Genomic DNA, 227,865 nt, shown 5'->3' with positions numbered 1-227,865 from the left:
TGCACATGCCCCACGCGCCCCTGCCGCTGATCCTCATCGACGAGTCGAGCATCTACCACCGCTACGCCCTCGAAGCGCTCGAACAGCACCGCATACCCTGGCGCCAGGCCTACCAGGCCTCGAACCTGATCGGCGTCAAGGCCGCCATCCGCGCCGGCCTGGGCATCACCGCGCGCAGCATGGAACTGCTCGGCCCGGACATGCGCGTGCTGGGCGAGAAGGAAGGCCTGCCGCGCCTGCCGGACGTCACCTACCACCTGTGGATTCGCCCGAACACCCACAACCCCATGGTGCGCAAGGCCTACGACCTCATCCGCAGCCATCACGAGGCTGCCTATCGGAACGGGCGGCGGGAACGGGTGGGGGCGGACAAGGGAGCGTGACGAGGCTGGCGCGGTCCCCGGAGACGCGTCGGCTCGATCCGAAATCGGCCCTTGGGAGTACCGATGTCGTGCTTGTGGCGCGGCCTGGCATATTCGTCGGCCATCTTCAGGAAGATCGGGTAGGCCAGTTGCTCCAGATAATCGCCGTAGCCCACGCCGTCGTCGCGCAGGGTGGTCCGGAAGCTCCGGAGTCTGGAGGCGAAGGGTTCAGTCCTGCGGATTCAGGTGCGCTCGACCGGCATCGGTCAGGCGGTATCGTTGCAAGCGGCTGTTGGGCTTGTCGGGCAGGGTGTATTCGATCAGGCCAGCATCGAGCAGACGGCGCACACGGCGATTCAATGCGCCGCTCACCGCCGGCAGACCGAGCCGGCTGGCCAGTTCGGCCTTGCCCAGCGCGCCGCCGCCAAGCGCAGCCAGTAGGCGCTGCTCCTGCGACTCTGCCCCTGACTCTGCCTGCGACTCTGCCCCCCACTCTGGCCGTGGTGATTCGACGGTCAATCTGACTGGCGGCAGCATCACCGTCACCCGGAAGATCGACTCCTCGCGCAGGATCGGGTCTTGCCCACCGAAGGCGCGGGCGTACTTGAACAGGTTGCGCACGCCGGAACCCAGCTCCTCGGCCCATTGCATCTCGCGAAACACGCGGGCGATGGCCGGGTTCTTCGGCGAAGGGTCGAAGTCGTCGGGGCGCAGCAGTCCCAGACCATGGGGGTTGTTGCTGTTCTCGGTGCTCACCCGGTCGTACTGGATAATCAGCTTGGCCGGAAAGGGGTTGAGATGAAAGGGGTTGAGATATTCGCGGTGGATCAGCAGGTTTGCCACCACCTCACGGAAGATGCGCTCGCGCAGGCTGACTCGCCGGTTGCCCTCCAGGTAGAAGGGGTCGGCAATGTGCTTGTTCACGAAGGCCATCAGCCGGTCGTAGCTTTCCAGCAGGTTGGTGCGGATATCGTCGCGGTCGTCGTAGCGGTCGAGGTCATGCACGCGCAGGATGGCGTCGGTGCGATGGTGCGGAACCACGCCCAGCACCACCTCGTCGCGGCCGAAGAGCAGAGCGCCGGCCATGGAAATGCCTTCGTTGCCGGTCTGCTAATCGCGCTGGTACAGGCGGGCGCTTTTCAACAGTTCCAGATCGTCCAGTTCGGCCCAGGGATGGCCGCTGCGTTGCAGGCGCACGTTGTGGCGCACCCGCTCGATCAGGTCGCCGCGCAGATCGTCCAGGCGGATATACGGAAAGATGCGGTTCTCGCTGTAGCCGACCTGCTTGCGCAGGTACAGCTCGGCCAGCAGTTGGCCGTGGCCGCTGATGTCGAAATCGCCATCCTCGTTGCGGCTGAAGATGCGCCCGTTGCAGCTATGCACCTGGGAGCTTTCCGGCACGCTCAGCACCAGCAGCGTCTGTCCGTCCAGCTCGACCTGCTCGGGCACCAGCGGCATCGGCGGGTTGATCTTCTGCGAGTTGTGCAGGGTATTGGCCAGATCCTTGCGCATCTGCGCCAGCGCCTCGGGGGCGATGCCGGTCACCCGGCCGTCATCCGCCGCCCCCAGCACCAGGGTGCCGCCGCGCTGGTTGAGGAAGGCGCAGATGGTCTCGTAGATATCGCGGTTGAGCGCCTCGCGGGCGCGCTTGAACTCGACGGTCAGCCCTTCGCCGCCACGCAACAGTTCGACCAGATGTTCCGGGCTCATCGCCTGCGGCTCCCAAACCGTAGGGTGGAAAACCGCGCAGCGTTTTCCACCGGCCGGCCCGTATGTGCAATTGCCATGGTGGGTAACGCTGCGCGGTTACCCACCCTACGCCCTTCGTTCACGCAGATGCCCCCGCTTTGCGTCCATGGGGCTTGGGTTGTACGGCCCACCCGGCACGGGTGTGCTCTAGCAGCACGCTGGTCGGCCCGCGGCAGCGAGCTGTGCGTCGATCTTGTCGCGGGCGAGTTGTTCGGGATTCTGGTCGAGGGTCATCGAGCGCCTTGCCGTTACCGTCCATCGAAGTGGTCCGATGGTAATACTTTTCGGACGGGCCGGTTCGGGGCGGCACGCGAGGGAAAACCGTAGTCCCGTCCTTACATCCGGCAAGCTGATGCCTCCTGGCGGCGCTCGCCCGGCGCCAGCAAACACGAAGGCCGGTCTTCCCATGGGGAAGACCGGCCTTCGCGATTACGTCGTGGCCTGCGCTTGCTTCAATTGCGCTGGAAAACCTCGGCGAACCTGGTGAGGAACTCCTTGGACTCCGGCCCGCCGATGCGCACGTCCGTACTGATGGGGTGCAGGCTGGCCAGTTTCGGCAGGTGCCCCGGCGCCTCGGCGTCCGGGTGGGTCGGCCAGTAGGCGCCGGCCTGCGCCACCAGCGCCTGGCCTTCGGCGCTGGTCAGCACCTCCAGCAGCAGCCTGGCGGCGTTCGGGTTAGGACCGCCCTTGAGCAGGCCGACCTCCTGCTCGACCAGGATCGCGCCCTCCTCCAGCACGTAGAAGTCGATGGGCTGGCCCTTTTCCCGCGCCGAGACCACGTTCTGCGACGACACCATGGGCGACAGGACACGTTCGCCGGTGGCGATCAGCCGCGCCGAGTCGGCGTTGCCGCGGGTGAACAGCAGGTTCTGCCGGGCCAGCGCCGCCAGGGTGTCCCAGGTCACCGCCTCGTTCTTCAGCAAGGCGAGGAAAAAGGTCTGGTTCGAGGCCGCCACCGCGGGGTCGCCGAACAGCAGCTTGTCCTTCCACTGCGCGTCGGTGAACGCCTTGAGGTTCTTCGGCAACACCGACTTGTCCGGGAACGCCTGGGTGTTGTAGGCGGCGGTGAGCAGGTAGACGGCGGGAATGTAATAGTTGCCGTCAGGGTCCCTGTACCGGGCGTCGATACGCTCGAAATCGCGGACCTTGTAGGGCTCCAGATAACCGCGACGCGCCCAGTCGTCGGCGATGAAACGCTCGTTGATCAGCACCAGGTCGCCCAGGGTCCTGCCGGCGGCCCTTTCCGCCTCGATGGTCGGAATCAGGTCGAGGGACTGCTTCTGCACGATCTTCAGTGCGACGTCGGGAAACTCGCGGCGCCAGAACTCCACCAGCGCCTGGTTGGTTTCCTTGCGGTAAGCGTTGTAGAAGACCACCTGGCCTTCCTTCTGTGCGGCGGCGTGCAGCTCGGCGAAACGCTGCTTCAGGGGTTCGGCCTGCGCCGCCGGCAAGGCGGCGGCCAGCAACGCACCGAGCAGTGCGAAGGAACGGAACAGAGACATGGGAATCGCTCCTTGCCGGTCAGGCAGTCAATTCGTGGCTGGAAAGGCCGGCGGTCGCGCGCAGGTGCGGCGACGGCGGACGTTGCAGGCCGAGATGCTCGCGCAGGGTCGTGCCCTGGTATTCGCCGCGCAGCAGGCCGCGCTCGCGCAATACCGGCAGGACATGCTCGACGAAATCGTCCAGGCCTCCCGGCAAATAAGGGGACATGACATTGAAGCCGTCGGCGCCGCCGTTCTCGAACAGTTCCTGCATGGCATCGGCGACCTGTTCGCCGGAGCCGACCACCTGCCAGTGGCCGCGCGCGCCGGCCACCCGCAGCGCCAGTTGGCGAATGCTCAGGCCCTCGCGCCTGGCCACCTCCAGCAGCAAGGCGCGGCGACTGCGGGTCGATTCGACCTCGGCGATTTCCGGCAGCGGCCCGTCCTGGGGCAGGTGCGCCAGCGGCACGCCCAGGCGGTGTTCGAGGATGGCCAGCGCCACCGAGGGATGGATCAAGTCCTGTAGCGCCTCGAACTTGGCCTGGGCCTCGGCCTCCGTGGCGGCCACCACCGGGAAGATCCCCGGCATGATCTTCAGCGCCGAGGGCTGGCGCCCGTAACGCGCCATGCGTCCTTTCACGTCCGCATAGAAAGCCTGCGCGTCGGCCAGCGTGCGCTGGGCGGTGAACACCACCTCGGCGGTTTCCGCGGCCAGCTCCTTGCCGGCCTCGGACGAACCGGCCTGCACCAGCACCGGCCAGCCCTGGGGCGAACGCGGGATGTTCAGCGGGCCGCGCACGCTGAAATGCTCGCCCTGGTGACCGAGCACATGCATCTTGTCGACGTCCAGGAACAGACCGCTGGCCTTGTCGCGCGGGAAGGCATCGTCGTCCCAACTGTCCCACAGGCCCTTGAGCACCTGGGCGAACTCGCGGGCCCGGCGGTAACGCTCGGCATGCGGCGGATAGGCCGTGGCGCCGAAGTTGAAGGCTTCCTCCTCGTTGCCCGAGGTGACCAGGTTCCAGCCCACCCGACCGTGGCTGATGTGGTCGATGGAGGCGAGCTTGCGCGCCAGGCTGTAGGGATCGTTGTAGGTGGTCGAGGCGGTGGCCACCAGGCCGATCCGCCGGGTCACCGCGGCGAGCGCCGAGATCAGCGTCAGGGGTTCGAACTGCGCCACGTAATGGGTGGCGAAACGCGACAGGGCGACCCAGTCCTTGCCGCGCGCGGCGGCGCTGTCGGCGAGGAACAGCAGGTCGAAGCCGGCCCGCTCGGCGGTCTGCGCCAGGCCGACGTAGTGCTCGAAATTGATGCCGGCGTCCGCCTGTGCCTGGGGATGGCGCCAGGCGGCCGCATGGTGTCCGGTGGGATAGAGAAAGGCGCCCAGCGCCATGGTACGTGCGGTCATGCCGACAGCTCCTGCGGGTGATTCGGTTCGCTTGCGGTGAAATGGCGCCGCTGGCCGTCCGCCCGCGGCGTCTGTCCCTGGAACTGGGTACGCACCATGACCCGCCGGCGCGTCGCGTCGACCGGGGTGCGGTGGTGCAAGGTATGGCAGTTGTCCCAGAGCAGTACGTCGCCGGGTGTCCAGCGGTGCGTCCAGGTGATATCCGGATGGGTCGCGGCCGCCCACAGGGCGTCCAGCAACGCCTCGCTCTCGACGCCGGGCAGCCCTTCGATGTATTGCGAGGGGAAGATCCGCCGCCGCCCCAGGAACAGGGCGCGCCGAGCGCTCCCGGGCTGGCGGATGACCAGCGGATGGAAGGGCCCCGGCACCTCTTCCGGGCGGCTCGGCGTGCGCAGGCCGGGGCGCAGCATGCCGGCGCTGTTGCGGCTGGCGTCGTGCTTGGCCCAGCGCCCCTCGATGTCGCGTTTGAGCGTCTCGGACAGGCGCTCGTAGGCCAGGAACTGGTTGGCGAACGAAGTGAAACCGCTGTCCGCCGGTGCCTCCAGCGCATACAGCAGGCAGCCGATCGGCGGCGCTTCGATGTAGGAGTTGTCCGAGTGCCAGACCACCTCCAGGCTGCCGAGGCCGTCGTTCTCGCGCACCGGCGTGCCGTCCGGGCCCAGGTTGGTGATCGGCAGCAGGGCCGGGAACCGCTCTTCCTGGGCGATGCCGGCCGCCCGGATATAGAGGCGGTTAGCGCCTTCCTGCGGCTGGCCGAAGGTGGAGGCGGCGCGCAGCAGCGTTTCCGGCTCCAGGAACTGGCCCGGAAACAGCAGGACCAGGTGTTCCCGCCAGGCGCGTCGCAAGGCGTCGGCGATGTCGGCGGACAGCGGCTGCGCCAGGTCCACGCCGGTCACCACCGCGCCGAGGGCCTTGCCGGTGGGCGTCACCGACAGCCGTGCGAGGCTGTTGGGCTCCGCTGTGTCGGCGCGGCGCGGCCAGGACAGATCGGCAATCGTTTGCAGTCCTTTCATGGTGTGTGGGTGTCTCCTCTCATGAGTCCTGCCAGGACGGCAGGCAAGCGGCGTGGGCGCCGGCGATCCGGCCGCTGACGAAGCACTCGGCCAGATTGCCGGCGCCCAGATAGAGAAAGCCCCAGATGCTGCCCAGCTCGCCGGCGGCATAGAGGCGCGCGATGGGTTCCCCGAAGCTGTCGAGGATGCGCTGCCGGGCGTCGTGGACCGGACCGCCCTGGGTGTTGTTGACCAGCGGCCAGAGCTTGCCGACGTAGAACGGCGCGCTGCGCACCGGCGTCATGCTCGCCGGCGGCCGGCCGTGGTCGTCGTCCAGCCCGCGTTCGCACTGGCGGTTCCAGCGCTCCAGGCTGGCCGCCAGGACGGCGGGATCGGCGCCCAGCAGCCCGGCCAGTTCCTCGATCGAGTCGGCCTTCCGCAGGATGCCGTTCTCCACCTCGCGCAGGTTGTCCGCGCTCCAGGCGTAGGGCTGGACGTCGCGGTCGTTCAGCACCGCCTGGCCCAGGGGGTAGAGCTTGCGGCCCTCCTCGTCGACGACGAGGAAGGCGGGGATTTTCGGGAAACCCTGGGTGACCGGATCGAACTGGTCCAGGGGTCGGTGCCCGGTGTCCTGCAGGTAGGGGTGGTACTCGTTCATGAAGCGGCGCCCGCTCTGGTCGAGCATGATCCACGACATCGGCACTTCGGGCTCCCTGATCCGGGGCGTCCAGTCGGGCAGGCGCTTGACGCGGATGGCGAAGGGATAGTCCGGGTCGCAGTGGCGGAACCCGTAGGAGCCGTGGAAGTGCCACATGTGCCACAGGTCGGCACCCACCGCCTGCGCCATGCGGATACCGTCGCCGGTGTTGCCGCGGGTCGCGGCGGGCAGCACCGGGCGGATCTGCCAGTACTTGCGCTGCATTTCCGGCGCGGCCTCGAAGCCGCCGCTGGCCAGCACCACGCCACGCCGCGCGGCGATGCGTAGCGGACGACCCGCCGCGCGCGCCGAGAGGCCGATCACCGCACCCTCGGCATCGGTGACGAGCCGCTCGGCGGCGCAGCCCAGGCGGACCTCGATGTCGCGGGCGCGCACGTTGTCGTGCACCAGCTTGAACAGGTTCGGGCCCAACAGGCGGCCGCGCACATGGGGATATTCCCGGGCCGCGTCGAAGCCGGGTATCTCCGCCACTTCCAGGATGCCCAGGGCGTCGTGGCCGGGGAACGGGTAGTTGCCGCCGCGCTCGCGACGCTCGATGCGCGCGCCGTCGACGGTGGCCAGCTCGCGCAGGTAGTCCTCCAGGCCCGCCATGCCTTCGGCGAGCGCATCCAGCACCGCGTCCGGCACATCGGGTCCGGCGGCTTCCCGCAGGTACAGGCGGCCGCGCGGCAGGTCGGTGACGGTGCGCACGCCGCCGCCGGCGCAGATGGAGATGCCGCCGGGATCGGGCATCTTTTCCAGCAGCAGCACCCTGGCGCCCTGGTCGTGGGCACTGATGGCGGCGATGCCGCCGGCCAGGCCGAAGCCGACCACCACGACGTCGTAGGTTTCGTCGAATCCGCCCGGAATCGCGGGAGTCTTGTTCATGAAATCGTTACCTCGAAATCAGCCGTGAAGAGAGGCCGCGCGCCCGGCGATCTTCCACACCAGACCCATCACGCCCAGACAGATGGCCACCACGACCACCGACAGGGCCGCCGCCATTTCGATGGAGCCGTCGGCGATGAGCTGCAGGATCACCGTGGACATGACCTGGGTGTCGGTCTGCGCCAGCAGCACCGACATCGACAGCTCGCGGATACTCAGCGAGAACACCAGGATCCAGCCGATGCCCACCGAGACCCGCAGCAGCGGCAGGGTGATGTCCCAGACCGTGCGCAGCCAGCCGGCGCCGGCGATGCGCGCGGCCTCTTCCAGATCGGCGGAGATCTGCTTCAGGGCGGTGCGCACCAGCACGAAGGTCACCGGCAACTGCTTGGCCGCATAGGCGATCAGCAGCAGGGTCAGGGTGCCGTGGAAGGCATCGATGTAGCCCAGCATGATGCCGACGCCGAAGGCGATGGACGGAAAGCCGTAGGCGATCATGATCAGCACCGTGACCAGGCCTCGCCCCGGCAGCCGGGTGCGTTCGACGATCCAGGCGCAGACCACCGCCAGGCCGGCGCAGAGCGTCGCGGTGGCCAGCGCCAGGAGCATGCTGTTCTCGAACGCGGCGAAGGTGCCGAAGCTCTCGTCGAAGAGTTGCCGGTAATGGCTCAGCGCCAGATTGCCGGCGTCGATGGGCATCCCCAGCACCTGGATCAGCGACAGCACCAGCAGGCCGCCCAGCGGCAGGACGGCGCTCAGGAACACCACCGCCAGCGAGGCGGCGAAAGCCGGCCAGCGCCAGCGTCCCAGCGCCACCGGCTGGGTCCGGGTCACCTTGCCGCCCAGGGTGCGGTAGTCGTCGCGACCGACGAGCAATCGCTGCACGCCCAGGCACAGCAGCGTATAGACCACGATCGGCACGGCGATGGCGGCGGCCAGGTTCAGTTGCGGCGGGAAGGCGAGCAGGTCGTACAGCTTGGTGGTCAGCACGGAAAAGTTGGCCATGGTGCCGATCACCGAGGGCGCGCCGAAAGAGGACAGGGTGTCGAGCATGACCAGGATGGCGCTGGCCAGGATGGCCGGCAGCACCAGCGGCAGGCTGATGGTCAGGGCGCTGCGCAGACGGCCGGCACCCAGGATGCGGGCGGCCTGCTCGTGGCTGACGTCGACGTTGTTGAGCGCCGAGAGCACCGAGAAGAACACCAGCGGATACAGGTGGATGGTCTCGATCAGCACCAGGCCGCCGAAGCTGATGATGTCGAACGGCGGCGAAGCGATACCGAGCCAATCCATCAGCAACCTGTTCAGGTAACCGGAATTCGGCGCGGCGAGGAAAATCCAGGCGACCACCGTGATGAAGGTCGGGATCACGAAGGAAATCCCGGCGCAGGCGACGACCAGCCCCTTGGCGGGCACGTCGGTGCGCGCCACCAGCCAGGCCAGGGCGGTGCCGACCAGGGTGCTCAGCGTAACCACCCAGGCCACCAGGATCAGCGAGTTGCCCGCCGCCGCGAACATGCCCGGCGTGTGCAGCACGGTGCCGAAGGTATCCAGGGTGAAGGCACCGTCCGCGCCGGTCAGGCTGAACTTCAGCAGGTAGGCCAGCGGATAGGCGACGATGCCGAGGAGCGCCGCGATGGCCGCGCCGATGATCGCCAGTCTGACCGGCTGTGCCAGCCAGTCCAGCCGGACACGGGACGGGGCCGGTGCCATCCGCAGGGCGGAGACGGGACTGAAGTCGTTCATGGCAACACCCAGGCGCTGTCGTCTTCGATGGCCACCGACAGGCGACCGTCCTGCATCGCGGGCAGGTGGCGGGCCTCCGCCTGCAGGCGGCTCTCCCCCAGCTCCAGGGTCAGTTCGTAGTGGCTGCCCAGGAATAGCGTCTGGCAAAGCCGGGCCTCCGCTCCGCCGGGAGCGAACAGGATCTGTTCCGGGCGCACCACCACCTGGCAGCGCTGGCCCGCGGCGAGACCCGGCCCGCCCAGGGCGCGGAACACCGGCCCGGCGTCCAGGCGGACCCGTGCCCTACCCTGCCCGTCCAGCGCCTCCAGCGTGCCGGGCAGCAGGTTGGCGCGGCCGATGAATTCGGCCACGAAGCGCGTGCGCGGCCGCCGGTAGATGTCCTCCGGCGTGCCGATCTGTTCGATGCGGCCGCCGCGCATGACCACGATGCGGTCGGCCAGCACCAGCGCTTCGTCCTGATCGTGGGTGACATACAGCATGCTCACCCCGACCCGGCGCTGCAGCGCCTTCAGCTCGACACGCATCGACTGGCGCAGCGCCGCGTCGAGGTTGGACAGGGGCTCGTCGAGCAGCAGCAGCGAGGGCTCGGTGACCAGCGCGCGGGCCAAGGCCACCCGCTGCTGCTGGCCGCCGCTCAGGTCGGCGGGCTTGCGCCCGGCATGGCCGTCCAGATCGACGATCGCCAGCATGCGCTCCACCCGCCGGCGGATCTCGTCGCGGGCGATACCGGCCACCTGCAGGCCATAGGCGACGTTCTGGAACACCGTCTTGTGCGGCCAGACCGCGTAGTTCTGGAACATCATCCCCAGGTGGCGCTTCTCCGGCGGCAGGGCGAAGCGCGCACTGGCCGCCAGGCGACCGGCCAGGTGCACCTCTCCTTCGTCGGGCTGGAGAAAGCCGGCCACCATCCGCAGCGTGGTGGTCTTGCCGCAGCCGCTGGGGCCCAGCAGCACCACGACTTCACCGGGCGCGATGGCCAGATCGAGCCCGTCGACGATCCGGCTGGCGCCCAGCGTCTTGACCAGATGGCGAAGTTCCAGGCGCGGCACCGCCACTCCCGCAGCCTCGTCCGGAACGGACGGGCCGAGAAACGGAGCGGCGCTTTCGCGCGTTGCATTGACTGGTTCGAGAGCTGCTGTCATGACCAGACTCCATGAATGAAGAACCACCTTGAAAAGTCGGGCCGGACCCCATCCGGCCATCGGCCGTCAGAGCAGGGGAATGCTGTAACTGACGATCAGCCGGTTCTCGTCGCGGTCGGTGGTGTCGTTGCCGCGTAGCGCGGCGTTGCGCCAGGTGAGGCCGACGCCCTTGAGGAAGCCCGACTGCACCGTGTAGTCCACGCGGAAATCGCGCTCCCATTCGCGCTTGTCGCTGCCGGCGGCGTCGATATCCCAGCCCTTGACGTAGGTCAGGCTGGCCTTCAGGCCGGGCACGCCGAGCTTGGCGAAGTCGTAGGCGTACTGGCCGACCAGGGATTTCTCGCCGGCGCTGGCGAACTTGCCGTTCTGCAGGTTGGTGATCAGGTGGACCGTCTGGCCGGTGCCCAGGTTGATGCGCGGCCAGTCGCTGTTGCCGGTGACCTTCTGGTAGCCGAGGCCCAGCGAGTGGCCGGACAGGCTGTAGGTGAACATCGCACTCCACAGGTTGTTGTCGACCTCGCCGCTGCTGCCGTTGGCGCCGGCGCTGCGGTAGCCCTCGGCGCGTCCGGAGGCGCTCTCGTTCTTGCCGTCGGAGTCGCTGTAGAAGTAGCGCAGGTCGCTTTTCAGCGCGCCCACCGGCAGCTTCCAGTTATGGATCAGGCCGAAGAAGTGCTGTTTGTAGAAGTCGCGCAGGTTGCCGTAGTAGTACTGCAGCAGCAGGTCCCTGGTGGGCTTGTAATCGGCGCCGGCGAAGTAGAACTCGTTGCTGAAGCGGGCGTTGCTGCCGCTGTTGGCGCCGGCGATGGACAGGCCGTGGCTGTCGGCGGAGTTACGTTCGGTGGAATGCTCGATCTTGCCCGCGGTCAGGCTCAGGTTGTCGATCTCGTTGGAAGTGATCTGCGCGCCATGGAACAGTTGCGGCAGCAGGCGGCCGTCGTTGTAGATCAGCACCGGCATCTTCGGCAGCAGGGTGCCTAGGCGCGCCTCGGTCCTGGAGTAACGCAGCTTGCCGGTCACCCCGACGCGGCCGAAGTCGGTCTTCGCCTTGCCGTTGCTTTCCAGCGGGAACAGCGCGCCGGGCGTGCGCTCGGCGTCCGCCTTGCCGGCGCGGCCGCCGCCGTCCAGGCGAATGCCGTGCATGGCGAACACGTCAAGGCCGAAGCCGACCGGGCCCTCGGTGAAGCCGGACTTGTAGTCGAGGAAGAAAGCCTGGCCCCACTCATCGGACCTGGGGCCGCCACCGTTGCGGTTATCCTGGTTGAAGTAGAAGTTGCGCAGCGAAAGCGTGGCCTTGCTGTCTTCGATGAACCCGGCGGCGGTAGCGGGTTGCGCCAGCGTCTGGCCCAGGATGGCCAGCATGGCGGCCAGGATGGTTCGCTCCGCGCCGCGCGCCGGCTCGGTGAAGATCGAAACGCTGCTATCAAGCGCTGGATGACTCATTGGACTGCCGCCCCCGGGATGGCTGGTTGAATGGAGGCGGCATGCTAGGAACGGCGGTTCGGTCGATGAAATTCAATTAGCTTATATTGTTATAATGGTCATGGTTTTTATTCTCTTGGCAAGAAAATAACCCATTGTATTCATTAGGAATTATCCAGGATGGCAATTTGCGATCTTGATGAATGCATAAGAGTTACTGATGCATTTTATGACTGTCTTAATGTGTAATCGTGGCGCGTGCCGCTCTCTCTCCAGGGCAATCGCATGAAATGCCCGCCCGATACCGGACGGGAAAGGTTGTGTGCCTGGTCGTTCCGGTGTGGTCTTCGGCTCCGCTGCACCGGCTGCTTGCCGAGGGGCCGGACGGTCCCTGTTTCGGCCCCCCGGCCGAGTCACTTTCTCTTTGCTCGCGCGAAAGAGAAAGTAACCAAAGAGAAAGCGCGCCCGATCATTCGGCCCCGGCTGTGCCGGGGTTCCCTCGCTCCGGCGCCGCTCCGGGGGCACGTCGCGAAGGGACGTCCCTGTCCCTTCGCGACTCGCTCGGCGTCCTGCCTCGCGTCCCCCTCCGCGACACCTGCGCTCGGCCTCCTGAACGGGAGTCGGTTCCGAGCTGCCTGAAAGCGCTTTTGCCCTTCTTGTGGCACGGCCTGTCAGGCAACGCCGGATGCCCCCTTCAGGAGGCCGAGCGGAATCGTCGTGGAAGGGGTCGAGCGGCAAGGATGCCGCGAGAGCCGCGATGGGCCATGGATGGCCCTTCGCGGCGGGCCCCTGGAACGGCGATGTAGGGAGGGAACCCGGAGCGAAGCGCAGGGCCGGATGAGGGGGTGGCCTTCTTTTTGGTCACTTTTTCTTGGCCAGACAAGAAAAAGTGACTCGGCCGGGGGGCCGAAACAGGGAGTGTCGGAGCACTCGGCAAGCAGCCATGCCAAGGTTCATACAACCTTTCCCGTCCGGTATCAGGCAAGCGCTTCATGCGATCGCCCAGGCTCTCTCCCGGAGTCGCCGACCGCCACGGGCCGGATTCGGACGGACGGACAACAATCCTGCCGCGCGAAGCCTGTGGCTCCACCACGGCAACCGCCAGGCCGCCCATCGGAACGGGCACTGCGGACGGCGCCCATAACATGCCAGATAAGCATGATTTAATTTTAATTATATTCATATAATTAATAATTTTTTGGTGTCGACCTGCCCGCTTGAGTAGGCTCGCCTCCCTCGGAAACGAACGCGGGCGAGGACAACCCCATGCCACTCGGAATCATCGACAATCGCGACGCCGTCGCCGGAGCGCTTTTTCTCGCCGCCGGCCTCGCCGGCAGCGCCCTGGCCACGGCCTACCCGCTCGGCAGCGCGATGCGCATGGGGCCGGGCTATTTCCCGCTGCTGCTCGGCATCGCCCTGGCCGTGCTGGGTGCCGTACTGCTGCTGCGCAGCCTGCGCCTCGGCGCCGGGCGGGAGACCCTGCGCGGCAGCCTGTCCTGGCGTCCGGCGGCATTCGTGGGCGCCGGAGTGATCGCCTTCGCCCTGCTCGCGCAGGAGCAGGGCCTGCTGCTCGCCACCCTGACCCTGACCCTGCTCAGCGGCCTGGCCCGGCGCGGCGCGCGGCTGGCCGAACTGCTCGGCCTGGGCGCGGCCCTGTCGGCCTTCGGCGTGGCGGTCTTCTCCTTCGGCCTGGGCCTGCCCCTGCCGATCCTGCCACGCTGAACGGGGCGCGCCGATGGAACTGCTCTCCAACCTGAGCCTCGGCGTCGAAGCGGCGCTGAGCTGGAGCAACCTGCTCTACTGCTTCGCCGGCGTCACCCTCGGCACCCTGGTCGGCGTGCTGCCCGGCCTCGGCCCGGTGGCGACCATCGCCATGCTGCTGCCGGTGACCTACGGGCTGCCGCCGGACGCCGCCCTGATCATGCTCGCCGGCATCTACTACGGCGCCCAGTACGGCGGTTCCACGGCGGCGATCCTGGTCAACCTGCCGGGCGAGTCCTCCTCGCTGGTGACCTGCCTCGACGGCCACGCGATGGCCAGGGCCGGCCGCGCCGGCGCGGCACTGGGCATCGCCGCCATCGGCTCCTTCTTCGCCGGTACCCTGGCCACCTTGGTGCTGGCGGTCGCCGCGGTGCCGCTGACCGATTTCGCCCTGCGCTTCGGCCCGGCGGACTATTTCTCGCTGATGGCGCTCGGGCTGATCGCCGCGGTGGTGCTGGCCCAGGGCGAGGTCATCAAGGCGCTGGCGATGACCCTGCTCGGCCTGTTGCTGGGACTGGTCGGCGTCGACGTGAATTCTGGCGCGGAGCGCTTCACCTTCGGCGTGCCGGAACTGGCCGAGGGCATCAGCTTCGTGGTCATCTCGATGGGCATCTTCGGCATCGGCGAGATCATCGCCAACCTGGAGCGCGACACCGCCCGCGCCGGGGCGATCCGCGCCGTCGGCCCGCTGCTGCCGACCCGCGACGACTACCGCCGGGCCTGGAAGCCGGTGCTGCGCGGCTCCGCGCTCGGCACCCTGCTCGGCGTGCTGCCCGGCGGCGGGGCGATGCTCAGCTCCTTCGCCTCCTACATGCTGGAAAAGCGTCTGGCGAAAGACCCGTCGCGCTTCGGCCAGGGCGCCATCGAGGGCGTCGCCGGACCCGAGTCGGCCAACAACGCCGGCGCGCAGACTTCGTTCATCCCGCTGCTGGTGATGGGGCTGCCGTCCAACGCGGTGATGGCGCTGATGATCGGCGCGATGATGATCCACGGCATAGTGCCCGGCCCACAGGTCATGGGCGAACGTCCCGAGCTGTTCTGGGGGCTGATCGTCAGCATGTGGGTGGGCAATGCCCTGCTGCTGTTGCTCAACCTGCCGCTGATCGGCGTCTGGACGCGGCTGCTGGCGGTGCCCTACCGCCTGCTCTATCCGGCGATCCTGCTGTTCTGCTGCATCGGCGTGTTCAGCGTCAACAACAGCCTGTTCGATGTCCTGCTGGCGGTGGGCTTCGGCCTGCTCGGCTACCTGTTCATCAAGCTGCGCTGCGAACCGGCGCCGCTGCTGCTCGGTTTCGTCATCGGCCCGCTGATGGAAGAGAACCTGCGCCGCGCCATGCTGCTGTCGCGCGGCGATCCCACGGTGTTCTTCACCCGGCCGATCAGCGCCACGCTGCTGCTGATCGCCGTGGGCTTCCTGGTGCTGCTGGCCCTGCCGCGCTTCCGGACGACCCGCGAAGTCGCCTTCGCCGAGGATTGAACGATGCCCATCCCTTCTCCGACCGCGGCACTCGTCGACCTGGGCCTGGGGCTGCGCCACGACGATCTGCCGGAAGACATTCGCAGCATCGCCCGGCACAGCCTGCTCGACTGGATCGGCGTGCTGCTCGCCGGCTGGGACGATCCGGCGGTACAGATACTCCGCGCCCAGGCGACCGAACGCGGCGCGCTGCCCAGGGCGACGCTGCTGGGCAGCGCGGAACGCGGCGATCCGCTCGATGCGGCGCTGATCAACGGCAGCGCCTCCCATGTGCTGGATTTCGACGATGCCCATCTCGCCTCGCGCATCCACGCCTCGGTGGTGCTCTGGCCGGCGCTGATCGCCGTCGGCGAGCTGCGGGCGAGCAGCGGGCGGGAGGCGCTGACGGCCTTCGTCGCCGGACTCGAAGTGCAGGCCCGCATCGCCGATCTGGTGGGTAACGACCACTACCGGCGCGGCTGGCACAGCACGGCGACGCTCGGCAGCTTCGGCGCGACGCTGGCCGCCGGCCGGCTCTACGGGCTGGAGCCCGGCGCCCTGCGCCATGCCCTGGGGCTGGCGGCGACGCTGACCGGCGGCCTGCGCGCGCTGTTCGGCACGCCCTGCAAGCCGCTGCACGCCGGACGGGCGGCAGCCAACGGCGTCAACGCCGCCGACCTCGCGCGGCGCGGCTTCACCGCGGTGGAGGACATCTTCGAACGACCCGACGGCTATCCGGCGCTGGTGTCCGGCAACGCCCGCCGGGACCTGCCGGTCGCCGACGGTCGCTGGGCGACCCGCGAACTGCTGTTCAAGTACCACGCCTCCTGCTATGGCACCCAGGCGCCTATCGAGGCGGCGCTCGCCCTGCGCGAAGCGCTCGGCGGAGAGGTTCCGGCCGGCGAGCTGCGCGTCGAGGTCGAGCCGCAGTACCTGTCGGTGTGCGACCTGCCCGAGCCGCGCACGGCGATGGAGGCGCGCTTCAGCATCCGCCACATGGTCGCCCTGGCGCTGGCCGGCCGCAGCACACTGGACGAGCGCAGCTTCGCCGCCGAAACCCTCGCCGATCCCGGACTGGCCGCGCTGCGCCGGCGCATCCGGGTCGCGGCCGACCCCGCCCTGCCGCGCGCCAATGCGCGGCTCAGCGCCGCCGGGCGCGCCTTCGCGGCCGACGCCAGCCGCCCGGAAAGCGACCACGCGGCGCAGCGCCGGCGCCTGCTCGGCAAGTCGGCGCAGTTGCTCGCCGGGCGCCTGGAACCGGCGGCCATCGACGAGTTGCAGGCGCTGGCGCTGGCCATCGAAACCTTCGACGACCTGAACCAGTGGACCGCCGCGCTGCGCCGTCTGATCGGCCGCGTACCCCGTATTCCCCACCACAAGGACTCCGAGCCATGACAACCGCAGGAGAACCGTCCCGATGAGCGCCTACGTGATCGACAGCACGCTGTTCCGGGACCAGTTCGGCACAGAAGCGATGCGCCGCATCTTCAGCGACGAAACCACGGTGCAGCGCTGGCTGGACGTGGAGGCGGCGCTGGCCAAGGTGCAGGGCGAACTGGGCATCATCCCCCGCGCGGCGGCCGACGAGATCCGCCGCAAGGCGCGCGTCGAGCTGATCGACCTCGGCGCCCTGAAGGCCGAGATGGACCGCACCGCGCATCCCATAGTCCCGCTGCTGCGGGCGATCAAGCGGGTCTGCGACGGCGACGCCGGCGAATACGTGCACTGGGGGGCGACCACCCAGGACATCGTCGACAGCGGCACCGTGCTGCAACTGCGCGACGGCCTCGAAGAAATCGAGCGCGACCTGCGCGGACTGCTGGACAACCTGCTGAAACTGGCCGCGACCCATCGCGACCGGGTGATGGTCGGGCGCAGCCACGGCCAGCAGGCACTACCGATCACCTTCGGCTTCAAGGTCGCGGTCTGGGCCGAGGAAATCCGCCGCGACCTGCAGCGCCTCGACCAGATGCGCGAGCGCGTGCTGGTCGGCCAGTTCGCCGGCGCCGTGGGCACCCTGTCGGCGCTGGGCGAGCACGGCATCGCCGTGCAGGAAGGGCTGTTCCGCGAACTCGGCCTGGGTTGCCCGAGCATCGCCTGGCACGTGTCGCGCGACAGCCTCGCCGAGCTGGCCAGCGTGCTGGCGATCGCCACGGGAAGCGTGGGCAAGATCGCCCATGAAATCTATGCGCTGCAGAAGACCGAACTCGGCGAACTCGAAGAGCCGTTCAGCCCCGGCAAGGTGGGCAGCAGCACCATGCCGCACAAGCGCAACCCGGCCGCCTGCGAGACGGTGGTCGCCCTGGCGCGGGTGGTGCGCAGCATCGTGCCCCTGGCCCTGGAAGGCGTGCTGGCCGAGCACGAGCGCGACAAGATCGTCCTGCAGACCGAACGCGAATACCTGGCCCGACTGTTCGGCCTGAGCCACGCGGCCATCGCCAAGACCCGCGCCATCGCCGCCGGGCTGACGGTGCGCGGCGCGCACATGGAGGAAAACCTCTACCGACAGCGCGGCCTGCTGCTCTCCGAGGCGGTGATGATGCGCCTGAGCGATGCGCTGGGACGGCAGGAAGCCCACGAGATCGTCTATCGGATCTGCATGGAGGTGTTCGAGCGCGAAGGCACGCTCAAGGAAGCGCTGCTCGCCGATCCGCTGGTCGGCGACCGCCTGTCGCCCGAGGAGATCGACGCCCTGCTCGATCCCAAGGCCTACACCGGCCTGGCCGGCGCCTTCGTCGACCGGGTGACGGCGCGCCGCCAGGACATTACGCCATAGATGGATATCTCCCCTCTCCCCAGGGGGAGAGGGAGTCGAAAGTTCGGTGATCGGGTATGTGTCCCGGCCCGCCCCCCTTCTCCTGCAATGGAACCCGCCCCATGAAATCCCTGTTATCCGCCCTGCTCGGCACCCTGCTGTCCCTCGGCCTGGCGCCCGCCGGCCTGGCCGCCTATCCCGAGAAACCCATAGTCTTCGTCGTGCCCTACGCGCCCGGCGGCACCAACGACAACATCGCCCGGCTGCTCGCCGAGCACCTGGCGAGCGAGTTGGGCCAGAGCGTCGTGGTCGAGAACAAGCCGGGCGCCGGCGGCACCCTGGGCGCGGCCTACGTGGCGCACACCAAGGCCGACGGCTACACGCTGCTGAACGCCTCGATCGGCAACCTGGCGATCGCCCCGCAACTGGTCGAGGCGCAGTTCGATCCGTTCGCCGACCTGACTCCGCTGGCCAACATCGGCGACTCCCGTTCGGTAATCGCGATCAATCCGAAGCTGCCGATCCAGACCCTCGCCGAGCTGATCGCCTACGCCAAGGCCAACCCCGGCAAGCTGTCCTACGGCAGTTCCGGGCATGGCAGCCCCGGCAACCTGTCGCTGGAATACCTCAAGCTGCTGGCCGGCATCGACATCGTCCACGTGCCCTACAAGGGCTCGGCGCCGGCGCTGAGCGACGTCATCGCCGGGCACGTCGACCTGCTGTCCGACCCGCTGGCCAACGGCGCGGTGAAGAGCGGGCACCTGCGCGGCCTGGCCTATTTCGGCGCGACCGAGGCGCCGGATCTGCCCGGCGTCCCCTCCCTGCTGGAAACCTATCCGCAGTGGAACTTCTCCGGCGCCTTCCTGGCCGCCGCGCCGAGCGGCACGCCCGCCGGGGTGCTGGGCCGCCTGCGCGCGGCCTTCGACAAGGTCCTCGCCACGCCCGAGGTGATCGCCAAACTGCAGGGGATGGGGATCACCCCGCAGCGCCTGTCGCCGGAAGACACCTCGGCGCTGATCCGCAAGACCCACGACATCAGCGCGCAGATCATCGAGAAGGCGCAGTTGAAGGCGCAATAGAACCCGCCCCCCGCATGGCCGGCGGAGCCGGCCATGCAGCGCCCCGACCGGGCGGCGGCCCGCTCAGGCCGGCGGCTGCAGGTTTCGCCGCAGCCGTTCGAGCACCCAGAGGACCAGCCCCGCACCGACGATCGCCAGGGTGGCGAGCAGTCCGGTATGGGTCAGCGGCCCGTCGCCGCCACCCAGCACCAGCGCCGCGGCGCCGGCGGCCAGGGCCACGCTGAAATCCTGGGTCATCTTCTGCAGGGCCATGAAACCGGCGCGCTCCGGCGGCGCCGGAACATGGCTGATGGCGGCCGCCAGGCAGACCGTGCGGGCGGCGTTGCCGGCCATGAACAGCACGAAGCTCAGCATCAGCGGCAAGGCGCTCAGGCCGAAGAACGGCAGCAGGCCGACGGCGAAACAGGCGCTGGCCACGCCGACCGGCAGCCAGTGGCCGTGTCGATCGCCCAGGCGTCCGGCCAGTTGCATGGCCCCCAGCGCCACCAGACCGCCCACCAGGTACAGCGTACCCAGTTGCTGACGCGGGTAATCGAGGTTCAGCAGGTAGAACGCGGAGAAGCTCGGGATCACCAGGAAGGCGGAGAACTGGTTGAGCCCCTGCAACAGCGTGGCCAGGCGCACGCCGGGACGGCTCAGCATGGCCAGCGACGGCTTGCCAGCCGGCCCTTGCAGGTGGGCGGTCAGCGGCGGCAACAGATGGGCCACGGCGAAGGCGACCAGCACCACCAGCACAGCCACCAGCACGAAGGGCGCCTGCCAGCCGAAGTGGTCCGCCAGTTCCAGCGCCAGGGGAATCCCGGCGATGGTGGCGATGGAAAACCCGGTCATGACCTTGGCGATGGCTGTCCCGCGCTGTGGCGGCGGCGTCTGGTCGATCAGGATCGCCATGCCGGTGGCGATCGCCGGGGCGGCACAGAGCCCGGCGACGGCCCGTCCGAGCAGCAGGCTCGGCAAATCATGCGCCAGGGTACAGGCCAGCGAAGCGAGCGCCAGTCCCACCAGGCTCCAGAGCAGGGCCTTGCGGCGATCGAAGCGATCCAGGCGCGGCACGGTGAACAGACCGGACAGCAAGGACGCAAATGTATAGCTGGCTGTTAGCCATGCAACTTGATTACCGTGAAAGTTGAGACCTTTGGCCAAATCCGGGCCGAGCGGCAGGACCAGCATGAAATCGAGAATGTAGGTGAACTGCAGGGAGGCGATCAGGGCGATGAGCACCTTGGGTGAAATTGCTGCAAAAGGTTTCGTTCGTGCTTCCGATTGCAGGGATTGGTCCGGATTCATGCTCTCTCCAAGTGATGTAAATAGGCCGTAACCAATTGATGTAACTATGGTTAAAGACGAAAAATCAAAATGACATCAATACTCAAGTACCTTTTTATATTGTTTAATGTTGATACTTATTATCATTTGACGCTAGCATTATTACATACATGAAGGCGCCAGTGCCTTCCCCTAGGTGGTCCTGCTCGTCCTCTAGCCGTAAGGAGGCATCATGAGTTTTGTTCAACAGACACAGCTTGCGCAGTCCTTTTCCGAACCCTGCGGTCCGCAGGTGCTGTTCACCCATTACCACCGCGATGCCTGCATGTTCGCTTCGCCCGGCCAGACCCTGCTGGCGCATGGCGTGGCCGCGACCCTGCCGCTGGTCATGAGCGGTTCGCCCGCCGCCCTGGCCGGGCATGCGGCCGCTTTTCTGCGTCAGGCCAGCGAGGCCGGGCATGCCGGCTGGCTGATCGGCGCCATCCCCTTCCTGCCGGGCGCTGCGGCCCATCTGTTCATCCCCGAGCATGTCGAACTGGCTGGCGGCGGTCGCGCGGCGCTGGTCGGCGGGCCGCGTCCGGTACGCACGGTCGCGGCGCGCAGCGAACCGGCCGAGGCGGTCTACGAGCAGAACGTGAGCCGGGCCTTGGAGCGGATCGCCGACGGGAAGTTGCAGAAAGTGGTGCTGTCGCGCTCGCTGCACATCCAGGCGGAGCTGGATCAGGCCGAACTGCTGCAGACCCTGGCCAGCCGCAACCCGCTGGGCTACACCTATGCCATTCCGCTGCCGACCGCCAACGGCGAGCGCCGCAGCCTGATCGGCGCCAGCCCCGAGCTGCTGCTGGCCCGGCACGGCAACCGGGTGATTTCCAACCCGCTGGCCGGCTCCATCCCGCATAGCAGCGACCCGGCCGAGGACCGCCAGCGCGCCGAGAACCTGCTGCGCTCGCCCAAGGACCTGCACGAGCACGCGCTGGTGGTGGAAGCCGTCGCCGAGGCCCTGCGCCCCTATTGCACCGATCTGCTGGTCCCCGAAGCGCCGTCGCTGCTCTCGACCCCGACCATGTGGCACCTGTCCACCGAAGTCACCGGCACGCTGCGCGACCCGGCCACGACCTCGCTGGAACTGGCGCTGGCGCTGCATCCGACTCCGGCCGTGGGAGGCTATCCGACCGCCGAGGCGCGGGAGTTCATCCAGGCGTTCGAAGGCTTCGACCGGGGCTTCTTCACCGGCCTGGTCGGCTGGTGCAACGCGCAGGGCGATGGCGAATGGGCGGTGACCATCCGCTGCGCCGAAGTCGGCGAGCAGTCGTCGACCCTCTATGCCGGGGCCGGCATCGTGGCCGGCTCCGAACCGGCGCTGGAACTGGCGGAAACCGCCGCCAAGCTGCGCACCATGCTGGGCGCCATGGGGCTCGCGCTGGCCGAGGAGAACCGGGCATGAGCACCTCGACCCCGACCTCTTCTTCCGCCGAAGGCGCGGACTTCACGCCCTGGCCCGCCGAATTCGCCGCGCGCTACCGGGCGGCCGGCTACTGGCGCGGCGAACCGCTGGACAGCCTGCTGCGCGCCGGCGCCGACCGCCATGCCGGACGCACCGCGCTGGTCTGCGGCGAGCGGCGCTGGACCTACGCCGAACTGGACGCCCGCGTCGACCGGGTGGCGGCCGGGCTGGTCGGACAAGGCATCGCCGCCGGCGACCGCGTCGTGGTGCAGTTGCCCAACATCGCCGAATTCGTGATGGTCATCTTCGCCCTGCTGCGCCTGGGCGCCCTGCCGGTCTTCGCCCTGCCGGCCCACCGCCGGGCCGAAATCGGCTACTTCTGCGCCTTCGCCGAAGCCAAGGGGCTGGTCATCCGGGATCGCCACGCCGGTTTCGACTATCGCCAGATGGCCCGCGACATCCGCGACGAAGCAGCGACCCTGAGCACCGTCGTGGTGGTCGGCGAGGCCGAGGAATTCATCCCCTTCGAGCGGCTCGACGCCGAGCCGCTGCCGCTGCCGGAACCCAAGGCCGACACGCTGGCCTTCCTGCAACTGTCGGGCGGCAGCACGGGACGGCCGAAGATGATCCCGCGCACCCACGACGACTATTTCTACAGCGTGCGGGCCAGCGCCGAGATCTGCGGCCTCGGCCCGGACACCGTGTTCCTCTGCGCCCTGCCGGCGGCCCACAACTTCGCGATGAGTTCGCCGGGCATCCTGGGCGTCCTCTACGCCGGCGGCAGCGTGGTGCTGGCGCCCGATCCCAGTCCCGACACCTGTTTCGCCCTGATCGCCCGCGAGCGGGTCGACATGACCGCGCTGGTGCCCTCCGTGGCGCTGGCCTGGATGGAGGCCGCGCCGGCCCGGCAGGCCGAACTGGCCAGCCTGAAGGTGCTGCAGGTCGGCGGTTCGCGCCTCAGCGACGAAGCCGCGCAACGGGTCGACAGCCTGCTCGGCTGCAAGCTGCAACAGGTGTTCGGCATGGCCGAGGGACTGGTCAACTACACCCGGTTCGACGATCCCCAGGAGCTGATCGTCGGCACCCAGGGCCGCCCCATCTCCCCGGACGACGAAGTGCGCATCGTCGACGACGAGGACCGCGACGTGCCGCCGGGCGAAACCGGGCACCTGATCACCCGTGGCCCCTACACCATTCGCGGCTACTTCCGCGCCGATGTGCACAACGCCCGCTCCTTCACCCGCGACGGCTTCTACCGCACCGGCGATGTGGCCCGCCGCCTGCCCAGCGGGCACCTGATCGTCGAGGGCCGCGACAAGGACCAGATCAACCGCGGTGGCGACAAGGTGGCCGCCGAGGAAGTGGAAAACCACCTGCTGGCGCATCCCGCCGTGCTGGATGTCGCCGTGGTCGCGATGCCCGACGCCTTCCTCGGCGAGCGCACCTGCGCCTTCATCGTGCCGCGCGGCGAAGCGCCCCGGCCGCTGGAGATCAACCGCTTCATGCGCGAACGCGGCGTCGCCGGCTACAAGGTGCCGGACCGCATCGAGTTCGTCGACCAGTTGCCCAAGACCGGCGTCGGCAAGATCGACAAGCGCGCCCTGCGCGAACGCATCGCGGCACGCCTGCAGGCCACGGCCTGACGACGTCCGACGCCCATACGGCTCCGCAAATCCGAACTCCAAAATTCCAAGCGAGAAATCCCATGGCTATCCCCCGCATTGCCAGCTATCCCATGCCCGCCGCAGAAACCTTTCCCTCCGGCCGTGTCGACTGGCAGGCCGACCCGAAACGGGTGGCGTTGCTGGTGCACGACATGCAGGAATACTTCATCGATTTCTACGACCGTAGTGCCGCGCCGATCCCGCAACTGGTAGCCAACATCCGCCGCCTGATCGACGCCTGCGACGCCGCCGGCGTGCCGGTCTACTACACCGCCCAGCCGGCCGTGCAGCCGGCCGGGGACCGGGCGCTGCTCAACGAGTTCTGGGGCCCCGGCCTGCCGGCCAAACCGGAGGGGGCGCCGGTCATCGCCGCGCTGGCGCCCAGGGAAAACCACGTGGTGCTGGACAAGTGGCGCTACAGCGCCTTCATCCGCAGCGACCTGCGCGAGCGCCTGCAGGCGGCCGGCCGCGATCAACTGATGGTCTGCGGCATCTACGCCCACATCGGCTGCCAGACCACCTGCGTGGACGCCTTCATGCGCGACGTCCAGCCGATCATGGTCGGGGACGCGCTGGCCGACTTCTCGCCGGAGCGGCACCGCCAGGCGCTGGACTACGTGGTCGCCTGCGCCGGCGTGGTGCGCGACACCGACCAGTTGATCGCCGCGCTGGCCGGCGGGCTGCCGGCCAGCATCGAGGCCCTGCACCAGGAAGTCGCGCAGATGCTCGGCATGCCGGCCTCGGACTTCAGCGTCGAGGACAACCTGCTGGATGTCGGGCTGGACTCGATCCGCCTGATGAGCCTGCTCGAAGGCTGGAAGCGCGCCGGCGCCCAGGTGAGCTTCGTCCAGGTGGCCGAGCAGCCGACGCTGGCCCACTGGTGGTCGCTGCTGAGCGAGGGACGTTGAGATGCCCTGTTCCGCCGAGACGGGCGTCGCCGGGGAGCCGACGCTGGCGCGTCTTCCCCTGAGCGCCGCGCAACTGGGCATCTGGCTGGGACAGCGGCTCGACCCCCTGAGTCCGGCCTACTGGACCGCCGAAGCCGTCGAACTGCGCGGCGCGCTGGACGAGGCGGCCTTCGAGCGGGCGCTGGAGCAGGCCGTCGAGGCCAGCGAAGCCCTGCACATGCGCTTCGAGGCCGAGGGCGACGACATCTGGCAGCGCCCGGACAGGACCGCCTGGACGCTGCGCCGGATCGACCTGAGCGCAACGGAAAGCTCCGCCGGACAGGCCTGGGACAGGGCCTGGCAATGGATTCGCAACGACCTGCGCAGCCTCCCCGACCTGGCCAACGGCCCGCTGTTCGGCATGGCCCTGCTGCGCCTGGCCGCCGACCATCACCTGTGGCTCCTGCGCGTCCACCACATCGCCCTGGACGGCTACGGCTATGCGCTGCTGATCCGCCGGGTGGCCGAACTCTACGAGGCCGAACGCCAGGGCACCGCCATGACGCGCCTGCCCTCCGCCGCCGGCCTGGCCGAGGTGGTCGACGAGGCCCGCGCCTATCAGCGCCAGGCCCAGCGCAACCGGGATTTCTGGGTGGCGCGCCTGCTCGATGCGCCGCCGCCCGTGACCCTGGCCCCGGGCGCGGCGCTGGCCCGCGACGTGCGCCGCCGGCGCGCCCTGCTGCCGGCGCGCGCGCTGGCCGACTGGCAACGCGCCGCCGGCGCCTGCGGCGTGGACTGGGCCGCCTGGCTGCTGGCCGCCATCGGCGGCTGGCTGGCCCGGCGCACCGCGGCGCCGGAAGTCTGCCTGGGCCTGCCGGTGATGACCCGGCTGGGCTCGCGGGCGCTGAACGTGCCCTGCATGGCCATGAACATCGTGCCGCTGCGCCTGCCGGTGGACATCGATCGGGGCATGCAGGCGCTGGCCGCCGACGTGGCGGCCGAAATGCGCGCCAGCCGTCCCCACCAGCGCTATCGCTACGAATGGCTGCGCCAGGATCTGGCCCAGGCGCGGCGGCAGGTCGGGCGCGGACAGGGCCTGTTCGGCCCGGTCGTCAACCTGATGCCGTTCGAGCGTCCCGACACCTTCGGCGATCTGCAGGCCCGCCAGCATCCGGTGTCGGCCGGGCCGGTGGAGGACCTGTCGATCAGCGTGGTGCCCGGCGCCGAGGGTGTCCGCCTGGACCTGGAGGCCAATCCAGATGCCTACGGCGACGAGTTGCTGGCCACCCTGCACGAGGAACTGATCGCCGCGCTGGATTCCCTGCAGCGCGCGCCCGCGACCACGCCGCTGCGGCAACTGCTGCGCGAGCCGCCGCTGGCCCGGCTGGCCGGCGAACCCCTGCCGCCGGTGGTGGATGTGCTGACCGCCCTGGGCAACCACGCGGCGCGCACGCCGAAGGCCCCGGCGCTGGAACAGGACGGCGTGCGCCTGAACTATGCCGAACTGCTGCAGGCGGTGAGCGCGCTGGCGGGCGTGCTGGTCGCCCAGGGGGTGACCACGGAAAGCCGGGTGGCGGTCCTGCTGCCGCGCTCGCCGGACACCGTGGTCGCGCTGCTGGCCGTGCTCTGGGCCGGCGCCGGTTACGTGCCGCTCGACCCGGAAAGCCCCGAAGCGCGCATCGCCATGGTGCTGGAGGATTCCGCCCCGACCCTGGTCATCACCTGCCGGGCCCAGCGCGAGCGGGTGCCGGCCGGCCAGCCCGTGCTGCTGCTCGACGAGCCCCGGCCCACCGCCGTGGTGCTCGGCCAGCCGCGGCCGGTGGCGCCGGACGCGCTGGCCTACATCATCTACACCTCGGGCACCACCGGGCGCCCCAACGGCGTGATGATCGGCCGCGACGCGCTGGCCCATTTCGTCGCCGGCGCGCGCCAGCGCTACGCCATGCGGGCCAGCGACCGCGTCCTGCAGTTCGCCCCACTGCACTTCGATGCCAGCGTCGAGGAAATCTTCCTGACCCTGGCCAGCGGGGCCTGCCTGGTACTGCGCAACGACGAGATGCTCGAATCCGTGCCGCGCTTTCTCGATGCCTGCGCGGTACGCGACATCACGGTACTGGACCTGCCCACCGCCTTCTGGCACGAACTGGCCTACGGCCTGGGAGCGCAGACACCGCTGCCGCCCCACCTGCGCCTGGTCATCATCGGCGGCGAGGCGGCGCTGGCCGAACGTGTGCAGCGCTGGCAGGCCCAGGCGCCGGCGCAGGCCGTGCTGCTGAACACCTATGGCCCGACCGAAACCACGGTGATCTGCACCACGGCGACCCTGTCCGGGCCGGACGCGCTGGACTGGCAAGGCGAAACCCTGCCCATCGGCCACCCGCTGCCGGGCGTCGAGGTGGCGGTGGTGGACGCCAACCTGCGCCCGGTGCAACGCGGCGAACGGGGCGAGCTCTGCGTGCTCGGCGGTTCGCTGGCGCGCGGCTACTTCGGCCGCGAGGAACGCACCGCCGCCCGTTTCGTCGTCCTGCCCGGCCTGCCGGGCGCGCCGCGCGCCTATCGCACCGGGGATCTGGTGCGGATGCGCGACGACGGCGCGCTGGTCTACCTCGGCCGGCTGGACGACGAGTTCAAGATCAGCGGCTACCGCATCGACCCCACGGAGATCGAAACCGCCCTGCTGGGCTATCCGCACACACCGGGGATTCGCGAAGCCGCCGTGCTCGGGCAAGTGCTGCCGGGTGGCGTCAAGCGGCTGGTGGCCTTCCTCGCCCTGGAGGAAGCGCAGGCCGAACTGCCGCCGGTCGCCGCCCTGCGCGCCCATCTGGCGCGCAGCCTGCCGGCGCCGGCGGTGCCCGGCACCTACCTGCAACTGGCGAAGCTGCCACGCAACGCCAACAACAAGATCGACCGCAAGGTCCTCAAGGAGCTGGCCGAACGACAGGCGGCCGGCCAGACGGCGGTCCCGGGCGCCGACGAGGCGCGGGACAACCTGAGCGTGCTGATCCGCCAGGTCAGCCGCGTCTGGCGCGAAGTGCTGGGCCTGTCCGACATCGTCCCGAACAGCGACTTCTTCGCCCTCGGCGGCGAATCCCTGCAGGCCATCCAGGTGGCCAACCGGCTGGGCATGCTGCTGCAGCGCGAGGTGCCGGTCTCCAGCCTGTTCCGCTACCCCACGGTCGGCGCCCTGGCCGAAGCGCTGGACCTGCCGGTCGGGCACGAGCCGCCGGCCCGCCAGGACCCCTTTGCTCCGCTGCTCTGCCTGCAGCCGGGGGAAGGGCCGGCGCTGTTCTGCATCTACCCCAGCGAGGGCCTGTCCTGGTGCTACATGGGACTGGCCGCGCATCTGCCACACACCCCGATCTACGGCCTGCAGGCACGCGGTATCACGGGCGCGCCGCCGGACGACATCGACGCCCTGCTGGACGACTGCCTGGCGCTGATGCGCGGCGCGCAGCCGCACGGTCCCTACCGGATGATCGGCTGGTCCTCCGGCGGCGGCATCGCCCATGCGCTGGCCGCGCGTCTGCAGGAGGCCGGGGAGACGGTCGACCTGCTGGCGATGATGGACGCCTATCCCGCCGACATCTGGGCCGGCAAGCCGCCGCCCACCGAACGCGACGCGCTGATCACCCTGCTGGACGTGATCGGCGACGCGCCCTTCGGCCCGGACGGCACCCCCCTGAGCGAGGCGCAGATGCGCGAGCGGCTGGCCCGGCCCGGCTCCAGCCTGGCGGCGGCCGGGGCGGCCGATGCCGGCGTGCTGTCCCGGCTGGCGGACATCAGCGTCCATTCGATGCTGCTCTACCGCACCCTGCGCCACCCGGTATTCGAGGGCGACGTGCTCTATTTCTTCGCCACCCAGCGCAAGCCGGACATGCCCGACTGGCAGCTCTGGCGCCCCTACGTGGCCGGGCGGCTGGACAAGGTGGATATCGCATCGACACACAACGGCATGAGCCGTCCGCTGCCGCTGGCCCAGATCGGCCGGGCGCTGGCGGCGCGCCTGTACCCATAGGAGAAGCGGATGGACACGACAACGAAGACGAGCGAATTCGCCGGCCAGGTCGCGCTGGTGACCGGCGCGGCGGCGGGCATCGGCGCGGCGGTCGCCACGGCGCTGGGCCGGCGGGAGGCGCGCCTGGTGCTGCTCGATCGCGACGCCGGCGCGCTGCAGGCACAGGCGGAAAGCCTGCGGGCCATCGGTTGCGAGGTGCTGGCCTGCACGCTGGACCTGCGCGACGCCCAGGCGCTGGAAGCCGCCGTGGCCGAAGGCGAACGGGTCCTGGGGCCGATCGACCTGCTGGCCAACGTCGCCGGCGTGCTGTTCTCCGGCGGCACGCTGGAACTGACCGACCAGGCCTGGGAAGACACCTTCGCCATCAACACCACCGCCGTGTTCCGCCTGTGCCGCGCGGTGGCGCGCGGCATGCTGGAGCGCAAGCGCGGCTGCATCGTCACCGTCGCCTCCAACGCCGCCCACGCGCCCCGGCTGGGCATGGCGGCCTATGCCGCGTCCAAGGCGGCGACAGTGCATTACATGCGCTGCCTGGCGCTGGAACTGGCGCCCCATGGCATTCGCTGCAACACGGTGTCGCCGGGCTCCACCGACACCCCGATGCAGCGCGCCTTCGCGCCCACCCCGGAACACGTGCAGAACGTGCTGAGCGGCTCGCTGGAACGCTACCGGCTGGGCATTCCGCTGGGCCGCATCGCCACGCCGGAAGACATCGCCGATGCCGTCTGCTTCCTCGCCTCGGACCAGGCCCGGCATATCACCATGCACGACCTGGTGGTCGACGGCGGCGCCACCCTCGGCGCCTGAGCCGAGGCCGCGCCGGGAGGCGGTGCCGGTGGAAAAGCGCCGCGCGTTTTCCACCGGCACCGCCGAAAACCGGCGGATCGGCCGAGACCGCGCTGTCACGAACCCAAGACGAGAACTCATTTTGCCCACGCATCCTTCTCGCCCATCCGCCCGGCTGCTGACCGGGTTCGGTGCCCTGGCGCTGGCCCTGGGGCTCATGGCCGGCATGCCGGCCCACGCCGAAACCCCGACCGCCGAAGACTGGGCCGGCCTGCCGGCCGACTGGCGGCCGGCCGGGCTTTCCCGCACCCTCGGCTTCGAGATGACCTCGAAGAACACCGGCCAGCGCTACCGCATCCTGGTCGGGCTGCCGCACCGGGCGCCGCTGCCGAGCGGCTATCCCACGCTGTGGATGCTCGACGGACTGGCCAGCTATCCGATCGCCGAATACGTCCGGCCCCGCCCGGTGTCCGCCGGACAGAGCGCGCAATGGGTGGCGAAAAAGCTGAAGGATACGCCGGCCGGCCTGGTGATCGGAGTCGGTTACGCCAGTGGCGATCCCTTCGACGTCAATGCCCGGGCGCTGGATTACACGCCGGTGCCGGCCGGCCGGACCGGCGACCAGTTCTCCAGCGAGCACGGTGGCGCGGCGGCCTTCCTGAAGTTCCTGACCGAGGAGCTGCGCCCGCTGATCGCCCGGTATTTTCCGATGAATCCACGGCAGCACAGCCTGTTCGGGTTTTCCTATGGCGGGCTGTTCGCCGTGCACACCCTGCTGACCGAACCAGGGCATTTCCAGCGTTACTGGGCGGCCAGCCCCTCGCTCTGGTTCGGCGAGCGACAGCTCCTGCGCCAGTTGCCCGAACGCCTGGAAACGCTGCGCTTCGAACAGCCCACCCGGCTGATGATCACCGTTGGCCTGGACGAGCAGTATCCGGCCAGCTTTCCTTCCGAGGAACAGAAGCGGCACATGCAGGAACGCGCCATCGTCGATCTCGTGCGCGACGCCGCACGGCGGCTGGAAGCGGCACGCCTGCCCAACCTGCAGGTGACGGCGCGCGTCGTCCCCGAGCAGGACCATCTGGACATGCTGATGCATGGCGCCCGCCGGGTCGTCGAGAAGTTCGCCTTCACGCCCTGACCGGACCCCGTCCCTCCACTCCTTCAGTCAGTACCTTGTCGCAGGTATCCGCCATGAACGCCACGCCTTCCCGCTTGCCCGCCACCACCGCCCAGTTCAGCATCTGGGTCGCCCAGCAGGCCGTACCCGACAGTCCGGCCTACCTCACGGCCGAAACCATCGAGCTGCTCGGCGCCGTCGATCGCGCGGCGCTGTCGGACACGGTGGTCGAGGTCCTGAACAACTGCCACAGCCTGCACATGCGCTTCGTCCACGAGGAAGGCCGGCTGTGGCAATTGCCGCAGCCGCCGGCCTGCCCGCCGCTGGCGCTGCACGACTTCCGCCGCGAGCCCGACCCGGCCGCCGCGGCCCAGGCCTGGATCGACCGGGAACTGAGCCGCACCCTCGACCCGAGCCGCGACGTGCTCTACCGGAGCGCCCTGCTGCAACTGGGCGACCAGCACCATCTCTGGTACCTGCAGGCCCACCATGTGACGCTGGACGGCTACGCCTACGGCCTGGTCTGCCAGACCATCGCCGAGCGCTACAGCGCCAGGGTCCGGCAAAGCGAGCTGCCGCCCCTGCCGGACTGGTCGATGGCGCGGGTGGTGCAGGCCGAGCAGGATTACCGGGCCAAGGGACTGTTCGAGCGCGACAAGCAGTTCTGGCTGCAGCAGCTGCGGGATGTCCCGGCACCGGCCACCATCGCCGAGGCGGCGGAGTTTCCCGAGCAGGTCATTCGCAGCGAAACCCGGCTGCAACGCGACCAGGTGGCCATGCTGCAGGAGGCGGCCCGCGCCTGCGGGCAGGACTGGGGCAACTGGGTGCTGGCGGCCATCGGACTCTGGCTGGGCAGGCAATCCGGCCAGCAGGCGCTGACCTTCGCCCTGCCGGCGATGAACCGGCTGGGCACCCCGGCGCTGGGCGTACCCTGCATGGCGATGAACATAGTGCCGCTGAGCCTGCGCATCGACCCGGCCGGCTCGATGGCCAGCCATGCGCAGCAGATCGCCGGCGAGATGCGCCGCATCCGCCCGCACCTGTATTACCGCTACGGCTGGATGCGCATGGACCTGGGCCTGATGGAGGCGCAGAAGCACCTGTTCAACCAGGCGGTCAACCTCATGCCCTTCGACCGCAAGGCCGCCTTCGCCGGGCTGGACAGCCGCATCAGGCCCATCACCGCCGGACCGGTCAAGGACCTCAACGTCACCCTGGCGGTACTGGACGCCGAGTGGCGGCTCTGCGTCGAAGCCAATCCCCACGCCTACTCCAGCGACCGACTGGAGCAATTGCACGGGGACCTGCTGGACTGGCTGCAACGGCTGGCCAGGCACGCCCCGGAGGCGCCCCTGCAGGCGCTGTGGCAATAAGCCCGGCTCCGGCCATTCCCGCGGCGTTCGGCGCGGGAGCACTGCCGTCTTCCCTCTGCCGTTCCCGGCAGAGGGAAGTTTCGATCGGATGGGAAAGGGCTGGCGCCGAAAGCCCGTGCTAGCTGCCGCGATAGGTGGAATAGCCGTACGGCGACACCAACAGCGGCACGTGGTAATGCCCCTCGCCGCCCAGTCCGACGCGCAGCACCACCACATCGAGAAAGGCCGGCTCGGCCAGGCGCACCCCGCGGCGGCGGTAGTAGTCGCCGGCGTGGAAGTGCAGTTCGTAGACGCCGGCGCGAAACGCCTCGCCCTCCAGGAGCGGCGCGTCGCAGCGTCCGTCGGCGTTGGTCACGGCCTGGCCCAGCGACTGCCGCCGCTCGCCGTCGAGGCGGTAGAGGTCGATGGCGATGCCCGCGCCGGGGCAGCCGTGGCTGGTGTCGAGCACATGGGTGGTCAGTCTGGCCATGGGTACTGCGGAGCCGGGCGGCCCCTTCCTCCTGTGTGCGGGTGAGCGGTAGATTTGCAGGAGATACCCTTGTCCCGATAGTTTCAAGCCTAGACAGGAGAGTCCCGTGACCAGTCCCTACCCCCGCGACCTGATCGGCTACGCCGGCGAGCCGCCCCATCCGCACTGGCCGGGCGAGGCACGCATCGCCCTGTCCTTCGTGCTCAACTACGAGGAAGGCGGCGAGCGCTGCATCCTCCACGGCGACGGGGAATCCGAGGCCTTCCTCTCCGAGATGGTCGCCGCCCAGCCACTGCCCGGCGTGCGCAACCTGTGCATGGAGTCGCTCTACGAATACGGCAGCCGCGCCGGGGTCTGGCGCCTGCTCGAACTGTTCCGCCGCGAAGGCGTTCCGCTGACCGTGTTCGCCGTGGCCATGGCCGCCGAGCGCCATCCCGAGGTCATCAGGAGGATGGTCGCCGACGGTCACGAGATCTGCAGCCACGGCTATCGCTGGATCGACTACCAATACATGGACGAGGTCGAGGAAAAGGCGCACCTGGAGCGAGCCGTCGAGATCCTCGCGCGGATCGCCGGCGAGCGCCCGCTCGGCTGGTACACCGGGCGTCTCGGTCCCAACACCCGCCGGCTGGTGCGCGAGGAGGGCGGCTTTCTCTACGACTCCGACGCCTACGACGACGACCTGCCCTACTGGGACCCGGCATCCACCGTGGAGAAACCCCATCTGGTGATTCCCTACACCCTGGACACCAACGACATGCGTTTCACCCAGGTACAGGGCTTCAACAGCGGCGACGACTTCTTCACCTACCTCAAGGACGCCTTCGACGTGCTCTATGCCGAGGGCGAGGCCGGCGCGCCGAAAATGCTGTCCATCGGCATGCACTGCCGCCTGCTCGGCCGCCCGGCGCGCTTCGCCGCCCTGCAACGCTTCGTCGATTACGCGAAGGGCCACGACAAGGTCTGGTTCGCCCGGCGCATCGACATCGCCCGCCACTGGCATGCCACCCACCCTTTCCCGGGAGCCGGCCGATGACCGCCTTCGCCACCGTGAAACCTTCGAAGCTGTCCCGCGAGGCCTTCGTCGAAACCTTCGGCGGCGTCTACGAGCATTCGCCGTGGATCGCCGAAGCCGTCTTCGACCAGGGCATCGGCGAGGAGGACGACGACATCGAGCGCCTGCACGCGCGCCTGGCGCAGGTCGTCCGCACTGCGTCCCGCGCGGCACGACTGGCGCTGATCCAGGCCCACCCGGACCTGGCCGGCAAGGCCGCGGTGCGCGGCGAGCTGAGCGCGGCCAGCACGGCCGAGCAGGCCGGCGCCGGCATCCAGGACTGCACGCCCGAGGAGTTCGCGCGCTTCGAGCGTCTCAACGCCGCCTACAAGACGCGCTTCGGTTTCGTGTTCATCATGGCGGTGAAGGGCAGCGACCGGCGGAAGATCCTCGCCGCCTTCGAGGAACGCCTGAACAACACACCCGAGCGGGAATTCGCCCGTGCCCTGACCGAAATCGACAAGATCGCCCTGTTCCGCCTGCAGGCGATCTAAGGATGCCCATGAAAAAGTACAGCGTTCCGTTCGAGCAATACCTGAATCTCGCCGACGCCCGCCTCGGCACCCGCGCCCTCTACGTCACCGACGACTGGTTCGCGCCGGTCGAGCGGATGCTCCAGCCTACCGAGCCCGAGTGGAAGGAAGGCGTCTACGACGACAACGGCAAGTGGATGGACGGCTGGGAGTCGCGGCGCAAGCGCTTCGAGGGCTACGACCATGCGCTGCTGCGCCTCGGCGTGCCCGGCGCGATCAAGGGCGTGGACATCGATACCCGCCATTTCACCGGCAACTACCCGCCGTCCGCCTCGCTGGAAGCCTGCTTCCTCGCCGAAGGCGATCCCGACGAACGCACCGAATGGGTCGAGGTGCTGCCGGCGGTCGAACTCAAGGGCAACAGCCACCACTACCACAGTGTCACCGACCCGCGCCCCTGGAGCCACCTGCGCTTCAACATCTACCCGGACGGCGGCGTGGCGCGCCTGCGCGTCTATGGCATCCCGTACCGCGACTGGAGCGCGGTCGGCGCCGACGAGACGCTCGACCTGGCCGCCGCGCTCAATGGCGGGCGCGCCCTGGCCTGTTCCGACGAGCACTTCGGGCGCATGGGCAACCTGCTCAACCCGGGACGCGGAGCGAACATGGGCGACGGCTGGGAAACCGCGCGCCGCCGCACGCCGGGCAACGACTGGGTGATCGTCGCCCTGGGCCATCCCGGCGAGATCGAGCGGATCGTCGTCGACACCCTGCATTTCAAGGGCAACTACCCGGACAGTTGCTCGATCCAGGCGGCCTGGGTGAAGGGCGGCACCGACAGCCAGATCGAGACCCAGAGCCTGTTCTGGCGCGAGCTCTTGCCCAGCCAGAAGCTCTCGATGCACCGGGAACACGAGTTCGTCGAAGAGATCCGCCCGCTCGGGCCGATCAGCCACGTGCGCCTGAACGTCTTCCCCGACGGCGGCGTCAGCCGGCTGCGATTGTTCGGAAAGGTGGCGAAGTGAGGCATTTGTCATTCCCTCGCCCCAGGGAGAGGGAGAAAAGCGAAGCGGAGCGAAGAAGCCCATGCGCATCCTGAGCATCGAACCCCTGAGCAAGGCCGCCTTCGCCCCCTTCGGCGAGGTGATCGAAACCGAAGGCAGCGACTACTTCATGATCAACGGCGGCTCGACCCGCCGCTACCACGCCCTGGCCGAGGTGCAGACCAGCGCGCCGGAGGACCGGGCCATCGTCAGCATCTTCGTCGCCCGCGCCCTGCCGATGCCACTGACCATCCGCATGCTGGAGCGCCATCCGCTGGGCAGCCAGGCGTTCGTGCCGCTGCGCGGCAACCCCTTCCTGATCGTGGTCGCCCCGCCGGGCGATGCCCCGCGCCCGGAACAGGTCCGCGTCTTCCTCGGCAACGGCCGCCAGGGCGTCAATTACCAGCGCGGCGTCTGGCACCACCCGGTGCTGGCGCTGCTGGACGACGACGAATTCCTGGTGATCGACCGCAGCGGCGCCGGCCCCAACTGCGACGAGCACTTCTTCGGCGAAGACGAGCAGTTGCTCCTTCACCGCCCGTGATAGACAGGTCCGCCGGCGCGGACCAGAGGTATCCCGCGTGGAAGCACATCTGACCGAATGGCTGAACCTCGCCATCCGCTGGATTCACATGATCGTCGGCATCGCCTGGATCGGCGCCTCCTTCTATTTCGTCTGGCTGGAGAACAACCTCGACCGGCGCAATCCCCGCGAAGGACTCGCCGGCGATCTCTGGGCGATCCATGGCGGCGGCATCTACCACCTGGAAAAGTACAAGCTGGCCCCGCCGCGCATGCCGGAGAAGCTCCACTGGTTCAAGTGGGAGGCCTACGGCACCTGGCTGTCCGGCATCGCCCTGCTCGGCGCGGTCTACTACCTGAATCCCGGCCTCTACCTGCTCGCCCCCGGCAGCGCGCTGCCGCCAGCGGCGGCGGTGGCCCTCGGCTTCGGCTCGCTGATCGCCGGCTGGTTCGTCTACGACCGCCTGTGCGACTCGCCGCTGGGCAAGCGCCCGGCGCTGCTCGGCGCGCTGCTGTTCGCGCTGATCGTCCTCGCCGCCTGGGGCTACAGCCAGGTGTTCGGCGGTCGCGCCGCCTACATCCACACCGGCGCGCTGATCGGCACCCTGATGGTCGGTAACGTGTTCCGCATCATCATGCCGGCCCAGCGCGACCTGGTGAAAGCCATCGAGGAAGGCCGCGCGCCTGACCCGCGCCTGCCGGCCAAGGGCCTCTTGCGCTCGCGGCACAACAACTACCTGACCCTGCCGGTGCTGTTCATCATGATCAGCAACCACTTCCCCAGCACCTACGGCAGCCCGTGGAACTGGGCGATCCTCGCCGCCCTCTCGGCGCTCGCCGTGCCGGTGCGCCACTACTTCAACACCCGCCACGCCAGCCAGCGCTTCGCCTGGACGCTGCCGGCCGCGGCCCTGGGGCTGCTCTGCCTGGCCTTCGTCAGCGCGCCACGGCAGACGCCCGCGCCGGCCGGCCGCTTCGCCCGGGTCGCCGAGGTGATCCACACGCGCTGCACGGTCTGTCACTCCGCCACCCCCAGCAGCCCGCTGTTCGCCAGTGCGCCGGGCGGGGTGATGCTCGACAGCCCCGAGCAGATCCGCATGCTGGCGCCGAAGATCCACGCCCAGGCGGTGGCCAGCCAGCTCATGCCGCTCGGCAATATCACCAGCATGACCCCGGAGGAACGCGCACTGATCGGCGCCTGGATCGCCGCCGGTGCGCGAACCGACTGAAGCGTGCGCACAGCGAACGTTTTTCGTACATCCATTGACCTCCGCCGCTACTTCGCCGGCCGCCATGGGGCAGAGTTTGTACCGAAGCCGGCCGTTTTCGACGAAAGTTCAATTGTCAAGAGGGCCGGTGGCAACGACCGTATCGCACTGCTAGCCTCTTCCTAGGCGAAGTCCGCCCGGCGATCCGGTTCCGGGCGAGAACGACAATAAGAACGAGGGTTCCCCATGAGCGAGCAAGGCGCCTTTCCCCGCAGGCCGCCGGTCGACGAGCGCTTCGTCGACGCTGCCAACGGGCCCTGGCGCGCCCCGGTCTCCCGGCAGGTTTCGGTTCGCGCCACCCCCGAGTGAGCCGGGGAAGGAATCGTTACATGCACATCGGCTTCATCGGACTCGACAACATGGGCGCTCTCGTGGCGCGCGGCGAAGCCGAGCCGATCGTCGGCATGCTGCCGGAGGATCTCGACCCGATCGGCCGACCGGCGCTCCCCGCGGCCTTACCAGGTTTTCGTCGCCAGGGGCAACGAAGCCCCGGCTTTCCCGCGATCATCCACCTCTACAACAAGGACAATCATCCATGACCCATCTCCCCGACTACCCCATACTGGTTGCGGAGCGCAACCGCATCGGCTACCTGACCCTGAACCGTCCGGCCAACCTCAACACCCTCACCTTGCCGGTGGTCTGCGCTCTGCAGCGCCAGCTCGAAGCCTGGGCGGCGGACCCGACGATTCTCGCCGTGGTGCTGCGCGGCGCCGGTGACAAGGCCTTCTGCGCCGGGGGAGATATCCGCGCCCTGTACGACAGCTTCCGCGCCGGCGACGGCCGCCATCTGGCCTTCTTCGAGAAGGAATACGCCCTCGACTACTATCTGCACTGCTATCCCAAGCCGGTACTGGCCCTGATGGACGGTTTCGTCCTCGGCGGCGGCCTGGGCCTGGTCCAGGGCAACATGCTGCGGGTGATCAGCGAACGGGCCCGGATGGGCATGCCCGAAGTCGCCATCGGCTACTTCCCGGACGTCGGCAGCAGCTACTTCCTTTCCCGCCTGCCCGACGCCCTGGGCCTCTACCTGGGCGTCACCGGCGTGCACCTGTCGCCCGCCGATGCCCTCTACGCCGGCCTGGCCGACTGGTATCTGCCCAGCGAGGGCTTCGCCGAACTGGAGCGCAGCCTCGACGAACTGGCCTGGGACGTGCGCCCGCGCCAGGCGCTCGGCAACCTGCTGGACGCCTTCGGCAAGCGCCACCTGTCGGGCTCGGAACTCAAGAAGCTGCACCCGGCCATCGAAACCCACTTCTCCCTGCCGGACATTCCGAGCATCCGCGCCTCGCTGCTCGCCGAGCACCGCCCGGAATACCGCGCCTGGGCCGAAGCGACCGTCCGCCTGATGGACAGCCGCTCGCCGCTGGCGCTCTGCGTGACCCTGGAGCTGCTGCAGCGCGGTCGCCACCTGAGCCTCGACGACTGCTTCGCCCTGGAGTTGCACCTGGATCGTCAGTGGTTCGCCGCGGGCGACATCATGGAAGGCGTGCGCGCCCTGCTGATCGACAAGGACAAGACGCCGCGCTGGAATCCACCGACCCTCGCCGAGGTCAGCCCCGGACAGGTCCAGGCCTTCTTCGCCGACTTCAGGCCCGGCGAGGAGCGGATGGGTTTGACGGGATGAGCGATGGGGGCATGGCCCGGACGGAAGCCGGGCCATCAGGAACTCAGCGGATCACGGTTCCGCTGGAGTCGGTGGAGGACTCGGCCGGCTTGGGCTTGCCCGAGTCGGATAGCGCGCCTTCGGCCACCTCCTCGGCTCCATCGCCGACCAGCATGCCGACGCCGGCGCCGATCAACATGCCGATCGGGCCGCCGATGGCGCCGATCATCATGCCGTTCATACCGCCCAGCGACTTGCCGTGGGAGACTTTGGAATCGGCGTCTTCGGGGTTTTCGGCAGCCTTCGCGGCCCCGACGAGCATCGACAGACTGAGGGTCAGGGTTAGGACACCGGAAGTTTTCATGGCAGCGGTTCCCTCCGAGGAACATTGCGTTGATCTTGGCCATTCCCAATGCCGATGAAGCGAAACCCGGCAAGCTGGTGGCGATGGATAAGCTGATGGACTGACGACCCTCCCTGGCCGGACCGACTCCAGGCACTTTCGTGCTCACGGCCACTCCTGTATGCCTAGCATTCTGCCAGTCGCCTCACCCCCGACCGATGATTTGGGGCAAGCCGGACGCGTGCGAATGCCCCCAGGGCAATCGCATGAAGCGCTCGCCTGATATCGGACTGGAAAGAAAGATTGTGTGAGCCTTGGCATGGCTGCTTGCCGAGTGCTCCGACACTCCCTGTTTCGGCCCCCCGGCCGAGTCACTTTTTCTTGTCTGGCTGTACAGACCGGAGACCTAGGTGACAGGTGTGCGGGGACATGGTTGACACTTTCGGCAGTGACCTGCCGAGCCAACGACCATGCCCTGGAACATTCAAGACACCATGAACCTACGAGAAGAATTTGTCCTGCTGGCCCAGCAGGAAGGCAGCAACCGCCGTGAGTTGTGCCGACGCTTCGGGATCAGCCCGCAGACTGCGTACAAGTGGCTGGTCCGATATGAACAGCAAGGGCGTGCCGGCCTGGCCGACCTTTCCAGGCGCCCCAAGACCAGCCCACACCTGACATCGCCCAGTCTGGAAGCCCGGGTGGTGGAGCTGCGCCAGGCCCATCCGTGCTGGGGTGGACGTAAGCTGAGTCGGCGCTTGCAAGACCTGGGGCATCCAGCCTTGGCGCCAAGCACCATCACCTCTATCCTGCACCGTCACGGACTGATCGATCCCCTGGCCTCAGAAGCGGCCGTGCCCTGGAAACGCTTCGAGCACGCGGCACCCAACGATCTGTGGCAAATGGATTTCAAAGGGTATTTCCAGACATCCGAAGGCCCCTGTCATCCACTGACCGTGCTGGACGACCACTCGCGTTTCAACCTGGGCCTGCGGGCCTGCGCCTGTCAGCGCCATGGCACCGTGCAGGGTGAACTGATCGGCATCTTCGAGCGCTATGGCTTGCCGGTACGGATCAACACGGACAACGGCGCCCCTTGGGGTGCCTCGCGCCAACCGGGGCAATTGACCGAACTTGCCATCTGGCTGATCCGGTTGGGCATCCGCCTGAGCTTCAGCCGTCCTCGTCACCCGCAAACCAACGGCAAGGATGAACGCTTTCACCGCTCACTCAAGGCCGAAGTCCTCAATGGCCGCAGCTTCCACACCCTGCACCAGGCCCAGGAAGCCTTCGACAACTGGCGTGTGGTCTACAACCACCAGCGACCCCACGAAGCCCTTCGGATGGTCACGCCTGTCACACGCTACCGAGTCAGCCCACGGACTTATCCTGTACAACTGCCCACCATTGAATACGGGCCGGACGATACCGTGGTGACAGTGAAGGCGCTTGGGGCGATCAGGTTCAAAGGACGCAGCTACAAACTCTCCAATCCACTGCGCGACCAGCCGGTGGCCATCCGCCCGAGCGGCGATACCGACGGCTTATACGACGTGTACTTCGTCCATCACAAGCTGATGCAGATTGACCTGCGGGAGTTAGCCAAAACTGACGCATAATCCGTCAACCATGTCCCCGCACATGTGTCCACCATGTCTCCGGTCCGTACATCTGGCCAAGAAAAAGTAACCCAAAAGAAGGCCACCCCCTCATCCGGCCCTGCGCTTCGCTCCGGGTTCCCTCCCTGCGTCGTCGCTCCAGGGGCACGTGCCTAGGCGGCCCCCCACGAAGGGCCATCCATGGCCCTCGGGCCTTTCGCCGCATCCCTGCGGCTCATCCCCTTGCGCGACGACTCCGCTCGGCCTCCTGAAGGGGGCATCCGGCGTTGCCTGACAGGCCGTGCCACAAGAAGAGCAAAAGCGCTTTCAGGCAGCTCGGAACCGACTCCCGTTCAGGAGGCCGAGCGCAGGTGTCGCGGAGGGGGACGCGAGGCAGGACGCCGAGCGAGTCGCGAAGGGACAGGGACGTCCCTTCGCGACGTGCCCCCGGAGCGGCGCCGGAGCGAGGGAACCCCGGCGCAGCCGGGGCCGAATGATCGGGCGCGCTTTCTCTTTGGTTACTTTCTCTTTCGCGCGAGCAAAGAGAAAGTGACTCGGCCGGGGGGCCGAAACAAGGAGTATCCGGCCCCTCGGCAAGCAGCCGATGCACTGGATCTGAAGACCACGCCAGAACGACCAGGCACACAATCTTTCCAGTCCGGTATGGAGCGGGCATTTCATGCGATTGCCCTGCGAATGCCCCGAAGGCTTGACCTTGACACCGGCGCAAGCTCTAAGGTGGCCGACAGTCATTACCCAGGAGGCCCCATGGATACATCGATCAGCGTCACCCGCCCGGACCAGGGGGCGCACCTGACCCTCGCCATCGAGGGCATGAGCTGCGCCTCCTGCGTCGGACGGGTCGAGCGCGCCCTGAGCAAGGTACCCGGCGTGACGGGCGTCAGCGTCAACCTGGCCAGCGAGCGGGCGGAGATCGCCTTCGCCGGCGCGGTCGACGTCGCCGCCGCCATCGCCGCGGTGCGCAAGGCCGGCTACCAGGTCACCGAGGACAGCATCGAGCTGAGCGTGAGCGGCATGACCTGCGCCTCCTGCGTCGGCCGCGTCGAGCGGGCGCTGAAGAAGCTGCCGGGCGTGACGGATGCCAGCGTCAACCTGGCCAGCGAACGGGCCCGGGTGCGCGTTCTGAGCGGCATGCCGGCCGCCACGCTGATCGCCGCCATCGAGCGCGCCGGCTACGCGGCCAAGGCGATGAGCGCCGGCAACGAAGCGGTCGACGCCGAAGAGGCGCGGCGCGGCGCCGAACTGGCCGCGCTCAAGCGTGACCTGACCCTGGCCGCCACCCTCAGCCTGCCGGTGTTCCTGCTGGAGATGGGCGCGCACCTGATTCCGGCCCTGCACCACCTGATCCTCGCCAGTCTCGGCCAGCGGGCCAACTGGCTCCTGCAGTCCGTTCTGTGCACGCTGGTGCTGTTCGGCCCCGGCCTGCGTTTCTTCCGCAAGGGCATCCCGGCCTTGCTGCGCGGGGCGCCGGACATGAACTCGCTGGTCGCGGTCGGCGCCAGCGCCGCCTGGCTGTTTTCCCTGGTCGCCACCTTCGCCCCCGGCCTGTTGCCGGCCGGCACCGTGCACGTCTACTACGAAGCGGCGGCGGTGATCGTCACCCTGATCCTGCTCGGCCGTTTCCTCGAGGCCCGCGCCAAGGGCCGCACCTCGGAAGCGATCAGGCGCCTGATCGGCCTGCAGGCCAGGACCGCGCGCGTGCGCCGTGACGGCCGGGTCGAGGAAGTGGCCATCGAGGAAGTGCGCAACGGCGACCTGCTCGAAGTACGCCCCGGCGAGCGCATCCCGGTGGACGGCGAGGTGAGCGAGGGCACGAGCTTCGTCGACGAGTCGATGATCACCGGCGAGCCGGTGCCGGTGGAGAAGACGCCCGGCGCCGGCCTGGTCGGCGGCACCATCAACCAGAACGGCGCGCTGACCCTGCGCGTCACCCGTATCGGCGGCGACACCGTGCTGGCGCAGATCATCCGCATGGTCGAGCAGGCCCAGGGCGCCAAGCTGCCGATCCAGGCGCTGGTCGACCGCGTCACCCTGTGGTTCGTCCCGGTGGTGATGCTCGTCGCCCTGCTCACCTTCCTCGCCTGGATGTTCTTCGGCCCGGCGCCAGCGCTGACCTTCGCCCTGGTCAACGCGGTGGCCGTGCTGATCATCGCCTGCCCCTGCGCCATGGGCCTGGCCACCCCCACCTCGATCATGGTCGGCACCGGCCGCGCCGCCGAGCTGGGCGTGCTGTTCCGCAAGGGCGAAGCCCTGCAGTCGCTCAAGGACGCCCGGGTGGTGGCGCTGGACAAGACCGGCACCCTGACCCGCGGCAGGCCCGAGCTGACCGACCTGATCCTCGCCGAAGGCTTCGAGCGCGGCGCCGTGCTCGGCCGGATCGCCGCCGTCGAGGTGCGCTCCGAACATCCCATCGCCCGCGCCATCGTCGCGGCGGCCGAGGCCGAAGGCCTCGCCCTCGGCCGGCTGGAAGACTTCGAGGCGGTCACCGGCTATGGCGTGCGCGCCATGGTGGACGGCGTGCGGGTGGAGATCGGCGCCGACCGCTTCATGGCCCGGCAAGGCCTCGATGTGAGCGGCTTCGCCCAGGAGGCCCGCCGCCTCGGCGACGAGGCCAAGACGCCGCTCTACGCCGCCATCGACGGTCGTCCGGCGGCCATGCTGGCGGTCGCCGACCCGCTCAAGGAAACCACGCCGGCGGCGATCCGCGCCCTGCATGCGCAGGGTATCCAGGTGGCGATGATCAGCGGCGACAACCGCCGCGCGGCCGAAGCCATCGCCCGGCGACTGGGCATCGACGAAGTGGTGGCCGAAGTATTGCCGGACGGTAAGGTCGAGGCGCTCAAGCGCCTCAAGGCCAGGCACGGACAAATCGCCTATGTCGGCGACGGCATCAACGACGCTCCGGCGCTGGCCGCGGCGGATGTCGGCCTGGCCATCGGCAACGGCACCGACATCGCCATCGAGGCGGCCGACGTGGTGCTGATGTCCGGCGACCTGCGCGGCGTACCCACGGCCATCGCCCTGTCCCGGACGACCCTCGGCAACATCCGCCAGAACCTGTTCTGGGCCTTCGCCTACAACACCGCGCTGATCCCGCTGGCCGCCGGCGCGCTCTACCCGGTCAACGGCATGCTGCTCTCGCCGGTCTTCGCCGCCGGCGCCATGGCCCTGTCCAGCGTGTTCGTGCTCGGCAACGCGCTGCGTCTGAAGCGCTTCCAGCCGCCGGCGCTCGGCTAGGAGCGAACGCGTCCGCGATGCCTTGGCTTCCACCGCCATCCGTCGCGGATGAATCTGCCCGGCCGCGCCGCTCGCGGCAAGGCCGGGCACGGGGGAGAAAAAGCTCCCCGGCCGGACAGCCGGGGGAGATGAACGTCAGCGCCGGGTCGCCAGACGGTGCACGGTGCTCACCAGCAGGTCGATCTCGTCGAAGGTGTTGTAGAACGCCAACGACGGCCGCACCGTGGTTTCCACCCCGAAACGGCGCAGGATCGGCTGCGCGCAGTGGTGGCCGGAACGCACGGCGACACCCTCGCGATTGAGGGCGGCGCCGATCTCCTCGGTGCGGTAGCCCTGCAGCACGAAGGACAGCACGCTGGCCTTGTTCGCCGCGGTACCGATCAGGCGCAGGCCGGGAATCGTCGCGAGGCCCCGGGTGGCGTACTCCAGCAGTTCGTGCTCGTAGCGGGCGATGGCTTCCAGGCCGATGCGCTCGACATAGTCCAGCGCCGCACCGAGCCCCACCGCATCGGCGATGTTGCCGGTACCGGCTTCGAAGCGCGCCGGCGCACCCTGGTACTGGGTCTTCTCGAAGGTCACATCGGCGATCATGTTGCCGCCGCCCTGCCAGGGCGGCAGCTCGTCGAGCAGTTCCTGCTTGCCGTAGACCACACCGATGCCGGTCGGCCCGAAGACCTTGTGCCCGGAGAACACGAAGAAGTCCGCGTCCAGCGCCCGCACGTCGACCTTCAGGTGCGACACCGACTGCGCGCCGTCCACCAGTACCCGCGCACCGGCGGCATGCGCCAGGGCGATCACCTCCGCCACCGGGGTGACCGTGCCGAGGGCGTTGGACACCTGGGTGATGCTCACCAGCCGGGTGCGCGGACCGAGCAGCCTGGCGTACTCCTCCAGGATGATCTGCCCGGAGTCGTCCACCGGGATCACCTTGAGCCTGGCGCCCACCGCGTTGGCCAACAACTGCCAGGGCACGATGTTGGCGTGGTGCTCCAGGTGGGAGACGATGATCTCGTCCCCCTCGCCGATGAACCGGCGGCCGAAGGTGTTGGCCAGCAGGTTGATGCCCTCGGTCGCCCCGCGCACGAAGACGATCTCGTCCGTCGACTTCGCGCCGAGAAAGCGCGCCGCCTTGCTGCGCGCGCCCTCGTAGGCGTCCGTCGCCCGCGCCGCCAGCTCGTGGGCGGCGCGGTGGATGTTGGAGTTCTCGTGCTCGTAGAAGTACGCCAGGCGATCGATCACCGCCTTGGGCTTCTGCGTGGTGGCGGCGTTGTCGAACCACACCAGCGGCTTGCCGTTGACCCGTTCGGCGAGAATCGGGAAGTCCCGGCGCACCGCCTGCACGTCGAAACCGCTGCGGACCTGCGGCTGGACGACGGGATCGGGCGCCTGCTCCAGGCCCGGACCGCTCCGTTCGAGGAAATAGAACTGTCCGGCCCCCGGACCCGCCGGCGCCGCCGGCGCGGACGGCTCGGCGAGGATCGAGCGGAGGACCTCGCCCAGCGCGTCCCCGCCCGGCACCGCGCGGCTGTCCGGCTCGACGGGAAGGTCCGCGAAGCGCTCCGGCTCGCCGCTGTAGGCGCTGCCCTCGCCGAGGAAGTAGTACGGCGTGGACGGCGCGCCCCCGGCCAACGGCGCGAGGCCGCCGGCAGCCGGGAACAGCGTCGGCAACGCGGCGGCGTAGGCCTCGGGCGAGCCGAGCTCCAGGCCGTCGGCGATGCCCGCCGGAAGCGTCTCCCCGGCGTGCCGTTCGGCCGCCCCGAGCGAGGCGGCGGCCCCACTCGGAAACGGCTCGACGGGCGACACGCCGGCCAGCGCCGAAACGCCGCCCGGCAGAACGCTGTCCGACAGACCCTTGCCGAAGGGCGCGCCGCCCGACGGAACGCCGTCCGACGGAGCGCTACCCGGCAGGCTGGCGAAGAAGGCGTTGGCCAGCCGCGCCAGATCCGCCACGTCCGGCAGACCGGCCGGCCCCCGGGCGTCCGCCGGCTGCGGCGGATTACTTGTAGGTGTCCGAGTAGTCATGGTACTTGTCGACCTCCACGTCATCGAGCACGGCCAGGGCATCTTCGGTCAGCACCGCCAGCGAGCAGTACAGCGAGATCAGGTAGGAGGCGATGGCGTTGCGATTGATGCCCATGAAGCGCACCGACAGCCCCGGGCTCTGCTCGCCGGCCACGCCGGGCTGGTACAGGCCGACCACGCCCTGGCGCTTGTCGCCGACGCGCAGCAGGAGGATCTTGGTCTTGCCGTTGTCGTCGAACGGGATCTTGTCCGACGGCACCAGCGGCAGGCCGCGCCAGGTGAGGAACTGCGCGCCGAACAGGCTGACGGTGGGCGGCGGCACGCCGCGGCGGGTGCACTCGCGGCCGAAGGCGGCGATGGCCAGCGGATGGGCGAGGAAGAAGGCCGGCTCCTTCCAGACCCTGGCGATCAGCTCGTCGAGGTCGTCCGGGGTCGGCGCGCCGCCCAGGGTGGAGATGCGCTGGCTCGGATCGACGCTGGCCAGCAGGCCGTATTCGGGGTTGTTGATCAGCTCGTTTTCCTGGCGCTCCTTGATCGTCTCGATGGTCAGGCGCAACTGCTCGCGGATCTGGTCGTGCGGGCTGCTGTAGAGGTCGGAGACGCGGGTGTGCACGTCGAGGATGGTGGTCACCGCGTTGAGGAAGTACTCGCGCGGCTGCTCCTCGTAGTCGACGAAGGTCTGCGGCAGCACCGCCTCGTCGCGCTGCGAACAGGCGACCTGCACGTTCAGCGGGTTCTTCACCTTGTTCAGACGGAAGATGCCCGCCTCCACCGGCGTCCACTGCAGCAGGTGCACCAGCCAGCGCGGGCTGATGGTGGAAAGCTGCGGGACGGTCTTGGTCGCGTTCGCCAACTGGCGTGCGGCGCTGTCGCCCAATGCCAGGCGTACATCCTGATGGTCACTCATGAATCACTCCAGTAAAGATTCGGAATAGACGCACAGGACCGAAAGGCTCGTCGTCGCGACTGCCCCGCGTTGCCCGGTTGGAATTGCATGACGCACAGGGCCGGAGGCTCGCCATCGCGGCTGCCTCGCGTTGCCTGGCCGGTACCGCGGTGTGCAGGACCGGAGGTTCGTCGTTACGACGACCCCGCGTTGCCCGGCCGGTACCGCATTGATGCGCAGGGCCGGAGGCTCGCCGTCACGGCTGCCCCGCGTTGCCTGGCTGATGTTGCAAGGTCGCCTGGGTGACGTTGCTGCCCGGAGGCACGCTACGGGTCAGCCAGACATTGCCACCGATGATGGAACCCTTGCCGATGGTGATGCGGCCCAGAATGGTGGCGCCGGCATAAATTACCACGTCGTCTTCGACGATAGGATGACGGGCCTGGCCCTTGAGCAACTGGCCGGACTCGTCGACGGTGAAGCGCTTGGCGCCCAGGGTCACCGCCTGATAGATGCGTACGCGGTTGCCGATCACCGCGGTTTCGCCGATCACCACGCCGCTCCCGTGGTCGATGAAGAAGCTGTGACCGATCTGCGCTCCCGGATGGATGTCGATGCCGGTGGCGGAATGAGCGATCTCCGCGACGATCCGCGCCAGCAGCGGCACCCCGGAGCGGTACAGAAGATGGGCCAGGCGATGGTGGATCACCGCCTGGACGCCCGGATAGCAGATCAGTACCTCGTCCAGGCTGCGCGCCGCCGGATCGCCCTGGTAGGCGGCGATCACGTCGCTGTCCAGCAGCCGGCGCATTTCCGGCAAGGCGGCGCCGAATTCGCGGACGATCTGCACCGCGCGCGTCTCCAGATCCGGCTCGCGCTGCCCGCACTGGCGGGCGACATAGTGCAGTTCCAGGCGTACCTGGCCGAGCAGCGCGTTCAGTGCGCTGTCGAGGGTGTGCCCGACATAGAAATCCTCGCTCTCTTCGCGCAGATCGCTGGGCCCGAGGCGCATCGGAAAGAGCGCGCCGCTCAGCGCGGCGAGAATCTCCGCCACGGTCTGCCGCGAGGGCAATTCGCGGCTGCCCAGCTCGCGCGTCCGGCCGCAGTTCTTGCGCCAATCGGCGCGAGCGGCACGCAGTTCATCGACGATCTGCTCCAGTTGCCAGTTCACCGGCCGGGGCGCGGGTACCTCCGGCGTATGCGAGACGCCGTCGAAGACGGCCTTGGGTTTGTTGGACATGAGAGAACCTGCCGGCCGCGGAAACGGCCGGTCCTGAACGGGGATGGACGGGAAAAGAAGTACCGGAAATGTCTGGAAGGATACAACTCAATCCTGGACCCAGGGCAGCCCCCAGTGTCGCCAGCCGCCGCTTTCGCCGCGTTGCTGACGGGCATCGAGATCGCCCTCGAAACCCTCCAGCACGTTGAATACCTGGGGAAAACCGGCGGCCGCGGCGGCGCTCGCGGCCGCCGCGGAACGCTTGCCGCTGCGGCAGAGCAGCACCAGCACCTTGTCGCGCCCGGCCTTGCCGGCCAGCTCGATGAGAAAGCGCGGGTTCTTGATCAGCGTCGGGCCGCTCTGCCAGGCCACGTGCAGGGTGTCCGGCACACGCCCGACGAACTTCAGCTCTTCGGCGCTGCGCACATCCACCAGGATCGCCGCACCGGCCTGCAGCAGCGCCCAGGCCTCCGGCGGGTAGAGACTGCCGGCATAGGCGAGACCGCCGTCGACACCTCGGGCACGCGCCCTGGCGAGCAACTCCGCCGGACTGGCGGCGAGTACCTCGGACAGATCGACGGGACGCCGGACGTCCTCGGCGGCTTCATGGCGGACTGGGGTAGCGGCTGGCATTCTGTGACTCCTCCGGTTGACTGGTCGAGGCCCGGCAGCCCATCCGCCGCACCACGTTGCTGGCTACTCTATATCGCTCACTTATTCCAAAAAAATAACTTGTTATTTTATTTATAAAACTTTTAAGAATATAAAACTCCAGTCGATCATGCCACTGGGCGGTAGGCAGCCATGCGCGCGAGAGCGCCCGGAGCACTCCGGGCGTCGATTTTTCTCCGCAATCGGGCACCGCTCATTTTCCCGGCGGATTTCAGCAATCTGCGCAGAAAGCCGCGTGGCCGCTCCTCGGTCCGTGCCGGCGGTGCGGCGAGTCCCAGCGCGATGCAGGAAATGTTGTCGCTGCCGCCCATGCGCTCGGCGGCTCCGACCAGGGCGCCGACCAGCGTGTCGAGGCTGAGGGTGTGGGCGCACAGATGCTGGATCCGTGCGTCGCTCAGTTCGCGAGTCAGACCGTCGCTGCACAGCAACAGCCGTTCGCCCTGGTCGAGGCGGCCCTGCACCAGTTCCACCGCGAGCATGTCGTGGTTCAGGCCGAGGCAGCGGGTCACCAGGTTGCGCAGGGGATGGCGGCTGGCTTCCTCCTGGGTCAATCGGCCGGCGTCGACCATCGTCTGCACCCAAGTATGGTCGCGGGTCAGTTGGCGGATGGAGTCGCCGCCGATCCGGTAGGCGCGGCTGTCGCCGGCCCAGGCGAGCTGGAAATCCGCGCCGGCGAAGCGCACCGCGACCAGGCTGGCGCCCATGCCGTATCCGCCCACCCTGGTTTCGGCGGCGGCGAGAACGGCGGCATCGGCGCCCTGGACGGCGCTGCGCAGGTCCTGACCGCAGGCGACCAGCCGGTGCAGGGTTTCCAGCGCCAGGGCGCTGGCCAGCTCGCCGCGACCGTGGCCGCCCATGCCATCGGCGACCGCCCACAGACACAACTGCGGACAGCACAGCAGGGCGTCCTCGTTGCACTTGCGCACCTGGCCGGCGACCGTGAGCGCCGCATATCCCAGGGCGGAATCGAAAGATGTGGAGATCGACATGGCGTTGAATTGTCTCGACGACGGTGCTGCGGCTGGAGCGGACGGGGCGAACTGCCGGTGGCATACCCCGCCGACGGCGCCCGGAAAGCCGCTCGCCGGGCATGACGTCGGGAAGGTGAAGGAGCGCACGGTTCGGCGGCCCCCGCCCCTGCCGCGCTCACTCGAGCCGCAGCCGTTCGCCGGCCTCCGGCACGCGGGACATGCCGTACTTCCTGAGTCGCAGGTACAGGGTGCTCTTGGCGATGCCCAGCGCCTTGGCGGCCTGGGTCAGGTTGCCGCGGCTGCGCTCGATGGCCTGGCGGATGACCTCGCGCTCGGCCTCTTCGAGCTGTCCTTCGACCGCTCCGGCCGCCAGCCGTGCCGACTGGCGCAGTTCGTCCGGCAGATCGTCGCGGGTCAGACGGCGCCCGCCCAGCAGCAGCATGCCTTCGAGGACGTTGCGCAGTTCGCGTACGTTGCCGGGCCAGTCGTGGGCCATCAGCGCCTGCAGGGCCTCGGGGTCCAGCTCCGGCAGCGGACGCCCGTGCCGCTCGGCCTCGCGTTTCAGGATATGCCCGGCCAGCAGGGGGATGTCGTCGCGCCGCTCGCGCAGCGGCGGGATGCGGATGCTGGTGACCGCCACCCGGTAGAACAGGTCCTGGCGGAAACGCCGCTGGGCCACCTCCTCGCGCAGATCCCGGTGGGTCGCCGTCACCAGGCGGAAGTCGACCCGGCGCGGTTCGCATTCGCCCAGCCGGTAGATCTCGCCCTCCTCCAGCGCCCGCAGCAGGTGGCTCTGCAAATCCAGCGGCATCTCGCCGATCTCGTCGAGAAACAGGGTGCCGCCGTGGGCCGCTTCGATCTTGCCCTTCATGCCGCCGCGCCGGGCGCCGGTGAAAGCGCCCTCGGCGTAGCCGAACAGCTCGCTGGCCAGCAGCTCGCGGGACAGGCTGCCGCAGTTGATGGCCACGAAGGGGCCTTCGCGGCCGATCCCGGAATAGTGGATGCCCTGGGCGAACGCTTCCTTGCCGGCGCCCGTCTCGCCCTGCAACAGCACCGGCACGTTGCAGCCGGCCAGTTGCTGCGCCTTGTGCAACGCCGCGACCATCGCCGCGCTGTTGCCCACCAGGCGGGCGAAACCGGGTGCCCGCTCGGCCGGCGCGCGCTGGTCCGCTTTGGGAGCGACCAGCGTCCCGGCGGCGCGAGCCGGCCAGGGGATGCGCACCAGCATGCCGAGCACTTCGCCACGGGCCTGGACCGGCCGCAGCCAGTCGCCGGGCAGCCAGTCCGGCAAGGGTCCTGCCGGGCTCCCCTCCGGGCCGAGCGCGAGGGCCGGCAGCCGGCAGGCGCCGCGGATGTCGAGGTCGATGCCGCGGGCCGCCAGGGCCGCCGGCCCGTGCAGGTTGCTGCGCACCAGGAAGCCGTGCGGATCGAACAGTAGCAGGCCTTCGTCGTGATGGGCCGCCAGTTGCTCGATGCTGAGTTCCAGCAGGCGGTAGCGGCTGGCCATTTCGTGCCTGGCCAGCGCCGACTCGATGCGATGGGCGGTGGTCACCGCCAGGGCCAGGCTGTGGCGGCTGAAGCTCTGCGACTCCCCGGAAACGTCCAGCGCGCCCAGGATATGCCCGTCGCGCGGGTCGCGGATGACCGAGGCGGAGCAGGTCCAGCGCTTGATGCCCTCGCAGAAATGCTCCGCCGCGTGGATCTGCACCGGCTGGCCCAGCAGCAGCGCGGTGCCGATGGCATTGGTGCCGCAGAACTGCTCGTTCCAGGGACTGCCGGGCATCAGGTGGATGCGTTCGGCCTGGCTGAGGGTGGCGTAGTCGCCGCCCGCCTCGATCACCATGCCGTTGCGGTCGGCCAGCAGCATGATGTTGCCGCTCTGCGCCATCAACTCGCGGGCCATGGCCATGACCGGCATGCTGGCGTCGAGCAGGCGCCGGTGCCGCTCGCGGATGGCCTGGAGCTGCACCTCGGTCAGCGGCTCCGGGGCCTGCCGCAGGCCCGGATCGACCCGGCTGTCCAGGCAGCGCCGCCAGGACTGGTCGACCGGTGGACGCACGGCCACGTCGCCGGGCAGCTCCGCGCTTTGGAGAAAATGCTGCCAGGCGGCCTTTATTCGTTGGTTGTCCTCGGGGCAGGAGAAGACCCCTTTCGGTATGAGCGAACTCATCAGCCATCACCCTTGATTGTTATTGTTCTCGGCTCGGCCCTGCGGGCAGGACGCCCACGGCATCTCTGGCGCAGCGGGCATGGGGACAATGCAATACCACAGAAACTGCAGGCATTCTAGACGGGAATCCAGCCGCCCGATCCGGCAATCGCCCGGGGAATCCGGGATATGCGGACAGACGGCGACTACCGGCGGATGAAGGCCGGTGGCTGGACGAAGGCCCCGGACCGGGGCCTCGCGGAAGGCTCCCCGGCGGATGCCGGGGAGACGGCGGTCTACGCGATCAATCGACACGCTCGGGCAGCGGCATCTCCAGCCAGTCGCGGTAGAAGGTGTCGATGTCCGGCTCGAAGTCGTGGATCACCGGATACCAGGGGGTCGGCGCCTCGACGTCGAGCTGGGTGGCGCAGTGCGGGCAGTAGTACTCGCGGTAGACCTGCCACCGGGTGTCCGGGGCGAGCAGCGTCGGGTAGACCTCGCGCATGCTTTCCGGGGTGTCGCGCACGTGGATGTTGGCGAAGAGCTTCCAATTCTCCCGGTAGTCGCAGAACTCGTGGCCGCAGCGGCACTTGGTCACCCAGCGCTTGCTGGTCGCCGACTGCACGATGTAGAGCGCCGGGCCGAGCGGCAGGACGATGCGGTCCGGCCAGGAGACCCGCTCCTGCAGCACCTCCAGGTAGAGACGGAAGCGCTCGTGATCCTTGGGCATGGTCAGCATGCGGGTGGTGGTGTCCCAGTCCAGGCGGCCGTCCACCAGGTTCTTCACTTGTTCCTTGGTATAGGTAGTCATGCTCGCGCTCCTCATTCTTCCACTTGAACCACGGTGTGCACATCGGGCAGCAGGGACAGGTCCATGCGGTGCTTGGCGCCGTAGACCGGCACGCCCAGTTCGTCCTCGTTCAGCGTCCAGTCGGCGGGCAGTTCCCAGAACGCCTTGAAGCGGGCGAGGAACTTCTCGGAGAGAGCGAAGCTGCTGGCGTACATCTGCTGCACCGGCGCCGAGGCGTGCTTGGTGACGATCCGCTCGCGCTCCTCGCGCATCCATTCGCGGGTCGGCTGCGAGCGCTGCAGGCGTTCGGCGCGGATCTGCAGGCGGCGCGTCTCGGTGGCCGTCGCATCCACCGCCCAGTACCCCTTGGCGTCCTGGGCGATCACCGCGCCGTAGACCTTCTCGGCGTAGGCCGGCAGGACGAAGCCCTGGTTCAGGTCGTCGGCGATGGCGGAGATCTCGCGCTCCAGCGGATCGCCGAAGCCCGGCCCACCGCGCAGGTAGTTGAGGTAGAGGTCGTGGTTCTCGTAGCAGTCTTCGGTGGTCATGCACTGCTTGTCGCGCTTGACCCTGGCGGCGGCGGAGATGTGCTGCTCGTAGGCCGGCTCGGTGGGATCGAGGTCGCCGCCGAGCGGCAGCGACAGGCCCTGCTCGATACGCTCCGCGAGGCCGGTGTCGTGCGCCTCGAAGCGGTAGCCAGTGGCGGCCGGATAGCCGCCCATCAGGCCCCAGTCGGAGTTCATGTAGCCGTTGCCCATGAAGAACATGGTCCAGTCCTCGGCGTTCCAGACCATGCGCAGGGTCTCGAAGCCGCAGCCGCCGCGGTACTTGCCGTAGCCGCCGGAGTTGCACTTGACGTTGCGCCCCAGGTACAGCAGCGGCTCGGCCATCTCCCAGATCTCGATGTCGCCCATGTCGCCTTCCGGGTTCCAGATCGCCGCGGCGTGGTTGAGGCCGTCGCGGATCGCCATGGCGCCGGTGCCGCAGGACGAGGCCTCGAAGCTGTTGACCGCGTGGACCTCGCCGTCCTGGTTGATGCCGCCGCCCTGCAGCCAGTTGGAGGTGTTGGCGTTGCCCGAGTTGACCTCCTCCAGGTAGCCGCGGCTGAAGTAGGCCTGGCCGAGGCCGCGCCACAGCGCGCTCCAGCCGGAAACCAGGAAGTGCCAGGCGTAGGCGTGGCCGGTGCGGCGGTCGTCCGGGTTGCACCAGGTGCCCTTGGGCAGGTGGAACTCGGTGCCGAAGCAGGCGCCGTCGTTGATCCGCTGGGTCGGCACCAGGGTCTGGGTCATCATCACCCAGATGCCGCTGGTGAAGGCCACGTGGTGGGCGTTGAAGGTGTGCCAGCCCCAGCGGCTGGCGCCCTCGAAGTCCAGCCGCCAGCTGGCGTCCGGGCGGATGGTGATCTCCACCGGCGAGTGCATGATGGTATCGACCTTGGCGAAGGCCGAGGAGGTCTGCACGTCCTCGTGCTTGAACGGCACGTCGACGAAGGCCACCTTGCGGTAAGTGCCCGGCAGGGTCATCGCCTTGATCCGCGACTGCAGCCCGCGGCGGCCCTCCTCGATCACCTCGAAGGCGAAGCGCTCGTAGGACTCCAGGCCCTCGGCGGCGATGATCTCCTCGACCATGTCGCGGATCATGTGGCAGCCGGCGATGCGGGTGCGTTCGTCGAGAATCCAGTACTTGGGCGTGCGCACCGAGCGTTGCGACTCGTGCAGCCAGTCACGCAGCGGCTGGTCGTTGACCCCGGTCTTGCGGCAGGTGACCTGGTAGCCGTCGCCGAAGCGCTGCACCTGGCCGGTGGACATGGAGCCGGGAGTCACCGCGCCGGTGTCGATCACGTGGGTGACGCCGCCGACCCAGCCGATCAGCTTGCCGTGGGCGAAGACCGGCACGATGGTGGCGATGTCGCAGGGGTGCACGTTGCCGATCGAGCAGTCGTTGTTGGTGAACATGTCGCCGGGGGCGATGCCGGGGTTGCTCTCCCAGTCGTTCTCGATCATGTACTTGATCGCCGCGCCCATGGTGCCGACGTGGATGATGATCCCGGTGGAGGTGAGGATGCAGTCGCCCACCGCGTTGTAGAGGGTGAAGCAGAGTTCGCCCTCCTGCTCGACGATGGGGCTGGCGGCGATCTTCTTGGCCGTCTCGCGGGCATGCACCAGGCCGCCGCGGATCTTGGAGAACAGTTTCTCGTAGCCGATCGGATCGCTCTCGCGGAACGGCAGGCTGCTCAGCCCGTTGTAGAAGCCGGTTTCCTTGGTGCGTTGGGTCACTTCGCTGCGGAAGGCCTGCAGGGTCTTGCCGTTGCCCAGCAGCGAGCCGGGGGCGTTCTTGGCCAGCATATTCATGGTGGAAGCCTCTTTTATTTATTGTCGTTCCGGTCCGCTTCAGCCGCGGGCGCATTCCTTGAGATGGAACAGGCGGTGCTTGTCCAGGTAGGTCTCGAAGCCGTCGGGCACCACGAAGGTGGTGGAGTCGGACTCGATCACCGCCGGCCCGACGATGTGGTTGCCCGGCTGCAGGGCCTCCATCTGCCAGACGTCGGCGTCGACCCAGCGCTTGTGCCGGTAGAACGGCCGCTTGCCGAGATGCGCGGACGCTTGCGGTTGCGGACCGGCCTCGGGGTCCTCGGGCAGCACCGGCTTCTGGGTGACGACCAGGCCACGCATGATCGCCCCGGTGACCGAGAAGCCCAGTTCCGGGGAACGCGCCGAGCTGGCGTAGACCCGCGCGTAGGTGTCCTCGAAGGCGTCGGTGATCTTCTGCCAGTCGGCGGCGGAGGATGCCTTGGCGATCGGCGAGGTGATCTCCAGGTCGTTGAGCTGGCCCATGTACTGCATCCGGTAGCCGGGCAGCAGGGTGACGTCCTCGGCCTTGAAGCCGTTGTTGACGAACTCCTCGATGACCTTGGCGGCCAGTTCGTCCCAGGCCGCCTGGATCACCGCGCAGGCTTCGGTGCGCTGGGTGTCGTCGCCGTCCTGCGCCAGGGCGATGTCGACGCTCTTGTCGTAGCGGTACTCGAAGTCGGCGCAGGCGCAGCCAAAGGCCGAGAAACCCGCCGCCCAGGCCGGCACCACCACGTCCTTGAAGCCGAGGCCCTCGGTGTAGCCGTAGGTGTGCACCGGCCCGGCGCCGCCGTAGGAAAAGCAGACGAAATCGGTGGGGTTGTAGCCCTTGGCGCTGATGTTGGAGCGCAGGTATTCGTGCAGCGACAGGTCGAGCAGTTCGATCACCCCGGCGGCGGCCTCCTCCACCGACAGCCCCAGCGGGTCGGCGATCTGCGCCTTGATGTGCTGGCGGGCGCGCTCCACGTCGAGCTTGATGGCGCCGCCGAGGAAGTTTTCCGGGTTGAGGTAGCCGAGCACCACGTGGCAGTCGCTCACCGAGACAGTGTCCAGGCCGCTCTCCGGCCAGCAGGTGCCGACCCGGTAGCCGGCGCTGTCCGGGCCCAGCTTGAGCGAGCCGCTGTAGGGGTCGAGGCGCACGAAGCTGCCGGCGCCGGCGCCCACCGAATCCATCGCCACCAGCGGCAGGGACAGCACCAGGCGGGCCATGTCCGGGTCGGAGGCGATGGCGAAGTTGCCCTTGGTGATCAGCGCCATGTCGAAGGAGGTGCCGCCGATGTCCGAGCAGGCGATGTTCTCGTAGCCCAGCGCCTCGCCGAGCAGCCTGGAGCCGATCACCCCGCCGATCGGCCCGGAGACAATGGTCCGCGCCAGCTCCTTGGCCTTCCAGGAGATGGTTCCGCCGTGGGTGGCCATCACCCGCAGGTCGAACCTGGCGCCGTGCTTCCTGAAGCGGTCGCTGACCTTCTGCAGGGTCTGCCGCGACGGCTCGGCGGCGTAGGCTTCGAGAATGGTGGTGTTGGTGCGGTGGCTCTCCTTGCGCGACGGGTAATAGTCGACCGAGGCGAACACCGGCAGATCCAGGCCGAGGCGCTTGAGCTCCTCGCGGCAGACGTCGCGGGCGCGCTTCTCGCTGGCGGGGTTTTTGTGCGACTGCAACAGCACGATGACGATGGCCTTGGCGCCGGCCTCGACCAGTTCGCGGGTGGCCTGACGCATCTCCTCCTCGCGCAGCGGAATCACCACCCGCCCCTGCACGTCGGTGCGCTCGGTGACCCCGCGGGTCCGCGAATAGGGCACCAGCGGCTCGTCGTAGCGATGGGTGTTGAGGTGCAGCCGCTCCTCCAGGGCGTAGCCCAGGTAGCTCTGGATCGCGCGGCCCATGGAGTGGGTCTGTTCGAAGCCCTTGTTGACGATCAGGCCGACGTCCAGCCCCTTGCGCTGTACCACCCGGTTGAGCATGGCGGTGCCGGAATAGACGCAGGTCACCAGTTCCGGGTAGACGTCGTCGACGCCGAGCTGCCAGGCGGACAGCGCGTCGAGGGAAGAATTGTAAATGGCCAGGGATTCGTCGGCCGGGTTGCTCTGCGCCTTGCCGACCACGAAATTGCCGTCCTCGCGGACGAAGAAGGTATCGGTCATCGTGCCGCCGGCATCGATGCCCATCACCTGGACTTTCGAGCGTTGCATGTCCATGGGGTTCTCCGTTGTTGTTCGAATTGTCGCGGTACAACCTGTCGAGACCGCGCATCCGCCTGCCGAAAGGCTTGCGAGTGCGGCTCGCCAGGCAACGGAGCAAGGCCCGGGCCATGTTCGAAAAGACCAGGCAATCTATTGATTCATAAGGAATTATTTTTCATGCACAGGACTGCCGGGACGCAGGCGAACGTCCGGCAGCCGGATGCCGTCGCCTGCGGACGTATGAATTTCGGACGTGGCATTCACCGGCCACGGCGAGACGCCGCAGCCTCGCTCGGACAGAGCCTGGCTGGACAGCGGGTGTCTCGGTCAAGGAAGGGGGAATTCTTTCCAGGCGGGTGTGGCTCCGGTTCGTCGACCGGAGCCACCTCGATCCGTCATCCGCCGGCACTGGCGGCGATCGGATCGGTTCGACAGGCCCGTTATGGCCTTTTCCCTTTTTCTATTTGGACGGATTGCGTCCTTGTTCCTGCTGGCCCTCCTGGCGCGACTGGTCCTGGCTGCCGCCTTGGGCCTTGCGCTGCTCTTCCTCGCTCGGGTTGCCGCGCTGTCCCTGACCCGGCTGGTCTTGTTGACCACCTTGCTGGGTGCCCTGCTGGCCACCCTGCTGTCCCTGCTGACCGCCCTGATGGCCCTGCTGGCCGCCTTGATGGCCTTGCTGGGTACCACTGCCTTGCTGCCCGCCCTGTCCTTGCTGGCCACTGCCCTGTGCACCCTGGTTCTGCTTCCATTGCTCGCCTGCACGCGGATTCTGGTTCTGTTCCTGGGCACCGCCCGCATGCTGACCGGTCTGTCCTGCGTTCTGGCCCTGCTGTCCCATATTGCCGCCTTGGCCTTGCTGACCTTGTTGCTTTTCAGTAGCCATGATGCACTCCTCACAGAGTAAGTAGTTCAAGTGTTCGGACGCTCGTTGGCTCATGCATGGGCTTGGTCGATTGGTTCCGCTTTTTTTCCTTGCTCAAGCAGTATCTCCCTAACTTGGCTGCCCTTTCACTGCCTCAGCGCCCTAGTATCCGATTTCCCGTATGGAAATCGTGGTTGCGAACCGTCCACATGGCTCCACCGTTCTTGCGGCCCGCCGCATGGACGTTCATTGCGCAGTTGCCTTGCTGCAACTCTCCCGAACAATCTTCCCGAAGTTTCCGCTCCCGGTGAAACCTCAGGCATGCCGCTCGACTCCAGTATAGGCATCTTTTCAGCGAATCCAGTTTCCGGCGAAAAATAATGTCTTCTCCCTGACAACCGCCTTATCCCCTGACCTGCTCACTCCAGGCCGAAACATTTTCAATGAATCAATGATGCGTCGGAGCAGCCGATATGATCGAGAAAACCCGGCTACCCGTATTATTATGTTCCTGTTCCATGCCTCGTATTTGTCAGTGATATTGAAAATAGAGCGATCATCAAAGTTTCCCCATTACCGACGAACGGCCAGGAAGATGCCATCGAGAGCATATCGCAGAGCCTTTATAGCAGTATCGGTAATGTAGAACGTTCGCCGTCGACTGCGGCGAAGCGACAGTACCCATAGTCCCTGCCGGCGGAGCTGAAAACCCCGGCAGCGCACGGCAGAAACACAGCCACGGGCCGGACATCCCGGGCTCCCGGAATGGCTTCGCTCGGGAGCGAGCCTGGAAGCATCGACCGCCGCCCCGGTCGGACGGTATGGATAACCGAGAACGGAGACGAACCATGGGCGGTCAATGGAGCCTTCCTGGCAATCATCTAGCCGCATAATTTCACGCGGCATTGTTTCCGGAACCTCGAGAACATTATCGATAGGAGACGATCCGATCCAGCCAATCGACCGTCACGGGACCATGGATATGCCTGCACATGTGAAAATTTTCGTCAGCCAGTATTTATAATGGTCCGCATGGATACGCGCATCGGCATTTTCTTCCAGCCGGAAAATGCACGGACGACCCAAAGACCAATACAATGCAACCCGAGCACGATATTATCCTCCATAAAAAGTGGAAATCGACGAACCGGACAGACCACGGCCACCCTCACATATATCCCCGCCATTGATCGTCCGGCAGTCGCCATATTCGATAACCATACAACCCCGACCCAAGCCGGCCCCGGATATAACGATAAAACGACGAAACGAGGCGCCCCGCCAAAATACGGACTTACCGGAAGCCACGCATGTCATTTGGCGCAGGCTATATTTTCCCCTGAAGTATCGAGCGGAATAACGAAAGACAATCCATTCGTCGGCCAGGCAATCATGACCGCCGGGCTCGCACCAGTACGCGAGCATGACGGAAGCGCCTGGCGAGGAGCGATACCCTGAGCATCCGGATCACCGGGCTTCTGCCCATCCTGCCGCCCTGCAGCCGTCGCCGACCGTCTCCGCTCCCGATGGCCCTGGGCGCGCTCCTGGCACTGGGCATGGCGTCTGTAACTTTCGCCCAGACCGGGCGTTCCGCCGTTCCGCTATACGACAACCTCGGCGATCATCACTACGCCATCACGACCGCCTCGCCACTGGCACAGCGCTATTTCGACCAGGGCTTGCGGCTCTATTACGCATTCAACCATCAGGAGGCGATCCGCGTCTTCGAGGAAGCCGTCCGGCTCGATCCGGACTGCGCCATGTGCTACTGGGGGATCGCCCTGGCGCAGGGCCCCAACATCAACGCCCCGATGGACGCCAGCGCCGGGGCCGCGGCACATGCCGCGACCCGCAAAGCTCTCGAACGCAAGGCGAGCCCGAAGGAACAGGCCCTTATCCGTGCCCTCGCGGCACGCTACGCCTCGCCTCCTCCCGACGACCGGGCCGCCCTGGACGAAGCCTATGCCCGCGCGATGCGCGAAGTCGTTCGCCAGTACCCGGAAGATCGGGAGGCGGCGACCCTTTTCGCCGAATCGCTCATGGACCTGAACCCGTGGCAGTACTGGAGCCATGACGGCCAGCCGCGGCCGAACACGCCCGAGCTGCTCACCCAGTTGGAGCGGGTGATCGCGGCGAATCCCGACCACCCGGGGGCGTGCCACTTCTTCATCCATGCCGTCGAGGCCGCCCAGCCGGAACGCGCGGTGCCATGCGCGGAACGGCTCGCCGGCCTCATGCCCGGCGCCGGCCATCTGGTGCACATGCCCGGACACATCTACGTCCGCGTCGGACGCTACGAAGACGCCATCGAGGCCAACGAACACGCGGTGCATGCCGACGAAACCTACATCCGCGACCAGAATCCGACATTCGGCATCTACGTCGCCGGCTATTACCCGCACAACTACGATTTCCTGGCCTTCGCCGCGAGCATGATCGGCCGTAGCGGGCAGGCGCTCGGCGCCACGCGGAAGATGGCCGAACTGGTGCCGCAAGCGATGTTGCGGGAGCCCGGCATGACCTTCCTGCAGCACCACCAGACCCGCCGATTACAGATGCTGGTGCGCTTCGATCGCTGGGACGAGATTCTCCAAACCGAGGCCCCGCCGCCGGATCTTCCCCATGCCAGCGCCCTCTGGCACTACGCCCGGGGCCGGGCGCTGGCGGCGCGCGGCGACGTACCGGGAGCCGAGGCGGAGCTGGCGCGACTGCGCGCCACGGCCGGGAGTCCGCAGACGGACGCGCTGCGTCTGGAGTTCAATACCTCGGGCGCCATACTGAAAATCGCCTCGCAAGTATTGGCCGGTCACATCGCCGCCGGGAAGGCGGATTTCCCGGGCGCGATCGGCCACCTGCGCGAAGCGGCCCGTCTGGAGGACGGCCTGGTCTACGGCGAGCCGCCGGAATGGACGGTGCCGGTACGCCAGGACCTCGGCCGGGTACTGCTCGAGGCGGGACGGAACGAGGAGGCCGAGCAGGCCTTTCGCGAAGACCTGCGACGTTTCCCGGAAAATGGCTGGTCGCTGCACGGATTGGCCCGGACGCTGGATGCGCAGAACCGCGGCGAGGAAGCGGATGCCGTCATGGAACGCTTCCGCAAGGTCTGGGCAGGTGCCGACATGCAATTGGCGGAAACCGCACGCTGACTCCCGGCGGGAGCCATGGCACGAGCGCGCCCACGGCCGGCCAGTCCATGCCGTCCGGGGGTCGGGACGACCGGCGGCGCCGGCCGACGCGATGCCTCCCTGGAATGGCGGGCTTGCATCCTGGCCCTGTGCCGAAGGAAAGCTCTCTCCTCAGGCGACTTCCTCGAGCTTGCTGCCGAAGGGCACGACGACGAAGTCCTCGCTCTGCTCGATCTTCACCCCGGCCACGCCGGCGACCACATCCGGCTCGGCGAGCATGGCCTCCTTGTTCACCTGCTCCTTCACCCGGATGAAACGCGTCAGCCCCAGACGCTTGAGGACTTCCAGCACGGTTTCGACGGAGTGCAGCATCACCCGCGGCGGACGCATGCGCCACTTGATCTCGCCCGCGGCGAAATCGTGGAACTTGGTCTTGCCGTTCCCGGTCAGCTCCGAGCGATGCGCCTCGCACCAGGTATGCACCCCCTGGGTCAATGCCGCGATCTGTTCGTTGAGAGGCGTGGCCGCCTCTTCGAAACGCAGCCTCACCTTGGCCAGCTCATCGTTCATGTCGGCCTGAATGCGCGCACGCTCGCGCTGGAGCAGGCCGATCCTGGCAATCGCCTCGTTCACTTCGTCGCGGCTTTGAGGAACCGGAAACCGGACCGCACTGGCCCTCACATGAGTAACCTTCGCCATGATTGCTCCTCCTGAAATTCAAGCCGAACCGCCCACGCCTCGCATCCGGGGCCGACGATCCAGCCTCTCTTCAACAGGCACCTCGCGGATTCGAACGAATTTCAGCTTGTTCATGCATCGGAGCACTGTCAACGCCGGCGGCCGGCTCCGCCGCTGGGCGGTATCCTCCCGTGCCGTCCAGGACCGCCCCGAAACAGAAAACCCCGCACGAAGCGGGGCCATCAGCCACTCCGGCGCCCGACAACCCATGCCAACTAAGGCTCGACCTTCTCCAGCACCGCCACATCGAAAACATGCTCCTGGGGCTTGCCCCCATCGAACCAGATACACTTCGCCCCCCTCTCCGGCCCGCGCGCCAGACCTTCGGCATAGTTGCCGATACTCTCGACCGTCATCGCCGGTCCGCCGCTTTTCAACACAACGATATCGCCCTTCACGAACTCAAGCCCGGTCATCTTTGATGCTCCCAGAAATAGCTGAACTCCAAGTATGGAGCGGGTTTCGCCAATCGGCTCTGACAGGAGGCGCCGGTGCTGGACATTGCCGTACTGGCCCCTGTATTTCGAGGCCACAGGTTTGCGGATGGTGCCATTCCGCTGCGGAAGGAAACGGCTGCGACGGACCGAGCCGTCCCCTGGATGGATACGGCACGCCGCCAGCCTGCACCTGCTCCGGGAACTGCTTGCCCACACGGGGCGACCGCGTGCGACGGCCGAAAAGCTGCCTCCCCGGGTCTCTTTACCAGCTCCTTGAAGGCACGCGACAGCGGCGACTACCCGACCTGCAATCGCTCGACGGCTCGGGCGGTGCGGCGTTCTTCGGCAACGGCCAGGAAGCGGCGAAGATGGCGTCCCCCCATCATCGCCCCTCCCATCCACCAGCGGCCGGTACCGTTCCGGCGCCGGACGACCGCTGTGCCAGCCACGCCAGCGGCAACTGCGCGATCAACGCCAGCCCGACACCCGCCCAAGGCGTCAGCGCCATGTCGTCTCGCACCACCAGTACGCTACCCAACGTCTCCCCCAGCGTGATACCCAGGTTGAATGCCGAGATGTTCAACGCCGAAGCGAAGTCCACCGCACGCGGCGTCCAGCGTTCGGCGGTAGCCAGCATGCCGGCCTGAAAGCCCGGCGACATACCGAAGGCCAGCAGGCCCCAGACGAACAGCAGCGCCACCATCGGTGTCCGGTAGGGCATCAGCAATGCGATCGCCACGAGTACGACCAGCAGGCCCACCAGCATGCGCCGCAGCGCTACCGGCCAGCCCAGGCTGGCGGCCCAGCGCCCGCCCATGAGATTGCCCACCAGCGTCGCCGCGCCGAACACCACCAGCAGCAGGCTGGAGATCCGGGCCGAGAAGCCGGTGATGGCGGTCAGGATCGGCGTGATGAAAGTGAAGGCCGCGAAGCTGGCACCGAAGCCGAGGATGGTGATGCTCATCATCGTCAGGATCTCGGGTCGCGCCAGCGCCGCCAGTTGGCTACCGGCGCGCCCCGCCGCCTGCGCCGGCAGGGCCGGCACCCACAGTGCGGTCGCCAGCCAGCCCAGCGCGGCCAGCAGCACGACGGCGAAGAATGGCAGCCGCCAGCCCAGGCCGTTGCCGATCAGGCTACCCAGCGGCACGCCGATCACCATCGCCAGCGTGAGGCCCGCGAACATCAATGCGATCGCCCGGCTGGCCTGCCCCTCGGGGGCCAGCCGGGCTGCCAGTGTCGCGCCGATGGCGAAGAAGCTGCCGTGAGCCACCGCCGTCAAGATGCGCCCGGCCAGCAGCACCGCATAGCTGGTCGAGAGCGCCGACAGCAGGTTGCCGGCGAGAAACACAGCCACCAAGGTCAGCAGCACAGGCTTGCGCGGCAGCCGGGCCAATCCCAGTACCACCAGCGGCGTACCGATGGCCAATGCCAGCGCGTACAACCCCACCAGTCCGCCGGCGCGTGCCAGCGGTACGCCGAGGTCCTCGGCGATGGCCGGCAGCACGCCGACCACGATGAACTCGGCCACGCCGATGGCGAACGCCGTGACCGCCAGCGCCCAGACACCGCGATGGACAACGTTGCGCTGGCTCATCGCACGTCTTCCTCCATCGCGGCGGCCTGTCCGTCCTGCGTCGCGAACGGATAGTCGGTGTAGCCTGCGACTGCGCCGCCGAAGAAGCGGCTCGCGTCGGGCTCGTTCAGCGGCCAGCCGTGACGCAGGCGCCGAGGCAGATCCGGATTGGCGATGAACGGCCGGCCGAAGCCGATCAAGTCGGCCCAGCCATCGCGCAGCGCGGCCTCGGCACGCTCCAGCGTGTACTTGCCCGCGTAGATCAGCGTGCCGCCGTAGATCAGCCGCAGCGCCTCCTTGAATGCCACCGGCATGTCGGGCGCGTCTTCCCAATCGGCCTCGGCGATATGGATGTAGGCCACGTCGAGATCGTCGAGCAGCTTGGCCGCGCCCAGGTAGGTGGCCTGCGGCGTGTCGTCCACCGCGCCTTGCAGCGTGGTGAGCGGCGCCAGCCGCACGCCGACGCGCCCGCGCCCGGCCACCGCGACCACGGCCTCGGTGACTTCGCGCAGGAAGCGCAGCCGGTTGGACAGCGACCCGCCGTAGCCGTCGCTGCGCGTATTGGCCCGCGAGTCGATGAACTGGTTGATGAGGTAGCCGTTGGCGCCATGCAGCTCGACACCATCGAAGCCGGCCTCCAGTGCATGGCGCGCGGCAGCGGCGAAGTCCCGCACGACTTGGGCGATCTCGGCCTCGGACAGGGCGCGCGGTGCCGAATGCTGCACCATCTCGCCGACGCCGGCCCGCGGCCCTCTACCCTCGGGGTCGATGAAGACCTTGACGCCGTCGGCCAGCAGCGGCGAAGACGATACCGGCGCGGCACCGTTCGGCTGAAGGGAGACGTGCGAGATCCGGCCGACGTGCCACAACTGCGCGAATATGCGCCCGCCAGCGGCATGCACGGCATCGGTGACGCCGCGCCAGCCGGCTACCTGTTGCCGGCTGTGGATACCGGGCGTCCAGGCATAGCCCTGGCCCTGCTGGCTGATCTGCGTGCCCTCGCTGACGATCAGCCCGGCGGAGGCACGCTGGGCGTAATACTCGGCCATCAGCGCGGTGGGCACATTGCCGGCGCCTGCGCGCGAGCGGGTCATCGGCGGCATGAGGATACGGTTGGGCAGGTCGAGATTGCCCAGGCGATAGGCTGTGAACAGCATGGTTCAGCGCTCCTGAGATGTATTCGGCGTTGTGTTGTCCCGCGAGGCACCGAGGCCCGGCAGCAAGACATCGAGATCGACGGCTTCGGCCATCGCCCGATTGCCTTGGTCGCCGGGATGCAGGTGGTCGCCGGAGTCGAAGTGCGCGTCGATCCGGGCTGGATGGACGGGATCGCGCAGTGCCGCATCGAGGTCGATCACCGCGTCGAACGCGCCGCCGTGGCGAATCCAGTCGTTGACCCGCTGGCGCAAGGCGTCCTTGTCGGGGTGGTAGTAGTCGTCCAGCGGCGTGCCGGGCAACGCACCCTCGAACGGGGTGAGCGTTGCGCCGATCACCCGCAACCCACGGCTGCGAGCCTGCTCGGCCAACTGGCGGTAGCCAGCCGTCAGTGCCTGCAGTGTCGGTCGGGGTCTTTCCGGCGCGAGGGCCGTGCCCGGCCAGGCGATATCGTTGATGCCCAGCATCACGACGAGGCTCCGCACCCCCGGTTGCGCCAGTACGTCGCGATCCAGCCGTGCCAGCGCATTGACACCCATGCCGTCGGACAGCAGCCGGGCACCGGAGATGCCGGCATTGACGACGGCCACCCCATGCGGAGCCAGACGCGCAGCCAGGAAGTCCGGCCAGCGGCTGTCCTTGTCCGGGCTGGCAGCGGCCCCGTCGGTAATGGAGTCGCCGATCACCACGACCGCTCGCACCGCGTGTTCGGCTTCGACCTGAATCCCCGCCAGCAGCAGGCGTGTCGTGGTGCTCCGTGCGCAGCCTTCCGCCGTCTCGAATGCCGGGGCCGTGGTCTGGTCGCCGGGGACGATCCAGCCGGTCTGGCGGCCGTCCCAGTGAAAGGTGCCGACCGGTGTCGCTTTCGGCAGATAAAGACTCACCGCGACCTGTGCCAGCGCGGGGATGGGCAATGCCACTGGATCGCTGACCAGCGATGCGCCGGGAAGGATCGTCGCCTCCTCCCGGCCACCGAATGTCACGGTGCGCAGGCTGTCGGCGGCAACGGCACCGTCGCTACGCGGCCGTGCGACCGTAGCCTTCCCCACGGCGAGAGGCTGGCCGCCGTAGGCGTTGGACAGCACGATGCGCAGGCGTTGTCCACCCAGGCTGACGCGCGCCACCTGGCGCACCGTCTGATCGTGCAATTCGGAAGGGACGTTGCTGGGGAACAGGAAGCCCGCTCCCCAGACGGGCTGGGGGCTGGCGCCCCAGGTTGCCACCCAGGCGGGAGGGTCGGCAGCCGCCGGAACGGCGGTCACGGATACGCCCGTCGCGAGCACCAGGGCCAGCATCGCGGTGGTCGAGGCGCTGGGAAGGATTTTGGAAAGATTTTTCATATAAGTGAATTCAATATCCATCTAGTGATGAATCATGAATTCAAAGACGCAATTGGAATAGACTCTCTCCCGGAAAAACATTTGTGAGTTGAACTCATCGAGGAGATGGCCATGGCCCGCCTGGAAGTCAACCGATCCGGCGAACTCGAAGTGTTCGTGCGCGTCATCGAACTGGGCGGATTTTCCGCTGCCGCCCGCGCCTTCGGCATGACGCCCTCGGCCGTCAGCAAGCTGGTCTCGCGCCTGGAGCAGCGCCTGGGCACGCGGCTGGTGAACCGCTCCACCCGGCAGCTCCAGCTCACGCCCGAGGGGTGTGCCTTCTATGAGCGCGGCGTGCGTATCCTCGCCGACCTGGAAGAAGCCGAGCGCTGCGCCGGCGAACACACGGCGCCGCGCGGCCGGCTGCGGGTGAATGCCAACGTGCCCTTCGGGCACCGTTTCCTGCTGCCGCTGACGCCCAAATTCCTGGAACGCCATCCCGACGTGACGCTGGACATCGTGCTGACCGATGAGGTCATCGACATCCTGGAGCAGCGCACCGACGTGGCCGTGCGCGCCGGTCCACTGAAAAGCTCGAACCTGATGGCGCGCAAACTGGGCCAGACGCGCATGACGATCGTCGGCGCGCCCGGCTATCTGGCGCACCACGGCACCCCGACCACGCCGCAGGATCTGCTTCAACACAATCGCCTGGGCGCGAACTACGTGCGTGCGCAGCCCGGCTGGCCGTTGCGGCATGGCGGCGGAGACATCGTAGTGCCCGTGACCGGCAACGCGCAGGCCAGCGACGGCGAGGCGCTGCATCGCCTGGCCTTGGCCGGGTTGGGTCTGGCGCGCCTGGCCGCCTTCCAGGTGCGCGAGGACATCGCGGCCGGCCGATTGCTGCCGGTGCTCGAAAACTGCAATCCGGGCGACGTCGAAGAAGTCCACGCCGTCTATGTCGGCCAAGGCGGTTATCTGCCGCTACGCGTGCGCGCCTTCCTGGACTTCCTCGCCGAGCGGGTCGATATCGGTGGATGCTAGGGCGTGTCATCAATTACTTCCCGCGTTGCGACGGAGCCTGTTTTGGCACAGGGCAAGGCGCGAGGAGAGAAGTCTGGTCATTCCAAACGAACGACGAGCAACGCCGCGCTGTGCCAAAACAGGCCCGTCCCTGCGGGTGGGGCCGCCTAGGTTGCGCCGGAAATGGGGCCATGCGGCGTTGCAGCCTTTGGCAAGGGAACGACCATTGCCTGCAGGCTGCGCCTTGCCGAACGCGGCCCGGCCTGGCCCCATTTCCGGCAGCAACGCAACCGGGGAAATAATTGATGACACGCCCTAATCCCGTTCGACGTGGATGTCGAAACCAGACCTCCCCGGCGCCAGCCCGGGCTTCAGCGTCAGCTCCGGAATGAGGTAGTCCCCGGCGTTCTGCCTGCGGAAAGGAACGGGGTCGGCCGTCCAGAGGTCATCCAGCCGTTGTCCCAGCGCATCGCAGGCCTTCGAGAACCCCGCCTCGTCGATCCTGCTCGTCCGATAGATCACATGGGATGGCAGCACGTCGAAGCCTGGATAGAAGAGGATGCCGTGCTGGATGGGAAACAGGATGTCGTCGATGGGCCCGTTGATGCCGCGTGGCTCGTAGTGCGACGCCCAGCCGCCGGCCGTCACCACCAGCATGGCACGCTTGCCGGCCAGCATGCCTTCGCCGTAGCGGTCGCCCCAGTGCGTGTCCGAGTGCTCGCCCACGCCATAGGCGAAGCCGTAGGCATACACGCGTTCGATCCAGCCCTTGAGGATGGCCGGCATCGAGAACCACCACAGCGGAAACTGCAGGATTACGCCATCGGCCCAGCGCAGCTTGTCCTGCTCGCGCGCGATGTCGGTGCTCTGCGTGCCATTCTCGAACGCCTGTCTGGAGTCCATGGACGGATCGAAGCGCGCGCCAGGCTGCCGCGCGGTGTTGTCGTCCGCATCCAGCGTAGCCTTCCAGTTCATGGCGTACAGGTCCGACACCCGGACCGTATGGCCCGCACGCTCCAGGCGCTGAATGGCGAAATCCTTGAGCGAACCGTTCAAGGATCGGGATTCGGGGTGGGCATAGACAAGAAGGACATTCATGGCTCGGTGCTCCATCGGCAGGTGGGCACACGATAGGGCGGCCTCTGATATATTAAAAATGAATTCCAAGAATCCCAGGTATTGCCATGAACAATTCCTTGAGGCGTCTCGACCTGAACCTGCTGGTCACGCTCAACGCCTTGCTGGCCGAGCACAACGTGACCCGTGCGGCCATGCGCCTGCATCTGTCGCAGCCCACGGTAAGCGTGCAGCTCGCCAGGCTGCGGGAAGTCTTCGGCGATCCGTTGCTGCTGCCCGGCCCTCGGGGCATGCGGCCCACCGCGCGCGCGGACGAACTGCGCGAGCCGCTACGCCAGGCGCTGGAAGCACTGGAACGGGCGGTGGCCCCTTCCAGTCCCTTCGACCCCGCCCGGGCCGGCCAGACCTGGCGCATCGCGGCCTCGGACTACGGCGAGTCCACCATCCTGTCGCCGGCGCTGGCCGGGCTGCGGTCGGCGGCGCCCGGCACGCGGTTGGCGATTCTGGAACTGCTCCCGCCGATGCTGGCCCGCCAGGCGGAACAGGCTGATATCGACCTGGCCTTCCACATCAGCGCGGAAGCCCCGCCGTCCCTGCAGCGCAGGCCGTTGTTCACCGAACGCTACGTGCTGGCCGGCCGCGTCGGACATCCTCGATTGAAACGCCGCCCGACGCTGGCACAGTTCTGCAAGCTCGATCATGTGATCGTATCGCCGGACGGCGGCGGCTTTCATGGCGTGACGGATACGGCGCTGGCCGAGCTGGGCATGACGCGACGGGTCGCGCTGTCCGTTCCGCACTTCCTGTTTCTCGCATCGGTGCTGACCAGCACCGATCTGGTGGCGATGGTGCCGTCCCGGCTGGTACGCGACAACGATGCGTTGCAAGTGGTCGAGCCGCCCTTGGAAGTGCCGGGCTTCGAGATGCTCATGCTCTGGCACGAGCGCGTTCATCGCGATCCTGCACACCAGTGGCTGCGCGAGCACATCGTGAAATCGCTATGAGCGGCCCCGGCGGACGCATCCGATGGATGGACCAGTCTCCCGAACATGGACCGTCGCCATACGACCACATGACGATCGGTCATCTCGATGCGCAACTCGCGATGCTGCTCCCGGACCTGCGATGGCAATGCACTGTGTCCCTGGTCAACCAGGCTCGAAGGACTGCCGACGGCCAGAAGCCATGGGCTCGACGCAAGCGCAGGCTCTGAGCGATACCTTGCACTGGACGGGTACCCTGGCGGCGACCGTTGGCAGTTCGCCCAAGCCAGCCGTCCAGGACGAGATGCTCCTGCGTAGGTTGAACAAGCTCCACAGGTCGGGACTCGCTCGCCGATGCGACGCGGAACCAGCACCTGACTTTCTGCGATGGGCGCAGACGTGGGCTCATCGTAGTTGAACGGCAGGGCCGCATGAGCGGACACTTCCGCTTTGCCCTGGTCCACCGTTACCCTTGCGGAAAAAGCTCTCCGCCAGGCTGGGTTATTGAGACTGAATTACCAGCCGCCTGTAATGCAATTCGATTGCTTCGAGCAAAATATCCAATGCCCTCCCCTCGTGAAGGTATTCACGACTGCGTGGGGAAACAAGGATTCGGCTACAGGCACGCCATGCTGCCTCTTTATCGGATTTATCCAGAGCGCGCGACACATCCGAGTTTCTCGCTCTTGCTGTATATCGCTTCCGTCAACAAGGTCAAGACATCAAGCAATGTTTCGGAAGAGGCATCATCGAGTAGTGCCTGGTATACATCGATCGGTTTGAAGCCCGGCGGCGGCAAAATCTGAGTGCAACACCTGACCGTTTCGGTAAGGTGTTGCCATGTCCTATCACGAACTCAGCGTCGCCGAACACGCCACATATCCCGGAGAGTGGCTATTACAACCCATGAATCACCGGTACTGGGCTTTACCCGTGACTGAAATCCCGGACGCCTCTCCAGATCGGCGGCGTCAAGGATCGATCCCGTCGGGGTGAGTTTGCAAGCATCCACATACCAGAGTATGCACCGACGTTGCAGGATGCGAAGCACCAGTCAAAGGGGATCTCCGTTCAGGATCAGGCTCAGGCCGAAACTACCCCGAGGAAGCCACTGTCGCCGTCAGTGGCCAACGGATCGCTCTTCGCTGTTTCCAGGCTTCGACCAGATGTCAAGAGGCTGCATTCCGGATACGGGGATCGCTTCATCGGGCCGCCTGCCCTACCATGGATCGCCTCGTCGCAATGCATCGCTTGACGAAGTATTCACTCGGCGTTTGGCAAGATCAAACAGGCCGCCTCGAAAACCGACTGCGCCCCTCTCTTCGGCGAATCGTCGAAACACGGCGTGTTGCTGAGACCTTCGACGATTTGAAAGATTGCTTAACCACAAGCAAAATGGTGAGGATCATCATAGCTTATTCCTATGAAAGTGCGTCTCAACTCGGTATTACTCCCTGGAGGTGACTCTTGATCGTGACAGGGCCGACCGCGCCTATGCTCAAGACAGATAATCCATTGAATTGCAAGGCTTTTTACTGCCCATGCATTTTAGGTCCGGTTGATAAATCAAGGGGTTGGCGTACTCTACCACTGAGAAATTCGTGTCAGAATGACAAGTAACTCGTTGAAAAAGAGAAAAGCTAAGGCATATCATGCTTGAATCCCAAACAGCTCTAGCTATCGAGTCCTCAACAACCAGTGCCGATGCTTATCAAAACGCTATCCTTTCAAAAGTCTCCAGAACTTTCGCACTGACCATTCCCCAATTGCCGCCGCTATTACGCCGTGCGGTGACCAATGCTTATCTGTTGTGTCGCATCGCAGATACCATCGAGGATGAACCGGCGTTTTCCGCCGAGGAAAAGCGTCGTTACGAGGATGCATTCATCGATGCGGTGACTGGCCGCATCGCACCGCAATATTTCTCGACCGAACTGGCGTCACGATTCTCCACGGAAACCTCGGAAGCCGAGCGTGACCTGGTGAGCCAATTGCCGTTGGTGTTACAGGTTACCAATAGCTTGAAGCCGGCACAGCGCATGGCGATCGTCAATTGCCTGAAAGTGATGTCCCACGGCATGCACGACTTCCAGCGCAACGTAGGCCAGCATGGACTGGAAACGCTGTGCGACATGGATTGCTACTGCTACTGCGTAGCCGGCGTAGTGGGCGAAATGCTGACGGAACTGCTCATCGATTTCGATCCCGCCCTGGCCAGCCAGCGTGACCCTCTGATGCGTCTGGCGATCTCTTTCGGCCAAGGGCTGCAGATGACCAACATCCTCAAGGATCAGTGGGAAGATTACCGCCGTGGCGTCTGCTGGCTGCCGCAGGACGTCTTCGCCCGATATGGCGTGCGATTGGAGGAGTTGCAAGCGGGCCGGCAGGATGCGAACTATATGAGCGCACTGACCGAGCTCATCGGGGTGGCTCACGCCCACCTGCGCGACGCGTTGGAATATACGCTGATGATTCCGAACAGACACTCCGGGTTCCGCCGCTTCTGCTTGTGGAGTATCGGCCTCGCCGTGCTGACACTGCGCAAGCTGCAGCAAAACCCCCATTTCTCCGCCGGCGAGCAAGTGAAGGTATCGCGCAAGGCGGTAGCCTACACCATCGCGCTCACGCGACTGACAGGCAATTACAATACCGGTTTGCGCTGGCTGTTCGCAGCATCCGCACGCAAGCTTCCGTTGACGCCGCTGTCCGCGGAATGGAGCACCTCTCCCCACCCACACCTTGCCTGGCCGAAGAGCGCCATCTCCTACTTCGCCGAATCGGCCTAGAGCAACCCACCGATACAAGTGATATGCAGCCATATGGAACGTTCCTCTCTTCTTGTCCCTGCCAGTATCGATAGCCACTCTCGCGAATCCGAAACAACCGGTCTGGACCAGGCCATCGTACGTGCGCGCGCAGCGCTGCTGGGGCGGCAAGGTGCCGATGGGCACTGGTGTTTCGAGCTCGAATCCGACTGCACGATCACTGCTGAATACATTTTGATGATGCATTTCACGGATGAGATTGACGAAGACCTGCAGGAAAGGATGGCGCGCTACTTGCGCGCTACCCAGGTCCAGGAGACTCATGGCGGCTGGCCGCAATACGTGGGAGGCGCGATCGACCTGTCGTGCACGGTCAAGGCCTATTATGCGCTCAAGGCCGCCGGCGACTCCCCCGAAGCGCCACATATGCGTCGGGCGCGCGAGGCGGTGCTGGCGCTTGGCGGCGCCGCCAAAAGCAACGTATTCACCCGCATCCTACTGGCGATGTTCGAGCAGGTCCCCTGGCGTGCCGTACCCTATCTGCCGGTCGAAATCATGCTGTTGCCGCGCTGGGCGCCAATCCATATCGAAAAGATGTCCTACTGGGCGCGGACCACCCTGGTGCCCTTGACGATCCTCTGTTCGCTCAAGGCCCGGGCTGCCAACCCCAAGCGAGTGGACATCCGCGAGCTGTTCGTCACTGCGCCGGAGCAGGAGCGCCACTATTTCCTCCGTGGTGGCCTGCTGAACCGCATTTTCCTGGGACTGGACAAATTTGCTCGTACGCTTGACCGCTGGATGCCGAAATCGCTGCGTCAGCATGCTATCCGCAAGGCCGAGGCCTGGTTTTTGCCGCGCATGAATGGCGAAGACGGCCTGGGGGCGATTTTCCCGCCGATGGTCAATTGCTACGAAGCGATGATCCTGCTCGGCTATCCCAAGGATCATCCAGCCCGAAAGACCTGCTTGCGCTCGATCCAGAAGCTGATTGTCCATCGTGACGACGGCTCGGCCTACTGCCAGCCTTGCGTTTCGCCGGTATGGGATACCGCCTGGAGTGCCATGGCCCTGATCCACAGTGGTGACGATACGGCAACCCAAACGGCCATCGCACGGGCCGGCGACTGGCTCGTCCAGCGGCAGGAGCTGGATTGCAGGGGCGACTGGGAAGCGCAGGCCCCCCAAGCGGCTCCAGGCGGCTGGGCCTTCCAGTATGCCAACGGCTATTATCCGGACATCGACGACACGGCACTGGTGGCAGCTCTGTTGCACATATCGGACCGTCGTCGCGGACAGCCCGGGCAACATGCCTTCAACATCGATCGCGCCGTGGATTGGATGCTGGCCTTGCAGTCGAGGAATGGCGGCTTTGCCGCCTTCGATGCCGACAACACCCACTACTACCTCAACGCCATTCCCTTCGCAGACCATGGAGCCTTGCTCGACCCCCCGACCGAGGACGTCTCCGGCCGCGTGGCCGCCTGCCTCGGCATATTGAAGCGCGATCAAGACCGTGACGGCCTGCGCCGCTGCATCGACTACCTGCGCACGACCCAACAGCCCGACGGCAGTTGGTGGGGCCGCTGGGGCAGCAACTATATCTACGGCACCTGGAGCGCGCTTTCCGGCCTTGCCTTGGCCGGCGAGGACCTCCGCCAACCCTACCTGCGCAAATCCGTCGACTGGCTACGCACGCGCCAGCACCCCGATGGCGGCTGGGGCGAGACCAACGACAGCTACATCGACCCGCACCTGGCCGGTACCAACGCAGGAATCAGCACGCCACACTCGACGGCATGGGCAGTACTGGCCCAACTGGCCATGGGCGAAGTGGAGTCCGACTCGGTGAGACGCGGTATCGCTTTTCTGCTCGCCTGCCAGCAAACCGACGGACTCTGGTCCCATCCCTCGCACAACGCCCCCGGTTTTCCACGGGTTTACTACCTCAAGTATCACGGTTATGCCGCCTATTTCCCTCTATACGCGCTGGCCCGCTATCGGCATCTGTTGAATCGCTCCAGGGAGCAGCGGTGAGCTTGTACTCGGCTGGCATCGTAGTCGCGTTGAAAGTCGAGGCCGAAGCATTGACGGCAAAGTCCGTACGCCCCGAATGCCTGATGCCCCTGGCCGACGGCTGCGTCCTGTGGTTGAGCGGCATGGGGCCGGAAGCCGCGCGGAAGGCGGCGCAAGCCCTGGCCGACGCCGGCGCTGGAGCCCTGGCGACATTCGGTGTCGCCGGTGCCCTGGATGCCGGTCTGCGCAGCGGCACGCTGCTCTGTCCGCATGGCGTACTCGATGGAGACGGCCGCACTTACATGACAGACCCCGCCTGGTGCGGCCGACTACGGAAACGGCTGGCATCGGCGGGGCTGCCAGTCGTTTCTGGCATCACCCTGCTCAGCTCGTGCAGAGCGCTTTCCACCCCGGAGGCAAAGATGGCGGCGCACAGCCGCTATGCCGCAGCGGCGGTGGATATGGAAAGCGCTGCGGTGGCTGCGGTGGCTGCGGATCGCAACCTGCCGTTCGCTACGCTTCGCGCCATTGTCGACGAGCGCGACGATGCACTCCCCGAAGCACTGCAAGCCGCCATCGGCCCCTGGGGCCAGCCGCAACTGCCACGGTTGATCGCCACCCTGGCACGCCGGCCGTGGCTGCTGAGTCGCCTGCCGAGGCTTTCCTCGTGCATGGACAAGGCCCTACGTGCGCTACGCGCAGCAGCAAAAGCCGCTCCCAACCTGGAAGCGCCAGCCGCCTTGCAATGCGGGGAGACATGATAGAATCCGCCGCTGACTTCCGGATGCCTGGCGCAACCTTCGCTCCGCTTCTACAGGTAGTAACCGGAGCCCACGCAGTAATAAGGTTGTTATGACTAGGATAGCGCGGCAATGCCTCGTATGGCTGGTGGACTCCAGCGGCCGTCACCCCTTCGTCGTCCTGATGCTAGCGGCGCTGCTCGCAGTGGCCAGCCTGATGGGAGCATCCACCCACCTCAGTATCGACACTGATTCGGATCACCTGTTTTCCGAACGTCTGCAATGGCGCCAACAGAGCCTGGAGTTCGCCGGCCAGTTCCCGCAATTCAGCGATACGCTCATTGCCGTGGTACGTGCGCCGACGGCGGAGGAGGCACGCGAAACCGCACTCGAGCTGGCCGATGCACTGGCGGCCGACCAGCGCCACGTACGCTCGGTGTCCACGCCAGGCATCAATTCTTTCCTCGATCGAGAGGGATTGCTGCTGCTGCCGCCCGACGAATTGTACGACGTCATCGACAGCATGACGCAGGCCGGGCAGTTGCTCGAGCCGCTGGTCACCGACCCGTCTGCCCGCGGTCTACTCAAGGGCCTGGATATGATGGTCGAAGCCGTTCGCTACGGTATGGGTGACTATCTTTCGGCCTACGATGCCGCGCTCGGCAACATAGCAAGGTCATTGGACGATGCCTTGAATGGCCACGCCTCGCCCTTGTCCTGGCAGGCGTTGCTGACTCCTCAGTTGACCGGCCATAACGGTGGTCTGGAGCTTGTGCTGATCAACCCGGTGCTCGACCACGACGCCCTCGAGCCGGGCCAGTCGGCTACCCAGGCGATGCTGAAGATCGCCGCCGACCTGCCGGATGTGAAAGCCGGCCGTGCCCGCGTGAACTACACCGGCTCGGTACCGCTATCGGACGAGGAGTTCCGTTCGCTGACCGATCGTGCCGCTCCCATCGCCATCGGCGGCGCCGTATTGGTGGTTTTCTGGCTGGTGTTGGCCCTACGCTCCTGGCGGCTGATTCTGCCAGTGGTGCTCACCTTGGTGTTGGGGCTGCTCTACACGTTGGGTTTCGCCGCCTTCGCGGTCGGCCGCCTGAATCTGGTCTCGGTCGCCTTCGCCGTACTGTTCGTTGGCCTCGCGGTCGACTTCGGCATCCAGTTCGGGGTACGCCTGCATGCCCTGCAACGCGGCGACCGCGATTTCGCCGATATCCTGCATCGAACGGGCATCCAGGTGGGAGGCCAGATCGGTCTGGCCGCGCTGGCGACCGCTTTGGGTTTCCTGGCTTTCGCGCCGACCCATTTCAGCGGCATGGCCGAGTTGGGCATCATCGCCGGAGTCGGCATGCTGCTGGCCCTGCTTTGCACCTTGACGCTACTGCCGGCACTGCTGGGCCTGCTTGCGCGCGGGGCACAGCATTCGGAACTCGCCCTGCCCGGTGGAGCTGCCGCCGACAACTGGTTGGCGCGTCACTGCATGCCGGTACTGGCGGCCTTCACGCTACTGGCCATGGCCGGTCTGTGGAGTGCGATCAATTTACCCTTCGACGCCAATCCGCTGCATACCAAGCGCCCAGATACCGAAGCCATGCAGACCCTGAGTTCGCTGATGGGCGATCCGAACACCAACCCTTTCACTCTGAACGTCCTGGTTCCCGATCTCGCCAGCGCACGTACTCTCGGGGCACGGCTGGGTACGCTGCCAGAGGTGGCCCAAGTGGTTTCCGGCGCCGACTTCGTTCCCGAGGATCAAGCCGATAAGCTCGATCAGATCCAGCAGGCCATGGACTTGATGTACTCGGTGCTGGGCACCCATGAGGCGAAGCCGGCGCCCACGGCCGCCGACTTGCGCGCGGCGGCGCGTGATTCGAGCATGGCGATCGCTGGCGTCGCGGATGCACTGCCGCCGAGCGCGCCGCTGCTACGTATCGGCGAGCTGCTGGGTCGGCTGGCGCAGGCCCCGGACCCTGTCCTGCTAACCGCCAATCAGGCACTGTCGCGTTTCTTGCCAGAAACCTTCGAGCGACTGAAGAACTCGCTTTCCGCCCGGCACATCACCCTGCAAAGCCTGCCGGACGAACTCCGGCGCGACTGGTTCAGCGTCGATGGCCAGGTGCGGATACAATTGACACCGGGCGATGAGGCGCAACATACCGCCGGCCTTCGCCGCTTCGTCCAAGCGGTCCATTCGGTCGCACCGCAAGCCGTAGGCTCGGCATTCGATACCGTCAAGTCAGCCGATACCATCTTGCAAGCTTTCCAGCAGGCGGCTGTCTACGCCACGTTGACCATCGCCATGGTGCTGATAGCGGTGTTGCGGCGGTGGCTCGACACCGCTCTGGTAATGGCGACGTTGTTGATGTCGGCCTTGCTGACTGCACTACTGGCACGCCTGCTCGGCATTTCGATCAACTTCGCCAATATCATCGCATTGCCACTGCTGTTGGGCGTGGGTGTGTCCTTCAACGTCTATTTCGTCATGAACTGGCGCAGCGGAATACGCCAATTCCTGGGCTCGCCCACTGCGCGTGCAATCCTGTTTTCGGCACTGACCACCGGTACAGCCTTTGGCAGCTTGGCGATAGCGCGCCATCCAGGTACGGCCAGCATGGGCCTGCTCTTGCTGCTGAGCCTGTCCGCCGTACTGTTATCGACCTTCGTATTCCTGCCCGCCTTGTTATACAGGCTTTCTCGATCCGAACCAGTCAAGGCTGATCGATATGAAGTACCCATCGACTGACCGCAGAGGCGTTTCTCGGAAGGAGTATTCAATGGGCACCAGTACCGCATCCTATCGGTCAGTGGCACGGAACAGAGAAGTTAGGCTCGCAAGCAAATCGATGCGCCAGTTTCAATTGGCGTGACGTCGCGAAGGGCTGGTACAAGCGCTTCGACAGGTAACCGAAGAGATGCCCCATGCATACTGACTCCGGCCTGTGCCCATCGGCACCCGAATCAAAGATTATTCTGATGGTAATGTCGTGAAGATATTAGTAACCGGAGCCACCGGTTTTGTCGGTTCGGCCGTGGTGCGTCGTCTCCTGCGCGATGATCATCATGTGCGCGTGCTGGTGCGAGCCAGTTCGGATCGTCGCAACCTGCAAGATTTAAACGTGCAGGTTGTCGAAGGAGATCTCACCCAGGCGGCTTCATTGCAACACGCTTGTGACGGCTGCGATGCCCTGTTCCACGTGGCAGCCGATTACAGGCTGTGGGCGCCGTTTCCCGAACAACTCTACCGTACCAACGTCGAGGGCACGCGCGTCATACTCGAGGCTGCCAAGTCGGCAGGCGTGCCACGTATCGTCTATACCAGCAGCGTCGCTACCCTTGGCATCCCCAAGGACGGCCGTCCTGGCGACGAGAACACGGCCGTGACAGAGCGTGACATGATCGGACACTACAAGCGCTCCAAGTTTCTCGCCGAGTCGCTGGTCAGGGAGTTCGCCGCCGAGGGCCTGCCAGTGGTGATCGTCAATCCTTCGACCCCGATCGGGCCGCGCGACATCAAACCCACCCCCACTGGCCGGATCGTGCGCGATGCCATTGCCGGTCGCCTGCCTGCCTATGTCGACACCGGTCTCAATATCGTGCATGTGGACGATGTAGCCGAAGGACACTGGCTAGCGTTCCAGCACGGTGTCGTAGGCGAGCGCTACATTCTGGGCGGGCAGAATCTCACCTTGCGCGAGATGCTCGCCGAGATCGCCGACATTGCCGGGCTCGCGCCGCCCCGCTGGAGACTGCCGCACGCAGCGGTCATGCCCATAGCCCACCTTGCGGAGGTTTGGGCACGCCTGAGCGGAACCCAGCCGATCGCGACGGTGGAAGAGGTACGCATGTCCAGGAAATACATGTTCTTCTCCAGCGCCAAAGCCGAACGCGAACTCGGCTATACACCGGGGCCCGTCCGCCTGGCGATGGAGGATGCAGTGATGTGGTTCAGACAGCACCGCTAGGGTCTGTTGCCGTTTCGGCGCAAGCCGCGTTGCCGCGGGAAATGGCTCCCGGTTAGGCCGCGCCCGCTCCCGGCGGGCTTGCGGCATTCACTCCATCCATGGAGATTGCGCAGGACGCAGGCAATGGTCATTCCCTTGCCAAGTCCTGCAACGACAGCGGGAGCCATTTCCCGCGCAACCCGAAGGGCCGGGCCGGTTTTTGCGCGGTGTGTCGTTACTCGACGGCTCATCTGGACGACCAGACTTCGCGTCTCGTGCCTAACCCCGCGCAAAAACCGACTCCGGCGCGGTCGCGGCGAAACGGCAACAGACCCTAGTATCTCAACACACTTCAATCTGCGGATATAGGCTGCGTAGCTTGACCCTCGCATCCTGGGTGGTGAACTGCCAGTTGATCTTGGCATCGAGCTGGTTGCGGCATTGCTGCCATGCGGCGACCTCCTTGCGCATCCGCTCGAGGGAGTCGATGCGCCTGTCCAGGCACTGGCCGGCGAGTACGTTGATCTCGATTTCGGCCATGTTCAGCCAACTGCCATGCTTGGGGGTGTAGACGAACTCGAAGCGATCTCTCAGGGCCTTGGCCTGCTCGGGCATAAAGGTCTCGTACAACGAGGCGGCACTGTGGGTGTTGAGGTTGTCCATCACCAGCGTGATGCGCTCGGCCCCGGACCAGGCTTGGGCGATGTCCTGCAGGAACAGCGCCCAGTCCTGCCTTTTCTTGTACTCGGTGACCTTGGCGATGCGCCGCCCGGCCAGCGGCTCACAGGCTACGAAGACGTTGCAGGTGCCAGCGCGCTCGTACTCGTATCGCGCCCGGGATGCCCCGGTACCGCCTCGAGGGGCTCGCGCACCTGGCGGATCAGTTGCCGCGGCGTTTCGTCCATGCAGACCACCGGATGGCCTTCGTCATAGGGTCGACTGTAGACATCCAGCACCTGCTCCATGGCCGCCACGAATTCCCCGCTGGCCTTCGGCGGGATCACCCAGCCAACCTTGCGCCACGGCTTGAGTTCGTTTTTTTTAGGGCACGTCGCACCGTCTCCGACGACAGCGAGTCTACATATTCCAACTCCACCGCACGCTCGGCCAGCAGTTTGAGCGTCCAGCGCGCATGACCTTCGGGAGCAGGTCCGCAGCTCAGGGCGATCAGGCGTGCCTCGAGTTCGCCGTCGATCTTGCGGGCGTATTCGCGCCGGGGTTTCTTTCTCACCAGCACCGACTCCAGACCTTCCTGCACGCAACGCCGCTTGAGGTTGTCGATCTTGCGTTGGCTCACGCCCAGCATCTGGGCGATCTGTGCACTGGTCTTGCGCGGCCCCTGGTCTTGCGAGCGGTCGCAGGCCAGCAGGATCAGGGCGTTGATGACTTGGCTTGCCGCGGTCCTGCCTTTGCTTGTCAGCTCTTGCAACCGCGCTCTTTCTTGAGGACTGAGGATGATTCTGTAATGTTCCATGCCGACATTATGCATGACGCAGATTTAGCTGTGTCATAACACTAGGGCTATCAGCGCATGAACCGCCGTACCAAGCGCGCCATACGCGGCATGAAGGTGGGACGCAGCAGACGCTTGTCATAGCCTGCCGCACGGCGCTCATCCTCGGCCAGGCACAGATCGAGCAGTTCGGACAATTTGAGATCCAGGCCGATCTGCTGGGAACCGGTGAGAGCAAAATTGGCGTCCTGCATCTCGCCATTGTGATCCAGCCCCCTGGCAATGCCGATGCGCTCCCAGATCAGGAAGGTCCACACGCGCACGACCTTAAGCTCGAAAGCCAGCCGTCTCCACCAAGGCAATTGGCGGCGATACCAAGCGATCCAGTTAGCGAAAAAAAGAATATGTCGAGTCTCTTCCTGCATCACCGGCTCGAAGGTTTCCACCAGTTCGTCCGGAAAGTAGCCCGTTCTCCTGGCCGCCTCGAATAAACCGAAGCCGAAGAAACTGTCGACGCACTCGCTGTAGCCGGTGACCAACCAGCCCCATTCGGGGTCCTTGGGCATCTGGTAAGCCGGCTCCGGCGCCAGGGAAATACCGTAGAACTCGACCAGTTTGCCGAGTACCACCTTGTGGCGTGCCTCTTCGCCGCCATCCATGACCAGCGCTTCACGCAACAACGGATCGTTGACCAACGCGGTATAAGCCGACACCCGCAGTTGAGCCCGCCCCTCGGTCTGGACGGCGATGTCCCAGATCGGCAGCGAAGTGACACGCTGCAAGGCCTCGGGATCCAGCTTTGGCCATACGATCACTGCGGGTTTGTAAGGGTTGTGGGTGTCCAGCAACATACGGCAGAAAAGCCGCTTGTGCGCCTCGGAACCAATCTCGATTTGGCCGGGATCTTCGCCCAGCCAGTGGCGCATGGCGTAATCGGCGTCAACCGTTGAGGCATCGCTCGACATCAGAATTTCTCTCCTATTTATCACTTGCATTAACGGTCGGGCGCATCGTCACAGGTGCTTGGACAGGCTATTGCCTTTTCCCCTGGCACGTAACTGACGCATTTCAGCCCACTGCCAGGCAAGCAGGGCCGGCACGCCGAACCCCACTTCGCGCACGCGCTTGACCAGCGACAGCGCAATGCTGACGTCGGCCGGCACCCCGATCAGGCTGCCGAACAGGACCAGGCCACCCTCTTGTACGCCCAGTCCGGCCGGCACGATAAAAATGATGTGACGCAAGGCCTGGGTCACCGCTTCGATAGCGATGGCATCCCAGACACTGATCGAATACCCCAACATCTCCAGAGCCAGCCACGTCTCGAAGCTGCCCACCAGGAAACCGGCAAGCTGCCAGGCCCCAGCAACGACGAGCCGCGACGGGCGGGCGGAGAGTGCACGGATCTCCTGGTCGAGATTCTTGCCGTTGATCAGTTCGGTCAGTCGCAAGCGCCCCCCCAGAAGCCTTTCGGCTACGGTTTCCAGACGCGAGAACAGTTGTCCATGGTGCAACAGCATGAACAGGCCGATCGGCAACGGCAGACTGGCCAGCAGGGCCCCCAGTAGCGAACCGAGAGTGCCGACGTGATGGGTCAATGCAATCATCAGCACGATGCCCAGCGCGGTGAAGAGGTACTGATTGACCAGCGTCAGCATCACCTCGATGACGATGCTGGCAGTGACCGCTGCACCATCGATGCCATACCATTTGGCCATCCGGATACCGACGATCTCACCGCCGATATTGGCCACCGGCAGCAGACGGTTGCAGGCCTCGCGAACGGCCCCGATCCAGAACAGGACAAGTACGCCGGCACGCCGTTGCGGATCGCGCGGTGCCAGTAATACGCGCCAACCGATCACATCCAGCAGCAACGGTAACGCATGGAAGGGAAGTAGCCACAACAGGCCCCAGCCGGCATGGTCGAGTGCTGCGAGGATGGCGCCCCCGTCCTGGTGCACCACCAAGGCAATCACCGCGACCAGGCCGAGCAAGCCGGCAATGTACGTCATGTTGCTGCAGCCGCCGGATCACGGAAGCCACTGCACAGCCGGTAGCGCCCGACAATGGCACCACGCACGCGTGGCGACAGCAGAGCAGCCAACTCGTCGGAATGGCGGTAGTCGGCCATGCTGGCCGTCAATCCGTCACGAACGGCTGGGTGCAGGTACAGCTCCGAAAGACCGTCCGGCAATTGACTCAGCATCTTCAGCAGTACCCCCTCGTCCATGCCGCCACTGTGATGGAGGCCGAAAACATGGTCGTTATAAGTAATCCCGGCCCGATCCAGGCGCCGGCGCATCAGGCTCAACCAAGGGCGGAGCCACGGCCCCATTCCCGGTTCGGCAGGCAGCCGCACGGCGCGTAGGCCGAAATCTCGGCCGATGGAGAGCAGCAACGACAAGATGGTCGGGTGCAGATGGAAATGCTTGTGCGCATTGACGTGATCCAAGGTCAAGCCGGTCGCAGCGAAAACTTCGAATTGGGCACGAATCTCGGCGGCCAACTGGCGCCGCACGCTGGGCAGGAAAAAGAAACGGAAGCCGTTGCGCACCATGGCGCTGTTGAACCAGCCTTGGGCGTCCACCAGGTCGGGGATAAGCGAAGGCGGCAGCACGGCCTTGCCGTCGGCCAGAACCAGATGCAAACCGACGGCGAGCCCCGGCATACGCCGGGCACGCTCGACAGCATCGCCCGCGGCGGACGCCGCCACCATCAGGCTGGCCGCTCGCAGCACTCCTTCACGGTAAGCCCGCTCGACAGCCTCGTTGACTGCCTCGTGCAGACCATAGTCGTCTGCGGTCACAATCAGGCGAGGTCGTGGCGCGACAGCCGAGTCAGAAGCGTCGAAAGCCGAGCGCTGCGCACACGATGGTGGCCGGACAAGCATTGCGCTCAGGCCTCATGAGCATGCAGGAAGCGGAAAAACTCCACGCCCTCGCGTAGGCGGCGCTTCGTCATTTCCCAACTGCCGAGCATTTCCTTGACGATCTCCCAGATTTTCGAGGGACGAAAATAGAAGTTCCGGTAGAAAGTCTCCACACCGTGATAGATCTCTTCCTTGGACAGGTGTGGATAGCTGATCAGTGCCAGTTGCACTCCCTTGTCATTGACCAAGTTGGCGTCCTGATTGGGCTCTAGCCAGCCACTTTCCACAGCCTGCCTGTACAACGTGGTACCGGGATAGGGAGCCGCCAGCGATACCTGCACCGTGTGCGGATTTATCTCCTTGGCAAACTCGATGGTCTTGGCGATGGTTTCCTTGGTCTCCCCCGGCAGGCCGAGGATGAAGGTACCGTGCACCTGAATGCCCAGCTTGTGGCAATTTTCAGTGAACTTGCGGGCGATATCGGTACGCAGGCCCTTCTTGATGTTGTGCAGGATCTGGTCGTCGCCGGACTCGTAGCCCACCAGCAGCAGGCGCAGGCCATTTTCCTTCATGATCTTCAGCGATTCGTAGGGTACGTTGGCCTTGGCGTTGCAACTCCAGGTCCAGCCCAGAGCATGCAGGCCGCGGGCGATCTCGTGTACACGCTCCAAGTTGGAAGTATCGGTGAAGGTATCGTCGTCGAACATCAACTCCTTCACTTCGGGCATGTTCTCCTTGATCCACTTCGCCTCGGCGATCACGCTGGCGGCCGAGCGGACACGGTAACGGTGACCGCCGACGGTCTGCGGCCATAGGCAGAAGGTGCACTTGGAGCGGCAGCCACGACCGGTATAAATGGATACGTAAGGATGCTTGAGATAGCCGATAAAATAGCGGTCGATCTTCAGGTCGCGCTTGTAGACGGGCGCCACGAAGGGCAGGTCGTCCATATTCTCGATCGGCGCCCGCGGCGGGTTGTGCCGCACGTCGCCATCGGCGAGTTTATAGCTAACGCCGGCGACCTCCTCGAGCGGATGGCCCTCGGCGATTTCCTTGCAGGTGTAATCGAATTCCTCGCGCGCCACGAAGTCGATCGCCGTCGATGCGTTCAGCGAGTCGGTCGGATCGACCGCGACCTTGGCGCCGACCATACCGATCAGAACCTCGGGGCGGCGCGCCTTCAGCAATTCGGCGAACTTGGCATCGGTTGGGAAAGAAGGCGTGCTGGTATGGATGATCACCAACTCGTATTCGGCGGCAATCCTCAGCGACTCCTCCACCGAAAGCTCCTCCACCGGAGCGTCCAGCAGGCGTGAACCGGGCACCAGGGCGGCCGGCTGAGCCAACCAGGTCGGATACCAGAAACTCTTGATTTCGCGCTTAGCCTGATAACGCGAACCGGCACCGCCATCGAAACCATCAAAGGATGGAGCCTGCAGAAAAAGCGTCTTCATAGAAACTCTTAGCTCTAACAGCCATAAAAGGCCGAGATTTGCCGATCTGTCCGCCAGTACACCAAGGCAGCGGGCGGTCAAAGATAACGCATGGGCCCATCCTTGCACGCATGCAAAACCCGACCACGCCACTCCACTCGCCAACTGGTCAGGGCCATGGCCCACTCCAACAACAGCAGCAGGTCACGAAACGGAGTCAGCAGAACCTCGTACCAGGACACAGATGAACGCCTGATTTTCTGGCCGAAGAAAAAGCGGGCAACACGCGCGCCACCCGCTACCGCGACGAGCCAGGCATTCAACATGGAAGGGTTCAGCGCCAGGCCGAGCAGGGACACCGGCCAAGTGAAACAGACGAAGCTCAGCGCAAAACCAGTTGGCGCGACCGCGCGGATCGTGCGCAACCAGCGCAACTCATGCGTCCACAGCTCGATCAGGCGGGTTTCGCTCACTTCGGTACCGACCAGCAGATCCGACAGCACGGTGCGCAACCCGGCCCGCCGGGTCAGTTCCCCCAACCAGAAATCGTCGGCCAGAGTATCACGCAAGACCTCGAAGCCACCAATAGCCTGCAATACCTCGCGGCGCAGCGCGATGGTCGAACCGAAGGCGAAACGGGTGGAGCCGAAAACATGCGACAAGCGGACCGAGGGCGCAAACCAATCGTCGATGAACAGAGCGCCCAGGCGCGACCAGAAGCTTTCCTGCGGCACGCCGTAGTAAAGACAGGTGACGATACCCACGCCAGGATCTGCCAGCGGCGCCGTCACCCGCACCAGGTAATCCGCCGGCACGCTGATGTCGCTGTCGGCCAGCACCAGCCAGTCATGGCGGGCCAGCGGCAGCATGTTCAGCAAGTTGCTGACTTTCAGGTTGGCGCCGTGTACACGCGGATCGATGACCAGATCGATGTCCAGGTGCGGGAACTCCGCGCACAGTCTGTGCACCACGGCGATGGCGTGATCATCGGCTTCACGTACGCCGAATATCAACTGGTAGTCCGGATGGGTCTGCCGACAGAAGTCGCGCAAATTCTCGTACAACCGCGGCTCCGCGCCATGCAGGGGCTTGAGCATGCTGACCGGCCGAGTACGATCGGCAGCACCGAGCGCAGGGGCCCGGTCGCGAATCCCTCTGAGCGCGGCGCCCAGGGTAACGACGGCGTAGCCGGCAGTGACGACTGCCAGTCCGGTACCCAGCCAGGACAGGAGGGTGCTGACAAAATGATAGGTCGGCATAGGGAGGCTGACGATAATGGCCGCAGTGAACGATAGCGAGCTAAGTCTGCGCAAAAAGCCTGCCGATGTCATCCTGCACAGCTTCGTAGCAAACACTCATCGATGGTATTACATCATGAAGATTCTTCGTCATGGAGGTTCTGCGCTATGATGCCGAAGCTCGATTCGTTGAGGAGATTAGTTTGATTAATCAAGAACAGGGCTCTTGCCAATGGCGTCAGTTGAGAAACGAAGTTTCCTTCAATGACGAGCCGCTGGTACTGGTCGACGCGCATGACCGGGAGATTGGCTTTCTCGACAAGGCATCCGCGCACCAGGGGCAGGGTTTGCTGCATCGGGCCTTTTCATTGTTTGTGTTCAATCGTCGAGGTGAATTGCTGCTGCAGCAACGCGCAGCCGGCAAGCGCCTGTGGCCCGGCTTCTGGTCCAATACTTGCTGCAGCCACCCACGCCGTGGCGAGACGCTGGACGAAGCTGTCGAGCGGCGTCTCAATGAGGAACTGAGCATGCAGTGCAAACTGCAGTTTCTGTTCAAGTTCGAATATCAGGCACAATTCGATGCCGAAGGCGCCGAGCACGAGTTATGCTCGGTCTATGCCGGACGCAGCGACGAGGCCCCCAGCCTCAACCTCAACGAGGTTTCGGCACTGCGCTACATTTCTCCGGAAGCGTTGGATGCGGAAATGGCGGAGCACCCACAAAGGTTCACGCCCTGGTTCAAGATCGAATGGGAACGTCTGCGCCGGGAATACACCGAAGTATTCGCCCTCTGACCTCAAGCGTTTCGATGCGCCCACCCTGTTCCGCATGCGACAGCGATCAGGGTCGGATACAGGCGCATACGCTCGTGCATGATAGTCCGATATCACGGAGACCCCATTGGGCATTCCTTTCATTCAACAGATCAAGATCGCGCGCTATATCCTTGGCAAGAAGCTGAGCGGTCAACACCGCTATCCGTTGGCGATGATGCTGGAGCCCCTGTTCCAGTGTAATCTTGCCTGCGCCGGCTGTGGCAAGATCGACCATCCCAAGGATGTCTTGCGCAAGCGCATGAGCGTCGAGGACGCCTTGCGCGCGGTGGACGAATGCGACGCGCCGGTGGTTTCCATCCCTGGGGGCGAGCCCCTGATTCACAAGGAAATGCCGCAGATCGTGCGGGGCATCGTCGCACGCAAGAAATTTGTCTATCTATGCACCAATGCCATTCTGCTGCCCAAGCACATCGACGAATACGAACCCTCGCCCTACTTCACCTGGTCGATTCATCTGGATGGCTTGCAGAAGCGCCACGATGAGTCGGTATGCATGAAGGGTGTGTTCGACAAGGCTGTCGCTGCGATAAAACTGGCGCTTGCACGCGGCTACCGGGTGACCATCAACTGCACCCTGTTCAACGGGGAGCCACCGGCCGAAATCGCCGACTTCTTCGACTACGCCATGACTCTGGGCATCGAGGGCATCACCGTCTCCCCGGGCTACAGCTACCAGCACGCACCGCGTCAAGACGTATTTCTCGGCCGCACCGAGAGCAAGGAGCTGTTCCGCGAGGTGTTCAAGCGCGGCAAGGAGCGCAAGAGTCGCTGGGTATTCAATCAGTCATCGATGTTTCTCGATTTTCTGGCCGGCAACCAGAGTTACCAGTGCTCCCCGTGGTCCAACCCGACCTACAGCATTTTCGGCTGGCAGAAACCCTGCTATCTGCTGGTCGATGAGGGATACGCGCCGACCTATAAGGCGCTGATGGAAGACACCCGCTGGGAACACTACGGCGTCGGCATCAATCCCAAATGCGACAACTGCATGGCCCACTGCGGCTTCGAAGGCAGCGCCGTCAATGACACCTTTGCACATCCACTCGCGGCCATGCGGGTAGCCATGTTCGGGCCTCGTACCGACAGCGTGATGGCCCCGAATCTGCCGGTTCGGTACGGCAGTCGCGCCGATGCCGCCCCCGCACGCATCCCGGTCCACGCCATCCAGCCCTCTGGCGCCGACATGAATGAAGGCTGACACGAATGCTCACCGTATTGTTCGCCGCCCTCCCCTTCATGATCTGGATGGGATTGTTGCTGGCCCCTTGGCGGCCATGGAGCACCCGCGAACGGCTCGAGGTCGACTCGTCGCCCATGCCGGCAGCCGATCTCAGCGGGATTACCGTACTGATTCCGGCACGCAACGAAGCCGAAACGATCGGCACCATCCTGGCCACCCTGCAGAAGCAGGGAAACGGCTTGCAGGTGGTGGTCGTGGACGATCAATCCAGTGACGCCACGGCGAGTATCGCCGCCGCCTACCCCCATACCCGCGTCGTAAGCGGCCGCCCCTTGCCTGAGGGCTGGGCTGGCAAGCTGTGGGCGCTGGAACAGGGAAAGTCGCAGGTGCACACGGCAATGACGCTTTTGCTCGATGCCGACATCCAGCTTCGCCCCGGCCTGCTGCCGGCATTGCTGGAGCTCAAGCGGCGCGAAGGCCTACACTTCGTCTCGTTGATGGCGGACTTGCGCCGTACCAGCTTTTGGGATCGCCTGCTGCTGCCAACGTTCGTCTATTACTTCAAGCTGCTGTATCCGTTTGCCCTGTCCAATTCGCGTAGCAGACATGTCGCCGCGGCAGCGGGCGGTTGTGTGCTGGTGGATACTGAAGTCCTGCGGCATATAGGTGCCTTCGCCAGCCTGCGCAACGCCCTGATCGATGACTGTACCTTGGCGAGGCAGGTCAAGCAGGCCGGTTACCGCATCTGGCTGGGCCTGAGCCGCGGCGTGGTGAGCCTGCGCCCTTACGGCACCCTGGCATCCATCCACGACATGGTGGCGCGCTCGGCCTTCACTCAACTCGGCTATTCCGCATGGTTGCTGCTGGCCGTGACGGTGATCTTCATCGTCGCCTATGGCGGGCCGTTCGCTCTGCTGGGCCTGTCGCTCGCCCGACCATGGGCGCTGGCCGCCTGGGCAGCCATGACGCTGAGCTACCTGCCGATCTTGCGCTATTACCGCATGTCCCCGCTCTGGGCCTTGTTACTGCCCATCAGCGCAGCGTTTTACCTTGGCATGACATGGAGCTCGGCCATCCGTTATTGGCGCGGCGTACGCTCACGTTGGAAAGGACGAGTCTACAGCCATTGATGAATTTGCCGCCCCGCCCCGGCTCTGCTAGTGTCGCGGCGATTTTCACATGCCGCCGACACAGGTTCCCGTCCATGGCCCGCAAGAAAGCTGCCGTCGATTTCGAGCAATCCCTCGCCGAACTGCACCAACTGGTCGAGCGCCTGGAGGCCGGCGAGCTGTCGCTGGAAGACTCCCTGGCCTGCTTCGAGCAGGGCATCCGCCTGACCCGCGACTGCCAGGCCGCGCTGGGCCGGGCCGAACAGAAGGTGCAGATCCTCCTGGCGCATGGCGGCACACTCGAAACGGCCCCCTTCGACGCGGACGCCCAGCCATGATCGCGGCCTACCAGAAGCAGTGCCAAGCCCGCGTCGACGCCGCCCTGGAAGCCCTCCTGCAGCCCCCGCGCGCCGAACTGCAGCGGCTCTACCAGGCGATGCGCTACAGCGTCGTCAACGGCGGCAAGCGGGTCCGCCCGCTGCTGGTCTACGCCGCCTGCGAGGCCCTCGGCGGCACGCCGGAGCGGGCCGAGGGCGCCGCCTGCGCGGTGGAGCTGATCCATGCCTACTCGCTGGTTCACGACGACCTGCCGGCGATGGACGACGACGACCTGCGCCGCGGCCAGCCGACCACCCACCGGGCCTTCGACGAGGCCTGCGCGATCCTCGCCGGCGACGGCCTGCAGGCGCTGGCCTTCGAGGTGCTCACCGATCCCCGGCGCAATCCCCGGGATGCCGGGTTGCGCCTGGAGATGTCGCGCACCCTGGCCCGGGCCGCCGGCCCGGCCGGCATGGTCGGCGGCCAGGCCATCGACCTCGAGGCGGTCGGCCGCCGGCTCGACCGCGACGCCCTGGAAACCATGCACCGGCACAAGACCGGCGCACTGATCGAAGCCAGCGTGCGCCTCGGCGCCCTGGCCAGCGGCCGCGCCGACGAGACCGACCTCGCCGCGCTGGCCGTCTACGCGCGGGCCATCGGCCTGGCCTTCCAGGTCCAGGACGACATCCTCGACGTGGAAAGCGACACCGCCACCCTCGGCAAGACCCAGGGCAAGGACCAGGCCAACGACAAGCCCACCTACCCCGCGCTGCTCGGCCTCGAGGCCGCCAAGGCCTATGCCCTGGCCCTGCGCGACCAGGCCCTGGGCGCCCTCGAGGGCTTCGATGCCGGGGCCGATCCCCTGCGCGCGCTCGCCCGCTACATCGTCGAGCGGCGCCACTGAGGCGCCGCCTGCGACCATCGACGCATGCGAAGCAGGCCGACGAATGTCTAGACGTCGCCGCGATCGGGTAAAATACCGCCTCTTTTTCCTGCCGTAACACTCCTCCGATGCCCAAGACGTTCCACGAGATTCCCCGCGAGCGCCCCGCCACCCCCCTGCTGGACCGCGCCGCGACGCCGGACCGGCTGCGCCAGCTCGGCGAGGCGGAACTCGAAGTACTGGCCGACGAACTGCGCCAGGAACTGCTCTACACCGTCGGGCAGACCGGCGGGCACTTCGGCGCCGGGCTCGGCGTGATCGAGCTGACCATCGCCCTGCACTACGTCTTCGACACCCCCGGGGACCGCCTGGTGTGGGACGTCGGCCACCAGGCCTACCCGCACAAGATTCTCACCGGCCGCCGCGAACGCATGCTCACGTTGCGCCAGAAGGACGGCATCGCCGCCTTCCCGCGCCGCTCGGAAAGCCCCTACGACACCTTCGGCGTCGGCCACTCCAGCACCTCCATCGGCGCCGCGCTGGGCATGGCCATCGCCGCGCGGCTGAAGGGCGAGCGGCGCCGCTGCATCGCCGTGATCGGCGACGGCGCGCTGACCGCCGGGATGGCCTTCGAGGCGCTCAACCACGCCTCGGACGTGCAGGCCGACATGCTGGTGGTGCTCAACGACAACGACATGTCGATCTCCAAGAACGTCGGCGGGCTGTCCAACTACCTGGCCAAGATCCTCTCCAGCCGCACCTACGCGAGCATGCGCGAGGGCAGCAAGAACATCCTCTCGCGCCTGCCCGGCGCCTGGGAGATCGCCCGGCGCACCGAGGAATACGCCAAGGGCATGCTGGTGCCCGGCACCCTGTTCGAGGAGCTCGGCTGGAACTACATCGGCCCGATCGACGGCCACGACCTGCCGACCCTGCTCGCCACCCTGCGCAACATGCGCGACCTCAAGGGGCCGCAGCTCCTCCACGTGGTGACCAAGAAGGGCAAGGGCTTCGCCCCGGCCGAGGCCGATCCCATCGGCTACCACGCGATCACCAAGCTGGAGCCCGAGGGCAGCGCCCCGCGCCAGCCCGGCCCTCCCCGATACTCCAGCGTCTTCGGCCGCTGGCTGTGCGACATGGCCGCCGCCGATCCGCGCCTGGCCGGCATCACCCCGGCGATGAAGGAGGGCTCCGACCTGGTCGCCTTCAGCCAGCGCTTCCCGGAGCGCTACTTCGACGTGGCCATCGCCGAGCAGCACGCCGTGACCCTCGCCGCCGGCATGGCCTGCGACGGCCTCAAGCCGGTGGTGGCGATCTACTCGACCTTCCTGCAGCGCGCCTACGACCAGTTGATCCACGACGTCGCGGTGCAGAACCTCGACGTGCTGTTCGCCATCGACCGCGCCGGCCTGGTCGGCGAGGACGGCCCGACCCACGCCGGCAGCTTCGACCTCTCCTACCTGCGCTGCATCCCCGGCATGCTGGTGATGACCCCCAGCGACGAGAACGAGCTGCGCCGGCTGCTCACCACCGGCTACCTGTTCGAAGGCCCGGCGGCGGTGCGCTACCCGCGCGGCAGCGGACCGAACGCGGCCCTCGAGCCGGGCCTGGAGCCCTTGCCGATCGGCAAGGGCGTGCTGCGCCGCCGGAGCGGGAAGAGCGACGGCCCGCGGGTCGCCCTGCTGGTGTTCGGCGTGCAGGTGGCCGAGGCGCTGCGGGTGGCCGGGAAGCTGGACGCCACGGTGGCCGACATGCGCTTCGTCAAGCCGCTGGACGAGGAACTGGTACGCGAACTGGCCGCCGGCCACGAGCTGCTGGTGACCGTCGAGGAGAACAGCATCATGGGCGGCGCCGGCAGCGCGGTGGCGGAATACCTCGCCGAGGCCGGCCTCCTCAGGCCGCTCCTCCACCTGGGCCTGCCGGACTATTACGTGGAACACGCCCGGCCCGCGGAAATGCTCGCCGAATGCGGCCTGGACGCCGCTGGCATCGAGGCGGCGGTGTGCGAACGGCTGAATATGCTGAGCTGATAGTGTTTCCCTTTGGTATCAAAGGGGCGTCATACATCGAGTGCCCGTTCGATATCGACGAATCGATATGCACCATCAGAGAAAGGTCAGTCACTTCAAGGAAGTACTGACCTTTGCCATCGCTCCGCCGCGATCATGCCAACACATCGACAGAACGAAAAAAATCAGAAATCATCCTCCACCTTGCCATCCTGCGCCTTGAACTCGCGGCTTTGCATATAGGCATTGCGGATGAATATGTATCTATCGCCGGTAATGAGTTTCTCGGCCGACAACAGAGATGCTCGGGTATCTACAACCTCGCCAGCAAACAAGGCATTTTTAGCAGTCGTATTATTCATGTAAATATAGGGCTTCGTAAAAGCATCCCCAATTAACCCACCCGTATCACGCACGGTGCTCGGCCCAAAGAAAGGCAAGACCACATAGGGCCCGCTAGATACGCCCCAGGCACCGAGGGTTTGACCAAAATCCTCGTCGTTGCGATTAAGCCCCATCCTGGTCGCCACATCGACAAATCCCAATACGCCAATGGTGGTATTGAGCAACAACCTGCTGCTATCGACACCTGCATCGTGGAATTTTACCTGCAGCAGATCGTTGGCCAAGTTACCGACCTCGCCAATGTTGCGATAGGCATTATGCACCCCATCTTCAACGAACTGCGGAGCAATAGCCTGGTACCCTTTGGCAACCGGCTTCATGAAATAAGTATCCAAGGTATCGTTGAAACGAAATATCGCCCGGTTGAACGTCTCCCACGGGTCCTGATCTTCGGCAATCGCCGTCATTATGGGCAGCAGGACCAATCCGGCACAAGCCAGTGAGCGGCCCAATCGTTTAGCTTGGTCGACGGCAATCACACGCATTGCAGGTACCTCTCTTTAGTAAGTACTCCCAGCAAAACCGGGACTTTATTTTGCTAGTCCCCAGGGACAAGCAGCAGAATCGCTGATAAAGTGGCTGTTCTTATAGGCAAAACATTAGGGCTCGCCCCTGCCTTCGGAGCATGCACATGGTACTATTACATCGCTAATGTGCGGCCGTATAGTAGTAAAATAATCTTGGGTGTTCCCATGGGTTGTTCCGCAGCCACGGATTTCTTCGCTGGAAATAGCCTTATTCAGCTCCTTTTGGCCCTTTGCTGGCAGTGACTGAGGGCAGTGAGTGGAGGTGTCATCGGAAAACAGGTTTTCCCGGCAGGGTGCGATCAACCAAAACAGTGCCAGTTCATGCACGAAAAACACCGTCGCAACGGTGTACTGTACGGAAACATCAAGCTGAGGGTTTCCGTGCATGCGCGTCTCTTTGGATTCCAATCGGCAATTCACGGTTCTATAGGGAGATACGCTGATCGCTGCAGGTATCAATGCCCGCCATCTGTTCGAGAACAAAGCCCCCGGTACGCGATGACCAGCCAAGCCTACAGCAGTGCCTCGACTATGTGAAGGCAGGCGATGTCCTGGTGGTGTGGAGGCTCGACCGGCTCGGCCGGCCCTTCCCCTCTGCTCGACATCGTGGCTGCTTACACAAGAAGGGCATCGCCTTCCGGACGTCAACCGGAGGGATAAATGCCGTATAGGAAGCTTCTGTTCCTGATCTTCGGTGAGGCTGGCCCAAAATCCTGAGCCGTTCGAAACTGGAAATTCCAGCATGAGGAACCGGAGCACACCAGACCGGAAGCGCCAGAAGTAAGCTGATCAGAAAGAACACTGGACGAAGATCGAGGAACGCTACTTGACCAGGCTGTTCAAGGATGCCAGGGATAAGGCGGGATGCTATTCAAGCTGGAAGGAGGAGAAACAGCCAGGGCCCCATGAGATCCGCGCCCTATCCCTTCATCCCTTACAAGAAGGCCGGGAAGAACGGGCAGAGAATAGCCGGCCACACCAGCAAGGAGATGACGAAGAGCTATCAACAGAATCACGCCGACATCGCCTGGTCGAATGCTGTGCCAGATATCGCTGAAATCTCAAGATAGCTTTGCGCGCATTTTGCGCCAGTTTTTGCGCAAGGCATAAATGAAAACGGGACAAGAGCCGTAATCAGCTGAGCCCGTTATATTTTTAGTCGATACAGAGTGAATCTAAAATCCTACCCCTTGCACAAAATGCGCTTATTTAGTGGCTTTCCATGGATGCCTATGGACGCTACGGGAACGCTGATCTTGCCCCGCCTCAGTGGACACCCCGTTAAGCGATACACTGCAACGAGGTGATCCATGGCAAGGCAAGCAAGCCCGATGAAACCAACCCGTATCCGCCACTCCCAAGCCTACAAGGACGAAGCGCTGGCCTTGGCCGAACGGATTGGCGTCAGCAAAGCGGCCGAACAGCTTGGGCTGCCCCCCTCTCAGCTCTATGGCTGGCGGAGCAGGAAACAGCAGGCCCAGACCAGCAGCGAGCGCGAGCAGTTGTTGGCCGACGAAAACGCCCGCCTCAAACGGCTGTTGGCCGAACAGTCCGAGGAGTTGGCCATCGTAAAAAAAGCCGCCGCGTACTTTGCCAGGAGCCTCAAGTGAAGTACGCCTTCATGCAAGCCCATACTCGGCAGTTTCCACTGAAGGTCATGTGCCGTGTGCTGGGCATTGCCCGCAGCGGCTACTACGCCTGGTGTTCGCGCACGCTCTCGAAGCGCCGCCAGCAACAGACCCAACTGGACCGCCTGGTAGCTCAGGCCTACCACGAGCGGAAGGGGCGCAGCGGGGCTCCGCGGTTATGCCTCGACCTGAAGGCGTCGGGCCTGCCCTGCAATCGCAAGACCGTGGCTGCTTCGATGCGACGCCAGGGACTGCGGGCCAGGGCTGCCAGGAAGTTCAAGGCCACCACGAATTCCAGGCACTCACTACCGGTGGCGGACAACCTGCTCCGGCAGGACTTCACGGCAGCGGCGCCCAACCGGAAGTGGGTGGGCGACATGACTTACCTGCGTACGGAAGAAGGCTGGTTGTATCTGGCCGTGATCATCGACCTGTACTCGCGCAGGGTGATCGGCTGGGCCATGAACGAGCGCATGACGGCCGAGCTGGCCTGCGATGCCCTGCGCATGGCCCTGTGGCGGCGCAAGCAGCCTCAAGGCGTGATCGTGCATACGGATCGAGGCAGCCAGTACTGTTCGGCGGCCTATCGGGAACTGCTTCGTGCCCATCGGCTGCGCGGCAGCATGAGCGCGAAGGGCAATTGCTACGACAACGCCTGTGCCGAAAGCTTCTTTCACAGTCTGAAGGTCGAGTGCATCCATGGGGAACGCTTCGGTACGCATGCCCAGATGCGTCAAACCGTGTTCGAATACATCGAAACCGACTACAACCGCCAGCGTCGTCACAGCACACTGGGATACATCAGTCCGGAAGCCTTCGAGGCCCGGATGCGTGCTTAAACCTGTGTCCACGAGGGCTGGGCAAGATCACGCCCGATAGGGGAACTGCTGCCGGACAGGGCCAGCAGCAGCATGGGATCGACATTCACCACCTTGGCCAGGCGGTTGCGCAACTGTTCCAGGACATAGCCTTCCGGCAGGTTCATCTGGAAGATCGGGTGCAGCTCCCGGTGGCGGTATTCATCCAGGCGCACGGGCATCAGCAAACTGATCGCCGCCTGCGCCTTGGCCTCTTCGTGGTAGCGGAACAAGTAGTCCCCGGCGGAGCTGAGGATCCTCCCGCTCTCGCCCTCTGGCGTTGCCACCTGCAGTACGGCCGTCATCAGTCGAACACTCCCTGGATCTCGTCCAACGTGGGCATGGCCGCAGGCACCAGCGCGAACTCACAGTCCAGGGCTCCCAGCACTCGCGCATAGGCCGTCATGCCCACGGACAAGTCGCCTCTCTCGATAGCGATGACCTTTTGCCGGGTGATGCCTGCCAAGGCAGCCAGCTTGGCCTGGGTCAGCCCGCGATTCAGGCGGCGCTGCCGGACCTGCTCGCCAAGACGCATCGTGATAAGGGAATAGTCCATGTTCCGTATACGTTACAAGTCATATTTAATGTAACGTATACCTAACCCTTGGAAAAATCAAAGCGGATTAGGCCACTCACGCTCGAGAGCCATAGCCGGGTTGCACTTCTGCCTCACCGCTCTTCTGGCCCTCGCCATTTCATCAACATGCCAAGCGTATCCATCTCCCCAACAAGCTCCCTGGCAATGGCCAAGCGCCCCAGCAACACCTCCCTCTCCTCGCTCGTTCGCGACAAGGCTTCGTCCTCGGCCTCACGGAAAAACGCCTGTATCCGCCGGACGTCATCCCAGGCACGGATAGCCTCAAGCAACTCTTGCCGGGCTTCGGCCCTGGCCTTTTCCTGTCGCTCACGCTCCCAGCGCTCCTCCAGTCGGCGCCGCTCTTCCTCCCATTCCTGCCTTCGGATCTCAGCCTGGCGCTCGCCCTCCTCGACCAAACCGGCAATGGTGGTAGCCGCCTTCGTCAGGTAGTCGACTATTTCGTCCAATTGCCCACGAAGGTCTCGCGCCTTGGCCTCTGGCCAGCGGTGCACCCAATCAGCTACCGGATAGGGACTGAATGCCTGGAGGCACAGCCGCCCGGTGGCGAAATGCTTGTGCGAGGTCCAACTCCAACTGGGAATCGGGCGGCGTCGCTCGGCAGCTGGCAGCTTGCCAAGAGGGATGTATTCCCCGTCGACGTACCGCGCTTCCAGCTCCTCGGTCATCTCGAAAAGCGTCAGGCCGATGGCGACGGAGCCCACGAAGACGACAGTCGCCTTGGAGGGATGCCACAGGCTCGGATAACGATGGTTGGCCGTCTTCCCGGGTCTCTCCCTTTCCTCAACAGAGGTACGCGAATAGGTACGATCGCTCGGCGCCAGCATGACCCGGTAACCAGCAGCTTCCAACCTGAGGAAAAGGGCATTGGCCGCATCCAGCGCATCGTCGAGCATTGGCTCCGATACCACCACGTCCACCAGGCGTCGCTGGGAGGGCTTCAGGTAGCCACTCTCGATCACCTTTCCCTTGGTAAAGAGATCACGTACCCCCCTGACCAGGGGATGGCGTGCCGAGCGCGAAATACGAGGCCGCGGACGGCCAACCTGGCGCTCGGGCGGCTTGGGAAGCGGATATCTCGCAGGCCCGGGAGCATCGCCCCTCCGCCATATCAAATGGTCTCCCGGACGTGCGGCGGGCAGCGGTATCTGGGGGCTTGGCTTGCCATGCTCGAGCTTGGTCCAATGACCGCGCGGCGGACGCGGGACGTTCATGGAGGTGCAAACCCTCGCCATGAAGCTCGACGACACCCCATAGCGCTCGGCCACCCTGAGCATCGGGTGACGCCACACCTCATCGTAGAGCGCCTCCCGGGACACCTGCCCAGGCGGATCACCGCGATCCGCAGCATCCGACGAAACTGAATTCACCCACCATCCTCCTGTCGCCCAAGCCCCAGTGCCGTCAACGCCCGCGTCGCCTGGTCACTCAGGGCTGCTGCTTTGCCTGAGCACGCAGCAACCCGCCATGGCGGGTTGCCCCTCCTCAGGCCTCCGCCGAGCATGACACCGTCATGCCAGGAGGCAGATGCCATGTCAGACGCCAGCAAGCAACCCCTTCCCAACCGGTTCACCTATCCACCGCGCGTTATCCGTGCCGGGGCGGCGCCCGCCTACCTCGGGATGTGCAGGGAGGAATTCACCAGGATCGTGCGCCCGCATGTCCGCGAATTCCACATAGGCCGGCAAGGCATCGGCTTTGACCGCGAGGAGCTGGATGCCTGGGTAGACGACTACATCGAACGAGCGGTTATTGAAAAGAGCGGTGCCCGGGGACAAGATCGATCCTGCAGCGAGCGCCAAGGAGAAAAACCATGGCGCGAAAAACCATCACTGGCCTCTACGAGAGAAATGGAATCTGGCATGTCGACAAGGTCGTCAGAGGTCAGCGACTTCAAGAAAGCACTGGAACAGGCAACCGGGAGGAAGCAGAACAGTACCTGATACACCGGCTCGAGAAGCTGCGAGAGGAGAAGGTCTACGGTATCCGCCGGATCAGGAGCTGGCGGGAAGCCGCTACCCGCTACCTGGTGGAGTACAAGGACATGCCGTCGATCGGCTTGGCCGCCACCTACCTGGAGCAGCTGGATCCCTACATCGGCGACCTTCCGATCACACACGTCGATGACGAGTCGCTTGCTCCATACATCAGGGACAAGCTGAAGCCGGGCAGGACATCGACCGGCAAGGTGAAGCCTGGTGTAACCCCAAGGACGGTGAACATCGCCCTGGAGAAGGTCATCCGCGTTCTCAACCTGTGCGCCCGGAAATGGCGCGATGAAGAGAAACGGCCCTGGCTGGACACGGTGCCGATGATCAGCAAGCTGGACGAGAAGCGATCGAGGCGGACGCCCTACCCGCTTTCGTGGGAAGAACAGTCGCTGCTGTTCTCGGAACTGCCGGACCACCTGCGCCGCATGGCGCTCTACAAGGTCAACTGCGGTTCTCGGGAGCAGGAAGTGGTCAAGCTGAGGTGGGACTGGGAGATACCGGTACCGGAACTCGACACCAGCGTGTTCCTGATTCCTTCGGATTTTGGAGGCAGGGACAAGGGATCGGGCGTGAAGAACGGAGAGGAACGGCTGGTCGTGCTGAACACTGTGGCCAAGTCGGTCATCGAGGGGCAGCGTGGCCTGGATCCGACCTGGGTATTCCCGTACGGGATGCCCGACAGGAACGGCAAGGCGACACCGGTTCATCGGATGAACGATTCCGCCTGGAAGAAGGCGCGGGTCAGGGCGGCGAAGAAGTACCAGGAACGCTTCCTGAGACCGGCGCCGAAGGGATTCGCCTCGATCCGCGTGCACGACCTGAAGCACACCTTCGGAAGAAGGCTCCGGGCAGCCGGTGTAACCGAGGAAGACAGGCGGGCCCTGCTAGGCCACAAGAACGGCAGCATCACCAGTCACTACTCAGCGGCGGAGCTGGGAAAACTGATCGATGAGGCCAACAAGATATCGGCGACGGACTCACGAGGGCCGGCGCTGACGATACTGAGGAGAAAGGCAGGATGAAAAGTCCCGCAAAAGTCCCTGAAACGAAAAAGGCCAGTCGTTACCGAACTGGCCTAAGTCGTTGAGGTATATGGTCGGGACGGAGTGATTCGAACACTCGACCCCTTGCACCCCATGCAAGTGCGCTACCAGGCTGCGCTACGCCCCGACTCTTCTGCTCCAGCTCGCTGGAGCGGGTCGAACTATATATTAAGCTTCTGAAAAGTGGAAGTTTTTTTTGCGACTACGACTACTTGCGCAAGACCTGAAGGACATCCTCCAACTCGGCAATCGTCTGACGGATCAATTGCCGGTATTGAGTCGTCTCTTCCCTGGCCTCGTCGCCGGAAAGACGCAGGCGCGCCCCACCGATGGTGAAGCCCTGCTCGTACAGCAGGGCTCGGATATGCCGGATCATCAAGACATCCTGGCGTTGATAATAGCGACGATTGCCTCGGCGCTTGACCGGATTGATCTGAGGGAATTCCTGTTCCCAGTACCGCAATACATGCGGCTTGACCGCGCAAAGCTCGCTAACCTCGCCAATGGTGAAGTAACGCTTCCCTGGGATGGGAGGTAACTCGTCGTTATGGCTTGGTTCCAGCATAGGCTTCAACCCTGGCTTTCAGCTTCTGCCCTGGACGAAAGGTGACGACACGCCGTGCCGTAATCGGGATTTCCTCCCCCGTTTTGGGGTTGCGACCGGGCCGCTGGCGCTTGTCGCGCAAGTCGAAATTGCCAAAGCCGGACAATTTGACCTGTTCGTTGTGCTCCAGTGCCTGGCGGATTTCCTCGAAGAACAGCTCCACCAATTCCTTGGCTTCCCGCTTGTTCAGGCCAAGCTCCTCGTAGAGACGTTCTGCCATCTCAGCTTTCGTCAGAGCCCCCATACACTACTTCCTTAACGTCGCATTGAACCTTTCTCCCAGAGAGGCGAGGATGTTCTGGGTTGTACTATTCACCTCATCATCGTTAAGAGTGCGCGATGGATGTTGCCAGGTCAAGCCGACGGCCAGGCTTTTTCGTTGCGGATCAATACCTTTACCCTGATAGACATCGAACAGCCGAAGATCGGTCAGGTATTCCCCCGCTGCTTCGCGAATGGTTTGCAGCACCGCCTCTGCCGGAGTATCGCGGTCGACGATCAGAGCGAGGTCACGGCGTACCTCGGGGAAACGCGAAAGCTCATGGAAAGCCGGCAGGCGGCCGGCTGCGATTTCCGCCAGGACCAGCTCGAACAAGAAGAGCGGCTGGTCCAGCCCCAGTACTTTGCCCAGCTCGGGATGCAGGGCACCCAGGAAGCCGACCAAGCGCCCCGCACGCTCAATCCGCGCGGTCTGCCCTGGATGCAGGGCTGGATGCTCGCCACTGACGAAGCGGTATTCATCGCCGGCGCCGGCAGCAGCGATCAAGGCTTCCACATCCGCCTTGACATCATAGAAATCCACCGCCTCCCGGTCATGACTCCAACTTTCCGGCAGGCGGCTGCCAGCGACCACACCGGCCAGCACGGCCTCCTGCATGAGGTTGTCCAATTGGCCGACGAAGCGCAACCCACTCTCGAACAGACGCACTCTGGACTGCTGCCGGTTCAGGTTGTGCTGTAGCGCCTTGACCAACCCCGGCCAGAGCGAGGCCCGCATGGCCGCCATGTCCGCAGAGATAGGATTGGCCAGGGTCAGCGGCTTGACGCCCGGAGTGAAGAGCTCGAACAGTTTGGGGTCGATGAAGCTGTAAGTGATCGCCTCCTGATAGCCGCGAGCAACCAGCAGACGGCGCAACACCGGCAGCTCGCTGCGGGCCTCGGCACGAGCCTGCGGGGCCAGACGTGCCTGCGGATAGCGGACCGGCAGGTTGTCGTAACCATGCAGGCGGCCCAGCTCTTCGATCAGGTCCACTTCAAGGGCGATATCGAAACGATGACTGGGTACTTCGATCCGCCACTCGCCGGAAGCCCCGCCACTGACCTTCAGCCCCAGGGCGACGAGCGGGCGCTCCACTTCGCCCGGCTCCACAGGCATGCCAAGCATCTGCTCGATGCGCTCGGCACGCAGAGTGATCGGCGCCACTTTCGGAAGGCTCGGCGAATCGACCACCTCGACGATGGGCCCAGGTTCACCACCGACGATCTCCAGCAACAGCGCGGTGGCACGCTCCATCGCTTCGCGGGCCAGTTGCCAGTCGACACCACGTTCGAAGCGATGCGAGGCATCGGTATGCAGACCATAGGATCGCGCCTTGCCAGCAATGGCAATGGTGTCGAAGAAGGCGCTTTCCAGGAACAGGTCGCGGGTAGTGCAGGAAACACCACTGTGCTCGCCACCCATCACTCCGGCGATCGCCAGGGCACGCCGGTGGTCCGCGATCACCAGGGTGTCGGCACGCAGGCTGACCTCCTGACCATCGAGCAGGATCAGTTTCTCCCCCTCCTCGGCCATGCGCACACGGATGCCGCCCTGAATCTCGGCGAGATCGAAGGCGTGCATCGGTTGTCCCAGTTCGAGCATCACATAATTGGTCACATCGACCGCAGGGTCGATGGTGCGGACACCGGAACGGCGCAAACGCTCGACCATCCACGGCGGAGTCGGCCACGACAGCTCGACGTTGCGCACCACCCGCCCGAGATAGCGTGGACATGCCCGGGGAGCCAGCACTTCGACAGGAGGGACCTCGTCATGTACTGGCGACACCGCGGCGATCGACGGACGCCTGAGCGGGACAGAGTAGAGAGCCCCTACCTCGCGAGCCAATCCGGCCAGGGACAAGCAGTCTCCACGGTTGGGGGTCAGGTCCACCTCGATGCTGGCATCGTCCAGATTGAGGTAGGTGCGGATGTCCAGCCCCAACGGCGCATCGGCCGGCAGCTCCAGCAATCCATCGTTCTCCTCGCTGATCTTGAGTTCGGCCGCCGAACAGAGCATGCCGAAGGATTCGACACCGCGCAGCTTGGCCTTCTTGATCTTGAAGTCCTCGCCCAGTACCGCACCGAGCATCGCGAAGGGGATTTTGATCCCCGGCCGGGCATTGGGCGCGCCGCAGACCACCTGGAAAACCTCGCTGCCATTGCCGACCCGACAGACTCGCAACTTGTCGGCGTCGGGATGCGGCTCGGAGGAAAGAATCTCGCCCACCACCACGCCGCTGAAATCGCCCGCAACAGGGGCGACGCTGTCCACTTCGAGACCGGCCATGGACAGGCGGGCCACCAGCTCATCGCGGGACACCTGCGGATTGACCCAGTCCCGCAGCCATTGTTCGCTGAATTTCATCCTGTTCTCCCAAAGAATTCGGTTACGGTCGCGGCCCTAGCGGAATTGCGCGAGGAAGCGCAGATCGTTGTCGAAGAACAGGCGCAGGTCGTTGACGCCATAACGCAGCATGGCCAGACGCTCGACGCCCATACCGAAGGCGAAGCCCTGGTATTTCTCCGGATCGATGCCGGACATGCCCAGCACATTGGGATGCACCATGCCGCAGCCCATCACTTCCAGCCAGCCGGTGTGCTTGCACACCCGGCAACCATGCCCGCCGCATATCACGCACTGCATGTCGACTTCGGCCGACGGCTCGGTGAAGGGAAAGAACGAAGGCCGGAAGCGCACGCCCAGCGGTTTCTCGAAGAACACCCGGAGGAACTCCTCGATGGTGCCCTTGAGGTCGGCGAAACTGATCCCCTCGTCGATCAACAGCCCCTCGACCTGATGGAACATCGGCGAGTGGGTGATATCCGAATCGCAACGATAGACACGTCCAGGGCAGACGATGCGGATGGGGGGCTGGCTACTTTCCATGGTGCGCACCTGAACCGGCGAGGTATGGGTACGCAGCAGCATATTGGCATTGAAATAGAAAGTGTCGTGCATCGCCCGAGCCGGATGGTGGCCTGGGATGTTGAGCGCCTCGAAGTTGTGGTAATCGTCCTCGACTTCAGGGCCTTCGGCGACGCTATAGCCGATGCGGGTGAAGAATTGCTCGACGCGTTCGAGGGTACGGGTCACCGGATGCAGACCTCCGGAAGCCTGGCCACGCCCCGGCAGCGTGACGTCGATACGCTCGGCGGCCAACTTGGCGGTCAGCGCTGCGGACTCGAGATCGGCCTTACGCGTATTGAGGGCTTCCTGAACGCTGTTCTTGGCAGTATTGATCAGGGCGCCGGCCTTCGGGCGCTCCTCGGCCGAAAGCTTGCCGAGCGTCTGCATCAACTGGGTCAGTTCGCCCTTCTTGCCAAGGTAATGGACTCGGAGTTGCTCCAGGGCATTGACGTCTTCGCTATGTTGCACGGCCTCAAGCGCTTGCGCGACCAGTGCATCCAGGTTTTCCATGTGCAACCTCCAGAGGGTCTTGCAGAACTATCTTGACGCCCGATTCGATCCCGCTTCGGCAGGCGGCCCGCCAGAAACGCAAGGGTCGGTTTTGCAAAAGCCCCTTCTCAGATACGAAATAGGGGAAGAGCACTAGGCTCTTCCCCTATCGGTGACGCTCGGCACCGGGCAACGCCCGGGACTATCAAGGGATCAAGCCAGGACGGCTTTAGCCTTCTCGACAATCGCGGCGAACGCCGCTTTTTCGTTCACTGCCAGATCGGACAGAACCTTGCGGTCGATCTCAATGGTCGCCTTCTTCAGGCCGGCGATCAGACGGCTGTAGGACAGACCGTTCTGACGGGCACCAGCATTGATACGGGCGATCCACAGGGCACGAAACTGACGCTTGCGCTGACGGCGGTCACGGTAGGCGTACTGGCCAGCCTTGATCACTGCCTGCTTGGCGACGCGGAATACGCGGGAACGCGCACCGTAGTAGCCCTTGGCGAGTTTCAGGATTTTCTTGTGACGGCGACGAGCGATGACGCCACGCTTGACACGAGCCATGAGTAATTACCTCTGCAGTCTTGACCGGGATTAACGAACGCGCAGCATGCGTTCGACTTTGGCGACGTCGGACGGGTGCATCAGCGAAGTGCCGCGCAGTTGGCGCTTACGCTTGGTCGTCATCTTGGTCAGGATGTGGCTCTTGAAAGCGTGCTTGTGCTTGAAACCACTTGCAGTCGGCTTGAAGCGCTTCTTGGCACCACTCTTGGTTTTCATCTTTGGCATGTTCGGATACTCCGCATTCAGTCAATACACATAACCACAAGGCCTGCCAGTGCCCTGGAGGTTATTTTCGTTTTTTCGGGGCGATGACCATCATCAGCTGGCGTCCTTCCAACTTCGGATACTGTTCCACGGTGCCGAATTCGGCGAGATCGTTTTCGACCCGCTTCAACAGCTCCATGCCCAACTCCTGGTGGGCCATCTCGCGGCCACGGAATCGCAGGGATACCTTGGCCTTGTCCCCATCGTTAAGGAAACGTACCAGGTTGCGTAGTTTTACCTGGTAATCCCCTTCCTCAGTTCCGGGACGGAACTTGATTTCCTTGATCTGGACCTGCTTCTGATTCTTTTTCGCCGCAGCGACCTGCTTCTTCTTCTCGAACAGGTGCTTGCCGTAGTCCATGATCCGGCATACGGGCGGTACTGCATCCGCGGAAATCTCCACCAGATCCAGCTTGGCCTCTTCCGCTACACGAAGCGCTTCATCAATCGAGACGATGCCAATCTGCTCACCGTCCACTCCAATTAACCGAACCTCGCGTGCCGAGATATTCTCGTTGATCGGAGCCTTCGGTTGAGCTTTTCTATCTTGTCTCATTTCACGCTTAATAATGATTACTCCAATTCTTGGCGACCACGCCGGGCAACCGCCTGCGCCAGCATCTCACGGAATTGCTCGACGGGCATCGTGCCCAGATCGACTCCTTCACGGGTACGTACAGCTACGGAGTGCGTCTCGACCTCCCGATCTCCGATCACCAAGAGATAGGGAACCTTGAGCAAAGTATGCTCGCGAATTTTAAAACCGATCTTTTCGTTTCTCAAGTCGCACTTGGCACGGAAACCACCTTGATTGAGCGTCCGCTCGACCTCGAGTGCGAATTCGCCCTGCTTGTCGGTGATGTTCATGATCACCGCCTGGGTCGGTGCCAGCCAAGCAGGAAAAGCGCCTTCGTAATGCTCGATCAGAATACCGATGAAACGCTCGAAAGAACCCAGGATGGCACGGTGCAACATCACCGGATGCTGGCGCTCGTTATTCTCGCTGACATACTCGGCCCCGAGACGAACCGGCAGGTTGAAGTCCAGTTGCAAGGTACCGCACTGCCAGACACGCCCCAGGCAGTCTTTCAGGGAGAACTCGATCTTCGGCCCATAGAAAGCCCCCTCCCCCGGCTGCAACTCGTAGGGCAGGCCTGCGCTCTCCAAGGCCGCAGCCAGTGCCTCCTCGGCACGATCCCAAAGCTCGCCGGAACCGACACGTCTTTCCGGCCGGGTGGACAGCTTCAACTGGATGTCCTGGAAACCGAAATCGGCATAGACCTGCCGGGTCAGCTTGATGAAAGCGGCGGACTCGGCCTGCATCTGCTCTTCGGTACAGAAGATATGGGCATCGTCCTGGGTAAAGCCTCGCACCCGCATGATGCCGTGCAGTGCACCCGACGGCTCGTTACGGTGACAGGCGCCGAACTCGGCCAGGCGCAACGGCAATTCGCGATAGCTCTTCAGGCCCTGGTTGTACACCTGCACATGGCAGGGACAATTCATCGGCTTGATTGCGTAGTCGCGGCTTTCCGATTCAGTGGTAAACATGTTCTCGGCATAGTTGGCCCAATGCCCGGACTTTTCCCAAAGCACGCGATCGACCACCTGAGGCGTCTTGATCTCCAGATAGCCGTTTTCCCGCTGGACGGCGCGCATGTACTGCTCGAGCACCTGATAGACGGTCCAGCCATTGGGATGCCAGAAGACCATGCCCGGCGCCTCTTCCTGGGTATGGAACAGGTCAAGACGCTTGCCGAGCTTGCGGTGGTCGCGCTTCTCGGCTTCCTCGATGCGCTGGATATAGGCAGCCAACTGCTTCTTGTCCGCCCAGGCGGTGCCATAGACGCGCTGCAACTGCTCATTCTTGGCGTCGCCGCGCCAGTAGGCGCCGGACAGCTTGGTCAATTTGAAGGCCTTGAGGAAACGGGTATTCGGCACATGCGGACCGCGACACATGTCGACGTATTCCTCATGGTAATACAGCCCCATCGCCTTTTCGTCGGGCATGTCGTCGATCAGGCGCAGCTTGTAGTCCTCGCCACGGGACTTGAATACCTCGATCACCTGCTCGCGCGGGGTCATTTTCTTAACGACGTCGTAGTCCCTGTCGATCAGTTCGCGCATACGCTGCTCGATGGCCGCTACATCCTCCGGCGTGAAAGGACGCTCGTAGGCGATGTCGTAGTAGAAACCCTCGTCGATCACCGGGCCGATCACCATCTTCGCCGTCGGATACAGCTGCTTGACCGCATGGCCGACCAGATGCGCACAGGAGTGGCGAATGATCTCGACCCCCTCCTCGTCCTTCGGTGTGATGATCTGCAGGGTCGCATCATGATCGATCAGGTCGCAGGCATCGACCAGTTTGCCATCTACCTTGCCGGCCACAGTGGCCTTGGCCAGACCGGCACCGATGGACTGGGCGACCTCGGCGACCGAAACGGGATGATCGAATGTACGCTGACTGCCGTCGGGAAGAGTGATAATGGGCATGGCGCCTCCTCTCCTAGTGGTGACCCCTACCAAAGGCCACATGGGTTGGGATGAGCCAGTAAAGCGATCCGTCGGATATACCTGCCTCACGTTGGCAGGAGCCCAAAGGGCCCGATCCGAGCGAACCGGAGTCACTGGAAGTAAAAACCGAAGGATCTTTCAGAAAGCCGAACCATTTGGCAAGCAGCCTATAAAAGGTCTTTTCGCGGCCTTTTCATTTGCATTTCTGGTGAATCCAATCGAACGAGAGCAGGCCATCGCATCAAGGCGAAGGCAGGCTATTTATCTTTATGTATCGAACAGAAAGGGAAAGCGGACCCGATCGCTTGATCGAATTGCGCGCACTCTAGCATGAATCCAATGAATTGGTGCCGCATTTCCCTTGAAAAACCCCGCGATAGCCAAAAAACGAGAATTCGAGCATCCCCGAGGGCACACCCGGAGAACGGAAAAGAGTCCACCCGTCGGCAGACTCGCCCGGCCTGTCAGCCGGGCTGATCGATGCAGGTCGATCAGCCATCGAATCGTCGGGTACCTAATTCAAACTCAAAGAACTCGATCGCACCTGCCCCTCCCAAGCCGTCGCCCCTCGCCTCCGGCAACGCCTCGCCGCGCAATGCCTCAATCACATCAACCCAGCATCCGATCGCCAAGCGATCGCTCCTTTCGCCCGCACCAAATCGGACATCGCTTGACTTCAACCATCGCAGCGTGGCGACAGGAGTGGCGGACAAAGGCCGCCCGCCTCATCGAACGATCGGCAAGCCACCAACAAACGGAAAAAAACAAAAATAAAAGATGAATTTCTTCTTAAAAAATAAAATTTAGGACAAAATATTATTATTAAAACAACATTCTCTCGCATCGGCAGGTTATCATGAGGACCAGCCGCCGGCGGATCGGCATGCCAGCAGCGTCAGCTGAATCACCTTTTAGTAGGGGCTGTGAAAGCACGCTGCAGGTTCGAGTAATCCGCAAGCCTAGGGTTCTTATTCCATATCCCCTATACGGGCTGTATCTGCGCAGCTGGCGACAGAGCAGATGACAGGCCGGAAAGACGGCCATTGCCCCACTCATCTGCGATGACGGGCACCCGCACCGGCAAGATTTGCAACATCCGTGGGCAGATCGGCATGCCAGCGGCGCCAGCCGGCATACTCAAGATGGTAGCCACGCAGGAGCTCCTGGCTCCGGCAAGACGCGCAGCTGGTTCGAGTAATCTGCAAGCCGAGGCTGATTCGCCTACCCAGCTGGCAGGCACGCCAGCGGCGGCAGAGTGCCCGACTGGCCGGCGTAACCGGCCGCATCCTCCAGCGCCTCCTCCCCCCTAAGAGCGTTCTGCCGAGCGGACCGACGATTTCGCGCAGAGCCGAATTCCTATGGATCATTCGATCCGGCAAACAAGAAAGCCGGCGCCAGCCTGGGCGTTCCGTACCAAGAGGCTATTCTTTGAATACCGTCGGCGGATCGGCATGCCGTCAGTGTCAGTTGGCCATTGCTAAGGGTGGCCCGCCGGGTTTCACGGCCCCGGCAAAGCGCGCAGTCGGTTCGAGTAATCCGCAAGCCAAGGGACATCCGCTCCTGCTCCTTATTGGCAGGCACGCCAATGGCGACAGAGTGCCCGCCTGGCCGGCGTAACCGGCCACACCCCTTTTCCCATGCCAGTCATGAAGCCTTCCCTTCACAGCCGCTTCGCAAAGCGACTCACAGCGACAAGCATCTTGCGAAAGCACGGTATCGAACGAAGGCTCGATAGCAGCAAACCAGCCGCAAGGTGATACGAGCAACGCCTGGTCGATTCCTGCACACTCCCAACCTGACAGAGCACCCAGGCAATCGGGGGGACTCACTCGCGCAGCAGCCGTATGGCGAACTCCCTGGTGGCCTTCACCGCCTCGACGAATACCTCGACGGTTTCTCCGGTCGAGTGATTGAGCATGGTCACATGTCCGTATTCTTCGATAGCGCTCCGCTCGCCGATGACCACATGCTGAAAAGCCAGATCACCGCTTTCCACATCGACGACCACATATCCCTCCTCGGTCTGGATGGCATAGCGCGGAATAGTCCGGTGGTTCCCCACGACGATTCCCGTAAGCAGCATTTGGAACCTCCTGATTGCCGTATTGGGAGAGGATTTTTCAGCTTATCAACGAAACTCTCCGCTTTCAGGGAATCAGTGCACAAATCGAAAATGTACGATGGGCGGGAAATGAAACCAGCGAAATGACAGCTCGCGAATGCCGCAGGCATCTTGAGAAGCCAGGACAAACCGGAGGCCGCACCAAGGGCGAAGAATCGCTGTGCCTCGCCACCGGCGAGAGCCCGCACCGATTCGGAACATGGGAGCGTATCCGCCACAACCATTGACGAGAATGAAGGAAGCGCACAGCGGAAGAAACGACCGCCGACAGGCCACGACAAGGAGGGAGTCATTCACCGGAGTGTCCAGGCAGATTTGACGCCATGGCCGACAGAGCCCGGGAAACGCTGGAAAATATCTGGAATCGAGTAGGAGGCGGCCTCGCAGCCGCCGTCCTCTCACACCACCGTACGTACGGTTCCGTATACGGCGGTTCAGGCTATGCGGCTAAGCCGATTTATCGTATCCCGTATCGAGACTAGGCCCAGTTGATCCCACAGCTTCTTCGGCAGCGCCTGATTCACATGCGATGCCCCCGAGTTCCACCATGGACCTCTGCCGTTAAAGGCTGACTTGCAGGCACGCACCTCGCTCAGTCCCAGACGCATCAGGTTGCGCGCCCTCGTGGAGGGTTGCTTCCATTGGCGCCAGAGGATGCAGCGAAGTTTGTGTCTGACCCAGCCATCCAGGTCCTCGAGTGGTCGCTTGCTCTGACTCAGTTTGAAGTAGCCAGCCCAGCCACGCAGTACAGGGTTGATCCGCTCGATGACACTCGTCATCTTGTGGCCCCGTGCTCCGCGTAGCAGTTTCCCGAGCCTATCGCGCAAGCGGCGCAGGCTCATTCGAGGTAACGGCGGATGAGCCTGAGCACCTGCTTGTCTTCGACACGACGTTCCACGCAGGCCATCAAGACGTCGTGGTTGACCCGATCGAAGAATTTCTCCACATCGAGCTCCACACACCAACGCTGACCCGCCGCCACATGGGCACGAGCCATCTCAACGGCCTGGTGAGCGCTTCTACCCGGACGGAAGCCGTAGCTGTAGTCCGAGAACAGAGGATCGAAGATCGGCACAAGCTGTTGCAGCAGGGCTTGTTGAATCAGCCGATCCACGACGCTGGGGATACCCAACTGCCTTGTGCCGCCTTGCGGCTTGGGAATTTCGACCGCCCGTACCGCTTGGGGGTGGTACTCACCTGCCAGCAATCTGGCCTTGAGGATCGGCCAATACTGTTTCACGTAGCCCGCCAGGTCGGCGACCGTCATGCCGTCGGCACCCGGTGCACCCCTGTTCCTGACTACCTGTTGATACGCACGCTTGAGGTTGGCAGGTGCGAGCACCCGCTCCATCAACGTGTCCGGCTCCGCATTCGTCCACGCCATCGACGCCGCCGATACCTTTGCGCTGCCAGGCGTCGTCCTCGGATTCTGTCCGGGACTCGGGGTGACAGTCTTCTCTGCGAGAAATTTCTGCATTTCGGTATTCGACGAGACGCTGACGCCTACTGGCGGCATAACCCGTTCGGCCCTTGGTGACGTGGTTGGTCGTCACTTACTACGGCTTCGGCTGACTTCTGCCCGTTCATCCCGTCGCCTCTCGACGTGCGGTAGCACCATGGCAAACGTGCAGATCTCCCAGGGTAATTCGCGCGACCTTCCTGCTTATGCCTGTCGGATCTACGTCACAGCGTTCCGTGCAAGTATTGGGCTTTGGCAATTTTCGCTACCTTACCCCGCTGTACCGCCTCATCCGCTTCCTGTTCGTCAGGCCAGCATTTTGCCTCGGGCTTCCTTCGGATTCGCGGTCGCCCGCGACACCCTTGCCTCTGGCTAACACTTCCCCTTGCTGGGTATGTAGAGGACTTTCACCTCCAAGTCACCAGCGTGGCCACCACAGCCAAGCCGGTTGCGCTTGCGCGCAACGCGCCATGCCTGGCGCACAAAACAAAAAGGCGATCCTTTCGGATCGCCCTCTGAGCCCCGCGCGACGCGGGTTTTGTTTGGTAGGCACAATTGGACTCGAACCAACGACCCCCACCATGTCAAGGTGGTGCTCTAACCAACTGAGCTATGTGCCTGTCGATGGCCGCGCATTCTACGGACTCGCTCTTCCCTGTCAATACTTTTTTCGGTAACCGACTGAAAAAAAGGATTTTTCCCCGCCATGCCGGAATTCCGGCGCGCTAGCCGGAGCAAGACCGCTTCGGTAGCATCGGGTCGATATCGAACATCGGATCAGGGAGCAGCAAGATGGCGCATACCGATTATCCCCTTTCCTATTATGCCGCCACGGCCACCCCCGCCCCGCAGCGTCCGCAGCTCTTCGGGGAGGTCGAAACCGACGTCTGCGTCGTCGGTGCGGGCTATACCGGACTGTCCAGCGCGCTGTTCCTGCTGGAGAGCGGCTTTCGCGTCGTTCTGCTGGAGGCGGCCAAGGTCGGCTTCGGCGCTTCGGGACGCAACGGCGGGCAGATCGTCAACAGCTACAGCCGCGACATCGACGTGATCGAGCGCAACCTGCCCACCGAGCAGGCCCGGCTGGTCGGCGACATGGCCTTCGAGGGCGGACGCATCCTGCGTGCGCTCGTCGCCCGCTATAACATCCCGTGCGATCTGAAGGACGGTGGCGTATTCGCCGCCTTCACCAGTCGACAAATGGCCCATCTGCAAGCACAGAGGAAACTCTGGGAGCGCTACGGCCATGACCAGTTGGAGCCACTGGACGAACGGGGCATTCGCGCGGTGGTGGGCAGCCAGCGCTATGTGGGCGGCATGCTGGACAGGAGCGGCGGGCACATCCATCCGCTCAACCTGGCCCTCGGCGAGGCCGCTGCGGTGGAAGCCCTCGGCGGCACCATCCATGAGCAATCGCCCGCCGTGCGCATCGAATACGGCGCCGAACCGCTGGTGCACACGCCCACGGGACGGGTCAGGGCGAAGTTCGTCATATTGGCCGGCAATGCCTACCTGAACGACCTGGTTCCGGAACTGGCGGCCAAATCGATGCCCTGCGGCACCCAGGTGATCGCCACGGAACCCCTGGACGAGGCGCTGGCGGCCAGCCTGCTGCCACAGGACTACTGCGTCGAGGACTGCAATTACCTGCTGGACTACTATCGGCTCTCTGCCGAACGACGACTCATCTACGGCGGTGGCGTCATCTACGGTGCCCGCGATCCCCAGGACATCATCGCCATCATCCGGCCGAAGATGCTCAGGACCTTTCCGCAATTGCGGCAGGTGAAGATCGACTACGCCTGGAGCGGCAATTTCCTGCTCACCCTCTCGAGGCTGCCCCAGGTCGGACGGATCGGCGACAACGTCTATTACTCCCAGGGCTGCAGCGGCCACGGCGTCACCTATACCCATCTGGCCGGCAAACTGCTCGCCGAGGCCCTGCGCGGCCAGGCTGAGCGCTTCGACGCCTTCGCCGCGCTGCCGCACTACCCCTTCCCCGGCGGTCGGCTGCTGCGCGTGCCCTTCACCGCCCTGGGCGCCTGGTACTACAACCTCCGGGACCAGTTGGGCGTCTGATCGGCTGCGGATCAGGGATGCCCATGCGCCGTCGCCGGCAGCCGGTCGGCGGGTAGCGTCAATACGGCCCAGCGCCCACCCTTCGCCCAGCCACGGTCGAAGTCGGCGAAACTGGCGATCAGGCGGCGCGTGGTTCCCGAGCGCAGGACGAGCTGCCGCTCGCGCCGGTCGAACCCTATCACCACGGCGAATTGCCGGCTCGGCCCCCGCCAGCTCAGGCCCGGATGTTGCAACACCAGCACCGGATTGCCGGCCGCCACCTCGACCAGCACGCTCTCCAGCCGCGGCGCCAGGGGAAAGACCTGCATCCCGAGGCGACGGGCAGCGGCCTCCAGTTCCGTCGCCATGGCCTCCTCGCGATCCAAGTGCTGCAGTTGAGCCCTGAGCAATCCCGGCGAAGTCTCCAGGCCACGCTGGTTGAGCATGCTCGCCAGCGCCGCCGGCCCACCCTGGTAATCGCTCTGCGGATAGAAAGGCACGCCGGTCAGCTCGACCCGTTCGGGCAGGCTTGCCGTCTCCGCCGGCAGCACGGGAGTACGCGTGCAGGCCGACAACAGCGCGAACAACCCGAAGAGCAGGATCGCCGGGATCGCATTACGGACACTTCCCGCCTGCCCGCCACCGACTGCGGCGGACTCGGAATGGAAAGAGGAGAGAACGTCTCGCATATGGTCAGCCCGTCTCGTTGCAAAGGACGGCCATTCTAGACGGAACCCTCCACCTCCATTGCCATCGCTCCGCGCAGGAAGCCGGCACATCCGGCTTTCGCGCGGAGCCACGCCCGCGCTGCGGGCGCGGATCAGGCGGTCCGCAGGTGCGGCATGGCGCGCCGGCTCAGCCCCTTGGCGGCCAGGGCCAGCCCGAAGACCACGGCCGGCACCGCCAGCAGGACGAACATCTGGCCGAGCGGCAGTCCCATGGCGATCATCTGGCCGCCGGCGAAGGCGCTGAGGATGGCGCCGAAGCGGCCGACTCCGCTCATCCAGCAGGCACCGGTGGCGCGCGCCTCGGTGGGATAGAAGCAGGTAGCCATGGCATTCATGCCGACGCTGCCGCCGTTCAGGCAGAAGCCCACCGCCCAGGCGATGGCACCGATGGCCAGCGCGGCCACCAGCATGGTCAGCAGCAGCACCCCGTGCGGCCGGAAACGATCCATCGCCCAACCGACGCAGAGCGCGCCGATCGGCCCGCCGACCTGGAACATCGAGGTGACGATGGCCGCGTCGGTAACGCTGTAACCGCCCGACCTGACCAGGGTCGGCAACCAACTGCTGAACAGGTAGACGAGGAACAGCACGGTGAAATAGCCCACCCACAACATCAGGGTGCCGAAGCGGTAGTGGCTGGACAGTACCAGCCGCACGCCCCCCAACTGCTGCGGGGCGCTCGGCATCGTGAACTCCCCGCAGCCGTCGGCGACGCCCGGCGCGATCCGCTCGACGATGCGCCGGATGCGCTCCCGCGGGGCCCGCCGGCTCACCAGAAAGCTCAGCGATTCCGGCATCTTCCACAGCATCAGCGGCACCACCAGAAGCGGCAACACCCCGCCCATGACCAGCACGCTCTGCCAGCCGAGGTTGGGAATCATCCAGGCGGACAGGAAACCACCGCCCGCCGCGCCGAAGGAAAAGCCGCAGAAAGCCACGGTGACCAGAAAGGCGCGCTTGCGCTCCGGGGCGAATTCCGCGGTCAGGGTGGCGGCATTGGGCATGGCGGCACCGAGGCCCAGACCGGTGAGAAAACGGAAGATCACCAATTGGCCGACATCGCCGGAGAAAGCCGTGACCAGCGTCCAGAAGCCGAAGAACAGCACGCTCGACACCAGCACTATCTTGCGCCCGTAGCGGTCGGCCAGCGGACCGGCGACCAGCGCGCCGATGGCCAGGCCGACCAGCGCGGCGCTCAGCACCGGCCCGAGCTCCTGCGGGGTCACCCCCCAGTCCTCGCGCAACTGGGGCGCGATCAGCCCCATCACCGCCACGTCGAAGCCGTCCAGGGCGATGATGACGAAGCAGAAGAACACCACCAGTTTCTGGAAGCCGCCGAAGGGACGGCCGTTGATCAGCTCACGCACATCCATTGTTCTTGTCGCGTTCACTTGAAGTCACCTCGAGCCTCGGGCTCATTTTTTTATTGTCGAAAGGCGATCGGGGCGGCAGATCACGAATGGCATTTCCTCCGCGCACGAGGGCTGCGCACGCACTGCCGGACGTGCGCAACCGGTGGGTTTGCGGGCAGGGTCGCCGCCGGCAGGGCAAGCGGCGGCGAAGTCGTTACAGCAGACTCTGGAAGCGCACCGGGCGGATGATCCGTGTTTCCTGGGCGATCACCAGATGCGCCGAGGACTGCAGGTACTCGCGGAAGTCCGGGTCGCTGTCGCGGGCCAGGGCGCGCTTCTCGAAGTCGTCCAGGCTGTCGTAGCCCCAGAGGTGCACGACCTGGTTCAGCGGCCCGATGCAACTGGTGTAGAAGGCCAGCGGCCGGCCCAGGTGGCGCAGCAGCACCGGCATCGCCAGGCGCTCGAAGACATCGAGAAACTCGGCCATGCCGCGCGGCCTGATGGTGTAGGTGCGGTGGTCGACGATCGGTTTAGGGTTCATCACACAGCCTCCCGGTAGCGGGTCGCGGGTCGCTGCGCTTCGGCGCGGGCCAGATGGCGGCCGGTGAGGTAGCCGAAGGTCATGATCGGACCGAGGGTGATGCCGGCGCCCGGGTAATTGCCGCCCATCACGCTGGCGCGGTCGTTGCCCACCGCGTACAGGCCGGGGATGGGCGCGCCGCTCTCGCCCAGCACCTCGCCCTCGAGGCTGGTGCGCAGGCCATCGAAGGTGCCGAGGTCGCCCATGATCACCTTCACCGCGTAGAACGGGCCGCTGGCGACCGGCGCCACGCAGGGATTGGGCTTGTGCTCCGGATCGGCCAGGTAGCGGTTGAACGAGGTGCCGCCACGGCCGAATTCGTTGTCCACCCCGCGCTCGGCGCCGAGGTTGTACTGGCGCACCGTTCCCTCCAGCCCCTGGGGATCGATGCCGGCCCGCAGCGCCAGTTCGGCGAGGGTCGCGCCCTTGAGCAGATAGCCGCTGCGCAGCAGCGGACGTAGCGGCATCGGCGACGGCTTGGCATAGCCCAGGCCGTACCTGGCCATGGTGATCCGGTCGCAGACCAGCCACATGGCGGTCTCGCGCTGTCCAGCGCAGGCGCGGATCAGCGCGGCGCCGACGTCGTGGTAGGAGTCCGACTCGTTGGTGAAGCGCCGGCCGTCGCGCAGCACGCCGATGACGCCTGGCTTGTAGCGGTCGAGCAGGTGCGGGAAGACCCCGTGGCGGCCCCTGCCCAGCGGCACCCTGGAAACCGGCATCCAGGCCGCGGCCTCGGGGAAGCGCAGCTCCGCCTTGCCGCCGACGGACTCGGCCAGGTAAAGGCCATCGCCGCTGTTGCCGGCCGGCACCGGCGACAGGTGCTCGCCGCCATGGCGCAGGTGCGGATAGGCCCGATGGATGCGCGCCAGGTCTTGGGAAAAGCCGCCGCAGGCCAGTACCACGCCGCGCCGCGCCTCGATCCGTTGCAAGCCCTGCGGACCGCGGACCAGGGCGCCGATCACCCGACCGTCCTCCAGCAGCAGTTCGCTGGCTGGGGTGCGGGTGTGGATCGGGATGCCCAGGTCCAGCGCCGACTTGGCCAGCCGCGCGGCCAGGGCGTTGCCGCTGGTCACGTTGATGCCGCGGCGGTACAGGAGCAGCTCCTTGAAGTGGGTGGCCAGGCGCCTGGCCACGTAGGCGAACGAAGTCGGCGAGCGGGTGGCCCTGAAGAAGTGCTTCAGGTCGGCGTTCGACGAGTTGAACATCATGCCGATGAAGGTGATGGTCTCCAGGGGCGGACGCAGACGCGCCATGTCCTTGCCGAGCCGGCGGATATCGTAGGGCGCCGCCAGCACCGAGCGGCCGATATCGACGCCGCCGGGCAGCGTCGGGTGATAGTCGGGATAGAGGGTCGGGACGAACCTGACCTCGGTTTCGCGCTCGAAAAACTCCAGCATTTCCGGGCCATGTTCGAGCAGGGCGTCCACCGCCCGCTCGTCGAAGAAAGCCCCGGTCTCGTTCTGCAGATAGGTGCGCGCCGCCTCGCGGCTGTCCTGCACGCCGGCGGCCCTGGCCAGATGGTTGCCGGGAATCCACAGCACACCGCCGGAAAAGGCCGTGGTGCCGCCGAAATACTCCTCCTTCTCCACCACCAGCACGTCCAGGCCGTGCTTCTTCGCGACGATGGCGGCCGACAGGCCTCCGGCGCCGGAACCGACGACCAGTACGTCGCAGGTGAGTGCGGGAGGCGGGGTTTGCGCGGTCATGAGCAGTCTCCTTGCCGAACGGGCAGGCTGGGGCGCGCCCGCACCGGAAAGCGGCGCGCGCCGATGAACGGGGGACGGGATTCAGTCCTGGCGGACGGTGACGGGCGACTCGAAGCCGGGGCGCGGGATCAACGCCATCGGCATACTCTCCAGGCCGCCGTCGACGGTCAGTTCGGCGCCATTGACGTAGTCGGCGCGCGGGCTGGCGAGAAACAGCACGGCATCGGCGATGTCGCCGGGCTCGCCGATCCGCCCGTTGGCGGTCATCGCGCAGCGTTGGCGTTCGATCTGCGGGTCGGCATAGAAGGCAGCGGACAGGGGCGTGCGGATCAGCCCCGGACAGACGACGTTGCTGCGCACGCCGCGCGCTCCCCATTCGCTGGCGATCTGCCGGGAGAGCATGCACACCCCGGCCTTGGCCGCGCTGTAGGCGCCGCTCCAGGTCTGCGGCGCATGCGCGGCGATCGAGGCGATGTGCACGATGCGCCCGCGGCCGCGGCCGCGAGCCAGCATCGAGCGGCCGAAGGCCTGGGAACAGAGCAGGTAGCCATTCAGGTTGACCGACAGCACCCGGTTCCATTTCTCCAGGTCGATGTCCTCGATGCCGCCGGGCTGCAGCACGCTGGCGTTGTTGACCAGTACGTCGCAGCCGCCGAAGCGGCTTTCCACCAGGGCGGCCGCCCTGCGCACGCTCTCGGGGTCGGCGATGTCGCAGGCCAGAACCTGCACGGGTTCGGCGGCACCGACGGACAGTCGCTCGGCGAGATGCGCGCAACCGGCCTCATCGCGGTCCAGCAGCACCACCCGGGCGCCCTGCCCGACCAGCGCGGCGGCGATTTCGCGACCGATGCCACCGGCCGCGCCGGTGACCACACAGACAGCCGAGTCGAGCCCCAGCCAGTTACCGTTGTTGTTGTTCATGACCATCTCCGGCACTCACGCAGGGCGGCGCACCATGCGCCGCGTTTTATTGTTGTCGGCCCTCGGGCCCTGCACGTGGAGGGATGTTAGGAGGATGCGGCGGCCTTCCAGAATGGACGAAATCGGCAACCACCCCGACATTTCGGGCAAAAAAGCGCATTCGGAAAGGATCGAATTGACCGGTCCGGCCGCTTCGGGCTAATCAAGGAAGGCAAGGAGCCCAGAACAATGAACAAGATTCCCAGCTACGCCCTCTATGGCGAAGCCGCTCAGCCGGTCTGGCACGAATCCCTCCACGTCGAGACCATCTCCAACCGCTCCGGCGCCTACGACTGGTCGATCGAGCCGCACCGCCACGACAGCCAGTTGCAGATCCTCTACCTGCAGCAGGGTGGCGGCCGGGTGCTCTGCGACAGTGTCCACCTCGCGGCCCATGCGCCCTGCATCATCCAGATCCCGGCGCAGAGCGCGCACGGCTTCGACTGGCAGGGCCCGGTGGAAGGCAAGGTGGTCACCGCCCTGCAGCCGCCGCTGGAATCGGTGGCCGAACCCCTCGCCCCCGGCCTGCTGCCGCTCTTGCGCAACCGCCGGTTGATCGAGCTGCCGCACTGGAGCGCGACGGAAGACCCGCTGCTGCTCCTGTTCGCCGCCCTCGAGGAGGAATACCTGGCCCGCGGGCGCGAGCATATGGCCTGCAGCACCGCCCTGTTGTTGGCGCTGCTCGTCCAGATACTCCGCCTGGGCGAATCGGCCGCGGCCGAGCCGGGTCAGCCGCGCGGCCGGCGCAGCCAGCAGATCCGCCAGTTCCGCGAGCAGGTGGAGATTCATTTTCGCAGCCACCGCCCGGTCAGCGATTACGCCGACCTGCTCGGCATGACCCTGGCGACCCTCGGCCGGCTCTGCCAGGAGCGACTGGGCATGAGCCCGCTGGCGGCGATCAACGCCCGACTGCTGCTCGAGGCCCGGCGCGAACTGGCCTATTCCAGCCGCAGCATCAAGGAGATCGCCCACGACCTGGGCTTCTCCGACGAAGGCTATTTCAGCCGCTTCTTCCGCCGCCACACCCGCCTGACGCCCAGCGAATTCCGCAACCAGGTACGGCAGGGACAGCTCTAGGCGCGTCCGCCCCCAGCGCCGGGAGGCGACTGGCCGGCCATTCCCATCGGCACGTTGCGGACAGCGGGGCGTACGACTTTCGCGGCCAGCCGGCGATCGGACCCTGGAAGTCACCGATGCGATAAAAGGCTCCGGGCATCCGAACGGAAATCAGCGCCCTGTTCTTCCCCGCTCGTCGATCCGCGAACCACGAAGCCTGCGCATGGACGAGCGCCCTATCTTTCGCCTCATCCCGCCCTCACCGCCCCCACATTCGAACAGCGCCGAAAAAAAGTACCAGCCCCCGGAAAGAAGCGCGCTAGCCAGTCAAGTCGCCCCCTCGTTAGCTTTGATCCGCCGGCCTTCGGTGTGCCGGCGCCATTCGCCTACAACTACAACAAAGGAAAACACCATGACTCATCGCGAAGAATCGCGGGGGCTGCTGTTCGGCATGCCCTTGTCCCTGATCTGGGGCTATATCGCCATCGCCCTGTTCATGACGGGCGACGGCATCGAACTGGCCTTTCTGTCACGCTATGTCGTCGATCTGGGTTTCTCGGCTACCCAGGCATCCCTCCTCTTCACCGTCTACGGATTGCTGGCGGCCCTGTCCGGTTGGAGTTCGGGAGTATTGGCCGACGTATTCGGGCCGAGGCGGATCATGCGTATCGGCGTGGCCGCCTGGATTCTCTTCCATGCACTCTTCCTGGTCTTCGGCCTGGAGGAAAAGAACTTCTCCTTGATGGTGCTGTTCTACGGCATTCGCGGCCTGGCCTATCCCCTGTTCATTTACGCCTTCGTCGTCTGGGTCGCCCAGGTGACGCCACGCGCCCGCCTGGCTTCGGCCATGGGCTGGTACTGGACGATGTATTCGATCGGCATCGGCTTTCTCGGCACTTATCTGCCGAGTTTCAGCATTCCGCATATCGGCTTCATGGGCACCCTGTGGATGGCCATCGCCTGGGTGGCGACAGCGGGCGCCATGGTCGTGTTCCTGGTCAAGGACCGGCAGGCGGAAGACAGCGGCGCCAGCCGCAATCCGGCCGAGCGCTTTCATGAACTGGGCCGCGGCGTCACCATCCTTTTCCGGCACCGCGGCATCCTCGTCGCCGCCATCGTGCGGATCATCTGCAACCTGACGCTGTTCGGCTTCCCGGTGATCATGCCGCTGTTCTTCACCTCGCCCGAGGTGGGCTTCAGCATGGAGCAATGGCTGCGCATCTGGGGCGCCCTGTTCATCGTCACCATCTTCACCAACGTGATGTGGGGCCTGATCGGCGACCGGATCGGCTGGGTGTTCCAGATGCGCTGGTTCGGCTGCGCCGGATGCGCGCTCGCCACCCTGGCCTTCTACTACGTGCCGCTCGCCTACGGCGCCAGCTTCCCGGCCGCCGTCCTGGCCGCGGCCGCCCTGGGCGTCGGCGTATCCGCCTTCGTACCGATGGGCGCCATCTTTCCGGCCATGGCGCCGGAACACAAGGGCGCGGCCATTTCGGCCCACAACCTGGCCGCCGGCCTTTCCAACTTCATGGGGCCGGCCATCGCCACCCTGAGCATTTCCGCCGTGGGCGTGGAAGGCGTGGTGTGGATCTACGCCTCGCTCTACCTCGTCGGGGTGGTGCTGACCTATTTCATCCATGTCGAACAGCCCGGACTCGAGCACAAGGCCAGGTCCGGCCCACGTATCCCGCACTCATCGAACGCCAGCAAAGCCATCTGAACAGGAGAGGCCATTCATGAAAGCTCTGGTCCTGGAAAAGCAGCACGACCTGAAGATCCGCGACATCGACCTGCCCACGCCGCCAGTGGGGCCGGACGACGTGCGCATCCGCATCCATACCGTCGGCGTGTGCGGCAGCGACGTGCACTACTACACCCACGGGCGCATCGGTCATTTCATCGTCGACCGGCCGCTGGTGCTGGGACACGAGGCGGCCGGCACGGTCGTCGAGGTCGGCAGCGGCGTCACCCGCCTGGCCGTGGGCGACCGCGTCTGCATGGAGCCCGGCATTCCCGATCCCAAGTCGAAGGCCTCGCGCCTGGGCCTCTACAACGTCGATCCTTCGGTCGTGTTCTGGGCCACCCCGCCGGTGCACGGCTGCCTGACCCCGGAAGTCGTCCATCCGGCGGCTTTCGTCTATAAACTCCCCGACAACGTCGGCTTCGCCGAGGGGGCGCTGGTGGAGCCCTTCGCGATCGGCATGCAGGCGGCCGTCAAGGCCCGCATCAAGCCCGGCGACGTCGCCGTGGTCATCGGCGCCGGCACCATCGGCATGATGACCGCCCTGGCCGCGCTGGCCGGCGGCGCGAGCCGGGTGCTGGTGTCCGACCTGATGGTGGAGAAGCTGGCCATCGCCCAGCGCTATGAAGGCATCACCGCCGTCAACGTGCGCGAGCGCTCCCTGCGCGACGCGGTGGCCGAGGTCACCGACGGCTGGGGCGCGGATGTGGTGTTCGAGGCCAGCGGTAGCGCCCGGGCCTATGGCGATGCACTGGCGGCGGTCTGCCCGGGCGGGGCGCTGGTATTGGTGGGCATGCCGGTCGAGCCGGTGCCCTTCGACGTGGTGGCGGCCCAGGCCAAGGAGATCCGCATCGAGACCGTGTTCCGCTACGCCAATGTCTACGAGCGGGCGGTGAACCTGATCGCCAGCGGCAAGGTCGATCTGAAGCCGCTGGTCTCGGCGACCTACCCCTTCGAACGGGGTGTCGAGGCCTTCGAGCGGGCCGCCAGCGCCCGGCCGGGCGATGTGAAGGTGCAGATCACCTTCGGCGACGGCTGATCGCGGCGTCTGCCTTGCGCCGAGGGCCGGAAGGAATCTCACAGGGTGATACGGGTATGGAATTCAGCGAGAAGCCCTCGGATCTCGAGGTGATCCTCAACGAGCCGCAGCACAGCTTCCGCTGGTACGAGCACGATTACCCCTTTCCCTTGGCGCGCTGGAACCATCACCCCGAGTTCGAGATCCACCTGATCCGGCGCGGCACCGGCAAGTTGCTCGCCGGGGACTATATCGGCCATTTCGGCCCCGGCCATGTGGCGCTGATAGGCCCCGGACTGCCCCACGACTGGATCGGCGATCTGGCGCCGGAGCAATGCATCCGCGGGCGCGACCTGGTCCTGCAGTTCGACGGGGAAAGCCTGCTGCGGTTGCGCGAAAGGCTGCCCGAACTGGGCGAACTCCAGCCCCTGTTCGAGCGGGCCCGGCGGGGCGTCGAGTTCACGGGGCAAACGGCCCGCCATGCCGCCCGCCTGCTGGAAGCCATCGGCCGGGCGGCCGGCCTCAGGCGCCTGCTGCTGTTTCTGTCGCTCCTGGAAACCCTGGCCCGCGCCGGCGCCGCCGAGAGCCGCACGCTGGCCAGCCCCCACTACTCGCCCCGCTTGGACAGCCTGACGACCAGACGGATCAACCAAGTGTTCGATTACATCCTGGACGATCTGGCCGGCGAGATCCGCCTGTCGGTCATCGCGCGGCGCCTGCGGATGAGCGAGCCGGCCTTCTCGCGCTTCTTCAAACGCACGACCGGGCACACCTTCGTCGATCTGATCCGCAAGCTGCGCATCCAGCGGGCCTGCCGCCTGCTGCTGCAAAGCCGGCAGTCGATCGCGGACATCTGCTTCCAGGTCGGCTATGGCAATCTGTCGAACTTCAACCGCCACTTCCGTCACGAGATGCACGAGACGCCCAGCGAGTACCGCCGCCGGCTCGGGCAGTCTCCCGGCCCGGCGGCCGGCGGATCGGCAGCGGCCAGCGCCGATCCGCCATGAACGCGCTCAGGCCGCGCTCTGCCTGTCGGGCGGCGCGACGCCGCTCTCCACTCCGCCCGAGGCGGTTTCCAGGGTTTCCTCCGAGGTACGCGAGGCGTCGTCCTCGGTCTCGATCTGCTCGCACGCCTCGCACCAGTGCCTCGCCTGCTGGCCTTCCGGACAACCTTCCGACTCCCAGATCCGGTAGGCCCGTTCGCGTATGCGTTGTTCGTCGTGACTTGCGTTCATTTCACCGTCCTCCGCTGAAGGGGGCCGCCGAAAGGACATCGGCAGACACCGGGGACTCTGGTCGAAGCAGCGCTCGCGAACGGGGCGGCACGGGCCTCGCCCGGCGCTGCAAACCCCAACTGTAGGAGATCGTCCGCGCCATACCCTGCGCCATGGGGAGGCGGACGGATGGACGGCGCTCCGGGCGACCGGGGGTATTAGAACCGTCCCCGCCAGAGAATCGCTGCGGCCGCCAGCCCGACGCACACGACCAGCCCCCGCATCGTCGGCAGCAGGCCGGCGGCGTCGATCAGCGCACCGATGCCGAGGATGCCCAGGGCGCTGCCCAGGTAGCCGGCCACGTAGAACAGCGAACTCAGGGTGCCGCGGTGCTCCGCCGGGGCGATGGCCGCCAGGTGTCCCATGGCGCCGACGAAGGAGGCGCCGTAGCCGACCCCGCAAAGCAGGGTGAACAGGCAGAAGCCCCAGGCCAGGCCCTGCGCCAGGCTGAAGGTACAGCCGGCCCAGCCGGCCGCCAGCAGCATGCAACCGAGGCGGATGGCGCGCCCGGCGGGCAGCCGCCGGCAGAGGAACTGGGTGACGCCGGCGGCGATCTGGAAGGCGGCGACTATCAGTCCGGCGGCGGCCAGGGCACCGGCCGGCAGCAGCGAGGCCAGCAGGGTGGAGCCCAGGGCGATGAACAGCGAACCCACCGCCCAGCCCAGCACCAGTACCGCGCAGACCATGGCGAAGGCCGGCCACAGCGAGGCCATGGCCCGCCCCAGCGGCTGGCGCGCGGTCGGGCGCTCGGCGCATGCCGGTGTCTTCGCCGGCCGCGGCCAGTCGCCGAAAACCAGTCCCAGGCCGGCGAGCAACGCCAGCGCGGCGATCAGCAGAAAGGGCGAACTGCGCGGCCAGAAGTCCAGGTACAGCGCCACCGAGCTGATCACCGGGCCCAGCGCCGCGCCGGCGGTGAAGGCGATGCTCGCCAGGCTGGCGGCACGGCGCTGCCGGTCCAGGTTGTCGAAATCCATCAGCGCGGCATTGGCGCTGCCGGTCAGGGCGCCGGTACCGAGGCCGGCCAGCAGGCGGCCGAAGAACAGCGCCTGCGGGTCGTCGGCGAAACCGAAGGACAACGCGCCGAGGCCGACCACGGCCAGGGCCGGCAGGAGAATCAGCCGGCGGTCCGGCAGGCGGTCGGAAAGCCCGCCGAGGGCGGCGAGCGACAGCAGCACGCCGAAGGCGTAGACCGCATAGAGGGCGCTCAACACGACCGAGGGGAAGTTCCACAGCGACTGATAGAGCCCGTACAGCGGCGAAGGCGTGGTGCTGCCGAGCAGGGCGCCGACCAGCGCCAGGGCGAGGAAGGCACGGGGAACGGCCAGTCGACCGGACAGGGGCAAGGGCGGCGGCAACGAAGCGGTCACGGCAAGGGCCTCGAATGAACCGCGGCCGGAACGGGCCGCGAGCGATGACTGGGCGGGGCGGCGCCGTCGTTCGCGCGACGGGAACGGCAGCCGGCTGGGTTCGCGCGGGACCATTCTCGCAGTTGGGGCCGCCGTTCCACAGGTATTTTTCCTGCAAGCGCCCGGACTATTTCCATCCGCCGCCCATGCCGCTCAGATCCCGGCCGGCTGTGCGGCGGCCCGTTCCGGGATTTCCCGCTCCGGCCGCGCCGCCAGGGCCCGGCCGGCGATGTAGCCGAAGGTCATGCCCGGCCCCAGGGTGATGCCGCCGCTCGGGTAATGGCCGTTCATCACATGCGCCATGTCGTTGCCCACCGCGTACAGGCCGGGAATCGGCGCGCCGCCCTCCCCCAGCACCCGCGCCTCGGCGTCGGTGCGCAGCCCGGCGAAGGTGCCGAGGCTGCCGGGCACCAGCTTCAGCGCGTAGAACGGCGCGCGAAGGAGCGCGCCCAGCGACGGATTCGGCCCGTGCAGCGCCTCGCCCTGGGCCTTGTTGTAGGCCGAGGCGCCGCGCCCGAACTGGGGGTCGACGCCGCGCTCCGCGCCGAGGTTGAAGGCTGCCACCGTGGCTTCCAGTTGGCGGGCGTCGATACCGCACTGGCGGGCCAGTTCGCCCAGGCTGGCGGCCTTGTGCAGATAGCCCTTGCGCACCCAGGGCCGGGTCGGGAACGGAAACGGCCGCGACCAGCCGAGACCGTAATGGCGCTGCGCCCGCTGGTCGCAGATCAGCCAGGCCTGGGCGACCTCGTCCGCCGGCGTGGCGGCGAACAGGGCGCTCATGAAGTCGTGGTAGGAGTCGGCCTCGTTGACGAAGCGCCGGCCGTCGCGGCGCACGGCGATGAAGCCGGGCTTGGCGCGTTCGAGCAGGTGCGGGAAGCCGCTGAAGCCGCCGTCGCCGCGCGGCACCCGCGACACCGGCGCCCAGGCGGCGGGATTCGCCAGATCGCCGGCGACCTGCCCGCCGACGCTCTCGCCCAGGCGCAGGCCGTCGCCGGTATTGCCCTTGGGCGCGGCGGACAAGTGTTCGCTGCCGCTCGGCGCATGGACGAACAGTTGCGCGATGCGCCGCTGGTCATGCGGGAAACCGCCGCAGGCCAGCACCACGCCACGGCGAGCACGGACCTCGAGCAGCGCTCCGCCCCGCTCGATGCGCGCACCGACCACCGCCTCGCCGTCGCGCAGCAGGTCGCGCGCCGGCGCCTCGGTGAACAGACGCACCCGACGGTCCAAGGCACTTTTCAACAGCCGCGCCACCAGCGCGTTGCCGTTGACCAGATGCATGCCACGGCTGTGCCACAGCAGGTCGCGGAAATGCCGCAGCAGGCGCCCGGCCACGTAGAGCGCCGAGCGCGGCGAGCGGCGGGCGTTGAAGAAATGCGCCAGATCCACGCCGCCGGCGATGCCCATGCCGGCCAGACTGATCAGGTCCAGCGGCGGGCGCAGCCGCTCGATCCAGGGACCGAGCTGGCGGCCGTCGAACGGCTGGGCGCACAGCGAGCGGCCGCCGCGGACGAAACCGGGCGACTCGTGAAAATCGGGCATCCGGCTGCCGGAGAAAAACTGCACGGCGGTGCGTCGCTGGAAGAACTCGACCATCCGCGGCCCCTGCTCCAGAAAGGCCTCCATCCGCGCGTCCAGGCGCTCGCTGTGCAGCTCGTGGCGCAGATAGGTCTCCGGCTGTTCGGCGTCCTCGACCACGCCCTCGGCGATGGCCAGGGGATTGCGCGGAATCCACAGCCAGCCGCCCGACCAGGCGCTGGTACCGCCCAGCCAGGGCTCCTTCTCCGCCACCAGCACGTCGAGCCCCTGCTCGGCGGCGGTCACCGCCGCGGCGAGGCCGGCGGCACCCGAGCCCAGGACGAGTACATCGCAATACTCGGGCAAGGGCTGGCTATCGACACTGTGCATGACGATCTCCCCTTTGGTTGTCATGATCGAACGGACCTCTCCGCCGGGGAGAGGGACCGGGAGAAGTGGACATCGGACGACATTCCGGCCACCCCCTCTCCCCAACCCTCTCCCCGAGGGGGAGAGGGAGCAAAATGTGTCGCGGCTTTCGGGTAGCGGCTGGCTACCGGCTCCGTGCATGAGGATCTCCCGTCCGGTCGTCACGATCGTCTCCCCTCTCCCCCAGGGAGAGGGGCCGGGGGAGAGGGCCGTTGGGCGGCAGTTCGGCCACCCCCTCTCCCCAACCCTCTCCCCGAGGGGGAGAGGGAGCAATGTGTCGCGACTTTCGGGTAGCGGCTGGCTACCGGCTTCGTGCATGACGATCTCCCGTCCGGTCGTCATAATCGTCTCCCCTCTCCCTCAGGGAGAGGGGCCGGGGGAGAGGGCCGTTGGGCGGCAGTTCGGCCACCCCCTCTCCCCAGCCCTCTCCCCGAGGAGAGAGGGAGCAATGTGTTGCGACTTTCGGATAGCGGCTGGCTACCGGCTTCGTGCATGGTGATCTCCCGTCCGGTCGTCACGATCGTCTCCCCTCTCCCCTTGGGAGAGGGGTCGGGGGAGAGGATCGTTGGGCGGCAGTTCGGCCGCCCCCTCTCCCCAGCCCTCTCCCCGAGGGGAGAGGGAGCAATGTGTCGCGACTTTCGGGTAGTGGCTGGCTACCGGCTCCGTGCATGAGGATCTCCCGTCCGGTCGTCATAATCGTCTCCCCTCTCCCTCAGGGAGAGGGGCCGGGGGAGAGGGCCGTTGGACGGCGCTCAGTCATTCCCCTTCTCCCCGCCCTAATCCCACGGGGAGAAGGGGTAAAAGCCCCCTATTGCAGCGGCGAGAAATCGGTCGGCCGCATCAGTCGCGAGTCGAGGCTCACCACCGCGTCCAGCTCCTTGTTCTTGCGGCTGAACTCCAGCCAGCGCGGATCGGCGGCCATCCGCCCGCGGCGCGCCTGGCGGTCGTCCAGGCTTTCGTAGGCCCAGATGTGCACCACCTGGTTGGCGCCGCCGAACTCGGTGACGAAGAAGCCGACCAGATTACCGAGGACCTCCATCTGCAGCGGCAGCGCGTCGCTCTTATAGAGGGCCAGCCAGTCGGCCAGCCTGGTCGGTTTAATGGTGTAGGTGCGCAGTTCGTAGTACATGCTCGTCTCCAGGTTGGGTTGCTCGCGAAGTCCCGCCGCCCAGGCGTTCGGCGATGTCGCAGGCGGCGATGTAGCCGAAGGCCAGGCCCGGCCCCAGGGTGATGCCGGGACCGGGATAGGTGCCGTCCATGATCGAATTCATTTCGTTGCCGGCCGCGTAGAGCCCGGCGATCGGCCGGCCCTCGCGATCCAGCACGTTGGCGCGGGCGTCGGTGAGCAGGCCGCGCGCCGAGCCGAGGTCGCCGGTATCGATGCGGATCGCGTAGTACGGCGCCCGCTGCAGCGGCGCGATGCAGGGATTGGGCTGGTGCAGCGGATCGCCCATGTAGCGGTTGTAGGAGTTGCCGCCCTTGCCGAATTCCCGGTCGAGGTTCTGCCGGGCGTCGGCGTTGTAGCGTTCCAACGTCCGTTGCAGGGCGGCCGGGTCCACGCCGATGGCCTGCGCCAGCCCGCCGATGTCGTCGGCGCGCAGCAGGTAGCCGGCCTCGATCAGCGCCGAGTTGTCCACCGGCTTCGGCCGGGCCAGGCCCATGCCATACCTGTTCAGCGCCTCGCTGTCGCAGATCAGCCAGCAGGGTGCGTTGGCCCCGCCGTCGGCGAACATGGCCTCGACGAAGCAGTGGTAGGAGTTCGACTCGTTGACGAAGCGCCGGCCGGCGCGATTGACCGCGATCACCCCCGGCTTGGCGCGGTCGGTGACCAGGTGCGGGAAGCGCTCCAGGCTGCCGTCCGGCTTGCGCAGCACCGACACCGGCGCCCAGAAGAAGTTGGCGGCCAAACCCTCGCCGGCAGCGGCGTTCGCCGCGGCGGCCAGGCGCAGGCCGTCGCCGACGTTGGTCTCCGGCGACATGCTCCAGTGCCGGGCGTCGGTCTTCGGCCGGTAGTCGGCGGCCTGCGCGCCGGCGGCGAAACCGCCGCAGGCCAGCACCACCCCGCCACGCGCCAGCACGCGCCGGCGCTGGCCCCGGTAGTCGACCAGCAGGCCCTTGACCGCGCCATCCTCGACGATCAGCGATTCCGTGCGCGTCTCCAGCCAGAGTTCGACCCCCTTGGCGAAGGCGCTGGCGGCCAGCCGGGCGATCAGCGCGTTGCCTACCGTGAGGCGGGTGCCGCGCGGATGGCTCAGGCGATCGACGCCATAGCGCGCCAGCAGTTTCAGGCAGTGCCAGAAGGACTTCGGCGAGCGGCGGATGGCGAGGAAATGCTGGATGTCGACGCGGTTGACCATCATCCCGCCGAACAGCAGCATGCCGTCCGGCGGCCTGCGCAGGTCCTTGAAGCGCTCGCCCAGCCTGCGTCCGTCGTATTCGTCGATTTCCAGGGCGCGGCCCTTGTCGGTGCCGCCGGGCAGGTCCGGGTAATAGTCGGGGGACAGCGGCCGCAGACTGTATTTCAGTTCGCTGTGGCCTTCGAGGAAGGCCAGCGCCTCGCGCCCGCGCTCGACGAAGGCGTCGACCAGCTCGGGCTTGTAGCCCGCGCCGATGACCGCCTGCAGGTAGGTGCGCGTGTGTTCGGCCGGGACATGGATGCCGGCCGCCCGCGCCTGGTCGCTGTCGTGAATCCACACGGCGCCGCCGGAGATGGCCGAGGTGCCGCCGAAGCTGGCGTCCTTCTCCACCAGCAGGACCCTCAGGCCCTTGCAGGCAGCGCTGAGCGCCGCGGCGAAGCCGGCGGCGCCGCTGCCGAGCACCACCACATCGTAGGAAAGCTCCGCCGGACCGCTATCCGGCAGGTGCATGGCTGTGTTCATCGCGTATCGCCTTCAGATGTCCAGGGGCGTGACGCCCATGAAGTGGCCGAGATTGCCGAGCTGGGCGCGAGCCATTTCCGGGCCGCTCTGCACCGCGCAGCCCATGCGCCGGGCGAAGGCGAGCAGCGGTGTGATCTCCGGCGAGGTCACCACGTCGGCGACCAGGCAGTGCTTCGCCAGGCTTTCCAGCAGGCTCTCGGGCAGCGGCAGCTCGCCGCTGTCGCCCATGCCCACCGGCGAGGCGTTGACCACCAGGTCGAAATCGGCGAGCGAGGCATGGCCGCCGCCGATCTCGATGGCCGGGAAGGCCCGGCGCAGCAGCGCGCAGAGGCTCTCGACGCGCTCGGCGCTGAGGTCGGCGATGGCCAGCCGGCTCACCCCGCCCTCGCACAGGGAATAAGCGATGGCACTGCCGACGCCGCCGGAGCCGACCACCAGGGCGCGCTTGCCGCCGGGCTCGAAAGCGTGCCGGCGCGCCGCGTTGAGGAAGCCCTCGCCGTCGACGATGTCGCCGACCAGGCGGCCGTCCGCCTCGCGGCGGATCACGTTGACCGAACGCAGGGCCGTCGAGCGCTCGCTGACGGCGTCCAGGCGAGTGGCCAGGAGCTGCTTGTAAGGCACGGTGACCACGCAACCGCGCAGGTTCTTCCAGCCGCGCAGGGTGGCGAGGAAGGCGTCCAGGGACGACTCCTGCAGGTCGATGGGCAGCATCGCCAGATCCTGGCCGTGTTCGGCGAACCAGGCATTGAAGTTTTCCGGGGATTTGACCTGGGCGATCGGCGAACCGACGATGCCGACCAGTGCAGTGGAACCACGAATCATACGGGCCTCCAGTTCTTGGATTTGTTGTGGCCCGATCCTGCGCCCACGGATTTTCCAGAACAATGTTCCTGTTTGCCTTTCCGCTTGTTAATCGCAACTACGCTGCGATAATCGCAACAAACCGGTAAATGACTCACCGCCCATGAAAGAGCCCGTCATCCATTCCCGCGACCTGATCGTCGGCCTGCAGAAAGGCCTGGCCCTGATGCAACTGTTCTCCGAACGCCATCCGCGCCTCAGCGTGCCGCAGGCGGCCAGTCTTTCCGGGCTGACCCCGAGTGCGGTGCGGCGCTTCCTGCTGACCCTGGTCCACGACGGCTTCGCCGAAACCGACGGCCGCCACTACTGGCTGACCGCCAAGGCCCTGCGCATCGGCCAGGCCTACGTGGATTCGGCGCAACTGCCGCGCATGCTGCGGCCGATCGTCGAGCAGGTGGCGCGCAACACCCAGGAGCATGTCTCGGTGGGCGTGCGCGACGGCGACGACATCGTGCACATCGTGCGCAGCCGCTACAGCCACATCGCCTCGCCGTCGATCCGCCCCGGCGCGCGGATGCCGATGTACTGCACGGCGAGCGGCCGGCTGTGGCTGGCCACGCTGGCCCCCGGTGCGCTGGACGCCTATTTCGCGCGGGTCGAACTGTGCGCCCCGACGCCCTATACCCTGACCTCGGTGGAGGCGATCCGCGCCGAACTGGTCCGGATCGGCGAACTCGGCCACGCACTGGTGGACCAGGAGTACGAGGTGGGCATGCGCGTGCTGGGCGTGCCGCTGCGCGACCGCGAAGGACAGATGAAGGCCAGCCTGACGCTGACCACCCATGCCGCGCGGATGGGCCCGGAGGAAATGCGCGAGCGCTACCTGCCCGCCCTGTACGAAGCCCAGGTCCTGCTCAGGCCGATCCTTTGAGAACCGGTCTTCGCGGTCGGCAGGCCGTCAGCAGCCCTTGAACTTCCGCTGCAATCGTTCCCTCTCAGCAAGCAAGGCCTCCAACCGCCCAAGCCATAGAGGACGCCATGGACCCGATCTCTACCGGAACGGTCGTCGTCATCGCCGGAGCCTCGAGCGGCATCGGCCGCGCCACCGCCCACGCCTTCGCCGAGCGCGGCGCCAGGCTCCTGCTCGCCGCACGGCGCACGGCGCACGGCGCACGGCGCACGGAGATGCTCGCGGAGGTGGCGCGCCAGAGCCGGGATCTGGGCGGCAGCGCCTTCGCCCTGGGCACCGACGTGAGCCGCGAGGAGGACGTCGAAAAGCTGGCGCGTCAGGCCATCGTCCGCTTCGGCCGCGTCGACCTGTGGTTCAACAACGCCGGGGTCGGCGTATTCGGCCGGCTGGAGGATATTCCTTCCGAGGTCTGGCGCCGAGTGATCGAAACCGATGTCTTCGGCTACATGTACGGCGCCAAGGCGGCGATACGCCAGTTTCGCACCCGGGGCCACGGCATCCCGATCAACGACGTCTCCATCGTCGGGGTCCTCGCCAAACCGGACTCCACCGCCTACGCCACCGGCAAGTTCGCCGTGCGAGGCTTCTCCGAGGCCCTGCGCCAGGAACTGCTGGACCAGCCGGGCATCCATGTCTGCACTGTCCTGCCCGCGCTCATCGACACGCCCTGCTTCGAGCATGCGGCCAACTGCAGCCAGCACCGGGTACGCGCCGCACCGCCGGTCCACACGCCGGAGAAGGTTGCCCGCGCGGTCGTGGACCTGGTGCGGTTTCCGCGTGCCGGAATCGTCGTCGGCGGGGCCGGACGCGCAGCCATCCTGCTGAAACGCCCGGCCCCCGGGCTGATGACGCGGCTCGACGCCCGGATGCTCCATCGCGGTTTTCTCACCGGTGAGCCGGGCGCACAGACCAGCGGCACCCTGTGCGAGCCGATGTACGACGGACACGGCGTCCGCGGCGGCTGGCACAAGGGCGCGAACAACGGCGGCGTGCCGTCGTTGCCGGTCCTGGCCCCGATCGGTCTTCCGCTCGGCATCCTGCTCTGGCGACGCCCGAGCCGGACATGGCGCCCGAGATGACCGCTATCGCCTTTTCGTTCCGAATGCCCCGGCCGGGGCTGGTAGGATCGCGCCAAGGAGGTCGCCATGACCGATCGGATAACGCTCATCCTCTCCGGAGGAAACGCGCTCGGCGCCTACGAGGCCGGCGCCTACGAAGCGCTGCATGAGCGAGGTCTGCAGCCTGCCCGGTTCGTCGCCGTTTCCACCGGCGCGATCAATGCCGCGCTCATCGCCGGCAATCCTCCGGAAAAGCGGACGGACTGCCTGCGCCGTTTCTGGGCGATGGTCGCGCAGGACACCGCGGCCTGGCTCCTCGGACCGGCCTACTGGTCGACGGCTTTCGATAGTGGGCGGGCGCGCATCATGCCATCGGCTCTGCTGGGCAACTCGAACATCTACCATCCGCGCTTTCCGGGCGCCCTGTCGATGCTGCCGGGCATGCCCACGGACAGCAGCCTCTATGACCTCGGTCCCTTGCGCGAACGTCTGAAGAAAGCCGTCGACTTCGGCCGGCTAAACAGCGGGGAAACCCGGATGATCGTCGTCACCGTGGACGCCCACAGCGGCGAGGAGGTGCGCTTCGACACGGCCGAGGGGCCGATCGGAGTCGACCACCTGCTGGCGAGCTGCGGCTTCCTGCCCTTCTTTCCGCCGGTCGAGATCGATGGTCGCCTGCTGGTCGACGGCGCCATGGCCTCGAACCTGCCCCTGGAGGCCGCGCTGGAGGAGCATGTCACGGAGGACCGCTTGTGCATCGCGCTGGACCTGCTGCGCCGGGAAAACGACGGGGTGCATACCGTCGGACAGGCCATCGACCGGCAACTCGAACTGCTGCTTTCCTCCCAGACGTGGAAGGCGCTGAAGAACCTGCGCCAGGTCCACGCGCTGCGCCGCCGACTACGCCTGCTCGGCGAGCGACTGCCGGCCGAACTGCGCATCGACCCGGCCTTGGCGCCGGCTCTGGCGGAGGGCGAAAAACTCGGCGGTGCCACCACGCTGCTCCTGCTCGCCCACACCAGCGTGCCCCACGATGCCGAACTGCGGGCGTTCGACTTCTCCCGCCCCGTGCTGACCGAGCGCTGGGCAAGCGGCCGTGCGGACATGGCGCAGGCTCTGCAGGCCCTGGGCAGCCGCCGCGCCGCGCCGGGAGAGTTCGTCGTACTGACCTTCAGCGGTGGCGAGGCCAGGGAACTCCCCGACGCGGATATGACCTGAGCCCGGACGGCGAGCCCCTATCCGCCTCCGAGGCCCGCCCCCGGGTTCTTCGGGGCCGGGCCTCCCGCTCGCCCTTTTTCGAACATCCGAAGACACGCTATCGGTCAGCGGCCGACCCGGACGAACGCCGTCGCCCCGCCGCTCTTCACCATCAGCCCGCCGATCGGCCTCATGGAGCCGCACCTGTAACGACACACCTGGACGGTGGCTCCCGGCGTCCGCCGCAAGCGCCTCATGAAGACTGGCCTAAGCTTTGACCTGTCCACTGCGGACAATCGCCATCGGGAGGGATTGGAAATGATCGACATCGATAAACAAGGCTCCACGGGCAGCCCCCGGGACGCCAGGCATCCTCTGGAACACTGGCACCCGCTGGATCGCCTGCGCCGGCAGGTCGATCACCTGTTCTCCGACCTCGGCCGCAAGGCGCTGCGCAACCCCTTCGGCCACGGCCCGTTCGACAGCGAGCCGCAATGGTCGCGGGAACTGTCCGGCCAGGGCATGCCGGCGGTGGACATCGACGACAAGGGCACGGCCTACGAGATCTCCGCCGAACTGCCCGGCATGCACGAGCGGGACATCGAGGTCAAACTGTCCAGCGGCTGCCTGACCATCCGGGGGGAGAAGAAGGAAGAATACGAGGACCGGAAGAAGAACGCCTACGTCGCCGAACGCTACTACGGCTCCTTCCAGCGCAGCTTCGCCCTGCCTCCGGAAGTCGATGCCGGGCGCATCGAGGCGCGCTTCGACAAGGGCGTGCTGACCTTGAGCCTGCCGAAGAAAGCCGAGGCGCTCGGTGCCGAGAAGAGCATCCCGATCAAGGCCGGCTGAGCGATCGGTTCCCCGCCCGCGCCGGTCGGGCGTCAGCGGCAGGCATCGAAATCCAGCGCGAGGCGGCTGTCGAAGCGCCGCTCCCGCCCGCTCAGCGGATCGACGAAGTTCAGGGTCTGCGCCAGCAACTGCAGCGGCCGGCGATAATCGTCGATCTCCCGCCGGGAACGCTCCAGCAGGCGCGGATAGAGCGGATCGTTGCAGATCCCCGCGCCCAGCGTGGCCATGTGCACGCGCAACTGGTGGGTCTTGCCGGTGACCGGATGCAGCACGTAACGCCACAGCTCCCCCCGGCGCTCGCCCGGTTCGACGCGGGTCTCGCTGTTCGGCTCGCCCTCGGCCTCGCGCATCAGGAAGAAGGGCTCGCCCTTGACCAGCCGGCTCCGGCGCAGCAGCGGGAAGCTCAGCCCCGGCAGCGCCGGGGCGATGGCCGCGTAGACCTTGCGGATTCGCCGTTCGCGGAACAGCGCCTGATAGCGCCCGCGACTCGCCGGGTTGCAGGAGAACAGCACCAGCCCGGCGGTGAGCCGGTCGATGCGGTGCAACGGCACCAGGTCGGGATTGCCGAGGCGGCGCACCAGGCGCGCCAGCAGGGTCTGCTCGACGTACTCGCCGACCGGGGCGACCGGCAGGAAATGCGGCTTGTCCGCCACCACCAGATGGTCGTCCGCGTGCAGCACCGCTTCGGCGAAGGGAATCGGCGTTTCCGCCGCCACCTCGCGAAAGTAGTGGACGCGCAACGCCTCACGGTAGGGATACTCGGGCCCCAGGACGTTCCCCTCGCCGTCCAGCACCCGGCCACGGCGCATGCGCTCCAGCCAGATTTCCCGGCCGATCGCCGGGAAATGCGCGCAGAGGCAATCGAGTACAGTGCGCCAGTCGCCGCGCGGCAGGTGCAGGACGCTGGGGCGGAGGCTGGCGGCGGAAGCATCGGACATGGCGAAAGGACTCCGGCGACGGGAGCGCATTAGGCCCCAGCGAAGGTCTGCCGTCAAAGGCCCGGCGAGTGCCATAATGCCCGGCTCCGCCGCCTGCGCCCCGGCGCGGCATCGACCATGAACCGCACGCCCGCGAGCGAGGGAGCGCTCCGGGCCGCCCGATCGACATTCCGGACATGCCGACAGACCTTCCGCTCCCATCCGCGACTTCCGCCCTGCCCCCGGTGCTCGCCGGCCCGCTGCTGCGCCGGCTGAGCCCGGAGCGCCTGATCCTCTGGCTGGTCGGTTCGCGGCCTCTGCAGTTGTCGCTGCAACTGGCCTGCGCCGGCTCGCAGCAGCGCCTCATCGCGCTCGACGCGCCGCTCTGCCGCCGCCTGCGCGTCGGCACCCACGCCTGGCTGCATCTGATAGACGTGCCGCTGGACACACCGCTGCCCACGGACACCCCGATCGAATACGACCTGCTGCTGGAGGAGGACGGCCGCCGGAGCGGCATCGCCGACTGGGCGCCGCATCTTCTGCACGAGGGTGCCAGGCGGCCGGATTTCCTGCTCAAGTCGCATCTCGACAACCTGCTGCACGGCTCCTGCCGCAAACCGCACTTCCCCGGCGCGGACGGCCTGGCCAAGGTCGACAGCCTGCTCGCCGGCCTGCGCGAGCGGCCGCAGGCGCGGCCGGCGCTGCTGATGCTGAGCGGCGACCAGATCTACGCGGACGATGTCGCCGGCCCGATGCTGGCGGCCATCCATGCGTTGATCCGTCGCCTCGGCCTCTACGGCGAACGGCTCGAAGGCGCCCTGGTCGCCGACAGCGACGCGCTCTACGCCCATCCCCTGACCTATTACCGGCGCGAGGACCTGCTGCCCGCCTTCAAGTCCAGCGAGGCCCTGCGCGAACGCTTCTTCGGCGGCGTGGAAAAACCGGTGTTCACCAGCGCCAACGCCCACAACCACCTGGTCACCCTCGCCGAGGTGCTGGCGATGTACCTGCTGGTCTGGTCGCCGCTGCCCTGGACGCTGATCCGCCCCGCGCGACCGGCGCTGGATGCCGACCTCGCCGAGCGCTACGCCACGGAACAGGCCTGTCTCGACGGCTTCCTCGCCCAGTTGCCGCAGGCCGCCCGCGCCCTGGCGCATCTGCCGTGCCTGATGATCTTCGACGACCACGACGTCACCGACGACTGGAACCTGTCCGCGCGCTGGGAGGAAACCGCCTACGGCCACCCCTTCTCCCGGCGCATCATCGGCAACGCGCTGATCGCCTATGCCCTGTGCCAGGGCTGGGGCAACGACCCGGATGCGTTCGGCGAGATCCTGCAGCGGATCGAGGCGCTGACCGCGGACGCCGACGAGCGCCTCGACGACGCAGCCCAGGACGGGCTGATCGACGAGTTGCTGAAATTCCAGAGCTGGCACTACCGGCTACCGACCACGCCGCCCCTGATCGTGCTGGACACCCGCACCCGCCGCTGGCGCAGCGAGAGCCACCCGAGCCGGCCATCCGGACTGATGGACTGGGAAGCCCTCAGCGAACTGCAGCAGGAACTGCTCGACGAGCAGGCCGCGGTGATCGTCTCGCCGGCGCCGATCTTCGGGGTCAAGCTGATCGAGGCCGTCCAGCGCCTGTTCACCCTGGCCGGCCACCCGCTGCTGGTCGACGCGGAGAACTGGATGGCCCATCGCGGCTCGGCGAAAGTGATCCTCAACATCTTCCGCCACTCGCGCACCCCCGCCAATTACGTGATCCTCTCCGGCGACGTGCATTATTCCTTCGCCTACGACGTGCGCATCCGTCACCGCAGCGGCGGACCGCAGATCTGGCAGATCACCAGCAGCGGCATCAAGAACGAATTTCCCGCCGGCCTGCTCACCTGTTTCGACCGGCTCAATCGCTGGCTCTACACACCCTGGTCGCCGCTCAACTGGCTGACCAAGCGGCGCCGGATGGAGGTGGTGCCGCGCATTCCCCATCGCGGCCGGCGCGGCGAGCGCCTGTGGAACGGCACCGGCATCGGCCAGTTGCTGCTCGACGTCCTGGGCCGTCCCCGCAGCATCCTCCAGCACAATGCCGACGGCTCGGCGCCGACCCGCTTCGTCCGCTCGGCGGAACTGCAGCGGGCGTCCGGCCGGACCGAGGATGGCATCGTCGAAAGCGCCCGGCTGCGTCGCGGCAAGGCGGAGTGAGCAAAGCGCACGCACGGCGACAGGGCAGGCAGAAAGCCAGCGGAACGTCCAAAAAGGCTCGTCTTGAAGAGGAACAAGCTGTACTTTAGTCAAACCCCCCGGCCCTGCGTCGATACAGCGCAGGAGCCGGGCGGGCCTGCCCGAGCGGAGCAAATCCGCCTGGCAGCAGGAACAATAATTAGGCACGCCGGCTACGGCACGGCATGCCCCTGGCCACCCGGAAGCAGTGATTCGGATGGTCCCTTGCGTATCCGCTGCACCATTAAAACCAAAAAGGCCAGGCACCCCGGCTGACCGCCAGGGGGAGACCGGAGCCATTCAAAAAAAAACGACTACCCCATACCGCCTTTCAGGAGTTTTTCTATGACCATCGCTTCTCAGCATGATTTGCGACGACAGTTCCGAGCCTTGCTGGAGTCCAACACCTGCTACGACGCCGCCTCGGTGTTCGACCCGATGTCGGCGCGCATCGCCGGCGACCTGAAGTTCGAGGTCGGCATCCTCGGCGGCTCGGTCGCCGCCCTGCAGGTGCTCGCCGCCCCGGACTACGCGCTGATCACCCTCAGCGAGTTCGTCGAGCAGGCCACCCGCATCGGCCGCGTCGCCTGCCTGCCGATCATCGCCGACGCCGACCATGGCTACGGCAACGCGATCAACGCCATGCGCACCGTGGCCGAACTGGAACGCGCCGGCGTCGCCGCGCTGACCCTCGAAGATACCCTGCTGCCGCCCAAGTACGGGCACAAGACCACCGACCTGATCCCCCTGGATGAGGCCGTGGGCAAGATCCGCGCCGCCCTGGAGGCGCGCATCGATCCGCAGTTGAGCATCATCGCCCGCACCAACGCCGAACAGCTCAGCGTCGAGGAGACCATCGGACGGGCCAAGGCCTACCAGGCCGCCGGCGCGGACGGCATCTGCATGATCGGCATCCGGGACTTCGAGCATCTGGAGGCCATCGCCCCGCATCTGGACGCGCCGCTGATGCTGATCACCTACGGCAATCCCAAACTGAACGACATGGCCCGCCTGGCCGAGAACGGCGTGCGCATCGTGGTGAACGGGCATGCCGCCTACTTCGCCGCGATCAAGGCCACCTACGACCGCCTGCGCGAACAGCGCGGCGTCGGCCCGTCCGACCTGAGCGCCAAGGAGCTCTGCATCAAGTACTCGACCCTGGACGAGTATCGCGTCTTCGCCCGCGAGTTCATGAACGTTCAGGAGTAACCCTCCGCCGGGCCTGTCCCGTGACGCCGCCAGGGCGCCACGGGCTTGGCCCCCTCCATGCCTCATTGCCGCTGCCCTCTCCCGTCCCTCTGGACGACACCGTTGTTGGCGGCAGGCTTGCCCGAGGGCGGTCCGCCCACGGTGACCTGCGGCAGGACGCCCCCGACGAACTCGATGCTGCGCATGGGAAAGGCGAACCGCACCTGCATCTCGCGCAGGCCCTGCAGCAGACCTAGGTTGATCTCCTGCTGGATGTCCATGTAACGGTTGTAGTCCGCGCTGAGCACGATGTAGACCACCTCGAAGGTCAGTTGGCTTTCATCGAAGGACAGAAAATGCGCGCGGTCGAAACGGGTGCCCTCGATCCCCTGGATGATCCGCCGGACCAGCGCCGCGACCTCGCGTACCTTCTCCACCTGCGTGTTGTAGGCGATGCCGAACTTGAACTGGATCCGCCGGCTGTCCATGCGCTTGTAGTTGTGCAGGGTCCTGGTCAGCATGTCGGAGTTGGCACAGACGATCTGCTCGCCGCTCAGGCTGCGGATGCGGGTGGTTTTCATGCCGATGTGCTCGATGGTCCCGGCCACATCGCCGAAGACCACGAAATCGCCGACCTCGAAGGGCTTGTCCATGCCGATCGACAGCGAGGCGAGGATATCGCCGAGCACCGTCTGCACCGCCAGGGCGATGGCGATGCCGCCGATCCCCAGGCTGGCGACCATGGCGGTGATGTTCACCCCGAGGTTGGCGAGGATCGACAACAGCATCATCGCCCAGATCAAGACACGGAAGATGATGCCGATGATCGCCGTGGTCACCGGATTGCGCACCCTGCCGTTGTGCGCCAGGCTGTCCATCCACAGGCGGATGCCGGTGTCGAGCCACAGCGCCAGTTGGAAAGCCAGGGCGATGAACCAGCCATGGGACAGCATGTCCTCCCAGCGCGGCGACAGTTCCGCCACCTTCAGGCCGATGAGCAGCGAGAAGGCGAAGACCAGCAGGCGGCTGGTATGCGCGAGCATTTCCGCGATGAAACCGTAGAACCGCCCCCGCGCCGCCAGCGTCCGCATCCTGCGGCCGACGATGCCGAGGATGCCGCGCAGCAGCCAGTAGCTGGCCAGGGTCACGGCCAGCAGCAGGGCGAGATTCGTCCAGAGGCTTTCGTTCAGCAGGGTTTGCCAGTCCAGCTCTTGCCAATTCAGCTCCGTCCAATTCATGGCGTGGAATCCTCCGAGCAAGGCGATCAGATAGGAAAAAAGCGTCGTTCTTTTTTCGGTGACCGCTGATCCCGGAAGTTCCCCCTTCCGGCAGCTGGGCACGGCCCCGGCAACCCGGGCGAGCGTCGAGGCGGGAAACGAAAAACCCCGGCCTCTCCTGCTGGAAAGACCGGGGCGCGTAGCCCGGGGCACGTAGCTCGAGGCGCGCAGCCCAGGCACACAGCCCGGAGCGCATGGCCCAAGGCGCACGGGCCGGCTCGGCCCGACGCCTGGCTCAGGCGGGAACGATCAGGGAATCTCGGCCAGCAGCTTCTCCCATTCCTTGTTTTCCTTCTTCGAAACACCGCCGAGTAGCTCGATGGCCTGGCGCAGACGGAAGCGGGTCAGGTCGGCGCCGAGGATTTCCATGGCGTCCAGCACCGACACCGAACTGGCCTGGCCGGTGATCGCTGGGAAGATCAGCGGCATGGCATCGCGCAGCTTGTAGCCGAGGTGCTCGCTGGTCTTCTGGATGATCGCGGTGATGTTGTCCTTGTTCCACTGGCGCAGGGCTTCCAGCTTCCAGAGGATCAGTTGCAGCAACTGGCGGACCTGCTCGGCCGAGAGTTTCTTGTGCTCGAACAAGCGGGCGTCCAGCGGTACGCCGCCGGCGAAGAAGAAACTGGCCAGCGGGGCGATCTGGCTGAAGGTTTCCACCCGGCTCTGCACGTGCGGGGCGATCTTCATCAGGTACTCGGGATTGAACGCCCATTTGCGCACCTCGGCGGCGAATGCCTCGACCGGCAGTTCGCGCAGCCACTGGCCGTTCAGCCAGGAAAGCTTCTCCATGTCGAAGATCGGCCCGCCGAGGGAGACGCGCTGGATGTCGAAGTGCTCGATCATCTCCGCCAGGGTGAACTTCTCGCGCTCGTCGGGCATCGACCAGCCCATGCGGCCCAGGTAGTTGAGCATCGCCTCGGGCAAAAAGCCCATGCGCTGGTAGAAGGTGATCGAGGTGGGGTTCTTGCGCTTGGACAGCTTGCTCTTGTCCGGATTGCGCAGCAGCGGCATGTACACCAGCCTGGGCTGCTCCCAGCCGAAGTACTCGTAGAGCTTGATCAGCTTGGGCGCCGAGGGCAGCCACTCCTCGCCGCGCAGCACGTGGGTGATGCCCATCAGGTGGTCGTCGACCACGTTGGCGAGGAAGTAGGTGGGCAGGCCGTCGGCCTTCATCAGCACCTGCATGTCCATGCGGTCCCAGGGAATCTCCACGTCGCCGCGCAGCAGGTCCGGTACCGTGCAGACGCCCTCGCTCGGCACCTTCATGCGCACCACGTGGGATTCGCCGGCGGCGATGCGGCGCTGCGCCTCCTCCGCGGCGATATGCACGCAGTGGCCGTCGTAGCGCGGGGTTTCCTTGTTGGCCATCTGCCGCGCGCGCACCTCGTCGAGCCGCTCGGCGCTGCAGAAACAGGGGAAGGCATGGCCCTTGGCGACCAGTTCGTCCGAATACTTTTTATAGATCTCGCCGCGCTCGCTCTGCCGGTACGGCCCGTGTGGGCCGCCGACGTCCGGGCCCTCGTCCCATTCGATGCCCAGCCAGCGCAGGGCGTCGTAGATCTGCTGCTCCGATTCGCGGGTCGAGCGCAACTGGTCGGTGTCCTCGATGCGCAGGATGAACTGGCCGCCGTGCTGACGGGCGAAACACAGGTTGAACAGGGCGATGTAGGCGGTGCCGACGTGCGGATCGCCGGTGGGCGACGGCGCGATGCGGGTGCGGACGGTGGTCATGCGGGCTCCCGGACAGAGGAACGGACAAAAAGATGAAGGGCGCGCATGTTAGCAGGCGCGCAGCCGGCGGCTCCAGCAGGTCCGCGTCAGACCTGCAGCCGCCGCTCGCGCAGCGCCTGGATCTCGTCGCGCAGCCGCGCCGCGGCCTCGAACTCCAGATCGCGGGCCAAGGCGTACATCTTCTCCTCGAGCTGACGGATGCGCTTGTCGATCTCGCTCGGCGAGCGCAGCTCGGCGGCGTACTGGCCGCTCTCCTCCGCCGCCCTGGCCACCCGCTTGCGACCGCGCGCACCGGGCACCACGGCGCCTTCGAGGATGTCCTGGATGTCCTTCTTGACGCCCCTGGGCACGATGCCGTGGGTTTCGTTGAAGGCGATCTGCTTGGCCCGGCGCCGCTCGGTCTCGTCGATGGCGCGCCGCATCGAACCGGTGATGCTGTCGGCGTAGAGAATCGCCTTGCCGTTGAGGTTGCGCGCGGCGCGGCCGATGGTCTGGATCAGCGAGCGTTCGCTGCGCAGGAAACCTTCCTTGTCCGCGTCGAGAATCGTCACCAGCGATACTTCGGGCATATCCAGCCCCTCGCGCAGCAGATTGATGCCCACCAGCACGTCGAAGGCGCCGCTGCGCAGGTCGCGGATGATCTCCACGCGCTCCACGGTGTCGATGTCCGAGTGCAGGTAGCGCACCCGCACGTCGTGGTCGCCGAGGTAATCGGTGAGGTCCTCGGCCATGCGCTTGGTCAGGGTGGTGACCAGCACGCGCTCCTCGACGGCGACGCGCTTGCGGATCTCCGACAGCAGGTCGTCCACCTGGGTCAGCGCCGGGCGCACCTCCAGCTCGGGGTCGACCAGCCCGGTGGGGCGCACCACCTGTTCGATCACCCGTCCGGCGTGCTCGGCTTCGTAGGGGCCGGGGGTCGCCGAGACGAAGATGGTCTGCGGGGCGATGCGCTCCCATTCGTCGAAGCGCATCGGCCGGTTGTCCAGCGCCGACGGCAGGCGGAAGCCGTATTCCACCAGGGTCTCCTTGCGCGAACGGTCGCCCTTGTACATGGCGCCGACCTGCGGGACGGTGACGTGGGATTCGTCGATCACCATCAGCGCGTTGTCCGGCAGGTAGTCGTAGAGGGTCGGCGGCGGCAGCCCCGGCGCACGGCCGGAGAGGTAGCGGGAGTAGTTCTCGATGCCGTTGCAGTAGCCCAGTTCGAGGATCATCTCCAGGTCGAAGCGGGTGCGCTGTTCCAGGCGCTGCGCCTCCACCAGCTTGCCGCGCTCGCGCAGGTGCTCCAGGCGCTCCTTGAGTTCGGCCTTGATCTGCTCCACCGCTTCCAGCAGCGTCTCGCGCGGGGTGACGTAGTGGCTCTTGGGGTAGAAGGTGAAGCGCGGCAGCTTGCGGATCACCTCGCCGGTCAAGGGATCGAAGGCGGCCAGACTCTCCACCTCGTCGTCGAACAGCTCGATGCGGATCGCCTCCAGCTCGGATTCGGCGGGGAAGACGTCGATCACGTCGCCACGCACGCGGAAGGTGGCGCGGGCGAAGTCCAGGTCGTTGCGGGTGTACTGCAGGTCGGCCAGGCGGCGCAGCAGGGCGCGCTGGTCGAGTCGGTCGCCGCGGTCGATGTGCAGCACCATCTTCAGGTAGCTGGCCGGATCGCCCAGGCCGTAGATCGACGAGACGGTGGCGACGATGATCGCGTCCGGCCGCTCCATCAGCGCCTTGGTCGCCGACAGGCGCATCTGCTCGATGTGGTCGTTGATCGAGGCGTCCTTCTCGATGTAGGTGTCGGAGGACGGCACATAGGCTTCCGGCTGGTAGTAGTCGTAGTAGGAAACGAAGTACTCCACCGCGTTGTGCGGAAAGAAGCTCTTGAACTCGCCGTAGAGCTGCGCCGCCAGGGTCTTGTTGGGCGCCAGCACCAGGGTCGGACGCTGTACCCTGGCGATCACGTTGGCGATGCTGAAGGTCTTGCCGGAGCCGGTCACCCCGAGCAGGGTCTGGTGCGACAGGCCGGCCTCCAGCCCCTCGACCATCTGGCGGATGGCATCGGGCTGGTCGCCGGCGGGCTGGAAACGGGTCACCAGCTGAAATTCGGACATGGGAACCTCTCTCGACGGGTCCGGCGGGCGATTTCGCCGGGAAACTGCATGTGGCCCGGATGCGCCTGACGGGAGCATTCGAGCGCCGGCCGGCGGGGCCATCTTCGACATATGGTTGACACAAAAGCCTGAAACAGCATATCGCAGGCAGCAAGCCTGGCCGCTATACTAACGCCCCGATTCTGCACGCCCCCGCGCATACCGTCGCCCACCTCCGGTCGATGGCCCGTTCGCTTGCGCGGAGGTAGCAGTAGCCCGGCTTTCCACTCTCTTCTTTTTTCTTCGAGCACCTCGACCATGAGCCTGTTCTCTGCCGTAGAAATGGCACCGCGTGACCCGATCCTTGGCCTCACCGAAGCATTCAATGCCGATATCCGTCCGACCAAGGTCAACCTCGGCGTCGGCGTCTACTACAACGAAGAGGGTCGAATTCCCCTGCTGCGCGCCGTCGAGGAAGCCGAAAAGGCTCGCATCGCCGCCCATGCACCGCGCGGCTACCTGCCGATCGAGGGCATCGGTGCCTACGACCAGGCGGTGCAGAGGCTGCTGTTCGGCAACGACTCCGCCCTGCTCGCCGACGGCCGTGTGGTCACCGCTCAGGCGCTGGGCGGCACCGGCGCGCTGAAGGTCGGCGCCGACTTCCTCAAGCGCCTGCTGCCGGATGCCGTGGTCGCCATCAGCGACCCGAGCTGGGAGAACCACCGCGCCCTGTTCGAGTCCGCCGGCTTCCGCGTGCAGAGCTACCGCTACTACGACGCCGCCGGCCACGGCCTGAACCGCGCCGGCATGCTCGAAGACATCCGGGCCCTGCCGGCCGGCTCCATCGTGCTGCTGCACGCCTGCTGCCACAACCCGACCGGCGTCGATCTGTCCATCGATGACTGGAAGCAGGTGCTGGAGGCGATCCGCGAACGCGGCCATGTCCCCTTCCTCGACATCGCCTACCAGGGCTTCGGCGACAGCATCGAGGAAGATGCCGCGGCGGTTCGCCTGTTCGCCGGCTCGGACCTGCAGTTCTTCGTCTCCAGCTCCTTCTCCAAGTCCTTCTCCCTCTACGGCGAACGGGTCGGCGCCCTGTCCATCGTCGCCGCCTCGAAGGACGAGGCGGCTCGCGTGCTGTCGCAGATCAAGCGGGTGATCCGCACCAACTATTCGAACCCGCCGACCCACGGCGCCAGCGTGGTGTCCAGCGTGCTCAACAGTCCGGAACTGCGCGCCCTGTGGGAAAGCGAACTGGCCGAGATGCGCGGCCGCATCCAGAGCATGCGCCAGGCCATGGTCGAGCAACTGGCCGCCCAGGGCGCCAAGCGCGACTTCTCCTTCGTCGCCCGGCAGCGTGGCATGTTCTCCTACTCCGGTCTCAGCGTCGCGCAGGTGGAACGGCTGCGCACCGAGTTCGGCATCTACGCCGTCGCCACCGGCCGCATCTGCGTCGCCGCCCTGAACCAGCGCAACATCGCCAGCGTCACCCAGGCCATCGCTCAGGTGCTCTGATCCGGCACGCCCGGCGCGCTCTCCAGGCGAGAGCCGCCGGGGCGAGCGAACGGCGGCGCGAAAAAGCAGAAAGGCCTGATCTCGCGATCAGGCCTTTCTTCGATCTGGCTCCGCGACCTGGACTCGAACCAGGGACCCAGTGATTAACAGTCACTTGCTCTACCGACTGAGCTATCGCGGAATAACGGTGCGTATCCTACTGATAGTGAAAGAAAAGTCAACTCTTCCCAGGACCGGCGGCAGGCTCCCGGAGACGAATCGCAGCCGACCGTTGCCGCTCACGAAAAGGCCGGTCGCAAGACCGGCCCGACTGCAACACCAGGATCAGTTGGCGCTCAAGCGATCGCGGTTCTTGTCCAGTATCGCAGCACCGATTCCCTTGACCTCCAGCAGTTCGTCCACCGATGCGAAAGGCCCGTGGGCCTGACGATAATCGACGATGGCCTGGGCCTTGGCGGGGCCGATTCCCAGCAGGTCGCGCTCGAGCGTTGCCGCATCGGCGGCATTGAGATCGACCTTGACCGTGGCAACCGGCTGGGCAGGCTGGACCGTGGCGGGCTTGGCCCCCCCGGTCTTGGGCGCCTCCGCGGCCGAGGCGGCGACGGAAACGCTGGCCAGCAGAGCCAGCAGGAGGGTGAAAAACGGGTTCTTGCGCATAGGTGCACTCCTTGTGTCGTTCGGCGCGGGGTTCCATGACCACGCGACGTCACGATAAGCGGACACCTCGGGCGGACCGAACGGCCAGATCGTGGAATCCGCAACGGCTGCACAGAACCAGCGAATCGGCGCCGGACTTTTGTGGACGACCCGGCACGCTCGGCACACCATCTATTCCAGCTTCTTGCGGATCCAGTACAGGTAGGTTCCGCTTTCCTCCCGCTGGCCGAGCAGTTCATGGCCGAGAAAGATGCAGAACTTGGGGATGTCGCGGCAGGTCGAGGGATCGGTGGCGATCACCTTGAGCAGGCCGCCGGCCGCCAGGTCACGGACCTTGTTGTGCAACAGCATCACCGGCTCGGGGCAGTTGAGGCCTGTGGCGTCGAGAACGGCGTCGACGGCCAGGCTGAGGGGATCGGGCTGGGACATGGCTAACTCCAGAAAACCGGTGGGGAAATTGTGGCCGAAGCAGCGGTCCGGGTCACGCCGGGGCCGGTAGCCGACACAGATGACAGGTCACTTCCTCGCGATCGTGGTAGAGCTGGCGGCAGGCGACGGACACCTTGGCGCCCCGTGCGCTCAGACCATCGCGGATGCGCTCGAGCAGGCGGCGCACCTCGGCATGGCGCTGCTTCATCGGCAGCTTGAGGTTGACCACCGCCTCGCGGCAGAGCCCCTCGCCGAGCCAGGTCTCGATCAGGGCGGCCGTGCGGGCGGGCTTCTCGACGATGTCGCAGACCATCCAGTCGACCGGCCGGCGCGGGCGGAAAACGAAACCATCGGCGCGAACGTGCTCGACCAGTCCGGAATCCATCAGGCTCTGCGCCATCGGCCCGTTATCCACGGCGGTCACCTTCATATGGCGGTTGACCAGTTGCCAGGTCCAGCCACCGGGCGCGGCGCCGAGGTCCACGGCGCTCATCCCCGGCGCGAGACGCAGATCCCAGGCCTCGCGTGGAATGAACTGGTGCCAGGCCTCCTCCAGCTTGAGGGTCGAACGGCTCGGCGCCTCGCGGGGAAACTTCAGGCGCGGGATGCCCATCGGCCAGGCTGCCGAGTTGTCCGGTTCGGCCAGGCCGAGGAAAACCTCGCGGCCACTCCTGAAGGTCAGCAGCAGGCGCGGCCGGCGCGGATCGTCCAGCAATCTGCCGGTCTTGCCCAGCGCCTTGCGCAGCGGCACCTCGAACTTGCGGCAGAAGGTCGACAGCTCCTTGCCCTCGTTGCTGTCCAGCACCTCCAGCCAGAGGCTGCCGCAGACCGGGTAAGCGGCCAGGTGCTCGAGCAGGACGCCAATGCGCTCGCTCTCGGGCAGCTCGACGAAAGCGCCACGTGCCCACTGGCGGGGAAAGACCAGCCCGGCGAAGCGCAGCTCGCGCATCAGTCGCTCGGCGCCGCCCGGCTCGCTGCAGACGAATTCGGCATGGGCGCTGTTCGGCTTGGCCCTGGCATAGCCGGCCACGTTCAGGCGTCCGGCGTGCTCGCCGATCTCGGCGCAGACTTCGCCTTCGAAACCGGGACGGCAATGCAACAACAGGCTGTTCATGGTCGGCATTTTTCCTCGAGAAATCCGATCGCCCTCAGGGCCGCGCATGATAGCCAATTCGGCGGCAGCGGAGCTTCCCGGCAATCCGTTCGACTGGCGAGTCCCGCCCGGCGGAACTAGTTTGGAACATTAGCCCAGCAAGAAGCCTGTCCTGCCGAACACTCCCGGAGAACCCCGATGCCCTCCCTGGATAGCCTGAACTGTCGTCGCAGCCTCGATATAGATGGCCAGACCTACCACTACTTCAGCCTGCCGGAGGCGGCGAAGCACCTGGGCGATATCGATCGCCTGCCGATTTCGCTCAAGGTGCTGCTGGAGAACCTGCTGCGCTGGGAGGACGGCGTCAGCGTGCGCGCCGACGACCTCGACGCCCTGGCCGGCTGGCTCGAGACGCGCGGCTCCACGCGGGAGATCGCCTTCCGCCCGGCGCGGGTGCTGATGCAGGACTTCACCGGGGTGCCCGCGGTGGTCGACCTGGCCGCCATGCGCGACGCGGTGGCCCGCGCCGGCGCCGATCCGCAGCGGATCAATCCACTGTCCTCGGTCGATCTGGTGATCGACCATTCGGTGATGGTCGACCACTTCGCCGACCCGAGCGCCTTCGCCGACAACGTCGCCCTGGAGATGGAGCGCAACGGCGAGCGCTATGCCTTCCTGCGCTGGGGGCAACAGGCCTTCGCCAATTTCCGCGTGGTGCCGCCGGGTACCGGCATCTGCCATCAGGTCAATCTGGAATACCTGGCCCAGGTGGCCTGGACCCGCGAGCAAGACGGGGAGCTCTGGGTCTACCCGGACACACTGGTCGGTACCGACTCGCACACCACCATGATCAACGGTCTCGGCGTGCTCGGCTGGGGTGTCGGCGGAATCGAGGCGGAGGCGGCGATGCTCGGCCAACCGGTGTCGATGCTGATCCCCGAAGTGGTCGGCTTCCGTCTCAACGGCCAGTTGAACGAAGGCGTGACCGCCACCGATCTGGTGCTCACCGTCACGCAGATCCTGCGCAAGCAAGGGGTGGTCGGCAGATTCGTCGAATTCTATGGTCCCGGTCTGGCCAACCTGCCGCTGGCCGACCGGGCCACCATCGCCAACATGGCCCCGGAATACGGCGCCACCTGCGGCTTCTTCCCGGTCGACCGGGTGACCCTCGACTATCTGCGCCTGAGCGGTCGCGACGAGCGGCGCATCGCCCTGGTGGAAGCCTACTGCAAGGCTCAAGGCCTATGGCACGACGCCGAGGCCCCGGAGCCCACCTTCACAACCACCCTGGCGCTCGACCTGGGCGAGGTCCGTCCGTCCCTGGCCGGTCCAAAGCGTCCCCAGGACCGGGTCGCCCTGGAAGACATCGGTGCCCAGTTCGACCTGCTGCTGGACCTCGCCGGGCGCAAGGCCGAACTCGACCGTGCCTTTCCGGTCGGCGACGGCACCTGCGACCTGCACCATGGGGACGTGGTGATCGCCGCCATCACTTCCTGCACCAACACATCCAACCCCAGCGTACTGATGGCCGCCGGGCTGCTCGCCAAGAAGGCCGTCGAGCGCGGTCTCAAGCGTCAACCCTGGGTGAAGAGTTCGCTGGCGCCCGGCTCCAAGGTGGTCACCGACTATCTGGCAAAAGCCGGTCTCACGCCCTATCTCGACCAACTCGGCTTCAACCTGGTCGGCTACGGCTGCACCACCTGCATCGGCAATTCCGGTCCCTTGCCGGAGCCCATCGGTCAAGCGATCACCGACAACGATCTGCTCGTCTCCTCGGTGCTGTCCGGCAACCGCAACTTCGAAGGCCGTGTGCACCCGCAGGTCAAGGCCAACTGGCTGGCCTCACCGCCGCTGGTGGTGGCCTTCGCCCTCGCCGGTACCACGCGCATCGATCTGACCCGCGAGCCGCTCGGCCTCGATACCCAGGGCCAACCGGTCCATCTGCGCGACATCTGGCCGAGCAGCGAGGAAATCGCCGCGGCAGTCGGTCAGATCGACAGCGAGATGTTCCGCAGGCGCTACGCCGACGTATTCAGCGGCGATGCCGCCTGGCAGGCCATTCCGGTCGGGACCGGAGATACCTATCACTGGGATGCCCGATCCACCTATGTCCGCAATCCGCCTTTCTTCGAAGATATCGCCCAACCCCCGGCGCCTCCCCGGGATATCGAGAACGCTCGCATCCTGGCGTTGTTCGGCGACTCCATCACCACCGATCACATCTCTCCGGCCGGCAGCATCAAGCCCAGCTCTCCGGCCGGGCTTTACCTTCAGCAGCTCGGCGTGCAGCCGGCAGACTTCAATTCCTATGGTTCACGGCGCGGCAACCACGAAGTCATGATGCGCGGCACCTTCGCCAACATCCGCATCAGAAACGAACTGCTGGGAGGCGAGGAAGGCGGCAATACCCTACACCAACCGAGCGGGGAAAAACTGTCCATCTACGATGCAGCCATGCGCTACCAGGCCGAGGGCGTGCCGCTGATGGTGATCGCCGGCAAGGAATACGGCACCGGATCCAGCCGCGACTGGGCAGCCAAGGGTACCAAGCTGCTCGGTGTGCAAGCGGTGATCGCCGAGAGTTTCGAGCGCATCCACCGCTCCAACCTGATTGGAATGGGCGTACTGGCGCTGCAGTTCAGCGACGGACATACACGCCAAAGCCTGGGCCTGGACGGCACGGAAAGACTGAGCATCCGCGATCTGTCCGGGAACCGGTTGAAACCACGCCAATCGCTCACGGTGGAAGTCGAGCGCCGGGATGGATCGCGGATCGACTTTCCGGTGCTATGCCGCATCGACACGGCCAACGAAATCGAATACTTCAAAGCCGGCGGCATTCTGCAATACGTACTGCGGCATTTGATCGCAGGATCGCCGACTTAGAAGCGCCAGACAGGTCTCCCTTTCAGAGGGGTAGTCGGCTGCACTGCCGTTTCGAAGGCGCTCAGATAGAAGTCCTGCACCGGTTGCCCATTCGTCCCGCTAAAGGCCGCGCCTTCCCATTGCGGATAGGACGCCCATTGCCGGTCGGCACCTGTACCGAGCAGGTCGATATTGACGAGCCCGACACTCTTGCACTGCTTGACGGGATTTTCGCTCAGGGCCATGCGCCCTCCTTCCGCCGCGACCGTATTGAACAATAACCAGCAGCAAGCCAGCCCCGTGACGGGCACAACACGGCGTACCTTCTTCTTCCTGAGGATTGAATGCCAATCCATAGCGCCTCCTGAACATCGTATTGTTTTGCATATCGCCCGATCGAATCAGGCAACAGCGAATCCGTTCTGCTACTCCGGCGGGCGAAAAGCATTGCTCGATGCCCCCACAAGAAACAACCGCAGTGCTGGACACGTGCTCCACAAAGTGTCCGTCAGCCCCCCGGATCAACTCCGCCACTTCTAAAAGCGACCCAGGCAGTGGCACGACTTTCATATCTTTCTTGCAATCCCGTGCAACTTGGCGCTGGAACAAGAGTCCCATACAGCGAGGAATTTGGATATGGCCTCCATTGCATTGCTTATTTCAAAACATACATGCAACGAACGTCCTGCCCTCATAACATGACTGCAATACAACCGGTTTTCTTTTCGCCCCGCTGCCGTCAAGGGCTGGTTATTCCGAGGGTCCCTGTCCTGGCTCCCCGGTAAGCTCGCGATCGCACGCGGCAAGGCCATCCACCGCATCCCGGAAGCCTGCTTGGCGCTCGGTTCCGCCAGGCGACAATCATCATGGCAAAATGACACTGGGCATGGACGGGCGGATATAAGGTAATTCGAATCCGCCAGATCAGAACCAATTGGTCGTCAACATGCCAGCAGACAACATCATCTCCTCCACTATGTCCGCGCCGGCTTTACCGAGCCGAGCCAGACACACGGAGAAAAGCTCCTTGCACAGCAAATCGCCCAAGCGGAACGATACCTCCAATTGAAAATGATAGCCAGTTTGTCTTCAGGTATGGCGAATAGCCACTTCAAACTGGAGACTCGAGAAAGCAATATGCCACTGATATCGGCAATATAAAACGGTAGCAAAAAGATATCAGACGAACCGACCGACGGATTGCAGAAAGCCTGCAACGATATCCGAAGCGGAATCGAGGTGACGCTCGTGGGTGAAGCCTGAAGCCTTGAGTGGCTTCAGGTCATGGTCGGCGGCTTCCAGCCAATGGAGGCGTATCGTGGGCGACAGGGAATATTCTCTCACTCTGTCCCGTTTGCCCAGGGCGTCACGCTCTCCCTGAACGATCAGGGTCGGCGTCCCGAGTTCGGCCAGATGAGCCGTTCTCGGCCTGTCCGGCCTGCCTGCAGGGTGAAAAGGGTAACCCAGACAGACGAGAGCCCGGGCTTCCAACTCATCCGCCAGCAGGCTTGCCATACGCCCGCCCATCGACTTGCCGCCGATCGCCAAGGGCCCGGATACCTCCCGGCGCAACCGCGAGTACACTTCACGCCAACAATCCAACAAGCGCGCCTGCGGATCGGGAGGACGCCTGCCACCGCCCGACCGCCGCTCCGCCATGTAGGGAAACTCGAAACGCACTACGGAAATCCCGCGAACGGCGAGACGCTCGGCCATGCCCGCCATGAATCCGCTATCCATCGGAGCGCCGGCGCCATGGGCCAGAATCAGGCAGGCATGCGACTCGGCGGGCGGCGGACCACTCCACAGCCACCGCCCCATCCCATTAGCGTCTTGCGGGCATTGATCTACGTCAATACAGATACTTTGCCCATTCACCATCCTTTCCCCGCTTTAACAACGCCCAATTTTCTCGTGAAGCCTGAACATGACACATAGCCCGCCACAGAGGGGCAGAGACCCCTCGAAGTGCGACCTGGCACCACGCCATGGATCGCTCGACCTCCTGATTGGAGCCCCGCCACCTAAACTTTCTGAAACAGTTTTGAGACAATGCCGCATTGGCCTGTCCTTCCCGGAGCAACCACCTCGGCCAGGCCTGCCCGTAAACAGGGTCGAGTCTTTTACTGGACCTCTTTGAACACAGATCACGACGGCTCGTGCATTGCTATGGTTTTCCCCATCGAGCATGGTCGCCGCCGTTTTTCATTTCCAAAAACCTCCATTAACCGTGGAAACCTTAAGCATGAGCACAGCATCAAGTCAGACTGCTTATAACTATAAGGTGGTCCGCCAGTTCGCCATCATGACGGTGATCTGGGGGGTCATCGGAATGGCACTTGGGGTCCTCATCGCCGCACAGCTGGTGTGGCCGGAACTGAACCTGAACCTGCCATGGACCAGCTTCGGCCGCCTGCGACCGCTGCATACCAATGCGGTAATTTTCGCTTTCGGTGGTTGCGCCCTGTTCGCCACCTCGTACTACGTGGTGCAACGCACCTGCCATACGCGTCTGATCTCCGACAGTCTGGCCACCTTCACTTTCTGGGGATGGCAGGCCGTGATCGTGCTGGCCGTCATTACCTTGCCGCTGGGCGTGACCACCAGCAAGGAATACGCCGAACTCGAGTGGCCGATCGATATCCTGATCGCCGTGGTCTGGATCACCTATGCGGTGGTTTTCTTCGGCACCGTCATCAAGCGCAAGACCAAGCACATCTATGTAGGCAACTGGTTCTACGGAGCGTTCATTCTCGTTACCGCCATGTTGCATATCGTCAACAACATGGAGCTTCCGGTTTCCTGGTTCAAGTCCTATTCCCTCTATTCCGGCGCTACCGATGCCATGGTCCAGTGGTGGTACGGCCACAACGCCGTGGGCTTCTTCCTGACCACCGGCTTCCTCGGCATGATGTATTACTTCGTGCCCAAGCAGGCCGAGCGTCCGGTCTATTCCTACCGTCTTTCCATCGTCCACTTCTGGGCCCTGATCACTCTCTACATCTGGGCTGGCCCGCACCATTTGCACTACACCGCGCTGCCGGACTGGGCGCAATCGCTCGGCATGGTGATGTCGGTCATTCTGCTGGCCCCGAGCTGGGGCGGCATGATCAACGGCATGATGACCCTGTCCGGCGCCTGGCATAAGCTGCGCAACGACCCGATCCTGCGTTTCCTGGTGGTCTCCCTGGCCTTCTACGGCATGTCCACCTTCGAAGGCCCGATGATGGCCATCAAGACCGTCAACGCCCTGTCCCACTACACCGACTGGACCATCGGCCACGTCCATGCCGGCGCCCTCGGCTGGGTCGCCATGGTGTCCATCGGCTCGCTGTACCACCTGATCCCGAAAGTCTTCGGTCGCGAGCAAATGTACAGCGTCAACCTGATCAACGCGCACTTCTGGCTGGCGACCATCGGTACCGTGCTGTACATCGCCTCCATGTGGGTCAACGGCATCACCCAGGGCCTGATGTGGCGCGCGGTGAACCAGGACGGCACCCTGACCTACTCCTTCGTCGAAGCACTCGAGGCCAGCCATCCGGGCTTCATCGTACGGATGATCGGTGGTGCCTTCTTCGTCGTCGGCATGTTGCTGATGGCCTACAACACCTGGCGTACCGTGCGTGTCGCCAAGTCGACTGAATACGAAGCTGCCGCCCGAATCGTCGAGGTTGCCCACCAATGAAGCACGAAACACTCGAAAAGAACATTGGCCTGCTGGGTCTGTTCATGGTCGCCGCCGTCAGCATCGGTGGGCTGACCCAGATCGTTCCGCTGTTTTTCCAGGACGTCGTCAACGAGCCGGTAGAGGGCATGAAGCCCTACACCGCCCTGCAACTGGAAGGGCGCGATATCTATATCAAGGAGGGCTGCGTCAGCTGTCACTCGCAGATGGTTCGCCCGTTCCGCGCCGAAACCGAACGTTATGGCCACTACTCGGTTGCCGGCGAGAGCGTCTGGGACCATCCGTTCCTCTGGGGCTCCAAGCGTACCGGTCCCGATCTGGCCCGCGTAGGTGGCCGCTACTCCGACGACTGGCATCGCGCGCACCTCTACAACCCGCGCAACGTGGTGCCGGAATCGAAGATGCCCGCCTATCCCTGGCTGGTCGAGAACAAGCTGACCGGCGAGAAGACGGCCGACAAGATGGAAGCCATGCGCACCCTCGGCGTGCCCTATTCCGACGAGGACATCGCCGGTGCCCGGGCGTCGGTCAAGGGCAAGACCGAAATGGATGCCCTGGTGGCCTATCTCCAGATTCTCGGCACCTCCATCAAAACCAAACGGTAACGCATCATGGATATCGGGACTCTTCGCGGACTGGGCACCGCTTTGGTGTTGATCGCTTTCGTGGGAATGCTGATCTGGGTTTTCAACAGCAAACGCAAAAAGAGCTTCGACGAAGCAGCCAACCTGCCCTTCGCCGACGAGCCCGAATCCGGGAAGCATGACGATAAAGCTTCTAGGAGCAAGAACGAATGACTTCATTCTGGAGTTCGTACATCACTCTACTTACCGTCGGAACCCTCGTTGCCGTTACCTGGTTGCTCTTTGCGACCCGCAAAGGCGAACGCAAGGGCACCACCGACCAGACCATGGGACACGCCTTCGACGGGATCGAGGAGTATGACAACCCATTGCCCAAGTGGTGGTTCTGGCTGTTCCTCGGCACCGTGATCTTCGCGGTCGGCTACCTGGCCCTCTATCCGGGTCTGGGTAACTGGAAAGGCGTACTGCCCGGCTACGAGGAAGGCTGGACCGGCGTCAATCAATACCAGAAGGAAATGGCCAAGGCCGACGAGCAATATGGTCCGCTGTTCCAGAAATACGCCGCCATGCCGATCGAGGAAGTAGCCAAGCAGGAACAAGCCCTGAAGATGGGGGGACGCATCTTTGCCTCCAACTGTTCCGTGTGCCATGGCTCCGATGCCAAGGGCGCCTACGGCTTCCCCAACCTGACGGACAACGACTGGCTGTATGGCGGTGAGCCGGAAACCATCAAGACCACCATCATGGAGGGTCGCAAGGCTGCCATGCCGGCATGGAAAGACGTGATTGGCGAGGAAGGTATCAAGAACACTGCGGCCTACGTGCGCAGCCTGTCCAATCTCAAGGCCCCGGAAGGCGTGGAAGTCGACCTGGCCGAAGGCCAGAAGATCTTCCAGACCAACTGTGTGGTCTGCCATGGCCCCGAGGGCAAGGGAGTCCATGCCATGGGTGCTCCCAACCTGACCGACCGCGTATGGCTCTACGGCTCCAGCTTCGCCCAGGTCCAGCAGACCCTGCGCCATGGACGCAACGGCAACATGCCAGCCCACAAGGACTTTCTGGGCAACGACAAGGCACACCTGGTAGCCGCCTACGTGTATAGCCTGTCGAACAAAGCCACGGAGAAATGATCGCCTGCAGGTGCGACCAGCGGTCGCACCTGCATCCGACTCGCCAGGCCTACAATCTACCAGAAGGTAAACTGTTCCCGGCCGCCCTCGTATCGGCCGGGTCACCTTCCAACGCCGTGGTAAGCATTGATGAGCGAGCAAATCCCCGCCCGAGACGTCACTCCAGAGGACAAAGGCAGCGACAGCGTCGATCTCTATGTCCAACGTGAAAAAATCTATACCCGTGCCTTCACCGGCCTGTACCGCAACCTGCGACGTACCGGTGGTCTGGCGCTCTTCATTCTCTTTTTCGGTACCGTCTGGCTGAACTGGGACGGTCACCAAGCCGTCTGGTGGGACCTGCCGGAACGCAAGTTCTACATCTTCGGCGCCACATTCTGGCCCCAGGACTTCATGCTCCTGTCCTGGCTACTCATCATTTGTGCCTTCGGCCTGTTCTTCGTCACCGTCTTCGCCGGACGTATCTGGTGTGGTTATACCTGCCCGCAAAGCGTTTTCACCTGGGTCTACATGTGGGCGGAAAAGGTCACCGAAGGGGACCGTAACCAGCGCATGAAACTGGACAAGGCCCCGCTGAACGGACAGAAACTCCTGCGCAAGGTGGCCAAGCACGGCATCTGGCTGGGAGTCGCCCTGCTCACCGCAATCACCTTCGTCGGCTACTTCACCCCCATCCGCCAGTTGCTGCCCGATCTGCTGAGCCTCGATGTCGGGGGCTGGGCCCTGTTCTGGATTGCCTTCTTCACCCTGGCCACCTATGGCAACGCCGGTTTCCTCCGGGAGCAGGTGTGCGTCCACATGTGCCCCTATGCCCGTTTCCAGAGCGTGATGTTCGACAAGGACACGCTGATCGTCTCCTATGATCCGAACCGTGGCGAGCAGCGCGGCCCCCGCAAGAAAAACATCGACTACAAGGCCCAGGGTCTGGGCGACTGCATCGACTGCACCATGTGCGTCCAGGTGTGTCCCACCGGAATCGATATCCGTGATGGCCTGCAGTTCGAGTGCATTGGCTGTGCTGCCTGTATCGATGCCTGCGACTCCATCATGGCAAAGATGAATTATCCGAAAGGCCTGATCAGCTACACGACCGAGCACAGGCTGTCCGGCGAGGAGACCCGCCTGCTGCGCCCACGCCTGATCGGCTATGCCATCGCGCTGGTCGCCATGACAAGCGTGTTCGGATACGCCGTTTCCAATCGCTCGCTGGTCGAACTGGATGTGCTGAAGGACCGGGTGCTCTATCGCGAGAACAACGATGGCCGCATCGAGAACGTCTATATCCTGAAAGTGATGAACAAGGCCCAGCGCGACCTCACCTTCGTGATCGACGCCAAGGGCCTCGACGGTCTCATCTATGAAGGCCAGCGCGAAGTGCGGGCCAGCGCCGGAGAAATTCTGTCGATCCCGGTGGAACTGTCCATCGATCCGGACAAGCTGCCCTCGAGCACCAACGACATCGTTTTCCGGATACGGTCCGCCGACGACCCGAGCATTCACCAAGACGCCGACAGTCGCTTCATAGGTCCCAGCGTCCGCTAGCCAGGGTAACGCATGCATCCGATAAACAGTGAAACCAGCCGCTGGTACAAGCAGTTCTGGGCTTGGTTCGTCATCGCGATCCTCCTCTGCTCGGTGGTGCTGGGCACCAGCCTGCTGGTGATTTCCATCCGCGAGGCGGATAGCCTGGTGGTAGACAACTACTATGATGCCGGCAAGGGAATCAACACCTCGCTGGAGCGAGAGCACCTCGCTCGCCGCCTGGGCGTGCAGGCCCGGCTCGAGCTCCATGAGGCGGATGGTATCGCCGAGATTCGGCTGACCGGCAACAGCCACCCCCAGCAACTGGTGCTCAACCTGATCTCGCCGACCCAGGAGGAGAAGGACCGCCGAATCGTGCTGCAACCGCAGACCGGTGACCTCTATCGGGGCCAGATGCAGGATGCGGTGCAAGGACGCCGCTTCGTCGAGATCCTCGGCCGGGAAGGCGAAAAGGATTGGCGCCTGTTCGAGGAGAAAACCCTCGAAACCGGCGTCGCCCTCGAACTGGGCGATTGAAAGAAGTCGACGGCGGGTCCTGCCGTCGACCCACCCAGGCGTCAATCATCCATCTCGCATTCGGCACCCTCCATGGCCACTCTCACCCCCTGCTACCACTGTGGCCTGCCAGTCCCCGCCGGCAGCCACTTCCAGGCTCGCGTACTGGACGAGTCCCGTGCGATGTGTTGCCCGGGTTGCCAGGCCGTGGCCGAAGCGATCGTCGCCAGCGGCCTGGAGAGCTATTACAAACACCGTAGCGAAAATGCCGCCAACCCCGAAGCGCTACCTCAGGCGCTGGGCGAGGAGCTGGCACTCTATGATCGCCCCGATGTACAGCAGCCCTTCGTCCGGCACGATGGCGAGCTGAGCACTGCCTGCCTGTTGATCGAAGGCGTCAGTTGCGCCGCCTGCGGTTGGCTGATCGAGAAACACCTGCGCAGCCTGGACGGCGTGGCCGATGCCGGTCTCAATCTGTCGAACCACCGCCTGCACGTGCAGTGGGATGCCCGCCGGCTGCCACTGAGTCGCCTGCTCGAAGCGCTGCGCCAGATCGGCTATGCCGCCCATCCTTATCAGCCGGACCGGGCCGCCGAGCAACTGGCCCGGGAAAATCGTCGCGCCTTGAGGCAGATGGGCGTCGCCGGCCTGCTGTGGTTCCAGGTAATGATGGCCACCATGGCCACCTGGCCGGAATTCAACCTCGACCTCTCGGCGGGGATGGACAAGATCCTTCGCTGGATCAGCCTGATCCTCACCACGCCGATCGTCTTCTATAGCAGCAGCGACTTCTTCAGGGGCGCCTGGCGCGACCTGCGCACGCGCCACCTGACCATGGACGTCTCCGTCAGCCTGGCGATCGGCGGCGCCTATGCGGCCGGTATCTGGTCGACCCTGACCGGCCAGGGAGAACTCTATTTCGACGCAGCCGGCATGTTCGCCCTGTTTCTTCTCGCCGGGCGCTTTCTCGAGCGCCGTGCCCGCGAACGTACCGCCGCGGCCACGGCTCAACTGGTCAACCTGCTGCCTCCTTCCTGTCTGCGCTTCGATGACAAAGGACACAGCGAACGCGTTCTGCTCCGGGAACTCAGGCAGGGCGATCTCGTGCTGGTGCAGCCGGGTAGCCTGCTACCGGCCGACGGCCGTGTCGTCGCAGGGCAATCCAGTGTCGACGAATCGCTGCTGACCGGCGAATACCTGCCACAACCCCGTGCTCCGGGCGATGCCGTCACCGCAGGAACCCTGAACGTGGAGAGCCCGTTGACCGTCGAAGTCCAGGCCCTGGGCGACGACACTCGTCTCTCTTCGATCGTGCGCCTGCTCGAACGCGCCCAGGCCGACAAGCCCCGACTCGCCGAACTGGCCGATCGAGTGGCACAGTGGTTCCTGCTCGCCATGCTGGGCCTAGCCATGGCAGTAGGCCTGATCTGGTGGCAGATCGATCCGGAGCGAGCCTTCTGGGTCGTGCTCGCCCTGCTCGTCGCCACCTGCCCCTGCGCCTTGTCGCTGGCCACTCCCACAGCTCTCACCGCGGCCACCGGTGCCCTGCACCGGCAAGGCCTGCTGCTGACCCGCGGGCATGTGCTGGAAGGTCTGAACGGCATAGACACGGTGATCTTCGACAAGACCGGCACCCTCACCGAAGGACGTCTTGCCCTGAGCGCCGTGCATCCTCTGGGCGAACTGGACAGCGATGCTTGCCTGGCGCTGGCCGCCGCCCTGGAGAACCGCTCCGAGCATCCGATCGCCCGTGCCTTCGGCCGTGCACCTCAGGCTGCCGAGCGGGTCGATGTCATTCCCGGGCAGGGACTGGAGGGAGTCGTCCAAGGGCGGCTGCTACGCATCGGCCAGCCCGCCTTCGTCGCCGCGCTCCAGGGCCAAGCGGCTCCGCCGATTCCCGGCGAACGGGGCCAATGGCTACTGCTGGGCGACAGGCAGGGACCACTGGCTTGGCTGGTGCTCGACGACCGTCTGCGCGAAGACGCCGCCACTCTGCTCGATGCCTGTCGTGCGCGTGGCTGGCGTACCCTGCTGCTCTCCGGCGACAGCTCGCCAATGGTTGCCGAGGTCGCCGGACAACTGGGTATCGAAGATGCCTGCGGCGGCCTGACCCCGAACGATAAACTCGCCGTGCTCAGGCAATTGCATGCCGAAGGGCATCGCGTCCTGATGCTCGGCGACGGGGTGAATGATGTTCCAGTGCTAGCTGGCGCGGATATCAGCGTGGCGATGGGCTCGGCCACCGATCTGGCGAAGACCAGCGCCGATGCCGTTCTGCTGTCCAACCGGCTGGAGGCGCTGGTACGGGCCTTCGACCTCGCACACCGGACGCGCCGCATCATCATCGAGAACCTGACCTGGGCCGGCCTGTACAATGGCCTGATTCTGCCCTTTGCCGCACTCGGCTGGATCACCCCCCTCTGGGCCGCGATCGGAATGTCGCTGAGCTCCCTCCTGGTGGTCCTGAACGCCTTGCGGCTGACCCGCGGCTCCTGAGCCGCCAGTACAGCGGGAGCACGACATGGCTGCGCTCTATGTAATGATTCCGGTCGCGGTAATAGTGATCGCCCTGGCCATCTGGCTGCTTTTCTGGGCCATCGACAACGGCCAGTACGATGACCTCGACAGCCCGGCTCATACCATCCTTTTCGACGATGAAGACCCCTCGCACAAGGCCGGGCTGGCCGAGGCGGAGCGTACGGACAGGTCCCCCAGGCAGGACGAGGACGCCCCTCGTGTCTGAGTTGGTTCCGTTGCTCTTCTCGGCCACGATCCTGGGCCTGCTCGGTGGAGGGCATTGCCTGGGCATGTGCGGCGGTCTGATGGGGGCTCTGACGCTGGCGATCCCCCCCGAGCAACGGGGCCGTCGCCTGCGCTTGCTGCTCGCCTACAACCTTGGGCGAATCCTCAGCTATGCCGCTGCCGGCCTGCTGATCGGTCTGGGCGGCTGGGCCCTGGCCAACAGCCCGGCAGCCCTGGCTCTGCGCCTCATCGCGGCCCTGCTGTTGATCGTCATGGGGTTTTATCTGGCCGGCTGGTGGAGCGGGCTGACCCGTATCGAAGCCCTCGGCCAGCGATTCTGGCGACATCTCCAGCCGGTCGCCTCCCGCCTGCTGCCGGTCGACAGCCTGCCCCGCGCCCTGCTGCTCGGCGCAGTATGGGGCTGGCTGCCCTGCGGACTGGTTTACAGTACCCTGCTCTGGGCAGCGAGCCAGGGTAATGCCCTGGATAGCACCCTGCTGATGCTTGCCTTCGGCCTCGGTACCTGGCCGATGCTACTCGCCACCGGGTTGGCGGCCGAGCGCCTGACCGCCTGGCTCCGCCAGAAGCATGTACGCATCGCCAGCGGCCTGCTGGTGATCCTGTTCGGTTTCTGGACCCTTCCCGGTCCGCACCAGACATGGCTGACGGGACATCAGGGGCATGCCGCACATCGGGCGAGCGCCACGACCAACACGGCCTGTCGGCCCGGTGGCGGTGACTACCAGAGCCGTTTGATACAAATCAAGATGCTTTCCGAGAGCGTTCTTTTAGACTTCCCCCACAGCCTGCCCATACCGGAATCCCCCCTATGCCCGCTCCGATCAAATGGGATACCAACCTGATCCGTCGCTACGATCAGGCGGGTCCGCGCTACACCTCATACCCCACGGCAGTGCAGTTCCAGCCTGGCGTGGGCTCCTTCAAGCTGCTCAACGCATTGCGCGAAAGCCGCCAGGCCAAGCGGCCGCTGTCGATCTACATACACATTCCGTTCTGCGCCCACGTCTGCTACTACTGTGCCTGCAACAAGGTCATCACCAAGGATCGCGGCCGCGCCCAGCCTTACCTCGAACGGCTGGAGAAGGAAATCGACATCGTCAGCCGCCACCTTTCGCCGCAACAACAGGTCGAGCAACTGCACCTGGGCGGCGGCACACCGACCTTCCTCAGCCACGGCGAACTGCAGCGCTTGATGGAGTTTCTGCGTCAACACTTCGGCTTCGCCGAAAAAGTCGACTGCAGCATCGAGATCGACCCTCGGGAAGCGGACTGGTCGACCATGGGGCTGCTCCGCGAGCTGGGCTTCAACCGCATCAGCCTCGGCGTGCAGGATCTCGATCCCGGCGTCCAGCGCGCCGTGAACCGCCTGCAGAGCCTGGAGGAAACCAGCGCCATCATCGAAGCGGCGCGGACCCTGGAGTTCCGCTCGATCAATGTCGATCTCATCTATGGCCTGCCCAAGCAGACACCGGAAACCTTCACCCGCACCGTCGAAGAAATCATCGCCCTGCAACCCGATCGACTGTCGGTGTTCAACTATGCCCACCTGCCGGAACGCTTCAAACCGCAGCGGCGAATCAGCGCCGCCGACCTGCCGGCACCAGCCGATAAACTGACCATGCTGCACAACAGCATCGAGCAACTCTCGGCCGCCGGCTATCAGTACATCGGCATGGATCATTTCGCCCTGCCGGACGACGAACTGTCCATCGCCCAGGAAGACGGCAGGCTGCAACGCAACTTCCAGGGCTACACCACGCACGGCCATTGCGACCTGATCGGCCTGGGTGTTTCGTCCATCAGCCAGATCGGCGACCTCTATAGCCAGAACGAGAGCGACATCGACGCCTACCAGAGCCGCCTCGACAACGATCAGTTGCCGACCGCCCGCGGCCTGCAATGCAACACCGACGACCGGATTCGCCGCGCGGCCATCCAGAAACTCATATGCGATTTCCAATTGGACTTCGCCAGCCTGGAACAACGGTTCGGTATCGTCTTCCGCGACTACTTCGCCGATATCTGGCCTCAGCTACAGAGCATGACCCGCGACGGGCTGATCGCCCTGTCCCCTCAAGGCATCGAAGTGCTACCAGCCGGACGCCTGCTCGTTCGTTCGATCTGCATGCTTTTCGACTATTATCTGGTCGAACACAATCGCCAGCGCTTCTCCCGTATCATCTGAACCGCAACACACCGGAAAACCGTGCGGGTTTTCCGGTGCATAGCGCCCGAAGACAAGAGCTTCCCAAGGGTAAGACTTTTTGTCAGTTAACTGAGGCCTGGGGTATTATCCTCCGGTAAAGCGCACCACAAGTCAGAGAAAGTTGCCTATGTCGGATAAATCCAAGGTACGCCCCGTGCATCATATCCGTTGTCAGGAGTGCAGTCTGGCGGCCTTGTGCCTACCGATTTCGCTCAACTTCGAAGATATCGATGCCTTGAATGAAATCGTCAAGCGCGGCAAGCCGATCAAGAAAGGCGAGTTCCTCTTTCGCCAGGGTGATGCTTTCGGTTCGGTGTTCGCCGTGCGTTCGGGCTCTCTGAAAACCTTCAGCGTCAGCGACAACGGTGAGGAGCAGATCACCGGCTTTCATCTACCCAGCGAACTCGTAGGGCTTTCCGGCATGGACAGCGACAGCTGTCCGGTTTCCGCACAGGCGCTGGAAACCACCTCGGTCTGCGAGATCCCCTTCGAGCGACTGGACGAGCTTGCCCTGCAGTTACCCCAACTGCGGCGTCAGCTGATGCGGGTGATGAGCCGCGAAATCCGTGACGATCAACAGATGATGCTGCTGCTGTCGAAGAAAACCGCGGACGAACGCATCGCCACCTTCCTGATCAACCTATCCTCGCGCTTTCGCGCACGCGGCTTCTCCGCCAACCATTTCCGCCTGGCCATGTCGCGCAACGAGATCGGTAACTACCTGGGCCTGGCTGTCGAGACCGTATCCCGCGTATTCAGCCGCTTCCAGCAGAACGAGCTGATCGCCGCCGAGGGCAAGGAGGTGACCATTCTCAATCCCGTCGAATTATGCTCCCTGGCAGGCGGCAATATGGAAGCCTGACCCCAGCCGGGCGCCATCGAAGGACGCCCGCAAATCTCCTCGCGATCCCGGGCAAAGAGGCCTCGGCCTCAAGCAAAGTTTCCCTCTTCCCACTTGCCAGGGTGTGCGCTCTTGAACTGCAGGTAGCCGAACACCTCCAGGTCCCGCCCTCCCAAGAGGGGGAGCCGGGTTCTGCGCGTCGCTTTTCATGCACATGCGTACAGGCGAAGGTCATTGTTCCGCCTTCATTACATCCCCTACCAAAGGCTTAGGCACGTGCCGGCTTAAAAAGTTAATACAAGTCATCTTTTTAAATATCATATACTTATAGCGCTTTAGCAGCCTGCTACCCCTCCGAAAGCCCCCTTCTAGACAGCAAAAACGGGCAGGTTTCATTGACCTGCGTCAATTGGTCACTACCGATCGACAGTAAATCTTGATTTATTTGACCTGGATCAACGTGTTGCCCCTCCGTCGACCGTTGGCCATCCAGCCTTTTGGAGCTGCCCACATGTCTAAACCATCCCAATCTTCGCCTTGGCGTATTCCTCTGGTTCGGGAGCTCGTTGTCATCCTGGCGATCAAGCTGGGTGTAATTCTCGGCATCAAGGCACTCTGGTTCACGGAACCGACGGTGCCTGAAAACGGTACCGAGAAAGTCAGCGAGCGACTGTTCGGCAGTGTGGCAGTGCAAGATCAATCCCCGACCGAGGAGAGTCCCTGATGATCTCGGAATCCGTCGTAGACCTATCGCGTCTGCAGTTCGCCATGACGGCGCTGTACCATTTCCTATTCGTACCACTAACCCTAGGGATGACCTTCCTGCTCGCCATCATGGAGTCGGTCTACGTAATGACCGGCAAGCAGGTCTACAAGGACATGGTGAAGTTCTGGGGCAAGCTGTTCGGCATCAACTTCGCCCTCGGTGTCACCACCGGCATTACCATGGAGTTCCAGTTCGGCACCAACTGGGCCTACTACTCCCACTATGTGGGTGACATCTTCGGTGCGCCGCTGGCCATCGAGGGTCTGACGGCCTTCTTCCTGGAGTCCACTTTCATCGGCATGTTCTTCTTCGGCTGGGATCGCCTGTCGAAGATCCAGCACCTGGCGGTGACCTGGCTGGTAGCGTTGGGTTCCAACCTGTCGGCCCTGTGGATCCTGGTCGCCAACGGCTGGATGCAGCACCCGGTCGGTGCGGAGTTCAACTTCGAGACCATGCGGATGGAACTGGTGGACTTCGGCGCCCTGCTGCTGAACCCCGTTGCCCAGGTCAAGTTCGTCCACACCGTCGCCTCCGGCTATGTGACCGGCGCTGTGTTCGTCCTGGCCATCTCCAGCTACTACCTGCTGAAAAAACGCGATCTGGGCTTCGCCCGCCGCTCCTTCGCCATCGCCTCCGCCTTCGGTATGGCTTCCATTCTGTCGGTAATCGTGCTCGGTGACGAATCCGGCTACGAAGTGGGCGAAGTGCAAAAAGCCAAGCTCGCCGCTATCGAAGCCGAATGGGAAACCCATCCGGCACCGGCCAGCTTCACCCTGATCGGCTTCCCGAACGAGGAAGAACAGCGCACCGATTTCGCAGTGAAAATCCCGTGGGTCCTGGGCATCATCGCCACCCGCTCGCTGGATGAACAAGTCATTGGCATCAAGGATCTGATCGCCGATCACGAGGCCCGTATCCGCAACGGCATGGTCGCCTATGGCCTGCTCGAGGAGCTGCGTGCCGGCAACAAGAGCCCGGAGAAAATCGCAGCCTTCAACGAGGTCAAGGATGATCTGGGCTATGGCCTGCTCCTGAAGAAGTACACCCCGAACGTGGTCGACGCCTCCGAAGAGCAGATCAAGCAAGCGGCCAAGGACACCATTCCCAGCGTGGCCAGCATGTTCTGGAGCTTCCGCGCCATGGTCGGCGCCGGCTTCGCGATGCTCATCCTGTTTGTCTGCGCCTTCTGGGCCTCCGCTCGCAAGAACGAGGAATCCAAGCCCTGGCTGCTCAAGTTCGCCCTGTACAGCCTGCCGCTGCCCTGGATCGCAACCCAGACCGGCTGGTTCGTGGCCGAGCACGGTCGTCAGCCCTGGACCATCGGTGGTGTGCTGCCCACCCATCTCTCCGCTTCCAGCCTGAGCACTGGCGACCTCTGGGGTTCTCTGATCGCGCTGATCGCGTTCTATACGCTGCTGTTGGTGGTCGAGATGTACCTGATGATCCGCTTCGCTCGCCTTGGCCCGTCCAGCCTGCATACCGGCCGCTACCACTTCGAGCAGCTTGAGCAACATGCTGTCAAGCATGCCAGCCCGAGCCAGGCGGACCCCCAACAACCAGTCAACGCCTAAGGAAAACGCCATGTTTGATTACGAAACACTAAAACTGGTCTGGTGGGGCTTGATCGGTGTGCTGCTGATCGGCCTTGCCCTGACGGATGGCTTCGACATGGGAGCCATGGCGCTCATGCCCTTCATCGCCAAGACCGACAACGAGCGCCGCGTGGCGATCAACACCGTCGCCCCGCACTGGGACGGCAACCAGGTCTGGCTGATCACCGCCGGTGGCGCTCTGTTCGCCGCCTGGCCGCTGGTTTACGCCACGGCCTTCTCCGGCATGTACTGGGCCTTGCTACTGGTTCTCTTCGGCCTCTTTTTCCGTCCGGTAGGCTTCGACTACCGCAGCAAGCTGGAAAACAAGAAGTGGCGCGACATGTGGGACTGGGCACTGTTCGCCGGTGGCGCCCTGCCGGCCCTGCTGTTCGGCGTGGCCTTCGGCAACCTGTTCCTCGGCCTGCCGTTCCGTCTCGACGAAACCATGCGCACCCACTTCGAAGGCTCCTTCTTCTCCCTGCTGCATCCCTTCGCCCTGCTGGCCGGTGTCGTGAGCCTGAGCATGCTCTGTGCCCACGGCGGTTCCTGGCTGATGCTGCGCACCGAAGGTGACCTGTACGAACGCTCCTGCAAGGCCACCCGCCTGAGCGCCATAGTCTTCCTCGGCTGCTTCTTCATCTGCGGTCTCTGGTTGCTGCTGGGTATCGAAGGCCAGAATCTGGTCGACAACTTCGATCCCAATGTCGCTCTGAATCCTCTGACCAAACAGGTCACCCTGGATAACAGCGGCTGGCAGACCAACTACGTGCGCTACCCGCTCACCCAGTTCGCTCCGCTGCTGGGCCTGGTCGGTGGCGCGCTGGCCCTGATGGGCGCGCAGACCAAGCGCAACGGCTTGGCCTTCCTGGGCACCAGCCTGGCGATCATCGGCGCCATCCTCACCGCCGGCTTCGCCCTGTTCCCGTTCGTGATGCCCTCCTCCATCGATCCGGCCTCCAGCCTGACCATCTGGGACGCCGTATCCAGCCAGAAAACCCTGGGGATCATGCTGATCGTTGCCATCATCTTCGTGCCGATCATCCTGGGCTACACCCTGTGGTGCTACTGGCGCATGTGGGGCAAGCTGAACGACCAGACCATCGAGGCCAACCCCCACGGCCTGTACTGACCGAAACCGGCGCGGACCCTGTCCGCGCCATTTCCCATGAATTCGCCCGCCGCCATGGTGGGCCTAGGAGGCAACATGTGGTACTTCAGTTGGATTCTCGGCATCCTGCTGGCCTGTGGCTTCGGAGTCATCAACGCCCTTTGGCTGGAAACCACCATGAAAATGGATGAGGGTCCGGCGGGTGGCGAGTGAAAAGAGCTTTCTGCAGCGTCGCCCATCGCGCATCCTGTCGCTGCTCTTGGCCACACCGATCGCGTTGGTATTGCTGATTCATCCATCGCTGATCGTCGATCCCGAGGCCGGGTACAGCCACAGCCTGCTGATGCTGGTGATGCTGGGAATCTCTAGCGGCTTCATCCACGGCGTCGGTTTCGACCCGCGCGGCCTGGTTTGGCGCATCCTGTTTCACCCGGTGCTCGGCTGGGTGCTGATGGGATTGGGTTACGCGATTCTGTACAAAGTGCAGATGGGTTGACTCCCTGTCCCAAAAGGCCCCGCAAGGGGCCTTTCTCTTCTCTCCCCCGCACCAAAGGCTTCAGAAGTTTCAGCAGGATGGTGCCCGGCCTTGGCCCTGGAGCTTCACATCACAGATCGATCGGCCTGCGTCCGGCCAGAGCGTGGCTCAAGGTACCGCCGTCCACCAACTCCAGTTCGCCGCCCAGCGGCACACCATGGGCGATACGGGAAACCGTGACATCGCTGGACGCCAGAGTCTGCGCGATGTAATGAGCCGTAGCCTCGCCTTCCACCGTTGGATTGGTGGCGATGATCACTTCCTCGAAAGCTCCCTGCTCGACTCGCGCCAACAACTCAGGAATGCCAATAGCCTCTGGGCCGAGGCCGTCCAGGGGGGAAAGGTGTCCCTTGAGCACGAAATAGCGGCCACGGTAGCCCGTTTGCTCTATGGCGAATACGTCCATCGGTCCCTGCACCACACAGAGCAGGGAATCGTCGCGACGCGGATCAGCGCACTGCGGACAGAGTTCGTCCTCGCTCAGGGTCCGGCATTGCCGGCAATGACCGACATGCTCGAGCGCCTGGGTGAGCGCCTGAGCCAAACGCAAGCCGCCGCTGCGATCACGTTCGAGCAGATGCAGAGCCATGCGCTGGGCGGTCTTCTGTCCCACCCCGGGAAGGATGCGCAGGGCATCGATGAGTTGTCGGATCAGCGGACTGAAGCTCATGGACGAAAAGACCGGAAGGCAGGACAGCAGAATAGATCGCCCGTGGCAAAGGCGGCCGGCCGGCGCCCTCTCCCGCAGGCAGGAGAGGCCGGAAAGCGGGAAACCCGGAAAGCACTCAGAATGGCATCTTGAATCCGGGCGGCAACCCCATGCCGGCGGTCATCCCGGCCATCTTTTCCTGATTGTTCTGCTCGATCTTGCGCACCGCATCGTTGACGGCAGCGGCAATCAGGTCCTCAAGAACCTCCTTGTCCTCCTGCATCAGGCTATCGTCCAGGGTAACGCGACGGACATCGTGGCGACCGGTCATCACCACGCTCACCAGGCCGGCACCGGACTGGCCGGTCACCTCGGCGTTGGCTATCTCCTCCTGCAACTTCTGCATCTTTTCTTGCATAAGCTGGGCCTGCTTCATCAGGCCGGCCATGCCACCTTTCATCATGGGAGTCACCTCAGGTATTCAGGGGTTCGATGGTGCCGTCGCGAATCACCGCGGCGAACTGTTGAATCATCTGCCGGACCAGGGGATCGCCCTGAATGGACGCTTCGGCCTGGCGCTGGCGTTCGGCCCTCCGCCGGGCGGCCGCCTGAGCCGGAGTCTCCTGCTCCGGCTTGCGCAATTCGATATCCAGCTTGAGCGTACGGCCATGATACTGGTTCAGGGCCTCGTTCAGACGCCGCTGCTGGGTACTGTTGAACAGCGCGGCCTGCGCCGGGTCCAGATGCAACAGCCAGTGATCGCCATCGGTCTTCGCCAAGGTACAGTTGGCCGCAATGTTGGCGGTCATCCCGGCCAGCCCCAATCGCTGAAAAAGTTCGAGCCATTCGGCGGCGAGGCCGGTAGCCGGCGCCACCGCCGGTTCGGTTTCAGGCTGCGGCGTCGACGGGAGCGACTCTTCGGCAGTCAGGACATCGAGATAGGCATAGGCGTCGACATCCACCTCGCCAGCATCCACTTCATAATAGTCATCGTCCGCCAGAGAAGGCTCCTCCACCTCCACAACGGGCGCAGGCACCCTTTCCGGCTCGCGATCGACGGCCGGGATCACGACCGTTTCCGGCACCGAAGCGGAGCGAGACGGGCCATGCGGATGGTTCGATACGGCACTTTCGAGCACCTGTTCCGCCTCGCCGGCCACGGTCGCAGCAACCATGGCGCCGACCGGCAGCGCAGCCGACTCCGCGACGGGAGTGTCGGCTACCTGCGAGGACTCCTCCCAGGGCAGATCGGGAAGTCCGACAGGCTGACCGGATACCGGCGGCGGCGATGCGGGTTCGGCCGATTCGGCACGTATCGGTGGAGGAACCACGGCCTGGCGCTCTCCCGATACGGAGACGGGAGCAGCGGGCGCCGCTTCGGGACCGCTGCCGGCCACGGGATCGGCGGGGGAATCAGCCGTGGCCGAGCGGACTCCCGGATCCTTTAGCGGCCTGCCCGGCGCCTTGCCGACATCCGCCGGACGAAACGCCAGCATGCGCAGCAGCACCATCTCGAAGCCACCACGCGAGTCCGGCGCCAGCGGCAGGTCGCGACGGCCGATCAAACCCATCTGATAGTAGAACTGCACATCTTCGGCTGGCAGCGTCTGCGCGAGCGCCAGCACCCGATCGCGGTCGCCCTGGCCATTGTCCACGGCCTCGGGCAATACCTGGGCGATGGCCACCCGATGCAGTACGCCAAGCATCTCCGACAGCACAGCGCTCCAGTCCGGTCCCTGCTCGGCCAGTTGGCGCACCGCCTCGAGCAAGGCCCGGGCGTCGCCCTCCAGCAACGCCTGCAGCACACCATAGACCTGGCCGTGATCGAGGGCCCCGAGCATCGCCCGCACATCGGCGGCGAGCACCCTGCCCTCGCCGAAAGCGATGGCCTGGTCGGTCAGGCTCATGGCATCGCGCATCGAGCCGTCCGCAGCCCGCCCGAGCAACCAGAGGGCATCCGTCTCGAAGGGAATGCCCTCCGCAGCGAGTACGTGGCTCAGATGCTCTACCACCCGCTCCGGCGGCATGCTCTTCAGGGCGAACTGCAGGCAGCGCGACAGGATGGTGACCGGCAGCTTCTGCGGATCGGTGGTAGCCAGCAGGAACTTGACGTGGGGCGGCGGCTCCTCGAGGGTCTTCAGCAGCGCGTTGAAGGAATGGCTGGAAAGCATGTGCACTTCGTCGATCAGATAGACCTTGAAGCGCCCACGCGTCGGTGCGTACTGCACGTTATCGAGCAGTTCGCGGGTATCTTCCACCTTGGTACGGCTGGCGGCATCGACCTCGATGAGGTCGACGAAACGCCCCTCGTCGATTTCCCGGCAGACCGAACACTGCCCGCAAGGGCTGGAACTGATACCGGTCTCGCAATTCAGGCACTTGGCGATGATCCGCGCGATGGTGGTCTTGCCCACTCCGCGAGTACCGGTGAACAGATAGGCATGATGCAAACGCTGACTATCGAGGGCGTTGATCAGCGCCTTGAGCACATGGGTCTGGCCAACCATCTCTCGGAACGAGCGGGGACGCCATTTGCGTGCAAGAACCTGATAACTCATCGATACCGTCGCAGTTGAAAAGCGAAAGAACGGCAATGCTAGCGGAGCAGAATGCAAATTGCATCCGCCTGCGAGCACAGGCATGACGGCGGGTTCAGGACAAGGCCCGGGGCTTCCTCAGCTCCGGCTCGAACGCTCGATCGGCAAAACGATCTGACGCCCCTCTGCAACAGGCAAGGTCCCACACGCCCTGGCCACGGAAAACCTGCTTCAACAAGCGCCAGGCATACACCTGCCCACCCACCCGACCGTCACGAATATGGTGCATGCTCGCACCATTACAACGCCCATATGCTTCAAATATGAAACACTTCTATTTATGGGCCGCCCTCCCTTATTACAAACCTGCAATCGAATCAACGTCATAGCACTAATGCCCCCGAAGAACGGGCAACTGGAAGGGTTGTTGCTTGAAAGTTGGTAAGGGTAAGAAGTGCCGCTGCTCTGGAGGGATGCGCCATGGGTGTTCAGTGGACTTTCTGGTCAATCGTCTTTTTGGTGTCCATGGCCGGCATGATCTGGCAAGGCATATACAAAGGCCATTGAAGCGATAGTCGCCCGAGCGCTATTGATTCGATGCCCCGCTGTCGTATCTGCGCTCGCTCGATGGTCATCGCCCCGGCGGTTCAGGGCCTTGCTTCAGCGGAAGGGTGTCGCCGAGTCGGAATCATTCGGCCCCCAATGCCGGTTCTCCTGGCCGTCTCTCTTGTGCCGGCTGAAAACGGCGAAAAGCCCCGTACCTGGGAGGAATCCCGGCTCGATGGACAAAATCCGGTCTTCTCGGCAGGTGCGTGCCTTGTTCTTTGTTCTATCTGCTCCAGCCCTCTTCGGAGGGCTTTTTTAATTCTCGCCCGACCATCGGGCCGAACCGAGTATCCATCTTCCATTCCCGGATATCGGCAATCTCGAATGACCGGCCCGACAGTTGCGCCGGGCAAGCGGCCAGGCACGTTCCGGACCTCTTCGGGCAACCGCCGGTACGAGCGGCGCGCATTGAGCCACGGATCGAAACACGCAGAGGGATAACAGAGGGACGAAGGTGGCAAACGCGGATGGATCATTCCCGTTTCTTTGCATGGTCCGGGGCGAAAACCCCTTGAAATCGGGAAGAGCATGACTGGAGGTGGCCCCACCAGCCACACCCCGGCACACAAGGTCACCGCTACGGCTGCTCCCTTCCGGGCCTGACCGGGTTCACGGCTGCTCGTTGCGGGGGGACCGGCAGGACCACCATAACGACACCCACCAGTTGGCGGGTCGGGCCATTGTACCGGCTTGCCCGCAAGTTACAACCATCGCTTGCTGGAAAGCGTTTGGCGACAACCACTTGCCAGCTTGGGCGTAGTTCCCTGCACGGAACCGGCCGTCATGCCGCCAACGGTAAGGACGGTCGAAAATCCCGTTTTCTGCCGCAGCAAACCGCTCGGCACGAACTCACCACGCTCCCACCCCTGACCGATGCCGGACGGAGCATGCCCCTCAGCGATAATTTCCCGCCCGCCAGCGCGCCAGCCAAGCCAGGCTGTCGCGGCTCGCGCCGGCCGGGCGGTATTCGGCGCCGAGCCAGCCCCGGTAGCCGCTCGCCTGCAAGGCGGCCAGGGCCGCGGCGAAATCCACCTGTCCGCTGCCCGGCTCACCCCGTCCCGGACAATCGGCGAACTGCACATGGCCGATGCGCCCGGCCAGGCGGGCGATGCAGTCCGGAAGGTCCAGCCCCTGGCGGGCCATATGGTAGAGATCCAGTTGGGCCAGACAGTTGGGATGGTCCACGCGCCGCAGCAAGGCATCCAGTTGTTCGGCTGTGTTGACCAGAAAGCCCGGTACGTCCAGCGGGTTGATCGCCTCGCAGACCACGGTGATCCCCAGCACCGAGAAGGCTTCGGCCGCCCTGGCCAGGTTGGACTCCAGAGTCGCCAGGGCCAGCTCCGGAGCCACCCCCTCGGCCAGGCGCCCCGGCAGGATATTGACGCAATCCGGCCGAACCATCGCGGCATAACTCAGCGCCAGTTGCAATGCGGCATCGAACTCCGCCTGCCGCTGCGGAACCGCGGCCAGCCCCGGACCTCCCTGCAGGAAATCGGCGGCCGGCAGGTTGATCAACACCAGCGGCATCCCGGCCCGCTCCAGCTCCTCCTTTAGGCGGATGGCCGGGATCTCGTAAGGAAACTGGATCTCGACACCGTCGAAGCCCGCCGCCGCAGCGGCCACGATGCGTTCGAGCAAGGGTTTCTCGCTGAACAGCAGGGAAAGGTTGGCGGCTATCTGCATGATGGTTCTGCTCCTCCGATTGGGTTCCGGCCATGGTGGCCTACGTTTTTTTCACTCTATGCTGTTTACTATCGGACGACTCGACAACCGCCCCGTGGTCCCCTCATTCGCCACAGAGACGCTCCTGATGCCACCCAACCTGCTCGACAGCCGGCCCCTGAAGGGCCAGCGAGGATTCCGCCGGATTCTCAATGCCACCAGTTACTCCCTAGCCGGTCTCAAGGCCGCCTTCGTCGGCGAGGCGGCCTTCCGCCAGTTGGTCATGCTGAACCTGTTGCTGATTCCCGTCGCCTGCCTGCTCGATGTGAGCCGGGTCGAGCGCGCCCTGTTGATCGCCGTGGTGCTGCTGGCACCCATCGTCGAACTGCTCAACTCGGCCATCGAAGCCACCGTCGACCGCATCTCGCTGGAACTGCACCCCCTCTCCAAGCGGGCCAAGGACATGGGCAGCGCCGCCCAGTTGCTCGTCCTGGTTCTGATCGCCGCGGTCTGGGCCACGATTCTGCTCTAGCCGCTCTGCCGTAGCCGCACGACTCTCATCCTCTCATGGATGGAGAGGAGCCCAGCGCTTTCACCGCCTTCGATTCGCGCCCCTTCGCAGCGGGCGCGCTTCCTCTATAATCCGCCCGCCTTTTTCCGCCATTGAACCGGAGAACCCCATGCTCAAGCGTACCCTGGCGCTCGCCGCCGGCTTTGCCCTGTCCCTGTCCAGCGTTTTCGCCCAGGCTGCCGACGTGCTCAACGTCTCGGCGATTCCCGATGAGGCGCCCACCGAGCTGCTGCGCAAGTTCAAGCCGCTCGGCGCCTATCTGGAGAAAGAGCTGGGCATGCCGGTGAAATTCGTGCCGGTGGCCGACTATGCGGCGGTGGTCGAAGCGCTGGCCGCCGACCGTGTGGATATGGCCTGGCTGGGCGGCTTCACCTTCGTGCAGACCCGCCTGAAGACCGGCAACGCCATTCCGCTGGTGCAGCGCGAGCAGGACGAGAAGTTCACCAGCAAGTTCATCAGCGCCGATCCGGCGGTGAAATCCCTGCAGGACCTCAAAGGCAGGACCTTCGCCTTCGGCTCGGTATCCTCCACCTCGGGCAGCCTGATGCCGCGCTACTTCATGCTCAAGGACGGCATCAAGCCGGAAGAGTTCTTCAGCCGCGTGGCCTACTCCGGCGCCCACGACGCCACGGTCGCCTGGGTGCAGTCCGGCAAGGTCGACGCCGGCGTGCTCAACGCCTCGGTATGGGACAAGCTGGTCAATTCCGGCAAGGTCGATACCGACAAGGTCAAGGTGTTCGCCACCACCCCGACCTATTACGACTACAACTGGACGGTGCGCGGCAGCCTCGATCCCGAACTGGCGGCGAAGATCAAGAAGGCCTTCCTCGCCCTCGATCCGGCCAAGCCGGAGCACAAGGCGATCCTCGACCTGCAGGCCGCCAGCCGCTTCATCGAGACCAAGCCGGAGAACTACCAGGGCATCGAGGAAGCGGCGCGCGCCGCCGGCCTCCTGAAGTGATCCTGAAGCTGTCCGGCGTGGGCCTGACCCACGCCAACGGCCAAGTCGCGCTGAGCGATATCGGGCTGGCGATCGCTCCCGGCGAACGGGTGGCGATCATCGGCCCCTCCGGTGCCGGCAAGACCAGCCTGCTGCGCTTGCTCGCCACCGCCCAGCGGCCCAGTGCCGGCCGGATCGAAATACTCGGCGCCGACCCCTGGGCTCTTTCCGCCGCCGCCCGGCAGCGGCTGCGCGCGCGCATCGGCCTGATCCACCAGACCCCGCCCCTGCCGCCGCGCCAGCGGGTGGTCACCGCCGTGCTGGCCGGCAAGCTCGGGCAGTGGTCCCTGCCCAGGAGCCTGCTCAACCTGGTACACCCGCTGGATACCGCCGGCGCGGCCGCGGCCCTGGCGCGCCTGGACCTGTCCGAAAAGCTGTTCGAGCACTGCGACCGGCTCTCCGGCGGCCAGTTGCAGCGGGTCGGCATCGCCCGCGTGCTCTACCAGGAGCCGGAACTGATCCTCGCCGACGAGCCGGTCTCGGCCATGGACCCGGTGCTCGCCGGACACACCCTCGGCGTGCTGAGCGAAGAGACCGCCCGCCGCGACATCACCCTGCTCGCCAGCCTGCATGCGGTGGATCTGGCGCTGGCGCATTTCCCGCGCATCCTCGGCGTGCGCGCCGGGCGCCTGGTCTTCGACCTCCCGGCCGCCGCCCTCGGCCAGCCCGAGCTGGACGCGCTCTACGCCAACGAAAAACTGCAGCCGACCGCCGTGCCGGCGGCTGCCCCCCAGCCGTCGCACATACCCCGATGCTGACCCGGGGCCCCCTCCGCGATCCCGCCGCCCTGCCGCGCCTGTCGCTCAGCCTGCTGGCGCTGTTCCTGCTGTGGCCGGGCCTGTCGCTCAGCGAACTGGACCTGGGCGTGCTCCTGCAGGGCGACAACACGGCCACCATGGGCCAATTCGTCGCCGCCTTCTGGCCGCCGGAACACGGCCGCGAATTCCTCGAACTGCTCGGCCGGGCGACCCTGGAAACCCTGGCCATCGCCACCGCCGGCATGAGCCTGGCGCTGCTCATCGCCCTGCCCGCGTCGCTGCTCGCCAGCCGTGCCCTGTCGCTCTCCGCGCTGCATCGCGGCGGCCGTCCGGCCTGGTGGGGCGCTCTGCTGCGCTGGCCGGTACGCATCTTCCTGATCGTCCTGCGCAGCGTGCCGGAAATCGTCTGGGCCCTGCTTTTCGTGCGCGCCGTGGGACTGGGGCCGAGCGCCGGGGTACTGGCCATCGCCATCACCTATGCCGGCATGCTTGGCAAGGTCTATGCGGAGATCTTCGAGTCGGTCGACCCGCGCCCGGCGCGCGCCCTGCTCGGCAGCGGCAGTCCGCGGCTGGTCGCCTTTCTCTACGGCATCCTGCCCAACGCCGCGGCGGAGATGCTTTCCTATACCGTCTACCGCTGGGAATGCGCGATCCGTGCCTCGGTGGTGATGGGTTTCGTCGGCGCCGGCGGACTCGGCCAGCAGATCGACCTGTCGATGCGCATGTTCGCCGGCGGCGAGGTGGCCAGCATGCTGCTGACCTTCCTCCTGCTGGTACTGTTGGCCGACCAATTGAGCCGCCTGCTGCGCGGGAGGCTGGCATGAGCAACGCCCTCCTGCTGCTGGGCCTGCTGGCGGCCGTGACGGCCTCTTTCGCCTGGCTGGAGATCGACTTCGGCGCGCTGTTCGGCGCGGACAGCTTGCGGCAGATGGGCGATTACGCCAGCGGCTTCCTCAGCCCCGACTTCTCTCCGGCGCACCTGCTGGCCATCGGTCGCGGTGCCCTGGAAACCCTGGCCATGTCGGCCATCGGCACCCTGCTCGCCGCCCTCCTCGGCCTGCTGCTGGCGCTCCCGGCCAGCGGGCGCTGCGGGCTGCCGGCGAACGCCGCCGCCCGCCTGCTGCTCAATGCCCTGCGGGCGATCCCGGAGCTGGTCTGGGCCGCGCTGATGGTGCTGGCCGCCGGCCTCGGCCCGAACGCCGGCACCCTGGCGCTGGCGCTGCACACCGCCGGGGTGCTCGGCCGGCTGTTCGCCGAGGCCCTGGAAAACATCCCCGGCGAACCGGCCGAGGCCGTGCGCCTGGCTGGCGGCGGGCGCGTCGCGGCATTCTGCTACGGCACCCTGCCAGGGGTCTGGCCGCAGCTTCTGGCCTATACCCTGTACCGTTGGGAGAACAACATCCGCATGGCCAGCGTACTGGGCTTCGTCGGCGCCGGCGGGCTGGGACAGATGCTCTACCTGAGCCTCAGCCTGTTCCAGGAGGCCCAGGCCGCCACGGTGATCCTCGCCATGCTGTCGCTGGTGCTGGGTGTCGATGCGCTGAGCGGCTGGGGACGCCATCGCTGGGTATGGAACTGAGCCCAGGCCGCCCAGGCCTTCAGAGGCGCGCGGCGGACAACTCGATGATCTCGTCGGTGATTTCGTCCTGGCGCACCCGCCTGTACTCGGCCAGCAGATCGGCGCTGCGCCGCTCGACGTTGCCCCGGGCGGCGACCATGGCCTGCATGCGTGCCTCGTTCTCCGCCGCGAAGGACAGCATCAGCGCCTCGCACAGCTCGGCGTAGACGTACTCCTCGGCCAAGCCGGCGACCAGACGGGCCGGCGCCAGGGTGACGGCGGGCGACGAGTGGCGGTGTGACGCCGGGAAGCGCCGGTAGTCGAACGGCAGCAGCGTGCGGGTCAGCACCGGCTGCCGCCCCGCCTCCCCCGGTTGCGCGTGGACCAGGCTCACGCGAGTCGGCGTTCCGTCGCCCAGACGGGCATACAGGGCGTCGGCCATGCGTCCCGCCAGGGCCGACATCTCGTCCGGATGCGCGATCATCGGCGCCGACCAGGCCGGTCTCAGGCCACGCTCGGCGGCCACCGTCGCGCCACGCTCGCCGAGCACCCACAGCTGTGCCCCGGCAGCGCCGAGACAGGCGCCGGCCGACTCCAGCACCCGCTCGTTGAAGCCGCCGACGAAGCCCTGCTCGGCGCACAGCGCCAGCACCAGGTGCCGCCGATCGCCACCGGCCGGAACCTCGGGGTACTGCGCCTCGGGCAGCAGCGCCAGCGCCTCGCCGATCGCCGTGCCGAGGGTTTCGGCATAGGCGCGCACACTGTCCAGGCAGTTCCGGGCCTCCCGCGAGCGGGCGGCGGCAATGGCGCGCATGGCGCCGATCACCAGACCCAGCTCGCGGGTGGTGGCCAGATGTCCGGCGACCTCGCCGAGCCGACCGCTCACGGCGCGCCTCCGGCCAGCTCGGCACAGAGCGCGCCGACCTGCTCGGCCAGCGCGGCGCGGCCGGCCTCGTCCAGCCGCCCCTCGCGGTGGACGGCCTGCACCAGTTCGCCCGCCCGCGCATCCAGCCAGGCCGGCAGGCGTCCGCGCAGGGTGTCGATCAGCGCCGGCGGATACGCATCGAACACACCGGCGCCGAGCGCCGCCAGCAGCGCCACCTGATCCGCCAGGCGCAGCGCGGCGAAGCGCGGCTGGGCGAGCAGTGCGCGACTGCGTTCGCCACGGACGATCTGCTGGCGCACGTGGCTGTCGCCGATGCCGCCGAAACGGGTGAACATCTCCAGCTCGAGAAATTGCGAATACTCCAGGCGCAGCCGTCCGGCCACCTCGCGCAGCACGGCGGGCTGGGCCTTGCCGCCGACCCGGCTGACCGACAGGCCGACGTCCACCGCCGGGCGCTGGTTGCCCGCGGCCAGGTGGCTGTCGAGAAAGATCTGCCCGTCGGTGATGGAAATCAGGTTGGTGGGGATATAGGCGGCCAGGTTGCCGGCCTCGGTCTGGGCGATCGGCAGCGCGGTCAGCGAACCGCCGCCGAGTTCCGGGGCCAGCTTGGCGGCGCGCTCCAGCAGGCGCGCGTGCAGGTAGAAGATATCTCCCGGATAGGCCTCGCGCCCCGGCGGCTCGTGGGTCAGCAGGGACAACTCGCGATGGGTGGCGGCGTGCTTGCTGAGGTCGTCGATGACGATCAGCGCATGCTGGCCGCGGTCGCGGAAATACTCGGCGATGCTGAAGCCGGCGAACGGCGCCACCCACTGCAGACCGGGCGACGAGGCGGCCGGGGCGACGACGAACACGCAGCGCTCCGCCGCGCCGTGCCGGCGCACCGCTTCGAGCGCCTGCTGCACGGCGCCGGCGCGCTGGCCGACGGCGACGTAGACGCAGATCAGCTCCGAATGCTTCTGGTTGACGATGGTGTCGAGCGCCAGCGCGGTCTTGCCGGTGGCGCGGTCGCCGATGATCAGCTCGCGCTGGCCGCGGCCGACGGAAAACAGCGCATCGACGATCAGCACGCCGGTTTCCACCGGCTCGCTGACCAGATCGCGCTCGATGATCGCCGGAGCCGGCCGCTCGATCGGCAGCCAGTCCTCGGCCGTCACCGGCTCGTCGCGGTCCAGCGGCCGCCCCAGCGGATCGACCACCCGGCCCAGCAGACCGGAGCCGACCGGCACCCGCAGCACCTCGCCGGTGCCGTGCACCTCGGAGCCGGCGGCGATGCCCTCACCGCCGTCGAGCAGCACCGCACCGATCGCGTCGCTGTCCAGGCTCAGGGCGAAACCGAGGCTGCCGTCGGCGAAACGCAGCAATTCGTTGAGCCGTACCCCCGGCAATCCGCCGACCTGCGCGATGCCGTCGGCGATCCGTTCGACCCGGCCGATCTCGCCGGCCTCGGGCCTGAGCGGGGTGCGCGCCAGCACCGCGCGGCTGCGCTCCAGCCAGGCGTCGGCGGCGATCCGGAGCGCTTCGGGATCAGGCGGATTCATGGCTCAACTCCCTGTGCAGCCGCGCCAGATCGGCGCGGAAACTGTTGCGCACCACGGCGTTGGAGCCCTCCAGTTCGAGTCCGGCGATCAGTCCGGGATCGACTGCCACCTTCAGCTCCGGCTCCCGTCCGAGCGCGCGCGCCAGCGCCTGGCGGCAAGCCTCCAGCTCCCCGGCGCTCGGCGTGCGCGGCACGCGCAGGGTCAGCGCGGCGGACTCGGCGCCGAGCGCCTGGCGCGCGGCCGCCGGCAACTCGTCCAGCCCGGCCAGCAGGCCATCGATGAAAGCGGATAGCCGCACGCTGTCCGGCAGCCGCTCCAGCAGTCGCGCGGCGATCTCCAGCGCCAGACGGGTGGCGCGTTCCTCGACCAGCGCCAGGGCAGCCTGCTGCCGTGCCACCTGGGCCTGCTCCGCCCGCTCGTGCAACTGCCGGACCTCCTCCTCGGCCTCCCGCAACAGGCGCGCCTTGACCCCCGCGACCTCCTGCTCCGCCGCCCGCAGCGCGGTATCCTGCCGGCTGGCCAGTTGCGCGCGGGCCGCCTCCGCCTCGGCGCGCACGCGCTCGGCGGCGGCCTTGGCCTCGGCGGCCTCATCGAGCAGCCGCCCGGCCTCGCTCTGCCGCTCGGCGACTATCTGCGCCACCGGCCGGAACAGGAAACGCGACAGCAGCCAGACGAGAATCAGAACGTTGACCGCCTGCAGGCCCAGGCTCCACCAATCCAGCGTCATGGGGCCGCGCTCAGTGGACGAAGGGGTTGGCGAACAGCAGCAGCACGGCGACCACCAGGCAGTAGATGGCCATGGTCTCGATCATCGCCAGACCGACGAACAGGGTGCGCGAGAGGGTGCCGGCGGCCTCCGGCTGGCGTGCGATGGCATCCATCGCCGCCGCCACCGCGCGCCCCTCGGCCAGTGCCGGGCCGAGGGCGCCGAAGGACACCGCCAGGGCGGCGCCGAGGATGCTGACGATCTCGATCGGGTTGTCCATGAATCACTCCTTTGAGGCAGGGTGCGTGCCGGCGGTTTCCTTCACGGCGGCGCCGATGAAGACCATCGCCAGGACACTGAAGATGTAGGCCTGGATCGCCCCGGTGAGCAGGTCCAGCGCCATGAAGGGAATCGGTACCAGCAGGCCGGCCAGCGACAGGGCGATGCCGAGCACGAACACGCCGCTCATGATGTTGCCGAACAGGCGCACGCTCAGCGAGAAGGTGCGGGTCAACTGCTCGACGATGTTCAGCGGGATCATCACCCAGCTCGGCTCGGCGAAGGTGCGCAGATAGCCGGCCGGGCCACGGCTCGCCACCCCGCAGGCGATGCTCGCGACGAACACGATCAGCGCCAGGGCGGCGTCGGTTTCCAGGCTGGCGGTGGGCGGCTCGATACCGGGGATCAGTTCCGCCCAGTTGGCGGCCAGGATGAACAGGAACAGGCTGCCGATCAGAGCACGGTAGGGGGCCGGCGAGACCTGCATGGTGTCGCGGATCTGCCCGTCGAGGACCGCCACCAGGAGTTCCAGCAGGCTTTGCCAGCGCGTCGGACGCAGGCGCAGGCGGCGGGTCAGCAGCCAACTGCCGCCGGCCAGCAGCGCCAGCAGCCCCCAGGTCACCGCCACCGCTTTGCCGATGGGCAGCGGGCCGAGCTGGAAGAGGGTTTCGCTGATCAAAGGCGAATGCATCATCGACATGCTCCTTCCCGCCGCAACAGCCGGCGGCGCGCCAGCAGCAGACCGCAGGCGCCGGCCAGCAGCGCGCCGAGGTCGAGGCGGATCAGTCCCGCCAGTACGGCGACGGTCAGCCCCAGGCGCAACGATTGCAGGGCCAGGGCGGCGGCGATCCGCCCCGCGGTGAACAGGCGCAGGTTCGCCGCCAGCGAGGAAAAATGCGCCCAGCCGGCGAGCAGCCCGACCAGCAGGCCGAGCCCCAGGGGCAGCGCGCTCTCCAGCAGCACCAACGCCTTCATTGCCGGTGCATCCAGCGCCAGGCCGACCAGAGCCCCAGGCAGGCGCCGAGGAACAGCAGCGCCGCGGCGAAGGTCACGCCCGTGCCGAACAGGCGATCCAGCCAGCGGCCGAGCAGCAGGCCGAGCAGCACGGGTACGACGATGGCCCAGCCGAGCACGCCGATCTGCCCCAGGCGCCGGCCCAGCGAAGGCTCCGGATCGCGGCGCGCCTGCTCCTCGCGGCGCACGGCACGACGCGCCGCCTCGCCCAACGGCTCGCGTCCCTCGTCTCGTTGCGGGTTCATCGGGGCTCTCCCTCGGGATCGAATGGTGTCTCGCCCTCGGCGCGCAGGTAGCGCACCAGTTGGCGCACCGCCTGGGTGTGCAGGCGCAGATGTTCGACCCGCGCCCGCCGGGCACTGTCGCGCCGGGTCTCGCGGGCCTCGCGCACCTGCGCCTCGAGCTGTTCGAGGCGCTCGCCGACGATGCCTTCGCGACAGGCGACGCGCAACTCGCCGCCGCTCAGGCTCAGCACGCCGCCGTGCACCGCACAGAAGCCTTGCTCGCCGCCCGCGCGGCGCCAGCGCAGCACCGTGGGCACCAGCACGGTGAGATAGTCGACATGGCCCGGCAGCAGGCCGAAGCCGCCGCTGGCATCCTCGCCGCGAAACGCCACCACGTCCGTGCAGTCGACCAGCACCTGCTGCGGAGTGACGATCCGCAGACGCAGGGGAAGGCTCATGCCGGCGTCTCCCCGCGCCTGGCCGCCTCTTCCCTGGCCCGGGCCTCCTCCAGGGTGCCGACCATGTACAGCGAACGCTCCTGCCAGTCGTCGCACTCCCCGGCGAGGATCGCCCGGCAGCCGGCCAGGGTATCGGCCAGCGCCACCGAGCGCCCCGGCATGCCGGTGAAGGCCTCGGTGACCGCGAAGGGCTGGGTCAGGAAGCGCTGCAGGCGCCGTGCCCGACCGACGATACGACGATCCTCGACGGCAAGCTCCTCGATGCCGAGCAGCGAGATCACATCCTGCAGGCTACGGTAGTGCTCGATGATCCGGCGCGCCTCGGTGGCGATGGCGACGTGCTCCGCGCCCACCACCAGCGGGTCGAGCAGCAACGAGGAGGAGGCGATGGGATCGACCGCCGGGTACATGCCCTGCGCCGCCATGGCGCGGGACAGCACCACCATGCTGTCGACGTGGGCGGCCAGGGCGGTCACCGCCGGATCGGTGAAGTCGTCGGCGGGCACGTACACCGCCTCGATGGCGGTCACCGCCACGCCGCCGACCGAAACGATGCGCTCCTGCAGCGCGGCCACCTCGTCGGCCAGGGTCGGCTGGTAGCCGACCCGCGACGGCAGGCGGCCGAGCAGGCCGGACACCTCGGCGCCGGCCTGCACGAAGCGGAACACGTTGTCCATCAGCAGCAGCACGTTCTGCCGTCGCTCGTCGCGGAAGTATTCGGCGATGCTCAGGGCGGTCAGCGGCACGCGCCAGCGCGCCCCGGGCGGCTCGTTCATCTGCCCGTAGACCAGCACGGTGTGCGGCAGCACGCCGGAGTTGCGCATGTCGAGCAGCATCTCGTGCCCCTCGCGGGAACGCTCGCCGACCCCGGCGAACACCGAGATACCCCGATAGCGCTCGACCATGGCGTGGATCAGTTCCATCACCAGTACCGTCTTGCCGACCCCGGCGCCGCCGAACATCGCCGCCTTGCCGCCCTGCACCAGGGGCGTGAGCAGGTCGATGACCTTGATCCCGGTGGCGAACGGCTCGCTTGTCGCGGCCTGCGCCGCGAGCGGCGGCGGCGAACGGTGGATGGGCCGGCGCGGCACGTCGTCCGGCAGCGGCGGGCCCTTGTCGCCGACGACACCGCCGACGTCGAGCAGGCGGCCGAGCACGGCCTCGCCCACCGGCACCCTGAGCGGCCCGCCCAGGGTGCGCGCCATGACGCCGCGCGGCAGGCCGGAGGTGGCCGCCAGGGCGATGGCGCGCACCCGTCGCGCGTCAAGATGGGCCTGCACCTCGGCCAGCAGCGGCTCTCCGTCGTCGCGCAGGATCGCCAGGGCATCGCCGATCGGCGGCAACCCCGCCGGGAACGTCACATCGATCACCGCACCGCGCACGGCACTGACCAGTCCTTCGAGCTGCGCTGCCACCATCCCTTCCCTCGTCCCCGGACGGGGTTCCCTTCCCTATCCATAGTGGACAAGCGCCCCTTCGCGGCGCAAGGTCGGATCGTCGCAGCCGTGCTCCCGCAAACGCTCAGTGCCGCGCTTCCGGCTCCTCGCCGCGCTCCTGCACCAGCACCCAGGGCGCAACCACCACCGCCCACAGCGGCGGCTCGCGTTCGAGCAGGTCCTCGGCGCGGCTTTCCTCCAGCTTCGCCAGTTGGCCGCCGCCCAGCCAGGCGGCCACACTGGCCCGATCGTCCTCGGCGACGGCCAGCGCCACCGCCACCAGATCCACCTCGGCGGCGACCCAGAGCAGCGCGCCGCGAGCGAAAAAGGGCTGCAGTTCCGCCCAGCCGATCCGGGCCGTTTCGCCGAGCAGCTTGACGTAGAGGGGGTTGGTCGTGTCTGTCATGGAAGATTCACCGGGCATGCGAGGGCCGCCATCATAGCGGCGCGGCGGAACCGGGCAAGTGCCGGCCGGCAAGGTTTCCAAGCGGCGAAAGGCACCCTTAAACTGTAACGAAACGCCCTGCGCAGAAGAGGGCCGGGCCGGAGCGGCCCCCGCAACGACAGAACGAGGGATAACATGCACAAGGCTACCCGACACCTTTCCCGGCTGTTCGCCGCCCTGGCGCTGGCCGGAGCGGCGCTCCACGCGGCCGCCGCCGAACCGATCCGCATCGCCCTGGCCGGACCGGTCACCGGTCCCGTGGCGCAATACGGCGACATGCAGTTCATCGGCGCGAAACTGGCCATCGAACGGATCAACCAGGCCGGTGGAGTGAACGGCCGACTCCTCGAAGGCACCGTCTACGACGACGCCTGCGATCCCAAGCAGGCGGTCGCGGTGGCCAACAAGATCGTCAACGACGGCATAGCCTTCGTCGTCGGCCACCTCTGCTCCAGCTCGACCCAGCCCGCCGCGGACATCTACGAGGACGAGGGCGTGCTGATGATCACCCCCGCCGCGACCAGCCCGCAGATCACCGCCCAGGGACACCGCTTGATCTTCCGTACCATCGGCCTGGACAGCCTGCAGGGACCGACCGCGGGCAACTTCATCACCGAGCGGATCAAGCCCGGGCGCGTCGCGGTGCTGCACGACAAGCAGCAGTACGGCGAGGGCATCGCCAGCGCGGTCAGGAAGACCCTGCGGGACAAGGGTGTCGAAGTGGCGCTGTACGAGGGCATCAACGCCGGCGACAAGGACTTTTCGACGATGATCGCCAAGCTCAAGCAGGCCGGCGTCGACTTCGTCTACTACGGCGGCTACCACCCGGAACTCGGCCTGCTGTTGCGCCAGTCCGCGGAAAAGGGTCTGAAGGTACGCTTCATGGGACCGGAAGGGGTCGGCAACAAGGAGCTTTCCGCCATCGCCGGGGGCGCCGCCGAGGGCCTGCTGATCACCCTGCCGCGCGCCTTCGACCAGGCCCCGGAGAACCAGCCGCTGGTCGAGGCCTTCAAGGCCAAGAACCAGGACCCCAGCGGCCCCTTCGTGTTCCCCGCCTATGCCGCCGTGCAACTGATCGCCCAGGGCATCGGAAAAGCCGGCAGCGACGATCCCGAGGCGGTCGCCGAGGCCCTGCGCGACAACAGCTTCGACACCGTGACCGGCACCCTGGCCTTCGATGCCAGGGGCGATCTGAAGGATTTCGGTTTCGAAGTCTACGAGTGGCACCGGGACGCGACCAAGACGCCGGTCGAGTAGGTTGCCTGCGCAGGAGCGAGGGGGACGCCCGGTCCTTGCCCGCGATGCTTTTGTCCTGCGCGGCCCCTGGCGGATCAGCGCTCGACGGCGAGGACTCGGCGTCTCCCCCTGGCTCCCCCCCTTCGAGGAATACCCATTGCCGGCCCCGCGCGGGCTTCGAGGAGTCCAGGCAATGCCCGATCTCTACCACTACCTGCAACAACTGGTGAACGGCCTGACGGTCGGCAGCACCTATGCGCTGATCGCCATCGGCTACACCATGGTCTACGGCATCATCGGCATGATCAACTTCGCCCACGGCGAGGTGTACATGATCGCCTCCTATGTGGCCTTCATCGTCATCGCCGGACTGTCCATGCTCGGCCTGGACCAGTTGCCGCTGCTGATGGCCGGCGCCTTCGCCGCGAGCATCGTGGTCGCCAGCGCCTACGGCTATTCCATCGAGCGCATCGCCTACCGCCCGCTGCGCGGCGGCAACCGGTTGATCCCGCTGATTTCGGCGATCGGCATGTCGATCTTCCTGCAGAACGAGGTCCTGCTGTCCCAGGGCTCGCGCGACAAGGCGATCCCCAGCCTGCTGCCGGGCAACCTGGTCATCGGCGAAAGCGCCATGCACGGCGTGGTGATCTCCTGGATACAGATGCTGATCTTCGCCGTCACCCTGCTGGTCATGCTCGGTCTCCACCTGTTCATCTCCCGTTCGCGCCTCGGCCGCGCCTGCCGCGCCTGTGCCGAGGACCTGAAGATGGCCGGCCTGCTGGGCATCGACACCCACCGGATCATCGCCCTGACCTTCGTCATCGGCGCCGCCCTGGCCGCGGTGGCCGCGGTGCTGCTGGGCCTGCAGTACGGGGTGATCAACCCGCAACAGGGCTTTCTCGCCGGCATCAAGGCGTTCACCGCCGCGGTGCTCGGCGGCATCGGCAGCATTCCCGGGGCCATGCTCGGCGGCCTGCTGCTGGGAGTCGCCGAAGCCTTCGGCGCCGACCTGTTCGGCGATCCGTACAAGGATGTGGTGGCCTTCGGCCTGCTGATACTGGTGCTGTTGTTCCGCCCCACCGGCATTCTCGGTCGCCCGGAGGTGGAGAAGGTATGAGTCCCCGACTGAAGACCGCCCTGTTCAGCGCCCTGCTGGTGCTCGCCGTGGCCTGGCCGGTGCTCGGCCTCAGGCTGACCACCGTCGGTATCCGCCTGGAAGTGCACAACGCCAGCCCGGCGCTGCTCTGCAGCATCGCCGCCGCGGCCGTCGGCATGTTCTGCTGGCAACTCTGGCGCGACCGCCTCGCCGTGCTCTGGAGCGGAGCGCCGCGACCTCCCGGCGTGCCGAACCGGCTGAAGGACATCCTCACCCGCCCCGCGACCCAGCGCTGGGGCGTGCTCGCCCTGCTGCTGCCGGCCCTGGTCTGGCCGTTCCTCGCCTCGCGTGGCGCCGTGGACCTGGCCACCCTGATCCTCATCTACGCCATGCTGGGACTCGGCCTGAACATCGTGGTCGGCCTCGCCGGCCTGCTCGATCTCGGTTACGTCGGCTTCTACGCGGTCGGCGCCTACACCTACGCCCTGCTCTCGCAGCACTTCGGCCTGGGCTTCTGGACCTGCCTGCCGATCGCCGGGGCGATGGCCGCGCTGTTCGGCTTCCTGCTCGGCTTTCCGGTGCTGCGCCTGCGCGGTGACTACCTGGCCATCGTCACCCTGGGCTTCGGCGAGATCATCCGCATCCTGCTGCGCAACCTCACCGAACTCACCGGCGGTCCCAACGGCATCGGCGGCATCGACAGGCCGACTTTCTTCGGCCTGACCTTCGAGCGCCGCGCCCCGGAGGGCCTGCAGACCTTCCACGGCTTCTTCGGCCTGCCCTACGACTCGGCGGACAAGGTGATCTTCCTCTACCTGATCGCCCTCTCGCTGGTGCTGCTCACCCTGTTCGTCATCAATCGCCTGCTGCGCATGCCGATCGGCCGTGCCTGGGAAGCCCTGCGCGAGGACGAGATCGCCTGCCGCGCGCTGGGCCTCAACCCCACCGCCATCAAGCTCTCGGCCTTCACCCTCGGCGCCTGCTTCGCCGGATTCGCCGGCAGCTTCTTCGCCGCCCGCCAGGGGCTGGTGACGCCGGAGTCCTTCACCTTCATCGAGTCGGCGGTGATCCTCGCCATCGTCGTGCTGGGCGGCATGGGCTCGCAACTGGGGGTGATCCTCGCCGCGATGGTGATGATCCTGCTTCCCGAACTGATGCGCGAGTTCAGCGAGTACCGCATGCTGCTGTTCGGCGCCCTGCTGGTGCTGATGATGGTCTGGCGGCCGCAGGGCCTGTTGCCCATGCAGCGTCCGCACCTGGAGCTGAAACCATGAGCCGCCCGCTGCTGGAAGTGCGCGACCTGGCCATGCGCTTCGGCGGCCTGCTGGCGGTCGACGGCGTGAACCTCCGCCTCGGCGAACGGCAGGTGCTGTCGATGATCGGCCCCAACGGCGCCGGCAAGACCACGGTGTTCAACTGCCTGACCGGCTTCTACAGGCCCAGCGCCGGCGAGATCCTCCTCGACGGCGAAGCGATCCAGGGCCTGCCGGGCCACAGGATCGCCCGCAAGGGCGTGGTGCGCACCTTCCAGAACGTCCGCCTGTTCAGGGAGATGACCACGCTGGAAAACCTCCTGGTGGCCCAGCACCGCCACCTGAACACCAATTTCTTCGCCGGCCTGCTGAAGACTCCGGCCTTCCGCCGCAGCGAGCGCCAGGCCCTGGAGCTCGCCCATCACTGGCTGGAACGGGTCGGCCTGGGCGATTGCGCCAACCGTCCCGCCGGCACCCTCGCCTACGGCCAGCAGCGTCGTCTGGAAATCGCCCGCTGCATGACGACCCGCCCGCGCATCCTGATGCTCGACGAGCCGGCCGCCGGCCTCAACCCGCGGGAAACCGAGGAGCTCAAGGCATTGATCGGCCTGCTGCGCGACGAACACGGCCTCGGCGTGCTGCTGATCGAGCACGACATGCCGCTGGTGATGGGCATTTCCGACCGGATCGTGGCGATCAACCAGGGCCGTCCGCTGGCCGAGGGCACGCCGGCACAGATCCGCAGCCATCCCGAGGTGATCAAGGCCTATCTGGGGGAAGCCTGATGCTACGCTTCGACAACGTTTCCACCTGCTACGGCAAGATCCAGGCGCTCCACGGAGTGAGCCTGGAGGTGCGCGAAGGCGAGATCGTCACCCTGATCGGCGCCAACGGCGCCGGCAAGTCGACCCTGCTGATGACCCTCTGCGGCACGCCGCGGGCCAGCGCCGGGAGCATCCGCTACCGCGGCGAGGAACTGGTCGGCCAGGATACCGGCGCGATCATGCGCAAGGGCATCGCAGTGGTCCCGGAAGGCCGGCGCATCTTCGCCCGCCTGACGGTCGAGGAGAACCTCGCGATGGGCGGCTTCTTCGCCGGCCGGGGAGAAGTCGAAGAGCGCCTGGAGCGCGTGCTGGAACTCTTCCCGCGGCTGAGGGAGCGCTACGCCCAGCGCGGCGGCACCCTGTCCGGCGGCGAGCAGCAGATGCTCGCCATCGGCCGCGCGCTGATGAGCCGGCCGCGCCTGCTGCTGCTCGACGAACCCTCCCTGGGCCTGGCGCCGCTGATCATCCAGCGGATCTTCGCGATCATCGAGCAATTGCGCGAGAAAGGCGTCACGGTCTTCCTGGTCGAGCAGAACGCCAACCAGGCGCTCAAGCTGGCCGACCGCGGCTACGTGCTGGAGAACGGGCGGATCGTCATGCAGGGCACGGGCGAGGAACTGCTCGGCGATGCGCGGGTATGCGAGGCCTACCTGGGCGGCTGAGCCATCTAGTGTCCCGGCAGATGGCCGAGGTCGATCGGCTCGCCGGGGCGCAGCCCCAGCTTGTGGCGGATGTCCTCGAACATGGCGTCGTATTCGTCGTGTTCGCGCAGGATCGGGCCGAAGCGCGGATGCAGGCCATGACGCACGGAGATCCGGGTCAGTTCGTTCATGAAGTCGAAGGCCATGTCGCGCGGCAGTTCGCACTCCTCCGTGAAGGGCTTGCCATCGATCTCGCCGTCCATGCGCATGTGCAACAACCGCCCCCTTTCCGGCGTCTCGCGCACCTCGTAATGCACATCGTAGGCGAAGGTCTGCGGATCGGACTTGTCCGGCAGATGTTCGCGATGCAGATGACCCGGCTTGAACATGGGAATCTCCTCGCAGGGAATGAGGCCGAACGGCGCGGCCTCCCGCCCGGAATCGGCGGAGCGCCGCCCATTCAGTGTAGATAGCGTCGATCGCCAGTCCTCCGGCGAATCGTCGCCGGGCTTGAGATCGACCGCCCCGCTGGTTAACGTGGGCCCCCTTTCAGGAGACCGCCGATGCGCCTTGTCCGCCCCCTCTTGTACTGTCTTCTGCCCCTGTTCGCCGGCTGCCAGTCGTTGGCCGGCGAAAACCGGGTCCCCACGGACGGGCAGACCCGCCTGCGGGGCGAACTGAGCATGCGCGACGGCGATCTGCTGCTGCGCCCGTGCGACGAACAGCGCCGCTTCGTGCTGGTCGATGCCGGCGACCTCGGGCTGGCCGAGGATATCCGCGCTCTGCAGGGAGGCGGCAAGGACCCGCTGTTCGTCGACCTTGGCGGCAGATTCGGCTCCAGCGACAAATCCGGCGTGGACGGGCGCATCGAGGCGATCCGGCTCTATCGCCTGGAGCTCGGCAGCCGGGGCTGCAAGGACCCGGACTTCCACCGGATGATCCTGCGCGCCGCGGGCAACGAACCCTTCTGGAGCGTCGGCGTCGGCGGCAAGGGCCTGCTGCTGCAGCGCCCCGGCCAGCCGCCCCTGGCCCTGCCCTACCTGGAGGAGCAACTGCCCGGCGGCAGCCTCAACCTGACCAGCGAGGCCGATGGCCGGCGCCTGGAGCTCTGGGTGGCGCCACAGCGCTGCGTCGACTCCATGAGCGGCGCGGTCCGCCATCTGAGCGCCGAGCTGCGCCTCGACGGCCAGGTGCAACGTGGCTGCGCCTATTTCGGCGGCGGTCGGGAAGAGTGAATCACCAGGGCTTGCCACGGGTTCGCCCGTTCACCGGCAGCCGCCTGCGCAGCGCCGCCCTGGCCAGCATGTGCGCACTGACCGGCGCGCTGATGAAGAGGAACAGGGTGAGCAGCAGCTCATGCAGGCTCGGCCCTTCCGGCCGCCCGGCGAAGAACAGCATCGAGGCGATCACCATGCCGCCCACTCCCAGGGTGGTGGCCTTGGTCGGAGCGTGCAGGCGGGTGTAGAAGTCCGGCAGGCGGTACAGGCCGATGGCGCCGATCAGGGCGAACAGGCTGCCGAGGACCAGGAACAGGCTGACCAGCGCTTCGATCCAGAATGGCATGGACGACGCGCCTCCCTAGTCGAGGATATCGCCGCGCGACAGGTACTTGCCGGCCGCCACGGTGCCGACGAAACCCATCGCCGCGATCAGCAGCGCCGCTTCGAAAAACAGTTCCGAGGCCTGCCGGATGCCGAGCAGCACGATCAGCGCCAGGGCGTTGATGTACAGGGTGTCCAGCGCCAGGATGCGATCCGCCGGACTCGGCCCGCGGATCAGGCGCACCAGGTTGAGGATCATGGCCAGGCCGATGACCGCCAGGCAGAAGGGAATCACGTGGGCGAGCATTGGAAGATCTCCAGCAGGGGCGTCTCGTAGCGGCGTTTCACCTCGGCGACCAGTCGCGCGGGGTCCGGCGCATCCAGGGCATGCAGCAGCAGGGTCCGGCGTTCGACGTCGAGATCGGCGGATACCGTGCCCGGCGTCAGGGAGATGATGTTGGTCAGCAGCGCCAGGACGAACTCGTCCTCGATGGCCATCGGCACCTCGACGAAGGCCGGGTTCAGGCGTGCCTCGGGCCCCAGTACCAGCCTCGCCACATGCAGGTTGGCGACGAGGATGTCGGCGAACACCTGGAGCACGAACAGGCCCAGCCGGAACGGCCGGCGCACCCGTGGCATCGCGATCAGGAAGTCGCGGCAAAGCAGCGGGATCGCCCAGCCGAGCAACAGCCCGAGCAGAAGATGGCCGAAGCCGAAGGTATTCGCCAGCATCAGCCAGATGACGGTCAGCAGCAGGGTCAGGGTCGGATGCGCCAGCCAACGGAACCCGCTCATGCGCCGCCTCCCGCGCCGATCCGCAGATAGGCGGCCGGGTCCAGCAATTGTCGGGCGGTTTCCCGCACATAGGCCTGCACCGGCGCTGCCGCCATCGTCAGTAGCAGGCTGCCCGATAGCAGGCCGGCACAGGCCAGCAGCCTCACACCGTCGGCCGGCTCGCCTGACGGAGCGCCGGAACCGCGCCAGAACAGGGTGCTGCCGGAACGGCCGAGGGCGATCAGCAGGCCCAGCCCGCCGCACAGCACCACAGTCCAGATCGCCAGGGCCGCGATTCCGACCGGTACCGCGCGCAACAGCATCAGCTTGCCGAGGAAACCGGAAAGCGGCGGCAGGCCGGCCACCGAGATGGCTCCGAAGAAGAACAGCCCGCCCAGCAGGCCCGGCTGGTGCAGGTTCGGTCCGCGCTGCAGGGCGCCGCCCAGTTCGCCGCGCTGGCGAGCCACCAGGTCGGCGAGCAGGAACAGGCCGCCGGCGACCAGGGTGCTGTGCAGCAAGTAGTAGAGCGCCGCGGCATAGCCTTCCAGGCTACCCGGGGCGAGGCCGAGCAGCAGGGTGCCGACCGAGACGATCACCAGGTAGGCCAGTTGCACCTGCAGGTCGCGCGCCGCCAGGACACCGAACACCCCGGCGGCCAGGGTCGCGACGGCCAGCGTCCAGAGCCAGGGCTGCGCCAGGCCGGCGAGCGGTCCGGCCTGGGCGCCGAAGATCAACCCGAAGACCCGCAGGATGGCGTACAGGCCGACCTTGGTCATGATCGCGAAGAGCGCCGCCACCGGCGCCGTTGCCGCGGCATAGGCGCGCGGCAACCAGAAATGCAGCGGTAGTATCGCCCCCTTGAGGCCGAACACCACCAGCAGCAGGTAGCCGGCGGTGGCCAGCAGCGGCGCCTGGCCCGCATCGGCGCCAGCCACCCGGCGGGCCAGGTCGGCCATGTTCAGGGTCCCGGTCAGACCGTAGAGGATGCCGATGCCGATCAGGAAGAACGCCGAGCCGAGCAGGTTGGGCAGTACGTAATGCAGACCGGCGCGCACCCGGGCGGCACCGTTGCCGTGCAGCAGCAGCGCATAGGAGGCGATCAGCAGGATCTCGAAGAACACGAACAGGTTGAACAGATCCGCGGTCAGGAAGGCGCCGTTGATGCCGACCAGTTGGAACTGGAACAGGGCGTGGAAATTCGGCCCCCGCAGGTCGTCGCCGCGCACCGCATAGAGCAGCGCGAAACCGGCCAGCAGCGCGGTGACCAGCAGCATCAGCGCGCTGAGCCGGTCGAGCAGCAGGACGATGCCGAACGGCGCCGGCCAGTCGCCCAGCGCATAGATGCGCAACCGGCCATCCGAGGCCAGGAGCAGCGCCCAGACGGCGAGCGGCAACAGCGCCCAGGTGGCGGCCAGGGACAGACGGCGCTGGATGCCATGGCCCAGGCGATGGCCGAGCAGCAGCAGACTGCCGGCGAACAGCGGCAGGAGGATCGGCAGGATGGGAGCGTGCATCATCGCTCCGACCTCTTCCCGTCCACCTGATCGCTGCGCAACTCGCCCAGACCGCGCAGCGCCAGCACCACGACGAAAGCGGTCATGGCGAAGCCGATGACGATGGCGGTGAGCACCAGGGCTTGCGGCAGCGGATCGCCATGTCCGGCGCTCTTGCCGAGCACGGGCGCGACGCCGGTGCGCAGGCGGCCCATGGCGAAGAGGAACAGGTTCACCGCATAGGAAATCAGGGTCAGCCCCAGCACCACCGGGAAAATCCGTGCGCGCAGCAGCAGGTACACGCCGCTGGCGGTCAGCATCCCAAGGCTGATGGCGAACAGCGCCTCCATATCAGGACACCTCCCCCCTCGGTGCATCCCGGCCGACATGACCGATGCCGCACAGGATCGACAGGGCCGCGCCGACCACTACCAGATATACCCCCAGATCGAAGAGCATCGCCGTGGCCAGCTCGAAGTCGCCGATCAGCGGCAGGCTGAAATGGCCGAACGCCGAGGTCAGGAAGGGCCGCCCGAAGGCCCAGCTACCCAGCCCGGTGAGCGCGGCGAGCAGCAGCCCGGCAGCGGCCATGGCGTGGAAACTGAAACGCAGGCGAGCCCCGGCCCAGGACAGGCCGAGGGCGATGCACTGCAGGATCAGGGCCACCGCGGTGACCAATCCGGCGATGAAGCCGCCGCCCGGCAGGTTGTGTCCGCGCAGGAAGAGGAATGCCGAGAGCAGCATGGCCATCGGCAACAGCGCGCGCGCCAGTTGCCGGAGGATCAGCGGGTGATGGTCGGCGGACCGGGGCCGCTCCCGGTCGACTGGCGGATGCGGCAGGTGCAGGCCGTGCAGCAGGGCGGAGACACCTACCGCGGCGATGGCCAGCACACTGATCTCGCCCAGGGTATCGAAGCCGCGGAAGTCCACCAGGATCACGTTGACCACGTTGGCACCACCGCCGCCAGTCAGGCTGTTTTCCAGGAAGAAGGCGGCGATGCTTTCGTAGGGGCGGGTCAGCACCGCATAGACGAGCAGCGCCACCAGTATGCCGCTGGCGGCCGCCAGCAGAAGGTCGCGCAGCAGCCGCAGGCTGTCCGACTCGGGCGGCGAGCGTTCGGGCAGGAAGAACAGCGCGAGCAGCAGCAGGACGATGGTCACCATCTCCACCGCCAGTTGGGTCAGTGCCAGATCGGGGGCCGAGAAGCGGGCGAAGACCAGGGCCACCAGCAGCCCGCTACCACTGATGACCAGCAGGGCGGCCAGATGATTGCGGTGGAACGCCGCGCCGAACAGGCCGGTCAGGGCCAGCGCGCCCAGCACCAGCGTACCGATGCCATCGACCGGGCCCAGCGCTACCGGACCGTCGACCTCGGCCAGCGGCGCCAGGGCGAACACCGCCAGTACCAGTACGCTACCCAGCAGCAGGGCGAGATAGCGCTGCAGCGAGCCGTTCTCCAGCACGCCGGTGAGTCCGCGGGAGAAGTCCACCAGCACGCCGATGCCGCCACGAAACAGCGCCTGCGCATCCAGATCCGGAAGGCCTTCGTACCAGCGCAACAGTGGCTGGCGCAGGACATGCACCAGCACACCGCCGGATAAAGCGACGGCACTCATCGCCAGCGGCAGGTTGAAACCGTGCCAGATCGCCAGGCTGTAGGCCGGCAGCTCCCCGCCGAGGCTGGCCGAAGCCGCCACGGCCAGCAGCGGCCCCACGCTCCAGTCCGGCAGGATACCCACCAGCAGGCAGAGGAACACCAGCACCTCGACCGGAATCCGCATGTAGTGCGGCGGCTCGTGGGGATCGGGCCTGGGCAGGTCGCCGGGTTCGCCGTTGAAGAACACCCCATGGATGAAGCGCAGCGAATAAGCCACCGAGAACACTCCGGCGATGGTCGCGGCCACCGGCAGCAGCCAGTGGAAGCTGCCCAGCAGATTCTGCTGCAGTATCTCGCTGAAGAACATCTCCTTGCTCAGGAAACCGTTGAGCAGGGGCACGCCGGCCATCGCCGCGCTGGCCACCATGGCCAGCGTGGCGGTGTGCGGCATGTATTTCCACATGCCGTTGATGCGCCGCATGTCGCGGCTGCCGGTCTCGTGGTCGATGATGCCGGCCGCCATGAACAGCGAGGCCTTGAAAGTCGCGTGGTTGATGACATGGAACAGCGCCGCCACGTTCGCCAGATCCGAATCCAGGCCGAACAGCAGGGTGATCAGGCCCAGGTGGCTGATGGTCGAATAGGCCAGCAGGCCCTTGAGGTCGTGCTGGAACAGGGCCGTCAGCGCGCCCAGCAGCAGGGTCGCCAGGCCGCTCAGGCTGACCGGGTAGAACCACCAGTCGCTGCCGGACAGGGCCGGATACAGGCGGGCCAGGAGGAAGACCCCGGCCTTGACCATGGTCGCCGAGTGCAGGTAGGCGGACACCGGGGTCGGCGCCGCCATCGCCTGCGCTAGCCAGAAGTGCAAGGGGAACTGTGCCGACTTGCTGAACACACCGAGCAGCACCAGCATCAGCGCCGCCGGATAGAGAGCGTGGGCACGGATCGCCTCGCCGGCGACGAGCACCTCGCTCAGCTCGAAGCTGCCGACGATGTGGCCGATCAGCAACACCCCGGCGAGCAGCGCCAGCCCCCCGCCGCCGGTCACCACCAGGGCCATGCGCGCCCCGCGGCGGGCATCCGAGCGGTGATGCCAGAAGCCGATCAGCAGGAACGAGGCGAGGCTGGTCAGTTCCCAGAACATCAGCATTAGCAGCAGGTTTTCCGACAGCACCAGTCCCAGCATGGCGCCCATGAACAGCAACAGGAAGGCGAAGAAGCGTCCCATCGGCTCGTGGTCGGCCAGGTAGTAGCGGGCGTAGAGGATGACCAGAATGCCGATGCCGAGAATCAGCAGGGCGAAGAGAAAGCCCAGGCCATCCAGACGCAGGCTGAGACTCAGACCCAGTTCGGGCAGCCAGGGGCTGCCGCTCTTGAGCGTGGCTCCGGCGAACACCGGCGGCCCCAGGAAAAACAGCAGGATCAAGCCCAGCAAAGGAGCCAGCGCAGCGGCTGCCGCGCACGGTGACCGCCCATGGCGAGCGGCCAGCAGCGGCAGGCAGATACCGAGAAAGGGCAAGGCAACGAGCAACGCGAGCATCATCGGCATGTCCTGTTCATGATTCCGGCATGCGGCCCGGCGCTCCGGCAGCGGGCTTCCCCGCCGCGGACATGGGCTGGATCACGAGGGGCCTGTCCTTGCCTCCATCCATCGACCGGCGCTCTCACCGGCAGGAAGGGGGTCTTCGGATATCCACCCAGGCATGCCTCAAGCCTAGCTGGCGGTCGGCATCCCGGCGCAGGAAGGGAGCTCTCCGGCGGACCGGACAGGAACCGCGGGCGAGAAACCGTGCGCCGGCCTGGAGGAAGGGAGAACGGCCATGCGACGGAGGACGATCAGTGGGCGACGCGGCTGGTGCCGTTGACGGTCAGGATGCGCACCCGCTCGCCGACCCGGAACACCTCGTTCGGCTGCACTTCCTGCACATAGGCACGCATGCTGCCGTCGTCCTCGCGTACGGTGACCTCGACACCCTGGGTACGGGTGATCCCCTCTTCCGCCGCGGCGCCGAGCATGCCGCCGGCCACGGCACCGATCACCGCCGCCACGGCGCTGCCACGGCCCTCGCCCACGCCGCTGCCGGCCACGCCGCCGACGATGCTGCCGGCGCCGGCGCCGATGGGTGTCTTGGTGCCCTCGATGCGCACCGGGCGCAAGGTCACTATGGTGCCCATGCGCACGGTCTGGACGGTACGCGCCTCCCCGCGCGAATAGACATCGCCGGTCAGGCTGGAGACGCAACCACCGAGCACCAGCGTCACGGCAGCGAAAGAGGCGATAAACAGAACGGGCTTGCGCATTGCGTTTACTCCGGATGAGTCATGCCAATTATTAAAAGCCCGTCACCTCCCCTTGTCACGGCGCATTCGTGCCGCGCCGAACCGGATAGCCGACGCTGCGCTCCCCACTTTCCGGCCTTGGGCGGATCGGCTAGGGTGACGGCCGGGAGGACTGTCATGGACTACTTCATCGTTTTCGTCACCACCGTGACCGGGCTGTATTTTCACTGGTGGCTGTATGTGCGCATCAAGCGCTGGATGGATCGCGATCTGGCCCTGTCCCTCGCCGGTCAGGACCAGGCCAGGCGCGACTACATGCTGGAACGCCTCGACGAAGCCCGGAGGCAGGGCGTCAAGCGCCGCGATCTGCCGCGCTGGCTGGAGCGCACGGCGGCCGACTATCCCGCCTCCTGAACAGCGGCCAGGGCCCCATCCGCGCGGAAGGCGCTCCCGGACGAGGCCCCGTCGGGTCGGTCTAGGGCGCCAGGCGCTCGCGCACCCAGCCACCCTTCTCCAGACGGTAGTTGAGCCGGTCGTGCAGGCGGCTGGCGCGCCCCTGCCAGAACTCGATGCGATCGGGCAGCAGGCGGTAACCGCCCCAGTGTCCGGGACAATGCGGCGCCTGATCGAGAAAGCGCTTCTCGGTCAACGCCAGCAGTTCTTCCAGCTCGGTGCGGTCGCGGATCACCCGACTCTGTGGCGAAGCCCAGGCGCCGAGGCGACTACCCAGGGGACGCACCTGGAAGTAAGCGTCGGACTCCTGCGACGAAACCTTTTCGACTTCTCCCTCGATGCGCACCTGACGTTCCAGGGTGGGCCAGAAGAAGGTCATGGCGGCGAAGGGTCGCGCTCTAAGCTGCTGCCCTTTGGCGCTCTCGTAGTTGCTGAAGAAGGTGAAGCCCCGCTCGTCCACGCCCTTCAGCAGCAGCACCCGGCAATGGGGCCGACCGTTGCCGTCCACGGTGGCCAGACTCATGGCGTTGGGCTCGACAGGCAACTGCTCGGTCTTCATCGCCTCGGCGAACCACTGATGGAACAAAGAAAAGGGTTCGAGCGGGGCTTCGGCCTCGCAAAGGCCGGAGCGGCTATAGTCACGGCGCATGTCGGCCAGTGTCTGGGGCATGGGGGGTTCCTTCGAATGAATAGCAGTCAGCCAAAGTCTAACTAGACAACTATCGCTTCGCTTGATCTGAAGCAACCACCCGAATTCCTGGCGCGCCGTACTGGGCCAGCACGGCAGGCAGGCTGCTCCGGGTGGTCAGGTACATCTCCACCCGGCGATTGAGAGAGCGCCCGTCCTTGTTGGCATTGCTGGAGCGCGGAACATCGGAACCCATCCCCTTGTACATCAGGCGGTCATGGTGCAGGCCGCTCATGCGGAAGATCGCCGCCATGGACTGCGCCCGCTCCTGGCTCAGCCTGTTGGTCAGCTCGGCCGAACCGCTGCTGTCTCCATGCCCCAGCAGCAGCACGGCCACTTCGCGATCCTGCGCCGCCAGCTTGGCCACCCGGCTGAGCGGGCCCAGGGTCGCCACCAGCAGCATGCTCGGCCGATCCGGGTTGAACGAGCTGTCCACCGGGGCCGTCACGACCAGCAGATCGCCACGACGCTCCACCTCGAACTGACTCCCCTTGACGGCCTCGCGTACGCTCGCCTCGTGATCCGCGACCCAGGCCCGACTCTCCCTGGATTCGAAATTGGCTACCGACGAGCCGGACCTGCCGGCCTGAGCGCCGACACGTTCCTGTTTGCCGGTGGTGCTGCAGGCGGTGATGGCCATGCAGAGAATCAGGGTGCTGCTATTAATGAGAAGTTTCATCGACAGATCCCGTTGCAAGGAAAGTTCTATGGGAGATGAGGTGTCACGGGCAGCATGACGGTAACAGGCCTCGAGGTCGAGTTTTGAGTCTGGCCGCAACCTCGGCGCAAGCAAGGCATTGCCTTGGCAGACAGACGAGTGGCTTCAACCCAGGCATTCTCCCGCCAGGCGAGCCAGCTTCTGCGCCCGTGGGTCCATCAGAATGTAGGGGCCCAGACTGTTGGTGACGAAGCCGAAGGCCAGTTCGCGCTCGGGATCGGCGAAACCGCAGGAGCCGCCGGCGCCGGGATGGCCGAAGGCCCTGGGGCCGAGCGCGAAGGTGGCATTGGCCAGCGCGGGCTGATCGAGCATGCAGCCGAGACCGAAGCGGGTCGGGGTGAGCAGGGTGCGGTCCTCGCCACAGCTGTGCTCGCGCGTCATTTCGTCGAGCAGTTCGTCCGGCAGCAGACGCCCGTCGAGCAGCCCGGCATAGAAGCCCGCCAGGGAGCGCGCATTGCCATGGCCGTTCGCCGCAGGCTGGTGCATGCGCCGCCACTCGGGCTTGTTGCTGCTGTTCAGGATCGACGGCGGATTGGTGAAGGCGCGGCTGCTGAGAGTCTCCGGCTCGCTCATCGTGACCCTGACCAGGCGCTGGGCGGCGGCATCGCCCGGATTGCCCTTGTTCCGCGAGATATGCGCGACCCGGTGGAATTCGGCGTCGTCCAGCCCGACATGGAAATCCAGGCCGAGCGGCCGGGCGACGCGTGCCGCGATCGAGTGGCCGGGCTCGCGACCGTCGGCGCGTCGCAGCAGTTCGCCGATCAGCCAGCCGAAGGTGATCGGCGCATAGCCATGCCCTCCGTCGCGGGGGCTCCACCAGGGCGCCTCGGCGGCCAGCGCCTCGGTCATGACTCGCCAGTCGTAGAGCATTTCCGCCGCCAGCGGCGCGCGGATCGCCGGCAAGCCCGCCTGATGGCAGAGCAGTTGGCGCAGGGTGATCCGTTCCTTGCCGGCGGCGGCGAACTCCGGCCACAGCCGGGCCACCGGGGCGTCGAGATCCAGCTTGCCCTCCTCCACCAGTTGCAGGGCGGCAACCGTGGCGAAGGGTTTGGTGCAGGAAAACAGGTTGGCGATGGTATCGCTCTGCCAGGCCTCGCCGTCTTCGCGGCCGGCGAGCCCGGCCCAGAGGTCCACCACGGTTTCTCCGCCGACCTGGACGCAGAGTGCCGCGCCGCGGGTCTGCCCGTCCTCGAACAGGGCGGCGAACGCGTCCTTCAGCGCCTCGAACTTGAGGTCGAAATAGCCTTGAACCTGCACCTTCGTTTCTCCTGGCAGTACAACCGTTCGCCATTCTCCCAGCCGCGGCGGGGGTTTGTGAACTCCCGCACGGGGCCGCCTTCACTGTGTCCTGGCTGGTGCCGCGGCGGGAGCGCCGCCCTCCGTCTTCAGCTGTCCGGCAGCGGGCGTGGCAACCGGCTCGAAGGCCTTGCCCACTTTCAGGTTGGCCTTGCGCAACGCCTCGACGAAACCGGCGAATGGTCGATCGGTGACGCCGACCAGACCGATATGGCCGTTCTCGCCATCGAGCAGGCGCCCGGTCGCCGGCTGGTCGAGATACTGGAACCAGTGCATGCCAACGATGAAGGGCTCGGCCAGAGCTCGCTCCAGGAAGTGGGCATAGGCCGGGCCGCGCTCTTCTTCCTTGTACACCTCGGCCACGCCACCCCAGAACGGGCCGCGATCCCGCGAACCGAAATGGAACTCGCTGACCAGCATCGGCTTGTCCAGCTTGCGCAAGGCCTCGAAGTCATAACCGTGCTGGGGCTCGCGGGTGTAGAAGTTGAAGCTCAGCACGTCGCAGTACTTGGCGCAGGCCTCGACCGCTTCGGGAGTGCTAATGGCGAAGCGGCCACCGAGCAGCAGATGGTCGGGCGCATGCCACTTCAGCGACTCGGCGATGGTCTTGAAGTAAGTGTCGGCGAAGAGCTGCTGGAAGCGTTGCAGATCCTCCTCGATGGCCGGATGCTCCGGGCTCGGCAGGGGCGCCTCGAACCCCGGATCCTCCATCAGCTCCCAGGCGGGCAGTTCGATGCCCCAGGCGGCGGAGAGCCCCTGCTGGTTGCGATAACGGTCGCGCAACAACTTGAGGAAGGCGCGCTTGGCAGGCATGTCGGTGGTCTGCCGCAGGGTGCCGTAGGCCAGGGCATAGCGGGCCTTCGGATCCGTCCCCGGCGCGGCCCAACTGAGCTCGTTGTCGGCGAAGTAGCCGATCACCCAGGGGTCGTTCCGGTGATCGCGGGTAGCGATGGCGATGGCTCGCTCGACAGCCATGGCGAAGCGCGGGTCGAAGGGATCGGGCATGCCGCCCCACCAGTCGTGGCCGGTGGAGATGGTGGCGTAGTCGCCACGGATCAGCAGCGGAATCGTGTAGGGTATCCGGTGCATCGCTCCCAGGGAGAGATCGCTCCAGTTGCCGAGGGTATTGAAACCCCAGGCCTGCAGGCGGTCCAAGGTGTGCCCGCGCCAGCGCAGGGCGTCGAAGAACTGCACGACGCACGGCGGCGCGGCGGTCGGCTGCTTGGCGGGAGCCGGTTGTCCGGGGGCCGGCGTGCCGCCCTCCGGAGCGACCTGAACGTTGTCCGGTTCCTCTTCCATGGGAGCTGCCGGCAACACGCGCTCCGGCTCGGCGGCCTGCTCCACGGGCGGTTTGCAACTCTGTCCGTAGGTCCGATAGAGATTCGCCCGATAGAAATCGTACCAGCGCCCATGGGCGAACTGTCGCCCGTCGTTGGCGCCGGTGGCCTGGCGGCTGTCCCCGGCCCCATAGAAGGCGCCCAGCGGCTCCTCCTTGCCGGGCAGGGCGAGGAACATCTCCTCGCGCCCTTCGACGTAGGTCCGGCTGTTGCCGGAAGAGACCGTGTTCACGCCGAGAGAAAAGAACGGATGGCCGTCCGGCGTCACCAGGTACCAGCGGCCCTCGTGCCTGGCCACCCGGAAGAAGCCCGTGGCCTCCAGTTGCGGTCCTTTCAGCCAGCCGCCGAAGCGGTCCAGCTCCGGCCGCCCGACCAGCCAGCGATCGAGCTGCGCCCGCTCCTGCTCGGCCGCCGTCTTCAGTTGCTTGTCGCTGTTCACCTTCTCCGGCCAGTCGCCGCGGCTGTACTGCCCATAGGCATCGACGATCCCCCGGTAGGCCGCCGGCTCGAGATCCTCGCGCACGCCGAAGCGGCCGAGCAGAATGCTCTGCTGCACGTCCGGTCTCTCCAGGGAGAGGCTCACCGCCTGCACCTGACGCGGATCGATCTCGCCTTCCAGGGTGGTCGCCACCAGCAGGCGCTGGTTTTCATGGGTCCAGGGCATCGGCGGCGCGGCGCGCATGCCATGCGCCCTGGGCGAGCTGACGCGCAGCGGCAGTACCAGGGTCTGCGCCGGACCGGCCGGCAGGGCGACCTGACTCCTGAGAACCTTGCCGTCGGCGCTCTCGATGCTCACCTGCAGGGTCAACGCCCAGTCCATGGCATTCTGGATGCGCAGGCTGACCGCGCCGGCGGAAGACCAGTCCCAGTTGCCCTGCTGCGGCGTCAGACGCAGGCTGGGCCGCTCCTGCGGATTGAAGGTGACTCTTCGGAGCACATCTCCTCCCGCCGTGGTCTCCGCGGTCAGTTCCGGCAGGAAGGCGCCTTCGCCCTTGACCTGCACCACATCGGTGGGGCGCACGAAGTTGAACAGCGTCTGCTCGTCGGCCGCCCGTGCCGACAGGGGCACCAGGCAGCAGGCGAACAGCAGGGGAACCAGGGGACGGATCATCGAGCTTGCTCTCCAGCGGGACGGAGGTGGACAACAGAGTCGGCATGATGCCAGTCACTTTGGCTATGGTGAAGCAAGGCATTGACCGGACAGTCTATTTTCTCGCCATCCGGCTGGCGCGGATGTGAGCGGTATACGGCAGGAATTGGCCCGGACGGCTCGACGGAAACCCGCCCGGCCCCGCGGCAAGCCCCGACCACGGCGGCGTCAGCCGATCTCCCGGCGGAACGGCGGCAACGCCTCGAGGATCGCCTTGCCGTAACGCTGGGTCACCACCCGGCGATCCAGCAGGGTGATGATGCCGCGGTCTTGCTCGGTGCGCAGCAGGCGACCGCAGGCCTGGACCAGACGCAACGAGGCATCGGGCACGGCGATCTCCATGAAGGGATTGCCGCCGCGGGCCTCGATCCATTCGGCCAGCGCCGCCTCCACCGGGTCGTCGGGCACGGCGAAGGGGATCTTGGCGATGACCACGTGCTCGCAGTAGGCGCCGGGCAGATCGATGCCCTCGGCGAAACTGGCCAGACCGAACAGCACGCTGGACTCGCCCTCGTCGACCCGCGCCCTGTGCCGGCTCAGGGTCTCCTGCTTGGACAGGTTGCCCTGGATCAGCACACGTTTGCGCCAGTCGCGCTCGAGGCCATCGAAGACGTCCTGCATCTGCCGGCGCGAGGAAAACAGCACCAGAACTCCGCGCGCGCCCTCCACCAGACGCGGCAGTTCGCGGACGATGGCGGCGGTGTGCGCGGTGGCATCGCGCGGATCGGCCTTGAGGTCCGGCACCCGTAGAAGGCCCGCCTCGGCATGGGCGAAGGGACTGGGCACCACCGCGGTGACGGCGCTCTTCGGCAGCCCGGCGCGCATGCGGAAGCGATCGAAGCTGTTCAGCGCGGTCAGGGTGGCGGAGGTCAACAGCGCGCCATGGGCGATGCTCCACAGGTGGCGGCGCAGGGTCTCGGCGGCGAGGATCGGACTGGCGTCGACCTCGATGTCGTGCAGGGCGCCGCTCTCGGCCAGGGTCAGCCAGCGCGCCATCGGCGGGCTGTCCTCGGGGTCTTCCGCGGTGAAGGCGGTCCACAGTTGCCAGTTGCCCTCGGCCCGCGCCAGCAGGCTGCCGAACAGCGGATACCACTCCTCCGCCTGGTGGCTGGCCAGGCCCATGCCGGGCTCGCCGTCCATGGCCTCCTTGAGCAGTTCGGTGAGCTGGGTGAAAAGCTCCACCAGCCTGGAAAATCCTTTCTTCAGTTCGAGGCCCAGCTCGCGCAGATGTTCTGGCACCACGCCGCCGACGAAGCGGTGGCGCGGCCTCTCGCGGCCGTCCAGGTCCTCACCGGCACGGAAGTCGGCCAACTGTTCGCAGGCGGCGAACATGAATTGCTGCTGGGTGCGCAACTCACGGGCCAGTTCCGGCACGCCCTCGATCAGCCGCCCCAGTTCGCCGGGCAATGGATGCTGGGCGAGCAGCCGGGTCAGGTTCTTTTCCACCTGTCCCAGCCAGTCGGCGGTCGAGCGCAGGCGGGTGAAATGGGCGAAGTGGCCGATGGCCTTGTCCGGCAGGTGGTGCCCTTCGTCGAACACGTAGAGGGTGTCGCGCGGGTCGGGCAATACGGCGCCGCCGCCCAGGGCGAGATCGGCGAGCACCATATCGTGGTTGGTGACGATCACGTCGACCTTGGTCATCCCCTCGCGTGCCTTGTAGAAGGCGCACTGCTGGAAATTCGGACAGTGCCGGCCGGTGCACTGGCTGTGATCGGTGGTCAACCGCGACCAGGTATCGTCCTCGATGGCCTGCGGCCAGGCATCGCGGTCACCGTCCCAGCGGTTGCCGGCGAGCTTCTCGATCATCTGGGCGAACAGCTTCTGGCTGGCCTCGTCGACATCGATGCGAAAGCCCTCCTCCTCGAACAACTGGGCGGTGGCGCCCTGCGCCTGGCCCTCCTGCAACAGCAGGTCGAGCCTCGACAGACACAGGTAGCGGCCGCGCCCCTTGGCCAGGGCGAAACTGAAGCTCAGGCCGCTGTTGCGCATCAGGTCGGGCAGGTCCTTGTTGACGATCTGCTCCTGCAGGGCGACGGTCGCGGTGGCGATCACCAGGCGCTTGCCGGCCGCCTTGGCCGCGGGAATCGCCGCCAGGCTGTAGGCCACCGTCTTGCCGGTGCCGGTGCCGGCCTCCACCGCGACCACCGCCGGCTCGCCCTGGCGTCGCCCCTCGTCGTCGGTGGCGATGGCCCCCAGGACTCTGGCCACCTCGGCGATCATCAAACGCTGGCCGTAGCGCGGCTTGAGCCCCTTGGCTTCGAGAAAGCGGGAGTAGGCACCCTGGATCTGAGATTTGAGTTCGGCGCTGAGCATTCCGTTTCCCGAATCGAAACTGGACAAATTTTCAGTATGCAAAATGGGCGGCTATGATAGCGCGCGTTGCGCGGACCACCACCGGAGATTGCCGAATGACGCTCTATTCCCTCACCTACACCCTGCACGTGCTGCCTGCCCTGATCTGGGTCGGCGGCATGTTCTTCGCCTGGATGATCCTGCGCCCCGCCACGGTCAGCGAACTGGATACGCCGGCTCGGCTGAAGCTCTGGCCGGAAGTGTTCCGGCGCTTTTTCCAGTGGGTCTGGGCAGCGGTGGTAATGCTGCCTGTCACCGGGATCGGCCTGCTGCACCTGCGCTTTCCCAGCCTGGAGACGGCGCCGGCGTATGTGCACGTCATGATGGGCCTGTACCTGGTGATGCTCGCCCTGTTCCTGCGCGTGCGCCTGCTACAACTGCCGCAATTGCGCCGGGCCGTGGAACTGCGCGACTGGCCGGCCGGCGGCGCAGCGCTGGGGCGGATCCGCCGGCTGGTGGGATTCAATCTGGTGCTCGGCCTGTCGCTGGTCGCCATCGCCGCCGCCCGGCCTATCTTCTGAAACCTTCGGCCGCCAGAGTCACCTGCGGCTATCCTTCGCTGGAACGTACAGGTGGAGGATGCCGAACAGCAGTATCTGCAGGCGAGTCCTCCAGCGTGGCGGATCGGTCTTGGCGGTACGCTCGAACAGCACCAGCGCGAGCAGGTGAGCGAACAGGAGCAGCCCGCCGCAGACCGGTAGCAAGAGATCGAAGGGCTTGTTCAAAGGCTGCAGGAAAGCTCCGGCAAGCGCCAGCCACAGCAGCAGAATCAGCACCTTCCCCAGGGTCACCAACAGTTTCATCGCGCTCCCGTCATACGATATCCAGGCGGAAGATCCGTCGGGCGTCGTCGCCGGCACGGAACCCCATCGCCTTACTCTTGAATCTCAGCCGCATTCCCGATCGAGGACCTTCGATGACCGACAGCTTTTCCTCCCGCACGCCGCAGCAGGCCCTCGCCGCCCTGCTCGAGCGCTACACCCCGAGCCGGCTGCTGCTGGTCGGCGCCAGCGACCTGCCCGCTCTCGAAGCCTTTCGCGGCACGCACCCCGAAGCCCGGGTGACGCACTGTGCCGCCGGTCCGCTGCCCCCGGAAGCCGCCGCCCAGCGCTACGAACTGGCCGTGCTGGTCGACTGCCTGGAGCACCTGCCCCGACGCACCGGCCTGGAATTGCTCGGCGGCATTCGCAACCTGAACGCCAGCCGCCTCGCGGTCCTGGTCGATCTGGCGGCCTGCGGTTGGCAGGATACCGACTTCTTCGCCCTGGCGCTGCGGGCCAGCGAGCGTTTCCGACGCGACGAACAGGTCCTCACGCTGTTCACCTACGATCTTTACGACTACAAGCAGATCCCCGACTGGCTGAACGCCAAGTTCTGGGCCAACCCCGAGAATTTCGGCAAGTACTGGTGGTGAACGGATGAACGCCAATGACCTGCCGGCACAGAACCGGAACTGCCCCTGCGGCAGTGGCGACCGGCTCGATGAATGCTGCGGCCGCCACCTGGCCGGCATCCCCGCGCCCAGCGCCGAACGCCTGATGCGTTCGCGCTACAGCGCCTACGTTCTGGGCGATGTCGACTATCTGCTGCAAACCACCTTGGCGGCCCAGCGGGCAGGCCTGGACCGCGCAGCCATGCAGGCCTGGAGCCTGCAGAGCACCTGGCTCGGACTGACCGTGGAGAAAACCGAGCAGTCCGCCAGCCGACCGGCGCACGCCTTCGTCACATTCAGTGCACGCTGGCGCGACGCTTCGGGCGAGCATATCCATCGTGAGCGCTCGGCCTTCGTGCGACATGGCGACCACTGGTATTTCATCGATCCGACCGTCCCGCTGCATGCGGGACGCAACGATCCCTGCCCGTGCGGCAGCGGCTCGAAATTCAAGAAATGCTGCCACGGCGCGACCACCCGCTGAGGGCGCTCGTCCGCGCAGGAGCGCTTTCGAAACGGGCATGCGCCCAGACGATACGCATCGATGCCATCCCTGTCCGTTCCAGCGATACCGCCTTGAGGTTGGCTCGCGCGGCAGACAATTCGTGGCGCATCCGCGCTTCTCGGCGCGATCCATCATGGAGAAAACGCACGAACGATCCTGGGAGGCGAATGCAGGAACGGGGATATGGGCACTCCAAGGTATCCGGGCAGCGGAGCATCCAAGGCAAACCGAGAAATGAAAGAAATCGTTGAGCCCGGTCGAACCTGCAAGCGAGATACCGATATATCAAGCGCGCAGCCGAACGATGTGAATCGAAAGCCAGGCTGGCGAACCTCCGCTGTTTATTAGTTTTGAACCAGGCCAGCTCCTGTCAGCCAGCGGTCGGAGGCCCGGACTTCCTCGTCTTGTCGGTCGGAAAGAGGGACAGCAGTTCGCGGGATGGCCCGACCTCCCTGGCGATGCGTACGGGATCGACCAGCAAGGCGGCCATGAGCCGGCCCAGGTAGATATTGCTTCCGCTCTGATCGAGTGCGTTGATTACATCATGACAGACCCTGAGCCCCTCCTTGATCCTACCCTGACTCGCCAGCAGACATCCAAGAGCGAACAGATTGCGCAAGACAACTCCCAGATTCGGGCTGTAGTTCTGGTCGATCATCTGAGATAGCTCGGTGGCGTCTATTTTCTTATTAGACACGTGACGCTCCTGCCTGGAATAAATCGCGGAGTTCCCCGAGAGGAACCGGATTCTAAAGGTTGAGTAAAGACGAAGGGAACTGATGCGGCCTTTGTCGAGGATAAATTTTCCTGCCGGAGTCTCCGGCGGTCATCGTCGCATGAATATCCGCTTATTAAGCCATCGCTCACAGCAGATCAGGAACTTTTCCATTTCATCCAAGGCAGCCACTTCAGCGGATTGATCGCACCGATATCGAAGGATCGATGAAGGCTGCCAGATAAGGCTCTTGGGAACAGTCGCAGGATTACGACTCCATCAGGATGCTGCTGCATGGAAGCACGGCAAGAACATGAAGCGGCGAGACGATCTCTTGTCGCTTTTTGTTCGTATCGAAGCGGCATGGCCCGACACTTCCCTTCGAACCATCGATCGTTACTCGAAGCAGACCGCCGGCCGGGAACTCGTAAAAACACGGACCCAAGCATTGGCCGGCCCCGGATCGGCTCATGGCGACGGCTATCCCTTCGGCCGATCACGGCGAGACACCAATACTTGAGAATAATTCTTACCTATTGAGGTACACTCGACGCAAGCGCCTCCGGATCAGAACGGCTCAAGACGAAAATGGGAGATATCGGGCAGCGCGCCGGCTGGCCGCGCCGGGATAGGCGCCAAGTCGCTGCCGACCGCCGCCAGGTTCGGATCGCTCGACTCCAGAGGCGCTATCGGCGCTTCGGTGCGCGACTCCAGCAGTTCCGTTCCCGAACCGAAGTCCGGAATCCCGAGCGCGGCGAAGGCAGCCGTGCAGGCATCCTGCGGCGGCACGGCGAAAGGCTTGCGGGCAGCCTCGGAATGAACGGCGTCAAGGTCGTTTTCTTGCCCTGGAGCAAGTTTTGCTTCCTTTCCCATCGGCAGAATGTCCGCCGGAACGCCGGCCCGCTCCAGAGCGACCCGGTACGTCCAGGCCTCGCCAGCCTCCAGGCCGCTCTCGGGGGATATGCGCCGACCGGAAAACAGCGTGGCAATGCGTGCGCCATCGGCACGGAACAGCCTGGCCTGCACCTGTTCCCTGGAAGCTCCGTGCACCAGTTGGCCGGAAAAAATGATCTGATAGCGGCTCATGGTCATACCCATGTCCCAATCGACAGGCAGTATGGCGCAGTTTTTTTCGATCAACGAGTTCGGGAAGCAAACGAGAGGAACGTCTGCGAAGCAGGTCATCCCATGCAATCCGGCATAATGGTTGCGCTCAGAGCGCTGCTCGTTACACTTAGGCCCCCTTTGGAGTTCAGCATGTTTTTCCAGGCGCACGTCCTAAGAATTCTAGGCCTGTTGGGGTTGCTCGGTCTGCTGTCCACTCTTGTCGGCTGCTCTACCTGGGTGACCGGAGGCTTCAAGGATCCCGACGTCCAACTGGTCAAGGTCGATGTCGTCAAGGCCCGTCTGCTGGAACAGCAATTCATCCTACGCTTTCGCGTCGACAATCCCAACTGGGCGAGCCTGCCGATCCGCGGTCTGGATTATGAAGTGTTCCTGAACGACATCCGCCTCGCCAAGGGGGAGTCGAACAAATGGTTCACGGTACCCGCCCGCGGTCGCGAGGAGTTCGACGTCCTGGTCACGACCAATCTCTGGCGCCACATGAAGCGCATCGTCAAGCTGCTGGAAGAGCCCGACCGACCTATCCAGTATCAGTTGCAGGGCAAGGCCAAGACAGGGCTTCTGTTCGGACGCCACGTACTGGTTTCCCGCTATGGCGAAATAACCCCTGGCGACTACATTCGGGATTGACCCGCCCATGAGTCCGCTGATCGCCGTCCTGCTGCCGGTCGCCCTGCTGATCCTGCTTGCCCTGAGCATCGTGGCCCTCGTCCTCTGGCGCCGGGTATGGCTGCGCGAGAAAGCCCGGAAGGCCGCCGAGCGGGAACGCCGGGCGCAACTCGCCGAACACCTGCGCATCCTCGCCGGCAGCCTGCTCGACGACCAGTTGCCACTGATCGAGGGAGCCATCCGCATCGGGGCCCTGCTCGAGCACTATGACCCGCACTTGCACCGGAGCGAACGCCTGCAGGTCTTTCGCGAGCTTAGCGAGGCCACAGCCCATATCCCCACGCACGAGGCCTGGAAGGCTCTGAGCAGGACGGAACGCCGCCAGTACGAGGTGCTGTTCAGCAGCCTCGAGTTGAAGCACAAGGCTGCGGCTCGCAGCAGCGCGCGCTGGCTGCTGGCGGAAGGACTGACCGCACATCCTTGAGAAAACCCGGCCAGCTTGCAAGCCACCGGCCGGCTTCCTACCTTAGGCTTCACTTCTTGCCCCGGATCGCTCGTCCACCCGCCTTTTCGCAACCCCATTCCCGAAGGAACCCGCCACATGCGCCTGCTTCGCCATCTGTTTCGACTGAGCCTCGGAGCCGCTTCCCTGCTCGTACTCGCCGGCTGCCAGTCGGTGGCCGACAGGCGCCATGCGGACAGCCTGCCACCCACACAGGGCGTGCTGCGCCTCCAGGGACTGGCGGACAGCGTGGTGGTACGACGCAACGCCCTCGGCATGCCGCTGATCGAAACCCGCAACGAGCACGATGCCCTGTTCGCCCTCGGCTACGTGCATGCCAGCGACCGGCTCAGCCAGATGGTCGGCCTGCGCCTGATGGCCGAAGGAAAACTGGCCGAGATGCTCGGCCCGGACGTCCTCGATATCGACCGCTTCATGCGTGCGATGGGCCTCCGTCGTCATGCCGAGACGCTGTACCGCAACGCCTCGCCCGGCCTGAGGCAGGACTTCGAAATCTATGCCCGCGGGGTCAACGCCTTCCTGTTCCGTCACCGCGACCGGCTGCCCATGGATCTGGCCGAGTCAGGTTACCAGCCATCGTACTGGAAGGCGGAAGATTCGGTGCTGCTGTTCTGCCTGCTGAACTTCGGTCTGTCGACCAACCTGCAGGAGGAGATCGCCGCGCTCAGGCTGGCGCAGAAGGTCGGTACGGAGCGGCTCGTCTGGCTGACGCCGATCTACCCGGACGAACCCCTGCCGTTCGCGGAGGCGGACAAGCTCAAGGGTGTCGAGCTGGGCGGGCAGATCCCGGGGCTCGCCGCCCTTGACCGGGCGGCCGGACAAGTCGCCGCCCTGAACATGCTCGGTGTCGCCGCCTCCAACAATTGGGCGATCGCGCCGCGCGGCAGCCGCCTCGGCAAGAGTCTGCTGGCCAACGACACCCACCTGCCGCCCGCCCTGCCTTCGCTGTGGAATTTCGTCCATGTCCGCACGCCGCAGCGCCAGAGCGCAGGCGTCTCGGTCGCCGGCATTCCGGTGGTGATCGCCGGCTTCAACGGCAAGCTGGCCTGGGGCATGACCATGGTCATGGCCGATACCCAAGACCTTTTCCTCGAGCGGATCAAGCACGAGGACGGACGCCTCCATTACCTCGCCGACGGCAAATGGCTGCCGGTCAGCGAGCGCCAGGAAACCTTCCTCGTCAAGGGCGCGCCAGCGATCCGCGAAACCCTCTACGAAACCCGTCACGGCCCACTGCTGAACAGCGTACTCGGCGAGCGCAAGCATCCGCTGCAACCCCTGTCGCTGAGCAGCGGCCATGGGCTGGCGCTGCAGAGGCTCCCGCTCGACGATGACCGTAGCCTGGACGCCTTCCTCCAGCTCTCCCACGCCCGCTCGGTGGACGAAGCCTTCACGGCTGCCGGCGAACTGCGCGCCATGGCGGTGAATCTGCTGTTCGCCGATGCCGGACACATCGGCTGGCAGGTGACCGGACGCTACCCCAATCGCCGCGGCGGCCTCGGCCTACTGCCTTCCCCCGGCTGGGATGGCGCCTACGACTGGGACGGCTTCGCCGATCCCATGCTGCACCCCTACGATCAGGACCCGGCGCAGGGCTGGCTGGGCACCGCCAACCAGCGCACGGTACCGCGCGGCTATGGCATGCAACTGTCCAGCACCTGGTATTACCCGGAGCGCGCCGAGCGTATCGCCGAACTGGCCGGTCGTGGCCGACACGATGCGCAGAGCATGATCGCCATGCAGTACGACCAGACCACCCCCTTCGCCGCCAAGCTCAAGGCCATGTTCGAGGCGCCGGGCATGGCCGAGCCGCTGCGCCAGGCGATCGACGCCCTGCCGTCGACCGAACGCGACCGGGCCCGCGAAGCCTTGAGCCGATTGCTCGCCTTCGACGGCCGGCTCGCCGCCGGCTCGGCGGATGCCGCCCTGTATGGCGCCTTCCTGCAGGAAAGCGCGCGGCAGACATTCCTCGACGAACTGGGCCCGGACGACAGCCCCGCCTGGCAGGCCCTGCTGCAGATGTCCGGCCTGTCCTACTCGGCCCAGGCCGACCACCTGCTCGGCCGCGAGGACAGTCCGTTCTGGGACGACATCGCCACCGCGCGGACCGAAGACAAGCCAGCCATCCTCGCACGCAGCCTGGCGGCCGCAGTACGACATCTGGAAAGCCGGCTCGGCGACGATCGAAACGCCTGGCAATGGGGCAAGCTGCATCGCTACCGGTGGATCAGCGACAGTACCCGCCTGGCCCCCTACCTCGATGCCCGTCAGCGTACCGCCATCCAGGCGCTCGACGGCTACCTGAACCACGCCCCTGCCCCGGCCGGCGGCGATCATGGCACGTTGAACGTTTCCGCCTATCGCTGGGGACAGAACTTCGATGCCCAGTTGATTCCCGCCATGCGCATCGTCGTCGATTTCGCACGCGAAGAACCCATGCTCGGGTTGAACGGCACCGGCCAGTCCGGCAATCCGGCCAGCCCGCATTACAAGGACGGTATCGATGCCTGGCTCGATGGGCGCTACATGAGCTTTCCTTTCAAGGCGGAGAACCTGGACAAGACCTACGGCAACCAGCGCCTGCTGCTGGTGCCGTAGGTCTGAATCGCCAGCCCCTCATGGGCATGATCGACGAACCCGGCCGCCGACGGCCGGGATGAGTGTCGAAAGCGGCGCCTCGCGTCTCATCCCGCTTTCAGGATACCGCTCAGGGTGATGCCATAGCGCTCGAACAGTTGTACTGCCGGCTCCTTGATTCCACCATTGTTTCCTCCTGCACTACCGAACTCCCTGTCCTGGTACTCGAATCCCTCGCGCCGCGCCAATTCCAGCACTTTCTGACTGGCTTCCTCCACGGTCGGTTTGGTCACTGACTCGGTCACCATCTTGACCGTATTTCCGTCCTTGTTGAATGTGATCGACCAAATAGCCATGTCTTGCTCCTCCATTCTAACCACTGATGCGGGTAGACACTCCGATCCAACCTACTGGTCAGACTAGACCTCCTTCGCCTAGTTCGCCAGTCGGGCAAATGTGGCTAGGCTTTCTGAAGAATCCTGCCAACGCCTGTCCCGAATCCATCGGCAGGGACAGGCCTTTCAGGAGGCTCGCATGAGAAAGCCCTCCGATACCCGCTCCGCTGCACCGGAGACCCGGGAGCATGTGGAGCTGCTGCGCCGCCATGCCATTTCCCTGCCTGCGCTCGACAGCGGGGCGTTCGCCAGCCTGTTCGATCGTTATGGCGATGCCCGGGTGGTGCTGATCGGCGAGGCCAGCCATGGCACATCCGAGTTCTACCGTACTCGCGCGGCGATCACCCGGCGACTGATCGAACGGCATGGTTTCAACATCGTCGCCGTCGAGGCCGACTGGCCGGACGCCGCCCGGATCGACCAGCACGTGCGCCGGCAACGACCAGCCGACTGGGAGCGCCAGGCCTTCCAGCGCTTTCCGACCTGGATGTGGCGCAACCTGGAGGTCGCCGAGTTCTGCGACTGGCTGAACCGCTTCAACCGGGACCTGCCATATGAACGGCGCGTCGAGTTCCGCGGCCTGGATGTCTACAGCATGGTCGCCTCGATCGGCGCGGTGCTGGACTACCTGGACAAGACCGACACCCAGGCGGCCCGGGCCGCACGTGAACGCTACGGCTGCCTGATGCCTTGGAGGGACGCGCCGGCCCGCTATGGCCGCGACGTCCTCTACGGCCACCAGTCCTGCGAGGAGGCGGTGATCGAACAGTTGCGCAGCCTGCTCGAACTACGCCTGGAGGCCCTCGGCCGGGATGGCGAGGATTTCTTCGAAGCCACCCAGAATGCCCGTGTGGTACAGGCCGCCGAGCACTACTACCGGATCATGTACCACGGCTCGAGCGCCTCCTGGAACCTGCGCGACCGGCACATGTTCGATACCCTGCGCCATCTGCTGGAACACCGCGGCCCCGAAGCCAGGGCAGTGGTCTGGGCGCACAATTCGCACATCGGCAACGCCGACGCGACGGCCATGGGCTGGGCCGGCGAGTTCAACATCGGCGAACTGTGCCGCACCGCCTGGGGCAGGGATGCCGTCCTGATCGGCATGGGCACCGACCGCGGCGAAGTAGCGTGCGCCAGCGAGTGGGACGAGCCGATGCGCATCAAGCAGGTCCGCCCCTCGCGCCCGGACAGTTGGGAGCGCCTGTTCCTGCAGACCGGCTTTCCCGCCACCCTCACCGACTGGCGTGACAATCCATCCATCGAATTACGCGCGGCTCTCTCCGAAACCTTGCTGGAACGCGCCATCGGCGTGATCTACCGTCCGGAGAGCGAGCGCCAGAGCCATTACTTCGAAGCGGTGCTGGCCGAGCAGTTCGATGCCTGGATCTGGCTGGAGGAAACCCATGCCGTCACGCCCCTGGGGCCCCGCCAGCCACAGGCGGGGCAGGCCGAAACCTACCCGTTCGGAGAATGAGCCCATGCATGGAATCCGCCGCGCCCCCCACCTGTTCCTCGACCGCCGCAGCGCCGGCCTAGAACTGGCCGAAGCGTTGATGCCCCATGCGGCGGAGCGTCCGCTGGTGCTCGCCCTGCCCCGCGGCGGCGTCCCGGTCGCCTTCGAGGCCGCCAGGATGCTGCACGCCGAGCTGGACATTCTCCTGGTGCGCCGGATCGGCGCCCCCGGACACAGCGGGCTCGCGCTCGGCGCGGTGATCGATGGGGCCCATCCGCAGTTCGTCGTCAACGAGGAAGTGATGCGCCAGGTACGCCCCCCGGCCGGCTGGTTCGAGGCGGAAATGCAGCGCCAGTCGCAAGAGCTGGAGCGTGCCCGGCAACTGTATTGCCGCGAGCCGCCGGTACCCGTGGCCGACCGCTGCGTGATTCTGGTGGACGACGGCATCGACACCGGTAGCAGCGTGCGGGCGGCCTTGAAAGGACTGGCCAAGTCCGCTCCCGGACAGTTGATCTTGGCCGTGCCGGTCGCTCCCCGGGCGGTCGCCCAAGATCTGCAGCCACTGGTGGACGAACTGGTCTGCCTAGCCATGCCCGAGCCTTTCGACTCGATCGCACGCCATTATGGCGACTTCGATGAAACCACCGACCGCGAAGTCGCCGATCTGCTGGCCGAGGCGCGGCACAGCGCCCGCTGAACGGGCGCCGTGTCCGGGCGGACGCTCAGGCCACCGGCGCCGGCGGCGGTTGGTCCGGCCGGGTCGGCTCTCCCGGCTCGCTCGGTTGCGTCGGCACACCAGGCTCGTTGGGTTGACCCGGTACGCCCGGCTCCGGATCGCCGGCGGGATTTCCGGCCGACCAGAACCGACCGGGCAGTGCCTGCCCCGCTATCGAGGACAGATGAAGGGGTTCGCTGTGACGACGGATTTCCATGACGACCTCCGACTGTGAGGGACGGCGCGCTGCCGGCCCGATGACTACAGTCGGTAGAGTCCGCCGGACTGGAGTAATTCCCCCGCGCCGCCGCCAGCCCGATGGCAGGGCTGGCGCTGCCGCTCATGTCTTCGGCAGGGTCACTCCGGTCTGCCCCTGATACTTGCCGCCACGGTCCTTGTAGGACACCTCGCAAGGCTCGTCGGACTCGAGGAAGAGCATCTGCGCCACGCCCTCGTTGGCGTAGATCTTCGCCGGCAGGGTGGTGGTGTTGGAGAACTCCAGGGTCACGTGGCCCTCCCACTCCGGCTCCAGAGGGGTGACATTGACGATGATGCCGCAGCGGGCATAGGTGCTCTTGCCCAGGCAGATGGTCAGCACGTTGCGCGGGATGCGGAAATACTCGACAGTGCGCGCCAGGGCGAAGGAGTTCGGCGGGATGATGCAGACCGCTCCCTTGACGTCCACGAAGCTCCTCTCGTCGAAATTCTTCGGATCGACGGTGGCCGAGTGGATGTTGGTGAAGACCTTGAACTCGTCGGCACAGCGTACATCGTAGCCATAACTGGACACGCCGTAGGAAATCAGCCGCTCGCTGCCCTCGGTGCGCACCTGACGCTCGACGAAGGGCTCGATCATGCCCTGCTCCCGGGCCATGCGGCGAATCCACTTGTCCGATTTGATGGTCATGACGGCAGTCCTGCAAAAATTAGGGTGTGCATATTAGCGACTGTCCCGACGCCTTCAAAGCGCCAGCCCCCGACCCCGGTACGGCTCGGAAACGGCGGATGGGCAAGCCGCAGCGGAGTTCCCTGCGGGCCGCTCGGCGAGCATCCGTGCATCGCCATCCGCGCTGGCAGCGGTGCGACTCGAACGCTCCAACCGTGCATCCACTGGCGCAAGCCGGACGAAAGGCTCGACACCGACAAACACCGAGGGCATGTCGGGCAACGGAAACGTGCCGGCCCCAAGGCGACACAAGCATCCGCTCCGACGGACGCCCGTCCCCCATCATCCGCGCCGACCGGGCGTCAATCCTCGCTGATCACGATCTTCGGCATCGACTGGGCGACGATCTGCCCGCTCTGGGCGATGCGCGCGCCGACGCTGCGGGCCATCTGCTGGTAGATCAGGGTGACCGGACTGTCCGGATCGGCGATCACCGTCGGCCGGCCGGCGTCGGCCTGGCTGCGGATCTCCATGGACAGCGGCAGGGAGGCGAGCAGCTCGACGTTGTACCGGGCCGCCAGCTTCTCGCCGCCGCCCTCGCCGAACAGGTGTTCGGCATGTCCGCAGTTGGAGCAGATATGCACGGCCATGTTCTCCACCACGCCGAGCACCGGAATGTTCACCTTGCGGAACATCTCCACCCCCTTCCTGGCATCCAGCAGGGCGAGGTCCTGCGGCGTGGTGACGATCACCGCGCCGGCCACCGGCACCTTCTGCGCCAGGGTCAGTTGGATGTCGCCGGTACCGGGCGGCATGTCCACCACCAAGTAGTCGAGGTTGTCCCAGTCGGTCTGGGTGGCCAGTTGCATGAGTGCGCCGGAAACCACGGGCCCACGCCAGACCATGGGCGTGTCGTCGTCGGTGAGAAAGGCCATGGACATCAGTTGCACGCCATGGGCCTGCAGCGGGATGAAAGCCTTCTGGTCGCGGACCTGCGGACGGCTGCCCTCGGGAATGCCGAACATGATGCCCTGGCTGGGGCCGTAGATGTCCGCATCCAGCATGCCGACCCGTGCGCCTTCGCGGGCCAGGGCCAGGGCCAGGTTGGCCGCGGTGGTGGACTTGCCCACCCCGCCCTTGCCGGAAGCCACGGCGATGACGTTCTTCACCCCCTGCAAGCCCTGCACCTGTTCCAGGGCCTTGTGCGGAGCGATCACAGAGTCCACTTGCACGCGTGCTTCACGCACGCCGTCGAGGCTCTTCAGGCCGGTTTCGAGCAGTTGCGCCCAGCCATCCTTGAACAACCCGGCGGCATAGCCGAGTTCCAGCCGCACGCCGACCTGGCCGTCTCGGATAGTGATATCGCGGACGCAGCCGGCGCTGACCGGGTCCTGCTTGAGATGGGGGTCGAAGTACTGACGCAGCGCGGTTTCCACCGCTTCGCGAGTGACGGACATGGGCTACTCCCGAAAAACCGACTGAAACAGATGGCCATGATAGCCGAGCCCGGCCCGATCGACATGCTCGGGCGGCAACCATCATGGAAGAGACCTATGCACCGACCTTCAGGAGCCTCCCCGCGGATGAAAAAAAACCGCCGCGGCCTTACACTCACGGACTTTCCCTTCCGCAATCCCGACCGCACAGACCATGCCCGAAGCTCGCCAGATCCTCGTCACCAGCGCCCTGCCCTATGCCAACGGCTCGATCCATCTGGGCCACATGCTCGAGTACATCCAGACCGACATCTGGGTGCGCTTCCAGAAGCAACGCGGCAACCAGTGCGTGTACGTCTGCGCCGACGACGCCCACGGCTCGGCGATCATGTTACGCGCCGAGAAGGAAGGCATCACCCCGGAGCAGTTGATCGCCTACGTGCAGGCCGAGCACAGCGCCGACTTCGCCGACTTTCTGGTGGATTTCGACAATTACCACTCCACCCACGCGGAAGAGAACCGTGCCCTGTCGGAGGCCATCTATCTCCGCCTGCGCGACGCCGGACACATCGCCACCCGCTCGGTGACCCAGTATTTCGACCCCGAGAAGGGCATGTTCCTCGCCGACCGATTCATCAAGGGCACCTGTCCGAAGTGCGGCGCCGAGGACCAGTACGGCGACAACTGCGAGAAGTGCGGCGCCACCTATGAGCCGACCGAACTGAAAGACCCGCGCTCGGCGATTTCCGGCGCCACGCCGGTGCTCAAGGACTCCAAGCATTTCTTCTTCAAGCTGCCGGACTTCGAGGCCATGCTCAAGGAGTGGACCCGCAGCGGCACCCTGCAGGAAGCGGTGGCGAACAAGATCGCCGAATGGCTGGACGGCGGCCTGCAGGAGTGGGACATCTCCCGAGACGCACCCTACTTCGGCTTCGAGATTCCCGACGAGCCGGGCAAGTACTTCTATGTCTGGCTGGATGCGCCGATCGGTTACATGGCCAGCTTCAAGAACCTCTGTGCGCGTCGCCCCGAGCTGGACTTCGACGCCTTCTGGTGCAAGGACTCCAAGGCCGAGCTGTACCATTTCATCGGCAAGGACATCGTCAATTTCCACACCCTGTTCTGGCCGGCGATGCTCGAAGGCGCGGGCTTCCGCAAGCCGACCGCGGTCAACGTGCACGGTTACCTGACCGTCAACGGTCAGAAGATGTCAAAGTCGCGCGGCACCTTCATCAAGGCGCGCACCTACCTCGATCACCTCAACCCCGAGTACCTGCGCTACTACTACGCCAGCAAGCTGTCGCGCGGCGTGGACGACCTCGATCTCAACCTCGAGGACTTCGTGCAGAAGGTCAATTCCGACCTGGTGGGCAAGGTGGTCAACATCGCCAGCCGCTGCGCCGGCTTCATCCACAAGGGCAACGCCGGTCTGATGGTCGATGCCAATCCCGAGCCGGAGCTGTGGGAGGCCTTCCAGGTCGCCGCCCCGGCTATCGCCGAGGCCTACGAAGGCCGTGACTTCGGCCGCGCCATGCGCGAGATCATGGCCCTGGCCGACCGCGCCAACGCCTGGATCGCCGACAAGGCGCCCTGGGCGTTGAACAAGCAGGAAGGCAAGCAGACCGAGGTACAGGAGATCTGCGCCTTCGGCATCAACCTGTTCCGCCAGTTGGTGATCTTCCTCAAGCCCGTGCTGCCCAACCTGGCCACTGCCGCCGAGGCTTTCCTCAATGTCGCCCCGCTGACCTGGCAGGATCACACGCTGCGCCTGGCCAACCATCCGCTCAACCCCTTCACTCCGCTGATGACCCGTATCGAACCCGCGAAGATCGACGCCATGATCGAAGCCTCCAAGGAAGACCTCGCCGCCCAGAACAGCGAAGCCGCCGCTCCCCAAGGCAATGGTGAACTGGTCAAGGAGCCGCTGGCTCCGGAAATCGACTTCAATGCCTTCGCCGCCGTCGACCTGCGCATCGCGCTGATCGAGAAGGCCGAGTTCGTCGAGGGCGCCGACAAGCTGCTGCGTCTGACCCTGGATATCGGCGACGCCAAGCGCAACGTGTTCTCCGGCATCAAGAGCGCCTATCCGGAGCCGAGCGAGCTGGAAGGTCGCCTGACCCTGTACGTCGCCAACCTGGCGCCGCGCAAGATGAAGTTCGGCCTGTCCGAGGGCATGGTGCTGGCCGCCGGCCCCGGCGGCAGCGAGATCTTCCTGCTCAGCCCGGATGCCGGTGCCAAGCCCGGTCAGCGCGTGCATTGATCCCGCCAGGGGGTGGAGGACTCTTCCCCCGTCCGCCCCCTGAAAGCCTTGCCGAACGGCCTCCGCGGTTGTTCGCCCCTGCGCCTTCCCCGATATAATGGACACCCTTTCTCTCCCGCCCTCTGCCCGCCCGACGGTGTCCCCGCGATGACCGAACTCGTCCTGATCCTGGTTGGCGCCATCCTGGTCAACAACTTCGTGCTGGTGCAGTTTCTCGGCCTCTGTCCGTTCATGGGCGTGTCGAAGCGGATCGAGACGGCCATCGGCCTCGCCCTGGCCACCACCTTCGTGCTGACCCTGGCGGCCATGTGCAGCTATCTGCTGCAACGGTACGTGCTCGTGCCGCTGGATCTGGAATACCTGCGCACCATCGGTTTCATCCTGGTGATCGCCGTGGTGGTGCAGTTCACCGAAATGCTGGTGAACAAGACCAGTCCGTTGCTCTACCGTGTTCTGGGCATCTTCCTGCCGCTGATCACCACCAACTGCATCGTCCTCGGCGTGGCCCTGCTCAACGCCAACAAGGCGGGTTACGGCTTCCTCGAGTCCGGCATCAACGGCTTCGGCGCCGGCCTCGGTTTTTCCCTGGTGCTGGTGCTGTTCGCCGCCATGCGCGAGCGCATCGCCATCGCCGACGTGCCCAAACCCTTCAAGGGCGCGGCCATCGGCCTGATCACCGCCGGCCTGATGTCCCTGGCCTTCATGGGCTTTTCCGGATTGATCAAGCCATGACCGCCGTGCTCGCCCTGTTCCTGCTGTGTCTGGTGTGCGGCGCCATCCTCGGTTATGCGGCGGTGCGTTTTCGCGTCGAAGGCAATCCCGTCGCCGAACAGATCAATGCCCTGCTACCGCAGACCCAGTGCGGCCAGTGCGGCTATCCCGGCTGCAAGCCCTACTCCGAAGCCATCGCCGCCGGCGACAGGATCAACAAGTGTCCGCCCGGTGGCGAGGCGACCATCCTGGCCCTGGCCGAGTTGCTGGACCTCGAGCCCGAACCGCTGGACGCCCCCGAAGGCGAGAAGCCGCGAATGGTCGCACGCATCCGCGAAGCGGAGTGCATCGGCTGCACCAAATGCCTGCAGGCCTGTCCGGTGGACGCCATCGTTGGCGCCGCCAGGCACATGCACACGGTGATCGCCGCCGAATGCACCGGCTGCGATCTCTGCGTCGAACCTTGCCCGGTGGACTGCATCGACATGCTTCCGATCGCCGATACACCGCAGGACTGGAAGTGGGATCTGCCCCTGCCTCCCGGCCGACTGATCGCCAGCGATCGGGAGCGAGCGGCATGAGCGAAGCGAAACTCTGGGAATTCCAGGGTGGCATTCACCCACCGGAACGCAAGGAACTCTCCAACCGCACGCCGATCCAGAGGGTGCCGTTGCCCGCGCGTCTGATCCTGCCGCTCGGACAGCACATCGGCACCCCGGCCGAGCCGATCGTCACGGTCGGCGAGCGGGTCCTCAAGGGCCAGCCGATCGCCACAGCCAGCGGACGGGTCAGCGCGCCGCTGCACGCTCCGACCTCCGGCACGGTGAGCTTCATCGGCATGCAACCCTATCCCCACGTTTCCGGCCTGCTCGCACCGGCCATCGTCATCGATAGCGACGGCCTGGATGAATGGACCGCCCTGGAGCCTTGCGCCGACCATCGCAGCCTGGAGCCGGCGATATTGCTGGAGAGAATTCGCCAGGCCGGCATCAGCGGCCTGGGCGGCGCCGGCTTCCCCACGGCGGTGAAGCTGACGGCACGCCCGCAGCGGAAGATCCACACGCTGATCGTCAACGGTGCCGAATGCGAGCCCTATATCACTGCCGATGACCGGCTGATGCGAGAGAGAGCGGCCGAGCTGATTATCGGCATCGATATCCTCGTGCAACTGATCGAACCCGAGCAGGTGCTCATCGGTATCGAGGACAACAAGCCCGAGGCGGTCGCCGCGGTGCGCGCCGCCCTCGGCGAGCGGTCGTTCGGGCTGCGGGTACTGCCGACCAAGTATCCGTCCGGCGGCGAACGGCAACTGATCGAGATCCTCACCGGCCGACAGGTGCCGAGCGGCGGCCTGCCGGCGGACATCGGCATGCTCTGCCAGAACGTCGGCACCTGTGTCGCCATCCATGACACGGTACTCCTGGGACGGCCGCTGATCTCGCGCATCGTCACCCTGACCGGCGAAGCCCTGGCCCGGCCGATGAACGTCGAGGCCCTGCTCGGCACGCCGGTGGGCGAACTGCTGGCTTTCGCCGGGCTGGATGAGGCGCGCATGGACCGCCTGATCATGGGCGGCCCGATGATGGGCTTCACCCTGTCCTCGCTCGACGTGCCCCTGATCAAGACCGCTAACTGCCTGCTGGCACCGACCCGCAGCGAGTTGCCGCCTCCGCCACCGGCGCTGCCGTGCATTCGCTGCGGTGCCTGCGCCGATGTCTGTCCGGCCAGCCTGCTGCCGCAGCAACTGCATTTCTTCGCCCTCGGTCGGGAACACGAGCAACTCAGGGCATACAACCTGTTCGACTGCATCGAATGCGGCGCCTGTGCTTACGTCTGTCCCTCCAGCCTGCCGCTGGTGCAGTACTACCGTGTGGCCAAGGCGGAAATCCGCGAACTGGAGCAGAAGCGGCACAAGGCCGGACACTCCAGGCTACGTTTCGAGCTGCGCCAGGAGCGCCTGCGCAAGTCCGAGGAACAGAAGGAAGCAGAACGCCGGGCTCGCGTCGAAAAGGCCGCCCGGGCCAGGGCGGTACAGGCGGAAAGCAGCTCGGTGCCCCATCAGGAAACCTCGCTTGCCAGCCGGCCGACCGGACTCTCCGAGCACCAGAAAAAGCTGAAGATCGAGGCGAGCATGACCCAAGTCGCCTTGAAAAAAGCCGAGAAGCAGCTCGCCGTCCACCCGACGGCAGAGCTGGAAGCCCAGGTCGCCGAACTGCGTGCCGCTGCCGAGGCGGCACGCAAGGCACTGGAGGCGACTACTCCGGCAGCGCCGTCGGCAGGCAACGACACAGCGCTGAAGAAAGCCAAGATCGAGTTGGCGATGAGGCGTACCGAGTTGAAGAAGGCCGAGAAGGCCAGTGTCGACGACAGCGAACTGGCACACCTGCGCGAGGCCCTGGCCGACGCCAAGCGGGCCCTGCATGCCGCCGAGGAGGCTTCGGACAGGCCCGCACCGCAATTGGTGCGGATCGATAAACGCCCGGTGGATGAGAAGTTGCGGGCCCTGAAGACCGAACTCGCCTTCGCCCGCGCCGACCTGCGCAAACTGGAACGCGACGAGACAATCGATCCACCCGTGCTGGAGTCGGCCCGGACGCGCCTGGCCGAAGCCGAGCGCCGGCTGGCGGGATACCAAAGCGAATGACCCGGCGATGGCCCTCTACGGCAGCTAGCCGGCGAGCCCGATAGCCGCGCCCCCAGGCACGTACACAACGGAGAGCCAATGGCCCTGCCCCGCATCACTTCACCCCACGCTACGGGCAGCAACCGTACCCGCCGGATCATGCAGCAAGTGCTGGTCGCCACCCTGCCCGGTCTGCTGACGCTGACTTGGCTGTATGGTTTCGCTCCCCTGATCAATCTGCTCTTGGCGAGCGCCACGGCGCTCGGTCTCGAGGCTGCCGTTCTGCACCTCCGGCAGCGTCCTGTCGGTTTCTTTCTCAACGACTGCAGCGCTCTGGTCACGGCCATGCTGCTGGCCCTCGCCCTGCCACCTCAGTCACCCTGGTGGCTGACCCTGACCGCCTGCGGTTTCGCCATCCTGTTCGGCAAACACGTCTATGGCGGGTTGGGACAGAACCCCTTCAACCCGGCGATGGTCGGCTACGTAGTGGCGCTGGTTTCCTTCCCGGTGGAAATGACCGCCTGGCCTGTTCCCCATGTCGTCGGGCTGACCGAAGGCATTCAACATATCTTTGGCATCGCCTCCCTGCCTGATGGCTGGAGTCAGGCGACGGCCCTGGACGCGCTGAAGACCAATCGAAGCCTGACGATGGACGAACTCCGGGTACAGAATCCGGCCTTCGGCCATCTGGGAAGCCGGGGAGCCGAGTGGGTCAATCTTGCCTTTCTCGCCGGCGGCCTGTTCATGCTTCGGCGCCGTCTGTTCGGCTGGCACGCGCCGGCCGGCATGCTCGGAGCGCTGTTCGTCATGAGCCTGCTGTTCTGGAACGGCTCGGATTCCGACTCCAACGGCTCGCCCCTGTTTCATCTGCTGAGCGGTGCAACCATGCTAGGCGCCTTCTTCATCGTCACCGATCCGGTGAGCGGCGCTACCAGCAACCAGGGGCGACTGATTTTCGGAATAGGCGTCGGCATCCTCGTCTATGTGATCCGCACTTGGGGAGGCTACCCGGATGGAGTGGCCTTCGCCGTGCTGCTGATGAACCTGGCCGCACCGACCATCGACTACTTCAGCCGCCCGCGCACCTATGGGCATCGCAAGGCTGAGCGCAGCTTCAAGGTGGGGGGCTGAACCATGCACTTGCCGGAAGTCGGTCGCTCGATGTTGAAGAACGGCCTGGTATTGGGACTGTTTGCAGTAGTCACGGTCGGCGGGGTCACACTGCTCCAACGGGGTACGGCCGAGCGGATCCAGGCTGCCGAACGCCAGTCCCAGATCCGCGCCTTGGGCGAGATTCTCCCGGCCGGTAGCTACGACAACGACCTGCTCGCTAGTACCATCCAGCTCAACGAACCGTTGCTCGGCCATCGTGGCCCGCAGCCGGCATATCTCGCCGGCAAGAATGGACAGGTCACCGCCGTGATCCTTCGCGCCACGGCTCCAGATGGCTATAGTGGCGCCATCCATCTACTGATCGGTATCCTGGCAGATGGGCGACTGGCCGGAATACGAGCCATAGGCCACCGGGAAACGCCCGGCCTGGGGGATCGGATCGAGCTGGCCAAGGATCCCTGGATCCGAGGTTTCGAGGGCAAATCCCTTGAGAGCCCGGTCGAGTCCGGATGGGCCGTGAAAAAGGATGGTGGAACTTTCGACCAGTTTGCCGGAGCGACCATCACCCCGCGAGCCGTGGTCAAGGCGACTCACCAAGCCTTGCAGTATTTCCAGGCCAACAAGGCGAGGCTTTTGAACACACAGATCGCCGGGCAGCAGAGGAAGGAACCATGAGCAATCCCAGCTATCGCGAGCTGAGCGCCAATGGGCTCTGGAAGAACAATCCGGCACTGGTGCAGCTTCTCGGACTCTGTCCTCTGCTCGGCGTGAGCAACTCCACTGTCAATGCCTTGGGACTCGGGCTGGCCACGATCCTGGTATTGGGCAGCTCCAGCATGGCCGTATCGCTGGTACGCGGGGTGGTGAATACTGCCGTGCGCCTGCCGGTTTTCGTGATGATCATCGCCGCACTGACCACCTGTATCGAGCTCCTGATGCAGGCCTTCACCTATGAGCTTTACCAGATCCTCGGCATCTTCATCCCGTTGATTACCACCAACTGCGTGATACTCGGTCGTGCCGACGGTTTTGCCGCTAGGCATTCTCTCCTGCTGGCGGGCTTCGATGGATTGATGATGGGGTTGGGCTTTGCCGTGGTACTCGTCATGCTGGGCGGAGTCCGCGAGATGTTCGGTACCGGCGGATTGTTCGCCAACATGCATCTGCTGTTCGGGCCCGCAGCGACCGATTGGCATATCGCGCTGATCGACGACTACAAAGGGTTTCTGCTAGCCATATTGCCGCCCGGGGCCTTTATCGTTCTGGGTCTCCTGATCGCGGCAAAGAACCGGATCGACGAGCACCGAGCCGAACGAAGCAGGACCTTTCAGCCACAAACCTCCAGCCCCAGCCGCCGCGTGCGAGTGACTGGGGTAATCGAGTAAATCCCTAGCCTGAAATCCGCCCAACCATGAATGCAGACAAACGCCGGGAAATCTTTCGCCGTTTTCAGGAAGACAACCCAACCCCTACAACGGAATTACTCTATAGCAGCCCTTTCGAACTGCTGATCTCGGTGATTCTCTCCGCTCAAGCCACCGATGTCAGTGTGAACAAGGCGACCGCCAGACTCTTTCCGGTGGCGAACACTCCGGAAGCCATACTCTCCTTGGGCGTAGAAGGCCTGAGCGAATACATCAAGAGCATCGGCTTGTTCAACAGCAAGGCCAAAAACATCATCGAGACGTGTCGCATCCTCATCGAGAAGCACGACAGTCAGGTTCCGGACAATCGAGAAGCTCTGGAAGCGCTGCCTGGAGTCGGTCGCAAGACAGCCAATGTGGTGCTCAACACGGCCTTCCGCCACTTCACCATGGCAGTGGATACGCATATCTTCCGAGTCAGCAACCGCACTCGCCTCGCACCAGGCAAGAACGTGCTGGAAGTCGAACGCAAGCTCGTCAGACTGGTGCCCAAGGAGTATCTCCTGGACGCCCACCACTGGCTGATCCTGCATGGTCGCTATGTGTGCAAGGCCCGCAAGCCACTGTGTGGCAGTTGCCGCATCGAAGACCTGTGCGAGTACAAACACAAGACATCCGACGATTAACCTTTCATTGCGAATACACCAGATCAATTGAAAAAATCTTTTTTACCCTCTCAGGCTTTGCCGCTATAAGAAGCGCCATAGCGCCCATAGCCAAGAGTGAACAATATGGCCACCGACAAAGCCGATATTGAACTGGATGAAGACTTCGTTGCAGAGGAAGCGGATGACACCGGAACCGAAGTTGAAGTAGCCAAAACCAACCTGACCAAGCGCCGGATCATAGATAACTACCTTGAAGAACGTCGCCTGCAGAAAGATCTTGCTGACTACGACTTCGATATATGAGTCCAGCTTCTTGAAATTCAGCAATTTCCAAGCCTGGATTAACCCGCTCTCAGGCGTATGCTTCAGATTAAACTGATACTAAAAGTACCGTCTTGCTCTTAGCCCTTACCCAGCGAGGCAAAGGTCGTCTTTACATGGAGTAGGGCCTTTGCCTTTTCCTTTTTCGCAGCCCCGAGATCATAGCCGACTATTCTCCAGTATCCGATTCTTCGGCCGCGATTTGCTCTTCGGCATGCTTCTTTCTAAAATTTCCCCGATGCCCATACACACAAGGACTAGACATGCGCCTTCTACACACCATGATCCGTGTGAGCGATCTGGAAAAATCAATCGACTTCTATACCCGTATTCTGGGCATGAGCCTTCTAAGAAAGCACGATTATCCCGAAGGGAAATTCACGCTAGCCTTCGTTGGATACGGAAAAGAAGAGGAAAATTCCGTCATTGAACTTACATATAATTGGGGTGTTGACGGATACGAGATGGGCAATGCTTTCGGGCATATTGCCATTGCTGTCGATGATGCCTACAAGGCTTGCGACGATATCAAGCAAAACGGCGGAAATGTAATCAGAGAAGCTGGCCCCATGATGCATGGCACAACGATTATTGCATTTGTAACGGATCCGGATGGTTACAAGATCGAACTTATCCAAGAAAACCAATCCTGACTGAATAATAGCCCCAAGCTATAAAAACTCGCTCAATGCAATAGAAAAACAAATCACACCGTAGTTCATTCAAAATAATTCAGTGTGCTTGATCCTACGGTGTGATGGCATGACTCAGTGTCAAAGGTCGTCGCCTCTCCCAAACGAAACGAGCAGAGAGAGATGAGCCCTTGCCGGGGCGGACCTACGAGCCAGGGCCAAGCAAAAACCCCCGGACCGATGACTCGGTCCGGGGGTTCGCAAAAGGCGCTTGACGATGACCTACTCTCACATGGGGAAACCCCACACTACCATCGGCGATGCGTCGTTTCACTGCTGAGTTCGGGATGGGATCAGGTGGTTCCAACGCTCTATGATCGTCAAGCAATTCGGTTGCCGCCGTGTCGATGACACGACAGCCAATCGGGTAGGTGATAGCGGTAGCCTGTTTCCGGCAGCGTGCGGTCCAGCCAAATCTTCGGCCTGTCGGCTGCGCCCTCTCCGTGCCGCCCCGCTGGGGCTGGCAACAGATTGTTTGGGCGTTATATGGTCAAGCCTCACGGGCCATTAGTATGGGTTAGCTCAACGCCTCACAACGCTTACACACCCCACCTATCAACGTCGTAGTCTGCGACGGCCCTTCAGGGAGCTCGAGGCTCCAGTGAGATCTCATCTCGAGGCGAGTTTCCCGCTTAGATGCTTTCAGCGGTTATCTCTTCCGAACGTAGCTACCCGGCAGTGCCACTGGCGTGACAACCGGAACACCAGAGGTTCGTCCAACCCGGTCCTCTCGTACTAAGGTCAGCCCCTCTCAAATCTCAAACGTCCACGGCAGATAGGGACCGAACTGTCTCACGACGTTCTAAACCCAGCTCGCGTACCACTTTAAATGGCGAACAGCCATACCCTTGGGACCGGCTTCAGCCCCAGGATGTGATGAGCCGACATCGAGGTGCCAAACACCGCCGTCGATATGAACTCTTGGGCGGTATCAGCCTGTTATCCCCGGAGTACCTTTTATCCGTTGAGCGATGGCCCTTCCATACAGAACCACCGGATCACTAAGACCTACTTTCGTACCTGCTCGACGTGTCTGTCTCGCAGTCAAGCGCGCTTTTGCCTTTATACTCTGCGCGTGATTTCCGACCACGCTGAGCGCACCTTCGTACTCCTCCGTTACGCTTTGGGAGGAGACCGCCCCAGTCAAACTGCCCACCATACACTGTCCTCGATCCGGATGACGGACCGGAGTTAGAACCTCAAGCATGCCAGGGTGGTATTTCAAGGATGGCTCCATGGGAACTGGCGTCCCCACTTCAAAGCCTCCCACCTATCCTACACAAGCAGGCTCAAAGTCCAGTGCAAAGCTACAGTAAAGGTTCACGGGGTCTTTCCGTCTAGCCGCGGATACACTGCATCTTCACAGCGATTTCAATTTCACTGAGTCTCGGGTGGAGACAGCGCCGCCATCGTTACGCCATTCGTGCAGGTCGGAACTTACCCGACAAGGAATTTCGCTACCTTAGGACCGTTATAGTTACGGCCGCCGTTTACCGGGGCTTCGATCAAGAGCTTCGCTTGCGCTAACCCCATCAATTAACCTTCCGGCACCGGGCAGGCGTCACACCCTATACGTCCACTTTCGTGTTTGCAGAGTGCTGTGTTTTTAATAAACAGTCGCAGCGGCCTGGTATCTTCGACCGGCATGGGCTTACGGAGTAAATCCTTGACCCTCACCGGCGCACCTTCTCCCGAAGTTACGGTGCCATTTTGCCTAGTTCCTTCACCCGAGTTCTCTCAAGCGCCTTGGTATTCTCTACCCGACCACCTGTGTCGGTTTGGGGTACGGTTCCTGGTTACCTGAAGCTTAGAGGCTTTTCTTGGAAGCAGGGCATCAACCACTTCGCCTTCGTAAAGGAAGGCTCGTCATCGGTTCTCGACCTTGACCACCCGGATTTGCCTGAGTGATCGGCCTACCGCCTTAAACTTGGACAACCAACGCCAAGCTGGCCTAGCCTTCTCCGTCCCCCCATCGCAGCAACCAGAAGTACGGGAACATTAACCCGTTTCCCATCGACTACGCTTTTCAGCCTCGCCTTAGGGGCCGACTCACCCTGCGTCGATTAACGTTGCGCAGGAACCCTTGGTCTTTCGGCGTGGATGTTTTTCACACCCATTGTCGTTACTCATGTCAGCATTCGCACTTCTGATACCTCCAGCAAGCCTCTCGACTCACCTTCACAGGCGTACAGAACGCTC

The 227,865-nt window shown here is 65.5% G+C and carries 198 protein-coding genes, 3 tRNA genes, 2 rRNA genes, 1 other RNA gene and 5 pseudogenes (2 of these 209 cut by a window edge); 102 read left to right on the top strand and 107 right to left on the bottom strand.

What is annotated here, in order from left to right; translation table 11 throughout:
- Window positions 1–383, top strand: partial view of a LysR substrate-binding domain-containing protein gene (locus tag AVCA_RS09775; protein WP_201765945.1) — the 3' portion only. It extends 523 nt beyond the left edge of the window; only the last 383 of its 906 coding nucleotides appear in the window; the start codon falls outside the window, past its left edge; it ends in the stop codon at window positions 381–383.
- Between the two features lie 207 nt (window positions 384–590).
- Here AVCA_RS09775 and AVCA_RS26590 read toward each other — a convergent pair whose 3' ends face one another.
- The 9 genes from AVCA_RS26590 to AVCA_RS09735 form a co-directional block, all read right to left on the bottom strand.
- Complete coding sequence (locus AVCA_RS26590; RefSeq protein WP_201765944.1) at window positions 591–1,448, bottom strand: Fic family protein; 858 nt, start codon at window positions 1,446–1,448, stop codon at window positions 591–593.
- A 24-nt stretch (window positions 1,449–1,472) separates the two neighbouring features.
- Window positions 1,473–2,072, bottom strand: a complete 600-nt coding sequence (locus tag AVCA_RS26585; RefSeq protein WP_201765943.1) for an AlbA family DNA-binding domain-containing protein — start codon at window positions 2,070–2,072, stop codon at window positions 1,473–1,475.
- Window positions 2,073–2,563: 491 nt separating this feature from the next.
- Window positions 2,564–3,613: an ABC transporter substrate-binding protein gene (locus AVCA_RS09765; RefSeq protein WP_012700739.1), complete on the bottom strand. Its 1,050-nt coding sequence runs from the start codon at window positions 3,611–3,613 to the stop codon at window positions 2,564–2,566.
- A 19-nt stretch (window positions 3,614–3,632) separates the two neighbouring features.
- Window positions 3,633–4,985, bottom strand: a complete 1,353-nt coding sequence (locus AVCA_RS09760) for an LLM class flavin-dependent oxidoreductase (RefSeq protein WP_012700738.1) — start codon at window positions 4,983–4,985, stop codon at window positions 3,633–3,635.
- An 11-nt stretch (window positions 4,986–4,996) separates the two neighbouring features.
- Window positions 4,997–6,013 (bottom strand): TauD/TfdA dioxygenase family protein, encoded by a 1,017-nt coding sequence (locus tag AVCA_RS09755; RefSeq protein WP_012700737.1) that lies wholly within the window; start codon window positions 6,011–6,013, stop codon window positions 4,997–4,999.
- 19 nt (window positions 6,014–6,032) lie between these two features.
- Complete coding sequence (locus AVCA_RS09750; protein WP_012700736.1) at window positions 6,033–7,577, bottom strand: FAD-dependent oxidoreductase; 1,545 nt, start codon at window positions 7,575–7,577, stop codon at window positions 6,033–6,035.
- Window positions 7,578–7,595: 18 nt separating this feature from the next.
- Complete coding sequence (locus AVCA_RS09745; protein ID WP_012700735.1) at window positions 7,596–9,323, bottom strand: ABC transporter permease; 1,728 nt, start codon at window positions 9,321–9,323, stop codon at window positions 7,596–7,598.
- Window positions 9,320–10,465 (bottom strand): ABC transporter ATP-binding protein, encoded by a 1,146-nt coding sequence (locus AVCA_RS09740; RefSeq protein WP_236616372.1) that lies wholly within the window; start codon window positions 10,463–10,465, stop codon window positions 9,320–9,322. The genes AVCA_RS09745 and AVCA_RS09740 overlap by 4 nt, the downstream gene beginning before the upstream one ends.
- 66 nt (window positions 10,466–10,531) lie before the next feature.
- Window positions 10,532–11,824 carry an OprD family porin gene (locus tag AVCA_RS09735; RefSeq protein WP_050764410.1) on the bottom strand — a complete coding sequence of 431 codons (1,293 nt, stop codon included), beginning with the start codon at window positions 11,822–11,824 and terminating at the stop codon, window positions 10,532–10,534.
- A gap of 1,326 nt (window positions 11,825–13,150) precedes the next feature.
- On the opposite strand from AVCA_RS09735, the gene AVCA_RS09730 reads away from it, so the two are divergent.
- The 5 genes from AVCA_RS09730 (at window position 13,151) to AVCA_RS09710 (ending at window position 18,938) form a co-directional block, all read left to right on the top strand.
- The gene (locus tag AVCA_RS09730) at window positions 13,151–13,609 is read left to right on the top strand and encodes a tripartite tricarboxylate transporter TctB family protein (RefSeq protein ID WP_012700732.1); all 459 of its coding nucleotides are present in this window, start codon (window positions 13,151–13,153) and stop codon (window positions 13,607–13,609) included.
- Between the two features lie 13 nt (window positions 13,610–13,622).
- Entirely contained in the window at window positions 13,623–15,125 is a 1,503-nt protein-coding gene (locus tag AVCA_RS09725; RefSeq protein WP_012700731.1) for a tripartite tricarboxylate transporter permease, read from the top strand.
- Window positions 15,126–15,128: 3 nt separating this feature from the next.
- Window positions 15,129–16,499, top strand: a complete 1,371-nt coding sequence (locus AVCA_RS09720; RefSeq protein WP_012700730.1) for an MmgE/PrpD family protein — start codon at window positions 15,129–15,131, stop codon at window positions 16,497–16,499.
- A gap of 22 nt (window positions 16,500–16,521) precedes the next feature.
- Window positions 16,522–17,880, top strand: coding sequence for an adenylosuccinate lyase (purB, locus tag AVCA_RS09715; RefSeq protein ID WP_012700729.1), 1,359 nt, complete (start codon window positions 16,522–16,524; stop codon window positions 17,878–17,880).
- 101 nt (window positions 17,881–17,981) lie between these two features.
- Window positions 17,982–18,938, top strand: coding sequence for a Bug family tripartite tricarboxylate transporter substrate binding protein (locus tag AVCA_RS09710; RefSeq protein WP_012700728.1), 957 nt, complete (start codon window positions 17,982–17,984; stop codon window positions 18,936–18,938).
- Between the two features lie 63 nt (window positions 18,939–19,001).
- Here the strand turns inward: AVCA_RS09710 and AVCA_RS09705 are convergent, their stop codons facing one another.
- Window positions 19,002–20,225 carry an MFS transporter gene (locus AVCA_RS09705; protein ID WP_012700727.1) on the bottom strand — a complete coding sequence of 408 codons (1,224 nt, stop codon included), beginning with the start codon at window positions 20,223–20,225 and terminating at the stop codon, window positions 19,002–19,004.
- A gap of 211 nt (window positions 20,226–20,436) precedes the next feature.
- Here AVCA_RS09705 and AVCA_RS09700 point away from each other — a divergent pair, with 211 nt between their 5' ends.
- From AVCA_RS09700 to AVCA_RS09670, 7 genes are all read left to right on the top strand, one after another.
- The gene (locus tag AVCA_RS09700) at window positions 20,437–21,648 is read left to right on the top strand and encodes an isochorismate synthase (RefSeq protein ID WP_012700726.1); all 1,212 of its coding nucleotides are present in this window, start codon (window positions 20,437–20,439) and stop codon (window positions 21,646–21,648) included.
- Entirely contained in the window at window positions 21,645–23,291 is a 1,647-nt protein-coding gene (locus tag AVCA_RS09695) for a (2,3-dihydroxybenzoyl)adenylate synthase (RefSeq protein ID WP_012700725.1), read from the top strand. The genes AVCA_RS09700 and AVCA_RS09695 overlap by 4 nt, the downstream gene beginning before the upstream one ends.
- Window positions 23,292–23,353: 62 nt before the next feature.
- Window positions 23,354–24,220, top strand: a complete 867-nt coding sequence (locus AVCA_RS09690; RefSeq protein WP_175556018.1) for an isochorismatase — start codon at window positions 23,354–23,356, stop codon at window positions 24,218–24,220.
- Between the two features lies 1 nt (window position 24,221).
- Window positions 24,222–28,214 carry a non-ribosomal peptide synthetase gene (locus tag AVCA_RS09685; RefSeq protein WP_012700723.1) on the top strand — a complete coding sequence of 1,331 codons (3,993 nt, stop codon included), beginning with the start codon at window positions 24,222–24,224 and terminating at the stop codon, window positions 28,212–28,214.
- Window positions 28,215–28,223: 9 nt separating this feature from the next.
- Window positions 28,224–29,021: a 2,3-dihydro-2,3-dihydroxybenzoate dehydrogenase gene (locus AVCA_RS09680; protein WP_012700722.1), complete on the top strand. Its 798-nt coding sequence runs from the start codon at window positions 28,224–28,226 to the stop codon at window positions 29,019–29,021.
- A 121-nt stretch (window positions 29,022–29,142) separates the two neighbouring features.
- Window positions 29,143–30,141: an alpha/beta hydrolase gene (locus tag AVCA_RS09675; RefSeq protein ID WP_236616371.1), complete on the top strand. Its 999-nt coding sequence runs from the start codon at window positions 29,143–29,145 to the stop codon at window positions 30,139–30,141.
- A gap of 53 nt (window positions 30,142–30,194) precedes the next feature.
- A complete protein-coding gene (locus AVCA_RS09670) occupies window positions 30,195–31,493 on the top strand; it encodes a condensation domain-containing protein (protein ID WP_012700720.1) in 1,299 nt (432 codons plus the stop codon).
- 118 nt (window positions 31,494–31,611) lie between these two features.
- Here AVCA_RS09670 and uraH read toward each other — a convergent pair whose 3' ends face one another.
- Window positions 31,612–31,962, bottom strand: a complete 351-nt coding sequence (gene uraH, locus AVCA_RS09665) for a hydroxyisourate hydrolase (RefSeq protein ID WP_012700718.1) — start codon at window positions 31,960–31,962, stop codon at window positions 31,612–31,614.
- A gap of 106 nt (window positions 31,963–32,068) precedes the next feature.
- Here uraH and puuE point away from each other — a divergent pair, with 106 nt between their 5' ends.
- From puuE to AVCA_RS09630, 8 genes are all read left to right on the top strand, one after another.
- Entirely contained in the window at window positions 32,069–32,998 is a 930-nt protein-coding gene (gene puuE / locus AVCA_RS09660) for an allantoinase PuuE (RefSeq protein WP_012700717.1), read from the top strand.
- The gene (gene uraD / locus AVCA_RS09655) at window positions 32,995–33,510 is read left to right on the top strand and encodes a 2-oxo-4-hydroxy-4-carboxy-5-ureidoimidazoline decarboxylase (RefSeq protein ID WP_012700716.1); all 516 of its coding nucleotides are present in this window, start codon (window positions 32,995–32,997) and stop codon (window positions 33,508–33,510) included. Before puuE ends, uraD begins: the two co-directional genes overlap by 4 nt.
- 8 nt (window positions 33,511–33,518) lie before the next feature.
- Window positions 33,519–34,514, top strand: a complete 996-nt coding sequence (alc, locus tag AVCA_RS09650) for an allantoicase (protein ID WP_041807139.1) — start codon at window positions 33,519–33,521, stop codon at window positions 34,512–34,514.
- 61 nt (window positions 34,515–34,575) lie between these two features.
- Entirely contained in the window at window positions 34,576–35,076 is a 501-nt protein-coding gene (locus AVCA_RS09645; RefSeq protein ID WP_012700714.1) for an ureidoglycolate lyase, read from the top strand.
- 37 nt (window positions 35,077–35,113) lie between these two features.
- Entirely contained in the window at window positions 35,114–36,283 is a 1,170-nt protein-coding gene (locus tag AVCA_RS09640; RefSeq protein ID WP_012700713.1) for a urate hydroxylase PuuD, read from the top strand.
- Window positions 36,284–36,508: 225 nt separating this feature from the next.
- The gene (locus tag AVCA_RS27030; protein WP_012700712.1) at window positions 36,509–36,631 is read left to right on the top strand and encodes a hypothetical protein; all 123 of its coding nucleotides are present in this window, start codon (window positions 36,509–36,511) and stop codon (window positions 36,629–36,631) included.
- 20 nt (window positions 36,632–36,651) lie between these two features.
- A complete protein-coding gene (locus tag AVCA_RS09635) occupies window positions 36,652–36,861 on the top strand; it encodes a hypothetical protein (RefSeq protein ID WP_012700711.1) in 210 nt (69 codons plus the stop codon).
- Window positions 36,858–37,949: an enoyl-CoA hydratase/isomerase family protein gene (locus tag AVCA_RS09630; RefSeq protein WP_012700710.1), complete on the top strand. Its 1,092-nt coding sequence runs from the start codon at window positions 36,858–36,860 to the stop codon at window positions 37,947–37,949. Before AVCA_RS09635 ends, AVCA_RS09630 begins: the two co-directional genes overlap by 4 nt.
- 43 nt (window positions 37,950–37,992) lie before the next feature.
- On the opposite strand, the gene AVCA_RS09625 is transcribed toward AVCA_RS09630, so the two are convergent.
- Entirely contained in the window at window positions 37,993–38,292 is a 300-nt protein-coding gene (locus AVCA_RS09625) for a hypothetical protein (protein ID WP_231876441.1), read from the bottom strand.
- Window positions 38,293–38,741: 449 nt separating this feature from the next.
- Here AVCA_RS09625 and AVCA_RS09620 point away from each other — a divergent pair, with 449 nt between their 5' ends.
- Entirely contained in the window at window positions 38,742–39,887 is a 1,146-nt protein-coding gene (locus AVCA_RS09620; protein WP_012699574.1) for an IS481-like element ISAzvi11 family transposase, read from the top strand.
- 747 nt (window positions 39,888–40,634) lie between these two features.
- Entirely contained in the window at window positions 40,635–43,124 is a 2,490-nt protein-coding gene (locus tag AVCA_RS09615) for a heavy metal translocating P-type ATPase (protein ID WP_012700706.1), read from the top strand.
- Between the two features lie 135 nt (window positions 43,125–43,259).
- Here AVCA_RS09615 and AVCA_RS09610 read toward each other — a convergent pair whose 3' ends face one another.
- The 9 genes from AVCA_RS09610 to AVCA_RS09570 all read right to left on the bottom strand — a co-directional run bounded on the left by AVCA_RS09610 (window position 43,260) and on the right by AVCA_RS09570 (window position 56,377).
- The gene (locus AVCA_RS09610; RefSeq protein WP_187149016.1) at window positions 43,260–45,146 is read right to left on the bottom strand and encodes a family 2A encapsulin nanocompartment cargo protein cysteine desulfurase; all 1,887 of its coding nucleotides are present in this window, start codon (window positions 45,144–45,146) and stop codon (window positions 43,260–43,262) included.
- Window positions 45,121–46,053, bottom strand: coding sequence for a family 2A encapsulin nanocompartment shell protein (locus AVCA_RS09605; RefSeq protein ID WP_012700291.1), 933 nt, complete (start codon window positions 46,051–46,053; stop codon window positions 45,121–45,123). The genes AVCA_RS09610 and AVCA_RS09605 overlap by 26 nt, the downstream gene beginning before the upstream one ends.
- A 235-nt stretch (window positions 46,054–46,288) precedes the next feature.
- Window positions 46,289–47,272, bottom strand: a complete 984-nt coding sequence (gene epsC, locus AVCA_RS09600; RefSeq protein WP_012700704.1) for a serine O-acetyltransferase EpsC — start codon at window positions 47,270–47,272, stop codon at window positions 46,289–46,291.
- 87 nt (window positions 47,273–47,359) lie between these two features.
- Window positions 47,360–47,884, bottom strand: a complete 525-nt coding sequence (locus AVCA_RS09595) for a rhodanese-like domain-containing protein (RefSeq protein WP_012700703.1) — start codon at window positions 47,882–47,884, stop codon at window positions 47,360–47,362.
- Window positions 47,885–48,030: 146 nt separating this feature from the next.
- On the bottom strand, window positions 48,031–48,912 hold the full coding sequence (locus AVCA_RS09590; protein WP_012700701.1) for a PP2C family protein-serine/threonine phosphatase: 882 nt from the start codon (window positions 48,910–48,912) through the stop codon (window positions 48,031–48,033).
- Between the two features lie 157 nt (window positions 48,913–49,069).
- Window positions 49,070–51,064 carry a sigma-54-dependent Fis family transcriptional regulator gene (locus AVCA_RS09585; RefSeq protein ID WP_012700700.1) on the bottom strand — a complete coding sequence of 665 codons (1,995 nt, stop codon included), beginning with the start codon at window positions 51,062–51,064 and terminating at the stop codon, window positions 49,070–49,072.
- A 283-nt stretch (window positions 51,065–51,347) separates the two neighbouring features.
- A complete protein-coding gene (locus AVCA_RS09580; RefSeq protein ID WP_012700699.1) occupies window positions 51,348–51,854 on the bottom strand; it encodes an acetone carboxylase subunit gamma in 507 nt (168 codons plus the stop codon).
- A gap of 11 nt (window positions 51,855–51,865) precedes the next feature.
- The gene (locus AVCA_RS09575; protein WP_041807136.1) at window positions 51,866–54,184 is read right to left on the bottom strand and encodes a hydantoinase B/oxoprolinase family protein; all 2,319 of its coding nucleotides are present in this window, start codon (window positions 54,182–54,184) and stop codon (window positions 51,866–51,868) included.
- 39 nt (window positions 54,185–54,223) lie between these two features.
- Entirely contained in the window at window positions 54,224–56,377 is a 2,154-nt protein-coding gene (locus AVCA_RS09570; RefSeq protein WP_012700697.1) for a hydantoinase/oxoprolinase family protein, read from the bottom strand.
- Between the two features lie 466 nt (window positions 56,378–56,843).
- Between AVCA_RS09570 and AVCA_RS09565 the strand changes: the two genes are divergently transcribed.
- Window positions 56,844–57,266: a hypothetical protein gene (locus AVCA_RS09565; protein ID WP_012700695.1), complete on the top strand. Its 423-nt coding sequence runs from the start codon at window positions 56,844–56,846 to the stop codon at window positions 57,264–57,266.
- Window positions 57,267–58,780: 1,514 nt separating this feature from the next.
- Window positions 58,781–60,370 (top strand): tetratricopeptide repeat protein, encoded by a 1,590-nt coding sequence (locus tag AVCA_RS27025; protein ID WP_269078198.1) that lies wholly within the window; start codon window positions 58,781–58,783, stop codon window positions 60,368–60,370.
- A gap of 150 nt (window positions 60,371–60,520) precedes the next feature.
- On the opposite strand, the gene AVCA_RS09555 is transcribed toward AVCA_RS27025, so the two are convergent.
- From AVCA_RS09555 to AVCA_RS09535, 5 genes are all read right to left on the bottom strand, one after another.
- Window positions 60,521–61,048, bottom strand: a complete 528-nt coding sequence (locus tag AVCA_RS09555) for a host-nuclease inhibitor Gam family protein (RefSeq protein ID WP_231876381.1) — start codon at window positions 61,046–61,048, stop codon at window positions 60,521–60,523.
- Window positions 61,049–61,302: 254 nt separating this feature from the next.
- Window positions 61,303–61,503: a YodC family protein gene (locus AVCA_RS09550; protein ID WP_012700691.1), complete on the bottom strand. Its 201-nt coding sequence runs from the start codon at window positions 61,501–61,503 to the stop codon at window positions 61,303–61,305.
- A 403-nt stretch (window positions 61,504–61,906) separates the two neighbouring features.
- Window positions 61,907–63,118 (bottom strand): MFS transporter, encoded by a 1,212-nt coding sequence (locus AVCA_RS09545; protein ID WP_012700690.1) that lies wholly within the window; start codon window positions 63,116–63,118, stop codon window positions 61,907–61,909.
- Window positions 63,115–64,254, bottom strand: coding sequence for an alkene reductase (locus AVCA_RS09540; RefSeq protein ID WP_012700689.1), 1,140 nt, complete (start codon window positions 64,252–64,254; stop codon window positions 63,115–63,117). Before AVCA_RS09540 ends, AVCA_RS09545 begins: the two co-directional genes overlap by 4 nt.
- Window positions 64,255–64,257: 3 nt before the next feature.
- On the bottom strand, window positions 64,258–65,592 hold the full coding sequence (locus tag AVCA_RS09535) for an SGNH/GDSL hydrolase family protein (RefSeq protein ID WP_175556007.1): 1,335 nt from the start codon (window positions 65,590–65,592) through the stop codon (window positions 64,258–64,260).
- 111 nt (window positions 65,593–65,703) lie between these two features.
- Here AVCA_RS09535 and AVCA_RS09530 point away from each other — a divergent pair, with 111 nt between their 5' ends.
- Window positions 65,704–66,615, top strand: coding sequence for a LysR family transcriptional regulator (locus tag AVCA_RS09530; RefSeq protein WP_041807134.1), 912 nt, complete (start codon window positions 65,704–65,706; stop codon window positions 66,613–66,615).
- A 294-nt stretch (window positions 66,616–66,909) separates the two neighbouring features.
- Here the strand turns inward: AVCA_RS09530 and AVCA_RS09525 are convergent, their stop codons facing one another.
- Window positions 66,910–67,692 carry an NAD(P)H-dependent oxidoreductase gene (locus tag AVCA_RS09525; RefSeq protein ID WP_085930848.1) on the bottom strand — a complete coding sequence of 261 codons (783 nt, stop codon included), beginning with the start codon at window positions 67,690–67,692 and terminating at the stop codon, window positions 66,910–66,912.
- Window positions 67,693–67,778: 86 nt separating this feature from the next.
- Here AVCA_RS09525 and AVCA_RS09520 point away from each other — a divergent pair, with 86 nt between their 5' ends.
- The 7 genes from AVCA_RS09520 to hpnA all read left to right on the top strand — a co-directional run bounded on the left by AVCA_RS09520 (window position 67,779) and on the right by hpnA (window position 78,134).
- Window positions 67,779–68,675 carry a LysR family transcriptional regulator gene (locus AVCA_RS09520; RefSeq protein WP_012700685.1) on the top strand — a complete coding sequence of 299 codons (897 nt, stop codon included), beginning with the start codon at window positions 67,779–67,781 and terminating at the stop codon, window positions 68,673–68,675.
- A gap of 410 nt (window positions 68,676–69,085) precedes the next feature.
- Window positions 69,086–69,460 carry a hypothetical protein gene (locus tag AVCA_RS25985; RefSeq protein WP_139239957.1) on the top strand — a complete coding sequence of 125 codons (375 nt, stop codon included), beginning with the start codon at window positions 69,086–69,088 and terminating at the stop codon, window positions 69,458–69,460.
- Window positions 69,461–70,306: 846 nt separating this feature from the next.
- Window positions 70,307–71,440 (top strand): phytoene/squalene synthase family protein, encoded by a 1,134-nt coding sequence (locus AVCA_RS09515; RefSeq protein ID WP_012700683.1) that lies wholly within the window; start codon window positions 70,307–70,309, stop codon window positions 71,438–71,440.
- Between the two features lie 33 nt (window positions 71,441–71,473).
- On the top strand, window positions 71,474–73,453 hold the full coding sequence (gene shc, locus AVCA_RS09510) for a squalene--hopene cyclase (RefSeq protein WP_236616370.1): 1,980 nt from the start codon (window positions 71,474–71,476) through the stop codon (window positions 73,451–73,453).
- Window positions 73,450–74,193 (top strand): phosphorylase family protein, encoded by a 744-nt coding sequence (locus tag AVCA_RS09505; protein ID WP_236616369.1) that lies wholly within the window; start codon window positions 73,450–73,452, stop codon window positions 74,191–74,193. Before shc ends, AVCA_RS09505 begins: the two co-directional genes overlap by 4 nt.
- A 91-nt stretch (window positions 74,194–74,284) precedes the next feature.
- Window positions 74,285–76,915, top strand: coding sequence for an MMPL family transporter (locus AVCA_RS09500; protein ID WP_231876405.1), 2,631 nt, complete (start codon window positions 74,285–74,287; stop codon window positions 76,913–76,915).
- A gap of 196 nt (window positions 76,916–77,111) precedes the next feature.
- Complete coding sequence (gene hpnA, locus AVCA_RS09495; RefSeq protein ID WP_012700679.1) at window positions 77,112–78,134, top strand: hopanoid-associated sugar epimerase; 1,023 nt, start codon at window positions 77,112–77,114, stop codon at window positions 78,132–78,134.
- A gap of 321 nt (window positions 78,135–78,455) precedes the next feature.
- Here the strand turns inward: hpnA and AVCA_RS25980 are convergent.
- The 6 genes and pseudogenes from AVCA_RS25980 to hpnI all read right to left on the bottom strand — a co-directional run bounded on the left by AVCA_RS25980 (window position 78,456) and on the right by hpnI (window position 85,130).
- A pseudogene (locus AVCA_RS25980) lies at window positions 78,456–79,587 on the bottom strand (IS630 family transposase).
- Window positions 79,588–79,637: 50 nt separating this feature from the next.
- Window positions 79,638–80,531 (bottom strand): hypothetical protein, encoded by an 894-nt coding sequence (locus tag AVCA_RS09480; protein WP_012700678.1) that lies wholly within the window; start codon window positions 80,529–80,531, stop codon window positions 79,638–79,640.
- 48 nt (window positions 80,532–80,579) lie between these two features.
- Window positions 80,580–81,581, bottom strand: coding sequence for a flippase-like domain-containing protein (locus AVCA_RS09475; RefSeq protein ID WP_012700677.1), 1,002 nt, complete (start codon window positions 81,579–81,581; stop codon window positions 80,580–80,582).
- Window positions 81,578–82,375 carry a hopanoid biosynthesis-associated protein HpnK gene (gene hpnK / locus AVCA_RS09470; RefSeq protein ID WP_197471128.1) on the bottom strand — a complete coding sequence of 266 codons (798 nt, stop codon included), beginning with the start codon at window positions 82,373–82,375 and terminating at the stop codon, window positions 81,578–81,580. The genes AVCA_RS09475 and hpnK overlap by 4 nt, the downstream gene beginning before the upstream one ends.
- Before the next feature lie 89 nt (window positions 82,376–82,464).
- On the bottom strand, window positions 82,465–83,973 hold the full coding sequence (hpnJ, locus tag AVCA_RS09465) for a hopanoid biosynthesis associated radical SAM protein HpnJ (protein WP_231876429.1): 1,509 nt from the start codon (window positions 83,971–83,973) through the stop codon (window positions 82,465–82,467).
- Window positions 83,970–85,130, bottom strand: coding sequence for a bacteriohopanetetrol glucosamine biosynthesis glycosyltransferase HpnI (gene hpnI / locus AVCA_RS09460; RefSeq protein WP_012700674.1), 1,161 nt, complete (start codon window positions 85,128–85,130; stop codon window positions 83,970–83,972). Before hpnI ends, hpnJ begins: the two co-directional genes overlap by 4 nt.
- 131 nt (window positions 85,131–85,261) lie before the next feature.
- Here hpnI and idi point away from each other — a divergent pair, with 131 nt between their 5' ends.
- The 6 genes from idi to dxs all read left to right on the top strand — a co-directional run bounded on the left by idi (window position 85,262) and on the right by dxs (window position 91,465).
- Window positions 85,262–85,903: an isopentenyl-diphosphate Delta-isomerase gene (gene idi / locus AVCA_RS09455; RefSeq protein ID WP_012700673.1), complete on the top strand. Its 642-nt coding sequence runs from the start codon at window positions 85,262–85,264 to the stop codon at window positions 85,901–85,903.
- 106 nt (window positions 85,904–86,009) lie between these two features.
- Window positions 86,010–87,143 carry an adenosyl-hopene transferase HpnH gene (hpnH, locus tag AVCA_RS09450; protein ID WP_012700672.1) on the top strand — a complete coding sequence of 378 codons (1,134 nt, stop codon included), beginning with the start codon at window positions 86,010–86,012 and terminating at the stop codon, window positions 87,141–87,143.
- Window positions 87,144–87,148: 5 nt separating this feature from the next.
- Window positions 87,149–88,255, top strand: a complete 1,107-nt coding sequence (locus tag AVCA_RS09445; protein ID WP_012700671.1) for a glycosyltransferase — start codon at window positions 87,149–87,151, stop codon at window positions 88,253–88,255.
- Window positions 88,256–88,329: 74 nt separating this feature from the next.
- On the top strand, window positions 88,330–88,572 hold the full coding sequence (locus tag AVCA_RS09440) for an exodeoxyribonuclease VII small subunit (RefSeq protein WP_012700670.1): 243 nt from the start codon (window positions 88,330–88,332) through the stop codon (window positions 88,570–88,572).
- Window positions 88,569–89,456, top strand: a complete 888-nt coding sequence (gene ispA / locus AVCA_RS09435) for a (2E,6E)-farnesyl diphosphate synthase (RefSeq protein ID WP_012699458.1) — start codon at window positions 88,569–88,571, stop codon at window positions 89,454–89,456. Before AVCA_RS09440 ends, ispA begins: the two co-directional genes overlap by 4 nt.
- Window positions 89,457–89,563: 107 nt before the next feature.
- Window positions 89,564–91,465: a 1-deoxy-D-xylulose-5-phosphate synthase gene (gene dxs / locus AVCA_RS09430; RefSeq protein WP_012700669.1), complete on the top strand. Its 1,902-nt coding sequence runs from the start codon at window positions 89,564–89,566 to the stop codon at window positions 91,463–91,465.
- Window positions 91,466–91,629: 164 nt separating this feature from the next.
- Here dxs and AVCA_RS09425 read toward each other — a convergent pair whose 3' ends face one another.
- Window positions 91,630–92,334, bottom strand: coding sequence for an MlaA family lipoprotein (locus AVCA_RS09425; protein ID WP_041807131.1), 705 nt, complete (start codon window positions 92,332–92,334; stop codon window positions 91,630–91,632).
- A gap of 500 nt (window positions 92,335–92,834) precedes the next feature.
- On the opposite strand from AVCA_RS09425, the gene AVCA_RS27245 reads away from it, so the two are divergent.
- The 3 genes and pseudogenes from AVCA_RS27245 (at window position 92,835) to AVCA_RS09415 (ending at window position 94,843) form a co-directional block, all read left to right on the top strand.
- Complete coding sequence (locus AVCA_RS27245) at window positions 92,835–93,047, top strand: recombinase family protein (protein WP_072432982.1); 213 nt, start codon at window positions 92,835–92,837, stop codon at window positions 93,045–93,047.
- Between the two features lie 89 nt (window positions 93,048–93,136).
- Window positions 93,137–93,446, top strand: a pseudogene (locus AVCA_RS26745) (site-specific integrase); the annotation flags it as partial.
- Between the two features lie 240 nt (window positions 93,447–93,686).
- Window positions 93,687–94,843 (top strand): IS3-like element ISAzvi9 family transposase gene (locus tag AVCA_RS09415; RefSeq protein ID WP_085930845.1). Its coding sequence is split into 2 segments (ribosomal slippage): window positions 93,687–93,945 and window positions 93,945–94,843, totalling 1,158 coding nucleotides; the frame shifts between segments, so codons are not numbered across the junction.
- Between the two features lie 29 nt (window positions 94,844–94,872).
- On the opposite strand, the pseudogene AVCA_RS09410 reads toward AVCA_RS09415, so the two are convergent.
- From AVCA_RS09410 to AVCA_RS27125, 4 genes and pseudogenes are all read right to left on the bottom strand, one after another.
- Window positions 94,873–95,166 (bottom strand): annotated as a pseudogene (locus AVCA_RS09410) (HipA N-terminal domain-containing protein); the annotation flags it as partial.
- A complete protein-coding gene (locus AVCA_RS09405) occupies window positions 95,166–95,417 on the bottom strand; it encodes a helix-turn-helix transcriptional regulator (protein WP_175556064.1) in 252 nt (83 codons plus the stop codon). The pseudogene AVCA_RS09410 and the gene AVCA_RS09405, both read right to left, overlap by 1 nt.
- Window positions 95,418–95,530: 113 nt before the next feature.
- The gene (locus tag AVCA_RS09400) at window positions 95,531–96,826 is read right to left on the bottom strand and encodes a hypothetical protein (protein ID WP_236616368.1); all 1,296 of its coding nucleotides are present in this window, start codon (window positions 96,824–96,826) and stop codon (window positions 95,531–95,533) included.
- A gap of 165 nt (window positions 96,827–96,991) precedes the next feature.
- Window positions 96,992–97,234: a hypothetical protein gene (locus AVCA_RS27125; RefSeq protein WP_041807130.1), complete on the bottom strand. Its 243-nt coding sequence runs from the start codon at window positions 97,232–97,234 to the stop codon at window positions 96,992–96,994.
- 35 nt (window positions 97,235–97,269) lie between these two features.
- Between AVCA_RS27125 and AVCA_RS09390 the strand changes: the two genes are divergently transcribed.
- Complete coding sequence (locus AVCA_RS09390) at window positions 97,270–98,469, top strand: tyrosine-type recombinase/integrase (RefSeq protein WP_012700662.1); 1,200 nt, start codon at window positions 97,270–97,272, stop codon at window positions 98,467–98,469.
- A gap of 71 nt (window positions 98,470–98,540) precedes the next feature.
- Here the strand turns inward: AVCA_RS09390 and AVCA_RS09385 are convergent.
- From AVCA_RS09385 to AVCA_RS09330, 12 genes and pseudogenes are all read right to left on the bottom strand, one after another.
- Window positions 98,541–98,617: transfer RNA gene (locus tag AVCA_RS09385), tRNA-Pro, on the bottom strand.
- Window positions 98,618–98,698: 81 nt separating this feature from the next.
- Complete coding sequence (locus tag AVCA_RS09380) at window positions 98,699–99,055, bottom strand: MerR family transcriptional regulator (protein WP_041807128.1); 357 nt, start codon at window positions 99,053–99,055, stop codon at window positions 98,699–98,701.
- Entirely contained in the window at window positions 99,036–99,338 is a 303-nt protein-coding gene (gene ihfA, locus AVCA_RS09375; protein WP_011913482.1) for an integration host factor subunit alpha, read from the bottom strand. Before ihfA ends, AVCA_RS09380 begins: the two co-directional genes overlap by 20 nt.
- A 3-nt stretch (window positions 99,339–99,341) precedes the next feature.
- Window positions 99,342–101,720 (bottom strand): phenylalanine--tRNA ligase subunit beta, encoded by a 2,379-nt coding sequence (gene pheT, locus AVCA_RS09370; protein ID WP_012700659.1) that lies wholly within the window; start codon window positions 101,718–101,720, stop codon window positions 99,342–99,344.
- A gap of 36 nt (window positions 101,721–101,756) precedes the next feature.
- The gene (gene pheS, locus AVCA_RS09365; RefSeq protein ID WP_012700658.1) at window positions 101,757–102,773 is read right to left on the bottom strand and encodes a phenylalanine--tRNA ligase subunit alpha; all 1,017 of its coding nucleotides are present in this window, start codon (window positions 102,771–102,773) and stop codon (window positions 101,757–101,759) included.
- Window positions 102,774–102,965: 192 nt separating this feature from the next.
- The gene (rplT, locus tag AVCA_RS09360) at window positions 102,966–103,322 is read right to left on the bottom strand and encodes a 50S ribosomal protein L20 (RefSeq protein WP_012700657.1); all 357 of its coding nucleotides are present in this window, start codon (window positions 103,320–103,322) and stop codon (window positions 102,966–102,968) included.
- A gap of 30 nt (window positions 103,323–103,352) precedes the next feature.
- Window positions 103,353–103,547, bottom strand: coding sequence for a 50S ribosomal protein L35 (rpmI, locus tag AVCA_RS09355; RefSeq protein WP_012700656.1), 195 nt, complete (start codon window positions 103,545–103,547; stop codon window positions 103,353–103,355).
- Window positions 103,548–103,608: 61 nt separating this feature from the next.
- Entirely contained in the window at window positions 103,609–104,160 is a 552-nt protein-coding gene (gene infC / locus AVCA_RS09350) for a translation initiation factor IF-3 (protein ID WP_175555920.1), read from the bottom strand.
- Window positions 104,160–106,082, bottom strand: coding sequence for a threonine--tRNA ligase (gene thrS / locus AVCA_RS09345; protein ID WP_012700654.1), 1,923 nt, complete (start codon window positions 106,080–106,082; stop codon window positions 104,160–104,162). The genes infC and thrS overlap by 1 nt, the downstream gene beginning before the upstream one ends.
- 1,846 nt (window positions 106,083–107,928) lie before the next feature.
- Complete coding sequence (locus AVCA_RS09340; protein ID WP_012700653.1) at window positions 107,929–108,186, bottom strand: hypothetical protein; 258 nt, start codon at window positions 108,184–108,186, stop codon at window positions 107,929–107,931.
- A gap of 473 nt (window positions 108,187–108,659) precedes the next feature.
- Window positions 108,660–109,741: pseudogene (locus AVCA_RS25975) on the bottom strand (group II intron maturase-specific domain-containing protein).
- Window positions 109,742–110,227: 486 nt separating this feature from the next.
- A tRNA-Val gene (locus tag AVCA_RS09330) sits at window positions 110,228–110,304 on the bottom strand.
- Between the two features lie 172 nt (window positions 110,305–110,476).
- Here AVCA_RS09330 and AVCA_RS09325 point away from each other — a divergent pair.
- Window positions 110,477–111,760, top strand: coding sequence for an NAD(P)/FAD-dependent oxidoreductase (locus AVCA_RS09325; RefSeq protein WP_012700651.1), 1,284 nt, complete (start codon window positions 110,477–110,479; stop codon window positions 111,758–111,760).
- 11 nt (window positions 111,761–111,771) lie between these two features.
- On the opposite strand, the gene AVCA_RS09320 is transcribed toward AVCA_RS09325, so the two are convergent.
- From AVCA_RS09320 to AVCA_RS09300, 5 genes are all read right to left on the bottom strand, one after another.
- Complete coding sequence (locus AVCA_RS09320; protein WP_236616367.1) at window positions 111,772–112,428, bottom strand: PA2778 family cysteine peptidase; 657 nt, start codon at window positions 112,426–112,428, stop codon at window positions 111,772–111,774.
- Between the two features lie 131 nt (window positions 112,429–112,559).
- Window positions 112,560–113,858 (bottom strand): MFS transporter, encoded by a 1,299-nt coding sequence (locus AVCA_RS09315; RefSeq protein ID WP_012700649.1) that lies wholly within the window; start codon window positions 113,856–113,858, stop codon window positions 112,560–112,562.
- A 175-nt stretch (window positions 113,859–114,033) separates the two neighbouring features.
- Window positions 114,034–114,360 (bottom strand): NIPSNAP family protein, encoded by a 327-nt coding sequence (locus AVCA_RS09310; protein WP_012700648.1) that lies wholly within the window; start codon window positions 114,358–114,360, stop codon window positions 114,034–114,036.
- Window positions 114,360–116,105, bottom strand: a complete 1,746-nt coding sequence (locus tag AVCA_RS09305) for an FAD-dependent oxidoreductase (protein WP_012700647.1) — start codon at window positions 116,103–116,105, stop codon at window positions 114,360–114,362. Before AVCA_RS09305 ends, AVCA_RS09310 begins: the two co-directional genes overlap by 1 nt.
- Window positions 116,106–116,186: 81 nt before the next feature.
- On the bottom strand, window positions 116,187–117,026 hold the full coding sequence (locus tag AVCA_RS09300; protein ID WP_175555916.1) for an SDR family NAD(P)-dependent oxidoreductase: 840 nt from the start codon (window positions 117,024–117,026) through the stop codon (window positions 116,187–116,189).
- Between the two features lie 228 nt (window positions 117,027–117,254).
- On the opposite strand from AVCA_RS09300, the gene AVCA_RS09295 reads away from it, so the two are divergent.
- The 4 genes from AVCA_RS09295 (at window position 117,255) to AVCA_RS09280 (ending at window position 121,887) form a co-directional block, all read left to right on the top strand.
- On the top strand, window positions 117,255–118,142 hold the full coding sequence (locus AVCA_RS09295) for a helix-turn-helix domain-containing protein (RefSeq protein WP_012700644.1): 888 nt from the start codon (window positions 117,255–117,257) through the stop codon (window positions 118,140–118,142).
- Between the two features lie 391 nt (window positions 118,143–118,533).
- Window positions 118,534–119,841 carry an MFS transporter gene (locus AVCA_RS09290; RefSeq protein ID WP_012700643.1) on the top strand — a complete coding sequence of 436 codons (1,308 nt, stop codon included), beginning with the start codon at window positions 118,534–118,536 and terminating at the stop codon, window positions 119,839–119,841.
- Window positions 119,842–119,857: 16 nt separating this feature from the next.
- A complete protein-coding gene (locus tag AVCA_RS09285; protein ID WP_012700642.1) occupies window positions 119,858–120,901 on the top strand; it encodes an NAD(P)-dependent alcohol dehydrogenase in 1,044 nt (347 codons plus the stop codon).
- Between the two features lie 56 nt (window positions 120,902–120,957).
- Window positions 120,958–121,887, top strand: coding sequence for a helix-turn-helix domain-containing protein (locus AVCA_RS09280; protein ID WP_012700641.1), 930 nt, complete (start codon window positions 120,958–120,960; stop codon window positions 121,885–121,887).
- Window positions 121,888–121,893: 6 nt separating this feature from the next.
- On the opposite strand, the gene AVCA_RS27240 is transcribed toward AVCA_RS09280, so the two are convergent.
- From AVCA_RS27240 to AVCA_RS09250, 6 genes are all read right to left on the bottom strand, one after another.
- A complete protein-coding gene (locus AVCA_RS27240; protein ID WP_012700640.1) occupies window positions 121,894–122,115 on the bottom strand; it encodes a DUF2934 domain-containing protein in 222 nt (73 codons plus the stop codon).
- 197 nt (window positions 122,116–122,312) lie between these two features.
- Window positions 122,313–123,521: an MFS transporter gene (locus AVCA_RS09270; protein ID WP_012700639.1), complete on the bottom strand. Its 1,209-nt coding sequence runs from the start codon at window positions 123,519–123,521 to the stop codon at window positions 122,313–122,315.
- A gap of 192 nt (window positions 123,522–123,713) precedes the next feature.
- Window positions 123,714–125,468: an FAD-dependent oxidoreductase gene (locus tag AVCA_RS09265; protein ID WP_012700638.1), complete on the bottom strand. Its 1,755-nt coding sequence runs from the start codon at window positions 125,466–125,468 to the stop codon at window positions 123,714–123,716.
- A gap of 847 nt (window positions 125,469–126,315) precedes the next feature.
- Window positions 126,316–126,636, bottom strand: coding sequence for an NIPSNAP family protein (locus tag AVCA_RS09260; RefSeq protein WP_041807124.1), 321 nt, complete (start codon window positions 126,634–126,636; stop codon window positions 126,316–126,318).
- A complete protein-coding gene (locus AVCA_RS09255; RefSeq protein WP_373860940.1) occupies window positions 126,605–128,386 on the bottom strand; it encodes an FAD-dependent oxidoreductase in 1,782 nt (593 codons plus the stop codon). The genes AVCA_RS09260 and AVCA_RS09255 overlap by 32 nt, the downstream gene beginning before the upstream one ends.
- Before the next feature lie 12 nt (window positions 128,387–128,398).
- Entirely contained in the window at window positions 128,399–129,208 is an 810-nt protein-coding gene (locus AVCA_RS09250; RefSeq protein WP_175555915.1) for a shikimate dehydrogenase family protein, read from the bottom strand.
- A gap of 142 nt (window positions 129,209–129,350) precedes the next feature.
- On the opposite strand from AVCA_RS09250, the gene AVCA_RS09245 reads away from it, so the two are divergent.
- From AVCA_RS09245 to AVCA_RS09230, 4 genes are all read left to right on the top strand, one after another.
- A complete protein-coding gene (locus AVCA_RS09245; protein WP_012700634.1) occupies window positions 129,351–130,118 on the top strand; it encodes an IclR family transcriptional regulator domain-containing protein in 768 nt (255 codons plus the stop codon).
- Between the two features lie 107 nt (window positions 130,119–130,225).
- On the top strand, window positions 130,226–131,236 hold the full coding sequence (locus AVCA_RS09240) for an SDR family NAD(P)-dependent oxidoreductase (protein ID WP_012700633.1): 1,011 nt from the start codon (window positions 130,226–130,228) through the stop codon (window positions 131,234–131,236).
- 66 nt (window positions 131,237–131,302) lie between these two features.
- On the top strand, window positions 131,303–132,433 hold the full coding sequence (locus tag AVCA_RS09235) for a patatin-like phospholipase family protein (protein ID WP_012700632.1): 1,131 nt from the start codon (window positions 131,303–131,305) through the stop codon (window positions 132,431–132,433).
- 297 nt (window positions 132,434–132,730) lie between these two features.
- Window positions 132,731–133,264 carry an Hsp20/alpha crystallin family protein gene (locus AVCA_RS09230; protein WP_012700631.1) on the top strand — a complete coding sequence of 178 codons (534 nt, stop codon included), beginning with the start codon at window positions 132,731–132,733 and terminating at the stop codon, window positions 133,262–133,264.
- A gap of 32 nt (window positions 133,265–133,296) precedes the next feature.
- On the opposite strand, the gene AVCA_RS09225 is transcribed toward AVCA_RS09230, so the two are convergent.
- A complete protein-coding gene (locus AVCA_RS09225; RefSeq protein ID WP_012700630.1) occupies window positions 133,297–134,202 on the bottom strand; it encodes a pseudouridine synthase in 906 nt (301 codons plus the stop codon).
- Between the two features lie 176 nt (window positions 134,203–134,378).
- Between AVCA_RS09225 and AVCA_RS09220 the strand changes: the two genes are divergently transcribed.
- Both AVCA_RS09220 and AVCA_RS09215 read left to right on the top strand, forming a co-directional pair.
- Window positions 134,379–136,385: an alkaline phosphatase D family protein gene (locus AVCA_RS09220; RefSeq protein WP_012700629.1), complete on the top strand. Its 2,007-nt coding sequence runs from the start codon at window positions 134,379–134,381 to the stop codon at window positions 136,383–136,385.
- Window positions 136,386–136,748: 363 nt separating this feature from the next.
- Window positions 136,749–137,612 carry an isocitrate lyase/PEP mutase family protein gene (locus AVCA_RS09215; RefSeq protein WP_012700628.1) on the top strand — a complete coding sequence of 288 codons (864 nt, stop codon included), beginning with the start codon at window positions 136,749–136,751 and terminating at the stop codon, window positions 137,610–137,612.
- A 62-nt stretch (window positions 137,613–137,674) separates the two neighbouring features.
- On the opposite strand, the gene AVCA_RS09210 is transcribed toward AVCA_RS09215, so the two are convergent.
- The 3 genes from AVCA_RS09210 to uvrB form a co-directional block, all read right to left on the bottom strand.
- Window positions 137,675–138,799: a mechanosensitive ion channel family protein gene (locus tag AVCA_RS09210; protein ID WP_175555919.1), complete on the bottom strand. Its 1,125-nt coding sequence runs from the start codon at window positions 138,797–138,799 to the stop codon at window positions 137,675–137,677.
- A 318-nt stretch (window positions 138,800–139,117) separates the two neighbouring features.
- Window positions 139,118–140,599 (bottom strand): glutamate--tRNA ligase, encoded by a 1,482-nt coding sequence (gene gltX, locus AVCA_RS09205; RefSeq protein WP_012700626.1) that lies wholly within the window; start codon window positions 140,597–140,599, stop codon window positions 139,118–139,120.
- An 86-nt stretch (window positions 140,600–140,685) separates the two neighbouring features.
- Window positions 140,686–142,695, bottom strand: a complete 2,010-nt coding sequence (gene uvrB, locus AVCA_RS09200) for an excinuclease ABC subunit UvrB (protein ID WP_012700625.1) — start codon at window positions 142,693–142,695, stop codon at window positions 140,686–140,688.
- A 297-nt stretch (window positions 142,696–142,992) separates the two neighbouring features.
- On the opposite strand from uvrB, the gene AVCA_RS09195 reads away from it, so the two are divergent.
- Window positions 142,993–144,189: an amino acid aminotransferase gene (locus tag AVCA_RS09195; RefSeq protein ID WP_012700624.1), complete on the top strand. Its 1,197-nt coding sequence runs from the start codon at window positions 142,993–142,995 to the stop codon at window positions 144,187–144,189.
- 105 nt (window positions 144,190–144,294) lie between these two features.
- Here the strand turns inward: AVCA_RS09195 and AVCA_RS09190 are convergent.
- The 4 genes from AVCA_RS09190 to rlmM all read right to left on the bottom strand — a co-directional run bounded on the left by AVCA_RS09190 (window position 144,295) and on the right by rlmM (window position 146,389).
- A tRNA-Asn gene (locus AVCA_RS09190) sits at window positions 144,295–144,370 on the bottom strand.
- Window positions 144,371–144,513: 143 nt separating this feature from the next.
- A complete protein-coding gene (locus AVCA_RS09185; RefSeq protein WP_012700623.1) occupies window positions 144,514–144,846 on the bottom strand; it encodes a ComEA family DNA-binding protein in 333 nt (110 codons plus the stop codon).
- Between the two features lie 171 nt (window positions 144,847–145,017).
- Window positions 145,018–145,275 carry a sulfurtransferase TusA gene (gene tusA / locus AVCA_RS09180; RefSeq protein ID WP_012700622.1) on the bottom strand — a complete coding sequence of 86 codons (258 nt, stop codon included), beginning with the start codon at window positions 145,273–145,275 and terminating at the stop codon, window positions 145,018–145,020.
- 52 nt (window positions 145,276–145,327) lie between these two features.
- Window positions 145,328–146,389, bottom strand: coding sequence for a 23S rRNA (cytidine(2498)-2'-O)-methyltransferase RlmM (gene rlmM, locus AVCA_RS09175; RefSeq protein WP_012700621.1), 1,062 nt, complete (start codon window positions 146,387–146,389; stop codon window positions 145,328–145,330).
- A 177-nt stretch (window positions 146,390–146,566) separates the two neighbouring features.
- On the opposite strand from rlmM, the gene acnA reads away from it, so the two are divergent.
- Window positions 146,567–149,254, top strand: coding sequence for an aconitate hydratase AcnA (gene acnA, locus AVCA_RS09170; protein ID WP_012700620.1), 2,688 nt, complete (start codon window positions 146,567–146,569; stop codon window positions 149,252–149,254).
- Here the strand turns inward: acnA and AVCA_RS09165 are convergent.
- Together AVCA_RS09165 and AVCA_RS09160 are read right to left on the bottom strand one after the other, a co-directional pair.
- Window positions 149,251–149,478: a hypothetical protein gene (locus tag AVCA_RS09165; protein WP_012700619.1), complete on the bottom strand. Its 228-nt coding sequence runs from the start codon at window positions 149,476–149,478 to the stop codon at window positions 149,251–149,253. The two genes, acnA and AVCA_RS09165, sit on opposite strands and share 4 nt — an antisense overlap.
- A gap of 934 nt (window positions 149,479–150,412) precedes the next feature.
- Window positions 150,413–151,114: an alpha/beta family hydrolase gene (locus AVCA_RS09160; protein ID WP_175555914.1), complete on the bottom strand. Its 702-nt coding sequence runs from the start codon at window positions 151,112–151,114 to the stop codon at window positions 150,413–150,415.
- Between the two features lie 364 nt (window positions 151,115–151,478).
- On the opposite strand from AVCA_RS09160, the gene ccoN reads away from it, so the two are divergent.
- The 16 genes and pseudogenes from ccoN (at window position 151,479) to AVCA_RS09080 (ending at window position 166,444) form a co-directional block, all read left to right on the top strand.
- A complete protein-coding gene (ccoN, locus tag AVCA_RS09155) occupies window positions 151,479–152,921 on the top strand; it encodes a cytochrome-c oxidase, cbb3-type subunit I (RefSeq protein ID WP_012700617.1) in 1,443 nt (480 codons plus the stop codon).
- Window positions 152,918–153,526, top strand: a complete 609-nt coding sequence (ccoO, locus tag AVCA_RS09150; protein WP_012700616.1) for a cytochrome-c oxidase, cbb3-type subunit II — start codon at window positions 152,918–152,920, stop codon at window positions 153,524–153,526. The genes ccoN and ccoO overlap by 4 nt, the downstream gene beginning before the upstream one ends.
- Before the next feature lie 6 nt (window positions 153,527–153,532).
- Complete coding sequence (locus tag AVCA_RS09145; protein ID WP_012700615.1) at window positions 153,533–153,718, top strand: CcoQ/FixQ family Cbb3-type cytochrome c oxidase assembly chaperone; 186 nt, start codon at window positions 153,533–153,535, stop codon at window positions 153,716–153,718.
- Window positions 153,715–154,635, top strand: coding sequence for a cytochrome-c oxidase, cbb3-type subunit III (ccoP, locus tag AVCA_RS09140; RefSeq protein ID WP_012700614.1), 921 nt, complete (start codon window positions 153,715–153,717; stop codon window positions 154,633–154,635). Before AVCA_RS09145 ends, ccoP begins: the two co-directional genes overlap by 4 nt.
- Before the next feature lie 129 nt (window positions 154,636–154,764).
- The gene (gene ccoG, locus AVCA_RS09135) at window positions 154,765–156,177 is read left to right on the top strand and encodes a cytochrome c oxidase accessory protein CcoG (protein ID WP_012700613.1); all 1,413 of its coding nucleotides are present in this window, start codon (window positions 154,765–154,767) and stop codon (window positions 156,175–156,177) included.
- A 12-nt stretch (window positions 156,178–156,189) separates the two neighbouring features.
- Window positions 156,190–156,693: a FixH family protein gene (locus tag AVCA_RS09130; RefSeq protein WP_012700612.1), complete on the top strand. Its 504-nt coding sequence runs from the start codon at window positions 156,190–156,192 to the stop codon at window positions 156,691–156,693.
- A gap of 72 nt (window positions 156,694–156,765) precedes the next feature.
- On the top strand, window positions 156,766–159,168 hold the full coding sequence (locus AVCA_RS09125; protein WP_012700611.1) for a heavy metal translocating P-type ATPase: 2,403 nt from the start codon (window positions 156,766–156,768) through the stop codon (window positions 159,166–159,168).
- Window positions 159,169–159,193: 25 nt separating this feature from the next.
- Window positions 159,194–159,415: a cbb3-type cytochrome oxidase assembly protein CcoS gene (gene ccoS / locus AVCA_RS09120; protein WP_012700610.1), complete on the top strand. Its 222-nt coding sequence runs from the start codon at window positions 159,194–159,196 to the stop codon at window positions 159,413–159,415.
- Window positions 159,408–160,088 (top strand): annotated as a pseudogene (locus AVCA_RS09115) (sulfite exporter TauE/SafE family protein); the annotation flags it as partial. The gene ccoS and the pseudogene AVCA_RS09115, both read left to right, overlap by 8 nt.
- A gap of 155 nt (window positions 160,089–160,243) precedes the next feature.
- Complete coding sequence (gene hemN, locus AVCA_RS09110) at window positions 160,244–161,620, top strand: oxygen-independent coproporphyrinogen III oxidase (protein ID WP_012700608.1); 1,377 nt, start codon at window positions 160,244–160,246, stop codon at window positions 161,618–161,620.
- Window positions 161,621–161,768: 148 nt separating this feature from the next.
- Window positions 161,769–162,503, top strand: a complete 735-nt coding sequence (gene fnr, locus AVCA_RS09105; RefSeq protein ID WP_012700607.1) for a fumarate/nitrate reduction transcriptional regulator Fnr — start codon at window positions 161,769–161,771, stop codon at window positions 162,501–162,503.
- Window positions 162,504–162,993: 490 nt separating this feature from the next.
- Window positions 162,994–163,206 (top strand): cytochrome oxidase putative small subunit CydP, encoded by a 213-nt coding sequence (cydP, locus tag AVCA_RS09100; RefSeq protein ID WP_041807122.1) that lies wholly within the window; start codon window positions 162,994–162,996, stop codon window positions 163,204–163,206.
- Window positions 163,206–164,819, top strand: coding sequence for a cytochrome ubiquinol oxidase subunit I (locus AVCA_RS09095; protein ID WP_012700606.1), 1,614 nt, complete (start codon window positions 163,206–163,208; stop codon window positions 164,817–164,819). The genes cydP and AVCA_RS09095 overlap by 1 nt, the downstream gene beginning before the upstream one ends.
- Before the next feature lie 10 nt (window positions 164,820–164,829).
- Window positions 164,830–165,969: a cytochrome d ubiquinol oxidase subunit II gene (gene cydB, locus AVCA_RS09090; RefSeq protein ID WP_012700605.1), complete on the top strand. Its 1,140-nt coding sequence runs from the start codon at window positions 164,830–164,832 to the stop codon at window positions 165,967–165,969.
- A gap of 75 nt (window positions 165,970–166,044) precedes the next feature.
- Complete coding sequence (gene cydX, locus AVCA_RS24690) at window positions 166,045–166,161, top strand: cytochrome bd-I oxidase subunit CydX (protein WP_012700604.1); 117 nt, start codon at window positions 166,045–166,047, stop codon at window positions 166,159–166,161.
- Window positions 166,136–166,444, top strand: coding sequence for a cyd operon YbgE family protein (locus AVCA_RS09080; RefSeq protein WP_012700603.1), 309 nt, complete (start codon window positions 166,136–166,138; stop codon window positions 166,442–166,444). Before cydX ends, AVCA_RS09080 begins: the two co-directional genes overlap by 26 nt.
- A 109-nt stretch (window positions 166,445–166,553) precedes the next feature.
- Here AVCA_RS09080 and recR read toward each other — a convergent pair whose 3' ends face one another.
- The 5 genes from recR to AVCA_RS09060 all read right to left on the bottom strand — a co-directional run bounded on the left by recR (window position 166,554) and on the right by AVCA_RS09060 (window position 171,958).
- Complete coding sequence (recR, locus tag AVCA_RS09075; protein WP_012700602.1) at window positions 166,554–167,153, bottom strand: recombination mediator RecR; 600 nt, start codon at window positions 167,151–167,153, stop codon at window positions 166,554–166,556.
- 115 nt (window positions 167,154–167,268) lie between these two features.
- Window positions 167,269–167,595: a YbaB/EbfC family nucleoid-associated protein gene (locus tag AVCA_RS09070; protein WP_012700601.1), complete on the bottom strand. Its 327-nt coding sequence runs from the start codon at window positions 167,593–167,595 to the stop codon at window positions 167,269–167,271.
- A gap of 10 nt (window positions 167,596–167,605) precedes the next feature.
- Complete coding sequence (gene dnaX, locus AVCA_RS09065; RefSeq protein ID WP_012700600.1) at window positions 167,606–169,690, bottom strand: DNA polymerase III subunit gamma/tau; 2,085 nt, start codon at window positions 169,688–169,690, stop codon at window positions 167,606–167,608.
- Window positions 169,691–170,817: 1,127 nt separating this feature from the next.
- An RNA gene (ffs, locus tag AVCA_RS24070) (signal recognition particle sRNA small type) lies at window positions 170,818–170,914 on the bottom strand.
- A 255-nt stretch (window positions 170,915–171,169) separates the two neighbouring features.
- Entirely contained in the window at window positions 171,170–171,958 is a 789-nt protein-coding gene (locus tag AVCA_RS09060; RefSeq protein ID WP_012700599.1) for a hydroxypyruvate isomerase family protein, read from the bottom strand.
- A 127-nt stretch (window positions 171,959–172,085) separates the two neighbouring features.
- Between AVCA_RS09060 and AVCA_RS09055 the strand changes: the two genes are divergently transcribed.
- The 5 genes from AVCA_RS09055 (at window position 172,086) to phnE (ending at window position 175,845) form a co-directional block, all read left to right on the top strand.
- On the top strand, window positions 172,086–172,469 hold the full coding sequence (locus tag AVCA_RS09055; protein ID WP_012700598.1) for a diacylglycerol kinase: 384 nt from the start codon (window positions 172,086–172,088) through the stop codon (window positions 172,467–172,469).
- A 148-nt stretch (window positions 172,470–172,617) separates the two neighbouring features.
- Complete coding sequence (locus tag AVCA_RS09050; protein WP_012700597.1) at window positions 172,618–173,469, top strand: putative selenate ABC transporter substrate-binding protein; 852 nt, start codon at window positions 172,618–172,620, stop codon at window positions 173,467–173,469.
- Window positions 173,466–174,266 (top strand): phosphonate ABC transporter ATP-binding protein, encoded by an 801-nt coding sequence (locus AVCA_RS09045; protein ID WP_012700596.1) that lies wholly within the window; start codon window positions 173,466–173,468, stop codon window positions 174,264–174,266. The genes AVCA_RS09050 and AVCA_RS09045 overlap by 4 nt, the downstream gene beginning before the upstream one ends.
- Window positions 174,260–175,090: a PhnE/PtxC family ABC transporter permease gene (locus AVCA_RS09040; RefSeq protein WP_012700595.1), complete on the top strand. Its 831-nt coding sequence runs from the start codon at window positions 174,260–174,262 to the stop codon at window positions 175,088–175,090. Before AVCA_RS09045 ends, AVCA_RS09040 begins: the two co-directional genes overlap by 7 nt.
- Window positions 175,087–175,845, top strand: a complete 759-nt coding sequence (gene phnE / locus AVCA_RS09035; protein ID WP_012700594.1) for a phosphonate ABC transporter, permease protein PhnE — start codon at window positions 175,087–175,089, stop codon at window positions 175,843–175,845. The genes AVCA_RS09040 and phnE overlap by 4 nt, the downstream gene beginning before the upstream one ends.
- Before the next feature lie 19 nt (window positions 175,846–175,864).
- Here phnE and AVCA_RS09030 read toward each other — a convergent pair whose 3' ends face one another.
- The 10 genes from AVCA_RS09030 to AVCA_RS08985 all read right to left on the bottom strand — a co-directional run bounded on the left by AVCA_RS09030 (window position 175,865) and on the right by AVCA_RS08985 (window position 182,771).
- Window positions 175,865–176,710 carry a F0F1 ATP synthase subunit gamma gene (locus AVCA_RS09030; protein ID WP_012700593.1) on the bottom strand — a complete coding sequence of 282 codons (846 nt, stop codon included), beginning with the start codon at window positions 176,708–176,710 and terminating at the stop codon, window positions 175,865–175,867.
- The gene (locus tag AVCA_RS09025) at window positions 176,707–178,248 is read right to left on the bottom strand and encodes a F0F1 ATP synthase subunit alpha (RefSeq protein ID WP_012700592.1); all 1,542 of its coding nucleotides are present in this window, start codon (window positions 178,246–178,248) and stop codon (window positions 176,707–176,709) included. Before AVCA_RS09025 ends, AVCA_RS09030 begins: the two co-directional genes overlap by 4 nt.
- The gene (locus AVCA_RS09020) at window positions 178,235–178,975 is read right to left on the bottom strand and encodes a F0F1 ATP synthase subunit delta (RefSeq protein WP_012700591.1); all 741 of its coding nucleotides are present in this window, start codon (window positions 178,973–178,975) and stop codon (window positions 178,235–178,237) included. The genes AVCA_RS09025 and AVCA_RS09020 overlap by 14 nt, the downstream gene beginning before the upstream one ends.
- 10 nt (window positions 178,976–178,985) lie before the next feature.
- Complete coding sequence (locus AVCA_RS09015; RefSeq protein WP_012700590.1) at window positions 178,986–179,234, bottom strand: F0F1 ATP synthase subunit C; 249 nt, start codon at window positions 179,232–179,234, stop codon at window positions 178,986–178,988.
- A 3-nt stretch (window positions 179,235–179,237) separates the two neighbouring features.
- Window positions 179,238–179,927: a F0F1 ATP synthase subunit A gene (locus AVCA_RS09010; RefSeq protein ID WP_231876194.1), complete on the bottom strand. Its 690-nt coding sequence runs from the start codon at window positions 179,925–179,927 to the stop codon at window positions 179,238–179,240.
- Complete coding sequence (locus AVCA_RS09005) at window positions 179,924–180,208, bottom strand: N-ATPase subunit AtpR (RefSeq protein WP_012700588.1); 285 nt, start codon at window positions 180,206–180,208, stop codon at window positions 179,924–179,926. Before AVCA_RS09005 ends, AVCA_RS09010 begins: the two co-directional genes overlap by 4 nt.
- Window positions 180,205–180,492 carry an AtpZ/AtpI family protein gene (locus AVCA_RS09000; RefSeq protein WP_012700587.1) on the bottom strand — a complete coding sequence of 96 codons (288 nt, stop codon included), beginning with the start codon at window positions 180,490–180,492 and terminating at the stop codon, window positions 180,205–180,207. The genes AVCA_RS09005 and AVCA_RS09000 overlap by 4 nt, the downstream gene beginning before the upstream one ends.
- Window positions 180,489–180,929 carry a F0F1 ATP synthase subunit epsilon gene (locus AVCA_RS08995; RefSeq protein ID WP_012700586.1) on the bottom strand — a complete coding sequence of 147 codons (441 nt, stop codon included), beginning with the start codon at window positions 180,927–180,929 and terminating at the stop codon, window positions 180,489–180,491. The genes AVCA_RS09000 and AVCA_RS08995 overlap by 4 nt, the downstream gene beginning before the upstream one ends.
- The gene (gene atpD / locus AVCA_RS08990) at window positions 180,926–182,347 is read right to left on the bottom strand and encodes a F0F1 ATP synthase subunit beta (RefSeq protein ID WP_012700585.1); all 1,422 of its coding nucleotides are present in this window, start codon (window positions 182,345–182,347) and stop codon (window positions 180,926–180,928) included. The genes AVCA_RS08995 and atpD overlap by 4 nt, the downstream gene beginning before the upstream one ends.
- Before the next feature lie 103 nt (window positions 182,348–182,450).
- Window positions 182,451–182,771, bottom strand: coding sequence for a DUF2288 domain-containing protein (locus AVCA_RS08985; protein WP_012700584.1), 321 nt, complete (start codon window positions 182,769–182,771; stop codon window positions 182,451–182,453).
- Window positions 182,772–182,945: 174 nt separating this feature from the next.
- On the opposite strand from AVCA_RS08985, the gene AVCA_RS08980 reads away from it, so the two are divergent.
- From AVCA_RS08980 to AVCA_RS08960, 5 genes are all read left to right on the top strand, one after another.
- Entirely contained in the window at window positions 182,946–184,067 is a 1,122-nt protein-coding gene (locus tag AVCA_RS08980; RefSeq protein ID WP_012700583.1) for a branched-chain amino acid ABC transporter substrate-binding protein, read from the top strand.
- Window positions 184,068–184,239: 172 nt separating this feature from the next.
- The gene (gene livH / locus AVCA_RS08975) at window positions 184,240–185,163 is read left to right on the top strand and encodes a high-affinity branched-chain amino acid ABC transporter permease LivH (protein WP_012700582.1); all 924 of its coding nucleotides are present in this window, start codon (window positions 184,240–184,242) and stop codon (window positions 185,161–185,163) included.
- Window positions 185,160–186,416: a high-affinity branched-chain amino acid ABC transporter permease LivM gene (locus AVCA_RS08970; RefSeq protein WP_012700581.1), complete on the top strand. Its 1,257-nt coding sequence runs from the start codon at window positions 185,160–185,162 to the stop codon at window positions 186,414–186,416. Before livH ends, AVCA_RS08970 begins: the two co-directional genes overlap by 4 nt.
- Entirely contained in the window at window positions 186,413–187,180 is a 768-nt protein-coding gene (livG, locus tag AVCA_RS08965; RefSeq protein WP_012700580.1) for a high-affinity branched-chain amino acid ABC transporter ATP-binding protein LivG, read from the top strand. Before AVCA_RS08970 ends, livG begins: the two co-directional genes overlap by 4 nt.
- Window positions 187,180–187,881: an ABC transporter ATP-binding protein gene (locus AVCA_RS08960; protein ID WP_012700579.1), complete on the top strand. Its 702-nt coding sequence runs from the start codon at window positions 187,180–187,182 to the stop codon at window positions 187,879–187,881. Before livG ends, AVCA_RS08960 begins: the two co-directional genes overlap by 1 nt.
- Window positions 187,882–187,886: 5 nt before the next feature.
- Here AVCA_RS08960 and AVCA_RS08955 read toward each other — a convergent pair whose 3' ends face one another.
- Entirely contained in the window at window positions 187,887–188,249 is a 363-nt protein-coding gene (locus AVCA_RS08955) for a DUF5064 family protein (RefSeq protein WP_012700578.1), read from the bottom strand.
- 174 nt (window positions 188,250–188,423) lie between these two features.
- Here AVCA_RS08955 and AVCA_RS08950 point away from each other — a divergent pair, with 174 nt between their 5' ends.
- Window positions 188,424–189,095, top strand: a complete 672-nt coding sequence (locus AVCA_RS08950; protein ID WP_175555913.1) for a COG3650 family protein — start codon at window positions 188,424–188,426, stop codon at window positions 189,093–189,095.
- A gap of 1 nt (window position 189,096) precedes the next feature.
- Here the strand turns inward: AVCA_RS08950 and AVCA_RS08945 are convergent, their stop codons facing one another.
- The 7 genes from AVCA_RS08945 to AVCA_RS08915 all read right to left on the bottom strand — a co-directional run bounded on the left by AVCA_RS08945 (window position 189,097) and on the right by AVCA_RS08915 (window position 195,567).
- On the bottom strand, window positions 189,097–189,423 hold the full coding sequence (locus tag AVCA_RS08945) for a Na+/H+ antiporter subunit G (RefSeq protein ID WP_012700576.1): 327 nt from the start codon (window positions 189,421–189,423) through the stop codon (window positions 189,097–189,099).
- Between the two features lie 15 nt (window positions 189,424–189,438).
- Window positions 189,439–189,708 carry a K+/H+ antiporter subunit F gene (locus AVCA_RS08940; RefSeq protein ID WP_012700575.1) on the bottom strand — a complete coding sequence of 90 codons (270 nt, stop codon included), beginning with the start codon at window positions 189,706–189,708 and terminating at the stop codon, window positions 189,439–189,441.
- On the bottom strand, window positions 189,693–190,196 hold the full coding sequence (locus AVCA_RS08935) for a Na+/H+ antiporter subunit E (RefSeq protein WP_012700574.1): 504 nt from the start codon (window positions 190,194–190,196) through the stop codon (window positions 189,693–189,695). The genes AVCA_RS08940 and AVCA_RS08935 overlap by 16 nt, the downstream gene beginning before the upstream one ends.
- Window positions 190,193–191,692 (bottom strand): monovalent cation/H+ antiporter subunit D, encoded by a 1,500-nt coding sequence (locus AVCA_RS08930; protein WP_012700573.1) that lies wholly within the window; start codon window positions 191,690–191,692, stop codon window positions 190,193–190,195. The genes AVCA_RS08935 and AVCA_RS08930 overlap by 4 nt, the downstream gene beginning before the upstream one ends.
- The gene (locus AVCA_RS08925) at window positions 191,689–192,018 is read right to left on the bottom strand and encodes a Na+/H+ antiporter subunit C (RefSeq protein WP_012700572.1); all 330 of its coding nucleotides are present in this window, start codon (window positions 192,016–192,018) and stop codon (window positions 191,689–191,691) included. Before AVCA_RS08925 ends, AVCA_RS08930 begins: the two co-directional genes overlap by 4 nt.
- Window position 192,019: 1 nt before the next feature.
- Window positions 192,020–194,809, bottom strand: a complete 2,790-nt coding sequence (locus AVCA_RS08920) for a monovalent cation/H+ antiporter subunit A (RefSeq protein WP_041807532.1) — start codon at window positions 194,807–194,809, stop codon at window positions 192,020–192,022.
- 293 nt (window positions 194,810–195,102) lie between these two features.
- A complete protein-coding gene (locus AVCA_RS08915; protein ID WP_012700570.1) occupies window positions 195,103–195,567 on the bottom strand; it encodes an outer membrane lipoprotein in 465 nt (154 codons plus the stop codon).
- A 156-nt stretch (window positions 195,568–195,723) separates the two neighbouring features.
- Here AVCA_RS08915 and AVCA_RS08910 point away from each other — a divergent pair, with 156 nt between their 5' ends.
- The gene (locus AVCA_RS08910) at window positions 195,724–195,960 is read left to right on the top strand and encodes a hypothetical protein (protein ID WP_012700569.1); all 237 of its coding nucleotides are present in this window, start codon (window positions 195,724–195,726) and stop codon (window positions 195,958–195,960) included.
- 61 nt (window positions 195,961–196,021) lie between these two features.
- Here the strand turns inward: AVCA_RS08910 and pdxH are convergent, their stop codons facing one another.
- The 5 genes from pdxH to dinG form a co-directional block, all read right to left on the bottom strand.
- Complete coding sequence (gene pdxH, locus AVCA_RS08905; protein WP_012700568.1) at window positions 196,022–196,669, bottom strand: pyridoxamine 5'-phosphate oxidase; 648 nt, start codon at window positions 196,667–196,669, stop codon at window positions 196,022–196,024.
- A 49-nt stretch (window positions 196,670–196,718) separates the two neighbouring features.
- Entirely contained in the window at window positions 196,719–197,366 is a 648-nt protein-coding gene (locus AVCA_RS08900; RefSeq protein ID WP_012700567.1) for an OmpA family protein, read from the bottom strand.
- Window positions 197,367–197,510: 144 nt separating this feature from the next.
- Window positions 197,511–198,662, bottom strand: a complete 1,152-nt coding sequence (locus AVCA_RS08895; protein ID WP_012700566.1) for an EstA family serine hydrolase — start codon at window positions 198,660–198,662, stop codon at window positions 197,511–197,513.
- A gap of 81 nt (window positions 198,663–198,743) precedes the next feature.
- Window positions 198,744–201,149, bottom strand: coding sequence for a beta-agarase (locus AVCA_RS08890; protein WP_012700565.1), 2,406 nt, complete (start codon window positions 201,147–201,149; stop codon window positions 198,744–198,746).
- Between the two features lie 207 nt (window positions 201,150–201,356).
- Window positions 201,357–203,501 (bottom strand): ATP-dependent DNA helicase DinG, encoded by a 2,145-nt coding sequence (dinG, locus tag AVCA_RS08885; protein ID WP_012700564.1) that lies wholly within the window; start codon window positions 203,499–203,501, stop codon window positions 201,357–201,359.
- Between the two features lie 95 nt (window positions 203,502–203,596).
- Between dinG and AVCA_RS08880 the strand changes: the two genes are divergently transcribed.
- Window positions 203,597–204,061, top strand: coding sequence for a CopD family protein (locus tag AVCA_RS08880; protein WP_012700563.1), 465 nt, complete (start codon window positions 203,597–203,599; stop codon window positions 204,059–204,061).
- An 18-nt stretch (window positions 204,062–204,079) separates the two neighbouring features.
- Here AVCA_RS08880 and AVCA_RS08875 read toward each other — a convergent pair whose 3' ends face one another.
- Complete coding sequence (locus AVCA_RS08875) at window positions 204,080–204,343, bottom strand: DUF1145 domain-containing protein (protein ID WP_012700562.1); 264 nt, start codon at window positions 204,341–204,343, stop codon at window positions 204,080–204,082.
- Window positions 204,344–204,456: 113 nt separating this feature from the next.
- On the opposite strand from AVCA_RS08875, the gene AVCA_RS08870 reads away from it, so the two are divergent.
- Both AVCA_RS08870 and AVCA_RS08865 read left to right on the top strand, forming a co-directional pair.
- Window positions 204,457–204,954: a DUF6231 family protein gene (locus tag AVCA_RS08870; protein ID WP_012700561.1), complete on the top strand. Its 498-nt coding sequence runs from the start codon at window positions 204,457–204,459 to the stop codon at window positions 204,952–204,954.
- A 4-nt stretch (window positions 204,955–204,958) separates the two neighbouring features.
- A complete protein-coding gene (locus AVCA_RS08865) occupies window positions 204,959–205,456 on the top strand; it encodes a YchJ family protein (RefSeq protein WP_175555912.1) in 498 nt (165 codons plus the stop codon).
- Window positions 205,457–205,847: 391 nt separating this feature from the next.
- On the opposite strand, the gene AVCA_RS08860 is transcribed toward AVCA_RS08865, so the two are convergent.
- A complete protein-coding gene (locus tag AVCA_RS08860; protein ID WP_231876195.1) occupies window positions 205,848–206,174 on the bottom strand; it encodes a hypothetical protein in 327 nt (108 codons plus the stop codon).
- A 585-nt stretch (window positions 206,175–206,759) separates the two neighbouring features.
- Window positions 206,760–207,377, bottom strand: a complete 618-nt coding sequence (locus AVCA_RS08855) for a hypothetical protein (protein ID WP_231876196.1) — start codon at window positions 207,375–207,377, stop codon at window positions 206,760–206,762.
- A gap of 72 nt (window positions 207,378–207,449) precedes the next feature.
- Between AVCA_RS08855 and AVCA_RS08850 the strand changes: the two genes are divergently transcribed.
- From AVCA_RS08850 to AVCA_RS08840, 3 genes are all read left to right on the top strand, one after another.
- The gene (locus AVCA_RS08850) at window positions 207,450–207,947 is read left to right on the top strand and encodes an LEA/WHy family protein (RefSeq protein ID WP_175555911.1); all 498 of its coding nucleotides are present in this window, start codon (window positions 207,450–207,452) and stop codon (window positions 207,945–207,947) included.
- A gap of 7 nt (window positions 207,948–207,954) precedes the next feature.
- Window positions 207,955–208,410, top strand: coding sequence for a DUF2489 domain-containing protein (locus tag AVCA_RS08845; RefSeq protein ID WP_012700555.1), 456 nt, complete (start codon window positions 207,955–207,957; stop codon window positions 208,408–208,410).
- Between the two features lie 117 nt (window positions 208,411–208,527).
- Window positions 208,528–211,047 (top strand): penicillin acylase family protein, encoded by a 2,520-nt coding sequence (locus AVCA_RS08840; protein WP_012700554.1) that lies wholly within the window; start codon window positions 208,528–208,530, stop codon window positions 211,045–211,047.
- 86 nt (window positions 211,048–211,133) lie between these two features.
- On the opposite strand, the gene AVCA_RS08835 is transcribed toward AVCA_RS08840, so the two are convergent.
- Window positions 211,134–211,382 carry a hypothetical protein gene (locus tag AVCA_RS08835; RefSeq protein ID WP_231876197.1) on the bottom strand — a complete coding sequence of 83 codons (249 nt, stop codon included), beginning with the start codon at window positions 211,380–211,382 and terminating at the stop codon, window positions 211,134–211,136.
- A 178-nt stretch (window positions 211,383–211,560) separates the two neighbouring features.
- On the opposite strand from AVCA_RS08835, the gene AVCA_RS08830 reads away from it, so the two are divergent.
- Both AVCA_RS08830 and AVCA_RS08825 read left to right on the top strand, forming a co-directional pair.
- Window positions 211,561–212,898, top strand: a complete 1,338-nt coding sequence (locus AVCA_RS08830) for an erythromycin esterase family protein (RefSeq protein ID WP_050764379.1) — start codon at window positions 211,561–211,563, stop codon at window positions 212,896–212,898.
- 4 nt (window positions 212,899–212,902) lie between these two features.
- Window positions 212,903–213,574: a phosphoribosyltransferase gene (locus AVCA_RS08825; protein WP_012700551.1), complete on the top strand. Its 672-nt coding sequence runs from the start codon at window positions 212,903–212,905 to the stop codon at window positions 213,572–213,574.
- Between the two features lie 358 nt (window positions 213,575–213,932).
- Here the strand turns inward: AVCA_RS08825 and dcd are convergent, their stop codons facing one another.
- Complete coding sequence (gene dcd / locus AVCA_RS08820; protein ID WP_012700550.1) at window positions 213,933–214,499, bottom strand: dCTP deaminase; 567 nt, start codon at window positions 214,497–214,499, stop codon at window positions 213,933–213,935.
- A gap of 341 nt (window positions 214,500–214,840) precedes the next feature.
- Window positions 214,841–215,935 carry an iron-sulfur cluster carrier protein ApbC gene (gene apbC, locus AVCA_RS08815; RefSeq protein ID WP_012700549.1) on the bottom strand — a complete coding sequence of 365 codons (1,095 nt, stop codon included), beginning with the start codon at window positions 215,933–215,935 and terminating at the stop codon, window positions 214,841–214,843.
- Between the two features lie 193 nt (window positions 215,936–216,128).
- Here apbC and metG point away from each other — a divergent pair, with 193 nt between their 5' ends.
- The 10 genes from metG to gloA all read left to right on the top strand — a co-directional run bounded on the left by metG (window position 216,129) and on the right by gloA (window position 225,627).
- A complete protein-coding gene (metG, locus tag AVCA_RS08810) occupies window positions 216,129–218,174 on the top strand; it encodes a methionine--tRNA ligase (protein WP_012700548.1) in 2,046 nt (681 codons plus the stop codon).
- Window positions 218,175–218,321: 147 nt separating this feature from the next.
- On the top strand, window positions 218,322–218,906 hold the full coding sequence (rsxA, locus tag AVCA_RS08805) for an electron transport complex subunit RsxA (protein WP_012700547.1): 585 nt from the start codon (window positions 218,322–218,324) through the stop codon (window positions 218,904–218,906).
- A complete protein-coding gene (gene rsxB / locus AVCA_RS08800; RefSeq protein WP_012700546.1) occupies window positions 218,903–219,466 on the top strand; it encodes an electron transport complex subunit RsxB in 564 nt (187 codons plus the stop codon). The genes rsxA and rsxB overlap by 4 nt, the downstream gene beginning before the upstream one ends.
- On the top strand, window positions 219,463–221,529 hold the full coding sequence (rsxC, locus tag AVCA_RS08795; protein WP_012700545.1) for an electron transport complex subunit RsxC: 2,067 nt from the start codon (window positions 219,463–219,465) through the stop codon (window positions 221,527–221,529). Before rsxB ends, rsxC begins: the two co-directional genes overlap by 4 nt.
- A 78-nt stretch (window positions 221,530–221,607) precedes the next feature.
- Window positions 221,608–222,639 carry an RnfABCDGE type electron transport complex subunit D gene (locus AVCA_RS08790; protein ID WP_012700544.1) on the top strand — a complete coding sequence of 344 codons (1,032 nt, stop codon included), beginning with the start codon at window positions 221,608–221,610 and terminating at the stop codon, window positions 222,637–222,639.
- A 3-nt stretch (window positions 222,640–222,642) separates the two neighbouring features.
- Window positions 222,643–223,296 (top strand): electron transport complex subunit RsxG, encoded by a 654-nt coding sequence (rsxG, locus tag AVCA_RS08785; protein ID WP_041807117.1) that lies wholly within the window; start codon window positions 222,643–222,645, stop codon window positions 223,294–223,296.
- Window positions 223,293–224,006 (top strand): electron transport complex subunit E, encoded by a 714-nt coding sequence (locus AVCA_RS08780; RefSeq protein WP_012700542.1) that lies wholly within the window; start codon window positions 223,293–223,295, stop codon window positions 224,004–224,006. Before rsxG ends, AVCA_RS08780 begins: the two co-directional genes overlap by 4 nt.
- Before the next feature lie 26 nt (window positions 224,007–224,032).
- Window positions 224,033–224,671, top strand: a complete 639-nt coding sequence (nth, locus tag AVCA_RS08775) for an endonuclease III (protein ID WP_012700541.1) — start codon at window positions 224,033–224,035, stop codon at window positions 224,669–224,671.
- Window positions 224,672–224,776: 105 nt separating this feature from the next.
- Window positions 224,777–224,956 (top strand): PA3496 family putative envelope integrity protein, encoded by a 180-nt coding sequence (locus tag AVCA_RS08770; RefSeq protein WP_012700540.1) that lies wholly within the window; start codon window positions 224,777–224,779, stop codon window positions 224,954–224,956.
- A 281-nt stretch (window positions 224,957–225,237) separates the two neighbouring features.
- Complete coding sequence (gene gloA, locus AVCA_RS08765) at window positions 225,238–225,627, top strand: lactoylglutathione lyase (RefSeq protein ID WP_012700539.1); 390 nt, start codon at window positions 225,238–225,240, stop codon at window positions 225,625–225,627.
- A 248-nt stretch (window positions 225,628–225,875) separates the two neighbouring features.
- Here the strand turns inward: gloA and rrf are convergent.
- Window positions 225,876–225,991, bottom strand: a 5S ribosomal RNA gene (gene rrf, locus AVCA_RS08760).
- A gap of 161 nt (window positions 225,992–226,152) precedes the next feature.
- Window positions 226,153–227,865, bottom strand: a 23S ribosomal RNA gene (locus AVCA_RS08755); it runs 1,179 nt beyond the window's last position.

Origin of the sequence: Azotobacter vinelandii CA, from assembly GCF_000380335.1 — a bacterium.
Classification (GTDB): Bacteria; Pseudomonadota; Gammaproteobacteria; order Pseudomonadales; family Pseudomonadaceae; genus Azotobacter; species Azotobacter vinelandii.
This window is presented reverse-complemented; position numbering and strand designations above follow the sequence as displayed.

What these genes read in the sequence shown, in the direction of transcription:
- AVCA_RS26590 (WP_201765944.1), bottom strand. Translation starts at nt 1,448, where the DNA reads ATGGCCGGCGCTCTGCTCTTCGGCCGCGACGAGGTGGTGCTGGGCGTG.
- AVCA_RS26585 (WP_201765943.1), bottom strand. Translation starts at nt 2,072, where the DNA reads ATGAGCCCGGAACATCTGGTCGAACTGTTGCGTGGCGGCGAAGGGCTG.
- AVCA_RS09765 (WP_012700739.1), bottom strand. Translation starts at nt 3,613, where the DNA reads ATGTCTCTGTTCCGTTCCTTCGCACTGCTCGGTGCGTTGCTGGCCGCC.
- AVCA_RS09760 (WP_012700738.1), bottom strand. Translation starts at nt 4,985, where the DNA reads ATGGCGCTGGGCGCCTTTCTCTATCCCACCGGACACCATGCGGCCGCC.
- AVCA_RS09755 (WP_012700737.1), bottom strand. Translation starts at nt 6,013, where the DNA reads ATGAAAGGACTGCAAACGATTGCCGATCTGTCCTGGCCGCGCCGCGCC.
- AVCA_RS09750 (WP_012700736.1), bottom strand. Translation starts at nt 7,577, where the DNA reads ATGAACAAGACTCCCGCGATTCCGGGCGGATTCGACGAAACCTACGAC.
- AVCA_RS09745 (WP_012700735.1), bottom strand. Translation starts at nt 9,323, where the DNA reads ATGAACGACTTCAGTCCCGTCTCCGCCCTGCGGATGGCACCGGCCCCG.
- AVCA_RS09740 (WP_236616372.1), bottom strand. Translation starts at nt 10,465, where the DNA reads ATGACAGCAGCTCTCGAACCAGTCAATGCAACGCGCGAAAGCGCCGCT.
- AVCA_RS09735 (WP_050764410.1), bottom strand. Translation starts at nt 11,824, where the DNA reads ATGCTGGCCATCCTGGGCCAGACGCTGGCGCAACCCGCTACCGCCGCC.
- AVCA_RS09730 (WP_012700732.1), top strand. Translation starts at nt 13,151, where the DNA reads ATGCCACTCGGAATCATCGACAATCGCGACGCCGTCGCCGGAGCGCTT.
- AVCA_RS09725 (WP_012700731.1), top strand. Translation starts at nt 13,623, where the DNA reads ATGGAACTGCTCTCCAACCTGAGCCTCGGCGTCGAAGCGGCGCTGAGC.
- AVCA_RS09720 (WP_012700730.1), top strand. Translation starts at nt 15,129, where the DNA reads ATGCCCATCCCTTCTCCGACCGCGGCACTCGTCGACCTGGGCCTGGGG.
- purB (WP_012700729.1), top strand. Translation starts at nt 16,522, where the DNA reads ATGAGCGCCTACGTGATCGACAGCACGCTGTTCCGGGACCAGTTCGGC.
- AVCA_RS09710 (WP_012700728.1), top strand. Translation starts at nt 17,982, where the DNA reads ATGAAATCCCTGTTATCCGCCCTGCTCGGCACCCTGCTGTCCCTCGGC.
- AVCA_RS09705 (WP_012700727.1), bottom strand. Translation starts at nt 20,225, where the DNA reads ATGAATCCGGACCAATCCCTGCAATCGGAAGCACGAACGAAACCTTTT.
- AVCA_RS09700 (WP_012700726.1), top strand. Translation starts at nt 20,437, where the DNA reads ATGAGTTTTGTTCAACAGACACAGCTTGCGCAGTCCTTTTCCGAACCC.
- AVCA_RS09695 (WP_012700725.1), top strand. Translation starts at nt 21,645, where the DNA reads ATGAGCACCTCGACCCCGACCTCTTCTTCCGCCGAAGGCGCGGACTTC.
- AVCA_RS09690 (WP_175556018.1), top strand. Translation starts at nt 23,354, where the DNA reads ATGGCTATCCCCCGCATTGCCAGCTATCCCATGCCCGCCGCAGAAACC.
- AVCA_RS09685 (WP_012700723.1), top strand. Translation starts at nt 24,222, where the DNA reads ATGCCCTGTTCCGCCGAGACGGGCGTCGCCGGGGAGCCGACGCTGGCG.
- AVCA_RS09680 (WP_012700722.1), top strand. Translation starts at nt 28,224, where the DNA reads ATGGACACGACAACGAAGACGAGCGAATTCGCCGGCCAGGTCGCGCTG.
- AVCA_RS09670 (WP_012700720.1), top strand. Translation starts at nt 30,195, where the DNA reads ATGAACGCCACGCCTTCCCGCTTGCCCGCCACCACCGCCCAGTTCAGC.
- uraH (WP_012700718.1), bottom strand. Translation starts at nt 31,962, where the DNA reads ATGGCCAGACTGACCACCCATGTGCTCGACACCAGCCACGGCTGCCCC.
- uraD (WP_012700716.1), top strand. Translation starts at nt 32,995, where the DNA reads ATGACCGCCTTCGCCACCGTGAAACCTTCGAAGCTGTCCCGCGAGGCC.
- alc (WP_041807139.1), top strand. Translation starts at nt 33,519, where the DNA reads ATGAAAAAGTACAGCGTTCCGTTCGAGCAATACCTGAATCTCGCCGAC.
- AVCA_RS09645 (WP_012700714.1), top strand. Translation starts at nt 34,576, where the DNA reads ATGCGCATCCTGAGCATCGAACCCCTGAGCAAGGCCGCCTTCGCCCCC.
- AVCA_RS27030 (WP_012700712.1), top strand. Translation starts at nt 36,509, where the DNA reads ATGAGCGAGCAAGGCGCCTTTCCCCGCAGGCCGCCGGTCGACGAGCGC.
- AVCA_RS09635 (WP_012700711.1), top strand. Translation starts at nt 36,652, where the DNA reads ATGCACATCGGCTTCATCGGACTCGACAACATGGGCGCTCTCGTGGCG.
- AVCA_RS09630 (WP_012700710.1), top strand. Translation starts at nt 36,858, where the DNA reads ATGACCCATCTCCCCGACTACCCCATACTGGTTGCGGAGCGCAACCGC.
- AVCA_RS09625 (WP_231876441.1), bottom strand. Translation starts at nt 38,292, where the DNA reads ATGAAAACTTCCGGTGTCCTAACCCTGACCCTCAGTCTGTCGATGCTC.
- AVCA_RS09620 (WP_012699574.1), top strand. Translation starts at nt 38,742, where the DNA reads ATGCCCTGGAACATTCAAGACACCATGAACCTACGAGAAGAATTTGTC.
- AVCA_RS09615 (WP_012700706.1), top strand. Translation starts at nt 40,635, where the DNA reads ATGGATACATCGATCAGCGTCACCCGCCCGGACCAGGGGGCGCACCTG.
- AVCA_RS09610 (WP_187149016.1), bottom strand. Translation starts at nt 45,146, where the DNA reads ATGACTACTCGGACACCTACAAGTAATCCGCCGCAGCCGGCGGACGCC.
- AVCA_RS09605 (WP_012700291.1), bottom strand. Translation starts at nt 46,053, where the DNA reads ATGAGTGACCATCAGGATGTACGCCTGGCATTGGGCGACAGCGCCGCA.
- epsC (WP_012700704.1), bottom strand. Translation starts at nt 47,272, where the DNA reads ATGTCCAACAAACCCAAGGCCGTCTTCGACGGCGTCTCGCATACGCCG.
- AVCA_RS09595 (WP_012700703.1), bottom strand. Translation starts at nt 47,884, where the DNA reads ATGCCAGCCGCTACCCCAGTCCGCCATGAAGCCGCCGAGGACGTCCGG.
- AVCA_RS09590 (WP_012700701.1), bottom strand. Translation starts at nt 48,912, where the DNA reads ATGTCGATCTCCACATCTTTCGATTCCGCCCTGGGATATGCGGCGCTC.
- AVCA_RS09585 (WP_012700700.1), bottom strand. Translation starts at nt 51,064, where the DNA reads ATGAGTTCGCTCATACCGAAAGGGGTCTTCTCCTGCCCCGAGGACAAC.
- AVCA_RS09580 (WP_012700699.1), bottom strand. Translation starts at nt 51,854, where the DNA reads ATGACTACCTATACCAAGGAACAAGTGAAGAACCTGGTGGACGGCCGC.
- AVCA_RS09575 (WP_041807136.1), bottom strand. Translation starts at nt 54,184, where the DNA reads ATGAATATGCTGGCCAAGAACGCCCCCGGCTCGCTGCTGGGCAACGGC.
- AVCA_RS09570 (WP_012700697.1), bottom strand. Translation starts at nt 56,377, where the DNA reads ATGGACATGCAACGCTCGAAAGTCCAGGTGATGGGCATCGATGCCGGC.
- AVCA_RS27025 (WP_269078198.1), top strand. Translation starts at nt 58,781, where the DNA reads ATGGCGTCTGTAACTTTCGCCCAGACCGGGCGTTCCGCCGTTCCGCTA.
- AVCA_RS09555 (WP_231876381.1), bottom strand. Translation starts at nt 61,048, where the DNA reads ATGGCGAAGGTTACTCATGTGAGGGCCAGTGCGGTCCGGTTTCCGGTT.
- AVCA_RS09550 (WP_012700691.1), bottom strand. Translation starts at nt 61,503, where the DNA reads ATGACCGGGCTTGAGTTCGTGAAGGGCGATATCGTTGTGTTGAAAAGC.
- AVCA_RS09545 (WP_012700690.1), bottom strand. Translation starts at nt 63,118, where the DNA reads ATGAGCCAGCGCAACGTTGTCCATCGCGGTGTCTGGGCGCTGGCGGTC.
- AVCA_RS09540 (WP_012700689.1), bottom strand. Translation starts at nt 64,254, where the DNA reads ATGCTGTTCACAGCCTATCGCCTGGGCAATCTCGACCTGCCCAACCGT.
- AVCA_RS09535 (WP_175556007.1), bottom strand. Translation starts at nt 65,592, where the DNA reads ATGAAAAATCTTTCCAAAATCCTTCCCAGCGCCTCGACCACCGCGATG.
- AVCA_RS09530 (WP_041807134.1), top strand. Translation starts at nt 65,704, where the DNA reads ATGGCCCGCCTGGAAGTCAACCGATCCGGCGAACTCGAAGTGTTCGTG.
- AVCA_RS09525 (WP_085930848.1), bottom strand. Translation starts at nt 67,692, where the DNA reads ATGAATGTCCTTCTTGTCTATGCCCACCCCGAATCCCGATCCTTGAAC.
- AVCA_RS09520 (WP_012700685.1), top strand. Translation starts at nt 67,779, where the DNA reads ATGAACAATTCCTTGAGGCGTCTCGACCTGAACCTGCTGGTCACGCTC.
- AVCA_RS25985 (WP_139239957.1), top strand. Translation starts at nt 69,086, where the DNA reads ATGAGCGGACACTTCCGCTTTGCCCTGGTCCACCGTTACCCTTGCGGA.
- AVCA_RS09515 (WP_012700683.1), top strand. Translation starts at nt 70,307, where the DNA reads ATGCTTGAATCCCAAACAGCTCTAGCTATCGAGTCCTCAACAACCAGT.
- shc (WP_236616370.1), top strand. Translation starts at nt 71,474, where the DNA reads ATGGAACGTTCCTCTCTTCTTGTCCCTGCCAGTATCGATAGCCACTCT.
- AVCA_RS09500 (WP_231876405.1), top strand. Translation starts at nt 74,285, where the DNA reads ATGACTAGGATAGCGCGGCAATGCCTCGTATGGCTGGTGGACTCCAGC.
- AVCA_RS09480 (WP_012700678.1), bottom strand. Translation starts at nt 80,531, where the DNA reads ATGTCGAGCGATGCCTCAACGGTTGACGCCGATTACGCCATGCGCCAC.
- AVCA_RS09475 (WP_012700677.1), bottom strand. Translation starts at nt 81,581, where the DNA reads ATGACGTACATTGCCGGCTTGCTCGGCCTGGTCGCGGTGATTGCCTTG.
- hpnI (WP_012700674.1), bottom strand. Translation starts at nt 85,130, where the DNA reads ATGCCGACCTATCATTTTGTCAGCACCCTCCTGTCCTGGCTGGGTACC.
- idi (WP_012700673.1), top strand. Translation starts at nt 85,262, where the DNA reads ATGGAGGTTCTGCGCTATGATGCCGAAGCTCGATTCGTTGAGGAGATT.
- AVCA_RS09445 (WP_012700671.1), top strand. Translation starts at nt 87,149, where the DNA reads ATGCTCACCGTATTGTTCGCCGCCCTCCCCTTCATGATCTGGATGGGA.
- AVCA_RS09440 (WP_012700670.1), top strand. Translation starts at nt 88,330, where the DNA reads ATGGCCCGCAAGAAAGCTGCCGTCGATTTCGAGCAATCCCTCGCCGAA.
- ispA (WP_012699458.1), top strand. Translation starts at nt 88,569, where the DNA reads ATGATCGCGGCCTACCAGAAGCAGTGCCAAGCCCGCGTCGACGCCGCC.
- dxs (WP_012700669.1), top strand. Translation starts at nt 89,564, where the DNA reads ATGCCCAAGACGTTCCACGAGATTCCCCGCGAGCGCCCCGCCACCCCC.
- AVCA_RS09425 (WP_041807131.1), bottom strand. Translation starts at nt 92,334, where the DNA reads ATGCGTGTGATTGCCGTCGACCAAGCTAAACGATTGGGCCGCTCACTG.
- AVCA_RS27245 (WP_072432982.1), top strand. Translation starts at nt 92,835, where the DNA reads ATGCCCGCCATCTGTTCGAGAACAAAGCCCCCGGTACGCGATGACCAG.
- AVCA_RS09405 (WP_175556064.1), bottom strand. Translation starts at nt 95,417, where the DNA reads ATGGACTATTCCCTTATCACGATGCGTCTTGGCGAGCAGGTCCGGCAG.
- AVCA_RS09390 (WP_012700662.1), top strand. Translation starts at nt 97,270, where the DNA reads ATGGCGCGAAAAACCATCACTGGCCTCTACGAGAGAAATGGAATCTGG.
- AVCA_RS09380 (WP_041807128.1), bottom strand. Translation starts at nt 99,055, where the DNA reads ATGCTGGAACCAAGCCATAACGACGAGTTACCTCCCATCCCAGGGAAG.
- ihfA (WP_011913482.1), bottom strand. Translation starts at nt 99,338, where the DNA reads ATGGGGGCTCTGACGAAAGCTGAGATGGCAGAACGTCTCTACGAGGAG.
- pheT (WP_012700659.1), bottom strand. Translation starts at nt 101,720, where the DNA reads ATGAAATTCAGCGAACAATGGCTGCGGGACTGGGTCAATCCGCAGGTG.
- pheS (WP_012700658.1), bottom strand. Translation starts at nt 102,773, where the DNA reads ATGGAAAACCTGGATGCACTGGTCGCGCAAGCGCTTGAGGCCGTGCAA.
- rplT (WP_012700657.1), bottom strand. Translation starts at nt 103,322, where the DNA reads ATGGCTCGTGTCAAGCGTGGCGTCATCGCTCGTCGCCGTCACAAGAAA.
- rpmI (WP_012700656.1), bottom strand. Translation starts at nt 103,547, where the DNA reads ATGCCAAAGATGAAAACCAAGAGTGGTGCCAAGAAGCGCTTCAAGCCG.
- thrS (WP_012700654.1), bottom strand. Translation starts at nt 106,082, where the DNA reads ATGCCCATTATCACTCTTCCCGACGGCAGTCAGCGTACATTCGATCAT.
- AVCA_RS09340 (WP_012700653.1), bottom strand. Translation starts at nt 108,186, where the DNA reads ATGCTGCTTACGGGAATCGTCGTGGGGAACCACCGGACTATTCCGCGC.
- AVCA_RS09325 (WP_012700651.1), top strand. Translation starts at nt 110,477, where the DNA reads ATGGCGCATACCGATTATCCCCTTTCCTATTATGCCGCCACGGCCACC.
- AVCA_RS09320 (WP_236616367.1), bottom strand. Translation starts at nt 112,428, where the DNA reads ATGCGAGACGTTCTCTCCTCTTTCCATTCCGAGTCCGCCGCAGTCGGT.
- AVCA_RS09310 (WP_012700648.1), bottom strand. Translation starts at nt 114,360, where the DNA reads ATGAACCCTAAACCGATCGTCGACCACCGCACCTACACCATCAGGCCG.
- AVCA_RS09305 (WP_012700647.1), bottom strand. Translation starts at nt 116,105, where the DNA reads ATGACCGCGCAAACCCCGCCTCCCGCACTCACCTGCGACGTACTGGTC.
- AVCA_RS09300 (WP_175555916.1), bottom strand. Translation starts at nt 117,026, where the DNA reads ATGAACAACAACAACGGTAACTGGCTGGGGCTCGACTCGGCTGTCTGT.
- AVCA_RS09295 (WP_012700644.1), top strand. Translation starts at nt 117,255, where the DNA reads ATGAACAAGATTCCCAGCTACGCCCTCTATGGCGAAGCCGCTCAGCCG.
- AVCA_RS09290 (WP_012700643.1), top strand. Translation starts at nt 118,534, where the DNA reads ATGACTCATCGCGAAGAATCGCGGGGGCTGCTGTTCGGCATGCCCTTG.
- AVCA_RS09285 (WP_012700642.1), top strand. Translation starts at nt 119,858, where the DNA reads ATGAAAGCTCTGGTCCTGGAAAAGCAGCACGACCTGAAGATCCGCGAC.
- AVCA_RS09280 (WP_012700641.1), top strand. Translation starts at nt 120,958, where the DNA reads ATGGAATTCAGCGAGAAGCCCTCGGATCTCGAGGTGATCCTCAACGAG.
- AVCA_RS27240 (WP_012700640.1), bottom strand. Translation starts at nt 122,115, where the DNA reads ATGAACGCAAGTCACGACGAACAACGCATACGCGAACGGGCCTACCGG.
- AVCA_RS09265 (WP_012700638.1), bottom strand. Translation starts at nt 125,468, where the DNA reads ATGCACAGTGTCGATAGCCAGCCCTTGCCCGAGTATTGCGATGTACTC.
- AVCA_RS09260 (WP_041807124.1), bottom strand. Translation starts at nt 126,636, where the DNA reads ATGTACTACGAACTGCGCACCTACACCATTAAACCGACCAGGCTGGCC.
- AVCA_RS09255 (WP_373860940.1), bottom strand. Translation starts at nt 128,386, where the DNA reads ATGAACACAGCCATGCACCTGCCGGATAGCGGTCCGGCGGAGCTTTCC.
- AVCA_RS09250 (WP_175555915.1), bottom strand. Translation starts at nt 129,208, where the DNA reads ATGATTCGTGGTTCCACTGCACTGGTCGGCATCGTCGGTTCGCCGATC.
- AVCA_RS09245 (WP_012700634.1), top strand. Translation starts at nt 129,351, where the DNA reads ATGAAAGAGCCCGTCATCCATTCCCGCGACCTGATCGTCGGCCTGCAG.
- AVCA_RS09240 (WP_012700633.1), top strand. Translation starts at nt 130,226, where the DNA reads ATGGACCCGATCTCTACCGGAACGGTCGTCGTCATCGCCGGAGCCTCG.
- AVCA_RS09235 (WP_012700632.1), top strand. Translation starts at nt 131,303, where the DNA reads ATGACCGATCGGATAACGCTCATCCTCTCCGGAGGAAACGCGCTCGGC.
- AVCA_RS09230 (WP_012700631.1), top strand. Translation starts at nt 132,731, where the DNA reads ATGATCGACATCGATAAACAAGGCTCCACGGGCAGCCCCCGGGACGCC.
- AVCA_RS09225 (WP_012700630.1), bottom strand. Translation starts at nt 134,202, where the DNA reads ATGTCCGATGCTTCCGCCGCCAGCCTCCGCCCCAGCGTCCTGCACCTG.
- AVCA_RS09220 (WP_012700629.1), top strand. Translation starts at nt 134,379, where the DNA reads ATGCCGACAGACCTTCCGCTCCCATCCGCGACTTCCGCCCTGCCCCCG.
- AVCA_RS09215 (WP_012700628.1), top strand. Translation starts at nt 136,749, where the DNA reads ATGACCATCGCTTCTCAGCATGATTTGCGACGACAGTTCCGAGCCTTG.
- gltX (WP_012700626.1), bottom strand. Translation starts at nt 140,599, where the DNA reads ATGACCACCGTCCGCACCCGCATCGCGCCGTCGCCCACCGGCGATCCG.
- uvrB (WP_012700625.1), bottom strand. Translation starts at nt 142,695, where the DNA reads ATGTCCGAATTTCAGCTGGTGACCCGTTTCCAGCCCGCCGGCGACCAG.
- AVCA_RS09195 (WP_012700624.1), top strand. Translation starts at nt 142,993, where the DNA reads ATGAGCCTGTTCTCTGCCGTAGAAATGGCACCGCGTGACCCGATCCTT.
- AVCA_RS09185 (WP_012700623.1), bottom strand. Translation starts at nt 144,846, where the DNA reads ATGCGCAAGAACCCGTTTTTCACCCTCCTGCTGGCTCTGCTGGCCAGC.
- tusA (WP_012700622.1), bottom strand. Translation starts at nt 145,275, where the DNA reads ATGTCCCAGCCCGATCCCCTCAGCCTGGCCGTCGACGCCGTTCTCGAC.
- rlmM (WP_012700621.1), bottom strand. Translation starts at nt 146,389, where the DNA reads ATGAACAGCCTGTTGTTGCATTGCCGTCCCGGTTTCGAAGGCGAAGTC.
- acnA (WP_012700620.1), top strand. Translation starts at nt 146,567, where the DNA reads ATGCCCTCCCTGGATAGCCTGAACTGTCGTCGCAGCCTCGATATAGAT.
- AVCA_RS09165 (WP_012700619.1), bottom strand. Translation starts at nt 149,478, where the DNA reads ATGGCCCTGAGCGAAAATCCCGTCAAGCAGTGCAAGAGTGTCGGGCTC.
- AVCA_RS09160 (WP_175555914.1), bottom strand. Translation starts at nt 151,114, where the DNA reads ATGGTGAATGGGCAAAGTATCTGTATTGACGTAGATCAATGCCCGCAA.
- ccoN (WP_012700617.1), top strand. Translation starts at nt 151,479, where the DNA reads ATGAGCACAGCATCAAGTCAGACTGCTTATAACTATAAGGTGGTCCGC.
- ccoO (WP_012700616.1), top strand. Translation starts at nt 152,918, where the DNA reads ATGAAGCACGAAACACTCGAAAAGAACATTGGCCTGCTGGGTCTGTTC.
- AVCA_RS09145 (WP_012700615.1), top strand. Translation starts at nt 153,533, where the DNA reads ATGGATATCGGGACTCTTCGCGGACTGGGCACCGCTTTGGTGTTGATC.
- ccoP (WP_012700614.1), top strand. Translation starts at nt 153,715, where the DNA reads ATGACTTCATTCTGGAGTTCGTACATCACTCTACTTACCGTCGGAACC.
- ccoG (WP_012700613.1), top strand. Translation starts at nt 154,765, where the DNA reads ATGAGCGAGCAAATCCCCGCCCGAGACGTCACTCCAGAGGACAAAGGC.
- AVCA_RS09130 (WP_012700612.1), top strand. Translation starts at nt 156,190, where the DNA reads ATGCATCCGATAAACAGTGAAACCAGCCGCTGGTACAAGCAGTTCTGG.
- AVCA_RS09125 (WP_012700611.1), top strand. Translation starts at nt 156,766, where the DNA reads ATGGCCACTCTCACCCCCTGCTACCACTGTGGCCTGCCAGTCCCCGCC.
- ccoS (WP_012700610.1), top strand. Translation starts at nt 159,194, where the DNA reads ATGGCTGCGCTCTATGTAATGATTCCGGTCGCGGTAATAGTGATCGCC.
- hemN (WP_012700608.1), top strand. Translation starts at nt 160,244, where the DNA reads ATGCCCGCTCCGATCAAATGGGATACCAACCTGATCCGTCGCTACGAT.
- fnr (WP_012700607.1), top strand. Translation starts at nt 161,769, where the DNA reads ATGTCGGATAAATCCAAGGTACGCCCCGTGCATCATATCCGTTGTCAG.
- cydP (WP_041807122.1), top strand. Translation starts at nt 162,994, where the DNA reads ATGTCTAAACCATCCCAATCTTCGCCTTGGCGTATTCCTCTGGTTCGG.
- AVCA_RS09095 (WP_012700606.1), top strand. Translation starts at nt 163,206, where the DNA reads ATGATCTCGGAATCCGTCGTAGACCTATCGCGTCTGCAGTTCGCCATG.
- cydB (WP_012700605.1), top strand. Translation starts at nt 164,830, where the DNA reads ATGTTTGATTACGAAACACTAAAACTGGTCTGGTGGGGCTTGATCGGT.
- cydX (WP_012700604.1), top strand. Translation starts at nt 166,045, where the DNA reads ATGTGGTACTTCAGTTGGATTCTCGGCATCCTGCTGGCCTGTGGCTTC.
- AVCA_RS09080 (WP_012700603.1), top strand. Translation starts at nt 166,136, where the DNA reads ATGAGGGTCCGGCGGGTGGCGAGTGAAAAGAGCTTTCTGCAGCGTCGC.
- recR (WP_012700602.1), bottom strand. Translation starts at nt 167,153, where the DNA reads ATGAGCTTCAGTCCGCTGATCCGACAACTCATCGATGCCCTGCGCATC.
- AVCA_RS09070 (WP_012700601.1), bottom strand. Translation starts at nt 167,595, where the DNA reads ATGATGAAAGGTGGCATGGCCGGCCTGATGAAGCAGGCCCAGCTTATG.
- dnaX (WP_012700600.1), bottom strand. Translation starts at nt 169,690, where the DNA reads ATGAGTTATCAGGTTCTTGCACGCAAATGGCGTCCCCGCTCGTTCCGA.
- AVCA_RS09060 (WP_012700599.1), bottom strand. Translation starts at nt 171,958, where the DNA reads ATGCAGATAGCCGCCAACCTTTCCCTGCTGTTCAGCGAGAAACCCTTG.
- AVCA_RS09055 (WP_012700598.1), top strand. Translation starts at nt 172,086, where the DNA reads ATGCCACCCAACCTGCTCGACAGCCGGCCCCTGAAGGGCCAGCGAGGA.
- AVCA_RS09050 (WP_012700597.1), top strand. Translation starts at nt 172,618, where the DNA reads ATGCTCAAGCGTACCCTGGCGCTCGCCGCCGGCTTTGCCCTGTCCCTG.
- AVCA_RS09040 (WP_012700595.1), top strand. Translation starts at nt 174,260, where the DNA reads ATGCTGACCCGGGGCCCCCTCCGCGATCCCGCCGCCCTGCCGCGCCTG.
- phnE (WP_012700594.1), top strand. Translation starts at nt 175,087, where the DNA reads ATGAGCAACGCCCTCCTGCTGCTGGGCCTGCTGGCGGCCGTGACGGCC.
- AVCA_RS09025 (WP_012700592.1), bottom strand. Translation starts at nt 178,248, where the DNA reads ATGAATCCGCCTGATCCCGAAGCGCTCCGGATCGCCGCCGACGCCTGG.
- AVCA_RS09020 (WP_012700591.1), bottom strand. Translation starts at nt 178,975, where the DNA reads ATGACGCTGGATTGGTGGAGCCTGGGCCTGCAGGCGGTCAACGTTCTG.
- AVCA_RS09015 (WP_012700590.1), bottom strand. Translation starts at nt 179,234, where the DNA reads ATGGACAACCCGATCGAGATCGTCAGCATCCTCGGCGCCGCCCTGGCG.
- AVCA_RS09010 (WP_231876194.1), bottom strand. Translation starts at nt 179,927, where the DNA reads ATGATGCATTCGCCTTTGATCAGCGAAACCCTCTTCCAGCTCGGCCCG.
- AVCA_RS09005 (WP_012700588.1), bottom strand. Translation starts at nt 180,208, where the DNA reads ATGAAGGCGTTGGTGCTGCTGGAGAGCGCGCTGCCCCTGGGGCTCGGC.
- AVCA_RS09000 (WP_012700587.1), bottom strand. Translation starts at nt 180,492, where the DNA reads ATGAACCCGCAACGAGACGAGGGACGCGAGCCGTTGGGCGAGGCGGCG.
- AVCA_RS08995 (WP_012700586.1), bottom strand. Translation starts at nt 180,929, where the DNA reads ATGAGCCTTCCCCTGCGTCTGCGGATCGTCACTCCGCAGCAGGTGCTG.
- atpD (WP_012700585.1), bottom strand. Translation starts at nt 182,347, where the DNA reads ATGGTGGCAGCGCAGCTCGAAGGACTGGTCAGTGCCGTGCGCGGTGCG.
- AVCA_RS08985 (WP_012700584.1), bottom strand. Translation starts at nt 182,771, where the DNA reads ATGACAGACACGACCAACCCCCTCTACGTCAAGCTGCTCGGCGAAACG.
- AVCA_RS08980 (WP_012700583.1), top strand. Translation starts at nt 182,946, where the DNA reads ATGCACAAGGCTACCCGACACCTTTCCCGGCTGTTCGCCGCCCTGGCG.
- livH (WP_012700582.1), top strand. Translation starts at nt 184,240, where the DNA reads ATGCCCGATCTCTACCACTACCTGCAACAACTGGTGAACGGCCTGACG.
- AVCA_RS08970 (WP_012700581.1), top strand. Translation starts at nt 185,160, where the DNA reads ATGAGTCCCCGACTGAAGACCGCCCTGTTCAGCGCCCTGCTGGTGCTC.
- livG (WP_012700580.1), top strand. Translation starts at nt 186,413, where the DNA reads ATGAGCCGCCCGCTGCTGGAAGTGCGCGACCTGGCCATGCGCTTCGGC.
- AVCA_RS08960 (WP_012700579.1), top strand. Translation starts at nt 187,180, where the DNA reads ATGCTACGCTTCGACAACGTTTCCACCTGCTACGGCAAGATCCAGGCG.
- AVCA_RS08955 (WP_012700578.1), bottom strand. Translation starts at nt 188,249, where the DNA reads ATGTTCAAGCCGGGTCATCTGCATCGCGAACATCTGCCGGACAAGTCC.
- AVCA_RS08950 (WP_175555913.1), top strand. Translation starts at nt 188,424, where the DNA reads ATGCGCCTTGTCCGCCCCCTCTTGTACTGTCTTCTGCCCCTGTTCGCC.
- AVCA_RS08945 (WP_012700576.1), bottom strand. Translation starts at nt 189,423, where the DNA reads ATGCCATTCTGGATCGAAGCGCTGGTCAGCCTGTTCCTGGTCCTCGGC.
- AVCA_RS08940 (WP_012700575.1), bottom strand. Translation starts at nt 189,708, where the DNA reads ATGCTCGCCCACGTGATTCCCTTCTGCCTGGCGGTCATCGGCCTGGCC.
- AVCA_RS08935 (WP_012700574.1), bottom strand. Translation starts at nt 190,196, where the DNA reads ATGAGCGGGTTCCGTTGGCTGGCGCATCCGACCCTGACCCTGCTGCTG.
- AVCA_RS08930 (WP_012700573.1), bottom strand. Translation starts at nt 191,692, where the DNA reads ATGATGCACGCTCCCATCCTGCCGATCCTCCTGCCGCTGTTCGCCGGC.
- AVCA_RS08925 (WP_012700572.1), bottom strand. Translation starts at nt 192,018, where the DNA reads ATGGAGGCGCTGTTCGCCATCAGCCTTGGGATGCTGACCGCCAGCGGC.
- AVCA_RS08920 (WP_041807532.1), bottom strand. Translation starts at nt 194,809, where the DNA reads ATGATGCTCGCGTTGCTCGTTGCCTTGCCCTTTCTCGGTATCTGCCTG.
- AVCA_RS08915 (WP_012700570.1), bottom strand. Translation starts at nt 195,567, where the DNA reads ATGCGCAAGCCCGTTCTGTTTATCGCCTCTTTCGCTGCCGTGACGCTG.
- AVCA_RS08910 (WP_012700569.1), top strand. Translation starts at nt 195,724, where the DNA reads ATGGACTACTTCATCGTTTTCGTCACCACCGTGACCGGGCTGTATTTT.
- pdxH (WP_012700568.1), bottom strand. Translation starts at nt 196,669, where the DNA reads ATGCCCCAGACACTGGCCGACATGCGCCGTGACTATAGCCGCTCCGGC.
- AVCA_RS08900 (WP_012700567.1), bottom strand. Translation starts at nt 197,366, where the DNA reads ATGAAACTTCTCATTAATAGCAGCACCCTGATTCTCTGCATGGCCATC.
- AVCA_RS08890 (WP_012700565.1), bottom strand. Translation starts at nt 201,149, where the DNA reads ATGATCCGTCCCCTGGTTCCCCTGCTGTTCGCCTGCTGCCTGGTGCCC.
- dinG (WP_012700564.1), bottom strand. Translation starts at nt 203,501, where the DNA reads ATGCTCAGCGCCGAACTCAAATCTCAGATCCAGGGTGCCTACTCCCGC.
- AVCA_RS08880 (WP_012700563.1), top strand. Translation starts at nt 203,597, where the DNA reads ATGACGCTCTATTCCCTCACCTACACCCTGCACGTGCTGCCTGCCCTG.
- AVCA_RS08875 (WP_012700562.1), bottom strand. Translation starts at nt 204,343, where the DNA reads ATGAAACTGTTGGTGACCCTGGGGAAGGTGCTGATTCTGCTGCTGTGG.
- AVCA_RS08870 (WP_012700561.1), top strand. Translation starts at nt 204,457, where the DNA reads ATGACCGACAGCTTTTCCTCCCGCACGCCGCAGCAGGCCCTCGCCGCC.
- AVCA_RS08865 (WP_175555912.1), top strand. Translation starts at nt 204,959, where the DNA reads ATGAACGCCAATGACCTGCCGGCACAGAACCGGAACTGCCCCTGCGGC.
- AVCA_RS08855 (WP_231876196.1), bottom strand. Translation starts at nt 207,377, where the DNA reads ATGACCTGCTTCGCAGACGTTCCTCTCGTTTGCTTCCCGAACTCGTTG.
- AVCA_RS08850 (WP_175555911.1), top strand. Translation starts at nt 207,450, where the DNA reads ATGTTTTTCCAGGCGCACGTCCTAAGAATTCTAGGCCTGTTGGGGTTG.
- AVCA_RS08845 (WP_012700555.1), top strand. Translation starts at nt 207,955, where the DNA reads ATGAGTCCGCTGATCGCCGTCCTGCTGCCGGTCGCCCTGCTGATCCTG.
- AVCA_RS08840 (WP_012700554.1), top strand. Translation starts at nt 208,528, where the DNA reads ATGCGCCTGCTTCGCCATCTGTTTCGACTGAGCCTCGGAGCCGCTTCC.
- AVCA_RS08835 (WP_231876197.1), bottom strand. Translation starts at nt 211,382, where the DNA reads ATGGCTATTTGGTCGATCACATTCAACAAGGACGGAAATACGGTCAAG.
- AVCA_RS08830 (WP_050764379.1), top strand. Translation starts at nt 211,561, where the DNA reads ATGAGAAAGCCCTCCGATACCCGCTCCGCTGCACCGGAGACCCGGGAG.
- AVCA_RS08825 (WP_012700551.1), top strand. Translation starts at nt 212,903, where the DNA reads ATGCATGGAATCCGCCGCGCCCCCCACCTGTTCCTCGACCGCCGCAGC.
- dcd (WP_012700550.1), bottom strand. Translation starts at nt 214,499, where the DNA reads ATGACCATCAAATCGGACAAGTGGATTCGCCGCATGGCCCGGGAGCAG.
- apbC (WP_012700549.1), bottom strand. Translation starts at nt 215,935, where the DNA reads ATGTCCGTCACTCGCGAAGCGGTGGAAACCGCGCTGCGTCAGTACTTC.
- metG (WP_012700548.1), top strand. Translation starts at nt 216,129, where the DNA reads ATGCCCGAAGCTCGCCAGATCCTCGTCACCAGCGCCCTGCCCTATGCC.
- rsxA (WP_012700547.1), top strand. Translation starts at nt 218,322, where the DNA reads ATGACCGAACTCGTCCTGATCCTGGTTGGCGCCATCCTGGTCAACAAC.
- rsxB (WP_012700546.1), top strand. Translation starts at nt 218,903, where the DNA reads ATGACCGCCGTGCTCGCCCTGTTCCTGCTGTGTCTGGTGTGCGGCGCC.
- rsxC (WP_012700545.1), top strand. Translation starts at nt 219,463, where the DNA reads ATGAGCGAAGCGAAACTCTGGGAATTCCAGGGTGGCATTCACCCACCG.
- AVCA_RS08790 (WP_012700544.1), top strand. Translation starts at nt 221,608, where the DNA reads ATGGCCCTGCCCCGCATCACTTCACCCCACGCTACGGGCAGCAACCGT.
- rsxG (WP_041807117.1), top strand. Translation starts at nt 222,643, where the DNA reads ATGCACTTGCCGGAAGTCGGTCGCTCGATGTTGAAGAACGGCCTGGTA.
- AVCA_RS08780 (WP_012700542.1), top strand. Translation starts at nt 223,293, where the DNA reads ATGAGCAATCCCAGCTATCGCGAGCTGAGCGCCAATGGGCTCTGGAAG.
- nth (WP_012700541.1), top strand. Translation starts at nt 224,033, where the DNA reads ATGAATGCAGACAAACGCCGGGAAATCTTTCGCCGTTTTCAGGAAGAC.
- AVCA_RS08770 (WP_012700540.1), top strand. Translation starts at nt 224,777, where the DNA reads ATGGCCACCGACAAAGCCGATATTGAACTGGATGAAGACTTCGTTGCA.
- gloA (WP_012700539.1), top strand. Translation starts at nt 225,238, where the DNA reads ATGCGCCTTCTACACACCATGATCCGTGTGAGCGATCTGGAAAAATCA.